The sequence below is a fragment of the Paenibacillus haidiansis genome (assembly GCF_036553665.1).
GTDB lineage: Bacteria > Bacillota > Bacilli > Paenibacillales > Paenibacillaceae > Fontibacillus > Fontibacillus haidiansis.
In genome coordinates, this window is sequence record NZ_JAZHPZ010000004.1 from 172,875 (window position 1) to 403,560 (window position 230,686).

The following is a 230,686-nucleotide window of genomic DNA, read 5'->3' on the forward strand; positions in this document are numbered from 1 at the left end:
CTTCCCGAAGCCGGGAAACCGCGCTGTGCTTTGTTTGTATTCTGATGTTTAGTTCGGGAAGCGGCTTAGTACGCCGTCCAGCCCGCATCCGCCGTGATGATCGTACCGTTGACGAAGCTCGAGTCGTCCGAAGCCAGGAACAAGGCTACCTTGGCGATTTCTTCCGGCTTACCGTTACGCGGGTTGATCGCCATGCCGAGCTGCTGTTTGCCGAATCCGAATTGGCTGATACCGGTCATCGATGCCCCGATATTCGTCTCTACCCCGCCGGGAGCGATCCCGTTGCAGCGGATCCCTTCCGTCGCATACATGTACCCTGTGTTCTTGGTGAAGCCGACAACGGCATGTTTCGAAGCCGTATATGCGGCACCGGCGCGGGCACCGTAAAGTCCGCCTGCCGAAGCCACATTAACGATGACTCCTTTCTTCTTCTCCAAGAAGATTGGCAGCACTTTGCGAGTAGACCGCATTACACTGGTCGTATTGACGGCGAAAACTCTTTCCCATCTCTCGTCCGTTACTTCGCCTGCAGGCTCCATGCCGTCCATGATACCTGCGTTGTTGATCAGAATATCGACGGTACCGTAATTTTGCACCGTGGTGTCAACCAAATTCTGAATGTCTTCTTCCAAGGCTACGTTGGTTTTAATAGCAAACGCCGTTCCGCCTTGACTCGTAATTTCTTCTACCGTTGCGTTTGCACCCTCCAGATTCAAATCGGAGACGGCGACTTTCGCTCCTTCTTTGGCAAACAGCAAAGCGATTTCTTTACCCATTCCCGATGCGGCGCCGGTGACGATAGCTACTTGATTTTGAAGTTTCATCATTAATCCCTCCTAAAATATTCACATTTTAGTTGTGAAATTGTGAACAATGTTATTGCATTAGCAAAAATATATCCTCTTTTAAGTATAGTTTAGCCAAAAATTTCGTACAATCATTAATCATTCACAAAATGTACATTAACGTACAAATCCATATCGATTGTATGGTTATTTGGTATTTATACTAATTTTGGCCGAGGACGGCCGCCAGTTAATCAGCTTCACAAGTTGATCCTGCATATAGGAGGGCGGGTAATTGAATCCGCTCTCGATCCAATGGAAAATAAGGCCGAGCAAGGCATGCATGAAGAAGATGACGGTAAACTCCCGGTTGAGCTCATCGGCGGCTTCCGCCTCCCGGCCCGTATACTCCAATTCTTCCATAGCGATTTGCTTCAGTGCGGCAAATATTTTTATCTTCAACTGGGTTAAAACATCGCTTTTAAACAGCGTCGTATAGACATCGGCATTGCGGTGAAAATGTTCGAAGATCATGACCGATTTGGCCGGCAGTTCATCGATCCGGAACACTTCCACTTCTTCGTAGGGCGCGCGAAAAGATTGGATTAATTCGTCCAACAGGACGGAATAAATCTCCTCAAGCAGCGCTTCTTTGCTGTCATAATGGGAATAGAACGTCCCGCGGTTATACTCCGCCTTCTCGACGATTTCCTTAATGGAAATGGAATGGAAGCTTTTTTCCGACATCAGATCCAATAAGGCTTGTCTGAGATCGGCCTTACTTCGCAGTATGCGCTTATCCGTCTTCTTTTCCCCCATGCAAAACATTCCTTTTATTATTAATATTTTTATTATTAATAATTATAATAACATTTTTTACAACTGTATTATGAATCCGGTGTTCGCAAACCTTAATTATATACAAGGAGGCGATACACTTGGTGTTTGATGAACTGGTTAATCTGGTCCAATCTCTAACCCGTAAAGAAGACAATGCGTTTTCCTTCAATTTTGATCCGCAAATGCTGCAGATTGATCCGCTCGTCCAGGAATCATTCTCCAAAATACTCGGCCATGCATTGCTGATCAAATCGGCAGTGATTACGATAAACCACGAAAACTCATACATTACTGTTGAGGGCATACATGAGTCGGATGTATTTCATGGAACAGCCGTGCGAATATTGGCCGATTTCTTCCTCGATAACGGTGATTTACGTTATCACTGTATCGTGCTGCTTCCACCGGAATGGGTTCACGAGTATGTTCAAGCAGTCGAGCAGCTATTGAATAATCTGCAAGCTATTAGTGCCGTTCGGTTCGATTTGCATGAACCCGGCTTGGCGATTTCCACCATAGGACCTCTGCATGGACCACTCCAGCAACTGACGAATATAACTGAGAACATTCAAGGGTTTAACCTGATCGCCCGGATTGAGTTGTCCGGCGAGATGATAAATACAATAAATAAATTACTGGGCCTACCCAATACCTTAAAGTTCAATGTCGGATATCATGCCGGTGATCCGGTACCGATGGCAAGGGCCATTTACGATGAACCCTTATCCGTGGGCATCCTGCATTTGGATTACCTTATGATTACTATGGCACCGTCCCAATTTGAGCTGAGCTTTCCGCTTCGCTTTCAAATCGGGGAGGATACGATATTGTTCAGTGCCTTTTTTAGCTTTGTGAATGCAAGCTCCTTTGAACTGGGTATGCGGTTTAGCGGAGTTCAAACCAGAAATAACGGCATCGCGCAAGAATGGGTAAATCCCCTCGGGCTTAATTGGATTACAATCAGCGGTCTGGGCGGGAAATACCGGACGGAACCCGCCGGGTTTTCAGTGATCATGGAAGGTATCATCAAGTTAGGCGAGGAACAGAAGGATCAGATGGTTATCAATGTATTGCTTGAACTCCTTAATGGCTCCATGCCCGTTTCGTTTGTCGGCAAGCTTTCGCATAGTGATGAGTCGGAAATTCCTCTGTCACGATTGATTAACAGTTTTTTTCAAGTAATAATTATGCATTGGCCGGATGACGGCAGGATCGATCATTTTGCTCCATGGCTTGATGATCCGAAGGTCAAATACTTTGAGCTTTATTTTATACCGGGCCCGGAGCCCATAATAAGCCCCATGGATCCTTCTGTTACCTTCTCGCCCGGTTTAGGCTTATCCGCGCAAGGCAGTTATTTCGGTAATTCGGCTCTGTTCCATGTGATTGCCGAAAGCAAAAACTCGCAAAACCTCCTGATTCGCGCAAATATGGATATCATTGACCTCGGCGACGGAATGGTAAGAATCGAAGCACCGCCAATGACGGTAAGGGGCCATCCATCTATTTTAAGAAAAATGAAACCATGAATTATTCCTTTTCAATCGACTTTGGAATAAAAATTCTTAACCTCGGGAAGATCAATTTTTCTGGCTTGCATGATGATAACCACGAATATGTGATCTTTCAGCTCAATAATATGGATTTTGATAATATTTCCCGCGGCTCCGCAAATTGTTTACTATATCATAACAACCGCTTCACAATAAATTTAACCGGAGAGATAGCTCTTAGCCGGACCTACAAAATAACCTTATTGGACAAGATCGATAAAATTACTTTAGCAGGTTCGATCAACACGAGTTTGGCTATGGATATTTCAAAAGATCAATCTAAACTAAGCTATGAGGCGACTTGGATGCTCAATAATTCCAACCCGGAAATTTCCGTAAAAAACAGCTTGAACCGAAAGGTATCGTCATTTAAAGATATTGCAAACCTGATAATTGACGACGTCTTAGCAAAACTGCAGCATTATAACATTAATGACCTGCTAAACTTATTTGACCGGGACTGGATCAATTTTGTCCACCCTCTGGGCAAGATTTTGAATGATCTTGGCATTACGCCGGAAAAGGCCGCGGAACTTCTGAACGGTTTGCAAAAATTCGCCGGCAAACCGCAAGAGGTTGTTAATATCCTAATGGTTCCGGGGGGCTTTAATGAGGGACAAGTTAAAGTTGCGCTTGAGCGAACAGGAATATCCGTACAAGGATTAAAGTTCCTGTCTGAGGGGGAATTAACCAATATCGGAAATGGGCTTCCGGGAGATTTAAACAGTATCGCAAATAGGCTTCCCCATTAATAAGCTTTAATTAGTGAAAACCGGGCCGGGCAAAGAAAATATTCGATGTCCGGCCTTTTAGTATTTGGCTTTATTCATTCATTTGACCTTCTTCGGCCTTTATTCACCCGGTTATTTCCTCCATAATATTTATCGTATTCCCGCCGCAGGAGCTCCTCGCTTAATTCCGGGTAGGCCAGCTCTTTGGAGGTAATGCTCAAACCGGCACAAACAGTGCCCAGATTCAGGCATTCGACAATCGGCTTGCTGTTCAAGTATCCGTACAAAAATCCGGAAAAGAAGCTGTCCCCGGCGCCGTTGGCGTCTATAAACTCATATTGTTCGATGATACCGGTTTCTATCCACCCGCCGTCTTGGGATAAGCAGGTGGCTCCTTTTTTACCGTGCGTGCATACGACCAGCTTCTTGCCTTTACGCAGGAGAGCTTCCATCACTTTTCGATAATCCGGCAATTTGTCGGAGCTCATAAATATATAGTCGGCCGCCTCAATGTAATCAACATAGAAACCGTTCATGCCGTCATAATCATGAAGATCGGTCCAAACCGGCTTGTTGTATTTCCGGCACAAGCCGATAAGCGCCTTGGTGTAGCCGATAATGTTGATTACGACGATATCGCAATCGCGAATCAGCGCTTCAAGACGGTTTAAGTCCAGGGGCGGATTAGCCGAGGACTGGGTGACGAAGATTGAAATCCGGTTTCCCTCCCGATCCATTAAATTAACGTGGCGTTCCGTGCCTTGAGGGTCAATATCATAACGGAAATCGACTCCGGCATCCTGCAGCGATTCCTTGATTTTATGTCCGTATGAATCGTTCCCGATGATGGAATGAAGAATGCAGGGGACGTTCAGTTTACACAAATTCAAAGCTTTGCCCGCTCCGGTGGAACCGACGGTTTCGTGGAAAGGCGCGGCATGAATCGTTTGCGGCACGGGCTCGGGAAGCTTGGGCAAGGAAATAATGGAATCGTAGGTGGTGCCGCCTAGTACAAGCACATTCAGCATGATATTTCCCTCCTTCTATTCAAGTTCAGACCGCCCCCAACTGTTCGGCCAATGCCCGAATCTCTTGAGACAATTTCGTATTTACGGGATAGATATTCTCAATATAAGAAAGCATTCGTATCGCGGATTGAGGCACATTATTATAGCCCAGCAGCATTTCTCCCAACTGGAGATCAAAGCCGGGAAACCTTGCTTCAACTCTCCGGTCGCTGCTGTAAGGATCAAGATCACAGGCCTGTTCTTCTTTATGTAAATGCAATGTGGATATAATTTGACCCATGGCATAGGTTTCGATAAATGTTTTGGCCGACATTTTTTCCCCTCTGGCATAGCGGCAAAGGCCTACATAGATGTTGGTCACGGCTTCGTTTAAGGGAAAGTCCAGCACGTCGGGACGGTTGACGGGAGCCGGCTGCTCCAAGGTTGGAATTTGGTGCCGATAACTAGGTCTTTGCCAGACGATTCTTCCTCCATAACAAGGAACTTCCCGCAATTTGATTTCGTCAAACACCGCAAACTCCCCGTAAATTCCGTCTTCGAACATTATTTTCCACCCATCGACGGTATTGCGGAATTGATAGGCTAACGGATGAACATCATCCAGCCAGTCCAAATGATCAATAAACATCGGTGCGCACCCCGGTTTGACGATGACAAAGAAATCGAGATCGGAATAGGCATCCAATCGGTTTAATTCGGCTCCTACAGAACCAACCCCCAACAAAAGCAATGCTTCCTCCGTGTTTGCGAGGCTTTGTCCTATGGCGTCCAGCCTTTTTAGCAATAATTGTTTCCTGTCCATATAATCTCACTCCCTGCTCCCTGCAAATTTAAAAGGAATTAGATGCAATTAGATTATACATTAGATAATTATAAAATCAATTATATATTCGAGGAACATTAAATTAGTTGACTTTGATCTTTAGCGATATATATGATGAATTAGATTGAATTCAAATCTTAATCCAAATCGTGAATAGAGGTCGGTCCGCTTGAAGCCATCGATAACCCCGCTTATCAGTTTACCCATGGAATTTTTATATTCCCTTTATGCGCTAGGTACGGATAAAGGCTTTGTCGAAATGATCCGCGCTTTTGGGCTGGAGCCCAGCGCCGAGATGACGGACATGCTTCAAAAAATGAAAAAGCCGCTTTCCCGTTACATTGAGCAGGAAACGACTTATTTTTTTGATGCCGGCGGCTTGGGCTTCATCCTGTACAAATATATTGTCCATAACCCCGCTTTAAATAAGGTCAATGAAATTATCGAGCTGGTTCAGAAGGACGATTCGGATAAATTTTTATCCAAAATCATGGATAGTGTCTGCAAAAATACATTGCCCGCAAAGGAGTCCCCGGAGTACAAGGCCATTTTCGGCGACCGGGCCAAGCTGCTGCAGCTGGTGAATGAAACCAAGTTTCAGGATGAGAGCAGAAAGACGAGAGTCATCGAAACTGTCCAAAATCCGGAGGAAATCAAACAGCGGTTTGCGTTATTGTTAGGCAGGTTTTATGCGGCGGCGTTTGAGCCGGTTGAAGCTGAGATCCTGAAAAGTATTGATACGGCAAAAAGTAAATATGACGCTATTCTAAAGGAAACTCCCGAGCTATTCATGAGCCGATATTTAAATACGGACAGCCTGAAAAATCACCCGGCCGGTTATATTCTTCATCTGAGCCTTTTCAAATACGTTAGCTGTCACGCTTATTCTTCCTATCAGGATCATGTGAAGGATTGGTTTGTACTGGGCATTTATACCGATCAATTGTTTAATGAATCGGCCCTTGCGGAGAGGCAGGCCCATTTTTTCAAAGTATTATCCGATGTCAACAGAATCTCGATGATTCGTCTTTTGTCGGAACGGCCCTGGTTTGGCCAGGAGCTGGCTGAAGCTTTGAATATTTCGCCGCCCACCGTATCCTATCATATCGGATTTTTGCAGCAGATCGGCGCGGTCAGCTTCAAAAGAATCGATAACAGAATTTACTACGAGCTCGACCGCGACAAGCTGCTGAAGCCGCTTCAGGATTATTTGAAGTCGTTTTGACGGGAAAGCAGAATACATGAAAACGGGCCGGACAAAGGAATTCTCCATGCCCGGCCCGTTGTTATTATTTTAGCTTAGTCTTGAATCTCGATGCGTCTTGTCTTCGCTTGCGGCCGTTTCGGCACTTCCAGTTTCAACACTCCGTCCTTCAAGGATGCGCGGATGCCTTCTTCATCGATGTCTTGAACGTGGAATCTGCGCACGTATTCCCCGTAACGCCGTTCCTTGCGGATGATTTGCTCCGTGGAATCCTCCACGCTGTTGTCTTCCTTGCGTACCGCTTTGATCGTCAAGTAAGGGTTGGCGTAGCCGATCTCGATTTCATCTTTTTGAAATCCCGGAAGCTCGGCTTCCACCAAATAGGCGTCCTCGGTTTCGCGGATGTCCGTTCTGAACGACATCAGCGAGCCTTTCAGCGGCGTGAAGAAATCATCATTAAACATATCGTTGAAACGATCGTTAAAAGATTTCACCCAATGGTTAAACGCATCTTCTCTGTTTCGACTTCCAAAAGGAATCAGATCAAACATCATTCATTCCCCTTTCTTTGATTTGACCTTCTTTGACCTTACACCCTCATTATATGCTTCCGGGTCTGGAATGACAAAAGCGGTCTGCGGCCAAAAAGGCTTAAAACAAGCTGTTTTAGGGAAATTTATGCGGATGTTCCGGCATGATCTTGCGGTTTGACCTTATTTGACCTTCGTTTGATTTATATGGAGCTATCCCGCCGTTCGTCATGGCTTTTGGAAAGAATGACAAGAAGGAGTACTGTCCCTTAAAATAATAAGCAATCAGCCTGCCGACTTCATGTCGCGGAAGGGAGACTACGAAATGACCTACTCCTCTGAATACGGCACCTACGGCTTCCGGTTCGCCGACGTCCCGGAGCTGCCGCTGTGCGGCTTATTCGCCGTCGGACGGGAACGCGAAACCGATCCTTCTTACCGGTGGGACGGCCTGATGCGCGACGACGGGCCTCTTCTCCTCTTCCAGTATACGCTGACGGGCGAAGGCGCCGTCGAGATCGGGGACCGGAAGGAAGCCGTCGGCATAGGTAAAGCCTTTCTTGTTGATATCCCCGGCGACCATCGCTACTACCTGCCCGCGGACAAGCCGGAATGGTCCTTTTATTTTCTGCTGTTCCGGCCTCGTCTCGTGCTGCCCGCCTGGAAAACGATCAAGGCCAGGCTCGGAGATGTGGCGGAGCTGCCGGCGGGCAGCGCGCCGATCCGCAAGCTGCGGGCGATCTTCGAAGACGCGCGCGAAGGTAAAATTACGGACCCGTATACGGCATCATCCCATGTATATCAGTTCGTCATGGAACTCGTGCGCTTCGCGTCCACACCCGACCGGGAGCAGGAAGTTTGGCCCGCCGCCATCCGTTCGGCTGTCCGTTTCATCGATACGAACTATGCCGGAATGATCGGCCAAGCGGAGTTGGCCGCAAAATCGGGACTGTCCAAGTATCACTTCCTCCGGACATTCTCCCGCTACGTAGGCATGACGCCGAATGATTATCTGAACCGCGTGCGGATCGAACGCTCCGTCGAATTGCTGGGCCGTACCGACTGGAATATCGAAGCCATCGCCGCTGCCGTCGGATATTCAAGCGGCAGCTATTTTATCAAGGTGTTCCGCAAGCTGACCGGACAGACGCCCGGACAGTTCCGGGATCAGCGGCTTCCGTACAGCCGACTTTTCTATGACAAGTAACCGAACAGCAATTTTGTGCTATTCATCATCCAAAATTACGGTTTTCAACCGGCTCTATCGGCATTAAGATGAGGACACGACCGCAATTATATATCTCTTACGATAAGGAGTGTATCCTCTTGAATCATCAATTGAATCATCACTTGATTGCCCCGACGCCGCCAATGGGCTGGAACAGTTGGGATTGCTACGGAGCCGCCGTGACGGAGAAAGAAGTCCGCGCCAATGCCGACTATATGGCGAAGCATCTGAAGGACTTCGGCTGGGAATACGTCGTCGTCGATATCCAATGGTACGAGCCGGGAGCCGTCTCCTCGCAGTACCGCCCGTTCGTACCGCTCGAGATGGACGAATTCTCGCGATTGATCCCCGCCGTGAACCGTTTCCCGTCGGCGGCGGACGGCCGAGGCTTCAAGCCGCTCGCCGACTACGTTCACGGTCTCGGACTCAAATTCGGCATCCATATTATGCGGGGGATCCCGCGCCAAGCCGCGCATGCCGCCACGCCGATTAAAGGCTCATCCGCGACCGCGCGGGACATCGCCCACACGAATTCGATCTGCCCGTGGAACACCGACATGTACGGCGTGGACGCGTCGAAGGAAGGCGCGCAAGCGTACTACGACTCGCTGTTCGAGCTGTACGCGGAATGGGGCGTCGATTTCGTCAAGGTTGACGATATCGCCGCATCGCGGCTGTACGATTCTCATCTGTCCGAGATCGCGTTGATCAGAAAAGCGATCGACCGCAGCGGCCGGCCGATGACGCTGAGCTTATCCCCGGGACCGGCTCCGCTCCAGCACGCCGACTTCCTGGAGCAAAACGCCAACATGTGGCGGATGACCGACGACTTCTGGGATTTGTGGGAGCTGCTGCTCGACATGTTCGACCGCTGCGAGAAGTGGCAGGGCCGGCCGGGGCCGGGACATTGGCCCGATTGCGACATGCTTCCGCTCGGGCATATCGGCATCCGCTCGGTGGACGGCGGCGGCGCCGACCGCTGGACCCGCTTCACCAAGGATGAGCAAGTGACGATGATGACGCTTTGGACGCTGTTCCGCTCGCCGCTGTTCTTCGGCGGGGAATTGAATGACAATGACGACTGGACGCTGTCGCTGCTCACCAATCGAGATGTGCTGACCATGCATAGAGACGGGAGTGAAGCAAAGCAAGTATACCGGATCGGCGACCGCATCGTCTGGACATCGAAAGGTCCGGACAATACCCGCTACGTCGCATTGTTTAATACCGGCGACGCCCCCCTTCGGGTCAGCGTCCGGCTGGATGCGCTCGGATGGAGCGGAGGCGCCGCTTCGGCGTTCGATATGTGGGCCTCGGAAACCCTCGGAACGATTGAGGCAAGCCTGGAGCTGGAGGTCGCCTCGCATGGCGCGAGACTGATCCGGCTGTCCTAGAAACACAACAACGCAAGTTCATCTTAATGATGAACTTGCGTTGTTTCCTCCACCTTTAGAGAAATATTCACTTTAAACAAGTCGCCGTCGATGTCAATATCAAGACTGCCTTCATGCAGATCCACGATCGATTTCGCAATCGCCAGCCCGAGGCCGGAGCCTTCCGTATGGCGTGAAGAATCGCCGCGTTTGAACCGTTCGAACAGCTCATCCATATTTTCGCCGATCTCATATTTCGTCACATTTTTAAACGTAATCAACGCATGATGGTTCCCGGTTTGGACCGTAATATAAACGCGTGAATTCTCGAGCGAGTATTTCAGGATATTTCCGATCAAATTATCAAACACACGCCATAGCTTCTTTCCGTCAACAAAGGCATACACCGGTTCTCCGGGGTTTGAAAACCTGAACTGCAAACTGGAGTTATTGATCATGTCATCATACTCCGCCAGGGCCTGTTGCAAAAGCTGGACGAGATCGACCCTTTCCTTTGCCAATTCCGCATTCCCGCTGGCCATTTTCGAAACTTCAAATAAATCATCAATCAATACTTTTAACCGTTTTGATTTTTTATCGATAATTTCAACATAGGTTAGCCAGTCTTCACTCGACACATCTTCCTTTTTCAATAGCCCGATATAAGTAATGATGGAGGTTAGCGGTGTCCGAAGATCGTGGCTGACATTCGTAATCAGTTCCGTTTTAAGGCGTTCACTCTTGGCTTGCTCGTGCTGCAGCGTCTTTACTCCTTGCTTTAACACATTGATATCTTCGGCAAGCGCGGCCAGAACGGATCTCCCCGATACCGGCAGATCCTGACCCAAATTTCCAGCAGCCAGCTCATTCGTCTTGATGACGATCCGGTTAAAATACCCGATCCTGCGAATCAAGAGCAACACAATAGGCAGACCTATAGCCGCAAGAAGTATGATATATACGACGATTAAACCGGGATTCAAGTCGATCATCATGGCCGCTGCCCCTAGACCAAATACGCTGATCAATAGAACAAGCAACTGCACGCCTATGCTCCTGTTCAGAAAAGCGTCCGTCAGGCTTTCTTTTGCTTGAGTAAAGAGCGACTTTACGCCCTTCCCCGCTTTATGCAAAAGCCCTTTCTTCCATTCTTCTTTTAAATGCCCCCAATTCTTAAATTGTGCCGCAAAGGTCTTCCCCCGGATTAAGGTAATCACCAAAAACAGCGTGGCAATGACCAAACCGATAAACATGTTCCGGCCGTAAACAAATGGATTATCGAATACATAAATGAACTGATGCTTGATGAAAAAAAGTGAAATTATGGCGCCGATACTTGTCAGGATAAAAAATACGGCTCTAACATCGATTGGAAGCTTATCGTAATAGGAGGGCCCTCTTCCGACCGCCGAAGGAACAGCTATCGCTTTCCTACCGAAAATGACGCATAGAATCAATGCAGCCACGCTTAGGAAGGCATAGGCCCATAACGTAATTTGCTCCTGTTTGTATTTATGGTACTGGGACATAAAGGAGCTCGAGGAGGGTAAGCCTTTGGGTACCGCAATTTCCCCCGTAAACGGAATAAACGTTTCTCCCAGCAACCAAACATCAAGCGATCGTTCTGTCGGTATGGAATAGCTTGTCATATATAGCGTGTTTTGGGGGTTCATCTTGTCTTGGACCGTTTCATCCCCCACCAAGCTCAAATTCGTATAGTCTTTGTCGGAGAAACCGCTCTGAAAGTAATATTGAAATTGATTTTTATATTTTAAATAATCCGTACGATATTGTTCTCTCTGCTTGAAGTACTCTTTCAGCTCCTTTTCCTTTTCGTTCATTATCCTTTCTCGGGCGTATTCGTCACTTTTGAATATTTTAGTGATATCCTCTATTTTTTTATCTTTTTCCGCTGCGTAGATGTCCGCGGCCGCTTGGTTATCCGCTAATAATGCTTCTTCAATTCGAAATTGATAATCGCTTTGGATAGAGTTCGTTTGATCCGTTATATCCCCCATCCCATTCCGATAATCATTGATTTCCTCTTCAGAAACGGTCAGCGATTGTTTCTTTTCCTCAAAAGTAATGCTGTTCAGCTCGAACATATTCAAATACTGAGCAAATTGATCGAGCTCCATTCGAAATTCGGGCGTGTGAAAATAATCGCGATGAACATATTGGTTGCCGAAAGTGAATGCGACCAAGAGTCCGCTTAGACCAAAAGTACACATCATAGCCCAGAAGCCGACGCGCAACCTATTTTTCCATTTTATATCCAATTCCCCACACCACCTTTAAAAAAGTCGGATTCTTCGGATCGATTTCAATTTTTTCGCGAATTTTTCGGATGTGAACGGCCACCGTATTTTCCGCGTTATAGCAAGGCTCTTTCCAAACCAGCTCATAGATTTCATGGATCGAGAACACTCGCCCGGCGTTGGTCATCAATAATTCGACGATTTTATATTCCAGAGGCGTAAGCTTGACCGGTTCTCCATGGACCTTCACTTCCTTGGACAATTTGTCGAGTGTAAGCCCCTTTAGATCAATGACTTTGTTATTGCCTTCATAAGTGCCTAGAGCAACATACCTTCTTAACTGGGATTTCACGCGGGCCACGAGCTCCATCGGATTAAACGGTTTGGTAACATAGTCATCCGCGCCCACATGAAGGCCCAATATTTTATCGCTGTCCTCACTTTTTGCGCTTAACATAAGAATAGGAATGTTTTTCTGCTCGCGAATTTTAGAGGTTGCGGCAATACCGTCAAGTCTTGGCATCATAATATCCATAATAATAAGATGAACCGGTTGAGCATTTATGATATCCAGCGCTTCCATGCCATCCTTGGCTTTTAACACGGCAACCCCTTCATTTTTCAGGTAAATTTCGATGGCGTCCCGTATTTCCTTGTCGTCATCCACAACGAGCACATTATAATTGTCCATTTCTCACTCAACTTTCCGGAAAGTCTTCTATCTCTATCATCATAGTAATCGTAAATGAAATATCTTAATATCCATTTATGATAATTATGAAGAACTTCTTAAGATTTTTGCGGCTTTGCTCCAAATAAAACAGGAAAACCGCCTCATGAAGAGGCGGTTCATTGGAATGCTCTGCCCTTGGCTGCGGGCTGGGCTATTTCTCCCGGCTTCAAGCAATCAGCTTAAGTCCAATTACCGATGCGATAATCAAAAATATAAAAAACAACCGGGTTATATTTCTGGATTCCCCATAGAAAATCATGCCGATCAATGCGCCGCCGACCGTACCGATTCCTGTCCATATGGCATAGGCCGTACCCATGGAGATTTCCCTCATAGCGAACGATAAGAGCACAAAACTTAGCAGGAAACCTCCCACCAGCGTTATCAAGGCACGAACCGACGGCTTTTTATTTACCATACTAATTCCCGCTACCCCGACAACTTCGAAACATCCGGCCAAAATAAGCGCAATCCAACTCATGACAACTCACCTCGCTGCTGTTCGTCTTCAGGATTCCTGGTCACCAGTTTAAGGCCGATAATCCCGACCAAAAGCGAAACAATTAACCACACTTTTCCCCAACTAAACGGAACACCGAATAATACCATCTCCGTAATGACTGTGCCCGCCGTACCCAGACCGACAAAGATCGCGTAGACGGTGCTGGTCGGCAGCTTTTTCCCCGAATAAATCAGACCGGAGAAACTGATGACAATAGCCAGTACAGTAAGCCCCCATTCCATCCAGTTGTCGGCATGCTTCAAGCCGGCTACCCACATGACTTCAAAAACCGCCGCGATAACCACCAAAACCCAATGCTTGTTAATTTTGTCCACTCTCCTTCACCCGTGCATTATTCCCCCGGCAAACGCAAAAAATGCCCGAGAAGAACATCCTCTGCAGATGCTCCTCCCGGGCTTTTATCCCTCCGTGTACGCGTGTTGCTTGCGCGTTTTCTCTTGGACCTGACCGGCCAATTGACCGCGGAACCCTAGAAAACATTTGATTCAGTTGAATAATGCACAATATTTTATCAACCTACTATACAACAAATTTTTAAAATAGTGAAGTTTTTATTTTGTTGTAAATGCAACAAAAATATTATACTATTTATGAACGGTAGAGATCAGTCAAAGAAATTAAAATAATGGAGCTGTTAATATGAAGGAAATTCTGCGTGAAATCGGAATGATCGCCAGGGCGTTGGATTCCATAAGCAATATAGAATTTAAAGAATACGACCTTACAAAAGGGCAGTATTTGTACCTGGTGCGAATATGCGAGAACCCGGGAATCATCCAAGAAAAGTTGGCCGAAATGATTAAAGTGGACCGAACGACCGCGGCGCGCGCCATTAAAAAGCTTGAAACGAACGGCTTTATTGAAAAGAAAGAGGATGAGCATAACAGAAAAATAAAAAAGCTCTTTCCGACGGAAAAAGGGAAAGACGTCTTTCCTTTTATAAAAAGAGAAAACGATCATTCGGATCGCGTCGCATTGGCGGGTTTTTCCGAAGGCGAGGCGGAAACCCTTTATCATCTGCTTCAAAGAGTTCGAAAAAATATAGAAATTGACTGGGAGTTCGTGAAAAAGGGAAATAAGAGAAATTATTGATTTTATATTAAGGAGCCTAGATAAAAATGACTATAGAAATAAAAAAGTGCGATCGTGAAAATTTGCAGCTGCTGCAAGAGATAAGTATTGAAACCTTCAATGAAACATTCCGAGCTCAGAATTCGCCCGAAAATATGAAGGCCTATCTGGAAAGAGCCTTTGACTCCGCACAGTTGGAAAAGGAATTGTCCGAGATCGCATCGGAATTCTATTTCATTTATTTCAATGCGGAGCTCGCCGGATATTTAAAGGTCAATATGAATGAGGCCCAATCCGAAAATATGGGCGATGCGTCGCTGGAAGTCGAAAGGATTTATATCCGGTCCGAATTTCAAGGAAATGGGCTTGGAAAATATCTGATCGACAAAGCGATGGAAATCGCCATAGGACAAAACAAAAAGAGAATCTGGCTCGGTGTTTGGGAAAAGAACGAGAACGCCATTCACTTTTATAAAAAGATGGGTTTCGTTCAAACCGGAGCCCACTCTTTTTATATGGGTGATGAAGCGCAAATTGATTATATTATGACCAAGACACTGAACTGACTTCAGCAATAATAGCACGGCTTCCCGAGAATCTCGGGAAGCCGTTTCTTATTATGTTGTCCGCTTACCGGTTGTCAAACAGGTTATCCGCGGTGAGTTGAATATGCGTTCTAAAGATCTCGACGGCTCGATCGCTGTCCCGTCCAAGAACGGCATCCATTAATGCCTTATGTTCGTCGCGGCCATCACGAGTCGGCTGCTGTTGGAACGACCAATGCCGATAAAATTCGCTCAAATCCCAAAGGCGTCTGCAGATATCCAGGAGAAGCGGATTTGGACATGCGGCGATAAGTTCGTAATGAAATTGACGGTGGAGATCGGACCACTCTTCGCGGACGAAAAGCTTGTGATCCACTTCCTCGTACTCGGCCGTTTGCGATAATTTGTGGTGAACGGCGATTACATTGGATTCCCATGTGAGATCGCCATGGGCGATGGACAGGCGTAATGCCGCGGATTCATTGATCAACCGCGCCTCTACGATGCTATTCAGTTCTTCTTCCGACGCCGTCTTCACTGAAAATCCGTAATTCGGGTTTTGCAAGACGAGCCCTTGGGTCGCCAACCGGGTCAGCGCTTCGCGAACGACGGCAACCGAAACATCGAAACCTTTGGTTAATTCCGAAACGGTTAATGGAGAGCCCGGCTTATATTGTCCGGTCAAAATATCGGACTTCAGTTTCTTTGTAACATTTTCGCTTAAAGTGGACGAACCGTTTCTTTTGGCCATGAGACCGACACCATCCTTCATACACATCGGGATTATATACGTTTAAGTAATTTACACCGAAATCTATAAAAAAACAAGGGTAAATTCGACAATAAGTTTATTTATCGATTTCTATTTACAAAATCGATTCTTGTTAATATAATCGAATTGCGTTTAAAAAAAGGAGGTAATTACATTGATCAACAACCCATTTGCTAAATTGCCGGAAGTCGCAGCCTTTCAGGTGACGAGTAACGATATTGCGGAGGGCCTTCCCCTGCCGCCAAAGCAATACTCAGGGATGTCGGGAGTGGAGGGCGGCAAAGATCTTTCGCCCCATTTGAGATGGTCGGGTGCGCCCGAAGGGACAAAGAGCTTCGCCGTCACCGCATATGACCCGGATGCCCCGACCGGATCGGGTTTATGGCATTGGGCGGTCATCAATATCCCCGGCAGCGACACCGAACTGCCGGCCGGTGCAGGCGACGAGCATGGCAGCGGCTTGCCGCAAGGCGCCTTGCAACTGCCGAACGATTTGCGACTCGAACGGTTTATCGGTGCGGCGCCCCCGGCGGGACATGGTCCTCATCGGTATTATTTTGTCGTTCATGCGCTGGATGTTGAGAATATCGGCGTCGACCCTAACGCCACGCCGGCTCTCCTGGGATTCACCATGCTGAACCATACGCTGGGAAGAGCCGTTCTCATGGCCACGGGGGAAACCAAATAACTAAGCATTGCGGGGTTATTGGAGAAGATGATAAAGCAGAACGGTTCGCTTCATCAAAGTGTATGCCCCATGTGCCAACAGCCGATTAAAAATTTGAAGCATACGATCATTTGCGGCTGCGGGAGCAAAATCAAAACAGCGGGTATCGGCTTGTCCAAGGGTAGAAGAATGTTAGAAGGCCAATAAACGAACAAAAAAAGCGCGGCTCCCGAAAATCTCGGAAGCCGCGCTATGCTTGATTAATTGATGCTGGTGAAGGGATTCGAACCCCCGACCTACGCATTACGAATGCGTTGCTCTACCAGCTGAGCTACACCAGCAGGTTTCGCTTTCGACGAAACAAAATTTATTATACCTCGTTTTCGGAATAATGCAAGCGCCAATGTCTGGAAATTCGCAAACGGGTTACCTGGCGGGCGGCCCGTTCACGAAGTACCAAGCTTATCCTGTACGGAGCGGAGCTTCTGTTCCGAAGATCCCGCCTTATCCCGCCGGTCGTCGATTTTGACCGAGGTCGATACCCGCTGGGCGCCGTGTTGGAACGGGGATTCGTGAATCGCACGGATGGCTGCAAAGATATCATCCAGCGACCCTTCAATAATCGTGCCCATGGATGTCAAAGTGAAGGAGATCCTCGCCTGCTTTTCGAGCACCCGCTGCAGTTCGGCCACATACGCGCTGAGACTGGTCGAGCCCGTTCCGATCGGAATGACCGTGACTTCGGCAATCGCCATATTAAACGCCTCCTTGATCCTATTCTTTCCGCCATTATTGTAACAATTCAAGCGCCCCTATTCAAACGGTCTTATACGCATACGTGGGGGGCGGTCAAGGAGACGTGTCGAAGATTTTAGACGGAAGACGGTTACGCAGACTGGTCCCCCAGCTCCTCGGGATCATCTTCATGAATGGAGAGATTTTTTTTGAGCAGCGCTTTGATGATGTTGGCCGATTTGACCTTAATGTCCAGGGACGGCGATACTTCAATCCGGTATGCACCTTGGCGGATCATCGTTTTTAAATCCTCCACCGTTTCGGCTTCCCCTGCAAGCTCGTTCATGACGCTCCCATACTGCATAAACTGGTGCGTATCGCTTCCCCCGACCACAGGGCGTCCGAGATGTTCTCCGAAGGCGTTGATCTTTTCACGGTAGGCTTCGAGTCCCTGGGAGTAAATATCTTTCCCGTTCAGGTCGAAAGCGTCCAAGCGCTTAAGCAGCTTTTCCGGCAAATGATGCAGCGGCGTTCCCACCCGGAACGGATGGGCGCCGATCCGCAGAAAGCCTTCGTCCTCGCTCCAGTCCAGGAGCGTGCGGAAATCGACGAATTGCCCTTTTTCCGTGTAAGGCTCAAGGCGCCGTCTCAGCTCGAGCACCTTTTCCCTCGCCCCGATGACAAGAATATGCCCCGTCTCCCGGATATCGACCTCCAGTCCCGGGAACACCTTCATGCCTTCGGCCAAATAATAACCGTGCTCATAAGGATAATGGCGGTCCAGCACTTGATATATATCTTCGTACCGCCAGGTATTGAAGTGCTCCGTCATCGCAATCGCGTCCAGTCCGTTCCCCTTCGCTTCGGCCATCATCTCTTTGAAATAATCGTGGCTAAAGACGGTTTTTTTGGACAGCTTCACATGGGTATGCAAATCGATTTTCATAGTGTCGCAGGTTCTCCTTTACTGTACGGGAATTTGTGCCGCAATCGCGTAAAGCGCGGCCACGTACAAGGCCGAGACGGCGAGAAACAGCCCGTCACGGTACGTGAATTTCATATGGGACAGCTTGATCCGCTTCACCTCGGGCGACTGATAAGCGTACGAGAAGCCTTTGGCCTCCAGCGCCTCCACCGTGGTGCGCGTTCTTTTGGCAATGCTGAGAATCAAAGGGTAAAAAGACAACACCGCGATCTTCAAAAAATAGGCGATGCTCCGTAAATACAGAAAGCCGTGCCTGCTTGGGGCCTTGCCGCGCAGCCGGAACGACAGAAAAATATGGTGATATTCTTCCAGCAGGCTGGGCAGCATCCGGTAGCCGTAAGCGATGCCGAAGGATACCTGCTTCGGTACGCCGATGCTAAGCAGCCCGTCGCTGAGCTTCTCGGGGTCCATCGAGCAAAAGACGGTGATGCTGGCCATCGAAATGACCGACAGCTTCATCGTCAGCTTCAGCAGCGGCAGGACGGATTCGCCGCCTCCTCCGAACAGCCAGGATACGATGAACAGGTATCCGGCCTGGCTCAGCAGCCCCAGGCACAGAATTGCGATAATGAGCGGACTGACCCGCGACAGGATCGTCGTCAGCGTCATAAGCAGGAACATGCCGAGCAGCAAAATCTCATGATGAATAAACCAGGGGGCGATGCCGAAATACAGGTACCAGAGAAACAGGGTCCGAGGGTCCAGCTTGGCCAAAAAGGTATCGCCGTTGCCGTAGGCGGTGTTAAGCAGCTCGATTTTGACGCCTTCAACCGACGCCCGTTCCATCAGTTTACGGACATATTCCATAAAGCATCGCCTCCTTCCCGGCTATATCAGCTTCACCGGTCTCAACGACCGTACCGGTTTCACCGACTTCTTCCCAGCGCTCAACGAATTCCTCCACCGTGTAGCAAAGCCGCGGCATGCCCAGCCTCCGGCTCAGCTCCAAAATTTGCGGCGCGGCGAGCCCGGCCAGCTTCAGCAGGTCCGCGTCGGCAAACACCGATTCCCTCGTCCCGTCCCGTACCACCTTGCCCTGATGCATGACGATCACCCGGTTGGCCCATTCGGCGACGAGCTGCATATCGTGCGTCGCCACGACGACCGTTTCGACATGCCGGTTCAATTGCAGCAGCAGGCGCGTGATGTCCTTACGGGTGGCGATATCGAGGTTGGCCGTCGGCTCATCCAGCAGGATGACCGACGGGTTCATCGCCACGCCGATCGCCAGCGAAGCCCGGCGCTGCTGGCCGCCGCTGAGCAGGCGCCCGTCGCGGTGCTGCAGCTCCGTCAGCCCGAAGCTGTCCAGAATCTCGTCGACCTTCTCCTTGTACCCGCTCACGCGGCGCGCCTTCAGGAAGAACTCCACGTCCTTCCGGACCGAGTCCTCGATGAACATCTCTTCCGGATTCTGATAAATGTAAGTCACCGTATCGGCTAACCGCTCCGGTAAGGTTGTCATTGTATCGACGCCCTTGACGCGGACATACCCGCTTTCCGGCTTCGTCACTCCGGTAATCAGCTTCATGAACGAGGATTTTCCGGCCCCGTTGTTGCCGACGAGGGCCACCAGATCGCCCGGACGAAAAGACAGGCTAACGTCGTTCAATACCGTCTTGCGCTCGCGCGCCACCGTCCGGTAAGAATAGCGGGCGTGCTTGACCTCGATCACCGGGCTCGCGGAACCGAGGCGCGTCGCTTCCGCCGGGAGCGCCAGGCCTCCGCCCGCGAACCGGGCAGAATCGCTATCGGCAGCAGCGCCGCTCCCTTCCGCCCACCCTTCCTTCCGGCGGCTGAAATACCGGACCGCTTCCTCCAAGGTCACGGGATACTCGCGTTCCAGGGCCCCTCCCGGCGCGGCCCTCCGGCCGGAACGGTCCACACCCGCGGCGGCCTGCGTGACCTGGGGCGGATAAATCTGGCTCGCTTCCAGTTGACCGAGCTCGCGCAGCGCCTCCTTCACCGGCTTCGACCACAGCACCCGGCCGGCGTCCATCAGCACGACCGATTGGCAATATTCGGCGATGAATTCGGTATGATGCTCGATCACGATGATCGTTTTCCCGTGGCATTCGTTCAAATTCCGCAGCAGATCGTAGATCTGCCGGGCATGATTCGGATCCAGCTGCGCCACCGGCTCGTCGATGATCAGTATCTCCGGGTCGAGCGAGACCGCCCCCGCCAATGCAAGCTGATGCTTCTGCCCTCCGCTGAGCTGCCAGATGAACTCCTTCGGGTCCACCCGCAGATCGACCAGACCAAGCGCCCGGCGGCCGCGCTCGGCATAATCCTCACAGCCGTAATTGAGCGGCGCGAAGCCGGCGTCGTCCAGCACGGTCGGACGGATGAGCTGGTTCTCGAAGTCCTGGTACACATATCCGACATGCCTGGACAACCGCGCGACATCGTGCCGTGAAGTATCCAGCCCGCACACCCGTACCGAGCCCGTGAAATCGCCGACATAATAATGGGGAATCAAGCCGTTCAACGTTTTGCACAGGGTCGATTTGCCGCTGCCGTTGCCGCCGATCACGGCGACAAAATCGCCCCGTTTGATCTCCAGGGACACTCCGTTCAATACCGGCCTTTCGCCGCCGGGGTATGTAAATGTCACCCCGTCCAGGGATACGATGTATTGTTCTTCCGCCATCAAGCCTGACCGCTCCCGTCCATCTGCCGAGTGACGCGCTTGCCTTTACGAATGAGCAGCAAAATCGTAATCAAAGCAACGATCGCCGCTGCGCCGATACTGACCCAGATAAACCATCCCCCAATGCTTTCCAGGAAATCGGCGTCCCAATCGATCAGCGCCATATCGGATTCCGCCAGGAATTCCGCAACCGCCGCGAATACCGCGAGCAGCACAGAGACAAGGATCAGACGCGGGGCCAGAATTTCACCCAGTGAATATTTCACCCCATTATCTCGCGGTTTCATCCCGAGCAATGGCTCGATTTTGCCGTACAGCCGGGGTACTAGATACAGCGTAGGCAAGAGCGCGAACAAAATGCCGGAGAACAATACGTCATTCAGGAAGGAGACCCCCTCCACGACTACGACGCTCTGCGCCAATCCCGGTACGGCCTCAAACTCCTCCACCCCGATCCAGACCTTCGCGATATCGACCGCGCTGCTGATAAATTGGTGGATCGCCACACCGGTGATCGCCGCGATTCCCACCTGCGTGCGGTTTCTCGGATCATTGACCAGGCTCCCGGCAATAAACATGGCCAGCGAGAAGCCGATGAATTTCTCCAATTCGCCAAGCCCGCCAAACTGTCCGAGCATAATCTCGCCGAAAATGACCTCGCCCAGCGCCGCGCCGACCGCGGCATAGAACGGATGAAACAGGATGCACAGCGTCAGCGGAATGAAGGCGAAATATTCCACCGAGAATTCCACCGGACCGAGCCGCACCGAAGGAATGAGCTCCGTAATCATGTTGGACAAGCCGTAGAGCGACATGGACAGAATAAACACCATCATCTTTTGCGATTGGGTCAGCACGTATCTTTTGCCTAATCGAACCATTGCTTTTTCCTCCCTAATAAAGGTTGTTCAAACAGTGTGGCTTTAAGATACTCCCAATATAAAACCGAATTATTAACTCCAACGCTTATACACGTAAATCTTATGTAAAAATATTTACATAAACTAATTCAATGAAAATAAATACGTCATTCTTGTTTGCAGCAGCCCTTCCCTCTCGTCCGCTCTCCCTTTTGCCGGGTCCAACCCCGTATGTTAATCTATTGCTATCAACCTACCTGACTAGGAAAGCGAGGCCTTCTTCGTGAAAATGGACTGGAACACGGAATCACTGTCTCCGGGTCAATTGAAAATTGCCGACTATATTCAGAAAAATGCGCAGGCCGTCCTGTTCTCCACCGAACAGGAAATCGCCGATGCGCTGGACTTAAGCATCGCTTCGGTGTCGCGGTTTTGGCGCTCGGTCGGCTTCAAAAATATCAAAGAGTTCAAAGCCCGGCTCCGCGAACAGCTGGATGTCACCCCGGCCGCCAAAATGAAAAATATTATGGATAAAGCGGATGCGAGCCCGCTTCCCCAACAGTTTCTCGCCACAAGCATCAGGCAGCTGGAGGAGACGATGAGCCACTACTCCGCGGAATCATTTGAAGCCGCGGTGACCGCGCTGATCTCCGCCAAGCGGATCTACGTGTACGGTCCCGGGCCGTCGGCCGGCCTCGCGGAGCTGATGCGTTACCGGCTCGGCCGGTTCGGCCTGTCCATTCACCGCTTGGAACGCGGCGGCAGCGAACTGTTTGAGGACCTCCTCCACCTGGCGAAGGGCGATCTTGTCGTGTTATTCGGGTTCGTCAGGCTGCTGCCGGAAGCGAAGGTGATTACTCAGCACGCCAAGGAATCGGGTTACCGCACCTTGCTCATCACGGACCGTCTGGTATCCGATTTCGCGGACCAAAGCGATATCACCCTGTTTGCCAGCCGGGGGGAAGCCTGGGAGTTCCATTCCATGATCGCCCCGACATTTATGGTGGAGAACCTGATTGTCGCGGTCGGCATGAGAAACCAGGAGGAGCACTTGCTTAAATTGAATGAATTGAATCAATTGCGGAAGAAATATGCCCACGAGCTTCCGAGATAAAACGGCAAAAAAATTTTTGTCCCCCGCTCCCCGCGCCATGGTTGCTTTCAATGTTTTTTCAATCCGTTTCACCCGGTTTTTCCGTTTACGGGTCATTTACAAACACAATATATTGGGTTAATATCTTAACAGGACAACAAAATATAGTGAAAATGGGTGGTTCGGTGGTCCTATTCCACCGAAGCTTAAAAGGGAAGTGCGGTGCAAGTCCGCTGCGGTCCCGCCACTGTAACCGGAAGAGTCGGGGACAAGCCGTAGTTGCTCTGCCCCCAGCGAATTTGCCGGCATGGATGTCACTGCAGGTACAAATACTCCCTGCGGGAAGGCGCCGGTCAAATATTTCGGAAGCCAGGAGACCTGCCCGTTTGAAAGACACCGCACATGAACCTGCGAGGTACGGGGAGGTGTCCGATTGCAGCTTATACATAGCTTTACTTTGACTTACGGAGATTCGGCAATCCGGCTATTTTCAAAAAGCGCACCCGGGCATTTTCGACCTTGTCGGTTTGGAAATGCTTTTTTGTATGGATTTATTGCCTAGTTATCGGGGAGGAGAACTTATAATGGCGATCATGAATCGATTGGATACGGACGTAATCCGGACGCAAATGCTCGACGAGGTCATCCGTTTGGGCGAGGAAATCGTCGAAAGCACGAATATGGAGGTATTGCGCGAGAATGCCAACCTGAACGGGGAAAGCTTCTCCGGCAAAATGAGCAAATTCGGCAGCGAATACGCCAAATGGTACGCGAATCACTTCGTGATGCCGCCGCGGCTGGTGCAGGCGATCAAGGACAATGTCGTGTATGTGCATGACCTGGACCAATACGCGATCGGAACGACGAACTGCATTTTCATCCCGTTCGAAAAATTGCTGCGCGAAGGCTTCAACACCGGCAACGGCAGCGTCCGGCCGCCGAATTCGATCATGACCGCGATGGCGCTGGTCGCGATTATTTTTCAATCCCAGCAAAACTCCCAGTACGGAGGCGTGTCTGCCAACAAGCTGGACTTCGACCTCGCCCCTTATGTGACGAAATCGTTCGCCAAATACTTCCGCAAAGGGCTGGAGTATTTTGAAGAAGGCGATGGCGAGGGGGATTTCGGCGGCGAAATCAACATGAGCCGCGCGGATTTGCAGGCCGAATATCCGAAAGCTTTCAAATATGCGTTAAAAGAAACCGAGAGCGAAACGCTGCAGGCGGCGGAAAGCCTCATACATAACCTCAACACGATGTCCAGCCGGGCCGGGGGGCAGATTCCGTTCACCAGCATCAACTACGGCACCTGCACCTCGCCGGAGGGCCGGCTTGTGATCGAATCGCTGCTGACGGCGACGATGCGGGGGCTGGGCAGCGGAGAAACGCCGATTTTCCCGATTCAGATATTCAAATGCAAACAAGGCGTGAATCAAAAAGAAGGCGAGCCCAACTATCATCTGTTCCTGAAAGCGGCGGAATGCTCGGCCAAACGGCTGTACCCGAATTTCGCCAACCTGGATGCGCCGCTGAACCTGATGTATTACGATCCGGCCGACCCGGATACGGAATTCGCGACGATGGGCTGCCGCACCCGGGTACTCAGCGACCGGTTCGGACGCAATCACCTGTCCGGGAAGGGCAACCTTTCCTTTAATACGCTGAATCTCGTCAAGCTCGGCCTGGAGCACGGCATCGCGCTCGGACGCCGGAAGGAAGCCGATGAGTACGGCTTCTACCGCGAGCTGACCCATTACATGGACATCGCGCTGGAAGGCCTGCTGCACCGCTATGAAATTCAGGCTTCCCAGAAAGCCAAGGCATCGGATTTCATGATGCGTGAAGGCGTATGGGAAGGCGGCGAGCAGCTTGGTCCGGAAGAGCCGGTCCGCGAGCTGCTCAAGCACGGTACCCTGTCCATCGGGTTCATCGGGCTGGCGGAATGCATGAAGGCGATGTACGGCAAGCATCATGCGGAGGACGAGCTGGTTTACAATAAAGCTTACGAGCTGATCGCCTATATGCGCGACTATTGCGACAGACAGAGCGAGATCCACAACTTGAACATCACGCTGTTCGCCACGCCGGCCGAAGGGCTGTCCGGCAAATTCACCAAGCGCGACCGCGCCGCCTACGGCGAGGTGCCCGGGGTCGTGGACCGCGAATATTATACGAACTCGTTCCATGTTCCGGTATATTTCAACCTGAGCGCCGCGAAAAAGATCCGGCTGGAAGCTCCCTTCCACGGCTTATGCAACGCGGGGGCCATCTCTTATATCGAACTCAACGGCAACGCCCGCAGCAATCCGGCGGCATTCCTGCAAATCGTGCAATACGCGCTCTCGCAGCAGGTCAGCTATTTCAGCATCAATCACCCGATCGACCGCTGCTCCGCCTGCGGCTTCGAGGGTATCATCGGCGCGACCTGCCCGTCCTGCGGCAGCCATGAGAACGATGTCCATATCCGCCGTCTGCGCCGCGTCACCGGCTATTTGACCGGGGACTTCCAAACGCGCTTCAACGCCGCGAAGCAGGCGGAAGTCCGCGACCGGGTCAAGCATGAATCATGAATATTTGCGGCTATTACCCGGAGTCGATCAATGAGGGCGAAGGGCTGCGCGCCGCCATCTTCATCAGCGGCTGCCGCCATTACTGCAAGGGCTGCTTCAGCGCGGCCACCTGGAATTTTAATTACGGCGAGCCGTTTACGCCGGAGCGGGAACGGGAAATCATTCATGACATTAAAAATAACCCGCTTTTAAACGGGGTCAGTATCCTGGGCGGGGATCCTTTTTTCTCCGCCGCCGAGGTTGGCGGCTTCATCGACCGCCTGCGCCGGGAAGCCGGGCCGGTGCCAATCTGGATATACAGCGGCTATACCTATGAGGAATTGGCGGCGTGGCCGGACTCGCCCGAATACCGCCTGCTGGAACGCTGCCAGGTTCTGGTTGACGGGCGCTTCGTCGAGGAGCTGCGCGACCCTTCCCTGCTCTATCGGGGCAGCTCCAACCAGCGGCTGATCGATATTGAGCGCAGCCTCGCCCAGGGCGGGCCGGCGCTGTGGGAGCCAACTTACTCTTTCTAGCTTGCCGCGTTTCTAGTATAATTGTTAATCTGTGATACTTTTCATAGTTTAATATAAATGAACCATAGGTTACATGGCAGGGTCATGGCGCGTTTTTCTGCGCCCCTTTTTTTAAAGTAATATTACAAATTTAAGAATTGAATATTTTAGATTTTGCCCGGCGGGAAGCCGGATCAGCCCAAGACAAGAAAGCGAGGATTTTATTATGCCACTCATCGTCACGAAACCGAATAACCGTCAACTCGCGTTCGACAACGAGCGCCTCGGCGTTTATGCCGACCGCATCCTGGACGGATTACATAATGTGGATAAGGAGCGTCTGCTTCGCGGTGTCACCTCCAAGCTGAGACGAGACGAAGTAACCGGCGAGGAAATCAGCAGCGCCTTTACGATGTCGGCCCTGGAGCTGGTTTCCAGGGAAGAACCGGAATGGAAGTTTGCGGCGGCCCGCGCCCTGCTGACCACACTTTATAAGAAAGCGGCCGTCAATCGCCGTTATAAAGCTTACGCGGAAGAGCCCTACGGTTCGTTCCATCATCTGATCGTCGATCTGTGCAAAGCCGGGATTTACCGGGAAGAGCTGCTGGAATGCTACACGAAGGAGCAGATTGAGGAGCTGGGCCGGACGATCGATCCTTCGCGCGATCTGTTGTTCGACTATATCGGACTGCTCACACTGACCGAACGGTATCTGGCTACTGACTTTGAAGGCCGGACGATGGAATTGCCGCAGGAACGTTATATGGTCATCGCCATGTATCTCATGCACCGCGAGCCTGCGGAGACGCGGCTTGAACTCGTCAAGGAAGCTTACTGGGCGATGAGTAATATCTATATGACGGCAGCGACTCCAACCATGTCGAATGCGGGTAAAAAGGTCGCCGGCCAGCTCTCCAGCTGCTTTATCGATACGGTCGACGACTCGCTGGAGGGAATCTTCGACTCCAACACCGACGTGGCCCGTTTAAGCAAAATGGGCGGCGGCATCGGCGTCTACCTCGGCAAGGTTCGCGCCCGCGGCTCCGACATTCGCGGCCACAAGAACACCAGCTCCGGCGTTATCCCGTGGATTCGCCAGCTCAACAATACGGCCGTCAGCGTCGATCAGCTCGGCACGCGCAAGGGCGCGATCGCCGTTTACCTGGATGTCTTCCATAAAGACATCCTCGCCTTCCTCGACCTTAAGCTGAACAACGGCGATGAGCGGATGCGCGCGCATGATATTTTCCACGGCGTCTGCCTTCCCGACCTGTTCATGGAGGCGGTCGAAGCCCGCGGGGAATGGAATCTGTTCTGCCCGCACGAAGTGAAGAAAACGATGGGCTGGAAAGACGAAAACGGCCGCGCGCTCGGGCTTGAAGATTTCTATGATGAAGAATTCGGCAAAGGCTCGTTCCGCGAAAAATATGAGGAAGCGGTCAACCACCCTACCCTGTCCCGCATTACGATGCCGGCGATCGATATCATGAAACGGATCATGAAATCGCAATTGGAGACGGGAACGCCGTACATGTTCTACCGCGACACCGTCAACCGCGCCAACCCGAACCGGGCGCACGGCATGATTTTCTCGTCCAACCTGTGTACGGAAATTATGCAAAACCAGTCGCCTACCGTCGTCGAGCAAGAAGAACTGGTGACCAAAGACGGGCAAACGCGTATCGTCGTGTCCAAAATTCCCGGCGATTTCGTCGTCTGCAATCTGAACTCGATCCATCTCGCCCGGGCCGTGCCGGCCGGCGTGCTTGAACGGCTGGTGCCGATCCAGACGCGCATGCTCGACAATGTCATCGACATCAACAATATCGAAGTGCTGCAGGCGCAGTACACGAACAGCCAATACCGGGCCATCGGCCTTGGCACGTTCGGCCTGCACCATCTGCTCGCGCTTGAGGGTATCCGCTGGGAGTCGGATGAAGCGGTCGCTTACAATGACGCGCTGTACGAGAAGATCAACTACCTGCTGGTGAAATCCAGCATGGAGCTGGCCATAGAGAAAGGCCGCTATCCGAAATTCGCCGGCTCAGATTGGGAGAACGGCAACTACTTCACCTATCGCGGATATACGGACGGCTCCCGCGAGGGCAAATACGTGACAACGGAACAATGGCGCGAGCTGGCCGAACAGGTCCGTGAGAACGGCGTCCGCAACGCCTGGATGTTCGCGATCGCGCCGAACGGCTCGACTTCGATTATCGCCGGCTCCACGGCCAGTATCGATCCGCTCTACGACCTGCTCTCCTACGAGGAGAAGACGACGTACAAAATCGCCAACCCGGCACCGGATTTGTCCGAGAAGACGATCTGGTATTACAAGACGGCGTTCCTGATCGATCAGCATACATCGATCAATATGGCCGCCGCCCGCCAGCGCCATGTGGACCAGGCGCAAAGCTTCAACCTGTACGTGCGCCCGGACATCAAGGCGAGCGAATTCCTGGAGCTGCATCTGCACGCCTGGAAAGCGGGCCTGAAATCGACATACTACGTGCGCAGCCGCGCCCTGACGATCGAAGAATGCGAGTCTTGCGCTTCATAAATAAGTTAGTGTCTTAATCAAGGAGATGAAATCATGCAATTGCAAACAATTTTCAATACGGAGGCGCCGAATAAATCCACCCGCATCATCGGGGGCGAATGCTCCGGCATTCTGAACTGGGACGATATCCGGATGCCGAATATGTATAAGCTGTACAAAGTGCTGCTGCTCAACTACTGGATCGCCGACGAGATCCCGATGAACAAGGACGCCCAGCAGTTTCCGACGCTGGAGCCCGAAGAGCAGCGCACCTTCAAGATCAACATCGGCCTGCTCGCCGTGCTCGACTCCATGCAGACGATGTTCGTCGGCGATGTGAAGCGGTATTTTACCGACTCTTCCCTCGAGGCGATCTCGGCCATCATCGCCCAGCAGGAAGTCGTGCACAACCAGTCCTATTCCTATGTGCTTTCCTCGCTCGTATCCGATCAGGAGCAGAAGGAGATCTTTGAGTACTGGAAGCATGATCCCGTCCTGCTGGAACGGAATACGTTCATCTCGGAAATTTATCAAAATTTCCGCAACGACCCGACACCGCAAACCTTTTTCGAAGCCATGGTCGCGGACCTGATCCTGGAGGGCATTTTCTTCTACAGTACGTTCGCCTTCTTCTACAACCTGGCGCGCGATCAAAAAATGATGGGCACCTGCCAGATGATTTCTTACATTCAGCGGGACGAGAACCAACACTGTTACTTCTTCGCCGAAGTGTTCAAGCAGCTGTTGCTCGATTACCCGGAGTTGAACACGAAGGAAAATATCGACTACGTATACCGCACCATCGACCGCGCCGTTGAGCTGGAGACGAACTGGGCGTACTACACGCTTAAGAATGTGCGCGGCATCGACCTGGACGAGCTGTCCGATTACATCAAATACACGGCCAACAAGCGGCTGAAGCTGCTCGGCCTGGACAAAGCGTACGAAGGCGTCGACGTCAACTCCATGCCATGGATCAAGCCGTTCTCGGACGAGGCGCTCAACTCGACCAAGACCGACTTCTTCGAAGCCAAGTCCCGCAACTACGGCAAAGTCGGCGACGACAACGGATTTGACGATCTGTAATGATCTGAATAAAAAGGATAAGGGAAAGGATAGCCTCTTGCGGGGCTGTGCCTTTCCCTTTTTGTTATCATTTTCTTCTCACGGGGATCCAGACTTCACACTTGGAATCCACTTGTTCCTCATCCAGCCAATAATATTTTTCAAGGCACGGCCCTTCCACCTGTTCGAAATTGACCGACGGAAACCATTCGGAGTAAATGCGGCGCCAGACGTTTAAGATCTCCAGCCCGATTTCAACGTCCTCCGAAATCTCCTCCTGGCTCTCGAATACAGCATAAGTTTGCGTCGGAATCCGCAAAACGGTAAGCTTCGGCGGGATTTCCTTGCCATCCGGCAGTTCACCACCCATCAGGTATCGTTTGGTCCCGTCCTCATCAAAGTCGAAATGGTATCCAAAGCAGCGAGCCCGATTCTCTGCCGAGGGCCGCATTGATCCGGTCATGCGTGCCGTCCCTCCAAATCTCCGCGACAAACGCCGGGATTTCCTCATAAGCGTCACTGCGGATCACCACGTCTTTGCCGACGACGGTATAGCCTTTTTCCTCCACGATACGATAGTTCATTTCTGTTTCCCCTTTGATTTGAATTTGAAAGGAGATCTTCGGAAACGCCTTGAGCTTGACGCCGTTTTTCTTGGCGGCGGACGGCGACACTCCATGCAGGCGAATAAATGCCTTGGTGAACGCTTCCGGGCTGTCGTAACCGTACCTTAGCGCAATATCAATGACCTTGACGTTCGTTCCCGCCAACGCTTCGGCGGCCAGCGTCAAGCGCCGGTTGCGGATATATTCCGTAACGGTGAATCGCGTCAAGGCATGGAACATCCGCTGAAAATGGAACTTCGAGGACAACGCCGTCTTCGCGACCTCCAGCCTGATTTCGGATTCCAAATGCGCTTCGATATAGTCGATGGCGTCCCGCAAGAGCCGCAACGTCTCCATAAGCACCTCTCCTTTCTACTACAGTTTAAGGGGATGCGGCAGGGTAATCCTGTTCGCGGATGCTCTAAGTTGTCCAAGTTGTCCGGGCGGGTTGCCCGGCGGATTATCTTCGGCCACAGAACGGTTCACCGAAATTAACCGGATTTCCTCCAGTTAATTTGCAGCACTTCTGCATTTCGCCGAAAATAACGGGAAAACCTCCAGCTAATTCGGAGTTATTTCGCTCGCAAGCTCAATACTCGCCAAATTAACGGGAGGTTTTCCATCTAATTTACCGGTAAAGGCCCCTTTGGTATGAATTAACTGCATGTTTTCCAGTTAATTCGATTTCAACCGTGGAGGGGCGGCCTGGCTGTCATCCCTTCGGCCCACCGTTCAGCGCACTGACCCGGAGCCCGTCCCAGGGCAGAGGCGGGCCGTCCGCCGGGCGGCTCACGCGTATCGTTCGGCTCTCGCCCGGGAGCAGGTCGAAGAAGTTGTCGCTGTAGCGGACCTGCCCCATCGGCAGCTCCAGCTTGACGAACCGGGCCGCTGCCGCCGGGCTTGCGGCGACCGTCACGGTGCCGGCCGCTTCCTCGACCCGTACCGCCAGCTCCGCCACCGGCAGCCGCACCTCCTTCGGATCGCGCAGATAGCCGCGGTTCTCGGGTGCGTCGAACCCCGCCGCGGACAGCGCGATCAGCACGTCCCCCGGCTCGGCCCCGTTCAAGACCGCGGCCTCTTCCACGCTGCCGAGCTCCACGGCGGTCCCGGGCTCCGCCCGCACCGCGAACTCGGCAGCCGTCCAAGGCGCTCCGCCGGCCAGCGGGTGGACCGTCAGCCGGACCGTACCGGCGAGAGTACCGAGCGTGTCGTTGACGACCCACACCCGAAGCGGCTCGCCGGGCTCATGCTCCAGCGACAGCAGCACCGGGTGGAAGAACGTCTTCGCATAGTAATAGGAGGCCTTTGGCAGCAGCTCGTAATCGATCATGGACCAGCTCGTCCCCGGCCAACTGTCGTTGAGCTGCCAGACCAGCGCGCCGCTGTTGCGGCGGCGGTTGCGCCGGAAATGCTCGATTCCGTATTTCAGACCTTCCGCCTGCGTCAGCATCGAGAAGTTCATGTATTCCTCGATATCCCGGGGAATGCCCGTATAACTCTCCATCAGCAGGATGCCCTTCCGATGGTTCGTGTCCTTGTTGCGGTAGCTCATCTCGGCGCTGCCCCAGTAAAACTCGCCTTGAGGGATGTACTTTTCAAGCGTATAGCGGTTGGCCGAAGCGTGCATCCCGAATTCGCTGCTGAACAGGGCATAATCCTTTTTATAATTTTTGAATGTAACGCCCTCCATGCTGTAATCGAGCTGCGGCGGCTCGCCGTGCATGCGGGGGTAAACGGAACCGTGCCACACCTGCCAGTTGTGCCGGTCCCCGGTCCCCGGATCGTTGGCGTCATAGCCTTCCTCGGCCCCATAGGGAGAAGATGGCCAATAAGGCCGGGCCGGATCGAGTTCCTCAAGTACGCCCGGAATCAGTTCATGATAGATTCTTTCCCCGAAAAAAGGACCTTTAATGTCACCGCCCGCCGATTTCATGTCATACAGCCAGTCGATTTCATTATTGCCGCACCAGAGCGCCAGCGAGGCGCGGTTGCGCAGCCGCTTGACATTATCCTCCACTTCCCGACGTACGTTCTCCATGAAATCCCGGTTAAAGTCGGGAAACAGGGCGTTGGCGAAAGCGAAATCCTGCCAGACGAGCACGCCCCGGCGATCGCATTCGTCAAAAAATACATCCTTCTCGTAGATGCCTCCCGCCCAGACGCGCAGCATATTCATATGCCCTTCGGCGGCGAGGCCGATCAGCTCGCGGTAGGTGGAAGCCGGAATCGAGCCGATCATATGGTCCGCGGGGATCCAGTTCGCGCCCTTGGCGTACAGTCGGACCCCGTTCAGGACAAAGGCGAAAGACCGGCCGCCTGCTTCGTCCCGGAGTGCCAGTTCCAGCGTCCGGATGCCGAAAAGCTCGCTGCGCCGCTCCACTTCCCGGCCTTCGACGCGAAGCACCGACTCCAGGGTGTACAAATAAGGCTCGCCCAGGTCATGCGTCCACCACAGCCGTGGAGACGGGACTCGCAGCTCCGCGGTCAACATCCGGCTTCGTCGCCACAGCCCCGCCCGGCCTTCGTCCTTTGGCCAGTCCAGCACCCGGGACGCTGCCACTTCGCCGGCGTCGTCCAGCAGGCGGACCTCCAGTTCCGCCCGCCCCGCTTCGATCCCGGGCCGAAGCGCCCGAAGCTCCGCTTCCAGCCCGATGACGGCCTCGGCCTCGTTCGCCGAGACCGTCCAGGCGTAAAGGCCTTCCAGCCGCGCTACCCTCCTTCGCTCCAGGCGAACCGGCCCCCAGATGCCGACGGTCACCATCCGCGGGCCCCAATCCCAGCCGAAATTCATCGCCGCTTTTCTCAGCCAGGGGCGCTCCTTGGTATAGGAGGACCACTCAAAGCGCTCCTTGTCCCGGTGATGGAGGTGCAGCGGATCGAACCGGACCGCCAGCGAATTCCAGCCCCGGCGGACGAGCCGGGTGACGTCGAACGTATGGGACATCAGCATGTTGGCGGTTCGGCCCGCTTCATGGCCGTTGACGAATACCGCCGCAAAGGTGTCGAGTCCCTCAAATATAAGCTCCAGCCGCTCCCCTTCCGCCGAAGGCGCCGGTTCCTCCTCCAGCGAAAATGTCGTCCGGTACCACCATTCCTTGCCCTCGACCCACCGGCATTTGGCGTCGTTATGGCCGAAATACGGCGGTTCGATGATCCTGCGCTCGATCAGCGCGGTGTGCACATCACCCGGCACCGCCGCACCGATCCAGAACCGGTCGTCGAATCCCGGGTCCGCCAGCTCCATGGGAGATTTCTCCCCCGGATCAAAATGCTGAAGCTTCCATATCCCTGCCAAATCCATACCTTCTCCGCCTCCCCTAAGTGCCTTGCCTCTGATAAATCCTTCCTCCGCAGCCGCCTAACTTATTCCGTCTTGTATCCACCGCATCTTGCATCTCTAGAGGACGTCAAGTCCCTCCCGATGCACCTTCCCGCCGTATATTCTCGCACACTTTCCCGATGCACCTTTTAGCCGCAGTTTCCCACCGCAATTTCCCCGGCCAAACCGTTCAAGCGCCCGGCTCTTTCTCCGCTCGCGGAAGCAGCGCCTCTTCGCGATATTCGCTCGGAGTTTTGCCGCAATGCTTCTTGAACAAGCGGCCGAAGTATTTTACGTCCTCGTAGCCCACCATCCAGGCGATTTCGGCGATCCGGGCCGGCGTCACCCGCAATAGCTGCTCCGCCTTGCGCATGCGCAGCCCGGTCACGAAGTCCACGAAGGTGACGCCCGTTTCCCTCTTGAAAATCTCGCTTAAATGGCCCGGGTGCAGATGCAGATGTGCGGCCACCTGCTGAAGGCCGAGGTCCTTGGGGGGACAGGATTCCATATACGCTTTGGCCCGCTCCACGTGGGAAGTCTGACTGTCCCCCAGCCTGCGGTGATACAGGCTCATGATGTCATGCAGATGCCCGAACAGCTCTTCCGCCAGGCCCGGCTGTCCGCTCATCTCCGGACTCCACGGCTCCGGCCGCAGCCCGTCCCCTTCCGCGTCCCGGCCGATCGCCCGGAGCGTCCGCTCCAGCCAGCGGTGGGCGGCCAAGGCGGCCGACTGCAGGCAAGCCCCGGCCGATTCCAGGGTGCACTCGGGATCGGCCACCAGCCCGGCGGTCAGGCGGACCGCCCACGCCTTCAGGCCGACCGCATCATTCGCCAGCAGCAGGGAGCCCAGCAGGCTTTCCTCCTCCTGGGAGAGCACCGTCTTGCCGCCGCTGCGGTGTGCGAGATCCCCGCAGTCCCATACGGAGCGGGGCATCAGCCCGTGATACCGGAAGGCCGCGACGGCGGTGACATAGCTATGGTGTAGACGGTCCGGCGCTGCCGCGGGCTCTCCCACCGCCAAAATCAGGCGGCACTTGAGATGACGCTCCACCCAATCCAGCCATCCGCGCAGCATGCGCCGGCGCTCTTCCCGCTCCCCGCTCATCCGTGCGGCGCACACGATCCGTCCCTTTTGCGGAATAAACGCCGCCCCGGGAATGAGATCCTCGAGGATATTCTGCACGGCGAACAGCAGCAGCGATTCCGACTCCGGTGAGCCGGCGCTTCCCCAGCCCTCGGCCGAGACGATAATCGCCTGCCATACCTCCGCCTCCGTTCCGGCCTCCGAATTCGCGGCCGGCCGGAACGGAGGCGGTTCCGGCGGAGCAACGTCGCCCTCGATCACCCACCGGTACAGCCGTCTCGCCGCAGCTTCCCTTGCCGCCTGCTCCGCCCGCGAATCCGCGGCCGACCGTTCCAGCCATCTCCGCTTAGCCTGCATAACGGTGCGGATGATGTCCTCCGGCTTGCTCGTCTTGAGCAGGTAATCGCTCACGCCCTGGCGAAGCGCTTGCTGGGCATAGGCAAAATCGTCATACCCCGACAGGATGACAACCTCCAGTCCCGGCAGCAGCTTCCGGGCTTCCTCGGCCAGCTCCAGCCCGGATTTGCCTTTCATGCGGATATCCGTGAGCAGAATATGCGGCTTTTCGACGGGTATGCGCTCCAGCGCTTCCTCCGCGGAAGCCGCCGGAGACAGAAGGGTCAAGCCCAGCTCCTTCCAGGCGATCACACTGGCGAGCCCGGTCCGGATGATGACCTCGTCATCCACGATCAGCAGATTCATACGACACCTCCAAGCTCGGAATGGAAAAGGAAACCCGGGTACCGCCTCCCGCTCGGCTGTCTACCTCAAGCATCGCCCCGGGCCCGTAATGCAGGAGCAGCCGCTCATTGACATTGCATAGTCCATAGCCCGACGTGCCTGCGGATGCGGATGCCGACCCGGCCCCCTTTTCCTTCAGGGCCAGCCGGATCTCCGCCAGCCGCTCCGGGCTCATCCCGGCACCGTCATCCAAAACCGTAAATCTCATTCGCTCCGACTCTGGCTGGATCAGGACCGTAATCGTGCCTGGTCCGCCTTTTTTCTGAATGCCGTGTATCAGCGCGTTCTCCACCAGCGGCTGAAGCAGCAGCTTCAGCATCCGCCGTTCTTCCAGCGCGGGATCGACGATGTAATCGACGGTAAATTCCCCGGGAAAACGGATGGACTGCACCCGTACATAATTGCGGATATGCTCAAGCTCCTGGCCGACCGGGCAAAATTCCTTCCCCTGGTTCAGACTGATCCGCAAAAAATCGCTCAACCCTTCGACCATATCGGCGATCCGCTTCTCCTCCGACATCAGGGCGATCCAATGGATCGAAGACAGCGTGTTGTACAAAAAATGCGGATTGATCTGCGCCTGAAGCGCACGCAAATCCGCCTCCTTCTTGCGGGCTTCGCCGCGGACGACCTCCTGCTTGAGCCGCTCGATATGGGCTCCCAGCAGGTTGTAGCTCCGGCCGAGCCTGCCGATCTCGTCCTCCTTGCCGGCCGTCGGGAACCTCGGCAGCGGCCGTTCGGGGTCGATTCTGGACAGATGCCGGGTCAGCACCGCCAAAGGGCGCGTGATCCGGCGGACGGTGAACCAGACCAGAGAAGCGCTAATGGCCACGGAAACCGCCACCGCCGCTCCCGTCAGGAACAGGATGTAGCGGTTTTGTTCGCGATACCGCTCGTACGGCACGGTGCCGACCAGCATCCAACCGGTCAGCGGTTCCCGATGGAAAAGCACCGTGACCTTGCTGTCCCCTTCCCCGTACAGAACGCTTCCCGCCGAGTCCGGCTGCTCCGAAATCCGCGGCAGCAGGCCGGGAGCGAATCCCTCCAATGGCCGTCCCAATCTCGACTTGTCCGGCGAGGACAAGATCGTCCCCTGCCCGCTGACGAGCTCCGCCGTTTCCGAGCCCTGACCAAAGTCGGGATGGGACCAGTTCCGGGACAGTTCTTCCTCGTCGAGGCTGATCGCAAGCCAGCCTAGATGCTGAAAATTGTAGACGCTGCGGATCGGCCTCACCAGGGTGATGACATTTTGCACTCCGCTGTAATTTTGAATCGGGTATACGCCCGACCAGGCTTTCCCGCCTCCCGGCGATAGTTCCGACGGGATCGGAATCTCCCCTTCGAACCAGGCGGCCGTCATCAGCGGCGGGCCGAAGCGATCGGGGTAAATGGCGATGTTGGCAATGTAGGATTTGGACGCCGCGAGATTCGTCATCCGACCGATGATCTCGGTCCGGTCCGCATTCCGATCCTCGAACCGGGCCAAATAGCTTTGAATATCCCGTTCGCCGATCAGGAATAAGGACAGCGTCTCGGCGTCCTCCAGTATAAAGCGAAGATTGGCATCCATCTGCTCCAGCATGTCGCTCCCCGTCAGCTTCGTCTTCTCCTCGGTCACCCGGGACGAAAACATAAACGCAAACAAGCCGAGCGCCAAAAGCGGTACGATCATTGATCCGGCGATAACCACCGACAGCTTCCGCTGCAGTGAAGAAGCCAGCCATCCCCGCAAGATGCAATCCCCCTCTCTAACCCTTGACTGCGCCGGCCGTCATCCCCTTCATCATCTGTTCCTGGAACAGCAGATACAGTATAATCGTCGGAATGACGGACAAGGTCATGGCGGCCAGCGTCAAGCCGTAATCGGTCTGGTAGCCGTCGGCGAAATTGGCGATCGCCAGCGGCAGCGTTTTTAATCCGGTCTTATTGATAAATACAAGGGCAAACGAAAAGTCATTCCAGGCATGCAAGAAGCTGAGGATCGTTACCGTGGAAAGCGCAGGCAGGGAAACCGGAAGCATGATCCGGAAAAATAATCCCCATAGCCCGGTACCGTCAATGAAAGCGGCCTCCTCCAGCTCCTTCGGAATACTAGTGAGATACGCCGTCAAAATGAAGATTGCCGTAGGCAAGGCAAACGCCGTATAAGGTAGAATCAGGGCCCAGTAGGTATTCAGCATCGACATCTGCTTCATTAGAATAAACAGCGGCACCAGCGTGCTGTGAATGGGAATCAGCATTCCCACCACAAAGAAGGCGAGAATCCCCCCTTTTCCGCGGAACTGAAACCGGGCCAGAATGAACGATGATAGCGCTGCCACAAAAAGCGTCAGGAGCAGCGAGCCCAGCGTCACGATCAGCGAATTGCCGAAGGCGGTCCCGAGCCGGGAGCTGTCCCAAGCCCGCGAGAAATTGTCCGCGTGCCATGTTTCGGGCAGCCCGAAGGGCCGATTGTAAAAGTCGGCATTGGTCTTGAAGGAACTGATGAGCAGCCAAAGAAACGGATATAAGGTTAAAATACCATAGAGCGTCAGGACCGTCCAAAAAATAATTCTCCCCAGCCGTCTGAGGGAGAACCGGGGACCATCCCCATCCGTTCGCAGGGCTGCCGGCGTTGATATGTTCATGGATTCGTCTCCTCCTTCTCCTCAGGATGCGTCTTTTTTGCGCGAGGTAAGCCATTGGCTCGTTCCGATCAACAGCAGGCTGATCAGCATGATTGTCGTGGAAATCGCGCTGCCGAACCCGTACCGGTAAGTAGTAAAGGTCGAATTATACATATAGGTGGCCAGCAGCTCGCTCGCATGGGCAGGGCCGCCCTTGGTCATGATGTAGACCAGGTCGAACGACTTCAGGCTGCCCGAGATGCACAGAATGACGGCGACCTGAACCGTGTTCTTGATCATCGGCAGCAGGATGGATACCAGCTTGCGCCCGCCGCTGGCCCCGTCGATTTTTGCCGCATCGTGTATTTCCCCGGGAATATTTTGGAGAGCCGACATGAAAATGATCAAATAAAGTCCTACGTAACTCCAGATCAGCGGCGGAATCAGCGAATAAATCGCAATGCCGCGATCCGACAGCCATTCCAGTTTCCAGCTTCCGAGCCCGAGCGCATCCAGCAGGAAATTGAGGATTCCGATCTGCGGGTGGTATATATATTGCCAGATCATGCCGATGACCACGGTTGACAGCACCATCGGCAGGAAGATCGCCGATCTGAGGAACCGCTGCAGCATGTTGCTTTTGTGCAGCAGCACTGCCAGTACCAGCGCGATCGGCACCTGGCCGAATACCGAGGCCGCAACGAAAATGACATTGTTTTTCAAGGCCCGCCAAAAGACGGGATCCCTCAGGATTTCGGCGTAATTGCCGAGTCCGATATATTTGGCCTCCCCGATGCCGGACCAGTTAAAGAAGCCGTAGTAGGCGGACCAAATCACCGGCACGAAGACAAACAAGGCATACAATATCAGGGTGGGGCCGAGGCCCATCCAAATGAAACGGCGGCTGCGCAGCGCGTTCACGGCAACTCACTCCCTCTCTAAATAAGTCGCCCCTCCCCTTAAAGGGAAGGGGCGTTCATTCAATTCGCGACGGCCGCCGCCTGGGCGTCCTGAATTTTCTTGGCAATGTCCTCCGGCTTGCCTCCGTCCAGCAGCTCCTGAAGTCCGTTATTGACGACTTCGACCACCGCGGAACCCAGCTTCGAATCATACACCGGCGTAATTTTTACCTCCTGCATCAGATCGTACAGCTCCACGAACAGCGGGTGCGCCTGGCTTTTATCCAGTTCGATATTGTAGCTTACCAGCGTGCTGCTGTTCAGGGTGGCCTTCTGTCCATCCGGACCTGCCATTTCGTAGAACAGCTTCATGGCTGCTTCTTTTTTGCTGCCGGTCAGCTTTTTGCTGACGCCGAGACCGGTGCCCACGACGCCCGCGGTTGTTCCGGGATCCCCCTTGCCTCCTTCGATCGCGGGCAGGATCGTGATGTGCGTATTATCCAGCACCTCGGGCGGCGCGTTGTTGACCAGATTCGCCAGCGCCCAGCCGCCGTTGATGACCATCGCCGCTTTCCCCTGAAAGTACAGCTGCATCATCTGAGTCTCATCAATGCTGTTGAAGCCTTCCTGGAAGGCGCCCAGTTCGCCGAGCTGCTTCAGCTTTGTCAGCGCTTCCACGAATTCGGGATCGGTGAATTTCGCTCCGTCCTGCTCCACCGTCTTCAGGAACCAGTCCGTCCCCGTAATCCGGTCGGCCAGCGTGCTGAACAGCGTGGACTGAGCCACCCAGTTCGCTTTGTTCCCGAGCACGATCGGGATCACGTTCTTTTCCTTGAACGTCTGAACCGCTGCCTCCAGCTCCTCCCAGGTTTCCGGCACTTTTACACCATGCTCCTTGAACAAAGCGTCGTTATAGTAAATAAAAGAGCTTGGCGCCAGATTCATCGGCACGGAATAAATATTGCCGTCAACCGTATACCCGTCCAGCGCATTCGGAATAAAATTGTTTTTCCACTCCGGCTTGGCGTCCAGCTCGTCGTTGATCGGCTGAAGCAGGCCGCCTTTAACGAATTCTTTGGTCATGGCATCCGGCCACATGACAAACAGATCGGGCATTTCGTCGGCCGCGGCCACGGTGCGAAGCCGCGTCTTCAGTCCGTCCGTCGGAATGCCTTCGTCGATGACCTCGATGTCCGGATTGTCCGCCTGGAAGTCCTCGATGATCTGTCGCATAGCCACCGCCTTGGCGTCCTGACCCGTCCAGTTATGCCAAATCGTGATGCTGACCTTATCCCCGTTACCGCCGTTTTTTTCATCGGCCCCGTTCCCGCCGCAGCCTGCTAAGAGCAGCGCCAGCAGCGATACGGCGCACAGCATCGAAATCCATTTATTCATGCGCATGCGGTTCATCCCCCTTTTAATCGTTTCATTCGTTGGATTGATTTCATTCTATAAAGAATCGGGCCGGACCGTAAGGAGACGAACCGCGGCTCATAGGGGGAAAAATATCGGATGTAGTTTCAGGTCTACCTCCGAAACTGCTGCTTCAGCGTATTGCCGCCCAATCATCACGGTGGACTGCGGACAAACTTATAAAGGAGCAAAATAACTGGATTTCCTCCAGTTAAATTTCAACATTCCTCCGTTGCGACGAAAATAACGGGAAAACCTCCAGTTAATTCGGAGCAATTTCGCTCATGAGCCTGATACTCATCAAATTAACGGGAGGTTTTCCATCTAATTTATCGATAAAGTCCAATTGGCGCAAATTAGCTGCATGTTTTCCAGTTATTATAATCATGACCAGTCAAGATTGCAGTTCGGATTACAGTTACTTTGCATCCTAGACTCCAGCTGCCCTTGCATTCTAGACTACAGTCGCTATTGCAGTCTAGATCACAGCTACTGTTGCAGTTACGGCGATTGTTGTCTCAATCACAGTCTAGATTGTAGTCCCGTGCAAACCAAGCCGTGCCGGGCTGCGCATCTACGTGTCCATACTTATATCGTCCCACGCTTCATCCCGGTGCCCAAGCATCCAGAACAGCGCCCGGCGCCGCTCCATAACGACGCTCTCGTTCAGGCCGGCCGGGGCCGGCTGCCCCTGAATCCGCGCGTTGACGCAGGCCCAGTGCAAGCGGTAGATTTTATCCGCCTCATCCAAAATATGTTCCGGACGACGCATCGCCGTTTTGTCCAGAAACTCGGCAAACGAACGGCAGCTTGAAACGGTCTTGATCGCGAAATCGCAATCGCAGGTCCGATTGGGGAAATCCAGCGTTTCCAGTAGGCCTAGCGCCCACAGTAGGGCCCAGTACGCCTCGTACTGCCAGACGAGGTTGACGGCGGCTTGACGATCCGGCTCGGCCGCCTCCAGCAAATCCGACTCGAACCCGGTCAATTCGTCCGACACGCCGAATTTCTTCAGCATGCCTTTCACAAACGCGCGGGATTCCCCCAAATCCTCCTCTTGCTCCGCATCGCAGGCATATTGAATGACGATCAGCAGCGCGACCGCTCTCCTGGCGATCTCCTCCCGGGACTTCACCGCAAGCTCATTCAACGGCGGCAGCTCGGGTAAAGTTTCGAGATAAGGAATTTGCTTCTCTTTCAAATAGGAGATCGTCCTTTGTTTCCGCGCCAACCCCTCTTCCGTCGAAAAGTCCTCGCCCCGGATCTTGCGGGTACAGGCATAAGGCCGGAAATCGGAGGCCCCCGACTTGCCGTCCGGGGTAACGATCACCTTCCCTTCCCGGTCAAGCAGCGTACCGTCGGGCATAAAACAGATGCCGTGCGCCTTTCCGGCCAATTCAACAAAGAGTTTTGAATAATCCGGACCGTATTCCTTTTCCGTCTCGATGGCCAACATCGTATTGATCACCGAAATCTGAGTCAGGACCTTATATTGCAGCTCCTCGTCTTCAAACGGAATGCTCTGGTAAAATCCCATCATCCCCGGAATATTGTTGTCGAAATAATCGGGATTCGTATCCTCGGAGGATACCCGGATCGTGATTTTGTTCCTGACAAACCATCCCTTGGGCTGGATCACCGTTTCCTCCGGCGTCCCGGTCAGCTTAAATCCATTCCCGAAAACCTCCTGAATCCAATTCCCGACGCCTGAGATATCGTTCAGCGATGCAAAGATCGTGAAATACGGCAAGCCGGATTCCCCCTCTCCAATCGTTATACGGTTTGATTAATTCATGATGTCAATGATTTACGCGCTAAAATAAAAAAGCGGTGTTCCGTACTTGTAATAAAGCCGGTTCGTTCAACTTTCTCCTGCAGCTTGCAAAGCCGCTCGAAACACCGGTCCACGGAGAAACCGGAGAACTCCCACTCGAGAATTTTCGCGAAATACACCAGCGCGCCCATATCAAAGAATCGCTGTTCGGGAAAAAACTCTTCTTGCTCCAGGACGGTAAATCCAGCCTGCTCCAATTCCGCAGCGGTTTGGGAAAGATTAAACCCGGCATCGGTCTCCATACCGGCATCGCCGAGCAAAAACCGCGACAGCTCCCGGTTGTTCATCCCGCCGACCTGCTGTGTCACAAACACACCGCCCGGCTTCAAAATCCGGTACACTTCCTGTGTCGAGAAGGATTCATGGCGGTTAATCACCAGATCAAAAAATTCATCCCCAAACGGCAGATCATCGTCGTGCTCCACCAGCTTTACTTCAATCCCGTAAGGCGGCAATTTTGCCCGGCATAGCTCATAATTGGGAAGATAAGCCTCCGTCGCAAAGGTCCTGCCGGGGGGCGGCGCAAGCGAAAGCAGAAATTCTCCCCCGCCGGTCCCCATGTCCAGCATGACCGCCGAGCGGTTCGCCGCCATAAGCTCTTTCACATATTGCGCATAATCCCACGGAAGCTCCTGTTCCTTCATCCGACCGGATATATAAGAAAAATCCCACCCTTGAAAACCTTTCTCTTCCTCGGACTTCCAGTAATCTCTCAACTCTTTCAGATTCATCGGTCTGTACCCCTCTCACTTTTTTTGAAAACCATAAAAGCGGAGCAAGGTGCAGCTGCCTGATAACGCCTTCTTTTAAGCCCGGTACATTCGGTTATCAGTAAAATGCAACTGCACCGGGCAGATACCGCATTTGATCGCCTTCATTTTGTTGAGCAACATGCTGCATGTTCACCTCGCGCTATTGAATAAAGCTTCTATTTTTTCCTTTAAATCCTCATTAAAAATATAATAGTATCCTCCAATGCTGCTCGTCGTGAACGACAGCTTGGCCTCATCGTTCTCGTACAAACTTACGGCATAGAGATAACCCGTGCGGTCTTCCTGGTTCGGGTCCGGTACAATGTCAAAATCGCGGATCTCGTTAATCCAGCTGCGAATGACCGCCTGGTCGGAAATCTTAACAAGCCGGCCGGTCGAGCCGCTGCGGATTTCCGCGTAGTCGGCCTTGCCGATATCGCCGGGGTACAGCTCATAGAGCTTTTTGACCGTGGGCTCGGGTTCCGGTTCCGCCGGCTTGCCGCATCCGGCAAGGACAAGGAACACCGCCAGCACCGTACCGACAAGGAATACCATGGCAATCTTCATCGGTTTTACTGCATTGCCCCACTCCTTCATAACCCGCCCCCCTTCTACTCCAGCAGCTCCCGCAGCATTTTCTCACGGTTGTTCACGAATTCCTTCATAATGACGTAATGGTCCGTCTCCTCCAGATCAACCTTGCGTACCCCTTCCGGGGTCAGCTGATAGATCAAGCTGTCCGGATAAGCCATCAGAATCGGCGAATGCGTTGAAATAATAAACTGCGAGCGCTTGCCCACCAGCTCATGAATCTGCGCCAGCATCGCCATTTGCCGGAACGGGGACAGCGCCGCCTCCGGTTCGTCCATAATATACAGGCCGTGTCCGCCGAACCGGTTCATAAACGCCGCGAAAAAAGATTCCCCGTGCGACATCATATGCAGAGATTTTCCGCCATAGGATTCGATGATTGGAGGAGTAAAGCCCGGCTCTCGGTCCAGCTCGTCGATCGCCGTAGCCAGATTGTAATAGCTTTCCGCCCGGAAGAAGAATCCGTCCCTGGGTTTGCGCGCCCCCCTTACCGGCCGTATGTACCTGTACAATTCCGAGTGGGTTGCCGCCGTGGAAAAAGTGAAATTCAGCGTCCCGCCTTCCGGGTTAAAGCCGAGGGCCACCGCGACCGCCTCCAGCAGCGTGGATTTGCCCATGCCGTTCTCGCCGACGATATAGGTCACCTTCGGATGCAGGTCCAGCTTCTCCAGCGAGGCTACCGCAGGCAGCGCAAAAGGATACCGGGAGAAGGAAGGAACCTCCTCCCTGAGCAGGACCATACTCCGCAAAAAAGGCTGCACATCGTATATATCCACCCGTTTTCCCCCTTCCTTAATCGGCTTCCGTATCTTCAAACCGGCCCTGGTACAGCTCGCTGTAAAAACCGCCCCGCTTCAGCAGCGTTTCATGATCGCCCTGCTCGACCAGCCTGCCCTCGCGGAGCACCAAAATGTTGTCCGCCTGGCGGATCGTATTCAGCCGGTGGGCGATGACAAAGCTCGTCCGCCCCTGCATAAGCCGCTGCAAGCCCTCCTGGATCTTGATCTCGGTCACGGTGTCGATGCTGCTCGTCGCCTCGTCCAGTACAAGGATCGAAGGGTTCGCCAGAATCGCCCGGGCGATCGCGAGCAGCTGCTTCTGTCCCTGGCTGATGCCGTCCCCGTTCACGCCGAGCTGCTTATCGTAGCCGTCCTTTAGGCGCATGATGAACGAATGGGCGTTCGCCAGCTTCGCCGCTTCCTCCACTTCGGCATCGCTGGCGTCCAGCCGGCCGAAGCGGATATTGTCCCGGATCGAGCCCTGGAACAGGAATGAGTCCTGCAGCACGAAGGCCATATGGCCGCGCAGGCTGTCGCGCGTGATCCCCGTAATGTCGCGGCCGTCGAGCGTAATGGTGCCGCTATCCGGGTCGTAGAACCGGGACAGCAGTTGAATCAGCGTGGTTTTGCCGGCCCCGGTCGGCCCGACCAGCGCGATCATTTCGCCCGGCTCGGCCGTGAAGCTAATCCGCTCCAGCGTGTCGCCTTCACCCTCTTTTTCATAGGAAAAAGAGACCTCCTCGAACGTCACCGCGCCGCTCACCCGCTCAATCTCCACCGCCGCCCGCTCGTCCCCGGACTCCTCCTCCTCGTCCAGCACCTCGAACACCCGCTCCGCCCCGGCCAAAGCCGACAGCAGCGTATTCCACTGGTTCGCCAGATCGTTCAAAGGCCGCGTGAACTGTCTCGCGTACTCGACAAATACAATGATTACGCCGACGGTCACCGTACCGCGGATGGCGAGCACGCCGCCGATCCCGGCGACGAGCGCGAAGCTGAGGTTGTTGAGCGCGTTCATCAGCTTCGGGATGAAACCTGAGATCGTCTGGGCCCAAAATCCCGATTGCCGGATCGCCGCATTGCGTTCCCGGAATTCACGGAGGACCCGCTCTTCTTGGGAGAAGGCTTTAATGATCCGCTGCCCGGACAACGTCTCCTCAACATAGCCGTTCAGATTGCCGAGATCCCGCTGCCGCTGCTTGTAGAGCGGCCCCGTCCGCCGGGTAATCCAGCGCATGCCGAGCGCCATCAGCGGCACGACGAGGAAGGTCAGCAGCGTCAGCAGCGGGCTGAGCAGCAGCATGACGGTCACCGTACCGACCAGCGTCAGAACGCTGGAAAAAATCTGGATCGCCGAGCTGTTCAAGGTCGAGCTGACATTTTCGATATCGTTCGTCACCCGGCTCATGATCTCGCCCTGCTGTCTTTTGCCGTAAAACGGTATGGGCAGCCGGTGCAGCTTCGCGAACAGATCGTACCGCAGGCGGTACACCGTCTCCTGGGCGATCTCGATCATCCAGATGTTCTGCAGCCAGCTCGTGAGCGACGAGCCGGCATAGGCAAGCCCCAATCCGGTCAAGAACAGCACCCAAGGGCGTCCGCCCGCCCCCTCGAGATAATTGTCGATTGCCACGCCCAGCAGATAAGGGCCGAGCAGCGCCAGCGCGGAGCTGAATACGACCATCAGCAGCACCAGGGTCAGCTTGGCCTTACGCTTTGCCAGGTAATGCCACAGCCGTCCCAGCGTGCCCGACCAGTTCTTCGCCCGGGCTTTCTTCTTGCCCCCGGCTCCCGCACCTTGCTTGATTACCCACTCGGGGTACGGATGGCGGAACGGCTCAAGAAATGCCTTGAACATGGCTGCTTTCCTCCCTTTGCTGCGATTCGACAATCCGCCGATAGAGCGGCGAGGCCGCCATAAGCTCGTCATGCTTCCCGCAGCCGATCAGCCGCCCCTCGTCCAACAGCAGGATGAGGTCGGCCGAAGCGGTCGCGCTGATCTTTTGCGTGATCAGGAAGGTCGTACAGGACATGCCGTCCAGCGCCTGCAGCAGCGCGGCTTCCGTCCGCGTATCGAGCGCGCTCGTGCTGTCGTCCAGAATGAGGATGGACGGCTTCCGCACCAGCGCCCGGGCGATCGACAGCCGCTGCTTCTGGCCGCCGGACAGGTTGATGCCCCGCTGACCCAGCATCGTGTCGTAGCCGTGCGGCAGCGATTCAATCGTGGCGTGAATTTGCGCCTGCCGCGCCGCCTCCTCGATCTGCTCCTGCGTCGCGTCCTCGCGTCCCCAGGCGATGTTGTCCCGCACCGTGCCGGAGAACAGCGTGACCTCCTGCGGTACGTAGCCGATATTCCCCCGCAGGCGGGAGCTCTCCAGCTCGCGGATGTCGGTGCCGTCGATGCGGAGCGTGCCGCCCGTCGGCTCCTGCAAACGCAGAATCAGCTGGACGAGCGACGATTTGCCCGACCCGGTCGCGCCCATAATCGCCACGCGCTGACCCGGCCGGACGCGAAACGAAATATCCTCCAGCACCTTCAGGTCGCTGTCGGGATAAGAGAAGCCGACGCCGGAGAACTCGACATGGCCCGAAAGGTTCGTTCCAATATCGCGAGCGTCCTTGAGTCCTGCCTTTTCGGGTTTGGCTTTACCGGCGGCGTCCCCACCTTCAGAGTAGGTATCTTCCGTCTCCAGCACTTCGCCGACTCGCTGTGCCGAAGCCGCGGCCCGGGAATACGAGGTCATGATCCAGGACAGGGCCGACAGGGCGCCGATCGTCCGCAGCGAATAGTTCGCCACCGCGACCACTTGCCCGACCGTCGCGCTTCCGGCGGCGATGTCCAGGCGGCCGAACCAAAGAACGGCGATAATTCCCGCGTTCATGATCAGCAGCGCGAACGGCATCGTCGTTTCCGCCAGCCGCAGCGCCGACACCGTGCCGCTCATCAGCGCCTTGCTGCGCTCGGCAAAGCGCCCGTTCTCATGCTCGCGGCGCACGAACACGCGAATCAGACGCATGCCCGTCAAATTTTCCTGAATGATTCCGTTCAATTGATCCAGGCGGCGTTGGACAGCGCGGAAACGGGCCGACGTCATGCGGATCATCCAGAAGACGAAAACCAGCAAGACGGGAACCAGCACCGTGAGCATCAGCCCCAGCTTGGCGTGCACCACCAGCGCCATAATAATGCTGCCGAGCACCACAAGCGGGACGCGGGTGGCAAAGCGCAGGCTCATAAACACCATATCCTGCAGCTGGGTAATATCCGCCGTCAACCTTGTAATGAGCGACGATGACGCAAACCGGCTGAATACGGGATACGAGAACCTCTGTACTTTCTCATACAGCCTGTCCCGCAAATCATATCCGAACCCCTGGCTCGCATGTGAAGCAAAAAAAGAGCTCGACAGCCCCGCGGCGAACGCCACCACCGCGCTCCCGAGCAGTACACCGCCCCAGCCCCAGACGACGGACAGCCGCTGCTCCCGAATGCCGTCATCGATAATTTTTGAAATCAACAGCGGTTGAACCAGCTCCACCGCCAGCTCGATCAGCATCATGCAAAATGCCGAAACCGCGGCGACGCGGTATTTTTTTAGAAATGAAAAAATAAGCGTCATGAACATCCCTCCTGTTGCACCCGCCCAGGGCCGAGGACTTCACACACTCCGCTCAAGCCCACGGCCTTTCTATGACTACGGCAGACCCATGGATACTATGTAAACGTTTGGAAACCATATTGTTCTATTATAGAACAGATGGGAATGGATATGTAAGGCTTTACGAGGGAATGGGTATACAGTGTTTGTTTATTTTAAAACATATTCATTGTTTCTTTAATAACGGTCAAAAAGAAAGCCGATCTCGGGAAAAGGTCTATACTCGCAGATTTCAATACATCATTCATCTGTTACGGTCAAAGACGCTCTGGCGGCGTCTGTGAGGTCATGATTAAGTGATTTCAATACATCACCTGTTACGGTCAAAGCCGGGGGCAGTGCGATGGACGCCTGAAGCGCAAGGATTTCAATACATCATCTGTTAAGGTCAAAGCTCAGCACTAAGACAAACCATAGGCGGGTAATCGATTTCAATACATCATCTGTTACGGTCAAAGGGTCGGCCCCACCGGCACTACCGGCAGGCTGAACGAATTTCAATACATCATCCGTTACGGTCAAAGCAGTGTGAATCGTGCGGTAGTAGACACACCACGGATTTCAATACATCATCTGTTACGTCAAAGGTCGATCGTCGCGTTGGTTCGAATGTTTAAGAAGGATAACTGTTACGGTCAAAGGGGAATCTGGAACGCCTGAACGGCTGAAATAACTTACATTTCAATACATCATCTGTTACGGTCAAAGCGGGTCTAATCTGCCGGACCGCCCGCTGCTGTGCTTATTTCAATACATCATCTGTTACGGTCAAAGTCTGATGGATTGTTAAGCCGGTTTCCTTGATATATATTTCAATACATCATCTGTTACGGTCAAAGTTGGGTAATGAAGTCTAACTCTTTCTGCCCGATACCTATTTCAATACATCATCTGTTACGGTCAAAGAGGACAGCTCGTACCTTATGAACCCATCGCAGGGCATTTCAATACATCATCTGTTACGGTCAAAGGGGCCTTGGCTCCGCAATCTGCCGCTATGGCTTTTAATTTCAATACATCATCTGTTACGGTCAAAGTACGGCCTCCACTTCGTTAAGCATATTCAGTCGCATATTTCAATACATCATCTGTTACGGTCAAAGACTCCCGGGGATTCACGGTGCAGACTGTTTAACCGTATTTCAATACATCATCTGTTACGGTCAAAGGTTAGTTCCATCAGGATCGCCCATCTTGGATTCAAATTTCAATACATCATCTGTTACGGTCAAAGCATGCAAGGCCCTCCAGTTCCGTTTGAATTTTGTGAATTTCAATACATCATCTGTTACGGTCAAAGGAACAACCTATTAACCTGCTTTTCTGTCAGCTTCTTATTTCAATACATCATCTGTTACGGTCAAAGGCCCTTGCTTTTATTCGGGTCTCCCCCCGGCTTCCTATTTCAATACATCATCTGTTACGGTCAAAGGCGCGGATAGGCGCTAATTTAACGGAAAAGGAGCGAATTTCAATACATCATCTGTTACGGTCAAAGGCGGATACTACGTCACAGCCGATAAGCACTTATTTGAATTTCAATACATCATCTGTTACGGTCAAAGATCCGAATATCTTCGTTCGGGTCTTGCAATTTATTTATTTCAATACATCATCTGTTACGGTCAAAGGCTAGTAAAATCAAGCTTTTACAATGTATTGATATGCCAAGTTTACTACAGCCATAAGGGATACGCAAAAATTTCCCAACCGGATAAGAAGGCAGTCGCAGGGCCTCCTTAAAAACCCCCAAGCCCTTATGCCACTTGGCTTATTGCACTATGCTGCGATGTATGAGGTTGGGAAAAACCTCAGTAAAAATTATAACAACAGCGATTCGGCATCGTTGAGTTTAACACCGATAATTTCTTCGTCAAATACGTAGTCCCCGGTCATTTTAAAGATTGCGATAAAATCGGAATCGGCATCAATGACCTTTTTTAATTCGCCGCGTAATTTCAAAAGATTGGCCGGGGTAATTTCACCGCGGAAAACGGATTTTTGAAAATGAACGAGGTATTTCTTGCAGATTTTGAAGACACGGCCAACCCGCTTTTCTCCAATATCGTAAACCAGAATGACATAGTTATAATTTTTGGACTTGGCCATGCTCTTTATCTCCCCTCTTTTTCAAGAAACGGAGTAAAAGGAGTTCCTTCAACAATGTGTTTCTTTAGTTTATAAGCATCGTACTTAATGGCGGTCAAGTAACTAACTTTACGTTTTAATTTCTCATGTTCAAATACCTGTTCCATACGAGCTTCCAAAGCTGTGATAAACACGTCTCTACCGGCATCGTTTAATATGCAATAATTATACTTCTTCTCAAAGTGTTTATTAACTTGGATTCTTCGATTGTTCACTAATTCAAAAATTGTACGGTAAACTATAAGCGGCTTAAAGGGTTCCGATAAATCGAGGCTGAGGGAGAAACGCCGATCACTCGGTTCATGAAGAAAGCTAATGCTCTGATCCAAATGGGTATGATAAATCTGGGAAATGGTTTTTGTATAAAGTATGGTATTGCCAAAGCTAATCATGGCATTGAGCGGATTATCCGGCGGTCTCTTGACCCGCTTGTTCATTTTAAAGTCCTCCGGCAAAAACGTCTTGAACGTATCGTAAAAACGCCGCCAAATTTCTCCTTCGAGCGCCAGCAAACGTGAGATATCATCGATCTTTTCAAGTAGGGCTGGCACATCTTTCTTCAGCCAATCCAGATAAGGTTTGATCTCCTTGTTCCCATGTTTGTAGTAATGGTAGAGTACCTCATGGATGTTTGCCCCGATTGCACTAACGAAAGCCTTGGCAATGGGAAGCCGTCGTTCCAGGCAGGCTTTGGCCTGAAGTAGTTTCACCTTCCCACTAACTCGTGCCTCCTTGGGATAAAATGTGCCGCGAAAATGTCCATAATAATCAAAAAAGTGAACCGTAATCCCAGCAGTAGACAGAAAGGAAAAAAGCTTGCTGTTGAGCGATATTTCGTTTAGCAAGTAAAGTTCCTTAATCCCGTGAATGGGCAAGTGAATGATTCCTTTTTCACTGCGAAAAGTCAATGAATTAGCTTCTCTGCTTAAAGTACCCGGCGTACGTATATACCTGGTGGATGATGCCGATTTAGACAATTTAATCCCTCCCCTTATTACAAAAAGCAGTAAGCATAATAAGCACAGCGCTTGCATTTCTTATCCAAAACGGCTGGCTCAGGTTGTTCTCCCGTCACATACTGCTCAATCTCTTCCAGCATTTGAACCAGCTTCACCTCAGTTTGCTCATCCAATTCGAGCTCCACTGTTTTGCTGCCCTGGCGATTTCGCTCTATAAACTGAACATTTCCTTTTCTCTCCATCCCTTTCTGTTTGAGGACGTACATGTAATAGATTGTCTGCCACTTGGTAGCTTCGACATCTGCATCGGATTTTTTAAATTCGGTAACATATTGATCACTTAACTTATCAACCTTAATTCCTTCAATCGCAATTTCCCGACCGGACTTACCTTCGTTTTTTAATTCGTGAAGTACCTTGCCAATCCGCACATCTTCGCTATCATCTTCAAAATTCATTCCGTTTGCAAATAGCCAGCATTGCCTGCGGCAGTGAATGTAATAATTGACTATCGTTCCGGTCATCCTCAAAGAAACAGCCCCCTCTCTGCCTCACTGTACTTTGAGCGATTGAATTTCCAAGAACCTGTTTGTTCGTCCCAATCCATGTATTGTTCAGCCTGATCCACATAGTAGAGAGAGCCTATGACTTTAGAGAAAATCGCAGGGAGTTCTCCCTTCGTAATTCGATAAGTGAATGTAAAATAACTCATCTGCTCCCGAATAAGAGACAATTTGACCTTCCGTTCAGAATAGTCTATTTGTTTGTCCTCCACTAAGCGCATAAACTTGTCCCATACCTCCTCACCCGAAATGGTTGTTCCGTTATCCAATACCAAGTCATAGTTAAGAAACAGTGATACGCTCCTATCCGGAATTAGGTTCATATGTTTAGCTAAAACTGGAAAATCTAGCATCTGGATGTCCGTCTCGAATTTGAACCAATTCTGAGCGTTATATCTCTCTCTGGAGTCATTAATCCGCTGCATAACACGGTTATAGAAATCGCTGAAATCTTTGGTCAGCAGCATTTTCTGGTACGATTCCTCACGCAAATCCAGCTCTATACGCATATCATCTCTATAAATCATGCTTGCATCATCCATGTCAAAAAAATAAGCGTGGCAATCGTCGCGGTCACAGGAGCGATTGATCCTGCCGAGAAATTGCTCTTCACTATCCAATAATGAAATATCCTTGAATCCGACATCCATATCGATATCCACACCGGCCTCGATAACTTGTGTCGCCACGACGATAACCTCTTTTAGTAAAAACTCGCCCGTACTCGCCGATTTGCCCAACTTTCCGATCAATTTCTTGCGATAAGACGGATTATCGTCACCGGTAAGCTCATACACCGGTATCTCACTTTCCTTAATCAGATTATAGAACTGACGGGCTGTTGTTTTGTTGATAAATTCAAACAAGACTCGGTTGCCCGCTCCTCGCTGTTTTCTCTCATGAATAATGCGTTCGAACTGGTTCCTTAGTTGTTCAATCTTTAACTTCCCTTGCTCTAACCAGTCAAAATGGAGATTCACCCTATCGCGAAACAAGGGATTATTGAAATATGTGTTTCTGTTTAACACAAGCGAGTATGTTTCAACTTCCTTCTCTCCCGGTTCGTACTTCAAAAGTAAATCCAGCTGCGGAAGTGTCGCCGACATGATAATGAATTTAATATTCATGAGCTCCGCAAATGAACGCAAAAAATGAATTATTTCCTTCCACAGCTTGTTGCGATAGCTCTGGATTTCATCCAACACGATCACACTGTTACATAAATGAGCGAAAGCCAAATTGACTTCACGCCCCGTCCCGAAGAAGTAATTAAACAGGTTCACATGAGAAGTTAGTGTAACGGGATATTGTAGTAATTGCCTTTGTAGCAAAATGGATTTGAAATTCTTTTCCGGCTCGCCTGACTCATAATCCCCGTTTTCAAGATTCTTCTGAGCCATTTGCTCTTGAGGAGATATCATAGGGGTTATAGAATTAATGACCTCCACCTTGTATCCTTCAAGCCCATCCTTGTTAAAATAGCCCTCCAGCGTTTGCCTCGTCTGTTCGATCAAAGAATTGAACGGGAATGCATAAATGAGCTTATTCAAACTTTTATCACGATTCAATAATTGAAGCGCCAGGTTAATTGACATATTTGTCTTGCCGGAGCCTGTTGGCCCTTCCAGATAATAGATAGACTCCCCCGGGCGTTTCAGTAATCTTCGCTCCGTCTCCAGAAACAGCTCTGATCGCAGACGGTTTATGGACCCCAAGGGCATAGATTCACGGTTGACCTTATATTTCTGGATCGCCTTATAAATATTCCCGCCGCGATATGCATCCAGCACTGGCTGGAGCGGCAGCCGTTCACCAAAATAGTTCATAGCCTGGGGAGTTTGCTCCATATAATGGTAAGTTGCTCGAAAATCCGAAGCGATCAAGGTGGAGTAAAGCAATTTGACTACGATGAAAAAAGGGTATGACGGAGAGTGCATTTCATTTATCCGCATCCCGTTGCCTGATAGTATATATTCAAATAAGGAATATTCATCAAGAAAGTCATGTTTGTTACGATAAAAATCAAGGATCTCCGGTTTTTCCCGAATCGCTGTCACCTGTTGGCGAAGTACCTGTTCAAACGCAGTAAGCTGATCTCCGACGAGGCTATCCATAGCGCCAAGATATGTATGATGTCTGGAAATGACATAGGCAAATACATAAAGTACGTGCCGCAGAAATATGAAAATCCTTTTGTTATGACGTTTGTCGTCTGAGAAAAACAAAGGCTTTTGTTCCAATTGACGCAACTCACTCAAAAAGATATGTAGATACAACACTGCAGATAGCAAGGAATGTGAACTATCACTGAGTCCCGCCCCTTTATTGCCGATTGCCGAGTTCTTCATTTTTATTCGCTGAAAAGCAGGATTCAGCTTGCCGAGATCATGCAAATAGATGGCTTTCCGAAAATAAATCAGGATTTGATCTTGAGCGGGAGAACCTAATGGTTTACCGGCTATACTCAGCTTGTTCAATCCTCTTTCTATAGCCGATTCTACGCCCCCCTCAAGTAAGAGGGTTTCGGCATATTCCATCACCAAGTTGCTATGTTCCTCAAGTGTCTCGTTAGGCCTTTCACTTTCTTTCTCAGTAAGGTGAGCCAGCAGTATATTTTCCGCTTCATCGGTTAGCCATTGATTAATAGAAGAGGTTCCCGACATGATATTCCTCCCAGTAAATACAAAGCCGGCTGGAATCGCTTCCTAATCCGGCTTTATTAATCATATGAAATACAACACCCGTTCCCCATCCAAGAACAACCGCTCTTTATCCCGATCCAGCAAGGAATCCGGATCGATTTCATGATTGGTAAATACCAGTTGTTCCAGGATATAACCGTTATTCACTTCATTCAAAGCAACAGGTAAGTACTCTTTAAAGTAGCTTTGCATTTGCCTATTCTTAATTTCCCCATAGGTTTCAGATGCAATATGCCCCGCCCTAAGCGAATCAATAAATTGCGGTTTGTCTTGAGGCTTGTCCAAGTTAATTACAGCCGTTCTCGTAATTGATGCCGGGTGGTCGTTTTTTCCGAGATAAGGCATATATTCGGCTTTGGAATGGAGAAGATAATCCGCCAGCTTATCGAATAGCCCTGGGGGCAAGCCATTGTGATCGGCTATGTAAATGGTCCAATGCGGGTGTTCTAGCCACTGCTCTCGCACATTGAGTACGCCGCCTTCCTCATTGCTCGCATACCCAACGGTATTGTTGAAAATTTGAATTTTCTTGGCGAAATACCCCCGATCTCCATGCGGCACAATGCTTACCCAGGCATACCGCAACACCTCGTAGAACTCAGGATAAATCGCCAGAGAAGGCCCCGAGCTTTTCTTACTAGCTGACGAGGCATTATTTTTCTCGTATTGTTGAGCATATCCTCCAAGTCCAATTATTGCACCGAGCAGGCCGAACAACGCTATCTTATGAATATGACTATACGTAAAATAGGCATATGAATTCACATCCGGTTTCTTAAAGAAAGCCGTCTCCCCCCGAAGCTCAAAGCGAATCGCCCGCATGGTCATCCCTCCTAAAGGCTGCAGCATAGTTCTCCATTACAGCAGGTTCAACTCTTTGCGAGTGAAGATATTATAGGTTTGGACTCCAGGATACTTTAGCTCTACTGCGGCCGCATACGGATTGACATAAAGCTCAATATGATCGATGTACTCCTGCACATCTTCCAACAGAGGAAGGATCGCCGATAGATCATAAATAACCTGATCTTTCTGTTTGATGACCTTTACATAAGGATCAAGATTCGGCATATACGAAGGCACATCCGGTTTAAATTCGACAAACAGAGCGAAGGCGTTTTCCGCTCCCGATTTGCTATTCGTATTTTGCAGTGTAGCTCCTACGAGTGCTCCTTGCTTAAAAGCCTCATAAGCTTCTTCTGTATAGCCTTCGAAGTCCGCAATGCCTTCCAGTTCAACATAGCTGTCATAGTGTTTCGGATTAACGGAAAAAGGATAAATATAGTGCGATTCATCCACCGTCCGTTTCTTTCCGATTGAGGTAGCATCCTTATCAGCGCTGTCTTCATTGGAGTTTCGGAAGGGGGATAAAATATCCTGAATTTCAACATTTGCAAATTCGAACTTATTAAATCCCTGACCAATTTGTACGGGACCAGCCAACCCGATATTTTGTTCTTTCACCGCGAAGGTAGCCCCAAAATTCATGACGTCCACACATTGAAACAAACGGCTAAGCACTTCCGCCGAGCTTTTAGATACTTTCTCTCCAAACAAATGTTCATACCGTTCATCCAGATTTCGCGGTTGCAGCTTGCTTGCATCGTTTCCCTTGCCGCCCATTTTATAAGAACGAATGTACAATACCTTGTGTCCTTGTTCTTCCCAATAACGTTTGATACTGTATTTAAGCGCCTTGTCGCTTCCGAAAATTTGCCCGTTGCTCGTTGTTTTGGGAAGACCGCTGAAATCCGCGTTCCAATTTGCCATCCGGCTCACGATTCCAATCAGCCCAACAACACGGTTGGTTTTTTTAGTCATTTGAATCCTCTCCTTCATTAGCTTGATTTGAAGCCTTCTCCGACTTTTCATAGAACCAATTGTCCGCCAGCAATCCGGCAATAAAAAACTCCCTTACATCGCCTTCCGGCTCAGCCTCAGGCTTATAGCCAAACACACTGGAAAAAGCACGGTTAAACTTAAAGTGGTTCAACCGAATTTTGTGTTTATGTAAAGCATAAGCATCTTCCAGCCTTCTTTTCAGTTGATCACTGCGTTTTACCGACAGAAACGGCCCTAGTAAATCGCCTGTTTTGTTGTAGGTTTCCGATAAGCTTTTAAGGAAATAAGCGATCTGCCCCGCCAAAAAGTAAAACTCGTCATCATTGCCGCATACATTGATATCATTGAGCGCGAGCTTGTCTTTTAATGAAGCTTTAACAGCCGAAATTCGATCTCCCATCGTCGGACCTCCTTCATTTCGTTTAAGATAACGATCCATCGATAACCGGACATTGAAAGCATCCGCCAGCCAGCGCAAATCCAGCAGATTCAATCTCCCGTTTTTTAGTCCTCCAGGTTCTACATATAATAATTGCTCTTCAATAAGACGCAGCGTAGTTCTGTCAAAAATCGGCCTGATCGTCATCTCCGTCCCCTTATAAATCCAGTCATGAAAAGCTTGCCTGCTCTGCATGAACAGAGCCCCCATAACTGAAGTGAAATCTTTATCTCTCGGTTTTGGCTCATCCCCATACACGAAGCGCCCTTGATCCTGATTCATCCGTCCACGGAAAAATCGGCTGCTGATCTGCTTTTGCAATTGCTCGGCCCCGTTAATATGCATATTAGAGTAATCTTTAACGAAGCCCTCGTGATCTCTTACTTCCAAATAGTTGAACACCGGGATCTGGATCAGTACTTCGGTAGAGAAAGGAATATTCTCGTAACTAAGCACTTCGTTATCCTTGCCTTCAACATAAACATGGTACGCCCCCTCAGGGCCGGAAGCCTTTGCCAACGAAAAAGAAGTCTCGTATTTAAACTTATGAGTGACAAACTTATCCTGGGAAAGCAGCCATTCCGTTGTTGACTTTAGTAGCATTGCTTCATCCAAAGACACACGGATCGGCGCAACGACACGCATCGTTTTGTGCTCTAAATACGGCTTCTTGCTATTCATGCTCACATTAAAACCAGGAAGTCCTGTCATTTCACCATTAGCCATCTGGTTGTAGTCGTTGCTATTAAAAATTTTAGGAATCGTATAGAGAGTGTATTCAAATTGATAAATCTGTTGATTGGTGTAGGAATCATCTAAGGTGGGGATCTCCGGGGTAAAAAACAATTTGACGTAGTTTTTGAAGTTCAGGGACCGCACAAATTCAGTCAGCGGTTTTAAGTTATCAGCGTACCAAGATGCAATTTCTTGAAGTTTATTCTTCCGGAAGTTGCTGTCCAAGTAATGAAACGATTGAGCATAATCAGTCTCCGCAAAGAATTCTTCCGGTGTTAGGGCCCTGGCTTCTTTGTTTGAATTCTTTAGGGTAATTAATTCGGCCCATTTCTGTCGAACAGGCACGGGCTTGGTTTGCTCCAGAAATCTGACCACATTGTCTTGCATAGAAAATTTACTGTCTTTCTTCTCTTCCAAAAAAACTTCCCGCTTAGCAAATAAAGCAAACGGATTATTGCTGTGGATTTGCTTGCCGCCATCCACCGCCTTGTTCATCGTAATCAGAGAGCTGTAGTAGTCTCTAACCTGAAACCATTGGAATAAACTCAAATTCGAAACGGGGATATCCTCTTCGTTCTCCTTTGAATTAATCATAAGATGATTACCTTCAAAGTCCCTTTGTTGCTCCGCCCAGCTTTGGTCAAGACGAAGACGAAGATACAATCCGGATTTTGGGCGGTGAGAATCCTGAATCACCTGTTCAGGGGGTCGATTCTTAGCCAACTGATAGCTGTCTGCTAAGTCTTTTAACATGTGCTCTCTTAGCCTCCTTTCCGCTTAATCCAAACCTTTTGCAAGACAGAACCCCGCTCCCAAGACGCTGTTTTTTTCGGAAAGCCCCGATCCAAGTACCACATGCGCCAAACGCTGAGAGAGCTCGTCCTCCCGGATCAGCAAGCGAACCTTATTTCCAAGCAGTTTCCTTCCTTTATAGCAATAAGCGATCGGCTTCTGATTAAGCACCTGAATTCCTTCGGCAAATTCATAGTCAAGACGAATCGGTTCGCTTGAATTGAGCTGGTTGTACTTCTTCTCCGCATTGGCGTGAATTCGGTTTAACAATAACTCCAAATTATCACCAGGTACCCATGGTTTGCTGTCCACGGTCACAATCGCCGGGGTTACCGTCGTCAATTCGGTAATATGCATCATTCGCTTGCTCTGTATCGGACTCACGGCTAACAGTTCAAAGTATGTATCATCCTCCAGCAATTGCAATGCCTCAGCTACCCGCCGCAATATATTCTCTACAGAGCTGCGTATCACAATAACGTAGACCCTGCCTTGTTTGTAGATGCCATCTTTTTCTCGTGGAAAAGGCTGCGAGAACACTCTATTTTTGTAAGTTGCATCATAGTGATGTAACCTAAGTTCATCGTCTTTTAATTCGGCTCGTCCGACCCAGTTCCCTATGATCTCAGGCATTTCCAGGTGATGTTTTGATTGCTTTAACAGAACAGTCGCTTTCATTTCAAAAAACATCTTCCTCACCTCCTCTCATAAACTAGTTCAACAACCCATTGCTGTCAAAAAGCCCAACATGTATAATAAATCAGAATCAGAAAGTTAATGACCCTAACAAGTGGTGTATTGAAAATTGTAATGATTTAAGTTCTTAATCTATGGACTAGGAGCTTCAGGATCATGACCGAAACATATGATGTATGGTGAATTTTATTTATAATATAAAAAATCATTGTAATGATTTAAGCTTTAACTTATCTTATATTCAATAAAATACACTTCATTTTATTCTCCGTCCATCCATTTTATGGAACTATATTCACTTCACAATATTCATATGTTTTCTGAATCATAGGTCACTCAACACACATTATTTTAGAGATGGCGTTGTTACCAATAATGAAATCAAATACGATCCACTCCCTCCTACCCCTCCCATCTTCAATTGGTACTCGAATTTGGTATTATCAATGAACAGAGATGCTATATACAACTTAAGATTGATAAAAAACTTAGCCCTTCACTGATTCTAAACTCCATATAAGTTACGGTTAAAGAAGAAAATTGCCCGAAACCCGAGTTGCCATAGGCCAATTTCAATACAACGATTGTTACGGTTTAAAGAGCTGTTATCCGCGCCGATCTTTTTACGCAGATTGATTTCAATACAACGCTTGTTACGGTTAAAGAACTTTGCCATACTCTTTATCTCTCCCTTTGGTTTAATTTCAATACAACGCTAGTTACGGTTAAAGTGCAGCAGATTGGGAAGAGCAGGTCAGAGATCACTTATTTCAATACAACGCTTGTTACGGTTAAAGTGGGCAATGGGGAAGTATTGCACTCCATTCCAATCCATTTCAATACAACGCTTGTTACGGTTAAAGTTCTCTGCTCTCATATTCCATTCGTTCGTTATAGGCATTTCAATACAACGCTTGTTACGGTTAAAGATGGATATTATCAGGTAGTAGAACAGCGGGAATTAATTTCAATACAACGCTTGTTACGGTTAAAGCATAGCCATAACTGCAACAAGTGCCATCGTCGCAACATTTCAATACAACGCTTGTTACGGTTAAAGACGCCACTATACACGCACATAACCGTGGGGTCATAAATTTCAATACAACGCTTGTTACGGTTAAAGGCTTGCGCCGTAGTTCCGGAGTCGCCGCGTTCGATTATTTCAATACAACGCTTGTTACGGTTAAAGGTCCAACATGTTCGCGGCGATCCAATCAGCCACTTCTATTTCAATACAACGCTTGTTACGGTTAAAGCCAATCACCACAGATCATTTCGGTTGTATCTACCGGATTTCAATACAACGCTTGTTACGGTTAAAGCACTCTTTACACTCAGGCCGATAGCCGTCGGTTGTATTTCAATACAACGCTTGTTACGGTTAAAGTAATGGTGTATCCTCGCCCCAATTTTTCATGGCCTCATTTCAATACAACGCTTGTTACGGTTAAAGGGTAACACTGATTTCATTTCCGCTTTGCTCTGGATTATTTCAATACAACGCTTGTTACGGTTAAAGGCCAGTAAAATCAAGCCTTAAAAAAAATCATATATGTTAATGTTACTACAACCACAAGGGATCCACAAAATTTTCCCAACCTGAAACTAATATTGTAAGTAATCCTTAAAATATGCCTCTACCCCTTATAGCTGTAAGGCTCGCATCCTTTTGCCTATAGTAAGTGGTTGGGAAAATTCGATCTTAAATCTTCAACTCCGAAAAACAAAACCCAAATATTTATATGGTTCTCCTGCTTCACATAAATACAGAGTTTCTCTTTTTTGATTACCGTTTAAACCGTTTAAACGCTTCTGTACAAATATTTTGGTCATTAAATTGGTCTTATGAATATATTTAGTGACGAAAGACATATATTGCAAACAAAGATCGCAAAGTGTTTAAGTCCTACAAACTTGCCGCCCAGTCTGACACGCATAATTCCTCTATAAAAATAAAGAAAAACCCTTAAACTTTAAGGGTTCTCTTTGTGTTGATTTTCCCGAGATAAAAGCGATAAAGACAATTTTATGTAATATATGAGGCTTTAACTTTTTGCAAACAAATCAATCTTTTTAATGTTCCATCCCATGGCTAAACGTAGTTATTGTAGATGGGTCTGGTACGGTCGGTACTATGACTACACTAATTAACCCCAATGCAATTACCGTCATAAAAAATGCTTTTTTCATTACTCAATTCCTCCTTAAGAGTATTAGTCATGAAAAGAGTGTATTGCTTCTGCTGATCTTCGCTAGTATGTTTTCGAAATGATTCAAATAGCGTAGAAAACTTTTTAAATGCTGTTGTATCTTTAAGTATATTAGATAATGCCAGAGCTTGTAAGGTTATATCTATTGCAACATCATAATCTTTACGGGCAAAATGATACAATGACAATCTATAGAACACTTTCATCAGGTACAGCGATTGCTTTTTCTTATAATATTCAATCGCCGTATTAATTTCGCTCTCAAAAGATTCTAATATTTCACTTACATCAAAATTATATCTCATTGCTGCCTCGATAATGTTAAGTAGCCCCGGCATTAATTCATCAATCCGTGATTCTCTTAAAAATTGAATATACGGTTCAAGATATTCTAAATTACCTTCGAGTACGTTTACAGCATACATATTTGCTTTAGCAAACATTTTAAAAAAATCTATTTCTTCTTTTGCCTCTTTACTTCCATCATCTAGCCATGAAAGATCACTATATTTTTCTATAAGTGCTTTCGATTTTTTGTAATCACCTTTATTTTGTAGAGCTATTCCCTTTGCAAGCTGGCTGAAGCCAAAGTAGTATACTAAATGCCTCTCAGGTTTGTCCTTCATTTGTCTTTCTTGTTCAAAGTCACGAGCTGATAAATAGAGCTTATTAGCTATCTCAATCATTTTATCCCAATCTTCTAATGCAAATGATGCCTTAAGTAAATCAACCAAGGAGTCAATTTTCAAATTATCCAGATGTAATTCATCCAAGGAAATTACCCCCCACCCAATATCCTCATAATTTACAATAAGGTATTATTTACCATTAGTCAATTATATCAAGAATAAATGTATAAATTTGGTGTTAGTATTGAATATTATTTGAACATCATAAATCTATAAAAAGAAAATATGCCAAGCTATATCCAATAGCTCAGCATAATTGTACATAGAAGCTTTTTAAGATTCCCCGTATTTTTATACATTATCTGTTACGGTCAAAGACATGCCGGATTGAATAAGTGCAAGGTATGGTACATATTTCAATACATCATCTGTTACGGTCAAAGCAAGAAGATTTCGGGCGACACGACCGACCCGGCTTTATTTCAATACATCATCTGTTACGGTCAAAGGAATCTCGATAAGGTCGGCGACCTGGTCAAGGAGTTATTTCAATACATCACCTGTTACGGTCAAAGGGGGAGCCGCTTCTATGTTGAATCATTTATTGATAAATTTCAATACATCACCTGTTACGGTCAAAGACCACATCATGTCTATGATCACAAGGTTTTGACGGAATTTCAATACATCACCTGTTACGGTCAAAGCGCAGTTATGGCTATGTCTACATCGGCGTTTGCTGCATTTCAATACATCACCTGTTACGGTCAAAGGGAAAGAAGCTGCGCGATTGGATTATGATCCTATTGATTTCAATACATCACCTGTTACGGTCAAAGTACTTTTATTACTATCGGTTCCACGCTTCTTAAAATATTTCAATACATCACCTGTTACGGTCAAAGTGAACCCCATGTAATAACATAATATTCCGTCACGTGATTTCAATACATCACCTGTTACGGTCAAAGCAATTCCAATTCCTCCGGGGGCGATCACTTATCCGAAATTTCAATACATCACCTGTTACGGTCAAAGATGCATATTTTCCGTAAAAGCAGACGCCAAAATCCTATTTCAATACATCACCTGTTACGGTCAAAGTGAGAGGGGATATTTCAGCGGCTACGTTTATATCCAATTTCAATACATCACCTGTTACGGTCAAAGTTTCCGATGTCGCGCAAGGGACGGCCCCATTGATTGATTTCAATACATCACCTGTTACGGTCAAAGATAATGGTGAGAACATAGCGATTACACTTGTTTCATTTCAATACATCACCTGTTACGGTCAAAGTGCGTCGTTTTCTGTGGCCGGGCCCGCAGGGGCATAATTTCAATACATCACCTGTTACGGTCAAAGTAGGGAGCAACGTAAAAGACGCAATTGATAATACAAAATTTCAATACATCACCTGTTACGGTCAAAGTATGACTGTAGATGCCGCGTTGGAATTGATCGGGTTATTTCAATACATCACCTGTTACGGTCAAAGGCAAAGCGATTCGCTAGATAAGCTCGGAAAACCGAATTTCAATACATCACCTGTTACGGTCAAAGATAGAGTGGCATGCTCGCTGTTGGTGGCTGCTTTGTATTTCAATACATCACCTGTTACGGTCAAAGATAAGTAGGATTACCAACCTCCGTCCCCGTCATAGAATTTCAATACATCACCTGTTACGGTCAAAGTGGTCGCCTTTGCTTAATATTCTTTTGGTATTTGTAGATTTCAATACATCACCTGTTACGGTCAAAGTCGAGTACTTTTCGGAGGCGCGGAACCCCGGCAAATTTCAATACATCACCTGTTACGGTCAAAGGCTGGAGAAGTGAAAAAACGATTGGAGGTAGGACAAATTTCAATACATCACCTGTTACGGTCAAAGAGGTAACGGATTTGTCCCAAATGGTAGGAATGACGATATTTCAATACATCACCTGTTACGGTCAAAGTCCATACCAGTCATACGTAATGTCGCCGCCCTGTTTATTTCAATACATCACCTGTTACGGTCAAAGCTCCCTAAAAAAGTGCTACCTGATGGCAGCACTTTAATTTCAATACATCACCTGTTACGGTCAAAGACAGCGGCAAAAGGTTGTAAACCTAACCGCGCAGTAATTTCAATACATCACCTGTTACGGTCAAAGGCTAGTAAAATCAAGCTATTTTTAAAATCCAATATCTAAATTCTACTACAGCCATAAGGGTTTATCAAAATTTTCCCAACCTATAAGACAGGCCGTAATTATCTCATTAAAATGTACAATAATTCCTTACCACTCAAGGGGATATAGGCCCTCAAAGCAAAAAAGAGGTTGGGAAAAGGAAGCAAAAAAAACCGTTCGGCAAACCGAACGGCTCTTCAGTCATAAACCCACATCAGGGGTTATCTCATCACTTACTCCCCAACAACAAACCGATACACGTTCTCGGCCTTCTCCTCGGTCAGCTCGCCGCTGTTGTCGAAGATGAGAACGGAGGACTCGGGAATATCCCAATTGATCTCCGGCACGAATTGAACGCGATGCTTGAAGTCGTCCCAGTGTTCGAGCTTCCAGGTGTCGCGCTCGGTTTGCCGGTCGATGATGCGCTCTTTTTGCGTTTCCATGTCCTTCAGGGTGACGACGACGACTTTAACGTCCACGTCCTGTTTCGTTTTGCCGGCGGCGGCAAGCACCTCTTCGATCCAGGCTTTGTTCTTCAGCTCCGCCGTGAACGGAGAGATCATGAACACGTTCTGGCCGGCCGCAAGATTTTCGATGCAGATGTCTTTGGTTGTGTCGTACTCCAGGTCGCGCAGATGCTTCTTATAAAAATCGGAGTCGCGGTCGTTGACGTCCAGCCCGTTCATCTCCAGCATTTTCTCCACAAAGCGTCCGCCGACCGTATCCCGGTCGAGAAACGCGGCCTGCATCCGTTCCGCCAGTTTCCGGGCTACCGTCGTTTTGCCGGTACCGGCGACTCCCACAAAAAACACTAGCTTTTGCATATGTCTCGTAAATCCCCCTTTGATTTTGCCTTTAGCTTTCTCCATTGTACTATCCGTCCTCCGCCATTCCAACTGTTCGCGGACAATTTCCCGCAAGTTCTTCTCACCCCGGGCCTAGAAAAACAAAAAACAAGGCGGGCTATTCGGGACAAGGTCAGTATTGTCCCAAACAGCCCACCATAACGTTAGCCGTCCCTATTCAGCGCGCCTCCGCGGAGGCGATTCGGCGCCGGGTTTCCTCGGCCAATTCCTTGATATTGTCGCCAAGCCGGTCTTTAAGCTCTTCGGCGATCTCAAATCCGCCCTTATCCGTCCGGGCCACCTGGGAATCGACCGTATAAACGCCGCCCAAAATATGGCGCGCCCCAAGCGCCGACAAAACGGGCTTCAGAGCGTAATCGATCGACAACAGATGCGCCAGACTCCCTCCGATAAAGAGCGGAAGAATGATTTTACCGGTGAGCCCTTTTTGCGGAATCAGGTCCAAAAAGGTTTTAAGCACCCCGGTGTAGGAAGCCTGATAGACCGGGCTGGCAACGATGACGGCGTCCGCGCCCGCAACCAGAGCGTTGGCCTTGACGATCGCCTCGCTCTCGAATTTCGTATGAATCAAATCCTCCGGCGGCAATTCCCCCACATTTACATGCTGTACCTCAAAACCTTCCTTGACAAGCAGCTCCTCGGCCAAGGAAATGACGGCGGTCAGGCGGGAACCCGGAGTCGGAGTACCGTTGATAATCGTCGCTTTTGCCATACGGGTCACTCTCCTTTTATCTCTATAAATTAATTCCGATAAAATCAGTATACTTTAAATTGATGCTATCAATATTTTAGTGAAAAGTCAATGAAAGTATACCGGTCGTGGCACTTCCCGGATTGATACGTTTGGGCACCTTTATCTGGGCGAACGCATATGGATAAGGATAATGAAAGTTCACGGACGATGGTCCAGGGAGGAGTTTATAAAACCGATGGTCCCCGTATATCCTTATGTCGGATGGAAAACGGTATGCAAGGAACAGCCGATCGCTTTTCCGCCGCAGCATCAGCCGGTTCAGCCCGGTTTGGAGAGTTTGATGAACCCGAGGCCGATTTTCGAAAATCCGGAATACCGCGGCAGCGGGAAGCTAAGAGGCAAAGTCGCGATCATCACCGGCGGCGACAGCGGCATCGGCCGCGCGGTGGCGGTCGCTTTCGCCAAGGAGGGAGCCGATCTCGTCATCCCGTACCTCTGGGAAACCTCCGACGCGCTGGAAACCAAACAACGGATTGAAGAGTTGGGGCAGCGCTGCTTGCCGATTAAAATCGATCTCCGCTTGAAAGCAAATTGCGAATACGTGGTGCGGGAGACGATTCGCTGTTTCGGGCGGCTCGACGTTCTGGTGAACAACCACGGCGTGCAGTATCCGCAGCAAAGCATCGCCGATATCAGCGAAGAACAGTTATACCAAACCTTCCAAACGAATATTTTCCCTTTCTTCTTCATGGTGCAGGCCGCGCTCCTCCATCTCAAATGCGGCAGCGCGATCATCAACACCGCCTCGATCACCGCTTATCAAGGCCATAAGACGCTGATCGATTACTCGTCGACCAAAGGGGCGATCGTCTCCTTCACGCGCTCGTTGGCCCTCTCCCTGATCGACTGCGGCATCCGCGTCAACGCGGTCGCCCCGGGCTCCGTCTGGACGCCGCTGATCGTCTCCAGCTTCTCCGCGGAGGAAGTGTCCGTGTTCGGCACCGACGCCCCGATCAAACGCGCGGGCCAGCCCTTCGAGCTCGCCCCCGCCTATGTGTATCTGGCGAGCGACGACTCCTCCTTCGCCACGGGCGAGGTCGTGCATGTCAACGGCGGAGCCATGGTTACGACGTAACGGATGGCGAGGAGCAAGCCGACTAGCGGGATAATGAGGCAGTAGAACAGCTGGGTGGCAGCAACCGGCGCCCAGTAAAAAGAGCCCCCGCTCACAGTTAAAGCCTGATTGGATGATTTCCAATAAATCCCCACTGAAAGTTGCTCAATTCCGCCAAAGGTGCCTCGTCTCATTGGATTTCTTCCAATCGCCTCAGCTCCAAAAGTAACCGTGGTATCTACCCGTTGGATAAATTCCAATCAACGTGGGGGAAAGTACCAAACACCTACAGCGCCTCGATGATATCGCCGGCCAGCAGCGAGGCGGGGTTCGCACGGCCGGCGGCGGCGCGTTCGCCCGCCAAACCGTGCAGGTACACGCCGAGCGCGGCAGCCTGGACGCCGTCCAGGCCCTGGGCCAGCAGCCCGGCGATCAGGCCGGTCAGGACGTCGCCGGAGCCGCCCGTCGCCATCCCGGGATGGCCGGTGACGTTGACGTAGACGCGGCCGTCCGGGGCCGCGACTACGGTGCGCGCGCCCTTCAGGACGAGCGTCACCCCGTGCGCTTCGGCGAAGCGGCGGGCGACGCCGAGCCGATCCCGCTGGACCTCGGCCGTGGACAGGCCGGTCAAGCGGGCCATCTCGCCGGGATGCGGCGTCAGTACCGTCGCCGCTTCCCGGCCCGGCCACGCCGCGAGGCCTCCGGCCGCGGCGAGGATATTCAGGGCGTCGGCGTCCACGACCAGGGGACGCGCGGCGCCCTCCCACAAGGCGCGCAGGAACGCCGCCTCGCCCGGGAAGCGGCCGAGCCCCGGGCCGACGGCGAGCACGTCGCGCGCCGCCAGGAGCCGCAGCACGTCGCCCGCTGCGGCTTCGTTCCAGGCGCCGGCCCCGCCGTCCTCGGCCGGCGCCAGCATCAGCTCGGGCACGGCCCCGAGCACATGCGGCAGCAGCGCCGCCGGCAGCGCCCAGGTGGCGAGGCCGCAGCCGGCGCGCAGCGCGGCTTTGGCGGCCAGCAGGCCGGCGCCGCTCATCGGCAGGCTGCCCGCGGCCAGCAGCACGTGCCCGTACGTGCCCTTGTGGCCGTCCGGCTCGCGCGGCCGGTCCGCGTCGACGCCGAGCTCCGCCTTCAGCGTCTCCGCCGAGAGCATCGTTCCCGCCGCCTTCATGCCCGGCGGCAGGGCGCGGGGGATGCCGATATAGCGCACCGTGACCTCCCCTGCCTCCCCCGCTCCCGGATACTGTGTCAGCCCCGCCTTCAAAAAGGCGAGGCTGACCGTAACCCGGGCCCGGATGCAAGGGTCGTGGACCGCGCCCGAATCGGCGTCCAGCCCGCTCGGAATGTCCGCCGCCACGACCGGCAGACCGCTCTCGTTCGCTTCCCGGATCAGGGAAGCGTAAGCCCCGCGCGGCGCTCCCTTCGCGCCGGTGCCGAGCAGCGCGTCCACGAGCCCGGTGAACGGCCGCGTCCGCCCCAAACCGCCGCCCGCCGGCGGACCGGAAATTTGCCCGGTCCCCGGCGCGTACACCTCGCCCGGCAGGCCGAGCGCCTGCACAATGGCGTATTGGGCCGCCGCCTCGCCGCGCAGCGTCTCCGGCGGCTCCGCGTACAGCAGGCTCACCGCCAGCCCCGCGTCCGCCAAATGGCGGGCGCACACGAGACCGTCCCCGCCGTTGTTGCCCTTACCGACGAGGATCAGCCAGTGTTCGCCGGCAAAGTCCGCTCCTCCCGCCCGATCTTCCACGGGCGCCGTTCCCCGCTGCGGCGAGGCGGCGCTTGCCGAAGACCGCGCCGTGCAAAAGCGCAGCACTTCCTCCGCGATCGCCCGGCCCGCATTTTCCATCAGCGCCATGGCCGGGATGCCCAGCTCCTCTATCGTGTACCGGTCGATTTCCCGCATTTGTTCCGATGTCACGAATTTCATCCTGCGTTTCCCCCTTGACCTGAATAGCCCTGCAACTAATAGGCTACCGTAAACCGAGCCTGAATAAATTGCGGGTCCTCCGCCTCGTCCAGCATCGCCACCGCATAATCCTCCACTGAAATACGGCTTTGATCGCGCTCATCCGTCACGAGCTGGTTCATCCCGATGCGGAACACGCCCGTCCGTTTCCCCGGCTCGATCGTCGCGGCCGGGCTGAGCACCGTCCACATGATATCGCTGTCGCGGTAAACGTTCAGCGCGTCTTCATGAGCCCGGGCCAGCGTCACGAATTCCTCGGGGAATTCGGGCGTTTCAAACAGCTTGACGCCAGGAGCCGCCTCAAGTCCGCCCGCTCCTCCGACGGCGATCAGCCGCCGTACTCCGGCGCGGCGGACGCCTTCGATCAGCGAGCGCGTCGCCTCCGACAGCTCGTTCTCCGCGCCGAAGCGCGGCCCGTAGGCGCTGATCGCCACATCGCTCCCCTTCACCGCATCGGCTACGGACTCCGGCATTAGAATATCGCCGGTATGCACATGCAGCTTGTCGCGCTGAGCGGCATCTTTAAGCTTATTAATATCGCGCACGACAGCCGTGACCTCGTGGCCCCGCCGCAGCGCTTCCTCCATGATCGCCTTGCCGATCATTCCCGTACTGCCGAAAATGACGATTTTCATAACGTTAGGCCTCCCCTTTTTTGGTTCCAAAATGATATTCATCCAACTAGTATGCGCCATTTTCAACGCAGTTTTGCGTTTACTACGTCCGGAGCCTTATGGCATCCGCAAAAACATCCCGCGCGAGCGCGGCTCGGTATATTCAAATCCGAACTTTGCATAAAGCTTGTCCGCGGGCACATCCGCGATCAGGCTTACATAAGCGTTCGCCGGAGTCTCCTCCTCCAAATAGCGCATGATTTCCCGCATGATGGCCGTACCAAGTCCCCGTCCCTGAAAATCGGGCCTGACGGCGATATCGACCACCTGCATAAAGCAGCCTCCGTCCCCGACTACCCGGCCCATGCCGACGAGTTCGGAATCCTGGTACAAGGATACGGCAAACAGCGAATTGCGCAGACCGAGGGCCGCTCCTTCTTCGCTTCGCGGGCTCATCCCGGCCTGTTCTCGTAAATTAAGATATTCCGCCACCGCCGGCGCACTATTGACGACTTTGAAATCGAACTTATCGTCCATTTGAATTCCTCCTCTTAAGTTCGCCGCGTTCCCCGGAAGGAGCCTTGCTTGTATTTTAAAATATACAACCCTTCGCCTTCGCTCCATTCCGCATACGCCACCTCTTCCGTTGCACCGCAGCCCATGCGGGACAATTCTTCGCGAAGCCAGGCTTCCGCTTTCCCAATCAGGCTCAAATTCTCGCCGCGGATTTCTCCGTCTTCGATCAGGCAATAAGATAAACCCGCCTTTTGGGGAGGCAGGCCAAGGTCCTGCCGGGTCACCGTTTCCGCAGCCGGTTTTTTCATCACACTCAGCGATCCGTTAGCTTCAAATATAGCATAAGCCACCTCGCGAATGAAGAATACGTCATGCTGTCTCAGCAGCATCCTGAGCTGATCGAAGTCCAGACTGTTCCGCTTCAGCTCCCGCAAATCGACTTCTCCGTCCCGGATCAGAATCGACGGCTTCCCGTCCAGAATGCCGCGGGCGCGCCGGGCATACTGTGTGACTTTTTCAAATAAATACGACAGCACGCCCCATAAAAAAAGCGCGAACAGCAAATGCACGAACTTTACATCCCCCTGGTACACCGTATTGCCGACAAGTTCACTCAACATCAGCGAGGACACGAAGTCAAACGGGGTAAGCTGGGAAATCTCTTTCTTTCCCAGCCATCGCGCGAGCAGCCATAACCCGCAAAAGCCGATAACCAATTTCAAAGCGATCTGTCCGATCTCCATAGCCATCCCTCCCTTGGCATCCTGCCGTTTATTTACCCATTTTCGGCGGGATCGCTTGAAATGCGCCCTGCACGTGTGCAATAGTGGAGGAAGGAATATCGAAAGGGTGATTTCGGTGTCACTGTCGGAATGGATGATCTGGCTGCAGCGGCATGATTCCGTCTCCATATCGGCTTTGCTCGCGCTTGCGCTCTTCCTCGGCTTATATGGAGCGACCGAATGGGGAATCGCGCGCAGGGAGCGTTCCAGGCTTTACCGGCTTAACGGCAGCCTCGAATTATACGCCGCGGCGCAGGCGCCGCTGATTCAGGCGGCCGGCGCCGGAGCGGGGCAAGAGCTGTCGCCAGGACAAGCGGAAGCGCTGCTTACGCGGCTGTTGGCCTGCCGGGCCGCATCTTACGCCACCGAAGATATGCTGGCGCAAATCGCCGCTTACGCCGGAGATCTGGACGCCGCCCGATTGCCGCTGCTGCTCAAAACGCTGGAGCGCGAAAGCGAGCGATTGTGTAAGGAACGGGACAAGCTGCTGCGCCGGGCGGAGAGTCCGGGCTGGGGATACTCGCTCTGGAAGGGAATCCGTCCCGCGATCCCGTTTCTGTTCGCGGCCGCGCTGCTCTATCTGATCGCCTGGCTGCTGCGCGCGCTGCACGGAGATGTGCCGCTTGCGGAATACGGCGCCGAGGAACTCGTCAATAGCTGGTCATGGTTTGCTTCGGCGCTGCTTTCCCTGCTGCTGCTGTATCCCGCGCTTATGGGGATCTACCGGCCAAACGCCGGTTCCAAGCTTCTTAAAGGCTGGGCGGTATTCATTGCCGCTCTCTTCTTGCTGCATCTTTTGGGCCCGGAGGTTGCCCCGTACATCCTCGTGATTCAGGTGCTGTTGTTTTTGCTGGGCTTCCGCTTCAGCGGCGGCAAACCGCGAAAATCGCGGCCGTTCGCCGGACATTATCCCGAAGAGGACGGATTCGGACAGGAGCCTAACGAACGGCGGTCCGCCGCCGGGGCCGGGGATTCCAATCCCCCCGAAAAATAACGAGATCGGACTATACCGCGAGCCCGCCAGAACGTAAGAAAGCCTCCAAGCCGCTTATTCCGCGGTTTGGAGGCTTTCTCTTGTCTGACTTAGGATTTACGCAAAGGTTTGGCTGCATGGCGGGATATGCCGGCCGATCTCGTCGCGCCTGCAGCACCCAGTTCATACCGTTTTCGCTCGGTCCGCTCAACCTGAACAATCTGCCCTTCGTGGACGACGATGTTCAACGATCCGAACTCCATTTCATTCAACAGTCCTGCGATCCGTTCCAGCCAAACGTCATCTACCTTTAACGGCTTAGCCATCATGCAGCCCTCCTGTTTTTTTATAGGTAGTAATAAAGTCAGCTATGGTGACTGCTCTTTCGTGTGAACCAGCTCTTGAGCAGCAAAGTGACCAGCGCAAGCATCAGAAGCAGGGAAGCCACGGCGAACGATGCGGAAAATTGATATTCGTTATACAAAATTTCCACATGCAGCGGCAGGGTGTTCGTTTCCCCGCGGATATGCCCGGATACGACCGAGACGGCTCCGAACTCTCCCATCGCTCTCGCGTTGCACAAAATAATGCCGTACAACAACCCCCATTTGATATTCGGCAGCGTGACCTTCCAGAAAATCCGAAAACCCCGCGCTCCCAGCGTAACCGCCGCTTCTTCCTCCTGCTGGCCCTGATCCTCCATCAAGGGAATCAGCTCCCTGGCCACGAAAGGAAAAGTCACGAACAGCGTCGCCAGGATAATTCCCGGCAGCGCAAAGATCACTTTAAGATCGTGCTCGGCGAGCCAGGGCCCGAACCAGCCGTGAGCGCCGTACACGAGCACGTAGATCAGCCCGCCGATCACCGGCGATACGGCGAAGGGCAGATCGATCAGCGTCACCAATATTTGTTTGCCGCGGAATTTGAACTTGGTGATCGCCCAAGCCGCCGCGACGCCGAAAATCGTATTCAGCGGAACCGTGATCGCCGCAACCAGCAGGGTGAGCCGCAGGGCGGACAAGGCGTCGGGATCACGAATCGCGTCGATATACACGCCCAAGCCCTTCTTCAGCGACTCGATCAATACGACGGCAAGCGGCAGTACGATCAGCCACAGCAGCACCAGTACGGCCGCGCCGATCAAAATCCATTTCATCGCCCCGGACGACCGCGTCGTCCGGTGTCTTGATGCCTGAGTTTTTGTAGAAGCCATAGGTACGGAACCGGCCATATGCTCCCTCCTCTTTATTCGGAATACCATTCATAGTGACTAGTGACGAAACGCTCCTTCAGCATTAACGCGCCGTTTTGCGAACCCTGCGTTGCAGCGTGTTAATGAGCAGCATCAGTACGAACGAAATCAGCAGCAGCAGCAAGGCGACCGCCGTCGCACCGGCGTAATCGAACTGCTCCAGCTTCGACATGATCAGGAGCGGGGCGATCTCGGTCTTCATCGGCATATTGCCGGAAATGAACACGACCGACCCGTACTCTCCGATGCCGCGCGAGAAAGCGAGCGCGAAGCCCGTCAACAGCGGCGGCAGCAGCTCCGGCAGAACCACGGAGCGGAAGGTGCGAAGCCGGCTCGCGCCCAGCGTAGCCGCCGCTTCCTCCACTTCCGCGTCGAGATCCTGCAATACCGGCTGTACCGTCCGGACGACGAATGGTATTCCTATAAACATGAGGGCCAGCGTAATGCCGATCGGGGAAAAAGCGAGGCGGATGCCCAGCGGCTCGAACAGTGAGCCGATCCAGCCGTTCTGGGAGTATATCGCGGTCAGCGATACCCCCGCGACCGCCGTCGGCAGCGCAAACGGCAAGTCGATCATGGCGTCGAACAATCTTTTCCCCGGAAAATCGTATCGGACCAGAACCCAGGCAAGCAGCAGTCCCAGCACCATATCGATGAGCCCCGCGACCGCCGCCGTCAGGAGGCTGACTCTGTAAGAAGCCAGTACCCGCGGATCGGTGGCCACATCCCAAAATTTCTCCCAGGTCAGTCCCGTAGAGTTGAGCAGCAGCGCCGATAACGGGATCAGCACCACCAGGCTTAGATAAAGCACACTATACCCCATGGTGAGCCCGAACCCGGGCAGCACCCCGCGCTTTGTGGCGCCAGTTTGCATGAACCTTCATCCTTTCACGGTCGCGCCTGGCGGGGGCGGAAGCAGTTCTCTTCCGCCTCCGGAAAACGCACCTCCGTTTGTTACGGTCGGTATTAAGGCGTATAAATTTGGTTGAAAATCCCGCCGTCGTTGAAATGCTTCGGCTGCGCTTCGGCCCAGCCCCCGAACACTTCATCGATCGTGTACAGCTTGATGTCCGGGAATTGATCGGCGAACTTCTCCTTCACGCTGTCCAGCGTCGGGCGGTAGTAGTTCTCGGCCGCGATCGTCTGGCCTTCTTCGGAGTACAAGTATTGCAGGTAAGCTTCCGCGACTTCCCGCGTACCGCGTTTGTCGACGTTCTTATCCACGACGGCGACCGGCGGCTCGGCCAGAATGCTTTCCGACGGATAGACGATATCGAATTTGTCCGGACCAAGCTCCTTCACGGACAGCCAAGCCTCGTTCTCCCAGGCCAGCAGCACATCGCCAAGCCCACGCTCGACGAAGGTCGTCGTCGCCCCGCGCGCCCCGCTGTCCAGAACGGGCACATGTTGGAAGAGCTCCTTCACAAACTCCTGGGCTTTCGCCTCGTCGTTATTATTTTGATGCAAGGCGTACGCCCAGGCCGCGAGATAATTCCAGCGGGCGCCGCCGGATGTTTGCGGATTCGGCGTGATTACTTCTACCCCGTCCTTGATCAAGTCGTTCCAGTCTTGGATTCCTTTCGGGTTGCCCTTCCGGACCAAGAAAACGATCGTCGAGGTGTACGGAGAACTGTTCAGGTCGTATTTCTCCTGCCAGCCTTCGTTGATCAATCCGGTTTCCTGAATGGCATCGATGTCATATCCTAAAGCGAGCGTGACCACGTCCGCTTCCAGACCGTCGATGACCGCCCGGCTTTGTTTGCCGGAGCCGCCGTGAGATTGTTTGATCGTAACCTTTTGTCCCTTTTCCTTCTCCCAGTAAGCCGCAAACGCTTCGTTATATTTCTCGTATAATTCCCGTGTCGGATCGTAGGATACATTCAGCAGTTCGACGCTCTCTTTCTTTCCGCCGTTTGCCGCGGCGCTGTCGGTCGTATCGCCGTTTGAGCCGCAGGCCGCCAGAACGGCCGTCATGGCCACAGCCAAACCGATTAGAACCCCTTTTTTAAACTTCCTGTTCATCGTTTCACTCCCCGTCCTCATCATTGAATTGACCATTCCCGGCAGGACATTTTCCAACCGCTCTGCTGAAAAAAACGGAGAAACGCCCCGTACCGGTCGGTCAGACCGAGCCGCTACCCGTGTCTGCCTTGGCAAGTAGAGCGTTCCTCCGTCCGTACGGCGAGAACCATTTTAAATTATTCCTACCTGTTTAGTATGTTATGATGATATTTTATCCGCCTAGGGTTTGGATGTCAAACCTTTTTTTGCGATTATTTTCGAGAAAAATCCGACATTAAAAAAGCCTTGTCCATTCCCGCTTTTTCCGCCGTTTTGTACATAAAGCGCGGGAGGAACGGGAGGAACGGCTTCCGCATGGTTACCGCCGTGCAAACCGGCCCAATTCCTATTCAACAGGTTGGATTTGGTTCCGATTGCGGATCATGATAGACAAGCTTTGTGACGGTCATTTATGACCGTTAGCCGCCACTATACCAATTTCCCCATCACCCAACGGTCACCTATGTCCGTTAGAGCCCAAGAAATATGCTTCCTACGAGAATTCGAACCTTTAAAGGCCATGCATGTCCGTTAAAAATCCATAATCGCGACGTTCCCTCAACTAACGGTCATCCATGTCCCTAAACAAAAAAGCGCAAGGTCCGAGGCGAAATAAACCCATTCAACCTCGGCACTTGCGCTATTGTTTAGTTTGCCCGGCGGACCGGTTCGATGCAGGACGGCTGCTTGACCGCAAGCGACCGCCCCGTTTCGGTCAGGCTTCCCGTACCGCCGTCCCTGCGGAGTACGACGACATTGTCGCTGTATTGATTGGCCACGATCACATAGTCCTCCAGGACGGCGAAATTGCGCGGCCAATTGCCTCCGGTCCCGGTCCATTCGGGGTCGCGAAGCATTCCCGTGCCCTGCCCGACGGCAAACCGGACGATGCTGTTATGCCCCCGGTTCGAGCCATACAAATACCGGCCGTCCGCAGAGAGATGAAGATCAGCCGGATAATTCTCGCCGGCGAAGTCCGCGGGCAGCGTCGCCGCCTGCTGAACAATCTCCAAATTTCCCTGTACCGGATTGTACGCATACACGGTAACGGTGTTGTTCAGCTCGTTGATGCCGTAGGCATGCGCCCCGTCCGGATGAAAGACGAAATGCCGCGGCCCCGCTCCGGGCGGCAGCTTGACTTCGCCCAGCGTCGTCAGCTTGCCGTCCTCGACGCGGTAGGACATGATCTGGTCGAGGCCGAGATCGGACACGTAAACGCGGCTTCCGTCCATATCCGGGACGATGCTGTGTGCGTGCGCCGCTTCCTGGCGGTCCTGGCGGAACCCTTGGCCGACATGCTGCACCAGAGCGGTCATCCCGCCGATCGCTCCCCGCTCGTCGAGCGCGAAACGGTTAATATGACCGCTCGAATAGTTGGCCGCCAAAAGTCCGCCATCCGGGGACAGGGCCAGGTGGCAAGGGTCCGCGCCCTCCGTCGGCGCGGAATTCAGCGGGGTCAGCCGGCCGTCTCCGGGATCGACCTCATAACCGGCAACGGCGCCCCGCTCCTGCTCGCTGACGGCGTACAGCCGGGAAGCGTCCGCGTTCAGGATCACAAAGGACGGATTCTTGATTCCGGCCGTGCCATGAATCAAGCGGAGTTCCCCATTTTGCGGATTCAAACCGCAAAGCCGGATTCCCGGCTCCTCCTCGAAGGCGTACGCGCCTACATAAAAGAGGATTTCATTTATCCGATTAATCATTCTCTGGCCGCTCCTTTCCTTGCCTCATCGCCTGTTCGATCGCCCGGCTCGCCCACCGCGAGTCAAAAGTCGGCTCATTACCGGATCCTTGCTTATCGCAATCGTATTTCATCAACAGACGATGAACATCGGACAGTGTAATTTCATCGAAATAAGTCTCAAGCCGCCGCTCTGCGCCGGCGAAAACATGCTCCATCACGGAATGGATATTGGAAGAGACCGCACACGGCGACTGCTCGCTTCCCGAACACCAGCCCGGCTGCAGCGACCCGCGGGCGAAAATGCGGTACAGCTCCCCCAGCGTGATGCTTTCCGGCGGAATATTTAACTGGTAACCGCCCCTCGCCCCCTCTTTCGTGGCCACAAAGCCCCGTTTGCCAAGACAGCCGAGGACTTTACGGACCCGCGCGGGATGGGTCGACACACTGCAGGCGATCTCGTCGCTGTTGGCCTTTTTTTCGCCCCGGGCGTAAAGGAACAGCATGCAATGGATGGCGATCGTAAATTCGCTATTCATGTTTTTCCCCTCCACTGACTTAATTGAAACATAATCGAATTCGGGTGAACAGGGGGCGGTTGATTTTTTGCATTGCTTCGTTGTGGTATAATGTTCTCGCCTAAGCGATTATTTAACACGAAAGGAATCGGTTATGAATATTAACCCTTTATATATCCAAATCGCCGTTACGGGCGGCGCCGCGCTGATCGCGGGGTCGATGATCTTCATCCGGCTGAGAGCCAGCCGCAAGCCCGTAACCGTCAAAAAAATCATCATTCCGCCGCTCGGCATGACTACAGGCTTTGCCATGTTCGCCGCCCCGGAAATGCGCATCCCGATATCCTGGGCCCTGATCGCCTTTGCGGTGGGCTGGCTGCTGTTCTCCTACCCCCTGATCCGGACAACGCATTTCGAAGTGACGGACGGCGAGGTATTTGCCAAGCGTTCCCCCGGCTTCGCCTATATTTTAATCGGACTGCTGATATTAAGATTGGCGCTGCACGGGGTTGTGGAACAGTATATTTCCGTGCTGCAGACGGGCTCGGTCTTTTTCCTGCTCGCCTACGGCATGATTTTGCGCTGGAGATTGTTTATGCTGAAAGAATACCGCGCAATCACCGGAGTTACCGGCCCCCCTGATGAATAACGATTGGCTCTCCGGCATCCTCTAAGATCCAGCCTTTGACTATGCTGCGGTTGCGTCCTCCGTTCTTGGCTTCGTACAGACACTCGTCCGCCATTGCGATCAAATCGTCTTCGGCGATTTCCCGCAGCGGCGGAACGGCGTACCCGCCCACGCTGACCGTAACCCATTGAAGGGCCTTGGAACCGGCATGGGCGATCTCAAGATTTTCCACGGCCGATCTGATTTTTTCCGCTACCTCGTATGTACCCCGGGCGTCAAGCCCGGACAGCAGTACGGCGAATTCCTCTCCCCCGTATCTGGCGGCGAACCCGAAGTATGGCCTGATTTCCTCCACAATCGTTTTGGCCACCGTCTTCAGCACATGATCCCCGCCCAAATGTCCGTAGTGATCGTTGTAGGCTTTAAAGCAATCCACATCCAGGATTAATAGCGACAGCGGCGTCCGTCTTGCCTCCGGCACGACTAATTCCCAGCCGATGATTTCATCGAATCGCCTGCGGTTCGGGATTTCCGTCAGCCCGTCCAGACTCGACAAACGCAGAAGCTCCTCGTTGGCGATCCGCAGCTTATTCCCCGAATCCAGCAGCTGCTGATGCTGATCGGCCAGTTTGATAAATAGCCGGCTTACTTCATTAACGACGGAGCAAAGCATGACGGAAGCCGCAATGACCGAATTGATCCTGGCCAAATACCAGCCCAGGCTGTAGCGCGCTCCCGCAAACAAGGTCAGCACGATATCGAACATCAGCGCGACCAGCGCGATCGAAATCCACAAATGCAGGACGTCTCTCCCCCGAAAACGGACCGCCATCATCAGCAGCGCCGTCATATTTATGACGGCCACCGCGAGGCCGGTACCCCAAGTGACCGCGTTCCGGTAATCATTCAGATCGATCATTTCGGGAAGGAGCTTATGCTCCGCCGTAGCCAGCTTGAACAGGCAGAAGACGAGCAGAAAAGTCGAAGACAATCCCACCGCCGCCAAAGCGGATATTTTGCTCTTGGATACCAGGGCCTGCGGAAAACGGGCGGCTGCAATCAAATAGAATATTATTCCCGCAGGATAACCGCTGTGCCAAAATACCCAAAGCCAGGCCGAGGTCTGTTGATTCGCGCCAAGCATCCCTTGTTCCGAAAACACGCCCGGAAAGGTTAAAATATGCAGCGCCGTGATCAGTCCCGTAAACAAATAAGTGCAGGACATGACCAGCAGGGACGGGACCCCGGAAGCGCGATATTGATTAAACAGGATAAAAGCGGTCAACAGATCGGCGAAAATGAACCATGAGATAAAAATCGGCAAAAAAGGCCCGAAGGATGGAAGGATTTTCGTTCCGAAGGGAAGGGCTGCCAGCGAAACCACGGTGATGATTATCGCAAGCAGGAGGGCGAATCTCCTCTGATTGCGGTTGGACGGGATATCAAGAATATGGGAGCCCGTCTTGAAAGGCCTTGGCCTATGGGAATGCCTGTCGGCGGCAAATTCTAAGTTGTTCATAATAATTCCAAGATAGTAGATTTTATAAAGTGATGCAATCCTTTTTGCCATGATAATTAAAATTTAATCTATTCACCGTTCCGTTGACTGTCGGCAATGGCTCTTTCAATGCGAAAAAGCCGCCCCAAAAGGAGCAGCTTCGGCTTCGTTTTCATATTCATCCGCAGGGCGATCCGGCGCCTGCAAGTTATTGATCCGCCTTCATCGGGTTGTTGTTGATAAGCTGCGGAAGCATCTTCATCCCCTTAACCATTTCAGAGGAACACAGCGGACATACCGGATTGTAATCGAACGAAAAGTTATCCCTCATCCATCCGTTGCAAACCTCGTTGACGCAGGACCAAATCGGTGTGTTCTCCTCGGGAATTTCTTCAATCGTCTTTTTGCGGTAGTTCATGATTACCTCCTGTCTTAAGATTAACATGCTCCATTTTTGCAAAAAAAAATCACATATTGAAAAAAGTTTCAATGTAATAATGACCCTCTTTTCAATACGTGAATATTCCTTCTTCCAATCATTAACTGTATATATTATACTCTTCCGGAAAATAAAACGCAAACCCGCCCTCGTTTGGCTGGACAGATTTCGGGCTCGGGGCTATAATGGCAATTGTAATCCGCAGTTTATAGTTCAGGGGAGCTGGAATCGGCCGGCTGAGATTGTGTCCCTCAAGATACTGACCCTTTAACCTGATCTGGGTAATGCCAGCGTAGGTAGAATGCTTGACATGGACTTTTTTTATTCGCCATGAACCTACGCGCCCCGATCCGGGGCGCTTTTTTTGTTTCCGGATGCCCTGGGGCGCTCGCAAAAAACTTCAGAATTTTCAGGAGCACCAAGAACGGACAACTGCGGAAATTGTCAGGCGCACCCGCGCCGCATTAAGGAGAGAATTTCTGTGAAAAAGCAAGCCAAACGAGCGCTGACCGCGCTTCTCGCCGTCCTGCTGCTGGCCGCCCTCGCCGCCTGCGGTCAAAACGGCGGCGCCAAGCCGGAAACGGGCGATACTTCGTCTTCCGGCAGCGGGCAATCCGCGCCATTGCGCGATGTGAAAGTTGTGCTCGACTGGAGCCCCAACACGAATCACACCGGCCTTTACGTGGCCAAGGATCAAGGGTTTTACGAGGCGGAGGGCCTCAACGTGGAGATTATGCTGCCGGGTTCCGGCGGTGCCGACGCCATGGTCGCCTCCGGAGAAGTCCCCTTCGGCGTGAGCTATCAGGAAGGCGTGACCCAGGGCCGGACCCAGGGCGTCCCGCTCGTCTCGATCGCGGCCGTCATCCAGCATAACACCTCCGGCTTTGCCGCCCCTGTGGACCGCGGAATTAAGACGCCCAAAGATTATGAAGGCAAAGCTTACGGCGGCTGGGGCTCGCCTGTGGAGGAAGCGATCCTGAAGTCGATTATGGATGGTGCCGGCGCCGATGTCGATAAAGTGAAGTTCGTCAACATGGGCGAGGCCGATTATTTCACGGCGGTGAAGCGGGACATCGACTTCGCCTGGATCTTCTACGCCTGGACGGGCATCGAGGCCGAGCTGCGCGGCGAGCCGCTGGACATGCAATATGTCAAAGATTATTCGGAGAAACTGGACTATTATACGCCGGTGATCGTCACGAACGAGAAAACGGCCGCAAGCGATCCCGAGCTGGTGAAAGCCTTCATGCGGGCAACCTCCAAAGGGTATGAATATGCGATCGACCATCCGGAGGAAGCGGCGGACATCCTGCTTAAGGCGGTCCCCGATCTCGACAAGGACCTCGTCGTGGCCAGCCAGAAATGGCTCAGCCCGAAATACCGCGACGATGCCGCCCGCTGGGGCGAGCAGAAACGCGAAGTATGGCAGAATTACTCCGACTGGATGTACGAGCGGAACTTGATCGAGAAGCCGCTGGATACCGACAGCGCGTTTACGAATGAATTTTTGCCCGAATGATTCGTTAAGTAGATATCTATCGAAAGGATGAATGACGATGCCAAACGCACTTCTTAGCATTCAAATTATACCGAAAACCCCGAACGGCGAGGACGTGATTCCTTATGTCGACCGGGCGATCGAAGTGATCCAGGCTTCCGGGGTCAAATATCAGGTGAACCCGCTGGAAACGACGATGGAAGGCGACCTGGAAGAACTGCTCGCGATCGTCAAGGAAATGAATGAAGCGGTGATGGAATTCGGCAGCACCGGAATCATCTCGCAGATCAAAATCTCCTATAATCCGAAAGGTGTCAGCATGGACAAGCTGACCGAGAAATACCGTCCATGAAGCTGACCCGCCTATGGAACAGCATATGGCCGCCCCTCGTGGCGGTCATCTTGTTTCTGATTATCTGGCAGGCGGCAACCCTGCTGTTCGACATCGACAAATGGATCCTTCCGAGCCCTGCCGATATCGCGAAGGAAGCGGCGGCCGGCGCCGCCGGCCTGTGGGAGCATACGCTGGCTACGCTCCGGCTTATCCTGCTCGGCTTTGCCATCGGCACGGCGGTAGGCCTTGCGGTCGCTTTCTCCCTGCATTATGTGCCGTTTCTGAAATCATCGCTCTATCCTTTGCTCATTCTCAGCCAAAACGTGCCTACGATCGCGCTGGCTCCCCTGCTGATGATCTGGTTCGGGTTCGGCATTCTGCCCAAGATCATCGTCATTACGCTGGTCTGCTTCTTCCCGGTGGCGGTGGCGGCAATGGACGGGCTTGCCCGCACGGACCGCGTCATGTTCGATTACATGCGGATGGCCGGGGCGTCCAAGGGGCAAATCTTCCGCAAGCTGGAGGTGCCGCACGCCTTGCCGTCCATTCTCTCCGGCGTGAAAATCGCCGCCACGTACAGCGTCATGGGCGCGGTTATCGCCGAATGGGTCGGAGCGGATAAAGGGATCGGCTACTATATGATGCTGCAGAAATCGTCCTTCCGTACGGACAAAATTTTCGTCGCGATCGCCATCATCGTCGCGCTCAGCCTGGCGATGTTCGCGCTCATCGCTCTGCTGGAAAAATGGCTCGTCCGCTACGCCCCGCAGGACCGCGACAAGCAGAAAGGAGAAGCATAATCATGCATACGGAATTATCCCCTTCCTCTTTGTCATCCGCTGCCGCTTCTTCAACCGCCGCGCTGGAAGTCCGGGGAATCAGCCTCGCGTTCCACGAGCGCCGGCGCAGCCTTCCCGTGCTGAACGATATTTCGCTGACCGTACCGGCCGGGAAATTCGTATCCATTATCGGCCCGTCCGGCTGCGGAAAGAGCACGCTGTTCCATGTGATCGGAGGGCTGCTACGCCCGGATGCGGGAAGCGTGCTTATGGACGGCCGGGAGGTTACCGGGCAGCGCGGCCTGATCAGTTACGTGCCGCAGAAGCCGGCCCTGTTCCCTTGGCGCAACACGCTGGACAATGTGCTGCTGGCGCGCGAAATCGCGGGCGGCGCGGATGAAGCCGCGCGCGAAGAGGCCCGCCGCTGGCTGACCCGGGCCGGACTCGGCGGGTTCGAGAAATCGTACCCGCACATGCTGTCCGGCGGCATGCAGCAGCGTGCCTCGTTCCTGCGCGGGCTGCTCGCGCCGCAGGAAGTGATTTGCCTCGACGAGCCGTTCAGCGCCCTAGACGAACTGACGCGCGCCGACATGCAGCGCTGGCTGCTCGACATATGGGAAGACAGCCGGCGGTCGGTCATCCTCATTACGCACAGCGTCGATGAAGCGCTCATCCTGTCGGATACGGTTTATTTGCTCTCGGGCCGGCCCGCTTCCCTCCTGCACCGGGTCGATGTGCCGTTTGCCCGCCCCCGGAGGGAAGGCCTTGCCGAAGACGGGGAATTTCTTGCGCTCAAGCGCGAAATCGCCGAAATCATGAGAGAAGAACAGCGCAAAAAGCCAATTCGCTAGGCGGGAATCCGCCTGGCTGATTGGCTTTTGTTTTAAGCGGTTACATCCGGAACCTTACAAAGAATAAATATTCAGCGTCTGGTCGGGCAGCTTGACCAGGGCGTTAACCACATTCAGGTCGAACTGGGTGCCCGAATGCCGGACCAGCTCCAGCTTGGCTTCCCGCTGGCTGATTCTCCGGCGGTAAATTTTGTTCGAGGTCATCGAATCGAACGCATCCACCACCGCGCAGATCCGGGCTCCGAGCGGGATCGCTTCGCCGCTGAGTCCGTCGGGATATCCCCTGCCGTCCCACCGTTCATGATGGTGCCGGATAACCTCTACAATTTCCGGTCCGAATCCCGGATTGCTCTCGGCCATTTCCGCCCCGATCACCGGATGCTGCTTGATCATTTCCCACTGGGCACCGCTTAAAGCATCGCGCTGGGTAATCAACTCGCGGGGAATGGCCGTTTTCCCGATATCGTGCAGGAAACACCCTCTGACCATTTTCCCGGTCTGATTGTCAGGCAAACCCATCGCCTTGGCTAAATGCTCCGCCAGCATGGCGACTCTTGAGGAATGATAATATATTTCCGGATGCTTGTTTAACAGCGCTTTTAGCCATTTTGACGCATCCGGATTCTGGCCTACATTAAGCTGTTCAATGTATATACTCGGTGCAACCATCGGCCCCTGCCTCCTCAAGCCTTGACTTGGGACTTTGCGGCCCTGCCGCGCAGTCCGAATTATATGTATGCAGAATTATGCATACGTAAATTTTGGTATATTTGTCACCCAACTTATTTAACATTATAGGTCAAAAGTATCGGCCTGCATAGAAATAAAGTGACAAATTTTTCAAAAAAATTTTGCAAATCGACAAAATTTCACGCGAGGAGTGAGCTTTACTATGCATCCTATCATCGACGCGCATATTCATCTTGATCTCTATGATGAAAATATCCGTGAGCGGATTATACGGGAAGCCGCCGCCAATAAGCTGGAGGCAATGATCGCCGTGTCCATGCATCTGGAGTCCTCCCGGCAAAACCTGGCGCTCTCCGGGCGTTATCCCGGGCTGGTGATTCCCGCCTTCGGCTACCATCCCGAGCAGCCGGTCCCCTCACCCGCGGAAACGGATGACCTGCTGGCCTGGATGAGGGCACATGCGGACCGTATGGCCGCCGTAGGCGAGATCGGACTTCCTTACTACAACCGGACGGAGGCGGAAAAGCGAGGCGAGGCCTTTGACCTCGGCCCTTATATCGCTTTGCTGGAACAGCTGCTTCTGGTCGCCAAAGAGCTCGACAAACCGGTCGTGCTCCATGCCGTCTATGAGGATGCCGATCTCGCCTGCGATCTGTTGGAGCGCCACGGAATCGCCCGTGCGCATTTCCACTGGTTCAAAGGGGCGCAGCGGACCGTACGGCGGATGGCGGAGCGCGGCTATTTCGTCTCGTTCACGCCCGACCTGTTGTACGAGCCGGAAATCATCGACCTGGCCCGGTATTATCCTGCGGACCTGGTCATGGCGGAGACCGACGGCCCCTGGCCGTTCGAAGGGCCGTTTGCGGGACAGGACACCCAGCCCGGCATGGTCCGGGAAGTGGCCGCGGCCTGGGCGGAGCTGAAGGGCTTGCCGCTGGAGCAAGCCTTTGGCATCCTGCTGGACAATACCCGCCGTTTCTACGGACTGACGAACACCGTTGCTACCTGAGGCGGCGGTCTCGGAGGACAATCTTGGAGACTCTTCTGGGGAGAATCTCTTGGAGGACGATCTTTCCTTCGCACATCGCGAGGCATCGTCGCGAGGCATCATCGCGAGGCATCATCGCGAGGCATATGACTTTTTCGTGAGGCACAATGATGCCACCCCTGTTTTGCTAACGAACCTCAAGAGCGTTATCCGCCCGAAATGGGCGGTATATTCCTGCTAACGAACTGGGAGAAGCTTATTTGCGATAAATTGAGGAATAATCCGTCGTATACAGGCTAATAAGCACGCTCAGATTCGTTAGCTTTTCGTCTTGGTCAATTCCGACAAGATAACGATGCTCAAGTTCGTTAGATATACCAACTTGTCAAAATTTTACATTGGTATTGGCCTTCGGCAATTGACATCTCATTTTCCCCGTGCAATAATTTGATGTACATCTAATTAGTTGAATGGAATCGGGAGGAACGAAGCATGCAGCTCGATCGAATCGTCCAATTTCACAAAACCATCGGCGATGTGACCCGCATCCGCATCATCACCCTACTGAAGAGCGGCCCGCTTCACGGGCAGGCGCTGGCCGGGAAATTGGGCGTTTCGCCGCCCACGATCACCCACCATATGGCCAAGCTGCGCGAAGCCGATCTCGTATACGAGCGCAGGGACAAGAATACGATTTATTTTTACTTGAACGAAAAGAGCTTGGCCTTGCAGGCTGAGGCCATTTTAAGAATCGGGGAAAGCGGCAAATCCGAAGTCGCAACGGAGCTGGAAAATGAGAAAGCGCTGGAAAAGATGGCGGTCATCCGCAATTTTTTCACCAAAGACGGCATGCTCAAGCATCTGCCCGCCCAGCGCAAGAAAAAGGTAATGGTTCTCGAGCATCTTGTGCGTGGGCTTGATCCGCATAAAAAGTACACCGAAAAGGAAATCAACGAATACATCAAAAAATACCATGAGGATTTCGCTACGATCCGCCGGGAATTTATTATGCAGCATTTCATGTACCGGGAAAACGGGATATACGAATTGAACCCGCCGGAAATGTGGGCTAAACCGTAATTGCAATCGTAACATGAGTACAGACCTGCTACTAATGGGCAAGCGGCATGGAGACCGTTGATATAATGGGCTTTCGGCGGCTGACCCTTTTAGGCCCAACTAATTAGATAATTATAAAATTAGATGAACGGCTTATATGGTCCGTCAACAAGGAGAATCGCAACCTATGAATCACAGATCGATGCTTAGGCAAGAAAAAAACTACACCAGGCTGTTTGCGGCGGGCATCGTCAACGGTCTGGGGGACCGCTTCAGCCAGGTTGCCGTGCTCGGTCTGCTGCTGACGCTTACCGGCTCCGGTTTTGCCGTCGGGATCAATTTTGCCGTCCGCCTCATTCCTTTCCTTGTCTTCGGTCCCTTGGGAGGCGCGCTTGCCGACCGGATGTCAAAGAAGCATATCATGATCGCCACAGACCTGGCCCGGGCCGTATTCGCTTTATCTCCCCTGCTTGTCCGCGAGGCCGGCGACGTATGGATCATTTATGCCGGTTCTTTTCTATTGGCCGCCGGCGAAGCGCTGTACGCGCCCGCTCGAATGTCGTCCATCCCCCGGCTTGTCCGCAAGGAAAATTTGCTGCAGATCAACAGCCTGGAAGAAGTCCTGACCGGGATTGTGCTGATCTGCGGATCCGTAACGGGCGGGTTTGTATCGGTATGGCTTGGCGTAGAAGCCAGCTTCATACTCAATGCCTTGTCGTTCCTTGTTACCGCTCTGATTCTGAGCGGGTTGCCGAAAATGGACAGACCGCGGAGAGGCCTAAAACGCTCGGATAGTGATATGGATACGGGTATGGATACGGGGACTCGAATCGAAAACAGGCGGGAATTCCGCGAACTGCTGACGGGTGCTCCTTTTCTCCGGCTGATGCTGGTTATTTTCGCCGTATGGCCGATCGGAGACGGAATCTTTAATATTTTGCTCAGCGTTTATGCGACGGAAGTGTTCATGACGGGCGATTTGGGGATCGGAATCGTGTACGGGGCTTTGGGAGCTGGGATGGTCGCGGGCTCGGGACTTACGGGCAAATTCGCCCGCCATATTAAGATCGCCGCCATCCTTACGCTTCTTGCCGAAGGGATTCTTCATACCATCATCAGTCAGAGCGGATCGTTTATACTGCTTGTGCCGCTGCTGGTTGGAGCGGCCGTTTGCGGAAGCGTCGGCAACGCCTGCAATCAGACAATTCTGATGGCTACGGTACCCGACCGGCTGCGGGGCAGATTTATGGGGATGCTGGCCGCGATGCAAAACACGGTCATGGGGACCGCGATGTTTCTCGGCGGTTTTGCGCTTGAGGCGGTATCGCCGCGGACGCTGGGCCTGGCCGGGGGCCTGCTGCTTTCCGTGCTGGGAGCGGGATTCGCGGCCGTTTACGGCAAATCCCGCCATCGCTATAACGATAGCTCCGCCGACGGCCGCAGGAAATCACTTCAATAGGAATCCGCGCTTTTGCAGAAACTCCCGCATGTGAAGCCGGGCGGGCTGGGCCAGCTTTTCCGCCATCAGCACGGACCAAGCCGTATCCTTCGCCCCGCCGGTCCGCTTCCGCAAATACTCGACCATGACCTCGTCGTATTTCTCGACGCCTTGTTCCGAGCGCTCGCGGTCATACCTGTTCCAATGCAGCACCGATTCCTGCGGCAGCCGCGGGCGCAGGCCTGGCTCCTGATCCGGATAGCCGAGGCACATGCCGAATACCGGATACGCGAGCTCCGGTAGTCCGAGCAGGTCGGCGACTTCCCCGCTGCGATTACGGATTCCGCCGATGTAGACGATACCGAGCCCGAGCGATTCGGCGGCGACCGCCGCATTCTGTGCCGCCAGCGCCGCGTCGACCGTCGCGATGATAAAGCTTTCGGTCGACTCCTCGAAGGTCTCACGGTCCGGCAAATGCCGTTCCGCCGCTGATTTCAGCCGCGTCAGATCGCCGCACCAGACCAGAAACACCGGGCATTCCGAGATATAGGCCTGGTTGCCGCACAGCTCCGCCAGCTTGTCCTTCCGGGCTTGCTCCGTTACGGCGATTACGCTGTAGGCCTGTACATTGCTTGAGCTGGAGGCCGCCTGAGCGGCCGCGACGATCTCTTCCACCTGCTCCCGGGAAACCGGGCGGCTGCTGTATTTGCGAATAGAGCGATGATTCTTAAGCTGATTGATAACATCGTTCATGACACTCACTCCAGACTTATAAATTTCTATTCCCATTATGAAACTTTCATTTTCTCGACGCAAGGCTGCCTCCCCTTCAGGGTATCTACCCTCAAGCGATCCCGTTCAGCAGCAAATAGACGGCCATCCCCCAGACGATCAGCGCCGAGACCCGGTTCAGCGCCTTCATCAGCGCCCCGCCGCGGTTCATCTTCCCGACGGTCCGTCCGGCCAACGACAAGCCGGCGAACCAGAGCCAGGACACCAATATCGCCGCCAAGGCGAAGGACGTTTTCAGGCTTCCCTCGTAATTCAGCGAGCTGGCACCGATCACCCCGACAATATCGATAATGGCTTGAGGATTGAGCAAGGATACCGACATCGCGAACATTGCCTGCCTTTTGGCGGGAAGTCCCGCCGGGCCGGCATTCGCTTCGGCGGGCGCGCTTCTCCAAATGGTCCAGCCCATATATATCATGAAGCAAGCCCCCGCGATAAAAAGCAACGTCCTCAGCCACTCCAGCTTAAACATGATTACCGATACGCCCAGCACCGCAAGAATGATCAGCAGCGTATCGCATAGCGCCGCGGTAATCACGGCCGGCAGCGACCGGGTCCATTTCCCCCCGGCGGCGCCTTGGTTGAAGACAAACACATTTTGTACCCCGAGCGGCAAAATCAGCCCGAAAGCAAGCACGAATCCATGTATAAAGGCACCCAGCATTTTGTATTATTCTCCCCTCTCTCTATTTACGACATTGTACCTCCGCCGGGCCGACTTGGCTCCATCCATTTGGATGGATATAAAACCAACCAAATTATATAATTAAAGAAGAACCTGTAAAGCATATAGACCGAATGATTAAGTTTGGCTTAACGAACAAGGAGGGACAAGGAGGAGTCCATCATGGAAAAGCCGACCTGGCAGCCGAACCGCCGTTCCGGCGTTCCTCTGCATGCCCAGATTACGGAGTATATCCGGGACAAAATCTTCGGCGGCGAATGGCCGGTCGGCACCCGCCTGCCTTCCCAACGCGAGCTGGCGAGGAGCTTCGGCGTCAACCGCAGCACGGTCGTCGCGGCGATGGACGAGCTGACGGCCGCCGGGATGATCGAAGGCGACCGCGGCGGCGGCACCCGCGTCGTGAACCTCACATGGGGCGCGCTTGCCGCCGCCCCGCCGCCCGACTGGAGCGCCTACGTGAACGCGGGGATTCACCGGCCCAACCTGCCGGCGGTGCAGGAGATCAACCGGTCGGAATTCGCCCCCGGTATCCTTCGGCTCGGCACGGGCGAGCTGTCGCCGGAGCTGCTGCCGCACTCCGGCATGAGCCGGCTGCTCGCCCGGATGGCGGTGAGCATGCCCGAGCTCGGCTACGGCGAACCGAACGGCGACCTCGCGCTCCGCGAAGCCGTTGCCGACCGGCTGCGCCGGATCGGGATCGCGGCCTCGCCCGCCTCGATCCTGATCGTCTCCGGCGCCCTGCAGGCACTGCAGCTGATCTCGGTCGGCCTGCTGCCGCGCGGATCGTCCATTCTGCTGGAGCGCCCTTCCTATCTTTATTCCGTGCCGGTGTTCCAATCGGCCGAAATGAAGCTGCAGGGCGTGCCCATGGACGAGGAAGGTCTCAGGTCCGAGCTGGTCGTCCCGTATGCCAAGCAATACGGGGGCGCGCTGCTGTACACCATCCCGACCTTCCATAATCCGACCGGCACCGTCATGAGCGAGGAGCGCCGGGCACGGCTGCTGGAGGCTTGCCGGAACGCCGGGCTGCCGATCCTGGAAGACGACGTGTACCGCGATTTATGGCTGGACGAGCCGCCCCCTGCGCCGCTGAAAGCCCGGGACGCAAGCGGCAGCGTGCTGTACGTCGGCAGTCTGTCGAAGACGCTGAGCCCGGGACTGCGCATCGGCTGGGTTACCGGCCCGCAGCCGGTTATCGAGCGCTTGGCCGACATCAAGATGCAAAGCGATTACGGCTCAAGCGCCTTTTCGCAATGGATCGCCGCCGAATGGCTGGGGAGCGGAATGTACGACGAGCATATGAACGAGCTGCGGGACGCGCTCCGCATACGGAGGCAGGCGGCGCTGAAGGCGCTGGACAAGCATTTTCGCGGCCTGGCGGAATGGAGCGTTCCCGGGGGAGGCTTCTATATCTGGCTCAAGCTAAAGCAAGCGGCCGCGCCAAGAAGGCTGTTCGATGCCGCGTTAAAGCAAGGGATCCTGATCAATCCCGGGCATTTGTACGACCGGGAGGCCGGCGACCGGATCAGGCTTTCCTATTCCTATGCCCCTCTGGCCGAGCTGGAGCCGGGGATCGCGCGCCTGGCCGAGATCGTCGCCTCGTTGTAGCGTTTATGGATCAAGGATTTTTCGCCGGCTTAGATTAACTTGGCAACCAATTCCTTTTTGACAACGTCTATGTTACAAAAAGGGGGATTCGATTCACATGAAAACCGTTAAATTGGCCGCTTGTTTATTATCCCTGTTCCTGCTGCTGACCGCTTGCGGACAAGATAAAGATCCCGGAGCGGCGGCCCCGCCCGAACCCGGTCAAACCACGGGAACGACCGGCCCCGGACAGACCGGAAGCGAGGATATGGACGGAAGCGCCGGGCAACTGTACAGCCTCGTGTTTCAAACTTTGTTTAACATGGATGAAGCTCTGAACGACGGCATGAAATATATCGCGATCGACCTCAGCCCGCTGACTCAGCTGACGGACGAGGATAAGGCGTATATTTTGGATTCGCTCGGTTCCCACGGGGTCGAAGTCAGGGATACCACATTTGACCGGCTCAAAGAGGAAGAAGAGCATTTTAAGGAAATCCTGGTGCTCGAGGGAGTGATGCTGCGGATCGAGAAAGCCGACATCGGCCGGGATAGCGCGGTGATCGAGGGCTCGAAGTACCGTTCCGGTACCGGAGCGGTCGGAGCCAAAATCACCCTGAAGCTAAAGGATAAGGCTTGGAGCGTCACCGATTCCGGGATGACCTGGATCAGCTAATAGCAAAAACCAAAAATAATAAGTTCTTTAAGACTGTCCCGATCGCCGATTGACATGGGTTATGGCACGAGACAGTCTATTTTTTTAGTTAGTGATTTACAATTTATTGCAAAAGTGATATCATGAAAATATCAAATTAATATTTACTAACCGAAGGAGTGTCCGATGATGATGAAAGAGAAGGAACTGTCCTATCTGAACGGGTTTATCGCCCTGCTGTTTATTGTGGCAATCGGGGGCGCCGGGGTATACCTGATTACGCGCGGTGACACCGTTCCGCTTGTATCCGGTATCGTCGCCGTTCTTGTTGCTCTCGCGCTGCTTACCGGTTTGACGATCGTGCAGCCGAACCAAGCGAATGTCGTGACTTTTTTCGGCCGCTATCTCGGCGTCATTCGTAAAAGCGGCTTTTACCTGACCGTACCGTTTTCCAGCCATAAAAAAGTGTCGCTGCGCGTCCGCAACTTCAACAGCGCGAAGCTGAAAGTGAATGACGTGAACGGCAATCCGATCGAGATCGCGGCCGTCATCGTGTTCTCCGTGGTCGATTCGGCCAAAGCGCTGTTCGAGGTCGACGAGTACGAAACCTTCGTGGAGATTCAAAGCGAAACCGCGCTGCGCCATGTGGCCAGCAAATATCCTTATGATCAGCCGGACACCGACGGTTTCTCGCTCCGCGCCAATACCGAAGAAATCGCTCTGGAGCTCACGGACGAATTGCAAAACCGTCTGGCCATCGCCGGGGTTAAAGTGATCGAATCACGGCTCACCCATCTCGCCTATTCGACGGAAATCGCCAGCGCCATGCTGCAGCGCCAGCAGGCCGAAGCAATCATCGCCGCCCGCGAGAAGATTGTCGACGGCGCCGTCACGATGGTGCAAATGGCGATCGCCCGCCTGCAAAACGACAATGTGGTCGAACTTGACGATGAACGCAAAGCCGCCATGATCAACAATCTGCTCGTTGCCGTCGTAGCCGACCGTTCCGCCCAGCCGGTCATCAATACGAGCACGTTGTATTAATAAGGGAGCCATTCACGATGGCCGGCAAGAAGAGCTTTCCCCTACGCCTGGACCCGCTGATCTACGAAGCTTTGGAGCGCTGGGCGGCTGACGAATTCCGAAGCGTGAATGGTCATATCGAATATCTGCTGCGGGAGGCTTTGCGGAGAGAAGGGCGTCTTCCCGGGCCGCGGGGAGCCGTCCGCAAGGAGGAGAAGAGCGATGCAGACGACTAAGAAGACGCGCAAACCATGGTGGGTAGCGAAATCGACGGCGCTGCTGCAGGAATATGCGCAAGCCTATGGGGGAATCTATGTTCCCGCTTCGTTCAAAGGCTGGGTTTATAAGGGCCAGTATGTCCGGATCGCACTGAAACAAGGATGGGGCGACATCTTCGTCACCGTAAAAGACAGCGGAGATTCGTCCCACCGGCTCACGATCGGCATGAAATATGTTTATTCTCCCCGTCGTAGGCTGGAGTTCCATCTGCGCCGGACGAAATATCCGCTGGTTCTGCCGTTTCGCCGGAACCTGCGCCCCGTGACGATGCCCAATTCGGCCATGAATAAAGCGTACCATGCCAAGGCGTCCCATCCTAGCCTGCTTCGCTCCATTCTGAAACAGGAAGGGCTGCACGAGTCGTTGGAGGCCCATCCCGCCGTGCAGATCAGGCATGCGGCCAAAGGGCATAACGCGGTGCTGAGCCTGTCCGAAACGAGCAAAACGCCGGATGCGAAGCTGCTCCATCAGGGCGTCGAGCTCATGAAGCAATTCATCACCGCACTGCACGAGCAGGGATTTATCCGCGAAAAAATCAGATAATTAAGATCCGTTGCTGAAACACAAAAAAGAACCACAAAAATAGCGCCCCAAAAGGGCGCTATTTTCACGAAATCGCATCATTTTAGTTGAATAGCGGTCAAAAAGACCGCTATTGTCTCTCAATCCCGCCAAAACCCGGCGTTTTGCCGTTTTTCTACGAAAATAACGCCCCGGAAGGCCGCTATTTCCGCGAAAAACATTTCTCAGCAGGAAATAGAGGCCCAAAGGGGCGCTATTTCGTTGATAGGCTTGTAGCCGAAGTCTGTGCTATAGCTTGACTCGCTGCAGCCGGAGTGCGTTGAGCACAACGGATACCGAGCTGAGCGCCATCGCCGCTCCGGCGAGCCAAGGGGCTAGGAAGCCCAGCGCCGCAATCGGGATGCCGATCGTGTTGTAGGCCAGCGCCCAGAACAGGTTCTGCTTGATGTTGCCCATCGTGCGCTTGCTCATCTGAATGGCGTCCGCCACCCCGCTCAGATCGCCGCGCATCAGCGTAACGTCCGCAGCCTCCATCGCCACGTCCGTGCCGGTGCCGATCGCGATCCCGACGTCAGCGACCGCCAGCGCCGGGGCGTCGTTGATCCCGTCGCCGACCATAGCGACTTTGCGTCCGCTCTCCTGGAGCTTCTTCACCTCGGCCGCTTTGCCTTCCGGCAGCACTTCCGCCAGCACTTCGCCGATGCCGACTTCCGCGGCGATCGCCTTGGCCGTCCGCTCATTGTCGCCGGTAATCATGACGACCTTGAGGCCGAGCTCCTTGAGCCGGGCAACCGCCGCCTTCGACGTGTCCTTCACCGTGTCGCTGACGGCGAGCATGCCGGCGTAAGCGCCGTCCACGGCGATCAGCAGCACGGTCTTGCCCGCTTCCTCCATCGCCGTCATCGCGGACAGCGCGGCGGTCGCGTCGACGCCCTCCCGCGCCATCAGACGGCGCGTTCCGGCCAGCACGCGGCGGCCGTCGACCACGGCGGCGATACCGTGGCCCGGCACCGCCTCGAAGGCGGAAGCTTCCGGCAGGTCGAGGCCCCGTTCCCGGGCCCCGGCCACCACCGCTTCCGCCAGCGGATGCTCCGAGCTGCGCTCGGCGCCGCCGGCGAGGCGCAGCAGCTCCTCCCCGTTCCAGCCTGCGGCCGGAACGATTTCGTTCAGCTCAGGCTGCCCGCGGGTGATCGTGCCGGTCTTGTCGAGCACGATCGTATCCAGCGCCTGGGCGCTCTCCAGATGCTCACCGCCCTTGAACAGGATGCCGTATTCGGCCGCCCGGCCGGAACCGGCCATGATCGAGGTCGGCGTCGCCAGCCCAAGCGCGCAAGGGCAAGCGATCACGAGCACGGCGATCGCTTTCTCCAGCGCGGCCGGGAAGTCCCCCGGCTGGGCGAGGAAGAACCAGATCAGGAACGTCACCAACGCGATACCGACGACGATCGGCACAAAGATGCCGGAGATGACGTCCGCCACCCGCTGAATCGGCGCCTTCGAGCCCTGCGCCTCTTCGACGACGCGGATAATTTGGGCCAAGGCCGTTTCCGAGCCGACCTTGGTCGCCCGGATGCGGAGCGCGCCGTTCTTGTTGACCGTCGCGCCGATCACCGCGTCGCCTTCCTTCTTCTCGACCGGGATGCTCTCCCCGGTCAGCATCGACTCGTCGACGGCGGATACGCCGAAGACCACTTCGCCGTCGACTGGAATCTTCTCGCCGGGCTTCACGATCAGGAGATCGCCCGGCACCACATGCTCAATCGGCACGACGGTCTCTACCCCGTCTTTTAGGACGAGCGCCGTTTTGGCCTGAAGCCCCATCAGCGTTTTGATCGCCTGAGAGGAACGGCCTTTGGCCAATGCTTCAAACCATTTGCCGAGCAGAATCAGCGTGATCAGGATCGAACTCGTTTCATAATACAGCTGGGGGGTATGCCCATGGGGCATTCCCAGCGAATTCAGACTGAGATACAGGCTGTAAAAATACGCCGCCGAGGTGCCGAGCGCCACCAATACGTCCATATTGGCGCTGCCGTTGCGCAGCGCTTTGTAAGCTCCCACATAGAAGCCGCGCCCGATGACGAATTGCACCGGTGTCGCCAGCACCAGCTGGAACCACGGGTTCATGAACAGCTCCGGCGTCCAGATCCACGAGGTGAAGGAGAAATGTCCGGCCATCGCCCACAAGAGCGGGAAAGAAAGAATCGCCGAGACGATCAGCTTGGTTCTTTGCCGCCGGATTTCTTTGGCCTTCATGTCCTCGGCTTCCTCTTCGGAGCGCTTCAACGCCGCGCCGTACCCCAGTTGGCTCACTTTGCCGATAATATCGTCCAGCGAAACCTCCTCCGGTTCAAATGTAACTTGGGCCGTTTCCAGCGCCAGATTGACGTTGGCCTGCTCCACCCCTTGCAGCCGGTTTAAGCCCTTTTCAATCCGCGCGGCGCAGGCCGCACAAGTCATGCCGGTGATTTGAAGCGTCGCCGACGACTGATCGTTTGAGGCGGATAATGCTTTTTCCATCGCATTTCTTCTCTCCTTCCTTCACGGCAGCCCGCCCGAAATACCCTGCCGGGGTATATTTCGGACGACAGAAAATAATCTGTCACACGGGTAACCGCGTCGTTCAAGTGTTACTTCGGCTTCCTTAAACTACATCGTATCCTTGTTCTTCGATCGCTTCCTTAATAGCCTCCACGGTCAACTTGCTTTCGTCGTAGGAAACGGCCACGCTCTTGGACGCCAGATCCACTTTGGCGGAAGCTCCGATTTCTTTTACCGCACCTTCAACCGCTTTGACGCAATGATTGCACGACATGCCTTCCACTTGCAATGTAATGTTAGTCATAAAATAAATCCTCCCGAAAAGTTATTTTTATTATTTCATTAACTTCTTGACGGTAACCAGCAGTTCGTCGACGACTTCCATCTCTCCGGCCTGAATGCGCTCGATCACACAGCTCTTCATATGGCCTTCCAGAAGCAGCTTGCCGACGCTATTCAAAGCGGATTGAACCGCCGCTATCTGATTCAGCACATCATCGCAATAGGTATCCTTCTCGATCATTGCCTTGATTCCGCGTATTTGCCCCTCGATCCGGTTCAGGCGGCTGGTTAAATTGCCCTTGACCGCTTCCGAATGATGACTGTGTCTTTCCACGCTGCCGGAATCGCCGCAATGATCCGCCGCTCCGTGATCCATTTTCGCAGGGTCAAGTTCAGCTGCCATTCGCTTATATTCCCCTCCTTCTCCATCGCCTTTGGTCGGCGCCTCAAACTTAAAGATCTTTGTTACATTGTCATTATAATATACCCCCACGGGGTATGTAAAGGGGTTCAGGTTAAAAAAATTGCAAAAGGATTTCTAGCTCCCTAAATTTTTGTAGAAATGTAAACCCGGGCAAACAACTTTCCGATATAACCGTTAGAATATACTGACCGGTGATGCAGCATTCAAGCAAGAGGAGGATTTCCCCCATGAAAGTTGATATGTCCTATCAAGGGGCTCTGGCGGCACGCTATAGGAAAGAAGCTCCGAACTGGCGGGAGCACGCGGAGACTCTGTCCGGCAGGGAGATCGAAGTTTCCCACAACGGAGAAACGGTGAAATTGACGTTTTCCGGCGAATTGGTCGAGTTTAAAGGCGTTGTCGAAGATCTGTATGCCAGCAGCCTTAATAAACAAAATTTCGATCCTGCCGATATTTTCTCCTTCAAACCGAAAGATCAGTGGCTCGTATTCAGCCAATACTTGGCCGACAACCATTATTTTGACGGGATGAGCGATGATGAAACGAACCGGGTCGAGACTTTGTTGAAACGGATTACCGACGGTCTTGACGGGTTAAGCCTAACAGAACCCGGAATCAACATCTATAGCGGCGTGGAAGAGCAGTTGAACTCTTATGAAGCCCAGGTCGAATTCGCATCCTCATCCGCCGCGCTGGCCTTGTTCAGCAAAAGCTATTTATCGGGAGAGTTGCAGGCAGGCTTCGACCAACTGATCGGCCAATATGTCGACCATAATGCGAAAACGGCTCTGACCCATCAGTCGCTGGAAGAAATTTTTTACACCGCGAGGGCCAAACTATCGTCTGCCAGTCCCTTTATCGGCAACGGGGGATCAAGCAGCGAACTGGGGATTACGAACAAACTGGGAGGCCTCCAACATTCCGCACAGGATGTGGACGGATTGATTGCGGACTATACCGGCATTTTCGCAAACATTTCGGGCGCGGACGATATCTCCCTCGCTCTTGAGTCTGCCCGAAATCGCATGATTCAATTTATGACCCGTACGTTTCCGCAGGGTACACCGTCCGAGCGGGCCGCGGACTTCGTAAACCGGAAAGCGGAGGACACGTTCCGGCGCATGGCGGAGTATTGGGGCCAGTTATTTGTTTAGGTTTAAATAAAAAACCGCGGCCCTCCTTTTGTAAGGAGAACCGCGGTTTCATTTTAAACACCTTTATATTGAAACAGCGTTCTTATTATCGATATCCCCAGATCATCGTGAACAGCGTACCGAATACGGTAACCAAAGCGACGAACAAGGCGTAGCCAATATTCGTATAAAGCGCCGCTTTGGTGCCGTCCTCGCCGATGTGCATGAACAGAATGAGTTGGACCCCCATCTGAATCGCCGCACAAACGAGAAGGATCACCATGCCTACGGCGAAAGGCATATCCCAGAACACTACGGACAGTGCGACAATGGACAGGATAAGCGAGAACACATATCCCATGACGTGTTTAACCGGAAACAGTTTCTTCATCATGTCACATCAGTCCTTTCAAATATACAAAGCTGAAGATAAAGATCCAGACAACGTCGAGGAAGTGCCAGTACAGCGAGAAAATAAACGATTTATTCGCCGTATCGAGCGTAAAGCCCTCGCGCCCGATTTGGATCATCAAACCGATGCCCCACAGCAAGCCCATCGTTACGTGGGCGCCGTGCGTCCCGAGCAGCACGAACAAGCTGGACAGGAAGGCGCTCGTCTGAATTGTCGCCCCTTCATGGACATAGGTGACGAACTCGGTGATTTCCACTCCAAGGAACCCGAGGCCCAGCAAAAGCGTAATCGCAAAGAACACCATTGCCGGCTTCTTCATGCCTTGACGCATACTGTTGATCATCAGGCCGATCGTAAAGCTGCTGGTCAGCAGCAGGAACGTTTCGATCATGACCGGTCCGATTTCAAAAATTTCGTGCCCCGCCGGGCCGTTGCCGGTACGATTCCAAAGCGCAAAGTACACGGCGAAGAGTGTCGCGAACAGAACGATTTCCGCCCCAAGGAACAGCCAGAAGCCGAAAATACGATTACTGTTCTCTTCCGAACGATATTCCAGCGGCAGCGTATGATCTAATTTCATGCCTGTTCACCCCGCAATTTCGACTCGGTCTCCATAATTTCCTTGACCGGGATATGCCGTCCGTGGTCGCGTTCGAACGAACGGACCGCCAGCATAACCACGATGCCGATACCGGCGACGATGGCCGGAATCCACCAGCTGAACACCATGAAGAATCCGAAGAAGAAGAATATGATACCCAGAATAATCGGCTGGCCGCTGTTGTTCGGCATATGAATCTCTTCGATCTTGCCCTCGAACAGCGGTTGCCCGCCTTTCTTGGCTTCCCAGAACGGATCCAGTCCGTGTACCTTCGGCACAACCGCGAAGTTGTATTCCGGAACCGGGCTGTGCGTGCTCCATTCCAAGGTGCGCGCGTTCCACGGGTCGCCCGTCTTATCTCTAGGAGCATAACGGAAGCTCCAGTAAATGTTGTATACGAGAACGATAAATCCGATGGCCAGACCGACCGCCCCGATCGAGGCAATCATGTTCAGCGGACCGAAGCCCGAGCTTTCCGAGTACGTGTACATCCGGCGCGTCATCCCTTTGAGACCGAGGAAGAACAGCGGCAGGAACGTCACGTTGAAGCTGATCGCAATGATCCAGAAGGCCAGCTTGCCCTGGCGCTCGTTGAGACGGAACCCGAACAGTTTCGGGAACCAGTAATAGAAACCTGCGATAACCGCAAATACTGTACCTGGGATAAGCACATAGTGGAAGTGCGCCACCAGGAACATCGTGTTGTGGTACTGGTAATCGGCGCTCGCCATCGCGAGCATGACGCCGGTAACGCCGCCGATCGTAAAGATCGGAATAAACGCCAGCGAGTACAGCATCGGTGTCGTGAACTCGATTCGGCCTTTATGCAGCGTAAGCAGCCAGTTGAATATCTTGACGCCCGTAGGCACCGCGATCGCCATGGTCGTGATCGAGAACACCCCGTTCACCATTACCCCGTGACCCATCGTATAGAAGTGATGCGCCCATACGACAAAGGACAGCAGCGAGATGGTGATCATACTCCATACCATCGATTTATAACCGTACAAGTTCTTGCGTGCGAACGTCGAGATCACTTCACTGTAAATCCCGAACGCAGGCAGGATAACGATATATACTTCCGGATGGCCCCAAACCCAGAACAGGTTGGCCCACAGCATATCCATCCCGCCGTTCGCCATCGTAAAGAATTGCGTGCCGAACAGCCGGTCGAACATCATCAGCGCCAGCGCCACGGTCAGAACCGGGAAAGCGAACATAATAATGATCGAAGTGATCAGGATCGACCAGGTAAACATCGGCATCTTGAACAGCGTCATTCCCGGCGCACGCATTTTCAAAATCGTGGCGACGAAGTTGACCCCGGTCATCAAGGTACCGATACCGGCAATCTGAATCGCGATAGAATAGTAGTTATTCCCTACCGTCGGGCTGAACTCCAGGCTCGCCAGCGGGAAATATGCCGTCCAGCCGGCGTCCGGGGAGCCCCCGATGACGAAAGAGATGTTAAACAGCATCGCTCCGGCGAAGAACAGCCAGAAGCTGACGGCGTTCAGGCGAGGGAACGCCACGTCGCGCGCGCCGATTTGCAGCGGCACGACCACGTTCATCAAACCGATAATAAACGGCATCGCCATAAACAAAATCATGATGACCCCATGGGTCGTGAAAATCTCGTTATAATGCTGCGCGTCAAGCAATCCGTTCTCCGGAACGGCCAGTTGCGCCCGCATCAGGAGCGCATCGACGCCGCCGCGGAACAGCATCAGCAAAGCGCAGATAATATACATGATACCGATGCGTTTATGGTCGACGGTGGTCAACCATTCGCGCCACAAGTAGCCCCACTTTTTAAAATAGGTCAGGCCGATGACGATCGCGAGCGATGCGACAACGATGGAGACCATCGCGGCGTAAATCATCGGCTCGCCAGTGACGAAAAATTCGTCCCATTTCATGTCAAGCATACTCCCTTCGTTTCTTTAGTTGCCGTACGTTTGTTACTCCGCCGCTTCCGCGCCGGTTTCACTTGATTCCATGTCCATTCCGGAGTGGTCCATTTCGGAATGATCCATTTCGGAGTGGTCCGTCTCGCCGGATTCCGAATTTGTATCCACGGCTTCAGAACCGCCGTGTTGATGTCCGGCATTTTCCCCTTCGGGAGCCGGAGCGAAGTCAAGATGCGTGGAACTATAAGTTTTTCTGCCGACAACGCCTTCTTCAAGCAGGGAATCGAATTCCTGCTCCGTCAGCTCCGAGGCCGTGGACTTCACTTCATTCACCCATTCCTCGTAGTCCGCAGGGGACATCGCCAATGCTTCAAATTCCATATGCGCGAAGCCTTCGCCAGAGAAGTTGGAGTTTTTACCCATGTAAGAGCCCTCATGCTCGGCTACCAGATTGAGCTTATTTACCATATCGCTCATGGCGTATTTTTGCCCGCCAAGCTGAGGAACCCAGAAGCTGGTGATCGGTCCGTACGAATAGAGCCGGAACTCAACCGGGCGATTCGTCGGGATGTTGACATAGTTGACGGTCTCAATCCCTTCCTCCGGATAGCTGAAATGCCATTTCCAGTTGGAAGACGCGGCATAAATGACGAGCGGTTTCTGGTCTTCATAACCTTTCGCCACCGACTCTACCGCAGAAGTACTGCGGACGGTCACGACCGACAACACGGCCACGATAATGACCGGAATGGCGATCCAGGTGAATTCCAGCCACTTGCTTCCTTCCACATGCGGCGGTTCATAATCCGGAGCCGCTTTGGAGGCGCGGTATTTGGAAAGCATATAAACGTACAATACATAAACGACCAGCAGAATCAACGCCATTACCAGCATAGAGAAAATAATGACGTCCGATTGTGTCTTGGCCACCGGACCCTTCGGGTTAAGTACGGTCAAAGAGTCACAGCCGGTCAGCAGGACAAGAAACGCTGAAAAAACAGCAAACAGCAATCCTTTCCTTTTCATAAGATTTCCGATACCCCTTTCTTAATGTCAACCTCAAACGTCCGAGATGATTTCTTTTATTGAAAACATTCAATAATTATGTTAAGGAAGCCCGCAATCAATAACAATTCATAGAGATAGGTATATTTTCAATTATTTTACATTTATTTTACGGTTTACCCTATCTTTTGCCACATGAAATCCCGATCTAAGCTCATATTCGCTCAAATTCGTCCAAAAACACCGATTTTGATAATTGTTCACAATGCGCGTCACAAATGACGAAGTTCGCAGAATTGTCATAATAATTTTCATTAATCGTGATTATTATCACATACTTATCTAAATAAGAATAATAGATTCTCTTCTTTCACGGTTCAAAGATATCCTCTCTCCTCGGTCGGGTTATATAGGTCATAATAAAAAAGCACCCCTGCGGGCGCTCTATGAATCATATTTCATACTATTTTCATATTTTCCTCAAGTTAAAAAAGAGCCGCCCCGCTTTCTAGGTCGGGACGACTCTTGGCATCAGCCTAATCGAAGACTTCGGCTTCAGGTGTTACAGCAATTCTTTGCGAAGCTGTTCCGGAGATTTCGGCGACAGCAATCCGAACGGAATGTCGAACACGGTCTTCGCACCGGATTGCCCCGCTTTGGAAAGCTTGTACGCCGCGCGGGCATAAGCGACCAGCACGCTGGCCGTAAATTCCGGGTTGCTGTCGAGCTTAAGCCCGAATTCGATGATTTGCGTGCTGTTTTCCCCGGTCACGCCGCTGCGGAGCACGGTGCCGCCGTGCGGCATGGCCGAATGGTTCTGCTTCAATTCGTCTTCGCTAATGAAATGAACGGTTGTTTCGTAATCGGCGAAGTAGTTCGGCATTTCCTTAATCTCGTTTTCAATCCGCTTCAGATCGGCGCCCTCTTCGGCCACCACGTAGCATTCGCGCAGGTGCTTCTCCTTCGTGGTCAGCTCCGGATTCTCTCCGCCGCGGACGCGTTCAACCGCCGACTCCACCGGAATCGTATATTGAACCCCGTTTTTGACGCCCGGCACACGCCGGATCGCATCGGAATGACCTTGGCTTACGCCTTTGCCCCAAAACGTATATTCCTTGCCCTCCGGCAAAATAGCTTCGCCAAGCAGACGATTCAGCGAAAACAATCCGGGATCCCAGCCGGTCGAAATGACGCTGACATTGCCGCCTTTTTCGGCCGCCGCGTTGACCCGCTCGAAATATTCCGGGATCTTCGCATGGGTGTCGAAGCTGTCGACCGTATTGAACAACGCCGCCAGCTCGGGACCTTGCTCGGGCAGGTCGGTGGCCGATCCCCCGCAAAGGATCATTACATCGATCTCACCTTTATATTTTTCCACTTCGGAAATATGAACGACGCCGCTTGCGGCCGCCACATCGCTCGGCTGTCTTCTCGAAAATACCGCAACCAGCTCGATATCGGAATTTTGCTTAATCGCCTTTTCCACGCCGCGACCCAAATTCCCGTACCCGACGATACCTACTTTGATGTTTGATGGCACTCTTTCGTCCTCCTTCTTTAAACTCTGTTTTACATTTTAACGCAGTGCAGTGATTTTTAAAATACCTCTCATTCCAAGTGAACTAATAAATTTACTTTCAAGAGAACCGCAGGATTCTTCACAGTTTAGACATACCAGGATGCTTTTTTGGTCATTTTAACAGTTTCGGCTTTCTCAAGCGGAGATAATAATTGTAAAATAGTGTTGAATGTGAAAAATGTCATTGCAATTAATTAATAGGGTAATGCTTTTGGTGCTGCGAAAAAATCGAAAAATATATCTCATCTTCGTTTTCGTTGTATTTTGTGCGCTCCTGCTTTTTCCGCCAACCAAGCAGGCGTCCGCCCACGCTTATATCGTCGCCTCATCCCCAGCGGCGGACGAGGTGCTGGACAAAGCGCCCTCTTCGCTCTTTATCCAGTTTAATGAAGCGGTTGAACCGGCTTTCTTCTCCTTATCGGTGCTTGGTCCCGCGGGCGAGCGGGCCGACCTGGGCGATGCGGCGATCGATCCCGGCCACCCGGACAAGCTGGTGGCGGGCCTGAAGCCGGATTTGCCGGAGGGGGCGTATACCGTCAAATGGAAGGTGGTTTCCAGCGACGGTCATCCCGTGACGGGAACGCTCCTGTTCCAAATCGGCGCAAGCGGGGGCTCCCCTGACGTTCAGCCCGGCTCTTCCGTGGAACCGGCGGCTGCGCCGGGCGCGGATCTGCTGCTGGTACGCTGGCTGTGGTACGCGGGGATGACCCTCTTCTCCGGGGTGCTGATCCTCCACCTGATCTTGCTGCCGCGCAGCAGCAGATCCGGGGATAGCGGTCTTCCTTCCCGCAGCAAATGGGCCATCCTGCTCGGTCTTGCGCTCACAGTCGCTGCCGTTCTGGGAAGTTTGCCGCAGCAAACCGCCGACAACGCGGGGACGACTTGGGCGCAGGCCTGGAATGGGGAGCTGCTGCGGGAAACGCTGCAGCACACCGGCTTCGGCACCGTCTGGAAAGCGCAGGTTTTGCTGCTCTTGCTCCTGGCGGCAGCGACGGCGGTAATTCTGAAGCGTCCCGGAGCCAATCAGGCGGAGCCGGGGTTTGGGAAGATCCACCGTTATGCCGCCGCAGCCGCTTTGGCGGTGGGCCAAGGGCTTTTCCTCTCGAAAGCGTTTATCGGCCACGCGGCCGCAGCGGAAGTGAAAAGCCTCGCCATCGCGGCGGATTACGTCCATCTATCGGCGTCCGCCTTATGGCTCGGCGGCCTGCTGGCGGTAATTTTCCTGCTGCCCGCCGCAGCGGGAACGGACCCCGAAACAGGGGGCAGGCCGAAGGCTTACTGGGAAGCGATTCGCCGGTTTTCCCTGCTGGCCGCCGGAAGTGTAACCCTGCTGCTGATCTCGGGCATTTATGGCGCTTTAGTCCATATCCCGTCGTTTGATGCTCTTTTCCACACCGGATATGGAATTGTACTGCTGTGTAAAATCGCGCTGTTCCTGTGCATGCTGGGATTGGGCGTCTCGGGCTTTATTCACGGCCGAAGACGTTCCCGGCCCTTGGGGCGCGGCGCATGGACCGAGTTTATCCTCGGCCTTGTCGTGTTGGCGCTGGCCGCCTTGCTGGCCAATCTGCCCACCGCCCCCTCGTCCGGCCCCGAACCGGGCCGTATGGAGGCGGAGGTTCAAGGCTACCGGATCACGCTTGACGTAAGTCCGAACACGGTCGGCAAGAATCTCTTCAGCCTCGGAGTGGTCAACCAGGACGGTACGCCTGCGGCTAATATCGAACAGGTTACCCTGAGCCTAACTTCCAACGAAATGGATATGGGCGTCATCGAGGTGATTTTGCCGGGCGGCGGCGGCAAGCCGGAAGCCGAGGGCCTGATTACGATGGGCGGGGAATGGAATGTCCATGTCCATATTCTGCTGGAATCGCTGGACTCCCTCGACCATGACTTTACGCTTGAGGTAGGCAATTCTTCATAAAGCAATCCATTTTATAAACCATTATGCATAAAGAAAGGATTTGAAATGATGCGAAAATTTATTTCCCGCATGACCGCGTTTTGTTCCGCCGCTGCAGCCGGACTGCTGTTGTTCGGCGGCATCGCCAGCGCGCACGTTACCGTCAATCCCGGTGCCTCCGCTCCCGGCGCTTGGGAAACCTACAGCATTAAGATTCCGGTGGAGAAAGACATTCCCACCGTTAAAGTGTCCCTCAAAATGCCGGAGGGTCTGGATTTCAAACAATACCGGCCGGTCCCGGATTGGAAGGTGGAACTGACCAAGGACGACTCCGGACGGGTCACCGTCGTCACCTGGTCGTCCGAGGGCGACGGCATCGGTCCGGGCGAATTCCAGCAATTCGAATTCGTCGCCAAGAACCCGGACGCGGAAGCGGCGCTTGCCTGGGACGCGTTCCAGTATTATAGCGACGGCAGCATCGTGGAATGGAGCGGCGAGGAAGGCTCGGCTACCCCGCATTCCATCACGGAAGTGAGCGCCGACGCGGCAGCAGGCGCGGAAGGTGCCGGGGCGGCGGGTCATGACGCCGGTCAAGGGCACGACACCGACGCAGGGAACGGGTCCGCGACCGCGCCGGACACCGGCGCTAGCGATGGCGCCGGAACCGGGGCGGACGGCGGCGGAGCCGCCGATGCCGCCGGGGACCAGGCCGCATCGGGCGCTGCTGCGGGCGAGGCGGAGAACGCCGACGGGGGCGGTTCCGCGGTCGGAACTGCGGCGCTCGTCGTTTCCATTGCCGCGCTGCTTGTCTCCCTGGCGGCGCTGTGGAGCGCGATTCGCTCGAAAAGAAGAGCGTCTTAACCGTTTCCGCGCTCCCGCGACCCCGAGCCCGTTCGCGTTAGCTGTAAAACCTCCAGTTAATTTGCGCCAATTTCTCAAATCGGCCAAATTAACTGGAAAACCTACAGCTAATTGCCTCGCCAAAGCGGAAACTTGGCTATTTCCGCCGATTTAGCTGGAGGTTTTCCAGCTAAATCGCCGGCAGAAGCAAAGCTGCGCAAATTAACTGGAGGAAATCCAGTTAAACAAAAACCTCCGGAAGTAAGGCTGTCCTTGAAACAGCCTCTTTCCGGAGGTTTTTTCGCTTTCCTTTCCCGCGCTCCCCTTGCTTACTCCATGGCGGCCGGTGTTTTGTCCAGCGGCCCCCCATCCGCCGTCCTGTCCTTGGAGGAAGCGCCGAGCAGGCACAGCAGCGCCAGCAATAGTCCGGCCGACGCGCTGATGAACAGCGCCCGGTATCCGAACACGTCGATCACCCAGCCGAGCAGCGGCGGAGAGACGATCGCTGCGATCGAGGAGACGAAATAGTATATCCCGGTACGCGTACCGATGCTCTCTTCCGTGCCGGTCGATATGACCCAGGGATACGAGTTGATATTGATGCAAGCCCAGAAAACGCCGCCGACGATCAGCAGCAGCCGGAGTACCGGCAGCGATTCGACGAATGCCGCCGAGCCGAAGATGAGAAACAGCCCGCACACGCCGATCAGAATGATTCTTTTTTTGCCGAATTTTGCCCCGAGCCACCCGCTCGGCAGCGCAAACGCGAGAAACGCCAGCGAGAAGAAAGTGAGCGAGAACGACGCTTCGCTGTCGCTCATCCCCAGATGATTCGTACCGTACAGCGTAAAAAGCGCCTCGACCCCCTGATAAGCCACGAACCAGAAAAAGATCGCCCCCAGAATAAACAACGTCGTTCTGTCTAGCTGCTCCTTGATCCGTACGGGGCGGCGCTGCGGCTGCGGCTCCGCTTCCAACCGGTTTTCGAGCGTTACCGGCTCTTTGATCACCGCCTTAAGAATGAACATCGAGGCCAGCATAACGACTCCCGCAAACAGAAACGGCATGTAAGAGCCGATATCGTAAAGCCGGGAACCGATGCCGAACGCCAGCACCGAGCCGATGCCGCCCATGAAATTGATGATGCCGTTGGCTCTTGTCCGGTTCTTTTCCGGGGTGATATCCGGCATGAGCGCCACCGTCGGCGCGCGGAACAGGCTCATCGATAAATTCATTAACATCATGAATAATACCAGGGTGATAAAGCCTGTGTGCAGAGGGATCAACGTGGCAAAAACCGCGCCGAGCGGCATGCCGATAAGCAGATACGGCATCCGTCTGCCGTATTTGGTGACTGTCTTGTCGCTCCGGTGACCGATCCATGGCTGCAGAAACATCGCGAAATAGTTGTCGATCGTCATCATAAACCCGATCAGGGCCGCGCTTTTTAAGTAATTCTCCAAAAATAGCGGTACGAAGGCGTTATACAGCGCCCAGGTCAAGCTGATGCTGAAAAAGCCGAGCCCCAGCAGCCATGTTTTCTTCATCCGGTCACGCTCCCTGTTCGGACAGCAGTTCATTCAGCCGGTCCGGGTAATCGGTGATGATTCCCGCCACTCCGGCTTGAATCAAGGCGGCCATCTCTTTTTTCTCGTTCACGGTAAACGGGTGGTATACAATCCCCTGCGCGCCTGCGGCGGCAACGAACTCGGGCCGGACCGCGTACTGAAAAGCATGCAGCGCATCCGCACCGATCCGCTTGGCATATTCCCAAGGCTCGTACAGCCCCTCCATATACAAAATGCCGGTGCGGATTTCCGGAGCGATCTTTTTACAGTCCGCCAAAGAGTAATGATTGAAGCTGGAGATGATGACGCGCTCCTCCATCCCGTAATGTTTGATTGTCTCAATGACTTTGCGCTCCAGCTCGGGATACTGGACTAGTCCGTTTTTCAATTCCAAATTAACGATCGTATCCCGGCCCTTCACAAGCTTCAACAATTCGTCCAGCGTCGGGATTTTTTCCCCTCTGAACTCCTCATGGAACGAGGAGCCGACCTCCCTGGAAGCGACTTCGTCCAGCGTCAAGTCCTTCACCCACTCCGGCGTCCCCGCCGTACGTTGCAGGGTTTCGTCGTGGATCAGCACGAGATGTCCGTCCTTCGTCATTTGCACATCGGTTTCGATTCCTGTGGCGCCAAGCTCCAGGGCGCGGGCAAACGCGGCGATCGTATTTTCCGGACAGCAGCCCGACGCGCCGCGGTGCGCGAAATTAATGAGGTTAGGCAATGGGAAGCTCCTCCTTAAACAGTGGGTTTTATATTGCGAAGGTTGTTAAAATTTAATATTATCCATTACCCCATTATAATCCTTCTATGTTAATACAATATAAAAAGCAGGCCTGGAACATGCCTTCCTCGACGCCATAATAACCCACTCGTTTGCTCACTTGGTGCGGGGTGTTTTGATGAACGCTGGTTGGACATTTGCTTGAGCGTCGGGCGTTGATGAGTGTTGTCCATGTGTTATTTGAGCCTTGCTTGAGCGTCGGATGCGTTGCTTAAGTGTCTGCTTGGGGGGGTGGGGGCATTGTTGAGTGTCGTTCGAGTTCATTTAAGCGGTGGATTATGCGGTACTTGAGCATTACTTGATTGTCCCTCGGGCGTCAAATATTAGTTGAGTGGGACGAATGTCCATTGAGCGTTTTTGAGTATTATTGAGCGCCATTGAGAAACAGGTTCGAGCATCGGTTAATTTTTTGTTAGGTGTTGTTGAGCAGTGTTGTGCACCGCATTTTTGGCAGTGTTAAGCATTAATGAGCCCTGTTGAGCATTGTTGGCACTATTGGTATTGTTGAGGATCAACCACTCTGTTGAACCATTGTTGAGCGTTTTGGTTATTAGTTTTGCCTAAGAGTCGGTTCAACGTCCGTCAGCCTTTGGTTAGCCGCACCCTTTCCCCGCTAACGAACCCAGGAAGCGTTAATTCGACTTTATGAAGGCTCCCGGAAATGTAACGAACCCAGAAACTCTTATTGGAACAAAATACCGGAATTCGCGTCGATTTTGTTCCAATAAGGCTGCTGGAGTTCCTTAGCGCTTCAACTCGCCCGATTTAGGGCGGATAGCGTTTCTACGGTTCGTTAGAAGAACGAAACGGGTGAGATTCATTCGAACCAAGGCTTTTCATACAAAAGCACAAAAGCCCCCGCACGGCGCGGCGTCTTTACTCCGAAAGACCTCCCACGCAGGCAGGGGCAAATCCAAATACTCTTGAACAAATATACTATCCCGAGTAGCTTTCCCGCCATTTGAGCAGCCGTTTCGCCAGCCAGCGGACCAGGGAATCCGACAGCTTGCCGACCAGGGCAAACATTGCGATCCCCACAAACACGATCGTAATGATCGAGAATTGCCGCGCATCCTGAATCAGATAGCCGACGCCCGAGCTGGAGCCCATCATCTCCGCGACCACCAGACCGAGCCAAGACAAGCCGAGCGACAGGCGAACACCCAGCAGCACATTCGGCATCGCCCCCGGCAGAATCACCAGGCGAATTTGCTTCCAGCGGCTGAACTCCAATACCCGCGCCACTTCAAACAGCTTCCGGTCCACGCCGCGAATGCCGAGGAACGTATTTACATACAGCGGATAAAAAGCGCCCAGCACGATCAGCAAAATTTTCGACGTTCCGCCGATTCCGAACCAGAGGATGAACAGCGGCGTCCGGATAACCGCCGGTCACGACATTAATCAGGGCCCTGCCCCCGGAGATTTGGTCAGCGAGGCGCCCATCCGCGCAGCCGGCACCGGGGCGATCAGTCCGGGCCGCATCGCGACCAGCGGCTTCAGCGTCGTCGTCGCCGCGGCCAGCGCCGATCCGACAATCCAGGCGTCGATGCAATTGTTGCCGGTGGGAATGAGCGCAATTCAAAGCCCGCGCGCTCCGCGGTTTGCGCTACCCGGATCATATAATCCAGGGTCGATTCCCGCCCGGGCTTCACCCCGATATGCTTGCCGCCTACCGTCGTCGGAATAAACCAACCAAATTGAATTTCTTCATTTGTGCCATGCTCCCCAACCTCCCTGATTAAAATAAAAACCGGAGACCGCCGCGAGCCCTAAGGCTAGCGATTGTCTCCGGTTGACCGATATCATGTACGGTTATCCGGTACCTGTCAACCTCCTATGCCCAACTTGTGATCGCTGTATTTCGTCAATTGCAGCAGCTCGCCGTTCAGCCAGCCCGCTTCGCGGATCGCTCTGGAATCGTTCGACAATTCGCCGGGCTTGCTCGCTTTCCCGATCACATACCCCTCGAAAGACAGGCCCACGAAATCGAACGTATACTTAAGCTGCTGAATCAGCGGCAACGCTTTGATCCGCGGGTTATCCCCGCCCACAACAAGGACGTAGGCTTTTTTTGCGCCATCGAGCCCTTGAAGTCATATGCATCCTCCCGGAGACTTTGCGACCAGCGGTCGATGAAATTTTTCATAATCCCCGACATAGTGTACCAATAAACGGGCGTGGCAAACACAAGCACCTCATGCTGCAGGACCTCGCGGATCACTTCCTCATAATCGTCGTCGACGGGGTCAAACCCGCCTTCCGTATGGCGCTGATCGCAAATCGGCAAAATCGTTTTGTCCCGCAGCAAAATTTCCTTATGCGGTATACCCTCCAGCACCAGCTTCGTCAGCTGCTCCGTATTGCCTTGCTCTCTTGTGCTCCCTTGCAAAACCAGAATTCCCATCCTCGCACTCCCTTTCAATGAGTTGTTGTTTAACCGGCAGGACTCTTTACTGTTATACGTCCACTCTGTATATTTATGCATCACCCGGCCTTCTGGCGAGTGCGCCTCCCGGTCCAAGGTCCAGTTCAAAAACCGTCTCCGGCCTGTTATGCCGAATCCAAGAACGCGATAGAATGAAGACATCAACGACGGATGAATAAATGATTCACGAGATAAAAAAGAAAGCGAGTGTTGATTCATGAAAAAACTATATCGTTCGGCTACCGACAAACAGATCAGCGGGCTTTGCGGCGGCATCGCCAAATGGTTCGGGATCGACGCCACGGTCGTCCGGCTGATCGCGGTCGTAGCGGCGCTGTGCAGCTTCGGTACCGTCATCGCCCTGTACCTGATCGCCACGATCATTGTCCCGAAAGAACCGCTCGGCGGTTTCGGGTTCGACGACCCGTTTACCAACTTCTAAGGATCAGCCAACTAGACCGTTTTTCCAATTATACAATCCATTAAGCCAAAGGAGCGAATCAAAATGAGTATACTTAACCGAATCGCCAATCTGACGAAAGCCAGTCTGCACGAAATGCTAAACAAGCTGGAGGACCCGGTGATGATGACCGGCCAATACTTACGGAACCTGGAAGAGGATTTGGGGAATGCGGAAAATGCGCTGCGCGAGCAGCGGATCGGCGTAAGCGTGGCCGAGCGTAAAAGCGCAGAAGCCGCCCAAGCGGCCAAACAATCCGAGCTTCAAGCGCTGGCCGCCTTGGAAGCCGGCGATGAAGCGGGAGCCCGCGTGATCGCGGCTGCCAAAATCCGCTATGAAGAGCAAGCCGGCCAGTATGCCGCGGAAGCGGCGGAAGCCAAGGAACGGGTGGCCGAGTTGGAAATCCGGCTGGAGGAAGGAAAGGCGGAATTTGAGCGCCTCAAGCAAAAACGCCAGGAGCTGGCCGCACGGGCCCGCAAGGTGGAAGAAAGCGAGCAGTTGCACCGGCCGAACATCAGCCGCGGGTTGGACTATGGCGCCGCCGCTAAAGGCTTCGAGCGGATGGAGGAAAAGATTCTGGAATGGGAAGCCGGCGCAGAAGTATCCGGCCGGTCTTATACGGCGGGAAGCGGCAGCCCTCTTACAGGAGCGTCCGCTTCGGACTCCGCGGCCGTCGCGGAGGAGCTGCAGCGGATGAAGGATCAACTGGCATCGCGCGACAAATAAATATAACGCGTTAAATACACCCCGAGCAGAGCACTTATGGCGCTCTTGCCGGGGTGTATTTTTTATAAGAGAAACTCCGAATTGATTTTTCATATAATCCGTAGGACATGGAAGTACGTAGACAATATGGAAAACATAGCTTATAAATTTTTAATATTGATATATTTACATAATTTGGCACATATGCTATGTTTACTTTGAAAGCGCATCCATGAGTTGATAGATTGCGAAGGATTTATCAAATTTTACATGGAAGGGATTGATGAAGATGAGAAGTTTGCTCAAAAGGGCAAGCGCGGTTGTAATGGCATCTACTCTAGTATTTACGCTGCTGCTTGGGTTGACGACAGCGCCCGTTCATGCGGACGCCGCACTTTTCACGATTGAAAGTGAAAATACCCAGCTCTCCTCCGATCTTCAAGTGGCGACTGAAATTTACGGACAACCCAAGCCCGGATACTCCGGGAGCGGATTTGTCTGGATGCAGAATTCCGGCACGATGACTTTTACGGTGACGGTCCCGGAAACCGGCATGTACTCGATCTCCACCCGGTATATGCAGGAGCTCAGTCCGGACGGCAGGCTTCAATATCTAACCGTTAACGGCGTTACCAAGGGTTCGTATATGCTCCCCTATACGACGACTTGGTCGAATTTCGATTTTGGCTTTCATAAGCTGACGCAAGGAAGCAACACTATCCAAGTGAAGGCCGGTTGGGGATTTGCTTACTTTGACACCTTCACCGTGGATTATGCCGATCTTGATCCCCTGGAAGTGCAGCCTGTTCTCACCGATCCCGAGGCCACACCGGAAACTCAAATTTTGATGAATTATTTGACGGAGGTTTACGGCAACCATATCATTTCCGGCCAGCAGGAGATTTATGGAAGCGGAAACAACGGCAATTATGAATTGGAGTTTGACTGGATCTACGATTTAACCGGAAAGTATCCGGCCATCCGCGGCTTCGATTTTATGAACTATAATCCGCTCTACGGTTGGGAGGACGGTACAACCGATCGGGTGATCGATTGGGTGAATAATCGGGGCGGGATCGCGACAGCCAGTTGGCATATCAATGTGCCGCGAAATTTCACCAACTATCAGCTTGGGGCGTTTGTGGACTGGAAGGACGCGACCTACAAGCCGACGGAAACCAATTTTAATACGGCCAATGCGGTGGTTCCGGGAACGAAGGAATACCAGTATGTGATGATGACTATTGAGGATTTGGCGGAACAGCTGCAGATTTTGCAGGATAACAATGTACCGGTTATTTTCCGTCCTTATCATGAGGCCGAGGGCAACGGCGGGTTGAATGGAGAAGGCGCGTGGTTCTGGTGGGCTTCGGCGGGCGCGGAGGTGTACAAGCAGCTATGGGATCTGCTCTATACCGAGCTTACGGAAACATACGGCTTGCACAACTTGATCTGGACTTACAACAGCTACGTATACAGCACTTCCCCCGCATGGTATCCCGGCGACGACCAGGTGGATATTGTCGGCTACGATAAATACAATACGATCTACAACCGCTATGACGGTTTGTCCGGCGTCCCCAATGAGGATGCCATTACCTCGATTTTCTACCAGCTGGTTAATTTAACCGACGGCAAAAAAATGGTGGCCATGACGGAGAACGACACCGTCCCGAGCGTACAGAATCTGACGGAGGAAAAAGCGGGATGGCTCTACTTCTGCCCTTGGTACGGCGAGCATCTCATGAGTTCGGCCTTTAATTATCCGGCCACCCTGACAACACTTTATCAAAGCGATTATGTCATCACTTTGGATGAGCTGCCCGATTTAACGGTTGAGAATCCAAACCCAAGCGCGTCCATCACACCTACAAGCATCGAGTTTGACAAATATGCGCCGAATCCAAGCGACAAAACCATAACCGTGAATTTAAACGGCAACACGTTAACCGCTCTCCGGGCAGGCGCCAATGCATTGACCGAGACTCAGGATTATGTCTTGAGCGGAAGTACGCTGCTGCTGAAAAAAGAATTCCTGGCCGGGCTATCGGTTGGCGAGCATTCGATCGTCTTTGATTTCAATCAAGGACAAGATCCCGTATTAAAAGTCAAAATTGTCGATTCAACGCCGAGCGCTGCGATTTCGCCCGTGAACGCGGCATTTGATAAAGCGGCCAATTTGCAGCAGGGTATTCCCGTCTCCCTTACCTTGAACGGACACCAGCTTGCAAGCCTAACGAACGGAAATTATACGCTCGCTTCCGGCCAGGATTATACGGCATCAAGCGCCGCCGTCGTTCTGAGCAAATCCTATCTATCCACGCTGCCGCTAGGCCAGAACACGGTCACCTTTCACTTCAGCGGAGGAAATAACGCCGTCCTTACTGTAAATGTAGTGGACAGCAGTGTTCCCCTTCCCGCGGGAGACTTGACGATCCAAGCTTTTAACGGCAACACGAGCGCCTCCACCAACGGAATTTCGCCTAAATTCAAAGTAATCAACAACGGTGATTCGGCGATTCAGTTAAGTGATGTAAAACTGCGGTATTACTATACGATCGACGGGGAAAAAGCGCAGAATTTCTGGTGCGACTGGGCCAGTATCGGGAATGCGAATGTAACCGGCAATTTCGTGAAACTGGAGACTCCGGTTGCCGGAGCCGATTATGTACTGGAAATCGGCTTTACAAGTTCGGCTGGAGCGCTTAATCCCGGCCAGAGTGCAGAAGTTCAAGCGCGGTTCTCCAAAACCGACTGGTCCAATTATAACCAGGCCGACGATTACTCGTTCAAGTCCTCCGGCAGCCAGTTCGCAAACAATGAACAGGTTACTGGATATATGAACGGTCAGCTTGTATGGGGAATTGAGCCGTAAGGAGTTAAGAAAAAGGCGCTAGCGCCAGAAAAAACGCCCGGAAAGGTTTCCCTTCCCGGGCGTTTGCTGATGAATGATACCGATTTATTTGCCTTCTTTGCCGGCTTTGAAAACCTCGCCGATCGCTCCAATGCTGCCAAGCGTTTCGATCGCGTTCGAAGGCAGGAACACTTTGTTGGCCGGCCCTTTGGCGACTTCCTTGAGCGCCTCGAAGGACTGGTACGCCAGCACCTTCTCGTCGAGCGCCGCATTGCGCAGCATCTCGATCCGCGCTTTCTCGGCTTCCGCCACCGCCTGGATCGCCTTGGCTTCCCCGAGCGCTTCCAGCTCCTGCGCTTGGCGCAAGCCTTCCGCTTCGCGGATGCGCGCTTCTTTATCGGCTTCCGCTCTCAGAATCTTGCTCTGCTTATCGCCTTCGGCGCGCAGGATCATATCCTGCTTCGCGGCTTCGGCTTCGAGCACGATCGCCCGTTTGTTCCGCTCGGCCTTCATTTGCTTATCCATCGCTTCTTGAATATCGAGCGGCGGCTTGATGTCAATGACTTCGACGCGTTCGATCCGGACGCCCCATTTCTCGGTCGCTTCGTCGAGCGCGATCCGGATATCAGTCGAGATCTTTTCCCGGCCGGACAACGTTTCGTCCAGCTCCATCTTACCGATAATTTGCCGCAGCGTAGCGGTTGTAATATTGCGTACCCCGTATACATAATCGGAAATACCGTAAGTTGCCTGCTCAGGACCCACGACTTGATAGAAAATGATCGTGTCGATCTGTACCTGAACGTTATCCTTCGTGATTACCGTTTGCGGCGGCACATTCGCTTGTTGAATCCGCAGATCGTGATACGTACGGACCTGATCGATCACCGGGATCAGAATATTCAGCCCCGGCGTCAGCAGCCGGTTGAACTTACCGAGCCGTTCCACGACTCCGACCCGCTGCTGCGGTACGATTTTCACCGTAAGCGAGATAAATACGACGACGACAACAACAATGATAGCGACAATTGCCCATTGCATTAAACAAATTCCTCCCATCGTTCGACTTCGATAATCGTGCTGCTTCGTCTGAGCACCCGGACCCGCTCATCTTTGGCCAGAGTTTGAGCGGACGTGGCGCTCCAGGCGTCACCCCCGATTTTTACAATACCGTACTGCCCCTCTTCAATCGGTTCGACGACAATTCCTTGTCTTCCTATCAGTTCGGTACCGGTATCTTTGAATCCTTTGGCGGCGCGAAATCTCTTGGAAATCGGCTTGGTGAAAATCGTCAGCACCAGCGCCACCAGACAGCCCACCAGCACCTGCGCGATATACGCATCCGGGGCTATCCAGCCGATAATCGCCGCCGCTATGGTTCCGATGCAGAGCCAAAGCAAGTAAAATGTCAGCGTCATCATTTCCAGCACCAGCAAAATTCCTGCGGCAATCAGCCACAGCGCCCATGCATCCATCTTGGTAGATGCACCACCTTTCCGCGTTATAGTTATATATACGGAATATCGTGCAAAAAGTATCAAGAAAAGTAATATTTCGTTTAAAAAGCCGGAGCCATAAACCAAAAGACTGCTCCCTATCCTAAGGGTAACAGTCTCTCGGGAAATTTAACAGTATAAATTTATGGGTTATCCGCAAGCCGCAAAAAGGCGGAAAGGTTCACCACGGCCTGATCATCCGCGCCTCCCGCTTCCTCTCCATAACTGAAAGACTCGACGACATAGAGCCGCTTCGCTTCCTGCAGGCTGGCCGCGAATTCTTTGACTTGCGCAATTGTGGCTTTAAGCCGGACTTTCATCGGTACCTTGGATAAATCGGCCGATAACAGCGCCGCCGGATCCAACAGGTCCGGCAGCGAAAGGCTCAAAGCTTCCCCCTCGGCCCCTTTTTTCGCCGGGGAGCCCATGGCGGCTTCTTTCCCTACAGCCATACCTTCCGAAGCTTCGTCGGTATCGAACGATACCTCGATGATTTGGGCACCGGATTCTTTTGCCGCCTGCTCCAAGTCCCGCAAAATGCCGTCCTGCTCCGGCGTATCCGGCACGGCGGCGTTCAGCGTCAGCTCATCCCTCGGCGAGCTGTCCGCTTCTTGCCGTTTGCTGCTCACGATCGATTCCGTCGCTTGCAGAAATTTCAGCTTCTCCTCGTTTTCCGCCCGCAATTCCTTGGACTCCGTATACGCCGGACGGAACCAGAATAAGTAGAATAGCCCGGATAGCAGAATGATTGCGACGGCGGCCAGCAAAACGCCGGTAAACTTTTTGTCCGGGCGTGGGGATAAATTCACTCCGCATCCCCCCCTTTCACGGCACCGCTCACGGGCGTCAACTGAAATTCCCCCGTATATCCCCCGTCCGCGGCCTTTGCGGACTGGATAAAAACAAAGCCCGTGCCGGATTCCCTTTGGATCGCGACAGAGTAGGCCCCCACTTCGATCAGGCTCGGAAAAAAACCTGTCCAAAGCAGGCTGCCGTCTCCGTTTAATTTGACGCTTGCAAGCTCGCTGCCGGATCGCAGCGGAAGCTCCAGTTCGCTAAGCAGGGCTTGCAAATCGGGCCGAAGCTTACGAAGCCCTTCGATCATATCGGCCGCATTCCCGTGCAGCCCTTCGCTTTTGCCCAGGCTTTGCAGTTCGCTTTGCAGCTCATTTTGCTTTTGCTCCGTCGCCGCCAGCTGCCTCCTCGACGCTTCGGCCGAATCGACGAGATCGATATAGCCGATCGCCAGGTAAGCGGCGAGCCCCAGCCCGATGAGCAGCAAAGCCAGCGGTGCAATCAATGCGGTCCATGACGGGCGTTCCCGCGGAGGAAGAAGATTGATCTCGATCATTACGCCCCCCCTTTCAGGGCCAATCCCAATGCAACCGCATAGCTGTCCCGGTTATCCACCGACACATCGGCAAAATACGGGGACAAATCGATTTCGGATACCGAAAGCCCCTCAAACGTCTCCTTTAATCGCTGCAGAATAACCGATTTATCCGGCGCGTTTCCGGTAATCACGATATCCTGAATCCGCTCGGTTCCCTCATGCAGCGTATTTTCATAGAAGTTCATGATTCTGGTGACCGAGGAAACGATCTCGCCGTATCTCCATGTATTCAGATTGTCTTCAAACATCGTTTCCAGGGGAAATGTCCGGACAAAATCAGGGACCCCGCGATGATACAAATAAACTTCCGCTTCTTTCGGCTTGAAGTTAATGGCCATGACATTGCCTTTTGCCAACATATCCGAACCGCTCATCACCCGCATGAGCGCATTTGTCTCCAGATCGACGGACACGATCTTGAGTCCGGCCCCGTTAAGGGCCGAAATCATCTCCGTGACCATCGGGCGCGGCACCGCGGCGACAAAAGCCTGCATCGTCCCTTCGGGCCCGCTCTCATCCTCGATCCAATGGTAATCGATGATCGGATCCTCGAACGGAAAGCGGATGCTGCTCTCCACTTCCAAATCGGTGACGCGCCGGAGATGCTTCCGCTTGACCTTTGGAACCCGGATCAACCGGATGAACGACTGGGAAGTCGGAGCGGCCAGATGGACTTTACTGCCGGACAGGCCATGCTGCCGAACCCATGACGACAGCTCCTCCCCATGCCGGGATAAATCCGGGACTCCGTCGTCGTCCATGACGGGGCCGAGGGAGATCATTCCCGCCTGTTCGACGGCGCCCCGTTTCGGGTTGTAACGAATAAATCTGAGACCGTCTTCATCGACCGTAATCCCTATCGCTTTCCTGGCTGCCCGTTTCTTCTTCAAGGATGTATCAGATTTGACAGATACCAATCGATGATCTCCTTTCCGTATACATAGACGATAATAGCTCCGAAGCTTAAAAAAGGACCGAATGCGATTCTTTGCCCCCGTCCCTTGCCGCCGGCCGCCTTCAGCAGCAAGCCGCCCGAAAGCCCGGCCACGCTGCCGAAGAATAGGGCAAACAGCACTTCGGGGAAGCCGAGCGTCCAGCCCAACACGGCCAGCAGCTTCACGTCCCCCATGCCCATCCCGCGGCCCGAGGTCAGCACGGCGAGCAGCAGCAGAATGCCGCTTCCTGCCGCCGCGCCGAGAAGGTGCAGCCATAGCGGGCGAGCCCCCGCGAAGGGGACGGCCGCCAGCAGCAATATGCCGAACGCAAGCAGCGCGCCGTTCGGGATTACCCTGGAGGCCAGGTCGGTGATCGTGATCAGGACGCACAGCGCCGATAACAGCACGCCGACCGCCCACGCGCCGGAGAAGCCGAAGCGCAGATGCAGCGAGGCGAACAGCGCCGCCGTCACTAGCGCGGCGGCACTGTCGGCCGCAAGGCGCCGGCCGGTCGGCGCGGCGCACCAGCCCGGTGCGGCGGCAAGTAAGCCGCGCCGGGCGAGCAGCCGCCGCGCAAGGCGGGCGAGCGCGTAGCCGGCGGCGAGGCCGAGGAGGAATATAGAGAGAGTGTACATTAACTAGCTTCAGCTCCCCGAACCGGAACTCTCACTTCCACTTCCCGAGGTCGTCGTTTTCTCAGATTTCAGATCCTTGGCACTATATGAAAATGTGTCGCCGCCAGAAATCTCTAAAACAACTACGGCATTTCCAGCACTCATATAACTATCTAAATCAATTTTTGTGCCCTCATCGTCATATGCAGTCCCTTCTTTGGGATCAGTTAAATTATCCTGGATATATTCACCCTCAACCAAATCTTTTAAAGTAACGTCGCCAGCAATAACCCCGCCATTATTTGCAATTGAATACAACTTCGCCGCTTCAAGAAGCTGATTTGCCGTCGCCACTCTTGCGTTATTTTTCGTATCATTAATCAACCCGGTTACAATCGGTACCGCGATGGCGGCGATAATTCCGATAATGACGATAACGGCGAGCAGCTCGATTAGGGTAAGACCTTTCTCTTCTTTTTTTAATCGTTGAATAAGTGCTCTCATAACGATTAACCTCCTTAATAATTAATTAACTTATATTTCCATAAAGACTCAGCATCGGGATCATGATGGAGGCCATGATGAAGCCCACGACGCCGGCCAGAAGGACGATCATAATCGGTTCGATCAACTGCTTGAGCTTGTCCACGCTGTTTTCCACATCGCGTTCATAGAAATCGGCGATCTTGCCCAGCATCATGTCGATGGAACCGGTCTCCTCGCCGACCACGATCATCTGGGTGACCAGCGGCGGAAAAATCCATGATTTGCGAAAAGGCTCCGACAGCGGCCTGCCCTGGCGCAGGGACGTCTGCGATTCGCGGATCGTAGCTCCGATTACGCGGTTGCCTACGATTTTCTCCACGATCGCAAGCGATTGAAGCACCGGTACGGCGCTGGCGTACAGGGACGACAAGGTGCGCGTCATCTGCGCGATCGCGCTCTTGCGGTTCAGCAGCCCGAACACCGGGACCTTCAGCTTGAAGTAATCCCAGGCGTAAGCTCCCTTATCCCAGCGGAGAAGCAAAAAGACCACCGCGACAAGCCCCAGGACGGCCAATATCCATAAATACCAATGCGACTCCAGGCTGCGGCTCATGGACAGCGTCATTTTCGTAATGGCCGGCAGCTCGCCGCCGAACTGGGCAAACATGGTTTGGAAGCGCGGAATGATGAATTTAAGCAGGAAAATGACCACGAATACGGCCATAATGCTTACGATGAGCGGGTAAGTCATCGCGGATTTTACTTTTTCCCGGGTATAATGGGCTTTCTCGAAATAAACGGCCAGCCGTTCGAGCGTATCTTCCATGCTCCCCGATTCCTCCCCCGCCCGGATCATGTGGACGAAGATGGACGGAAAAATACGAGGATAAGTCGCTATCGCCCCGGAAAAAGTGTTGCCCTTGCGAAGCTCGGCCGTCACTTCGCCAAGCGCCTTCTTCAGCGCTTTGCTGTCGGACTGTTCCGCCAAAACGGCGGTCGCGTCGACGATCGAAATCCCCGCACGGATCATGGTCGCGAACTGACGGCAAAACACGACGAAGTGGTCGTTTTTGACCGGGCTGCCGATATAGAAATCCTTGTTCCAAACCGTATCTTGCTTCTCGCGCAGCGAGGTCACGATGTACTGCTGGCGTTTCAGCTCGGCCAGGGCGTTCCCCCGATCGGCCGCCTGGATCGTTCCCCGGCGGATCCGGCCACCCGCATCCCGGCCTTGATACATGTATTGCGGCATATCACATCTGTCCTTCCGACAAGTACTCTCTGGCGGCGGCCTCATCCACAATGCCTTGCCGGAGCATTTCCCTGATGTCCATATCCAGCGTGTGCATGCCAAGCTGGACATTCGTCTGCATGACGCTGCGGATCTGATGCACCTTCTCCGTACGAATCAGATTGCTTACGGCCGGTGTGTTAAGCAGCACCTCGGTGGCGCAAACCCGGCCTCTCCCCGTTCGGGAAGCAAGCAAACGCTGGGAAAGAACGACGATCAGCACCGAAGCGAGCTGAATGCGAATCTGTCCCTGCTGCTCCGGCGGAAACGTATCGATAATCCGGTCGATCGTCTGCGGAGCATCCGCCGTATGTAAGGTCGCGAACACCAGATGCCCCGTCTCCGCGGCGGTGATCGCCGTCCGGATCGTTTCCGGGTCCCGCATTTCGCCGACCAGAATGATATCCGGGTCCTGACGCAGCGCGGCCCTCAATCCGTTGCCGAAAGATTGCGTATCCAGCCCGACCTCGCGCTGATTCACGATGGAGCGCCCATGGCGGTGCAAATATTCGATCGGGTCTTCCAGCGTAACGATATGCTTGCTCTGCGTCTGGTTTATATGATCGATCAGCGAGGCCAAGGTCGTCGACTTCCCACTGCCGGTAGGCCCGGTGACGAGGAACAGCCCCTGCGGCTTCTGCGCCAGCTTGAGCAGCACGGGCGGCAGCTTCAGCGTCTCGAAGGACGGCACCGTCGGCGAGATTACCCGCGCGGCGATGCTTACCGAGCCCCTTTGCCGATAGACATTGATGCGAAATCTGGATATTCCGGGGACCCCATAGGAAAAGTCGGCCTCTCCATGATCCAGAAATTTGTTGTACTGGGTCTCGCTCATAATGGCTTTGGCGTACTCCCCCACCATGGCCGGGGACACCAATTCATCGCCTAACCGGTGAAGCATCCCGTCGATTCTTAGTACCGGCGGCGAATTGACCGTCACGTGCAAATCCGACGCTCCCGATTCATGGGCCTGCTTTAACAGGGAACTGAAATATTTTTCCGCTTCGCTTGTCGTCATCACTGCCTCACCTCCTCTTCCTCGCCTGTTTCGCGGAGAATTTCCGTCAGGGTGGTCTGGCCCGACATAATTTTTGCGATGCCGTCCTCGAACAGGGTCTTCATCCCCTGCTTGGCCGCATGCCTGCGCAGCTCGGTAATCGGGACCCCGTTCACGATATGTTCGCGTAGCTCATCGTCAATCCAGAGTACTTCATGAATCGCCATCCGGCCGCGGTAGCCGCTCTTGCCGCAGGATCCGCATCCTGTTCCGTGATACAGCTTGTCCGCCTTGATGCCCAAACGCTCCAGGTAAATCTTTTCCTTTACGTCCGGAACATAGGAAGCCGCGCAATCCGGACATATCCGCCGCACCAGCCGCTGGGCGACTATACCGATCAATGAAGAGGAAATGAGATAAGGTTCGACGCCCATATCTTTTAACCGGACAATGGTGCTGACCGCATCGTTCGTGTGTAGTGTAGAAAAAACCAAATGCCCCGTAAGCGAAGCCCGGACGGAAATCTCCGCCGTTTCGAAGTCCCGGATCTCCCCGACCATGATGATATTCGGATCTTGTCTGAGAATCGAACGCAATCCTTTAGCAAAAGTAAGCCCCGCCGCGGGATGAACCTGCATTTGGTTGACGCCCTCCAGCATATATTCCACCGGATCTTCGATCGTAATGATGTTGGCATGCTCCCGGTTCAAATGCTGCAAAGCGGAATAAAGCGTCGTCGTCTTGCCGCTTCCCGTCGGCCCCGTCAGCAGCACGATGCCGTGCTGTTTCTCGATCATCCGCCGGAACAAAGCCAGGTTGTGCTCCGTCATGCCCAGCTTGTCGAGGCTCTTCACGCCGGTTGCAAGATCGAGCAGGCGCATGACGATCTTTTCGCCGTGAACCGTCGGGAGCGAGGAAATGCGGATATCGATTTGCTTGCCGTCGATGATCGTCTTAATCCGGCCATCCTGCGGCAGCCGCCGCTCGGCGATGTTCAAATTCCCCAAAATCTTGAGCCGGGCCGTTATGACCCCCTGCATCGATTTGGGAATGGAGCGTTCGCTGCGCAGCATCCCGTCGATCCGGTAGCGGATCGAAAGCTGAGTGTCCATCGGGTCGACGTGGATATCGCTCGCCCCCAGGCGGACCGCCTGCTCGATCATCTGCTGGACAAGCCTTACGACCGGAGACTGCTCGTCGGTGATGACCGACTGCTCCACCTCGACCTGTTCTCCGTCGGAACCGAGATCCCGGATCATTTCATTCATGGAATCCTGCAGGCCGTACATCCGGGCGATCCCCCGCTGCAATTCTCCCCTTGCAATGATCGCCGGTTCAATCGTAAACCCGGTGCTCATCCGCAAATCGTCAATCACGAACAGGTCCAGCGGATCGGCCATCGCCACCAACAGCTTCCGGCCGTCCACACGAATCGGCAAAACCTGATACCGCTTCGCCATCGCTTCGGGAATGATCTGGCTCAATTTGCCGTCGATCTGAAATCTCGACAAGGTAACATGCGGAATGCCGAGCTGGAATTCCAGCACTTCGATCAATTGGTGCTCGGTTAGAACCCCTTGGGAAAGCAGCACATCGCCAAGCTTCGTCTTGGTTCGCTTCTGTTCTTCCAGAGCCGCTTGCAGCTGGGCTTCCGTAATGATTCCGGATTCCAGCAACAGCTCCCCCAGCCTTTTTTTGATCGTATGCATGAGGCACCTCTTATGTTTGAAGTTAAGAAAACTATCTAGGAAATTAGAACCATTAGATGATGCATCGACAATCCTTTAATTCGACGAACAACCACAAAAATATCTATAAAGAGGATTACAAGTAAATAAAATGTAAAACTGAGGATTTTTTCGGAGATTCAATAATGGTATTATATACCTATAAGACGATTGATGCTATATTGAAAATAGTATAATATACCTATTGATTTATAGTCCGAACTGAAATAGACATGCGGAAAGTGAGAGGGTGTCATGAAGTTTCCCCGTACCCGCAAAATGACTTCCCGTCGCAGGTTCTTTCGCGGCGAGGAAGGCCTGACACTGATTGAGGTAGCCGCCTCATTGGTCGTTCTCTCGATTGTCAGTCTCTATTTTTTGTCCTACTTTACGAACAGCGCCTTTCAGAGCAAGCTTACCAATCAGAAGCTCTCCGCTACTCATTTGGCCAATGCCAAACTGCATGAGATTCAAAACATACCGTTTGAAGAATTGCAGACCGAAGCCGATTGTTCCAAGGGAACGTCCTACGATGAAGAAAAGGACATTTACGTCATGAAAACCGAAATCTGCGATTCGGCCTCCGGATACGAGACAAGATCGGATATTTTATATATTACCGTCACGACCTATTGGGCTCCCGATCCGGAGCATCCGGGCCAATTCAAGCACGAAGTCTCGTTAGTCGGCGCTGCCAAAAAATAATTGCCGCAGGTGATTGATCGATGCAAAAACTGGTGAAACATCTTCGCAACGAGGAGGGCCTGACCCTTGTCGAGCTTTTGGCCGTAATCTCCCTATCGGCACTGCTGCTGATTCTCGTATCGACCATTCTGACCACCTCCTTGTTGGCTTCCGGCAGAATCGATGATGAAACCAGGCTGCGAAACGAGGCTATTACGCTAAGCGCTGCGCTTCAGTCAAAGCTGCGAAATACTACGGGGGTTACCGTCCTCCCGGACAATAATGCAACGGGGCCGGTCTATGAATTTAACGCCAGCGTCATAGAAGATGTGAGCAGCGGGGCGACGCGCACGGTCAGCGTTAAACTGAGCAATGACCATCTATATATCAACGGTGTCCGGCTCGATTCCGAAGGGGTTACCCTGGACGGAACCTATTTTATCCGGGGAAATCAAGATCTGGAGATTCATCTGCAGGCCGGACTGGAGCATAAAGAGGAGGTCGAGCCTCTCTATTTGTTTGTATCGATAAAAATGGTCCAGTGAGGTGAGCGTAAGTGAGGATGAGCCTGAGATATTCCCGCGAAAAAGGTTATGCCCTTGTTTCCGTACTGTTCCTGATCGTCATCCTGTTCGTCATCGGCACGATCGTCATGACAAATGTGACCAACTCTCAGGGTATGGTAAACGTATCCGGGGATATCGTCGCGGCCCAGGCCGACGGGGAGGCCAAGCTGATGATCAGGCTGTCGGAAGCCAAAGCCGCCATTCTTGCCCTGAAGAATGAAGTCGATGAAGATGAGGAGGAAGAAATTACTCTGGAGATGGTCGAAAGAGCCGCAGCTCCTTTTGTCGATCCGGGGAGCGCCGTAACCGACGAGGACAAGCTTCTGTACACCGGGATAGTCAGTGCGAAGGGCCAATCCGGAAGCATTACGCAAACACTGCAGAAGAAAATTGAAGTGACCTTGTACTATGAGCCCGAAGAGCCTTCGGAAGGGGGAGGCACCGGAGGGTATGCGGTGGTTAGCCAGGGGGAACTGAACTTAAACAAAACCACTACAGTAAAAGGAAATATCTATGCTGTAGGAAATCTAAACCGCAATGAGGCAAATATTATTGGAGATGTTGTAAGACCGGGGAGTAATGAAACTAATACGCTCACTCCTAGCCACGTAAATGTTGTGACAATAATAGCGTATAAAAAAGTTGAAGCTGATAATAAGAATAGCGAAGGCTCCCATCTTAAAGACTCCCTAGGCAATATAGATATTAGCGACTTAGAAGTTAATAACAGTGATTCTTTTGATCAAACAGTAATTTTTAATGATGTAACTCTTCATTCAGGCGCAAGTCTTGAGGTTAATGGTGATTTATTAATTAACGGAGACTTGCAAATGGAAACAGACAGCATGATCAATATTAGTGGAAACCTATATGTATTTGGTGAAATGAAAACCACAGGAAAAACTCAAATTCATTCCAATCAACTTATAGTGGACTCGGAAGCTAAATGGGGAGATAGTAATTCCGGACTTAATGACACTACCCTTTCAGTTGGATATATTTATGTATCCGGAAATGTAATATCTAAGGGGAGAGTCCAACTTAATTCTGACCAAGTTTGGTTTGGTAGTGATGCTAACTTGGGTGAATCCGGTAAATTTACTGAGGTTATTATTTTTGGAGATATGTATATCAGAAATAATATGAACATATATGGTAGACTGATAGCGAAAAATATATATGTTGGTTCAAACTCCAATGGAAATTTAAATGGCAGTTGCCAATTTAAACTTTACTCAGAGTATATTGCAATCGGCGGAGGTTCAAGTGCTACTTATGCCGAGCTGACAGGTTATCTCTATTCAAATAATCGTGTTAATATTAACTCCTATTTAAATATAAATGCCTTAGAATCAGGATCAGAGCAAGAAGAAGATCGACCCACGAAAATTTTATTCGATGAGAAAAATATGATTATCCGATAAAGTCGCTAGGCCGACGGATTATCTATTCTCCTCCCAACTCTGACCCGAGTCAACCGTTCGATACTCCAATACCTGCGTCTTCTTATCCCCGACAAATTCTATTTCCAGACTTCCCGTTTTTGAATCCTTATTCTCAAAGACGGGAGGATACACATTTCCATAGTTGTACTCCTCGGGGACATCTATTTTCTGCAGCTCCCAGCTCTTTCCGCCGTCCTTTGTGCGATAAAGGGGCACCGGCACTTCGCCATGATAGCTGGCGGTGATCCAGCCCTCCAAATTATCCAAGAAAGTAACACCTGTCACATAACCATCAACCGTACTGGATACATCGGCCACCAGGGACCATGATTGGAAGTCAGTGGTTGCGTTGTAAAGTTGTTTGGTCATTAACCCCATGGCCGGGTCCGAGGTTATCATCACCCATAACATAGTGTCTTCATTCTCAGGGATGGAAACAAATAAGTTCTCTTTGTTAATCTTCTGGCCCAGGTCTTTACTGAGCGCAAGTTCTTCAGAGGTCCAAGAAGCCCCTTCATCATCACTGTAAAATGAGTAAAGGATATCGGGATTTTCCTGACTTCCGTAAATAAACCAGCCTTTTGAGCCGTTTGTATGGAAAAAAAGCAAAGAAAGCTCAGCGGGAATGCTCGCCGGTTCGGGGTATGAATTGGAATCGTCTTCTATGTTCGAAATCAACTCATTCTCCTTGGCGGAATTTGATATTGAATTTTCGGCGGAAGGCGTGGCTGACGGTTGAGAAGGACTCTCTTGGATCGCGGTGGAACATCCGAATAGGTTGACTATCAGAATGAGACAAACTAAGAACCTTCCTGTTTTAGGTATCATGCTTACCTCCCGCCTTTGTTCATTAATGAATTCAACATTGAGTATAAACCATGACACAGCCGCTAAAGTTACATGATTTTCATGAAATTGTAATATATAGTTGCCCTCTCTATATAGCTAAAAAAGACGCCGGAGCAAAACTCCGGCGCCTAACACTACCCTACCCATTCCAGGATTCTACTTCCCAAACAACACCTTGATCAGTTCCCCGTTCACCACATTCCGGTTCCGGTCGACAAGGCCGAAGTCCATTTCTTTGTAGCTCCAGTATGCGCGGCCGATGCGGCGGGCGTCGAGCAGCTCGATGACATCCTTCACCCAGCGGACGGCGTCGTCCGGCTTCGCCGAGTCGATCACGCCGAACTCGCCGCAATAAAGCTGCTTGCCGGTGTAAGTGGTGAAATTATCGGCGTGGCGCAAGTATTTTTCGATCAGCTGCTTGTCGTTGGTTTCCCAAGCCTGGCGGCCCAGCTTGTGCAGATATTCCGGGTGGCGGTTCAGGTACTCCTGTACGCCCGGCATTTCGCCGGGATAATGGATGACCTGGCCGTATTCCAGAATATCCTCGCTGAAATGCGCGAGCTGATGGGTGAAGAACAGCGGATCGTAATGGTGGAAGTTATACACCACCTTCGGATCTTCTACCAGGGTCAGCTCCTTCAAGGTCAGGACGCTGTTGGCGTCATTGCCGCCGACCAGCACCACCCGCTCCGCATCCACGCTGCGGATCGTTTCCACGGCGCGGACGTAAACCCGGTTCCACTGGTAATCGGTAGGATCGGAGATTTCGTTGACCAGCTCGAACACAAGTCTGTCTCCGATCCCTTTATACCGCTTCGCAAACATCGTCCAGATCGCAAGAAAGCGCTGCCGGTTGACCTCGTCCGCAAGCATCGGATTGGGCTCGGAGCCGTACCCGTACACTTGCCCCGGGGCCTTATGCAGATCGAGGATCACCCGAAGGCCGTGTTTGTCGCACCAGTCCAGGGCGCGGTCGATATATTCGAGATTGGCTTCCTGAAAAGGCTCTTTCGCCCCCCCGTTCTCAATGATGTCATAATCCACCGGCAGGCGGACATGGTCGGCGCCCCATCCGGCGATGATGGCGATATCCTCCTCGGTGATAAAACGGTCGAAATGCCCTTCCCCCGCCAGAGCGGCAAAATATTGGGACAGCCAGCCTCCGAGATTCACGCCTGCTCTATAATACTTATAAAATTCCATCGGAATAGTTCCTCCCGCACGGTTATCGATTTTTATCCGTTGTTGCGCTTTGTTTAAGTCTGCTTCGGTATTCGTTCGGGGTGCAGTGGGCGTGCTTCTTGAACGCGATATAAAAATTGCGCGCCACCTTATACCCTACCTTCTCGGCGATGTCGGACACGCTCCGGTCGCTGTCGTCCAGCATTTTTTTGGCGGCGTTGATACGGATTTGCGTCAAATAATGGTTGTAGCCCATGCCCATTTCATGCTTGAACACTTGGCCGAGATACACCGGGTTCATATAAAAAATCCGCGAAATGCTCTTGAGCGTAATCTCCTCCGCAAAATGTTCGTGGATATAGGACAGCATCTGTTCCACGATCTTGCCCGGCCGGTTAGCCCGGGCCTTGGAGACATAGTCCATGATCTTGAGGCAATAGCCGTAGAATTGCTCCTCCAGTTCATCCAGCGTATGCCGGCCGAGCCATTCGTCCAGCTTGAAGCTTTCGCCGAACACCTCGGCTACATCGCCATTGATCTTCATAAGAATGCGCAGGACGCCGACCAGATTCTCGATGATCATCCCCCGGATCAAGGACGGATCATGGCTCAGGTCGCGGAGCACGGCAAACAGATTCCCCGTCTCCCGGCGTACGGCAGCAGCATCCAGGCTTTGGACCGCTTCTTCCAGAGTCGTCCGGTTAAAGTCCGCAATGATGTTCCAATTGACGGAGGATACCAAATTTTGCGTCACATCGTGGTATCCGATCACCCGGTCCCGGCCGAGGATAAATTTACCTTCCACCGCGATGCGCGCTCTTGCGCAGCAGCTTGCGACTTGAAAAACGCTGTCCGTCGCTTCGCTGTAACCGACGGTCACATGACCCCCCAGCAATTCGCCGCAGCTTGTTCTAAGCTTGTCCGCCAGGGCGGCCGGTTGCATCGCAGCCGTTTTTCCCGGAGGTACCATGTGCAGAATGAGATACCGCTCATGCTCATCGGCAATGACAAAGTTAATGCCGTGAAATAACAGCGCCTCATCCACGGCATTTTTGACAAGGGTATCGCGCAAAAGCGGAGGTTCATCTTCCAGGTCTTCGGGAGCGATGCCCGCCTCTTCCTTCCAATCAATGATAAAAACATGAAACAGGCTCCCGCGAACCGGAAGGTCCATATCATCGGCCCGGTCCAGATAACTGGAGGAATGGGTGCCGTACAGGACATCGGCGGCCCATTTCTCCTGCAGGGCGATCATGCCTTTGTCCAGAATCATCTCCCGTTCCCGGGTTCTAGTCAGCTCATCCTTAATGCTAAGCACGGCGCTGCGCAGCTCCGCTTCGCTTACCGGTTTGAGCAGATAGCTTTTGACGCCGTATTTGATCGCTTCCCGGGCGTATTCGAAATCGCTGTAGCCGCTGAGCAAAATAAACCGGGAATGCGGCAGCTCGGGGATGCTTCTGCGGATCAGCTCCAGGCCGCTGAACACCGGAATCCGGATGTCGGTGAGGACCAGATCGGGCTTCATGTCCACGATTTCCCGGTAGGCGTCCTCCCCGTTCGATGCTTCGCCCGCTATGATGAAATTCAAATCTTCCCAGACGATCAGCTCGCGCAACCTGGCGCGGATATGCGGCTCGTCGTCGATGATATAGGCCGTAAACATCGTAATCCCTCCTCCCGTTACCGGGGTATTCTGATTTCGACGGCTGTTCCCTTACCTGCCTCGCTGCTTAGGTGAAGGCTTCCCTCGGTTCCGTAGTATAAACGGATGCGGTCATATACATTTTTCAAACCGATATGGCTCTCCATCCCGCGGATGTCGCTGTTCTGCAAGGTTTCCAAAACCTCTTCCAGACGCCATTCTTCCATGCCGATCCCGTTGTCGCTTACCGTAATGAGGATCCACTCCCCCTCGGTCCGGATCGTCAGCCGGAGAACACCGCTGTCCTTTTTCAGCGAAAGGCCGTGATGCACCGCATTTTCGACCAGCGGCTGGATCAGCATTTTGGGCAGTTTATGAGCCTGCGCCTCCTCGGAAACCTCGGTATGCCATGCAAACTTGTCCGGCATTCGAAATTTCTGGATCGTCAAATATTCTTCGATAAACCCGACCTCTTCCGCAATGGGGATCAGCTCCTCTTTCCACTGGATGCTGCGCCTGAAGCTGCCCGCCAGAAATTCCACGATTTTGGCCGTTTCCTCCTTGTCGTTCCGGATTCCGTACAGCACCGCATCGAGCGTGTTGAACAGGAAATGGGGATTGATCTGGCTTTGTAGCATTTTAAGCTGGGTCTCCCGGTTTTTGAGCTCCATATCCTTTTGGTTAAGCTGCATTTCGTATACCTGCCGGACAAGCTCGTCCAGCTTAGCCGCCATCCGGTTAAAGGCGCTGCCCATGTATGAAATTTCGTCGTTGCCTTCCAGCTTCACCGCGACGTCGAAGTCGCCCCGCTCCACCTTCCTCATGCTGACCACCAGCGCCTTGATCCGCCGGGTAATGCTGTCCGACATGGCCAAGGAGATCAGGCACAGAAGCAGAAGCAGCAGCACGAAAGCCCCGATCTGATACAGCCTTGAAGGATAGGCCACCGCCAGGACCGATTTCATCGGCACCGTTTTGACGATGCTCCATAACTCCTTCGGTTCCTGCTCCAGGGAAAGGGTCAGCCCCGCCAGTCTGTCGGTCCCCTGCTCTCCTTTGACTTCCTTGATCAGGATGTCCCCGTCCGGTTTCAGCCGGACATCAAGATCCGTTCCTGCGATATTGGTGCCGATCGTCTCCCTGTCGGTCGAGCTCAACACGACGCCGTCCGGGGCGATCACATAAGTGTCGCTGTCCTCCCCTTCGCCATGAATGCCGTTATACAACTGGCTTTCATCAATATAGACGGCAAGCATGCCCACATTCACATTGTTCAAATTAAGCATTCTCGTGAGCAAAATGCTTTTCTTACGGGAGACCGGGTCTTCATAGAGCGTCCACCGTATTTTTCTTTCGGACAGCGTCTCCTTGTAAAGCTTGTCTTCATAAGTGCCCGGCACGACCGGGGCGATTTCGAAATTGTTGTACAGCATCGTTTCATTTTTCGTAAAAACGGTAATTTTGCTGATCTCCGGCCGCAGTGTCAAATACCGCGTAAAGATCGGACGGATTAGGTTGTAATACCCCTCCGTGCTGAGATTGGGGTAACTGTAGCTGGTATTGAAGTACTGCCATATCTTCGGGTCGAAGCAGATGTCGCTGGACATGCTGACAAAAGAATTCAAAAAGTATTTGCTGTTCTCCGCCAGTTGGAGCAGGTCCTGCTTCTCCATGGAGGCCGATTGCTCCTTAAGGGAGGAATCCAGCAGCTTCAGCGAATAAACCCCCAAGGTCAGCATCGGAATCAAGATGGCGGCAAGATAAGACAACAGGAGTTTAGACCGGATGCCGGGAAGCTTAAAAAACGGCCCTCGCCATTTCCGCTTCGCTTCCTGCTTATCCATGTCCATCCCCCCGTTGTTCTAGCGAATATAATCTACCTGATGCGTACCGCGTCTCTGCAAGGTTGCCTTAACTCTCGGCTCCCCAGAGCTCAAGCCGCTGCTTGATCGCTTCCGACATCGCCTTTTCCCACACGTCGATCTTGCTTTCTTTATATAATTTATCGACAAAAGTATTCCATTTGGAATCAAAGCTCGCGTCATCCGGCGACATGACGATATCGCCCACCATGATATGCCGCAGCTCGTCAGCCTTCATGCTGGCCAGTTGGGCGGCGGAGCCGGATTCGATCGGGATGGTCCAGGCGTAGCCGTACGGAGTACCCTCGCCAAACGTATCGAACAGCTCGCCCCAATACTTGGCTCCGTATTTGGCCAGCACTTCCTTCGTTTTGGCGTCATAAGAATTGTAGATGGCATTGATGTTGAACGGGGAGGCATAATCGCCGTCATCCAGCAGGATCGCCCCGTTGTACTGCGGCCACCAATCCAGGACATTAAAGCCTTCTTGCCATCTGTAGTTCGGATCGGAGGTCCACTTCTCCGTCACTTCCGGTTTTTGGACACGCTTCCCGTCGATCACGTCGTAATGTACGCCTTCGATCCCCCAGTTCAGCAGCACATTGCCTTCTTCGCTGAGCAGATAGTCGATGAATTTGATCGCCGCCACCGGGTCTTTACAGTTGACGGAGATACCCATGCCGTTGTCGTACGATTCGCTGTACACCTGGCTTCTGTCCTTGATCCCCGCCTCGGCGACGATCGGGAACCGGGCATAGGCGCGCTCCGGCATTCCCGCTTGACGTAGTGCGGCTTCCGCTTCACTCACCTGGCCGGCGTTGTTGATCATCGCCAGGACTCGGCCGTTGGATACCTGCGACATAAACTCGTCGTATTTGGTGATAAATGCGTTTTTGTCGAGGAAATTGTTTTTGTACATCTTGTTGAGGAACTTCAAGTAATTTTTAAAATAGTCCGTCGTATTAAAATACTTCACATCATAAGTTTCCTGATCCACATAAGCGTCCGAGTCGTCGGTAAAACCGTACGCCCACAGCGCCGGATTGTTTACGGTAATGTTATACCCCCAGGAATCGGCCCACAGGCCCCAAGGGATAAAAGGTTTGCCGTCAATATCCTTGTTGGCGGCCGTATATTCTGCGAGCATATCGTAGACGTCATCGAGCGTTTCCAGCTTCGGATAACCCGTCTTCTTCAGTACGTCGTACTGGACCAGCAGGCTGCCGTTCGGCTCCACGACTTCCTGCGGCCGGTTCTTCGGCGAGCCGAGGAAGTAGATCTTGTTGTCCTTCGGATTCCGCAGCTTGTTCAGGGAATCTCCCCACGCCTTTTTGATGTTGGGACCGTATTGCTCGATCAGATCGTCCAGCGGAATCAGCGCCCCCGCATCGATAAAACGCTCGTCGACCCGGTCCAGAATATCGGGATATTCGCCGCTCGCGATCATGACGCTGCGTTTCTCGTCCGCGCCCGCGCCGGAAATGACTTCAAGATCGATATTGACGCCCGTATTCTCCATCAGCTTCTTCCAGACCGGGGACTCCGTCAGGAGGGAATCCTGCACTTCCTCGGTAAAGGTAAACATGCTTAATGTCGTCGGTTGATCTCCGCCGTTTTGCGCGTCGCCGGTTCCTTCCCCGGTCTTCCCGCCGCCTCCGCAGGCGGCCAAAGACGCGAACAGCAGAGACAGCGTAAGTGCGAAAGCGATTTTTCTCGTAGATCCCCTCTTCATGATTGTTTCGCTCCTTCTTGGATTAATTATATTAAAGATCGGTGTTCCGATCATTAATATCCATGTTTTACCTGAGTACAAAGCTCGGTGCTCACCCTTTGACCGCACCCATCGTCATGCCGTGCACAAAATATTTCTGTACGAACGGGTACACCAGCACAATCGGAATCGTCGCCACGATCGTAATCGCCATCCGTATCGATTCCGGCGTGGTGACCACGCTCCCGCCCGCCGTCGTTTTATTTCTCAGGTCCTCGTAATTTTGCACGCTCGAGGTCGATTGGGAAAGGATTCTAACCAATTCGAACTGCAGGGTGGTGAGATTTTTGTCGCTGGTATAAATAAAGGTGTCAAACCAGGCATTCCATTGATCCACGGCCACGAACAGCAAAATGGTCGAGATGATCGGCATCGATAACGGCAGAATGACTTTGACGAAAATTTTGAAGTCGTTGGCCCCGTCGATCTTCGCCGCTTCCTGCAGGCTGACCGGCAAGCCGTCCATATAGCTGCGGGTGACGAAGAGATAGAACGGCTGCAGCAGCATCGGAATGAGATATACGAGAAAGTTGTCGCGCAGGCCCAGCCCCTTAATGACGAAATAAATCGGAATAAGCCCGCCGCTGACATACATGGTGATGACGAAGAGCCGCTGGAGAAACTTCTGGAATATAAAATCCCTGCGGCTGATCACGTAAGCGAGCATCGCCGTGCTGGCCACCGACAGAACCGATCCTGCAACCGTTCTCAAAATGGAATTGATAAATGCGGTCGACAGCTGCGGCATATTGAAGATCACCTTGAAATTGTCCAGCGTGAATTGTCTGGGCCACAGATAGATTCCTCCGCGCAGTGTATCCAGCGCATTGTTAAAGGCCAGCACCGTGATGTTCCAAAAAGGATACAAGGTGACGATGCCGATGAAGATGAGCAAAATATAGTTGAAGCCGTCGAGCAGCGCATCGCTTTTCTTTCTTTTGATTCCTTTTGCCATAAGAACCTCCTTAAATCACTTTGCCCTCGACGAATTTGCCGGAAAGCCTGTTGGCCGTGAACAGCAGGATCAGACAGACCATGGAATTGAAAATCCCGAGCGCCGCGCTCATCGAGAAGCGGGACATCTCCAGGCCGTACCGGTAGGTGTAAACCGCCATATTGTCGGAATACGTCAGCGTCATGTTGTTGCCGAGCAGATAGCTTTGATCGAACCCCGTTGCGTTAAACAGATTGCCGATATTCAGCACCATCAAAATAACGATGGTCGGCACGATTCCCGGCAGCGTGACATATCTGATTTTGCCGAGCCGGCCTAACCCGTCGACTTCCCCGGCCTCATACAGCGTCCGGTCGATGGAAGTGATGGCCGCCAAATAGATGATGGCGTTCCAGCCGACCTCCTTCCACACCTGGGCGATGGTGGCGATGATCCAGAACAGCTTCCCTTTGGCCATCCAGTTGACCGGCTCGTCGATGATACCGATGGCAAGCAGCAAATTGTTGACGATCCCGCCATCGGTCGACAGCACCGTATAAAAAATGTTGGCGACGATAACCCAGGAGATAAAATGCGGCAGATAGGATACCGTCTGAATGCTGCGCTTGAAAAATTTGTTTTTTACTTCATTCAGCATCAGCGCCAGCACAATCGAACAGGCCGTGCCGAAGAAAACGTTCAGGCTGCCCATCACGAAGGTATTGCGCAAAATCTCGTAAAACCGGCCTTCCGACAGAAACTCCTTGAAATAAGCCAGCCCCATCCATTCCGAGTCGAGAATCCCTATCGCCGGCTTATAGTTTTTAAAGGCCATCAGCCAGCCCGCGAGCGGCGTGTAGGAAAAAATGAGCACCCAGACCACAAACGGGAGACACATGAAGATAAGGTAGCGCTGCTGAATCAGTTTTTTCCAGGTTCCCTGCTTACCCAAGGCTTACTCCCTCCTTTTTCTCTTGTTCCCTTTAAGTATAGAAAGAGCCCCTCCCCCGGGATAAGGACGCAACTTTAGACATAACGGAAAAAAGTATAGAACTTTGAAAGCGCAAACAAAAAAAGCGCCTCCGGATGTAGGCGTTGATCGCATGTTGGCCTATGGGCAGTGGTAATCGTCATCGCAATGGCAGCAGGGAGCTATAGTGCACTAAACTTGCTGGCGTTGGGAATATGGATCGAAATGGGGACCGTGCCGTGATCGCGATGGACCGAAATGGATACCGTGGTGCGATCGCGATGGATTGCGGTGGCAATGATGATCAGGGTAGGTAGATCACAATGAGGGCGTGAAGGTGGCGCAAAGATGGCGGGATTGATGAGCGGCAGTGGCGATCGGGCGATAACGGCCTTTTTCGCCCTTATTTGGGCGGATCGGGCGATTTTTCGCAAAATAGGAGCCCTATGGGCGCTTATTTCCCCGAGACCGGCCCAAAAGCCGGCTTTTCGCCGGAGCGAGTGCGGAATAAGGGCCTTTTCCGCCCCTATTTCCGTAATTTTTGCGATTTCTCGTAGAATAAGTTCCTTTTAGGCCCTTATTTACCCGAGATCAGCCCAAACCTCGGCTTTTCGCCGTTACGAGTGCGGAATAAGGGCCTTTTCCGCCCCTATTTCGGTGATTTTTGCGATTTCCCGTAGAATAAGCGCCTTTTAGGCCCTTATTTACCCGGAATCGGCCCAAAAGCCGGCTTTTCGCCGGAGCGAATGCGGAATAGGGGCCTTTTCCGCCCCTATTTCGGCAATTCATGCGATTTCTCGTAGAATAAGTGCCTTTTAGGCCCTTATTTCCCTGAAATCGGCCCGAAAACCGGCTTAAGGCCGGAATGGGGACAAAATAAGGGCCTTTTTCACCCTTATTCTCGGAAAAATAGCGATAAATCGTGAAATAGCGGCCTAAAAGGCCGCTATTTGGGAGGTCAAGGACTATTATTTTACCGACTCGGCGATCCGGATTAGCTCGCTCTTCTCAATAGGTTCTCCCATCTCTTTGACCATGACGCTGTAAAGGATCCCGTCCGCCTCCCAATCAATGGTTTTTCCGTTAATGATTACGGCATCGGCTTCGTTCACCTTCACACTCTCGACAGTGCCGGTGGTCGATTGAATATACGCGGTTTCCTCGTCGGCGTACCGCTCTTGGATATAGATTTGTTTACCGTTTTCCCCGTTGGTGAAATACAAATCGATATATTTGGGACTGGCATTCCCCTGCTCGTCCATGTATTGCTCAGCCCGGTCAAAAGCATAACCCTCCGGCAAATAAGCAGGAAGCCCTACCTTGAAGTTGGTATAATCGTCCAGCGCGGTTGGATCGGTAATCTTCCGGGTTCTTATTTCTTTATCTTTTGCCTCCGCTTCCGATTTAGTAATAACTTCGCCGTTCTCAATCCCCTCGATCTCCTCGCCTTCCGCCGTGTAAATCGGCCCCGTCTTACCGTCCACCTCGTACAGCGCCTGGCCGTTCCGGTCAAAAAGTTTGCCCTTTAAATGCTCCGGAACCGGGTAAGACATGTCCTCCGGCGGGGGCTCTACTTGAAATGCCGTGATATGGCCCAGCGAAATCGAGGAAATGATTTTGTCCAGCCATCCGTTGGCAAACGAAGGCTGAGCAAACAGTACGCCTATCAGTATGACGGACGGTGCCGCAACAGCCAGGACTCTAACTAATTTGCTACGTTTGCACCCGGCTCTCCCCTTTTGGAAAGCAGTCGTTTGCATTATTCTGCGCCGTACGCTCTCCTTATGCGTTTCGCTTCCGAAATTGGCAGAGGCCAAGCTTTTTCCGAGTTGAAGAAGCGCCCGGTACTCCTCCGGTTTATCAAAGGAAGCGGACGCCTTGCCGTTCAGGCAAGCGTCCAGGTCTTCGCCGAACTGCTTTTCCGTTACTTTCCCGCTAATCATGTGCACCCATCCTTTCCAGTTCAGACTTTAGTTTCTTCATGACACGGAACAGGGTCACCCCGACATTGCTTTCGCTCATCCCTATCAATTCGGCAATCTGCACGTTTTTCAGGTCGGCCCCGAATTTAAGCGCATTAATATGCCTCTCTTTGGCGTTAAGCGTGAGTAATGCCCGGTTCAATTGTTCCTCCGACTCCTTCACCAGAGTCAGGGATTCCGGTCCTTTTTGCCCGGAAATGGCCTCCTTGAGCAAGTCTAGCGAAAATAACCGCTGCCGTCGCTGCCGCCGAAAATAATCGTTCACGGCATTGCGGGCAATGGCTAACAGCCACACTTCAAACGGCGAGCGGTCGATCCGGAAGGTTGACCGTTTGGTCAACGCTTTCTCGAATACCTGGCTGGTCAAATCTTCGGTGGTATACAGGGACCCCACCCGGTACCGTATATAATTAAAAATCCGTTCGTAATAAGCTTCAAAAATTCCCGTAAATTCCGTATCCCCGGATACGGCTTCCCGCTTGTCCGTTTCCGGCAGGGAATGAGACAGCGCGCGCTGCTGCAACATGGTTCTTCCCCCCTCCTTCCGCTGCTGTTTATCTTTCTTTGCCAAACAGGTGTTTCCTGCTAATGGAACTTACAGGCTCGAAGCGGATGCCGCGGCGGATGTACAGTTGAACTCCCTGTTTCACAGGCGTTCGAAATCATGTACACCATCCCTTCTAAAGCCTTCAGCAAGTTAATACGCTCTTCCGCGCGTTTCATTACAAAAATTAAGATGGACATCCTTTCGGCAAAATAAAAAAACCACCGGAGCGTATTGCTCCGGCGGTTCACTACCGATTATTGCTCTAACAATTATGCCTGCACGACGTCCAAATCCACATTGCGCTTGAACGTCTCCTGGTCGTTCTCGCCGAGTATCTTGCCGGTGATTACCCCGGCGGTGATCGAATCGTTGACGTTGAGCGCCGTGCGGCCCATGTCGATCAGCGGCTCGACGGAGATCAAGAGGCCGGCGAGCGCCACCGGCAGATTCATCGTCGACAGCACGATGAGCGAGGCGAACGTTGCGCCGCCGCCGACACCGGCTACCCCGAAGGAGCTGATCATCACAACCAGGATCAGCGTGAGGATGAAATCCCAGCTGAGCGGGTTGATCCCGACCGTCGGCGCGATCATCACGGCCAGCATGGCCGGATAAATGCCGGCGCAGCCGTTCTGGCCGATCGTCGCCCCGAACGAGGCCGACAGGTTGGCGATGCCTTCCGGCACGCCAAGGCGTTTGGTTTGCGTTTCGACGTTCAGCGGAATCGTCGCGGCGCTGGAGCGCGAAGTGAAGGCAAACACCAGCGTCGGCAGCACTTTTCTCACATACTGGACCGGATTATATCCGAACAGCGCCAGCAGGATCAAGTGGATGATGAACATCACGATCAGCGCCACATAGGAAGCGGCCACGAATTTGATCAGCTTGAGTATTTCCTCCGGATTCGTCGTGGCGACGACATTGGTGATGAGCGCCAAGATACCGTAAGGAGTCAGGCGCAGCACCAGCGTCACGATCCGCATCACGACCGCGTATACCGCCTCCACCATTTTGCGGAACGTGTCCGCCTGCTCCGGCTTCTTCTTATCGAGGCCGAGCACGGCCACGCCGATAAAGGCCGAGAAAATAACGACAGCCAGCGTAGAAGTGCTGCGCGCGCCCGTCATATCCGCGAACGGATTGGTCGGGATGAAATCGAGCACCTGCTGCGGAATCGATTTGTCCGCGACATCGCCGGCCCGTTCCTCCAGCGCGGCTCCTCTCGCCTGTTCTTTCTCGCCCGCTTGGATTTCGATCGCTTTCAGATCAAAGCCAAGGCTCGTAACAATACTTACCGTGGCGGCAATCGCCGTCGTAATCAACAGCACGGCGATGATCAGGCCGCTGATTTTCCCGAGATTCTGCTTGCCCTTCAGCTTGGTGATCGCCGAGATGATCGATACCATAATGAGCGGAATGACAACCATTTGCAGCAGTCCGACATAGCCGCGGCCCACGAGGTTGAACCAATCCGTCGATTTGGACAGTACTTCCGAGTCCGCTTGATAGATTAATTGAAGAATGACTCCAAATACGACCCCTAATCCAAGGCCGGTAAATACCCGTTTCGTAAAAGATATATGCTTCTTCTGCATCCAGACAAGCAAGCCCAGCAGAACGAGCATCACGGCCACGTTAATGATGACCCACAATGTTTCCATCGCTTGTTTCCCCCTAGATATTAAGTATAAATTGCGAACGTTTATGAATACCGAGGTCGGCTTCATAGACGAATCATAACAGAATTACAAGTAACATTATAGGATTAATTCAAATTAAAATGCAATATATATTTCGACATTTTTATTTGCCGCCGAATTTATGGTAGACATAGGAGTTTGATCCCATCTACAATTAATAGAAACAAAAATAACCAAGGTGAAAACATGCTAAAAGTCTATGGCGTCCAACTGACGCAAGAACCCGCGCCGGCGCTGCTTGAAGCTCTCCTCTCGGCCCTCCCGGCCCATAAGCAGGCGAGAATCAAACGGTTCCTCCGTCCGGCGGACGCGCTCCGTTCCCTTACGGCCGATATTTTGTCCCGGTATATCCTATGTCAATATCTCGGCATCCATAACGGAGAAATTAGTTTCACGGAGAACAGTTACGGTAAACCCGCGCTTCACGGTACGGAGGGTCTCCATTTCAACCACTCGCATTCAGGGCGGTGGGTCGTCAGTGTGATCGCCGATACGCATTGCGGCATCGATGTGGAAGAAATCCGCGAAGCCGATCTAGCGATCGCGGAGCACTTCTTCGCCGTCCAGGAGATCGCCGACCTGCTGGCGGCGCCCGAAGAGCGGAGAAGAGACTGCTTTTTTGACTTGTGGACACTGAAAGAGAGCTATGTGAAAGCGGCCGGACGGGGGCTCTCGCTTCCACTCTCCTCCTTTGCCATCCGAAAAGAAGTGAGCGGCGGAATTACGCTGCAAACGCAAAATGAGTTCCGCGACTGTCACTTTAAGCAATACCAAATCGACCCCGACTACAAAATGTCGGTCTGCGCCCAAAGCCGGGATTTCCCCGGACAATTGGAGGTCATTCCACAGGACGAGCTGTATGGACATTTTTTGCATTTGGTATGACCAGTCCGGAAGAGCAACTACGTGCAAAACGAAGAAAATTAGTTATTAAATAAGGAAATCAGAAAATACTAAGCAATAAAGGTGGAATACCCGTTTTTTCGCTTGTGCAAACGTTTTAACAAAAGGCGAAACTCGGTTATGATGGATACATGAGCGACTTAAGATAACGGGGGAATAAAAGAGTGATTATGAAAAAAAACGAATTCTGGCACCGCTCCGCCAAGTGGATTGGAAGCGCTGCCTTGGCGGCCATGCTCCTCGCAGGCTGTACATCGGGCGCAGGCGGCGGCAACGCTTCTACCGGCCATCCGGACAGTGAAGCCAATGCCACAGCCGCTTCTGCAGACAACCGCGGCGGCAAGAACAACACCGGTTCAGCCGGGATCGCGGCCGTGGATACCCAGCCGTCCACCGTGTTTTATGAGGTGTTTGTCCGCTCTTTTTATGATTCGGACGGCGACGGAATCGGCGATTTCAAGGGTTTGACCGAGAAGCTCGATTATCTCAACGATGGCGATCCGGATACAGACGACGATCTCAGTGTCGGCGGCATTTGGCTGATGCCGATCAATCCGTCGCCGAGCTACCACGGTTACGATGTGACCGATTACCGGAGCATTAATCCCGATTACGGGACGCTGGACGACTTCAAGACGTTTCTTGACGAGGCCCACAAGCGCGGAATCAAGGTCATTATGGATTTGGTCGTCAATCATACCAGCAAAGAGCATCCCTGGTTCCTGGATGCGGCAAAGAACAAGGACAGCCGGTACCGCGACTGGTACATCTGGGCGGAGGACCGGAATCAGCAAACCGGCGGAACGAGCGCGGCCGGAAGCGGCAGCCCCTGGCATTCCGCTCTCGGCAGCCACTATATGGGGATCTTTTGGGAAGGGATGCCGGACTTGAATTTCGACAACCCCGAGGTCCGCGAAGAAATGATCGCGACCGGCCGCTTTTGGCTGGAGCAAGGGGTCGACGGATTCCGCCTCGATGCCGCCAAGCATATTTACGAGGATCTCCTGACCGACAAGAGTCAGGAAACGACCGACAAAAACGTGAGCTGGTGGCAGGAATTCCGCAGCGGGCTGGCGGAAGTCAATCCCGACGTTTATCTGGTCGGCGAGATTTGGGATCCGTCCGCGGCGCTCATTGCCAATTATCTGGATGATGCGCTCGACTCCGGGTTTAATTTCGGACTGGCGGAAACCATCGTCCAGGCGGCCAAGACGGAAAAGGACAACAACATCGGCTTCACCCTGGAAAGAACTTACGGCCTGTACGGCGAAAAGTCCGGCGGCAAATTTGTGGACGCCACCTTCCTGACCAATCATGACATGAACCGGGTCATGACCCAGCTTGAGGGCGACACCGATCATGCAAAGATGGCGGCGGGCTTTCTGCTGACGCTTCCCGGCAACCCGTTCATCTATTACGGCGAAGAGGTAGGCATGCTCGGCGCCAAGCCGGACGAAAGCATCCGCGAGCCGATGCAATGGTATAAAGGCGGCAGCGGCACGGGGCAGACCGCCTGGGAAGCCGTCAATTTCAACAAAGGGCAGGCCGGACTAAGCGTGGAGGAACAGGCGGCGGATCCGGATTCGCTTCTATCCCATTACCGCAAGCTGATCCGGATGAGAACCGCGGTCCCCGCCTTAAAAGACGGCGCAATCGCCGAATACGAATCGGGCAATCCCGGAGTTGCCGCCTACTTGCGTCTCACCGAGGAACAAACGGTATTGGTCGTGCATAATTTGACCGGAAGCGAACAGAGTATCAACCTTTCCGAAAATGCGGAGGGTCTCAATTTCGGGCAAATTTTAAAAGCGACCCGCGAAGGTGCCGCTCTGGACGGCGGCAAGCTGACGATTCCCGCATATACGACATTGGTTCTTGAGTAACGGACACAGCTGTACCTTACTTGCTATAAAACACCCTCAAGACGATCAAAAAGCTTCATATAAGCGCAACTGTGTCCGTTAGAAATTAGTTTGCACCCAAAACGCCCATATAAGAGCCGCTGTGTCCGTTAGATCTTACATTTACCTAAACACACCATGGTCTATAAAGATAATCAAAAGGCTGTACCTAAGCAGACAATCCGCTCATAGTACAGCCCTTTTATACGCCATCCATCCTCCAATTACAGCTTTGCCGCCACGATCTCACAAATCGCCCCATACAGCGAAGGCTCAAGCTGCATGGACGCGAGCGTCGCCAGAATGGCCGCCGGCGATGCGGCATCCTTCACGGCATGAAAGATGCGTTCCTTCAGCAAAAACTCCATCTGTGCCCGGTCCAGGAGGGCGAATACTTCATCCTCTACCGATTGAACCGCCAAACGTACCTCCGAGAGCGTAACCGTCAGCGTTTCGCTTACCGGCAGATCCCGGACGACGACCGTTAATGTGCGGCTTTCCTCGTCGTATCCGGTACGGGTCTCATAAGCGCCATCTTCCGCGCTTCCCACCGTCACCGCGACATCCACATTAGCAAAACCGACAAAGGATAGCTTCCAGTTTCTGCGTTCGGGCACAACCGCGATATTTCCACGAGCCGGCATAACCGTAAAGAACGCCGTTTCTGCCCAATGCAGCACCATTTCGGTTTCGCACCAATTCACATCCAGGTCCTCCGCTGTGTCACCTTCATCCTCCCACATCCGGAAATGGCCATCCGCCCCGGCGAACACCTTTACCTCGAGCGATACGGGGTTATCCACCGAACCGGTCCATTCCGTCAGTTCCGACAAAGGCACGATAGCTCCGGCTTTGGCCAGCACCGGAATGGACTCCAAACCTCGGTACAGCGACAGCCTTCTGCCTCCGTCATACACTTTGCCGTCAAAAAAGTCGATCCAGACCCCTTCGGGCAGCCATGCCCGAAATTCGGCGACGCCCGTGCTCCTGTCCGCCGGCTTTGTGATCGGACAGACCATCATCTCCGTGCCGAAGAAATATTCGTTAGGCACCTCATAGGCCTCATGCCGCTCCGGGTAATGGTAATACATCGGACGAACCAGCGGCAGCCCCTCACGGCCGGCAATCCGGTTCATGGTATAAAGGTAAGGCAGCAGCCGATGCCGCAGCCGGAGGCATTCTTTCATAACATCTTCCGCCAGCTTGCCGAACCGCCAAGGCTCCTTGCTGTTGAACGGGCTCGCCGAGCTGTGCAGCCGCATAATCGGCGAGAATACGCCAAACTGAACCCAACGGGCAGCCAGTTCGTCATCTTTGGAACCCAGCATATGTCCGCCGATGTCATGGCTCCACCAACCGTACCCGGCATTGGACGCATTCGCCGTGAAATACGGCTGGAAGTCCAGCGACTCCCAGGTGACGATCGTATCCCCGGAGAAACCGACGGGATAACGATGGCTGCCGAGACCGGCGTACCTCGAGAAGGTAAGCCGCCGCTTCCCCCTCCGGCCGCTGTCCAAATAATGATAATGGTTCAGCATCCACAGCGGATCAAGACCGGGAATCTTGGTGCCGCCTCCCTGCTGCCAGTCGATCCACCAAAAATCAACACCTTCGTCCTCCAACGGATGATGCAAGTACTTGAAATACGCCCGCAAAAACTTCGGATCGGTCATATCGAACTCGACGGCCTCGCCAATCTCCGTGTTCTTCCCGAGCTCCGCCGCCATTGTGAGGTAAGGCGCTTCGAAAGCCCGTACCCCGTCGGCGGGATGGACGTTCAAGGTTACACGAAGCCCCTTTTCGTGCAGCCAATTCAAAAACTCCTCCGGGTCCGGGAACAGTTCCCTGTTCCATGTATATCCCGTCCAGCCGCTGCCGTGCTCCGGGTCGATATCCACCAGGTGCCAATCCATATCCAGCACGGCCACCGAGAAAGGGATGCTCTCCCGTTCAAAGCGTTCCATCAGCGTCTTGTACTCGTCGGCCGTATATTTGTAATATCTGCTCCACCAGTTGCCCAGCGCATAACGGGGGAGCAGCGGCGTCCGACCGCACAGTCGGTAAAAATCCTTAAGGCAATCCAGATAATCATGCCCGTAGCCGAAGAAATACAAATCCGTACCGCCTTGATCGCGGGGCTCCACCCGCCCGTCTTCCTCAAGAAGAAGCGAGCGGCTGTCGTCGATAAGGGAATATCCTCCGCGCGACAAAAGTCCGCGTTCCAGCGGGATCGCCCCGTCGGCATTATCCAGCGTTCTGGCGGTCCCGCCCAAATCGGCGGGCAAATCGCCATAATGCCATTCGCCAATGAGATGTTTCGAGCGGTTTCTGACCTTGACGCGAAGTCCGTACCGCGAAAACGGCTGTTTGTCATAAACAAGATGCAGGCGCCCCGTTATGATCTCCAGCCGGTCTTCCCGGTCCGTCACGCGAAATTCGGGAACTGGAAATTCCCGGTTCAAAACAATTTGCGTCGCTCTGTCTTCAAAGATTCCCGCATGGTTGAATTCCATCCGAATCAATTCAGGCGTCAGCACAGTGAACCGGTAGTTCTCCCCTTGAATGATGGCTTCCTGGTTTGCGCGCGGTTTAACATCGAGTTTGCCATGATCCAACAATGATTCGGGATCTCGGGTAACATTCTGCATCGTTTATACACCTTTCCGTAAAAAGTCCGTTATTTTACGCTCATATATCGATTATAGGCGTCGGTACGAATTTTCAGCAATTTCTCCAGTCCCATATCGTTCAGTTGTTTCACGTACTCGTCCCAGCTCTCATCAATGCCGCCCTTGGTGACCCATTGGGCCCGCATCGTGGCGACATAGCTGTCGATATCTGTGGTCAGTGTCGGAAGCTCCTGGAATTCTTCGGACGTGTACATCACGTTAGGGAACGGCGTCGTTACGTACTCATTGCCCAGTTTGTCGATTTCCAGCTTTAGTCCGTCGCCCGCTTCGGGATTCAGCACGATGTTCTTTTCAAAAGTCGGGCTTACGTATTTCGGACCGAAGTCGCGCAGGGATTGATCCCAATACCAGGCATCGGCGCTTGTGCCGGCCGGCGGATCCATCAGCGTGTAAGTGCCGTCGTCGTTCTTTTGGATGACCGTGCCGATCGCTCCCCAGAAATTCTGGATGCTCGCCTCATTCGTATAGAACTGATCCGCCCATCGTGCAGCGATCTCCGGATATTTGCATGAAGTCGTAATCAGCATCTCGTTGCGGTTAAAGCTCATCCCGTTCGGATCGCCCGGATTGTATCTGTTTCCGTCCGGTCCCGCGATCGGAGGGATCGCCGCATATTCGCCGCTCCATTTTCCAAAAACCGCATCCGGCGTCCACTGGTTCGTGAACCCGACGATCGGAACATCCGCATTCTGCTGTTTGGCCGACGTCATTGTGGCATCTTGGGTGAACATTTCCTTGTCGATAAGTCCTTCGGAATATAATTTGTTCGCGTATTTAAGCCCTTCTTTGTATTCCTCGCTGGTCGGATAGAATACGGGTTTTCCGTCCTTTACCATCATGCTGTTGCCGTAGGTGTCGGTAATGCCGAACGGGTTCAGAAAATCCGGCGACAAACCGGTCTCCGTGTAGGGGATCTCGTCCTGCTTACCGTTTCCGTTCGGATCCTGTTCTTTAAACGCCTTCAGTACGTTATAGAGCTCTTCCGTATTGTCCGGAACCTCCAGCCCCAGTTGATCAAGCCAGGCCTTGTTGATAACCGGCTGATTTCTCGTCTTCGGGCGCGACGGCAGCCGGGCAGGCAGAGAATAGATCTTCCCGTCCGGGAAAGTGCTGATCTTCTTCAGCTCCGGCGTTTCTTCCATCGCCGCTTTGAGGTTCGGCATATATTGATCGATATAATCGTCCAAAGGGCGGAAGTAGCTGAGATTGTTGACGATATCGGAATCGGTGAATGTTTGATTGCCCAGGATGATGTCCGGCAGCGTGCCGCTGGCCAGCATAATCGATTTCTGCTCACCCCAATCATTGGAAGATACGACCTCCCATTCGATTTTTACTTTCGTTTGCTGCTCCAGGTCTTTCAGCCACTGATTCTGCGTGAACGTATCTCCCATATTGCCCCAACGCATCGTCAGCACTTTCAGCGTCACCGGCTCGCTTACGATCGGCAAGCCTTCCTTGTTAAAATCACCGGTCCCGCTTTTCGCCGTATTTTCGGCTTTCCCGCCGCCGCATCCCGCCAGGCCGAATACCAGGGCGGCCGCAAGCAGAAGGGCTGCCCACTTTTTAAATGAATTCAAACCGCTTTGTCTTTTCATTCCATATCCCCCGTTCATTAACATGATAAATAAGTAATGGCGCTAACTTTTTACCGCACCGATCATAACCCCTTGATTAAAGTACTTCTGCGCGAAAGGGTATACGCACATGATCGGAACGGTCGCGATAATAATGACCGAATACCGCATCATATTGGCCAGCCGCAGCGCGATCTGGGCGGCTTCGCCGGTTCCCATGCCGGATTGCATCTGATTGGTGATCAGAATGTTGCGGAGGATGAGCTGCAAAGGATGCAGATCCGGGTTTTTCAAATAAATCAAGGCGTTAAAATACGAATTCCAGTAGCCTACGGCAATCCACAAGCCAAGCACCGCGATTATCGCCTTCGACAACGGCAGAACGATTTGCACAAAGTAACGCAAATTGCCGCATCCGTCGATCTGCGCGGCTTCCCACAAATCCTCGGGAATACTCGTCTGAAAAAAGGTTCTCGCGACGATGATATCGTATACCACTACGGAAAAAGGCAACACCATTACGAGAAACGTGTTGTACATATGAAAATCGCGGATCGTAAGAAAAGTAGGGATCAAGCCCCCGCTGAAAAACATCGTGAAAATAAAATAGAGAGACAGGAACTTTCGCCCCGCCAGATCTTTGCGCGACAAAGCATAGGCGGCCGGTATATTGACGGCGAGGCCGATGGCCGTGCCGATGACCGTGTACAGGATAGTGTTTCTGTAGCCGATCCAAATATTTTGATGCTTAAAAAGTTCCTTGTACCCGTCCAGCGTAAACCCTCTCGGGATGAACCATACCTTCCCGTTCGCGACGGCCGACGGGTCACTGAATGAAGCAATAACGATAAAATAAAGCGGATACATCAGTACGATCAGAAACAGGATCGCAAAACCGTAAATGACGACTTCGGTCGCTTTGTCGGACCGGCCCTGCTTTATAGCCCCGGTTACGGGTCTCAACGTCGTATTCGCTGTCTCCACGCTGCTTCCTCCTTCCCTACCAAAGACTGTTCTCGCTGAACTTCTTGGAAATTTGGTTTACAAGAATCAGCAAAATGAAGTTTATGACGGTGTTAAACAGGCTGATCGCCGAAGAAAAGCTATACTGGCTGCTGAGTAAACCGATTTTATACACATAAGTGGACAGAATCTCGCTGGACGTGATGTTCAAGTCGTTTTGCATCAGGTATACCTTTTCAAATCCGACCCCGAGCAGGCCCCCGACCCGCAAAATAAGCAAGGTGACCGCCGTCGGAATCAACATCGGAATATCGATATACCGGATTTTGTGCCAGCGGCCCGCCCCATCCACCGTAGCGGCTTCATACAAGCTCGGATCCACCGTGGACAAGGCCGCGATGTAAATGATACTGTCCCAACCGACGTGCTGCCACACATCCGACCAGACGTAAATGCTGCTGAACAAGCCGGGGGAGCCCATCAAGTCGGGAGCTTCCGCGCCAAACAGCTTGTATGCGTTGCCGACCAGCCCCGTGCTCGGGGACAGTAAAATCAGCATCAGCCCTACCATGACCACGGTCGAAATAAAATGCGGCATATACGATACGGTCTGAAAGAATCGTCTGAACCGGTTCGCCCGCATCTGGTTGACCATCAGCGCCAGCAGAATCGGGATCGGAAACGTGATCAGACTGTAGAGGCTGATAATGACCGTATTCTTGATCGTCGTCGAAAACTGATAGGAGTTGAAAAACTTCTCAAAATACTTGAGTCCAGCCCATGGACTTCCCCCGATCCCCAAAGCCGGGCTGTAGTCCTTGAACGCGATGAGCACCCCGTACATCGGTTTATAAGCGAATAACAACGTAAGCACCACAGCCGGGAGAAGCAGCACGTACAGGCCCCAATTCCGCCGAAAGGTCCCGTATCTCCGCCCTGCGCCAATATATCCGGCTTTCATGACATCCCCTCCCTACTATCTTTTTTAATGACGTCATCGTTCATTTTCAGTATATTTATCCTCCTCGGTCCTTTTCGGACCTTACGATAGTCTTAAACGGACTTCCTCCCGTTCGAGGGCTTTGCCAAAATCGTGCGCGGCGGAAGCGGAATGTTATTTTTCGGACTTTTCGTTGCGCTATCCGGACTTTGACGCAAAATGGCCCGAGCGGCTATGTTTTTTTAAATTAAAGGTTTTATAATAATTTTATATTTAAAGCACATACATTCAGGTCGGACCCGCGTGAAAGGACGTGCATGCCAAAGCCTATGGGAGAAGCCGGAGACAAGCAATATCCGATTCGTCATTACGTCAAGATCATGTTTATCACTTCTTTTATCGTGCTCTTGCTGGATTTCGCCATCAGCACCGCCTCCATCTCCATCGTCAAGCAGCAGTCCACCCGGTATTTGCAGGACACGGCCAGCTTGTACATTAACCGGATCAATCACGACTTCGCATACATGAATCACTATATGGGCTGGACGCTGGCCAACGATGAGAGCATGGAAATCATGAACACGGCCGCCACGGACTCGCAGGAGTTTTTAGATGCCAACGAAAATCTGCACAGACGTTTTAGCGAGCTGCAAAAAAATTACGGAAAGGAATATCATTACTTCGTTTATTTAAAGAACCAGGATTTCTTTCTGAACTGCGCTCCGCTCAGCATGAATTATTCGGACTATCAGCAATTGAAGGAACAGATGATGACCTATGTCGAGGAAAAGGATGTATACGAAGAATTTTATTCCAAATGGACCCCCGTGCTGGTCAACGGTCATTACTACATCACGAACATTGTTCCGTATTACGACAGTTACATGATCGCCACCGTTTCCGCGGACAATCTGATCCGTCCGTTGCGCGAGCTCAACCTCGGCGGGAACGGTTATGTCTCTCTCGTGGACGATTCGGAACAAAGCGTAACCAGCCGAATCTCCAATAACGGCGGGGCCATCGCCGCCGGGCCGGCAAAGGACTCGCTCCTGAACCTGCTGCGTACCCGGACCACGGTGAACGGCGAGTTTACGAACGCTTCTTTTTACGTTAAATTGGTCATTCAATTCGGAGCGTTCGAGAAAATCATGATCGCCCAGCTGCTGATCATTTTGCTGGCCGTCCTGATCGCCTTCAATTTGGGATTTATCCTTCTTTATTTTAAAAATAAAGTGTTAAAGCCGATCAAAAGCTTCTCTTATAACCTTGCTTTCTGGAACGAGGACGGCGAGCCGCTCAACCTCGAAAGCAGCAAAATCAGCGAGCTGGAGAAAGCCAACAAGCTGTTTATGAATTTGGTCAATCAAATCAAAAAATTCAAGATCGATCTTTACGAGCGGGAATTGGAGAAGCAGCGCATCCAGCTGGATTATATGAAGCTGCAAATCAAGCCCCATTTTTTCCTGAATTGCTTGACCAGTATTTACAGCATGGCGCAGATGCAAATGCACCGGGAAATCGAACAGATGGCGATGTCCACTTCGAAGTATTTCCGCTATATTTTCCAGAGCGGCGATGACTTTGTGCGACTGGAAGACGAAATCGAGCACGTCCGGATTTATTTGGACATTCAGAAACACCGGTATAAAAATGCTCTGGCTTATCGCATTGAGCTGGAGGAAGGAACGCAAGGCGCCGTCATTCCCCCGCTCGTGTTGCAAACGTTTGTGGAAAACGCGGTCAAATATGCCGTTTCCCGGATTTCGGAGGTGCAAATCAAGCTTACGGTAGGGAGCTGCGCCGAGGAAGGGGATGAGCGGATCGTGATTTCGATCTCCGACACGGGCCCCGGATTCCCCCCGGACATTTTGGAGTCGCTGAAAAAGGGAGAACCCTTGGACCAATCCGCAGGCACGCATATCGGCATCATGAACACGTTGAAAAGACTCGAATCCCTTTATGACGGCCGGGGCGAAGCCCGCTTTTCCAACAGGCCCGGCGGCGGTGCTTGCGTAACCTTAATAATCCCGGTGGCGGCACCGGGGACGGACAGGAGTGAAGCCCATGAACGCCTTGCTTGTGGATGACGATTACTTTGTCGTTACCGCTTTGGAAAATAAGATCGATTGGAAATCGCTCGGCATTGAGACGGTTTTCACCGCCAACAATGTCGCCCAGGCCCGCGAGGTCCTCGAAAGTAACCCCGTCCATATCCTCATATCGGATATTGAAATGCCTCAAGGCAGCGGGCTGGAGCTTCTGGCGTGGATCCGGGAGAAAAATTACGGCGTTCAGGCCATTTTTCTGACGAATTACGCGGATTTCAACTATGCGCAGAAGGCGATCGAGCTGCAAAGCTTTGAATATTTTCTCAAACCGATTGAATTCGACAAGCTAATGCTTATTATTCATAAAGCGGTGCTTCGGGTCAGAGAGCAGCAGACCAATGAACAAGCGATCCGTGAAGGCCTTTTCTGGCAAAAAAACCAGGCGAGCATCGTGGAGTATTTCTGGCGCAAGCTCCTGGGCGGCGGCACGTCCCTTCCGATCAAACCGCCCGCCATTGCCCAAGCGATCGCCGAACAGCATTTATCGTATCAACTGACCGACATCGTGCAGCCTTTGCTGATTAACATTTTTCCCTATAACGGAAGTATGGGCAAAGAGGAAAAGGGCCTTTTTGATTTCGCATTGCTGAATGTCATGTATGAGTTGTTTCAAAGCCCCGGCTTTTTCCTGGAAACGGTTCTGGAGTATAAAGAGCATACCTGGATCGCCGTCCTGAAATGGAACCGCGCCCCGGACTCCCGGACGCTGGAAAGCCTTTGTTCTTCCTTGATCGAACGGGCCAACGAATACTTAAAATGCGATGCTTGCTGCACGATCGCCCTTCCGGGAAAACTGGAGGAGAGCGGCGAAATCTTCAAGCAATTGTTCGTCCTGCACGATGAGATGGCCAAATCCCGTAACCGGGTTTATTTTGCGGAACATTGCGGCTGCCCGGATCCATCCGACTATTTGCCCCCGGATGCGGCCCGGCTGGAAGAACTCCTGAGCCAGAACAAACCTGCTGCTTTCCTGGAGGAAACCTCCCTTTATTTACAATCGCTGACCAAAAACAAGATACTGAGCGCTTCCGTCCTCAGCCTGTTCCGGCTGGATATCAGTCAGATCGTGTACTCCTTCCTCAAGATGAAAGGAATTCAGGCGCATAAGCTGTACTCCGGAAAAACCAATGACCGATTATTAATGCACTCGCTCGGCTCCATCGAAGATATGGAGGAATATTTAAAGTATCTGGTCTATACGGCCATGGAATACCGGGATTTCGCCGCACAGCCTCAAACGGTGGCCGAACAAATCAAACAGCATATTCACGAGCACTACGGGGATGAGTTGACGAGAAACGACCTTGCGGAAATCTTCTTTCTGAATCCGGACTATTTGGCCAGGCTGTTCAAGCGGGAAACCGGCGTTTCTCTGGGCAGCTACGTGATTCGGGTAAGAATTTCGGCCGCCAAACAGCTGCTCCATACCACGAATCTGTCGGTGTTCGCGATTGCCGGCAAGGTCGGATACGCCAACTACTCTTACTTTTCCAAACTGTTCAAGCAGGAAGCCGGCCTCTCCCCGATGGAATATAAAAAGCTCCACGCGAAAAATGCGTGACGACCTCCTTTCGGGGTCTGCCACGCATTTTCATCCCTTTTATTCTTTGATCCGGTAAACCCGTGCCTCATAAGGCTTCAGGCTGCTACATGACGCTTGCTCGCCTTGTTCGGCGGCATAGTTGGAAAGCAGAAGCTCAGCGGACGGAACCGCGACGGCCAGCTCGCCGGGCAGCTCGAATTCGGCTTCTTCCGCAAACATATTTACAAGCACAAGCAGCTGCTCGCCGCCAAGTGTCCGGGTATATGCGTAAACGGTCTCGTGATCCGGCAGAATCAAATCATAGGTTCCATAAACGGAAACCTCATGCGCTTTGCGTAAACGGATCAGCCTCTTGAAATAATGATAAATGGAATCCGGGTCTTTCATTGCCTGTTCCACATTGATTTCCTTATAATTCGGGTTGACCCCGAACCAAGGCTGTCCCGAAGTAAATCCGGCGTTTACGCTGTCGTCCCATTGCATCGGCGTCCGGGAATTGTCGCGCCCGTTTTTCCAGATGACCGGCATGATCTCGTCATGGCTCTTTCCGTTCGCCTTCTCGATCTCATACCAGTTTCTCATCGAGACATCGTTATAGTCTTCGATCATCGGAAATTGCACATTCGTCATCCCGATTTCCTGGCCCTGGTAGATGAACGGGGTACCCTGCATGAGAAAATACATGGTCGCCAGCGCCTTCGCCGACTTGTCCCAATAGGCTCCGTCGTCGCCCCAGGTCGATACCGAGCGGGGCTGGTCGTGATTTTCCAGGAACAACGCGTTCCAGCCGACGCCTTCCAGGCCCTTTTGCCACGCGGTTAAAGTCTCCTTCAGCTGCGGCAGATCGAGGCCGTTATCCAGACTCTTCTGCCATAACCCCATATGCTCGAATTGGAAGATCATATCGAATTTCCCGCTTTGCTCGCCTACCCACAGATCGGCCTCGGAGGCGCTGACTCCGCTCGCCTCGCCGACCGTCACGATATCATACTTGCCGAAAGTTTCGCGCTTGAGCTCCGAGAGCAGCTCGTGAATGCCCTCCCGGTTCATATGCCCATCCTGGGAAGGCAAATACCGCAGGTTGTTCGGATTCGGCATATCCGGGAATCCCGCCGTCTTCTTGATATGCGAGATGGCGTCGACGCGAAAGCCGTCGATCCCTTTATCCAGCCACCAGTTGATCATGTCGTAGATTTCCCGCCGCATACGCGGGTTCTCCCAGTTGAGGTCCGGCTGCCTTCTGGAAAAAACGTGCATGAAATACTGGCCGGTAGTCTCGTCGTATTCCCAGATCGAGCCGCCGAACAGACTCGCCCAATTGTTCGGTTCGGCCCCGTCCTTGGGATCGGCCCAAATATAGTAATCTCTTCGCGGATTGTTCCGCGACGACCTCGACTCGATAAACCACGGGTGCTCGTCGGAGGTATGATTGATCACCAGGTCCATAATCAGCTTCATCCCCCGTTGGTGAACCCCGCGCAACAACTCGTCGAAGTCTTCCATCGTTCCGAACTCGGCCATAATATCCTGATAGTCGGAAACATCGTATCCATTGTCGTCGTTTGGCGACTTATACACCGGACAAATCCAAATGAGATCGATTCCCAAATCCTTAAGATAGTCCAGCTTCGATATGACGCCTCTTATATCCCCGATGCCGTCCCCGTTGCTGTCCATAAAGCTGCGGGGATAAATCTGATAGGCCACGGCCTCTTTCCACCATGATTTCTTCATTGCAATGCTCCACTCCCATTTATGCTTATCGTAGTTGCAGCGTCTTTCGGTAATATTGCCCAAAACGCTAAGATCATTTCGTTTAGCGGCGGTCCCGCCGCATATTCAGCTCTCCGCAGCCTTCACCTGGAACGCGCCAAGCGACTGCTTGAGTGTCTCCGCCAATTCCTCCAGCCGGCCGGACAGGCGGACAAGCTCTTCGCTGACCTGATGCTGCCCGGAAGACATCGCGGCCACTTCCTCCGTGGAGGCGTTCGTCTGCTGTACGACCGAGCTCACACTGGCGATGAAATCCCTAAGCTCGGTTTGCGAGACCAGCAATTCCTTCACGGAAGCGGACGAGCTCTGGATTTCGCCGATAAAGCTCTCCATTTCCCCGCTTACCTTCTGGAAAATCGACGAGGCTTCGGTGACTGAATTCATCTGTTCTTCAATCATCGGCGTGATGCCGAGCAGCACATTTACGGTCTCTTCAATCGCCTCCTGAATCTCCCCGGTAATCTCCGCGACGCTTTGGATGGAATCGTTGGACTGGGCGGCCAAACGGCGGATTTCCTCCGCGATCACCATAAAGCCCTTGCCCGCGGTTCCCGCCCGCGAGGCTTCGATCGACGCGTTCAGCGACAAGATGTTCGTCTGCTTGGTCACTTCGATCATCGGAGCGAGGATATCGCGAATGGAAAAGGTGCTTTGCTTCAGCTTCGCGGAGTTTTCCTCAATCAGCCCGGTCATCCGCGACACGGTCGCCGTCTTCTCCACCAACTGCTCCATGTGCTCTTGTCCCTGGCGGCTGACCTCGACGACCCGGCCCGCTGAGTCGTCCATCGCCGTGTTCAAGCGGGCCACGCGGCTCATCCGGCTCTCGATCTCCTCCGAGAGCTGGGCGCCCTTGTCCGCCTGTTCGGCCAGGCTTGCCGCTCCTTGGGCAATTTCGCCCGTCGCCGCGGCGATTTCCCCCGCGGTCCGCGACGTGCTGCGGGAAACCTCGGACAGCTGCTCCGCCGTACCGAGCAGATCCCCGGTTGACGCATGCGTGCGGTCCACCAGATGGGAGATCTGCTCCAGCATCCGGTTGAAGCTGTGTCCGAGCCGGCCGATTTCGTCCCGGCCTTTAAAACGGGTGCGCACCTGCAAATTGCCGCGTTCCCCTTCTTCCATTAGGCGGCACAGCTTCTCCAAAGGCCGGCCGACCATGCGGATCAAGGAATACCCGATCAGCAGCGCAACCAACACGGCAAGCAACAGCACAAATAAAGTGACATAAATCAGCTTGTCCGCCGCGCTGGTAAAATCACTTTCCGGGGCATAGCCGAGAAGTCGCCAATCGACGGTTTGCAGCTGCCGGTAAACCGCAAGCTGCCGCACTCCGTTTTCATCGCTGACCGTAAACGAGGCATCCTCCTGTTTCAATCGCTCCTCGTCCAGTCCGATATAAGAATTCGTCTCGATCAATTCCCGGTCGGCGGCATGAACGATCGTATTGTCGGCCGTCAGAATGCGCACTTCCCCCGATTTGCCGATCTTCAGATTGGACAGCGTGTCCGCCAGCGCCTGATCCTTGATTTCAATGAGCAGAACGAATTCCGCTTCCGGGCGCTTTAAATTTTGCAGCAACCGGCCCATCGTAATCATCGGCTCGCCCGTGCTCTCGAAGAAGCCCTTTTTCATCCCGGGAATCCATAAAGGCTTGCCGTCCGCCGCATAGATCGACTCCACCCTTGCCTTTGCTCCGTCCGTCTTCTGCACGGCGGTGGCTCCGGATGTCGCATAGCTGACGGATAAATCCTGATTCACCAGCCGGATGCCCGCCAACCGTTCGTCCGAGCCCTTCATTGCGTTCAGTTTATTTTTGATCCGTGTCTCGGCCTCGGTTTTCTGGATAATACCGGTGCCCGGGTTGCTTACGGTTTCCAAATCCGCGCGCAGCACATCGTCGACGGCGAGCTGCCGCGAAATCGACTCATATTCCGTAAAGAGAAAGTCGAGCTTGTCCGCCGCCTGTTCGATCGCTTGTGAAGCTGCCAGTCCAACCTGCCCCCGGATGATTTCTTTGGACATAAAATAAGAACTGAACCCCAGAACCGCCGATAGTAGCACAACCGTGACAAACAAAATAACGAAAATCTTCATTCCGACCGACTTGAATTGGATATGACCCCGCAATTTCAATTCCCGTCCCCCCGTTAGAACAGCTGAATTGTATGTATTGAAAAGGGTATAGCAACTCAGTCATTCTGAGAACTATACCCTTTAATGTCATTAACCTTTGCTTGCGCCGGATGTTAAGCCGTCGACAAGCAACCGTTGCAGGAACATGAACAAAATGGTGATCGGCAGCGCGATCAGTACCGCACCGGCGGCAAACAGCGTGAAGTTCGTGTTTTGGTTGCTGCTGACCATATCCCACATCCCCACGGCGAGCGTCCAGTTTTCTTTGCTCCGCAGGATCAGTTTGGCAAAGATAAAGTCAACCCAAGGGCCGACAAACTGGGTCAATGCCATGTAAGTCAGCATCGGCTTGGACAGCGGAAGAATGATCTGCCAGAATATTCGGAAGTTGCTGGCTCCATCGATTCTCGCCGCTTCATCCAGCGACCTCGGAATCGTGTCGAGGAAACCTTTGGCGATAAACGTACCGCCTATCGGCGCTCCTGCGGCGTACACGATAATGAGGGCGAGATGCGTATCCAGAAGCTGAAATTCTCTCAGCAGCAGGTAGATTGCGATCATGCTCATGAAGCCCGGGAACATGCCCAGTACCAGCAAAATGGACAGCGAATTTTTGCGACCGCGGAACCGGAAACGGGACATGGCGTAACTCGTGAGCAGGGTGAGCAGTACGCCGAGAAGCATGGAGCATATCGCTATTTTCAGCGTATTCATATACCATTGGCCGAACAGGTACGTATCCGACGTAAACAGTTCTCTGTAATGATCCAGCGTAAAGCTCTCCGGCAACAGCGTTTTGCTGTATAACGATTTCCCCGGCCGGACAGAGCCAAGTATAATCCAGAGTGCAGGATAAACGGCGGCGATACACAGGATGACTAGCATAATATAGCTGGCGGTTAATCGAATCGTATTTCTCGCTTTACGTCCGCTCATTGGATCATATCCTCCTCTTTGAACGACTTGGTTCTGCGATAGTTATAAATCGAGAACGAGGCAATGATGATGAAGATGATAATACCGATGGCGGATGCCATATTGTATTTGTTCTGATTCAGCGTCAGTTTGTACAGCCAGGTCACGAGCAAATCGGTGGCTCCGGCGTATTGGTAATCCCCTTTAACCGGATCGCCGCCGGTCAGCAGGAAGATCGCGTTAAAGTTGTTGATATTGCCGGCAAATTGCGTAATTAATGTCGGAGCCGTCGTAAACAGCACCATCGGCATCGTGACGATTTTGAATTTCTGGAACCCGGTGGCGCCGTCCACTTCGGCCGCCTCGTACATATCTTTTGGAATTGTAGTCAATACGCCCAAAATAAGCAGCATCGACACCGGAATACCGACCCACATATTGACGAGAATAACGGTTACTTTGGCGATTGTCGGGTCCGTCAGCCACGGAATTTGACCGATTCCGAAATAGCCAAGATATTGGTTAATCGGCCCGAACTGCCCGTTAAACATATTTCTCATCACAAGCAGAGAGATAATCTGCGGGATTGCATAAGGAAGAATTAAAATCGTTCTCCATACCCCTTTAAAGCGGATGCCTTTCTGGTTAATGAGCAGAGCTACGAGCAAGCCTCCGAAATACGTGGTCACCGTAGACAAAATCGCCCAGATAATCGTCCAGATCAGAACGCCGTAAAAGGTATGGCTCCATGTTTTTAGCGCAACCAGATTCTTAAAGGTTTGGAATCCGACCCAATCCACGAGCTTCGTCGGCGGGATATGATCGGGCGCCGAATAGTTAGTGAATGCGAGCATCACCATGAAGATGATCGGCATTACCGTAAAGAACAAAATTCCGATCGCGGGAATAGTCAGAAAAGCTTGGGCAAATTTGTAATCCAGCATATAGCGTACCGATTGCACGAAATTATGCGGTGTTTTGCCCGCTTCCCGCTCGATCCCGATTTTACGGGCGTCGCGGATATTCATGACATAAATAATGAGAAAAATAGCAAAAAAGATTAACGTAATTAAGCTTTGAATCATGATGAAAATGGAGTGGTCTCCATCGACCCATGTCCCTTTGACAAGCGTTCTCGGTGTTTCACCAAGCGTAACGATACCCCAGAGCGCATCTTTAAGATTATTTACGAAATAAAAAATCCCAAATGCCTCAAAAATTAAAAACAGCAGGCCCTTGATGAATTGGCGGTTATATATTTGACCCAATCCCATGCTGAGTATCGACAGTATAGTAGCGTTGTTGCGATGTCTGCCCATTTTCCTTCCTTCTCCTCTCCCCTTGGGAATCGAGGAAATGACCCGCCGCTAAAAAGCGGCGGGTACGGCTCCCCTTGGGTTGCGTGGATTCCGATTATTCGGCTGCCCCATTGTTCAAATCTTTAATTTGAGTAACCGCCTTTTCCATCGCTGCCTTCGGATCTGCATTGTTGTTCCAGATCTCAGGCAAGGCCGCGTTCACAGGCGCCCAAACATTGGACATTTCAGGAATGGAAGGCATCGGCTGAGAGTTTTTGGCTTGCTCAGCGAATACGGATACATAAGGATCGTTCTTGATTTGGTCGCTTTCCAGCGCTTCAAGGTTCGTAGGTACGGCACCGACTTTTTCGTTCAGCAGCAATTGGGCATCCTTCGAAGAAGCGAAGTTGGCAAACAGCTTAGCCGCATTCGGATATTTCGTAAAGGAGTTGACGACCCAAACTTTGATACCGGAGAAAGTGATGGCCGTATTGCCTGCAACCGAAGGATATGCGGCAAGGCCAAGATTGTCGCCGAGGGCTTCTTTATAGCCGGCAAGTTCCCAAGGACCGTTAATATCCATCGCTACATCGCCCGAAGTAAACAAGCCGCGTTTGATGTCGGGGTTGATGTCGCCGGTGTTGATCGGCATAACTTCTTTCAAGCTTTGGAATACTTTCAGGCCTTCGATGGCCCCGTCGGATGTCAGACCGATATCATCCGGATTCGTGCCGTTGTCGCCGAACAGGTATCCGCCGGCGCTGGCGATGAACGGATAGTTAAAGTACATGTTGCCGGCTTCCCACATCAGACCATATTTGTTTTTCGACTTATCCGTAAAGGTTTTGCTGAAAGCTTTGACATCCTCGAAATCTTTAGGAGCTTCGCTTAACAGCGACTTATTGTAGTACAGCGCCATCGTTTCGGCCGCTCTCGGATAACCGTACAATACGCCGTCGTAAGTAGCGCCTTGGATCGAAGCTTCCGTGTTGTTCTTCGTCGTTTCTTCGGCGAACACATCATTGGCCAGGATCAGACCGGATGTTGCCGCATTCCCCAAGTGGTCATGAGGTACGATCAGCACGTCAGCAGCGAGGCCGGAAGGACCGTCTTGCGTCAAACGCCCGATTTGGTCGGTCGGAGCAACTTCTTCAATTTTAACGGAAACCCCGTACTTTTCTTCAAACTGCTTGATGATTTCATCGGTGAATACTTTCTCTTCTTTACTTTCCCAAACTACCAGTTCGGCGCCCTCTTCAGGCACGATCGCTTCTTCCGTGGACGTATTGCCGCCGGTGTTGCCAGCGTTTGCATTATCTTGCGCATTGTTGGCCGGAGCCGTATTGTTGGCGGCGTTGTTGCCGCCGTTGTTGCCGCTGCCGCAAGCCGTAATGGATGCTACCAATGAAAGTGATGCGAGCAAAACCAATGCTTTTTTTAGTTTCATAAAGCTTAACCCCTCCCTAAATTTAAACGAAGCCACTCTCTCAGGAACATGCGCAAACGATTTCAGAGAAATGGAATCGGTTTTCAAAAAATTCGTTTTTCTAGTAAAAACCAATCCATTTCATTCACTGGAAAGCGCTTTATCCTCGAAATCATCATACAACATAGTTTATATTTTGTAAAAACGTTTGCACACCCCGTTTTTTTAGGATTTCTCTATAATACCTCGAAATATCTGGCTAATCCTGCGAATTTCACACAATATCTCAATTTAATCACCTCCTTTTTGCCATTAATTAGAAGGCCGAGCCGGTGCCGATTCGCTCTGTCCGTCTGCTTGTGCAATGGTTTGAACAATGCTATAATCCTGAACCATGTAAAGGTTGGCGGCGCTCCGTCCCTTGTTCTGAATGCAAATTGGAAGGCAATGTTATCCTATAGGGTACATCCTCGGCTTAGGTTGGCTGGGGTGTGCTTTTTTTAATGGCGGGCGACAAGCGACCTAATTACCCACACCAAGGAGGAAATAATCATGCTGCTTGAAGCGGTCTATCACCGTCCCAAACTGAACTGGTCTTACGCTTATGACCGTGAAACCGTCCATCTTCGCCTCCGGGCCAAACGGGATGACTTGACGGAAGCGTACGCCTTTGCGGGCGACAAATACATGTGGGATCAAAGCAAGGAGCTCGTCCCGATGTCCAAATTTGCTTCCGACGACCTGTTCGATTACTGGCAATGCGCCGTAAAGCCTCCGCTCCGCAGGCTGAAATACGGTTTTCTGCTGAAGGACGGCCAAACGGAAATCTGGATGACGGAGAACGATTTTTCCGGTGAACGTCCCGCTACCCCGGAGCGGTTATTTGAATATCCTTTCATCAATCCCGCCGACATATTCCATGTTCCCGAGTGGGTCAAGGATACGGTGTTTTATCAGATCTTCCCCGAGCGGTTCGCGAACGGCGACCCGGGCAACGATCCCGAAGGCGTTCTGCCATGGGGCGGCAAGCCGGAGCGGGACAATTTCTTCGGCGGCGATCTTCAAGGCGTGATCGATCATCTCGACCATCTTAGCGAGCTTGGCGTAACGGGGATTTATTTCACCCCCGTATTCGAAGCGACGACAAACCACAAATACGATACGGCCGACTATATGAAGATCGATCCTCATTTCGGCGATATCGATACGGTGAAAAGGCTGGTCAAAGCCTGCCACGACCGGGGAATCCGCGTGCTGTTCGACGCGGTGTTCAACCATTCCGGCAAGACGTTCGCCCCCTTCGTCGATGTGATGGAAAAGGGCGAAGCGTCCCGCTACAAGGACTGGTTCTCCGTGCGCCAATTTCCGCTCGAAGTCAAAGACGGCGTGCCGAGCTACGACACGTTCGCCTTCGAACCGCTGATGCCGAAATTAAATACGGATAACCCGGAAGTGAAAGAGTATTTGCTGAACGTAGCGGAATTCTGGATCAAGGAAGTCGGCATCGACGGCTGGCGGCTCGATGTCGCCGATGAAGTCGATCACCGGTTTTGGCGCGAGTTCCGCAATACCGTCAAAACCGCCAACCCGGACGCCTATATCCTCGGCGAGATTTGGCATGAATCTTCCCCTTGGCTGCAGGGCGACCAATTCGACGCGGTCATGAACTATCCTTTCACCGACGCGGTGCTCGATTATGTCGTCCACGGCAAGCTGGACGCCAAAGGCTTTGCGGACGTCATCGGCAAACAGCTCGCCCGCTATCCGCAGCAGGCCAGCGAAGTGGCGTTCAATCTGCTGGACAGCCACGACACGCCGCGCTTGCTGACGCTCTGCGAAGGGGACAAGCGGAAAATGAAGCTCGCCGCTCTCTTCCAGTTTACCTATGGCGGCACGCCTTGCATATACTATGGGGATGAAATCGGCCTTGACGGCGAGCTCGATCCGGGCTGCCGCAAATGCATGGAATGGGACCGGGACAAACAGGATCAGGACCTGTTTGCGTTCTACCGCAAGCTGATTGCCGTCCGCAAGGAACTGGCTCCGCTGCGCACCGGCTCGATCTCTTTCCTGATCGCGGAGGAAGGCGGCAGCAAACTGGCCTACGAACGCAAGCTCGGCCGGGATTCCGTGCTCGTGCTGCTCAATAACTACGATGCGAGTCAAACGCTGGAGGTTCCCGCCGCCGGACAAGCCTGGCGCGACGCGATGGGCGGACAGGCCTACGAGACGGAAGGCGGCAAATTGGCCGTGAAGCTTCCGGCTTATGGGTACGCGGTATTGAAGCGGGAAAATTAAAAAGAAAATTCAGGGGATGGCGAGATTCGGCAGATGATGACGAGTTCTTTCGAGCTCGTCTGTTTTCTGCGTTTACGGCTCTTATATCGGGAAACGTTTGCGCAATTCCGGCGTTAAATTTTCTCACCCATACCAACATTAGTCGGAAATCCGTAATCCAGAACAGCTTTTCCCCTGCTTTCTCTATTTACTTTCCGCTATCTTTCGATTAATATTACAATGTAAAGCAAACGGTTCCACAGAGGAGGTTTTTTATGGCTGTTACCATAAAGGATGTTGCCAAAAAGGCCGGAGTATCACCCTCTACAGTGTCCCGGGTGCTGTCCAATCATCCACGAATAAGCGCCGAAACTTCGAGAAAAGTAAAGGACATCATGGATCAGCTTGGGTACCATCCGAATATAATGGCGAAGAGCCTGGTATCCAAAACAACAAACAGTATCTGCATCATGTTACCGAAGTCCGCCGAGGAATTGTTCTCCAATTTCTTCTTCATGGAACTGATTCGCGGCATTGTCACGCAAGCAAGCCGGCTTGGTTACGATGTGCTGATCAGTTCGGGAGCCAACGAGAAGGAAGAAGTTGAAGGCGTTTCCCGATTGCTCAACGGACGACGGGTGGATGGTGTGATTCTACTTTATTCGAGGCAAGACGACCCTGTTATCGATTTTCTGTATGAAAACGGTCATCATTTTGTTCTGATCGGACGCAGCGAACAATATCCCGATATTTTATCGGTCGATAACGATAACGTACAGGCTTCTTACGACGCCACAAAGCATCTGATTTCCTTGGGGCATGAACGGATCGGGTTCGTCAGCGGACCGCCGGACCTCGTCGTTTCCAAGGATCGGCTGAAGGGATATCTGGATGCCCTGCATGATTCGGGACTGGAAATGCGCCCCGAATGGATCGTCGAGGGGGAATTTTTGCAGGAAAGCGGCTATCGGGCGATGTCCTTCTTTATGAATTTGCCGGACCGTCCCACAGCCATCGTCCTGATCGACGACGTCGTATCGTTCGGCGTGTTGCGCGGCCTGCATGAACTCAAGTACAAAGTGCCTGAAGATTTGTGCCTGGTCAGCTTCAACAATATTCCTTTGTCCGAATTGTCGACACCGCCGCTCAGTAGCATCGATATCGGAATTTACAATTTGGGATATACCGCTTCCCAGGTCTTGATCCAATCGATTCAAAACAGCGACAAGACCTATCCGAGACGGCAAATCATTCCGCATCGGTTGATGGTTCGCGAATCCTCGATGTATTCGATATCGAAAAAATAAGGGTGGACCCAAAAATAATTGAAGCATACCGCTTCTTTTATTTTTCGATTTTTGTTCAAACGTTTGCGCTAAAAGAGGAGGAGAGGTTATGACCTCAATCAAGGCCTGTTTATTCGACTTGGACGGTGTGCTGGTCGACACCGCCAAATACCATTATCTCGCCTGGAAGCGGCTGGCCGCCGAGCTCGGGTTCGAGTTCACCGAGCGGGATAATGAACGGCTCAAAGGCGTCAGCCGGATGGCTTCGCTCGATATTTTGTTAAGCGTGGGAGGCCTCGAACTGGACGATGCCGTCAAGCTTGAGCTTGCCGAGCGTAAAAACAACTGGTATTTCGATATGATTTCCAAAATGGACGCTTCGGAGATTTTGCCGGGAGCGCTTGAATTCCTGAAGGATTGCCGGGAGAACGGTCTGAAGGTCGCGCTGGGATCGGCCAGTAAAAACGCGATGACGATTCTGAACAATACGGGGCTTACGCCGTATTTCGACGCCATCATTGACGGGACGCGCACCGCGAGCGCCAAGCCCGACCCGGAAGTGTTTACGCTCGGCGCGTCCGAACTCGGCATTTCGCCGGAGCACTGTGTCGTGTTCGAAGACGCGGAAGCCGGGATCGAAGCCGCCCGGCGGGCCGGGATGCGCAGCGTGGGCATCGGGTCGCCGAGCACGCTCGGCGCAGCCGATCTCGTCGTCGCCTCGCTCGCCGATATGACCGTAGCGCGCCTGCGGGATATCGCCGCGGGCCAGCAAGCCTAACCGGGGAGCGACCGCATTTATATAATTCATATAAACCGAAACAACCATTATAACAACCATCAGAAAGACTTTTTGGGAGGGGCCGGTAATAGTGAAACAATATCTTAAATTGGATGAGTGGTCCATTATTGAGGAATCTTTTGATCCCGCCACACATGAAATCTCTGAAAGCATTTTCAGCATCGGTAACGGTTTCATGGGCCAGCGGGCCAACTTCGAGGAGCAGTACAGCGGGAAATCGCTGCAAGGCAGCTATATGGCCGGGGTATATTATCCCGACAAGACGCGCGTCGGCTGGTGGAAGAACGGTTATCCCGAGTATTTCGCCAAAGTGCTGAACAGCACCAACTGGATCGGCATCAATGTGTTCATTGACGGCAATGTCCTGGATCTGGCGAAATGCGGGGTCAAGGATTTTGTCCGCGAGCTGAACATGAAGGAAGGTACGCTGTCCCGCCGTTTTGTGGCCGTATTTGAGGACGGTAAAGAGGTTCAAGTCGAAGCGGTGCGTTTCGTCAGCGTGAAGCGCCATGAAATCGGTGCGATTCGCTATGCGGTAACTCCGCTCAACTTCTCCGGCACGATCAAGCTTGTGCCTTATCTCGACGGCGATGTGCAGAACAAAGACTCCAACTATGAAGAGAAATTCTGGCTTGAAGTCGAAAAAGAAGCGGCGGCGGATATCTCCTATCTCACGCTGAAGACGAAGAAACTTGACTTCCATGTCACCTCAGTTATGTCCTTTGACATCTTTAAAAACGGTACAAAGCTCGACATTCAGCCCGTCATTTCAGAATGCGAAAAGTATGTATCCGCCGAAGCGGCCGTTGAAGCCAATCAAGGCGAAACCGTAGCTATCTATAAATATGTAGCCAACGTAACTTCCCGTAACTTCGGTCTCGGAGAGCTCGTAACGGAAGGCAAGAAGCTGCTTGAAGAGGCGAAAGCGGCAGGCTTTGACGCCTTGCTGCAAGAGCAAATCGCCGGCTGGGCCGACAAATGGAAGGAAAGCGACATCATTATCGAAGGCGATGTGTCTGCACAGCAGGCGATCCGCTTTAATATTTTTCAATTGAATCAAACCTATGACGGTTCCGACGACCGCCTGAATATCGGGCCTAAGGGCTTTACCGGTGAAAAATACGGCGGCAGCACTTACTGGGATACCGAGGCTTATTGTGTGCCTTTCTATCTCAGCACCGCGGATTCGAGCATCGCCCGCAACCTGCTTATCTACCGCTACAAGCACCTGGAAAAAGCAAAGGAAAACGCGCGCAAGCTCGGCTTCCCGAAAGGCGCCCTTTATCCGATGGTGACGATGAACGGCGAGGAATGCCACAACGAATGGGAGATCACCTTCGAGGAAATTCACCGGAACGGCGCGATCGCCTACGCGATCTACAACTACGTGAATTATACCGGCGACAAAGCGTATTTGAGCCAGTACGGTCTGGAAGTGCTCGCGGAAATTTCCCGCTTCTGGGAAATGCGCGTCAACTGGTCGGAGGCCAAAGGCAAGTACGTGATGCTCGGCGTAACCGGGCCGAACGAATACGAGAACAATGTCAACAATAACTGGTACACGAACCGCATCGCGGCGTGGACGATGGAATACACGCTGGAAGTGCTCGATTACTTGAAAGCGAATGAGAACGCGCGTTACCTGGAGCTGGTCGACAAGCTGAAGCTGCAGGACGAAGAAACAGCCCAGTGGCGGCATATTATCGCCAATATGTACTACCCGGTCGACGAAGAGCGCGGCATCTTCCTGCAGCAGGACGGCTTCCTCGACAAGGAAATCCTGCCTGTGAAGGAACTGGCTCCGGAGAACCTGCCGCTGAACCAGAACTGGTCCTGGGACCGCATCCTGCGCTCCTGCTACATCAAGCAGGCCGACGTGCTGCAGGGATTGTACTTCCTGGGCGACCGTTACGACCTGGAGACGAAGAAGCGCAACTTCGACTTCTACGAACCGATCACGGTCCACGAGTCCTCCCTCTCCCCTTGCCTGCACGCGATCATCGCCTGCGAGCTCGGCTACCAGGAGAAGGCGTACGAGATGTACCTGCGCACCGCCCGGCTCGATCTTGACAACTATAACAACGACACCGAGGACGGCTGTCATACGACCAGTATGGCCGGTACCTGGATGTCCATTATTCAAGGGTTCGGGGGCTTGCGCGCAGCGAATGACGAATTGGTGCTTCGTCCGTTCATTCCGTCCCACTGGACTTCGTTCTCCTTCAAGGTGATGTTCCGGAATTCCCGTCTGAACGTCAGCGTAACGGACGAGAACATCACCGTCACGAACGAGACGGATGTGCCTGCGGCGATCCGCATTTACGACAACAGCTACACGGTGGCCGGCAATGGCGAAATCAAGGTTGAAAGAGCGTCCTTGGCCGCAAAATAATAGTTCAAGAAATACAGAATCCCTGTGGTGCTTTGGTAAAACCGGCCACGGGGATTCTTTTTCATTAATGATCGTTAAGCCGCCAAGTCGCCGACCAGGTTCTTCATCCATTTCCTTGATCTGATGCGGGCCATGCCGATCACAAAACGAACGACCTCTTCCATGGAAAGGACAAGGTAGACGAGGAAAATCGGCTGCTTCCAAACGAAGGACATCAGCAAACCGGACGGTACGCCGATCAGCCAGGTCGCCGTAGATTCCATCGCAAACACAAATTTGCTGTCCCCGCCGCTGTTCAGTATGCCTCCCGCCATGATCATATTGCTTACTTTCACCCACAGGAACGCGGCAAACACCCAGACCAAATAAATCCCCAATCGATGGGTCTCATCGGATACCTTAAACGCGGATACATAAAACGGCGAGATGAGCACGATGATTGCGCCCACAACCAGGGATACGCCTATGCCCAGCCGGATGAACCGCTTGGCATATTGCAGCGCAACCTCCTCTTCTCCCGCTCCCAGCTTGTTTCCGACCATGACGCCGCCCGCGCTGGAGAGGCCAGCAAGCAGCCCGATGCAGATGCCCTGGAGCGGAAAGGTAATCGTCATGGCCGTCATCTCCGATGTCCCCATCCGGCTATAAATAATCGCGTATACCGTCTCCCCGAGTACCCAGATGAACTCCGTAAGAACAATCGGATAGGTCGTCCGCAGAAATTTGGAGATGAGCGGCTTCGAGGCGCTGAATAAATCTTTAAAGTCGGCCCCTCCCGGCAATTTGAATTTATATACCGCGCCGATAATGAACAGGCACTCCACGATTCTGGCCGTCAGGGTAGCGACGGCTGCCCCCTTTAAGCCCCACTCGGGAAAACCGAGCTTGCCGAAAATCAATAAGTAGTTGAGGGCAATATTCAACCCTACCGTAATCAGGCTGACAAACATCGGCAGCTTTACATGCCGCGTGCTCCGCAAGATGGCGGAATACAGCATGGTCAGCATCATGGGAACATAAGTTAATGCCGTAATTTCCAGAAAAACATAGCCATTTTCTATGACTTTGGTGTCCGTCGTGAAGAGACTGAGACAGAGCTGCGGCTTGAGGAACACAAACAAGGAGAACAGAAACGACAAACCGAAGCCGATCAGCAAACCGACGCCAAGCAGACCGGAAATGCTCTTCCGGTCCCGTTTGCCCCAAAATTGGGCGGCATATACCGAAACACCCGTAGCCAAACCGGCCAGCACTACCGAGATGACGCTGTAAATTTTGCCGGACATACCGACGGAAGCAATCGCCACATCGCCGAGTTGACCGACCATCAACTGATCCGTCAGGGTCAGCAGCGCCATAATTAGGCTTTGCAAAGTTACCGGAACGGCAATTTTGTACACATTCCGGTAGAAATCCTTCTTCAACGCAATATTCATCCCCGCATCCTCGCTTCTTCCTTTATTCCTTCAAAAAAAACCGCAGGCTGCCCAAAACAAACCAGAAGTTGAGCATCCTGCGGAGTTTATTTATATTCAGTTGTAGTCGGCTTACTCTGTAATATTCAAAACGACCATCCCGAGCCCATGGACCTCTAGTGAAGTACCGTTGAGCTTGCGGACGAATTCGCTGCCGTAATGCACTTCCCAGGCACCCAGGTCCGGCAAATTCAGCGTGACCGGTTCCGGATTGGCGTTATAAAGCACATATAGATGAAGGTCCGGATCGCCGCCCGCGTGATTTCGCAGCGTGTATGCGATTGCATGGTCCGGCGCGCTCTCAAAATACAAATGCTCGCGAATCTCCTGCGCCGTCCGCAGCCGGAAGGCCGGATGGGATTTGCGCAGCTTGATCAGGCTGGCCATATACAGCACATCGTTCTGGCGGGCCGCACAGCGCTCCCAATCGAGCCGGTTGATCTCGACGGAAGATTTGTAGCTGTTCTCTACGCCGTTTTTGGTACGCATAAACTCTTGGCCTGCATGGATGAAGGCGATGCCCTGGCCGGTCAGAACGATGGCCGAGCCCAGTCTGTGCATGCGGCGGCGCTCTTCCTCCGTTTCCCCGCCCGACGACAGCGCCAGTTTGTCCCAGAGGGTGTGATTGTCATGGCATTCCACATAATTGACATTCTGAGTCGGCTCTTCGGCGAACTGTTCTATCGTCCCGCCGTACCGGATGCCGCCGACGACGCCGCGCTTTACGCCGTCCTCCAGGCCGCTTCCCCGGCTGACAAAGCCTTTGGAGCCGAAAATGAACGTATCCCCCTTGACGGCATCGCGGATCCCGTCATTAAAGTGGGCGATGCCGGGCATCTGCCGGGCGTTGCCTTGATGGGCGCGCCGCTCGTTCGGCAGCACAGTGTCCATATTCCAGCCTTCGCCGATCATCAGGATCGAAGGATCGATGTCATCGAGCCGGCGCCGGATTTCCTTCATCGTGTCCACATCGAGGAGGCCCATCAGATCGAACCGGAAGCCGTCGATATGATATTCGCGGACCCAATGCAGCACGGAATCGACGATGAATTTGGACATCATCGGCCGCTCGGACGCGCATTCGTTTCCGCAGAAGGACCCGTTGGAGAAGGTGCCGTCCGGATTGTACCGCAGATAGTACCCCGGCACGAGCTTGGTGAAATTGACCAGGTATCCGTCATAGACATGGTTGTAAACGACGTCCATTATTACCCGCATTCCCCGGTCATGGAGCGCCTGGATACAGCGTTTCAGCTCCGTGATCCGGGAGACCGGATTGTACGGATCCGTGGCGTAGGAGCCTTCGGGCACGTTATAGTTCTTGGGGTCATATCCCCAGTTGTAATGCGGACGATCCAGCTTCGTCTCGTCCACGCTCTGCGTCGAGTAATCGTAAATCGGCAGGAGCTGGACATGGGTCACGCCAAGCCCGGCGATATAATCGAGCCCCGTCGGAATCCCGCCGGGCCCGCGCGTTCCGCTCTCGGCCAGGCCGAGGAATTTGCCCTGATGAATGACACCGCTGTCGGGATGAATGGACAAATCCCGGATATGCAGCTCGTAAATCACCGCGTCGACCGGCGACGCCAGCGGCGGCTTCTCCCCGGTCCACCGCTCGGGATCGGTCCGGCCAAGGTCGAGCACGACGGCTCTGTCGCCGTTGACGCCGACCGCTTTGGCGTAGGGGTCGGCCGCTTCATTCCAATCCGCACCTACTTTAACCTTGTACGTGTAATAGATGCCGTGATAGTCTCCGGGGGCTTCCAACAGCCAGGTTCCATGGGCAGCCCGGACCATCGTCCGCTCCTCCAGCGGCTGGCTGTTCCAGGAAGCGTAAAACACGACCTTCGCCTCCGACGCCGTCGGCGCCCAAAGGCGGAACACCGTTTTATCCGGCGCATACACCGCTCCCAGGTCATCCCCGCTATAATAAAATTTATCGTCAAACGCCTTGTCAAACACGGAAACCCCTCCCGTTACCGCGGGATCGCCGTAATCCATAATGATATCGATTTCCTTCTGTACCGACACTGGATTCACTCCAATCGTTTAGAAATGTCGCACCGGTGCATTCCAGGGCAGCGGCAAGCTATTTTAAATGAGGCAGCACGTCTTCGGTATAGGCCCGCAGGATTTCCCCGACGCTCCAGGCCTGCGAGAAGCATCCTCTGCTCGTACAGGCAAATTCGCCGTCGAATATTTCGGCGATTCCGCCGATCCCGCCGTCCAGGAGATGGTCCTCAAATACCTCGCACATCTCTCTGGCCGTCTCTACGGCTTCCTCGCTGTAGCCGCCCACCTTGCAGTAAGCGGTAATGAAAGCGCCAAGCGGGAACGCCCATACGGTTCCCATATGATACGCGCCGTCCCGGTCGATGAGCTTGCCGATATAACGCGGCCGGTATTCCGGATCCTCGGGAGATAGCGACCGCAGGCCGTAAGGTGTATACAAATGCTTGTAGACCGTGTTTACGACCGCTTGTTCTCTCTCGGGAGCAAGCATCGTAAACGGCAGCGACACGGCCCAGATTTGATTCGGACGGATTCGCCCGTCATTGATCCGCTCCCCGTTGCCCTGTTCCACATCGACCACATCGTACAAACATTCCGCCTCGGCGTTCCAGAAGCGGCGGTTGAAGGATTCATGCACTCTTCGTGCTAATGCATCATATGGCGTCATGTCCCCGAAACGTTCCGCCAGCTCCGCCATCACACACAGAGCGTTATACCATAAAGCGTTGATCTCGACCGGTTTGCCGTGCCGCGGCGTGACGACCCAATCGCCAACCCGCACGTCCATCCAGGTGACCTGATCCAAACCGCCGCCGGCATGAATCAAGCCGTCCTCGTCCATCCCGATCGAGAAATCGGTGCCGTTTTGATAGGCTTCTATGATTTCTCGCAACTTAGGGTAAATCCTTTGCTCGATGAACTTGTAGTCCTCTTCCCCGCCGGTATGCCGCAAATACTCGTGCACCGAGTGAAAATACCACAGCGAAGCGTCGACCGTATTGTAGAGCGGCTCCTGCCCGTCGTCGGGAAACATGTTGGGGATCAGGCCGTTCCGGACATATCGCGCGAACGACTCCAAAATCTCTCTAGCATCGGCATACCGTTTGGTGGATAGCGTTAGGCCCTGCAGGGCAATCATCGTATCCCGTCCCCAATCGGTGAACCAGGGGTAGCCGGCGAGCACCGTTTTCAGCCCCGTCGATGCCCGGTTGACGATAAAATGATCCGCCGCCTCCACCAAACGGTCGGCAAAGCGGTTCCCGTAGCCGGCCGTTTGCACCAGCTTGTCCATTCTCTCCTTATACTCGCGGACGATCGTAAACCCGTCTTTGCCGCCGGGCTGCAGCGGTTCTACGGAGCATTTTACATAGAACCTCTTACGCTCGTACGGATCTATATCAATATGAATTTCATAGGGAGTATAATGGCAGTCTACGCCCAGGAAGCCGTTGCGGTTCTCAAACTTGTAATAATGGGATTCTTCATATAAATAGTTGGGTGTCGCCATCGTCACCGGGAGTGTGGATCTGTCCAGATAGTCTCCTTCGGAAGTCATAAAGGAAATGACCGTTTCCGGATGGCTGCGCGGAACGAGCTTCAGCATTTTGCCCGTTTGCTCCGTCTCGAACGACAGCCTGCCTTTTTCCGAGGCATCTCCCGGCGAGCGGTAATTAAACAGCGGAACCAGCTTTAGCTTGGTGCGTTCCTTTCCGCCCGTTACTTCGTAGCACACGGTTACGGTATTATGGCCGTATTCCATGGCGATCGTTTTACGGATGCGCACATCCTCCACCTGATAGTCGTATTCCGGCACCGTATCCAGCTTGAACCTCCGCAGGTAGCGCTGGCCGTCTTTTTGCCAATTCACGTACTGCTGGGAGGCAAGATCATAAGTTTCCCCGCCGATCTCCACCTCTTCCTGGGTTCTCGTAAATACGAGCATGCGGTCCACGGGCGCCTTGGCCGATGCCACCAGATATCCATGGGAAAGCCGGAAGCCTCCGCCGGGAACCGAGTGTCCCGCGTATCCCCCGACCCCGTTGCCGATCAGCCACTCCCGTTCGTTTCCTTCGTCAAGCGTCCGCCACATGCTGCGTCCCAGCACATATGCTCTATCCATGCCGAACCTCCCTATCATGCCTCTATCTTCTTATTGCTTCTTAATACTTCTTCATATCTTAAAAGTGCTCTGCAATTTTTTCTCAATTCCCTTTCAACTTCTTCAAAGGTACTCTCTGGAATGCCCTATCAATCATTTGCCATGCTCTGTTACTTAAACGTTTACTTACTATTATGTGCTGCATTATATCACCGTTCTTTCCGTTTGGTCAATCGTTTGCACAAAGCTAGTGTATTGCCCCCTCCTATTTGAATGATTACCATAGTTCACTTCCGGCCGGCATTCCAAGACATTACTTTGAGCCTTTTACGAACTTCTCTGTTAGACACTATTCATTTATAGGCGGCACGCTCCGATAAATATATAGGTTCGTAGTTCTTTTGGACTACTTTTTGCTATCGGAATAAGTCAGACGGAGGCATGCTATGTATTGTTCAAAATGTGGCACAGTACTTTACGAAGAAGACAATTTTTGCGTCAGCTGCGGAACCCCGGTTAAACCGAGAGAGGAGGTTCCTTCCGGTTCGCCTGTTCTCAACGGCCAATCCGGCGCCGTCGCGGGGGTTCCGGAAGAGCAACGCAGCCATCCCCGCCCCGGCGATGAACCGTCAGAGACAGACTTGTCTCTATTTGTCGGAGCCAAGGCCGAAGATTATTTGCGCAAATGGAAGGAAGGCAGCCATTGGAACTGGCCCGCATTTTTGCTCGGCGGGTATTGGATGCTATATCGGGGGATGTATCTCTATCTTTTGCTGTATTTAATCTGCTTAACGTTTATGGTGAATATCGTCCGGTTCGCGCTCTTCCCGGTTTATGCTGTCCCGGACGGCGTCGCAGTGGTGGCCATTATCGCCCAACTTGCGCTCCATGCCCTGTTCGCCGCGTTCGCCAACCAAATTTATCTCCACCACGCCCGGCGAAAAATCAGAGCGCTGAACCTACGCTTCATCCGCGATCCTGAAACCCGCGCCGAGAAAATCGCGCTGGCCGGCGAAACCAGCCTGTACATCCCGATCGCCCTCGCCGTCCTGCCGGCGTTGATTCTCGCCGTTACCGTTCTGTTCTATTCGTTTCATACATATAAGGAGATCAATGAAACCGTCCGCGACCAGCAACTGCAGCAGAGGCTGCAGCAACAACTGCAACAACAGCAGCAGGAATATCAGGACACGCAAGATAACGACGGTTTCGGCGAACCGTTCTACCCGTAAACGCAAAAAAGCGGCGGTATACGACCGCCGCTTAAGCCCCTGCCTTTAACTATGGGCAGGAGAAAAGCTGCAAGTGTGCAGCTTTTTTAATATATTGCTTCCGTTTGGAGTAAATACCTGCAAAAGTGCAGGTATTTACCGCTTAAGTCGCCTTATGCTCGGTTTAGCCCGTAAATTCCTGCATAATCGGAGGAATTCGCTAATAAAGCCTGGACAGCCCGGAAAAACTGCATTATTGCAGGAATTTCCGCTGCTCGCGCTAAGCTTCCCTGACTGCTCGATACCTCGTGGCCCGCAATGAATCGGCTGCCTGCCGGGAGCCGGACACCCTTGCAGCAATGGCGGCTTCGGACTCGGCTTCGGCGAAAGAGAAGCCGAAAGCCGCCCGCCGCTTATATAGGCGTGTTTACGCGCCGGCCTGCTCCACCATGCCGCGGGCGATCCACACCCCGGCGGCTCCCGCCTGGGCCAGTCCGCGGGTGATGCCGGCGCCGTCTCCGCCGCAGTAGAGCCCGGCGATTTCCGTCTCCAGCGAGGCCGACAGCTTCGGCCGGGCGGAGTAGAACTTCGCCTCCACGCCGTAGAAGAGCGTGTGCTCGGAGGCGATACCCGGGGTGACTTTTTCGAGCGCCTCGACCATTTCGATCAAGCTCTTCATCGTATTGTAAGGCAGCACGAGTCCTAGATCCCCCGGAACCGCCTCCTTCAGCGTCGGCTCCAAGAAGCCTTCGGCGATGCGTTTCTCGGTCGAACGCCGGCCGCGCAAAATATCGCCGTACTTCTGGATGATAACCCCGCCGTTCGAAAGATCGTTCGCCCGGCGGCAAATTTCTCTGGCATATTCGTTCGGCTTGTCGAAGGGATCGGTAAATTTATGCGATACAAGAAGGGCGAAATTCGTATTGTTCGAGCCGAGCGCCGGATCTTTATAAGAGTGGCCGTTCGCGGCCATGACTCCGCTGTGGTTTTCCACCACGACATGCCCCGACGGGTTGCTGCAAAACGTCCGGACCTGCGTGCCCACCGAAGTATTGAAGATGAATTTCCCTTCATACAAATGCTCGTTGATCTCCCGCATCACCACATCGGAAGTCTCCACCCGCACGCCGACATCGACCTGATTGTTGGACATATGCAGGCGGCGTTTCTTCAAAATGTCGGTCAGCCAGGCCGAGCCGTCGCGCCCCGGGGCGACCATGACTTTGTCGGCCTCGTAGGTTTCGCCGTTTTTCAGGACAATGCCCTGAACCCGGTGCTGCCCCTCCTCCTTAACCGTGATGAGATCCTCCACTTCCGCCTTGAACACCATATCGACCCGTGTCTTCAAATGTTCGTAGATCGATTTCAGAATCTCCAAGTTCTGTTCCGTACCGAGGTGGCGGACCCGGGCGCGGAGCAGCTTGAGCCCGGCGGCGTAGCCACGCTGCTCGATCCCGCGGATCGCGTCGGTCATCGGATCGGTGATCGCCGGAGTCGCGCCGTGCTCCAGATTGATGGCGTCCACGTATTGAATCAGCTCAAGCACCTTGGACGGTGCGACATAATCGGTCAGCCAGCCGCCGAATTCGGTCGTGATATTGAATTTCCCGTCGCTGTACGCTCCGGCTCCGCCGAATCCGGCCGTAATGGAGCAAGCGGGCAGACAGCCGGCGAATTCCTTCTTGCCCGCGGCAGGCGGACACAGCGTAATCTTCTCCTCCAAGATCGGGCAGCGGCGGCGGTAAATGTCATGCCCCTTATCGATCAACAGCACTTTCCACTGCGGCGCTTTCCGGGTCAACTCGTAACAGGCGAAAATCCCCGCGGGTCCGGCTCCGACAACAATGACATCATATTTACTCATCAGTTTCCTCCTAGTTTCTCCTGAAGTAAGGGTAAGTCCGTTCCATTCCGGCAAAAAAAAATCCCGCCTATGAAAGGTATGCGTAAGCACCCGTTCGTAGCCAGGAATTTATGGTTCCTTGTAGAGACCCTCAAACCGTATTTTTGAGGATATACGATCGCTTGTAAGTTTTCATTCGTTTGTCTATCACGTTAAGTATAATACCGCTAAAATACGTATAAGTCAAATGCGAAATTAAAGATTGTTCGTAATTTATGGAATATGCTAGATTTATTTAATGCTATTTAAATAGGATTTGTCAAAAACACGAACATTATTTTCAAGAATCTACTTGCCGGACGTCCGTGCGAATTAGCGTTCGTATGCAATTTGCTATATAATAGACTTGTGCATTATTTATATTTCATAACTAAGAGGAGTAGATGCAAAGTATGGACAGTGACAGGCTTTTGGTATTAAATTTGGTTTTGGTCGTGGTTCTCATCGCGCTGACGGCGTTTTTCGTGGCGGTGGAATTTGCGATCGTCCGGGTACGGAGCAGCAGGGTGGATCAATTGATTGCCGAAGGACGGAAACAAGCGGTTGCCGTCAAGCAAGTAACCTCGAATCTCGACGGCTATTTGTCGGCTTGCCAATTGGGCATTACCATTACGGCTCTCGGACTCGGTTGGCTGGGCGAACCGACGGTGGAGAAAATACTGCACCCGGTGTTCCACAGTCTCCATGTACCTGAAGCAGTAGGCAGTGTGCTTTCATTTATCATCGCGTTTGTAGTCATCACTTATTTCCACGTCGTCGTCGGTGAATTGGCACCGAAGACCGTCGCCATCCGCAAGGCGGAAAGCATCGCGATGCTTACGGCGAAACCGCTCATCTGGTTTACCAAAATCATGCGCCCGTTCATCTGGACGCTGAACGGTTCGGCCAATCAGCTCGTGAAACTGATGGGCATCAAGCCCGCCTCCGAGCATGAGGAAGCCGCATCGGAAGAAGAACTGCAAATCATCATTAACGAAAGCTATGAGAGCGGCAAAATCAATCAAAGCGAATACGGCTACGTCAACCGGATTTTTGCCTTTGACAATTTGCTTGCCAAGGAAATTATGGTTCCGCGCACCGACATGGTGTGCTTATATACGGATAAATCGCGACAGGAAAACCTGGAGATCATCAAAGAGCAGCAGTATACGAGGTTTCCCGTCGTCGAGCAAAGCAAGGATAATGTGATCGGGATCATTAACACGAAGCAATTCTTCCTTGCCTACGAGGATAATCCGAATCTGGAGATGGCATCCCTGCTGCAACCGGTGATGGCCGTATCGGAGGTTACTCCGATCAATGAACTGCTGCAGAGAATGCAGAAGGAAGGGACCCACATCGCCATCCTGATCGACGAATACGGCGGAACGGCCGGACTCGTGACGATCGAGGATATTCTGGAAGAGATCGTCGGCGAAATCCGCGACGAATTCGACAAGGAAGAGGAGCAGCCGCTGGTGCAGCTCAGCGAATCCCATGTCATTGCCGACGGCAAGGTGTCCGTCAACCAGATTAACGATCTGCTGCTGACGGAGCTGGATACCGAAGATGTCGATACGATCGGCGGCTGGCTGTACGGCCATAACCCGGAAATGAATGTCGGGGAAACGCTGGAGCACGACAATCTGCAATTCAAGCTGCTCGACAAAGAACCGCACCGCTTCAAAAAGCTTGAAATTATCAAGGTTGAAGCATAAGGCTGAATAAAGAGCCGATTAAAAAACCTCAATCCAAGGGGCGATGCCCGGGATTGAGGTTTTTTCGCATGTTTTTGCGCATGCTACGGGTAGAGTTCCCGTTTAACGGCCGCAATTTCTTCGTCGCGGGGCTCCTCTTCAGCGTAACGGGCCCGATAGTACAAGCCGAGCAGATCATCGGCCGCGGACCGGCGTTTCTTCCAGCCCGGCTTACCGTCCCGCGCCTTGGAAGCCGGCTGACGGCGGATTTCGTCTTCCGTTTCAAGCGGCGTGAAATAAGGCTTCGGCTCGTATCCGCCCTCGGCGCGGTCTTCCTTCAGCATGCGACGGTACAGATAGCGGGCCCGTTCCCGGTTGTCCGCGAGATCGTCCCAACGCTCGCGCTTGCCGAACCGGGAAGCGAAGGGAGCGCGCCAGCTCCGCCATCCGGAAGCCGCCGTTTCCGGGGCGGCCAGCCGGGTCTCTTCATCCGTAAAGGCTGACTCCGCCTCGCCAGGCGCCGTACGGGAGAGCAGGGTGAGCAGGCGGTCCAGCCAGCGGCGCCATATTCCGCCGGCGTTTCTGTAGAGCCAGTAGGCCCCAAGCGCCAGCAAGGCGGCAATGGCGGCGGTTCCCAATACATAAAACGCCATGTCCAGTATCTCCGACAGCCACCCCGGTTCCCGCGGCTCTTCCACGGGGAAATCCATCGGCGGCGGCTCTGCGGGTTGTTCCGCCTTCGGTGGCGCTTCCGCGCCCGGTTTGCTCAGCCAGCCGACGATGAGCCGCAGCAGACTTAAGGCGATTCCTCCCAGCCAGCGGCCGACGCCGGCCGCCAACAGCACGGCCGCCAGTACGATGCCCCCGATCCAGAGCGCGTTGTGCCGCCGCAGACCCCGGGGCAGGAAGCTGCCCGACACGTTCCCGGACAGCGTACTGTAGCGCAAGTAATCCCGGTTGGCGGCAAACAAGGCCCAAGCCAGGCAAGCGATGCCGGCCCAGGTGATAAGCGGCATGGATGCTTCCAGCCGGGGGAAGCGCGGAAACGCGATTCCCGCCAGCAGATAAAGGACAACGCCGCACCAGTACAGGTTCTGACGGTTTTTCCGCCCGGCGGAGGTAACGCCCTGAAAGGCGAAGATGACCCCGAGCGGCAGGTTAAACACCGACCGGCTGCCTTCGCCCGCCGCCATGAATACGGCGGCAAACGCCGCTCCCAGCAGCAAAGCCGCCGCAAGGCGCTTCCAGAAAACGGACAAGCGTTGGTGCAGGGCCGCTTGCAGCAATACCCCGGCCAAGGATACCGCGGGAAGCGTCCAGAATGCCTCAGCCGCAATCCACTCCGGCGCCAGGAAGACATAGAGCGGCACTAAGAGCGGGATAAAGAATGCCGTCTCGATCAGGCATATGCACCACAGCCGCAGCGAACGGCCCGCAATTCCAACGCTATGTAGAGTGTCCGATTCCATATTTGCTCTCCTCCTTCCGTTAGAGGATCGATCTCCGTTTGAATATCAGCATTATTTTACCGGGGCAGCCATAAATACATCTCGTGTAACGCGATTGTATCGCGCTCAAAACCATAATGATGCAGAAGGCCTTCCATCAGCGCGTTGTTTGACATCGATACGGTTAATTTGGACAGCCCAAGCTCACGGACGGCCGTGCCAAGCAGCAGCGCTGCGGCGCCCCGGTCCCTGAAGGCATGGTCGACAAGCAATACCGCGATCCGCCCGGCATGGCTGATTCCCAATGTACCGATCAGTTGATCGTCAAGGAATGCCCCGTAGAATACCATATCGCTGGTTAGGCGTATGCATTCGAGGTCATTTTGCCAATTCAGGTGAAAATACCGGCGGCTGCGGACGAAATCCGCAAATGTATCCGTGTCGATACGGCCGGCGGCAATTCCGCCCTTCTCTCCGGCGGCAGCCGGGCTACTCAAGCCACTCAAGAAGCTCAAACCGCTCAAATCGTTCAGGCTGAAAAAGGAAAGATCGTACAGTTTCGTATACCCTAACTTGTTGTAAAAAGAGATCGCCCGGTCATTTCCCGCAATGACCTCCAAATACAACTGGCGGCAGCCTTTCCGAACGGCTTCCTCCCGGTGCAGCTCCATCAGCCTTGCGGCAACGCCTTGCCCGCGTTCCTCCGCCCGTACGGCCAGCGCCCCGCAGCGCATCGTGCGGATGCCCTCGTATTCCTTGACGCCGCCCAGCGCAACCCCGATCGGCACATCCCCGTTCAGCGCCACTAAGGAATGCTCCCTGCTGTTTCCTTCCGGCCCGAAAAAGCGCGCCGCAAACTGCTCCATCGTATATTCAAACTTAATGATGTAGTCTGCAAAGCCTGTTTGAAACGCAGCGTACAGTACATCCAACTCACACTCCGTGCCGCGAACATATCGAATCACCCTAGCCCCTCCCTTCATGCTTACCATTAAGCTCGCCGTAAATCCGCCGCAAACCGGCCATTAAGCATTCGCCGCTTCCGGGATATCCATCCATTCGATCCCGTTGCCGAGCCGCAGCAGTTCATCCGCCTGCGCGTGCAGCTTCTCTCCGCGATGGGCGGAAATGATTAAAAAATCGGTATCGCGGGTTCCTTGCTCCACCGTTTCCTCCAGCAGCCGGGACATCGATACGGTCCGGTCCAGCACGACACGCGCCAAGGTATCCAGCAGCCATTCCAGTTGGCCGGCGTCGCCTGAAGGCCCGATTACGATCGACTCCCGCGGTCCGTCCGCAAGCCGGGCGTTGCACATCAGGCCGGTCTCGATGCCGTGCCGCAGCGCATAGCCGGCGACCGAAGCGGCAAACCGGATGCCGAGCTCGATCCGCTCCGGCTCGGTGATATTGCGCCACATCGTCTCGCTGTCCTCAACGTTGAGGCAGATCATCAGCCGGTGGTCCGCCGTATAATCGCGTTGATGCACCTGCAGCGCGCCCGTCCGCGCCGTGGCCTTCCAGTTGATGCTTTTCAGATCGTCCCCGGCCCGGTACTCCCGGACCCCGGAGGTCAGGAACGGGTCCTCCACAATCCAGCGCCGCACGGGCAGACTGCCGAGCCAGCTGTGATTCGGCAGCGGCAGCTCCCCAAGCTCGAGAATCCGCGGGTACACCAGCAGCTCCAGGTTCAGGTCGAATTTTTGGGTCATCCTCGTCACCCCGAGCGGGTCGCCTGTAGTAAGCGTCGCCGACTCCAGGCGGTACAGGCCCCGCCGCGAACAGGACACCCGATGCCGCCGAGTGATTTGGCGGTAAGGGCGAAGATAAAACAGGCTGATATGGTTCTGATAGATATCGCCCGAATACACATCCAGATTTTTCTGCTTGCCGAAGGCGATCCCCGCCGCCATGCTGGACTCCAGACGAAGCCAGGGCAAGGGCAGCGGCTTCGCGTTGGAGATGACCTCCACCATTTCCAGAGACTCCTCCTCGAACACGGCCCGCTTCGTAAAATAGCGGGTGTAACGCACGCCCTTCAAGGCCCAGCGGTTATAAACCCATGATAACAAGAGCGCGATCAGGAATGCGCTGACAATCGACCATGGGAGCATCGTTATACGCCCCCGCTTCCCTTGGCCGCCCCGATCTCCTCCGCCGGCACCTCCACTTCGGAAAGCGCCTGCCGGACGACGCCGTCCTCCCGCGCCTCCCCGAGGTTCAGACCATGGCGCAGCAGCAGGCGGTGGGCCAGCACCGGAACCGCGAGCTCTTTGATATCGTCCGGCGTCGCATATTCGCGCCCTTGGATCAGCGCATACCCCTGGGAAGCGCGGAGCAAGGCGAGAGCGGCCCGCGGGCTCGCGCCCAGTCGGACCTCGGGATGCCTGCGGGTCGCCTCCGCGATCCGGACGATATACCCGAGCAAGTCCCGGGACACGTGAACATCCGCCGCGCAGCGCTGCGCGGCCGCCACTTCCCCGGTCGTAGCCGCAGGGGCCAGCTCGTCCAGCGGGCTCGATTCGCGGAACCGCTGAAGAATGTCCACCCCCTCTTCAAAGCTAGGATAGCCCATGGAAATTCGCATCAGGAACCGGTCCAGCTGTGCCTCCGGGAGCGGAAACGTCCCCTGGTTGTCCACCGGGTTCTGGGTCGCCATCACGAAGAACGGAGCCGTCAGACTATGGGTGGTCCCGTCAATCGTCACCTGGCGTTCTTCCATGCATTCCAGCAAGCTCGACTGCGTCCGGGGCGTCGCCCGGTTGATTTCGTCGGCCAGCAGCACATGGGTGAACAAGGGGCCTGCGCGAAATTCGAAATCCCCTGATTTTTGATTATAAAAATGAATTCCGCTCAAATCCGACGGCAGCAAATCCGGGGTAAATTGCACCCGTTTAAATTCCCCGTCCAGCGAGCGGGCAAGCGCTTTCGCAAGCAGCGTCTTGCCGGTGCCGGGCACATCCTCGAGCAGGACATGTCCGTTTCCGAACAGAGCCGCCAGCAGCAAATCGATCACCTCGCCTTTACCGACCACGGCCCGAGCGATATTTACCCGAAGCCGCTTCGCCAAATCCATCGCGTTTTGCATATTCACGGTTAAAGACACCGCCTTCCGGCAATATATGTATTTCATCACGTATATTATTCATCATAACAAAAAGCCCGCCATCATTATAGCGGACTCTTCACAGGATGAAACAATTTTCGCTGCCTATTCTTTGCGCAGCCATTGATACAAATCGACCACGGACCCCATGGCGTATTCCTTGAGGACGGGAACCCCGTTCTCCAAAACGACCAGGCACGGAACGCTGGAAATTTGCCAGGCGTCCCGCAGCTTGGGAGCAAAGTTTATGTTCAGCTTTGTCGCCGGGATCGTGGGGCCCGCCTCTTCGGCGATCTCCAGCATCCGCTCCGCCAGCCGGCATGTTCCGCAAAAAGGGGTATGGAAGAGCAGCGCTTCTTTACCCTGCACCGTGTTCGCGTCCAGGCGCTGAAAGACTTCCTTTTCCGTCGTTTCCTGAAGCATGCCCCACCCTCCCTTCTCTTCGCTACTATATCACATTTATTCCTTGCTCCGCCCGGTAAAAACGAGAAAGGTCACGCCGAACTTGTCCGTAACGCTGCCATAAGCGGGGCTGAAATAGGTGGCCTGAAGCGGCTCCCGCACCCGCCCGCCTTCCTGTAAGAGCTCGAAAAGCTCCTCCGCCTCTTCGGCCTCCGCTACCGTGATGCACACTGTAACCTGGTTCCCCGGCTGCAAGGACTCATCCGAGGCGATATCGGCCACGAACAATTGGGAATCGCCGATCTTCAGCACGGAGTGCGCGATCCGCTCCCGGTCCGGTCCGCTCAGCAGCTCCGCCGGCGGATTCGGCATCTCGCCGAACGTTTGCTTAAACAGCACCTTGGCGCCCAGCACGCGCTCATAAAACGCAATCGCCTCGGCCGCATCCCCGTCTATCAATAAAAAAGGGGTCAAAATCATCTTCATCTAAAAACCCGCTCCCTTCAAAATTGTAGCCCATCTGGACTCGGATCCCATTGTACGGCATAATAGTGACAACTATTGTCACAAATATCAAATATAAATCGGAGAAATTTATGCCATGTCCAAGTCCAAACGATTAATGGAGTTAATGATGACCGTCAACCGGAAGCGCAAATTCACGGTCAAGGAGTTGGCCGAGGAATTCGGCGTTTCTTCCCGGACAATTCTGAGAGATTTACAGGAACTGAGCGAGCTTGGCGTTCCGCTGTATTCCGAAGTCGGACCGCACGGGGGCTATCAGGTGCTGAACGAGCGGGTGCTTCCCCCGATTGCGTTTACCGAGGAGGAGGCGGTCGCCATCTTTTTTGCCAGCCACGCCCTGCGCCATTACCGGTTCCTCCCGTTCGAAACGGAAGCTTCGGCGGCTCTCGGCAAGTTCTACAATTACATGCCGGGCGATGTCCGCGATCGCATCGACGAGATGAAGAACCGGGTTGATTTCATCAGCCCGCAAAGGCAGTCGGCATTTCCGCATCTGGCCGAACTGCTGGATGCGGCGATCCGGCAGCAGGTTATCGCCATCGAATATGAATCGGGAGGACGGCAAGACTGCCGCGACATTCAGCCGGTCGGCATCTATGCCCGCGGCGGGCTCTGGTACTGCCCCGCCTATTGTTTCCGGCGCGAGGATTTCCGGCTGTTCCGCTGCGACCGCATCCGTTCGGTTGTCCCCGGCCCTGAGCGGAAGCCGTTGGACATGCGCCATATCCATCTGGGAAATTGGGAATCCCATATCGCCGCCAAGCGCCATGACGCCGATTGCTATGTCGAGCTCACCAAATCCGGGGTGGACATGTGCGAGGCCGAGCTAGCCCGGCGAGTGCCGATGCATGTCCGCGAGGACGACTCCGGCTTTCTGAAAGGGACGATTCCGCTCGGGGAAATCCCTTTTCTGGCGAGATTCTTCATCGGCCTGGGCCGGGAGGCGACCGTGATCGAACCGCCCCGGCTTCTCGCCGAGATACGAAAAGTATTGTCCGAATTGATGGAGAGATACGAGTAAAGGTGAGGTACTCCGTACAAATTTAACTGGAAAACCTACAGTTAATTTCCCCGGATTTGGTGCACGGTATTAAATAACTGGAAAACCTACAGTTAAAAGCGGCATCCACGCCGGATTTTCGCCAATCAACCTAAATTAACTGTAGGTAATCCCGTTAATTCGCGTAAAAGGCGAAAACCGGTAATATTAACTGTAGGAAATACAGTTAATTCTCGTGCAACTGTAAAAAAAACGCGTGCTCCCATCGAAATGACGGAAGGCACGCGTTCTTTGTATCATAGAGTCCTCGGGTTGATTAGCCGCGGAATTCCTGCAGCCCCTCGTTGAGCGAGCGGGTTGCCTCGTAAACTTGCTGATACAGTTTGAACAGACGGCCGTATGTTTCCACATTGGCCGGAATCGGCTCATACGTCTTGCCGTAGCCGATGAATTTGTCGGCGCATTCCTTCAGGCTGCCGAACCAGCCGCTGCCGACGGCGGCCATCATGGCCGCGCCCATCGCCGGGCCTTGCTCGTTCTTCAGCGACACGACCGGCGTGCCGAAAATATCGGCCTGCATCTGCAGCCAGACCGGATTCTTCGCGCCGCCGCCGATGGAGATGATGCGCTCGATCGTCACGCCGGCGGCGCGGATCAGTTCCACGGACTCGGCCAACGAGAACGTGATGCCTTCCATCACCGCGCGGGCGAGATGCTCGCGGCGGTGCGTGCCGGACAGGCCGATGAAGCTGGCGCGGATCACGCTGTCCGCGTGCGGCGTGCGTTCGCCGACGAGGTACGGCGTGAACAGCAGCCCTTCGGCGCCCGGAGGCAGCGAGCCGACCGGAGCCAGCAGCTCATCGAAGCTGAGCTCCGGCGCGAGCGACTCCTTGAACCAGCTCAAGGAGTAGCCGGCGGCCAGGGTCACGCCCATGGCGTAAAAAGCACCCGGATGCGCATGGTTGAAGAAGTGCACCTTGCCGGCGAAGTCCTTGCTCTTGTCCTCTTCATAGGTGAGGACGACGCCGGAAGTGCCGATGCTGCACATCGCATCGCCTTTCCGGACAATGCCGGCGCCTACCGCGCCGCAGGCATTGTCCGCACCGCCGCCGAACACCCGGGTGTTCGGCGACAGCCCGCTCTCCCCGGCAAACGCCGGGGTCAGCGTGCCGGTCTCTTCCGTGCTGCCGACCAGCGGCGGGCAGAACCCTTCCGGAAGGCCGAACGCCTGGGCGATCTCCTCGCTCCAGGCTCCTTCCGGAACGTTCAGCAGCAGCGTGCCGGCAGCGTCGGAGATTTCCATTTCCACGCGCCCGGTCATCCGGTAGCGCAGATAATCCTTCGGCAGCACGAAGCGGGCCGCCTTCGCGAACAGCTCGGGCTCATGCTTCTGCACCCAAAGAATCTTCGGCAAAGTGAAGCCTTCCAATGCGGCGTTTCTCGTAATATCGAGCAGCTTGTCGCCGAGCTTCGCTTCGATTTCACGGCATTCCTTAGTCGTACGGGTGTCGTTCCAAAGAATAGCGTTGCGCAGCACGTTATTTTGCTCATCCAGCAGCACAAGGCCGTGCATCTGCCCGGAGAAGGAAACGCCATCAATATCTTCCGGAGGCACACCGCTCTCTTGCAGCAATTTTTTCAGACAGGCGATCGTTCCGTTTACCCATTCCTCCGGATTTTGCTCGCTGTAGCCCGGACGCTCCTGAATCAGCGGGTACGCCGCCGTCGCTTCGCCCGTGATTTCACCCTCCTGGTTAACCAGCACCGTCTTCACCGAGCTCGTGCCAAGGTCAACCCCGATTACGTATTTCATCCCGTTAAGCTCTCCCTTCATCCATCTCGTAAGGCCTTTGCCCAACCGTTTCATAGATTGACAAAAAGGGACGGCAAGCGTCCCTTTTTAATTCATCGCATGAATAATCAATTGCAACGTTAAAGCCGTATTATTTAGCGCTGAAAATGTATTCGTTCAGACGGGCTTTCACCAGTTCCAGGTGGTTGGATTTGTTGGTGATGTCGCTGTGCTCAAGAGCATAGGCTTCAAGCGTTTTGAAGTTGGCTTTGCCGGATACGATATCCGCGCCGATGCCGGATTTGAAGCTTGCATAGCGGTCTGCGATCAGGTTGTCGAAGAATTTCTCTTCTTTCAGCTTGGCAGCGACTTTCAGACCTTTTGCAAAGGTATCCATACCTGCGATGTGAGCGTAGAACAAATCTTCCGGCTCGAAGGAAGTACGTCTTACTTTCGCGTCGAAGTTCACGCCGCCGGAGCCGATGCCGCCGTTTTCAAGGATTTCGTACATAGCCAGCGTAACTGCATACAGGTCGGTAGGGAATTCGTCGGTATCCCAGCCGAGCAGCATGTCGCCTTGGTTGGCGTCGATGGAGCCGAGCATGTTGTTGATGCGGGCCACGCGCAGTTCGTGTTCGAACGTATGACCTGCGAGCGTAGCATGGTTGGCTTCCAGGTTGAGTTTGAAGTGTTTATCCAAACCGTATTTTTGCAGGAACGAGATGGTCGTAGCCGCGTCGAAATCGTATTGGTGCTTCGTAGGTTCTTTCGGTTTCGGCTCGATCAGGAATTGGCCGGTGTAGCCGATTTCATTGGCATAGTCGACAGCCATATGGAAGAATCTTGCCAGGTTGTCGAGTTCCAGACCCATATCGGTGTTCAGCAGGGATTCGTAACCTTCGCGCCCGCCCCAGAATACATAGTTTTCGGAGCCGAGTTCAACCGCTGTTTCCAGACCTTTCTTCACTTGGGCAGCCGCATAAGCGAATACGTCGGCGTTCGAAGTGGTAGCTGCGCCATGGACATAACGCGGATTGGAGAACATGTTGGCCGTATTCCACAGCAGCTTCACGCCGGAGGATTTCATGCCTTCTTTCAATTTTGCGATGATAACGTCGAGATTTGCGTTGGATTCTCTCAGGGTTGCGCCTTCAGGAGCAACGTCGACATCGTGGAAGCAGTAGTAAGGTGCGCCCAATTTCTCGAGGAATTCAAAGTTGACTTCCACGCGAGCTTTGGCCAGATCGAGGCCGGATACCGTTTCCCAAGGACGGATCATGTTCGCCGCGCCAAAAGGATCCGTACCGTTCATGGTGAATGTGTGCCAATAAGCCACTGCGAAACGAAGATGTTCTTTCATCGATTTGCCGAGCACAACTTCATTCTCGTTATAATGTTTGAATGCCAGAGGGTTGTTGGAGCCTGCGCCTTCATACTGAATTTTGCCGATGTTCTTGAAATAACTCACTGTCTGAGTCCTCCCTGCATAATTTTAATTTTAGTAAGCCCTTACATTGCGATTCGTTGCTGTAGTCTATCTTGTAGGTTCCAAGGGTAGCATTCCCTATTTCACGGGGTGCATGCCCTTTTCAACTAGATCGTATCACGTTATACTTAGTTTGTCTAGTAAACTAACTAAGTTATTTAGTTAGGATTTGTTTTTTATGTTATGATGGCAAATAAGGTCAAGACTATACGGAGGAATCTCATGAAAATAACCGGCGACCAGCAGCTGATCAAAAAAATGAACAAAACCATCGTGCTGGATACGATCCGCCAGAAGCAGCCCTTGTCGCGGGCGGATATTTCGGCCGCCATCGGTCTGAACAAGGCGACCGTCTCTTCGCTCGTAGCCGAACTGATCGACAGCCGGCTCGTCAACGAGATCGGACCAGGCGAATCGAGCGGCGGACGCAAGCCGACGCTGCTGCTGTTCAACAAGCAGGCCGGCTTCGCCATCGGCGTCGACATCCGCGTCAGCGATTTGCTGGCCGTGCTGGTGGATCTGGAGGGCAACGTCATCCGCGAGAAAAGCGTGCCTCTTGCCGATTCCGAACCGGGCAGCATGGCGGAGCAAATCCGCAAAACGGTCGCCCAGCTCAGCCGAAGGCTGCCGGAATCGCCGTACGGCATCGTCGGGATCGGCATCGGCGTGCCCGGTCTCGTCGACGAAACGAGCCGCGTCGTGTCCGCCCCGAACCTGGGCTGGGACAATGTCGATCTCGCCGGCGCGCTGGCCGCGGAGCTCGGCGACAACATCCATATCGACAACGAGGCGAACGCCGGAGCGATCGGCGAGAAGCTGTACGGCGCCGGGCGCGATTCGCTCAACCTGATCTATTTAAGCATCGGCGTCGGGATCGGTTCGGGGATCATCGTCGGCGGCGAGCTGTACCGTGGGACTTCCAACTTTTCCGGTGAGGTCGGCCACATGACCGTCGCCGAGGACGGCCCGCTTTGCCGCTGCGGCAACCGGGGCTGCTGGGAGACGCTGGCCTCGGAGAAGGCGCTTGTGGACCGGGCCGCTTCCCTCTGGAAAGAGGACGCTCCCTCATTGGAAGAAATCCTGGCGTCCGCCAAGCAAGGCGACAAGGATGCGGTCGAACTGCTGAATGAAATCGGCTCTCAACTCGGCGTCGGCCTGGCCAATCTGGTCAACATTCTGAACCCCGAGCTGATCGTCATCGGCAACCGCCTGTCGCTCGCCGGCGAGGTGTTCGAGGACGCCATGCTGGGGACCATCAAGAACCGGAGCCTTTCCTACCACCGGAAAAAGACGCATGTCGCTTTCGCCAAGCTGGGCATCCGCTCCACGGCGCTCGGCGCCGCGTCCATGCCGATCACCGCTTTTCTGACCGATCCGGATGTGAGCGTACAGGAGACGGTATAGAAGGAGTCAAGTCGATCAGGGCGTTCAAGGCGATCACTCCTCGCGAGTTCCTGTTCCTGCAAAAATACATTTTTTACCGAATCACGACGATGAACATTTAAAAATTCCTGCGATCGTGCAGCAATTCTCCGCATTTTCTCTCCCAAAGGGAGTTTATGCATGGAAAACCTGTACATTCGCAGGAATTTCTATTTGAGTGGGACTATTTTAGAGAAAAAGATGCACTTTTGCAGGTTTGGTTCTTCGCAAAAATAGCAGACTTACACGACCCTGCTTAGAAAATGCTTGAGGAACCGGTCGGCGTCCACAGCGGTGCAAACCCGGATTTTCGGTTCCCCCTCCGCCGTGCCCACCGTGCGGCCGGTTTCCTCTCCTTCGGTAACGACGGTAACCCGCATCGGTTCCGCCTTAACGAGGCTGGGGTCAACGGCCACGCCCACCGCCAGCGGATCATGCAGCCCGCAGCCGCCGAGCCCGGGGTAGCAAGATTCGTAGAAGCCCATATAATGCTCGCACATCTCCGCCAGGAATAAGGCATCCCGGCGGCCGGAGGCGCGCCAGACATCCAGCTGCGTTCGCGGCAGCAGCGTCTGCAGCGTCACGTCCAGGCCGACCAGGGTCAGCGGCAGACCCGCGGCAAACACGGCCGCTGCCGCCTCCGGGTCGGCCACGATGTTGGCTTCGCCGTAAGGAGTGACATTGCCGGGCACGCCGACCGCCCCGCCCATGACGATCACCTCGCGGACCAGCGGCACGATCCCGGGGTCCCGTTCGATCGCCTGCGCCAGATTGGTGAGCGGGCCGACCGAGATGATCGTCACCTCATGCGGGCGCCGCCGCACCTCGGCGATGATGAAGTCGGCGGCGTTGCCCGGCTGCGCGCTTCCTTGCGGCGGTGTCTTCAGCGCATTGCCGAGCCCGTCTTCGCCGTGCACATGCCGGGAATATTTCGGCTTCTCCCCGCGACGGAGCGTCTCCTTCGCTCCCTCGACCACGGGAATCCTCCCGCTCCCGCCTTCGCCGAGGCTCTCCAGCACCGCCAGGGTGTTCCGCGTCGCTTCCTCGGCGGTCACATTGCCGAAGCAGGTCGTGACGCCCAGCAGCTCAAGCTCCGGCGAATGCACGGCGTACGCGAGCGCGAGCGCATCGTCAACCCCCGTGTCCACGTCGAGAATAACCCGACGCTTCATAGCGGCGCCATCCATAGCTTCTATCGTCCCCTTGGCTTTCTCGGCTGCCTCGCCGGCCGCCTGCATAAACCGCTCCGTCTCCGCCGGATCCGGCATCGACGACTGGGCGCCGCGCCGGGTGACCGTCAGCGCCCCGACGGCATTGGCGAACCGGGCGGCCTCCCGCAAATCCTTGCCCGCAACCAGCGCCGTCGCCAGAGCCCCGGCGAACGCGTCCCCTGCGGCGGTCGTGTCGACCGCCTCCACGCGGTATCCGGGCAGGGCGAACGTTTCGCTATCGCCCGTCACGACCACGCCCCGGCGGCCCAGCTTGGAGAACACCGTCCGGACGCCTTTGTCCCGCAGCACGGCGCTAGCCGCTTTAGCGCTCGGCTCATCGTCCACCCGCATCCCCGTCAGTTCGGTAATTTCATGCTCGTTCGGCACGATATAGCTCACTTTGGCCAGCAGCTCGTCCGGCAGCGGGCCGGCCGGAGCCGGGTCGAGCATCACCGGGACGCCATGTTGATCCGCGATCGCCACGGCCTCCGCAATCGCTTCCTGCGGAATTTCCAACTGCACCATGATCAGCTTCGCTTCGGCCAGCAGCGCTTCATGAGCGCGGATATATTCCGGCGACACCCGGTAGTTGGCCCCCGGCGCCACCACGATGCTGTTGTCCCCGTCCTCATCGATATTGATTAAGGCGACGCCCGTGGACTCGTCCTTGATCCGGCCGACGCCGGATACGTCAACCCCGGCCTGTCGTAAATGTTCGAGCAACCGGTCGCCGAACAAATCCTCCCCGACCAGCCCGAGCATCGCGACGGACGCCCCGAGTCTGCCCGCGGCGTAAGCCTGGTTCGCTCCCTTTCCGCCGGGACTCATGAGGAATCCGCTCCCCAGCACCGTCTCCCCCCGTCCCGGTCTACGCTTCGTTGCAACAACCATATCCATATTCAAGCTGCCTATTACTACAATATCTGCGCTCATGTTTTGTCCTCTCTTTACAATTGTCCATGACAAAGTAGTCTTCATAGTCATCATTTCAATAATCCGTATTTATCATAGACCATTTGATCCGGGTTCATCAATCAACGAGGCCGCCGGGCCAGGATTCTACAGATCATGATTTTACCAATTGGTCCGCAGAAATTTTCGTTAGGGGAGATAGAGATATTTACTTTTTACTTAAAATTGTGCATAATGAGAATTAACAAGTGATAATGATTATCATTATTGATTTGTCCCGAAATGCTGATCATTCAAGTTTGCATATAAAGGAGTATGAAGCCCATGAGTGTATCTACCCGAAAATCTTCGCTGCTGATCGACGATTATTTGGATTTGCTGAACCTTGCGACCCGTTTGGGCGATCAAAAATGGCAGAAAGAGATCATCCGCAAGCTGGAATATTTGCAAGCTCAATTGCAGCCCGAATAGGCATTTTCGAATCCTTAATATAAATAGCACCCGTGAAACACGGCTTATCAAAACGCCATGCTTGCGGGTGCCTTTTTTGTTCCTCGATATTAAAACCAGCTTAGACCAATGCCGGTTCCTTAAGCAAATACCGGTGTACTTCCTTCGCCGCCTCACGGCCTTCCCGGATCGCCCAGACGACCAGGCTTTGTCCGCGCCGCATATCGCCGGCGGCAAATACGCCTTCCGCATTGGTGCTGTAGCTGCCCTCGGCAGTTTTTACATTCGAGCGCTCATCCCGCTGAATCCCCAACTGTCCAAGCAGCCCGTCCTCCGGCCCGGTAAACCCGAGTGCCAGCAAGACCATATCGGCCGGAAGCAGCCGCTCGGTTCCCGGCACTTCCACCGGTACAAGGCGTCCTTGCCCGGAATCTTTCCATTCGATCTCCACAGTCAGAATTCCGGTGATCCGTCCGCTTTCGTCCCCGACGATCCGTTTCGTCGAAACTTGATAGCGGCGTGGATCCTCGCCGAACAGGCGGATGGCTTCCGTCTGGCCGTAATCGGTCTTCAGCACCTTTGGCCATTCCGGCCAAGGATTGCCCGGCAGCCGGGTCAAAGGCGGCTTGGGCATGATCTCCAATTGGATCACGCTGCGGCAGCCGTGACGGATCGCGGTGGCCACGCAGTCCGTCCCGGTATCGCCCCCGCCGATGACGACCACGTCCTTGTCCTTGGCCGAGATATACCGGCCGTCCTCGAGCCCGGAGTCGAGCAGGCTCCGCGTATTTTGCGTCAGGAAGTCCATCGCCTGGTACACGCCGTCCAGCTCTCTTCCTTCCACGGCCAGATCGCGGGCCTTCGTGGAGCCTCCGCACAGCACCACGGCGTCGTATTCCGCCATAAGCTCTTCCGTAGAGAGGTCTTTGCCCACTTCGACGCCGGTCACAAAGGTGATTCCTTCCGCCGCCAGCAGGTCGACCCGGCGCTGGACGATGCTTTTGTCCAGCTTCATGTTCGGGATACCGTACATGAGGAGCCCGCCGATCCGGTCGGCCCGTTCATATACGGTTACCGTATGCCCCGCTTGATTGAGCTGGTCGGCGCAGGCGAGTCCCGCCGGGCCGGAGCCGACCACGGCTACCTTCCTGCCGGTGCGCATCTCCGGCGCTTCGGGCGCGATCCAGCCTTCGGCAAAGCCTCTGTCGATGATCGATTTCTCGATATTCTTGATCGTTACGGGCGAGCCGTCTTTCCCGACCGTACACGCTCCTTCGCATGGAGCGGGACAGACGCGGCCGGTGAATTCGGGAAAATTGTTTCTTTTGTGCAGACGCTTCAGCGCTTCCTTCCAGTTGCCGCGATATACTAGGTCATTCCACTCCGGAATCAGGTTATGGACCGGACAACCCGAGGCCATGCCCGACAGCATTCTTCCCGCATGGCAAAAAGGAGTGCCGCAATCCATACATCTGGCCCCTTGAAGCTTTAATTTTTCTTCATCCAGCGGTATCGAAAATTCATTCCAGGTCGTAATCCGGTCGAGCGGCTGAATCTCCCCCGGCACCTCCCGTTGATATTCCATAAATCCGGTTGCTTTTCCCATCTCCATCCCCCTATTCAACCGTATGCCGATCATGCCGATTTGCCGCGTGGATGCATAAATCTATATGATTTGCGATAAGCCGCATTTTCGCTTCTCTGCGTTATTGCTATGAAGCAATAAACTATAAGCCGCGACGATATCCTGCTTCGGCACACTAAATACAGTTATGGTATCACCGAATCCCGGATCGGCTGAATGAAGAATATCACGCAGGATCAAAATAGGAGAAAGGCACCGCAGTATTTGCCGAGCCTGGCATACGGTGCCTTAATGAACAATAGTGGGCGCTTTGATCCGTTATTCCAATTCATCTGTCTTGCCTAAGATCGAAAGCCGCTCCTGCCCGGCGAATAGCTTGCCGCGGTATTCAAACGGCGAGATGCCTTCCAGCTCCTTAAATACCCGGGAGAATTGCTTCGTATTCTCGAAGCCGACCGCCGCTCCGATTTCCGAAAGCTTGAGCGTACCGGTTCCGATCATCTCCTTGGCCTTGCGGATACGCACTTTTTTCAAATACAGCACAAAGTTCTCGCCCGTATAGGCCTTAAAAGCTTCGCTAAAATAGGAATAATTCAAAGAGACATGATTGCTCACCATCGCCATGTTCAGCGGCCGGTGATAATTGTCCTCAATATAGGTTATCGCTTCCTTCATATCCCCATGCTCGCTGTGTGCCGAACGGATGCCTTTGATATATTCGTTCAAATCTAGCAGCAGCTGCTCGAGCGAGCGGAAGTAATCATGAAAATGGCGGAAATTCGTCATATTCCCGACTTTCCGGTACAGCTTAAGCACTTCCACTGAAGCTTCTCCGTAGACACGGAACACTTCGTCCAGTACCCGTTCGTTGATGCGCCGGCTTACGGCCTCCAAATAGGAAATTTCGATTCCCGGCAGCCGGTCGATCCGGAAAATACTATGCAGCAGCGCGCTGATCTCCTTCTCCCGGTTCGTTCCCAATATGTTGCCGAGCTTACGGATTTCCTCCTCGGGAACGGCAAAATATTGTCTCTCCTTCATCATCTCCCCATACCAGATCAATCTCGTCTTAGGATAGATGAATGTATATTCGAGCGATTTCCGCGCTTCCTCGTAACATTGGGGAATATCCTCCAGCCTGCCGGTTTCCTCGCTGATCCCCATAAGCAGCCCGCCCAGATCCTTCTCGGCGGCAAGCTGCGACATTTCCGCGAATTTTCGCTGCGGTCCCCCGATCAGAACAACCCGGCCTTCGCTGTCCAGGAGAGCGGCGTTCAGCTCGCCCTTTACGCTGCTTAGCATATGTTCGGCAAGCGATTTAAGCTCGTCTTTCTTCATATTTCTGCCGTCGTCATATTTATAGGCCAGCACCGCTACCGAAAAAGGAAGCGAGTAACCTTCGAATCCGATTTCTTCTCTCAGCTTAGCCACCTCCTCCTCCGGTATCTCCGGTTGAAGAAGAAATTCCTGAAGACGTCTTGATTGCAGTTGATTCCGGTACGCTTCCGTCATTGCAATCTGTTCCGCCAACTGCGACTGCTTTTTCAAGTCCTCCTCGCTTTTGCGCAGAGCGGCGAACAGCTCATCCCGACGAATCGGCTTGAGCAGATAGTCCATCACCTGATACCGGATTGCGGCTTTAGCGTATTCGAAATCTTCATACCCGCTGAGGATGATAACGATCGGCCGATGCGCTCCGGATTTCCCCGACATTTTTTCAATCAGTGTGATGCCATCCATCACAGGCATACGGATATCGGTGATAACGACATCCGCTCCCTCGGAGCGATATAACTCCAGCGCTTCGGCTCCCTGCGTCGCGGTCATCACCTGGTAAAGGCCCGGAAATTCCCGTTCAATCATCGTCTTTAGCCCGAGCCTGATATTTTTCTCGTCATCAACGACCAACAACTTGATCATTATTGCCTACCCCTCCTGTCAAAAGCACTTTGGGTATGATCATAACCACACTGGTATAGCCGCCCTGCTCACTGAGCACTTCCAGACCATAAGCCTGGCCGAAGAACAATCGGACTCGCTCCTGAACATTGATCAACCCGATTCCCCGGATCTTGTTATCCTTTCCGAAGCCACCCGGAACTTTCTCCCTTGTGTTGACCAGACTCAGCTCCGCGTTTAACCTGTCCAACTGTTCGGGTTCGATCCCATTTCCGTTATCCGTCACCGAAATCCGGATATTCTCCTCCTGCCATTCAACCACGCGTATATGGATTTCCCGTGTCCCCGTCTCTTCGACCGCCCAAGCATGTTTTACGGCATTTTCGACAATCGGTTGAAGCGACATCTTGAGCACCTCCAATTCCATATAAGCATCGGGTATATCAAGCCGGAGTTGAATGGGCTCATCAAATCGGATATTCATAACCTCTATATAGTTCTCGATATGCCGGACTTCGTCGCGAAGCTTCACGTACTCTCCGGACCATTTAAAGTTATATCTCATCATACCGCCAAGAGAAGTCAGCGCATCGGAGATAGCCCTCTGATTTTCAATCTCGGCCAGCATTTTAATATTCTCTAATGTATTGTACAGGAAATGAGCGTCGATTTGGTTGTGAAGCGTGCGCAGTTCCGCCTCCTTGGTCAGGGCCTGCTTATATACAGCCTGCGCCACCAGTGTATTGATGGTGTTCATCAGCTTCGAGAAATGATGGGCCAGTTCCCCGACTTCGCCGCCTCCGCGGATGACGATTCCGCTGTATGTCTCACCCTTCCGGACCTTTTTCATCTCCTCGGTCAGCAGACGAAGATTTTTCAAGATAAAAGCATTCATAATATAGGTAATGATGGTTACAAGCGTGATAAAACCAATGTTGGCTCCGATCAATAAATTGCGTGTATGTGATATTTCTTTCAGCACATTATCCATAGAAACGATATTAAGCAGATCCGCATTGATTCGCTCGATCGGCTTGTGCAGCAGCAGAAATGTATTTCCGTTCTCCGAGTAATTATAATCCCATTCCCCGGTTGCCCTGTAATGCTCCAGCCGCTCCCGGATCACCGTTTGCATCTTCGGATTGGTCGCCAGGAAAGAATTTTGGTCCCGGGTAAAAATCTGAGCCTCGCTATCCACAATCAACATTTGCGATTGGCTGTCCTGAATGACAGAGTAGGTTCTCGGGCTAAACTTCTCCAGCAGCATATCTACCTGAACCATGCCTACATGATGATTGGCCGGAATGCTCATTTCGCGGAGAAGGGACACCTTTGGTGTCAACGCCGGGGTTTGCCCCTTATAGCGGTCAAGGAGATCCGGGTCATTGTATAGAAAGGACCAGGATTCCATTCCATTCATCTGCACAGCCTTCTGATACCATACCTCGTCAGCCACCCGGCTTTCGCGCAGGAACATCGGCCAAATTTCAATAATGTTGTTGCTGGAGAACATGCGGAGATGTTCCACATTAGGGTTATAGTATTGAATACGCGTCAAATCCTTGAAGATGTTGTTGTTGAAATCCACTAAATCTTCGGTATCGGGTTCACTGGTATTAACCAGGTAATCTTTTACGTCCTGATCCTCATACGCGACCTGCATGGCCCGGACCATGGACTCAATCTGCGTCTGAATATGCAGTTCCTCCATATCGAGCAGGGATTGGCTCTTGTCCCTGGCATCGCGCAAATACATATTATTAATCATTTCATACGAATAAAAGGACACCAGCATACTCGGTCCCAAAATAATAAAAACGTAGGCGGCAATCAGGCGGCTCTGCAGCGAGCGGCGCCCGAACCAATACATGAAGGAATCCCATATCGACGTCCAGCGCTTGCTCCTCATTAGCGGATGACTCCTTTTTGTAAACACCCAAAAGCCCGCGTACAGCGGGCTTTTGGGCATGGCTATTATTACATGCCGAGCTTTTTCTTGTTCTCGTCGTATTTCTTTTGTTGGAAAGCTTGAACCTCTGCAAGACCCAAGTCTTCCTGTTTCTTGACGTAATCTGCCCAGAGCTTGTCGAATTCGGCTTCGGATGGAGCCATCAACAGCTTAGGCAGCGTCTTGCTGCGCAGATCCTTGATCTTGCTTAGGATGATCCCCTCCTCGGAGTTGGCCAAAGGATCAAGCAAATCGAATTCCGAGACACTCTTCGTCTTGCCGCGAGTCCAGTCTTCCAATTGCTTGTATGGTTCTACGGACTGAGGAGTCCATTGCTGCGTAATGTTGGTATCTTGCATCATCCAAAACGTGAACGAAGATCCGTATTGCTTGTCGAATGCCGCACGGTCTTTGTTCATCAGGTCAAATGCTTCAGGCTTGAATTGATCCTTACCGTCAATTGTATCATAGCTGACGCCTTTTTCACCGAGATAAAGGTCTTTTTGGCCTTCTTCACTCATCAAGTAAGTCAGGAATTTGATTGCGCGTCCTTTGTCCTTAACATCCTTGGAGATCAGCGTCACTGTCCATCCGGAAATGGAAGGACCGTTCAGTTGCGGTGCATCCAGGTTGCTGTTCGCAGGTCCGTCTACCGCGATATATATTTTGTTGGGATCTTGTTGGTACAGGGTACCCAATTGAGCCGCAAAATCAGTGCGTTGATACAGCATGGCAAAGTAACGGCCTTGAGCGATCTTCTCTTCCATTTGAGCGCGCTTGTCGATGAAGATATCTTTCGCCAGCAAACCTTCTTCGTTAGCTTGACGCAATGTCTTCAACCAGCGAACATACTCCGGATCGGTTTCGCGGTTGTACAGCTTGCCGTCTTTTTCTCTGGGAATCGCCAGGAAGTTTTGAATGTAGCCTTCCAAGGAATCATTGCCGGTGGCCGTGAATTCATGCAGGCCGAGCGGAATCATCGGTTGGCCGTCGATTTCAGGGTACATTTCTTTCGCTTTTTTCAGAGCGGCGATGAAGCCTTCCGGCGTACGCATATCCGGGCTGCCGATCGCTTCGTAGATATCCTTGCGGACTACGAAAGTTTGGTTGGATACATAAGTATCTCCGTATTTCTCGTAGTCTTTAGGAGACGAGGAAGAGTTCGGATATCCGTACACGTTGCCGTCCTCTTGAGTATACCAGCCAAGCTTGTCGGGGTCGGCCACTTTAAAGAAGTATGGATCATATTCTTCAGCCAATTTGTTCAGCGGCTCAACAAGGCCGCCTTCGATCATTTTCTTCACGCCATCTTCATACCAGCCAAGGGTGATGAAATCAGGCAGCTTGCCGGAAGCGATCAGCGTGTTCAGCTTTTCGTTTTCGTTCCCGGCCGGAACGATAAAGTTGATGTCCACGCCGGTCTTTTTGGTTACATACTGGGAAGTCGGGTCAACCCCCCATTTATTAGGGAACCAGGCAAAGTTCAGATACCAGTCAAACGTAATCGGAGACGTGTCGGACTTCCAGCCCGGTTCGTCGGCCGAAGGTGTGGCAGCCGGTTCGGATGGCGTCGCCGTATCCGCCGTTGTGTTGTTAGCGTTTTCTGTTTGGGCTGCGTTTTTGCTGTTACTACCGCAAGCGGCCAGAGACAGAACCATGATACATGCCATCAAAAGCATCATCATTTTTTTGGACTTACTTTTCATGCCCATGCTTTTTACCCCTTTTCTGAATTGTTATCATGCTATAATTGCAACTCCAGAGCCGCCGCTTGGCGGCCCGGAGGAGTTACTGCAATGAATGCGGGCTCACGCCCAAGATTAGCCCTTGATGGAACCGATCATCATTCCTTTAACGAAGTAACGCTGCAGGAACGGATATGCGAATACGATCGGAAGCGTTGTAACGACCATCGTTGCCAGTTTAACGGATTGCGAGGTTACTGTCTTGGTGACTGCGCTGCCTTGCAAGGCCGTGGTCATAATATTGGAACTGGATTGCGCCACAACCCGGTACAGGAAGGTCTGAATCGGCTGCAGCGACTCCTTATTGACGTAGATAATCCCTGCGAAGTAATCGTTCCATTGATATACCCCGTGGAACAGGGCGATGGTGGCAAGCACGGGCATGGATACCGGGAGCACGACTCTCAGGAAGACCGTCCAGTCGTTCGCCCCGTCGATCCGGGCCGCTTCTTCCAATCCGTCAGGAATATCGCGGAAGAAGGTCATGAAGATGATGAGATCAAAAAAACTGAACAATACCGGTATAATATATACCAAAAAGTTATCAAGCAAGTTCAGATCGCGAATCAGCAAATAAGTAGGAATCAGACCGCCGGAGAAGATCATGGTGACCGTCCCCATCAGAATATAAAATTTGCCGGCAATCAAGTCTCTGCGCGAGAAGGCATAAGCTACCATGGCTGTGAAAAATACATGCGCCACCACCCCGAGGACGGTCTTGGCAACGGTGAGCCCCATGGCGGTCATAATGCCGGGGTTATTGAACACGGCCTCATAATTCTCCAGACTAAATACCCGCGGCCACCAGTATATGCCCCCCAGCATCGCATCCTTGCCGTCGTTGAAGGAGTTGATCAGTACATACCAGATCGGATACAGCGTTACAAAGCAGATGATGAGCATTCCCAGATTGTTAAGGGTATCGAAGACGACATCGCCTTTTGTTCTGCGATTTAGTAAAAACATGTGCAGGTCCTCCTTGGCCTAAAACAACGAAGTGTCGTTGAGTTTTTTGGATACTTGGTTCGCAATCAGCAGCAGCGTGATCGCAATGACGGATTTAAACAATCCGATTGCCGCGGAGTACGAATATCGGCCGGAAGAAATGCCTGTATAATACACGTAGTAATCAATAACATTACTTGCACTGTCGTTCAATGCGTTGCGCAATACCAGGATCTGGTCGAAGTTGGAGTTTAGCACGCCGCTGACGGCCAAAATAAACAGGATGCTGATGGTGGCCTTGATTGCCGGAAGCGTAACGTACCACATTTGTTGGAAACGTCCGGCACCGTCAATTCTAGCGGCCTCGTACATTTCAGGAGAGATGCTCGTAATCGCGGCCAAATATATAATGGCGGACCAACCGAGCTCCTTCCACACATCCGAAGTGATGACGATCGTCCAGAAATATTTCGGTTCAGCCAGGTAAGAAATCGGCTGATCGATCAGGTTCAGCGCCATTAAGATTTCATTGATAATTCCCACGTCCGACAACCAGGTTGCCAGAATGCCGCCCAGCACGACCCAAGACAAGAAGTGGGGCAGGTAAGAAATCGTCTGAATCGCTTTCTTGAAGCGCAGCGAGCGAACCTCATTCAAGAAGAGAGCGAATATAATCGGCAGCGGGAACGTCAACAGCTTGAGCAAGCTGATGCCCAGCGTATTTTTCATGATATATACAAAATTTTCATCCGACAAAAATTCTTTGAAATGCTCCAGTCCGACCCATGGGGCTTCGGAAATGGTTCTGATGATGTCGTAATCCTTAAACGCAATGATGATGCCGTACATGGGAACGTAGTTGAAAATGATCATCCAGGCGATGCCGAGAAGAGCCATGATTTGAATATGTCGTTGCGAATACAGTTTTTTCAGCCATTTGCGCCTTTTTGATGGCGGCGTCTCTTTTTGTGTCATGGCTGCAGGATTAGTAATCTGTTGCATTTCCATTCCCTCTGACCTCCAAGCTGTTCATGGGCTATAATATGAAAGCACTTTCAATAATGCGTAATTTAATTCTAAGTTGATTCCCGGACAGGGGTAAGGCTCCAGATTTCGTATTGGGGGCTCATATTTCGGATGGCGAAAAAAGTATCCATTGATTTCCTGAAACCCCCCATTTATGATGGGATTAGGATGCACTCCCGTATGCCGGACATGACTAGCGTTACATAACTTTCCGTTTACGGTTATTAATAGGGGGTCTTTTACAATGGACAAGGAAGTCTGTTATTCCCGAATGGAGTCGATCATCGATTCATCCGCTTTATTGCGCTCCATCGACGCGATGGGCGTGGGTATGGCCATTATCGATCCCAATCTGAAGGATAACCCGCTCGTTTACGTGAATCGGGGCTTCGAGCAAATTACCGGCTATTCCCGGGAAGAGGTTCTCATGCGTAACGGCGGATTCTTATACGGCGAAGAAACCGACAGAAGACTGGTCAACATCATTCAAAAGGCCATTCAGGAAAACCGGATGGATAAGGTCACCTTCAAGAATTACAAAAAAGACGGCAGCTCCTTCTGGAATCAATTTATTATCAGCCCCGTTCCGGACCCGGACGGCAAGCCGGGATATTTTGTCGGCTTGCAGTTCGACGTTACCGAGGAGATGGAGGAGCGGAATGCTTCAGACCAGAAAATGCGCCAGCTCTCCTACTTCGATCCGGTAACCGGTCTGCTCAATATGAACCGTTTCAAGGAGGTCGTGCGATCCGAGCTGGCCGCTACGGAAAGCGAACATAAAACGGCCGCCATTTTGCGCATCAACCTGAACAAATTCCGATACATAAACGAAAGCTACGGCGAGGGCGCCGGCAACGAGCTGCTCGCCCGGGTAGGCGAACGGATCCGCGCCTATTTCAGCGAGGATACGCCAATTTGCCGCAGCTTTGCCGATGATTTTATCATCCTGTTGCCCCGCCTGGACGACCCGTTACATATCCATAGAGCGGCCAGCGGTTTAAATGAGCTGCTCAAACAACCGTATACCGTGCTTGGCGAGGAAATCGGCGTCGGCTTCGGGATGGGCATCAGCATCTTCCCGGATGACGGCGGGGATGTGCCGGTGCTGCTGAAGCATGCCGAGCTGGCGATGAAAGAGGCCAAAGGCGCGTCGCTCGGCGACCCGCATTATTTCGATTATTATTTGATGGACAAGCTTTTGGAACGCGTCCAAATAGAAAAGAAGCTGCCACGGGCGCTGGCGGTAGGGGAATTCGAGCTGTTCTACCAGCCGAAGGTCGATCTGGCAACCCGGACCTTGACGGGGCTGGAAGCCTTGATCCGCTGGAATGATCCCGCGCAAGGCCTCGTTTCGCCGGCCTCCTTTATTCCGATCGCCGAGGAGAGCGGATTCATCGTCGAACTCGGGGAATGGGTGCTGTGGGAAGCCTGCCGGACCAACAAGCGCTGGCAGGATGCCGGTTACCCCAAGCTGCCGGTATCCGTCAACGTGTCCGCCGTCCAATTCAGGCACCCGCAGTTTGTCCGGACGGTGGAAGCCGTGCTGGAGCAGACCGGGCTTGAACCGCGGTACCTGGAGCTGGAGGTAACTGAGTCGCTGCTGAATGATCCGGTGCTGATTAAAGACCGGCTCGACTCTTTGGAGCAGCGCGGCATTTCCCTCTCGGTCGACGATTTCGGGACGGGATACTCGTCGATTTATTATTTGAAGGAGCTGCCGCTGCAGGTGCTCAAAATCGACCGGACTTTTGTCCGCAATACGCCCGCTTCGCCAAGAGACAATTCGCTGCTCCTGTCGATTATTCAACTGGGCAAATCGCTGGGCCTGACGGTGCTGGCCGAAGGCGTAGAGACGAAGGAACAGTTCGACTTTCTGCGGCAGCATGATTGCGACCAAATCCAGGGCTTCTACTATAGCCGTCCCGTCGACAGCGAAACGATGGAGGAAATGCTGCGGATCAGCCGAATTTAATAACTTATTATAAAAATGGCAACAGGCACCTCGCGGAAGTTCCGTTAGGTGCCTGTTGCCATTTTTTGTGATAAATCTTGGTGAGCGAAGGAGCCATAAGCCCCTATGATGGACTAGTACAGTACATTTTCTTCATCAGAATGGAGGAAGCGCTATGATTCGATTGGAAGACAAGGATTACGGCAAAGTAGCGGAACAACTGCGGTCGATCCCGATCAACACTTTGTTTGCCCAGGCGGTTCTCACCGGGCAGGTCCGGGGGACCGTGTATGCGGATAACGCGGAAAATCCGGGCGCGTTTTATATCGTGAATCCTTACGGGATGTCGCTCTTGTTCGGAAAAAGCGGGGACGACGATTTTCGCGAAGCATTGAAAAACTATCTTCTAAATGCCGGACAAGCCAGACAAGCCGCGGAATGGCTGCAGGCCTATCCGGACGAATGGAATTTCTTTATCGCCGAGCTTGCCGGATCGGAGCAAAACCGCGATCGCAAAATCACGGAATACAGCCGAATCAATTTCAATTTCGACCGGCAAACTTATGAATCCGCCGCTAGCCGGGCCGTTCCCGGGCTTCACACCATCGTCCCAACGACCAAAGAAATGTTTCATCAACTGAGCGGAAGCGTCAGCCCCAAAAATTTCTGGATCGACGCGGACGAGTTCCTGGGGCGGGGAAAGGGCTTCAGCCTGATTGAGGACGGAGAGGCCGTGTCCACCGCCTTCGGCGCCTTCCGGATCGGGGAACAGCTCGAAATCGGCATCGAAACGGCGGAACAGGCGCGCGGCAAGGGTTACGCCTTCCACGTCAGCATGGCTCTGATCGAATATTGCTTAAGGAACGGTCTGGAACCGGTCTGGTCCTGCCGGAGAGAGAACGAAGCTTCTTACCTCCTGGCGCAAAAGGTCGGGTTTGTGCCGACGATTCGCCTTCCCTACTATCACCTGCAAGCATAGTAACAGGCTGGGGTTGTTCATGTCGGATTACTTTACCGCCTAAGCTAGCCCTGCCGCTGCAGTTCCCGCAGCTCCTTCCAGCGGATGAAACGGATGCCTTCCTGCAGCAGTACCTCTCTTACTTCCGGGTCGCGGAACAGCTCGAAATCCCACTGCCGCTTCTCCCCTTCGTGATGGATCGAACGCAGCTCTTCGTTCGCAAAAGCCGGATGGATGATGATTTCCGATACGCCCGGCTTGAGCGACCGCAGCGCCGCGATCATATCACGCTTATAGGATTCATAAGTTTCTCCGGGTTGTTTGCCGAAAGGAAGGCCGAGCAAATAATCCAGAATCACAACCCCCATCCGGTCGGCCATTTCGGCCACGTGGCGGGCGGTTTCGGCCGCTTCCGCCGGCACATTGTCCATCTCCGGCAGATAGCGCGGCACGCGGAAGGGCAAGCCGTACCGGACGCATACTTCCAATACGACGTCCAGGAAGTGCCTGCCCGTGACAAGCCCGTACAGGCTGCCCATGTGATTGTCCAGGTGTGTGGGGTCGACCCCCATCGACCGGGCCATTTCAATCTGGCCGACGATCTCTTGCCGGACCTGATCACGGTCCGCCCGCGGCTCAAAGGAGGCGCAATCGGCCGGGAAGTAGCCCTCCTGCGTCACCAGCGTGCGAACGTCTCCGGCGCGGGTGACCGGCCCCCATTTGTAGCCGGTCCACTCGCTCGTAAAGGTTAGATGTACACCGATATCGTGCTCGGGGTTGGCGGCGCTCCACAGCGCCGCCTCTTTCGCCCATCCGCAGGGCATCATCATAGTCGCTGAGGAAACGGCCCGCTCTTGAAGCAGCGACAGGATCGCCTCGTTCGCGGCATGACACATCCCGAAATCATCGGCATTGACGATCAGCAGTCTCGCTTCGGGCGCAAAGCCCAATCGTTCTCCCAATGTCATCTTCAGTTCCTCCATTCCGGTGATTCTATCATATGACTGAATCCTCCCTCTATGCCCCGTTTACCGCAGCCACCGGTCAAAGAAATCACGGTATCCCCGCTTCATGACCGAGCCGGAGAACTTGGCGAAAGCGTACTCCCGATTCTCCATCGACACTTTGAGCGGAGAAGCCGCCGCCATGTTGACCAGTTCGAACCAGTTCCGCTCATTCCCGGCAAAGGCATGGCGGGAGCTGATGTGGTCATAGCAGGGATGCTCCGGCTTGACGACGATTTTCCCCATCGCCAGCGCCTCGGTCAGCGGCATGGCGAAGGTATCGAATTTGGAGCAGCTCCAATACACCTTCGCGGTATTCATCAATGCGAACACTTCGTCCTGGGACAGCGCGAATTGTAAGCGGACATTGTCCGGGATATCGTATTTTTTCATACTTTCTTTATAGCGGAGGCCGCCGAACACCATAATCACTTCCTTGTCCGGGTTACACCGGGCGTATTCCAGCACCAGGTCCGGACGCCGGTTCTCCTCGTCTCGGCCGATCCACAAAATCCGGTTCGCCACCACCGCATCCGGGTTAAAATGCCGGTTCGCCAGCTCCTCGCTGAAGCCGATCGGGATGACTTCGACATCCTTTACGCCGAATACAGTGTCCAGTTGGCGTTTCAGGAATTCCGTCTGGACGATCGCCTTATCCACAATGCCGTAAAACGGCTTCATCATGTCGTATCCCGTTAATGCGGGGTCGGGGAAGCTGTGCGGAAACAGTACGCTTTTGCGCAGAAACATCTTCAAGAAAGTGAACCCCGATACGGTGTAGATGACATGCTCGATCCCCTCGGCATAAATTTGATCCAGCACGATATCGTAATTGACGAGATCCCCTTTTTCATGTTCATAGCCGGGAATCCAGTCGTGCCCGCTGACATGGCGTTCCGGCGAAATAAAGACGATCTCGACGCCGAGCTCCCGGGCCAGGTCCCGCAGCCTCTCGGCAAACACGCGCGGCCCTTGGGCTTCGGCAAACTGTATTTTCCGCATCACTAAACCGACTTTTTTCATGAATCCTTCAGTCCTTCTGTGTAAAATTTCCCGTCAACCCGGACGAGATCCGTGACAGACACCCGATTAAATGATCCCTTGTCTCTTCTCTTTGCTTAAGCAGCCGGTCTTTCGGCCACACGCTGTCTCCACGTTCCAGATCTCCCGCTATCAGCAGCAGCATCCACAAGGAAAATGCGGCGGAAAAACGGAAATATCCCCGGATAAACGCCTCCCGTTCCCATTCACACCCTTGGCGCGCGGACTGCCGTAAATAGTAATCAAGCAGCATCTCCCGCTCCGGTATGGTGATCTTCTTGGGGAACATCGGATGCGAAATGTCGATCAAATGATAGAGATCCCAATACGGGGTATTCATATGGGCATGTTCCCAGTCCAAAATATACAAGCGGCCGTCCGCGCCCCGGGCGTAATTGCCCAAATGCAGGTCGCCGTGCGACAAAACCCGGATCCCTGAAAGGCTTTGTCCGTCCGCATTCGCTAAACCGCGGATCAGTGCGTTCATTTCCCTTTGCCCGAATCCGCTGTATTCTTCGATATCGTTAAGGAGCGCTCCGGCCTCATCCCACCGCTTCAGCACATCGGCGGCAATCTGTTCGATCGGCGGCTTTACTCCGTGACCGGTAAGCCCTCGCCAATGCGATACCGGGAAAGCGTGCCACCAGGCCATCCGCTCCACCACGTCCTTCGCAAGCTCCAGGTCGAAATCGTGCCGCAAAGGGCCGAGGTCCTCGAAAATGGACCAGCCCGCCTCCCCCGCTCCCTCCATCGACACCGCAAGCAGCTTGGGGAAGATCGGGGGGAACAAGCTCAGCACATGCCGGTAAATCCAGGCCTCCCGGTCCACGCTTTCCCCGTTCGTCAGCGGCTTGAATATATAGCTTTGTTCCGGGGACGGATAGAATCTTTCCACACACCTCCCGTTCATTCCCCGGTATAGCGGTTCTCTTTTCCAAAGTAACCGGCCGTCCAAACTCCCGTCCGGCGTCACATATTTGTTTAATTCCAATTCACTCATCATTATGCTCCTCCGACCGGCCCTCCATTTCCCCGGAAAGCGGCGGATTCTTCGAATTTAAATTAGATTTAGCGTACAAAAGGTTGCCAACGATTGTCAAATCGGCACCGGTTTATAAATGTGCGAATGGCCTCGTACATCTGCCCCAAGTCGATCCGTTATAAATGCCATATAAATAAAAGCGGAAGGGCAATCGCATATCAATCCAAAGATGGAGGGCGCCAATGGATAAGTTTAAGCATTCAAGAAAATTTAAAGTAAGAAAAAATGGTTTATTTCTATTGAAAATCCGGCAGTTGCAAAACCAAATCCAGCAACAGGCTCAGCAGCAAGCCCAGCAGCAGCTGCAAATTCAAGCACAGCTTCAGTCGCAAGCTCAACTGCAAGCCCAGATTCAATCTCAAATTCAATCTCAATTGCAAAACCAATCCCAGAACCAATCCCAAATTCAAGCGCAGCTGCAAGCCCAGGCGCAGGCGCAGATTCAGGCGCAAGCCCAGCTGCAAGCCCAGCTTCAGGCCCAGGCACAGGCTCAACTGCAAGCCCAAGCCCAATTGCAAGCCCAGCTGCAAAATCAACAGGAAGCGATTACCGATACGATTACCAACTTCGGCAATCCGACGATTAATGTGAATACCGGAGACGCCTCGAATCTTGTGAGAGCATCCGCGTTTAGAGCTTCGACAACGGCGGAGACGAGAACTACCACTGAAGCAAAGGTATCTTTTCCTAGAGAATTATTTGATCTTAACGACGAATACGATCCGGCAACATCCACGTTCACCCCTAAACAGGCAGGCGTTTATATGATTGTGGCCTCTGTCCAATATACCCAGGATATCAGCGCGGCGACCAGAATTAGCGATGTAATTATCCGGCTGTTAGTGAACGGGAATATCATAGGTTTGGATGACGATTTTATTCTCAATACGCCGAATTCGAGTACTTCGCAGAGCAGTTTTGTCACCGAAATTCTACAGCTCAATGCCGGGGATACCGTGGAGGTCACTTTCGCTCCGTCGTTATTGTTTCCCGCTTCGGGAACCATCCTTAACCTTGGAACCAATACCGTCTTTTCGGCCGCCAGACTGCCTTCACCGGTTTAATGATATAACCCGATTAATTAGAATAAAAAAAGGCCTTAATCCTCTATTAAGTAGAGAATCAAGGCCTAAATTTATATTGTCTATTCCATTGTAGTTATCGTAAACTTCCCGGACAAGGCATACCCGTTAGGGCTGCTGGTATCCGTCGGTACCGACAGAATGTAAACATCATAGGCAGAGTCGGACGTGTCTATTGTCTCATTCGCAAGATCCCGGGTAACTGTTCCCTGCAGCGTTTCTCCGGTATTTCCCTTTTGAACCTGTACCGAATAGCCGGCCTTAAGTACCGCATTGTAATCCACCGGCGTTCCCGCCTCCGTCGCTACGATCATATATGAAGCGACATTCGAGGTATTTCCCGGTTCGGTGAAGCTGACTTGAATTTCGCTGTTGGACAATGCCGTAACCGCCGTAATCGTCGCAGGCTCCGCCGCAGGAGCGGCCGGATTCACCTTGACCTGATTGGAAGACGCGGCGGACAGCTTGTTGGCCTCCCCCGAACCCGTTTTGGCTACGGACAGGACGAACACCCGGTAGGTGGTCTCCGTATCGATCGGATCGCCGAACGCATCATTCGGGCCGTGCACCGGATAACCGGAAACATTCCCTCCGTTCGGAGTCACCGAAGTGTAATTGCCCGATACGGTAACGCTGTTTGCATCCTCCAGTGTGAACCCGCCGGCTTGGGCCGCAGGAACCACGAGAATGCGGTATTCGGCGATATTCGTTTCGTTAGCCGGTTTGTTGAAGCTGACTTTGATGTCGCCGGCCGTACCGGTGCTGTTGGCGGTCTCGGTCGAGACGCTCAGCCCGCTGACGGCTTGCACCGTCAAGTTATCCGCTAGCGTGATCGGATCGGATGCGGTAGACAGCGCGTTGTTGCCGCTATAGCTGCCGCTGCCGACCGAAAGAACGAAGACCCGGTATTTGACTCCCTCTTCGATCAAATCCCCGTCGATGTCTCTAGCTTTGGACGACAATACCTGGCTCAGCGTGTTGCCGGCTTTGCTTACCTGTGTGTAGTAGCCGTTTTTGCTGGCTTTTGCCAAGGTAAAGCTTGAAGCATCGGACGATTTGACTACGAAAATCCGATAGTTGCTAATATTCGATTCATCGGAAGCACGGTTGAACGTAACCTGCAAATCCCGGCCGTCGTCGTAATCGCTGACATCGCTCACTTCGGGTTTGACAACGGCGGCGACGCTGTAATTGTTCGCAAGCTTAATCGAAGACGATTGAGCGGACAAGGTATTCTCGCCCTCATAACTGCCCTTGCCTACGGACAGGACGAACACGCGATAGCTCGTTCCGTTTTGGATCTTGTCGCCGTCCACATCCCGGGCGCCGGAGGAAAGCACGGAGTTGTAGTCTTTCCCCTTGGCCGCGACCGTGTAATTTTTGCTGGTTACTTTACTTGCTTTTGAAACCGTAAAGCTGCCTGCATTCGACGATTTTACGACCATAATCCGATATTCACCGATATTCGACTCGTCGGAAGCCCGGTCGAACGAAACAAGCAGGTCCCGGCCGTCGTTATAATCGTTCACATCACTGACTTCCAAATCGGAGATGGCGCCCACGCCGTAGTTGTTCAGCAGCTTGATGCTGCTCGAAGCGGAAGACAGCGCGTTGTTGGCCGAAGTTCCGACCGCCATCACGAAGACGCGATAGTTGGTTCCGTTTTTGATCTTGTCCCCGTCGACATCCCGGGCCGAAGAAGACAGATACGGGCTTTGGTTATACCCGGTTTTGCTGATTTCGGTATAGTTCGAACTCGAAACGGCATTCGCCCGGCTCAGGGTAAAGTCCCCGTAATCGCCCGCCTTAACGACGAAGATGCGGTAGCCGGAAATTTTCGACTCATCGGAGACCTTCGTGAAGCTGACCCGCAAATCCCGGCCATCCCCGTAATCGCTGCGATCGTCAACCTGAGTAATGACCGGAGCGGTTACAGCGCCCTTGCTCAAGCTAATTGTCCCCGAAGCTGCGGACAGTTTGTTCGATGCCGTGCTCGTATTGCTTACGGACAGCACATATGCCGTGTAGGACACGCCGTTCTTGATCAGTTCGCCCGAGGTATCGCGGGACGAGGAAGACAGATTTCCGATCAGCGTCGTGCCGGTCCCCGATTTGCTAACGTTAGTATAGTATTGGTTTGATGCTGCTGCAGCCAGATTAAAGCTGCCTGCATCCTTGGTTTTTACGATGAAAATACGGTAATTCGAAATATTGCTCTCGCTTTGCGCACGGGTAAAGCTTACGGACAAGTCCCGTCCGTCTCCGTAATCGCTGTTGTCGCTCGCTTTAACATTGGTGGCCGCATCCACGGAGACGCCGGTACCCAGAACGAGTTGCGCCGAAGCGTTCGACAACGCGCTGCCGTAACCGCTTTTCCCGATCGCGAGCACATACACAACATAAGATTGATTCGTCTGAATCGCCGTCCCGTCGACATCCCGGGCACTCGAGGCCAGCGTAACCGACGGATCGGCGCCGTTTGGCCGCAGCGTAGTATAATTCGAAGAGCTTACCTTCAATGCGGAAGTCAAATTAAAGGAAGAAGCATTCGCCGCCTTTACGACCAGAATCCGGTAATGATCGACCAGCGATTCGCTGGAAGAGCGCGAGAAGCTGACCTGCAGATCGCGGCCGTCTCCGTTGTTCGCCACATCCTTCGCCGTAACGTAAGATACGGGACTAACCGTTCCCGGCTGCGGCTGCTGACCCGAATCTCTATTCGAAGTGATTGCAACGCGTTTGGAGGCGGAGTTCCAATCCACCTGGCTGCCGAGCGCTTCGCTGACGAACCGGACCGGGACCAGCGTTCTGCCGTTGATCGCCTGGGCGGGTACGTCGAGTGTCACCGTCTCGTTATTGATCGTCGCCGTTTTGGATTTCAACTTCAAAACTACCGTCGTATTGTCTCTGGTCGCCGTAACCGTCTGCGTCCATTGATTCCAGTTGACCGTAGCATCCAAAGCTTCGAAAATCGCGCGGAGCGGCAGCAAAACGCGACTTTGCACCACTACGGGTGCCTGGTCGGTTGCCAGCTTGGCGCCGTCAATATACACACTGATCGGCGTTGCGGCTTGCGCCGTATTTTGCAGCAGCAGCGGAACGACCAGCAATGCCGCCAAAAATGTGGTCCATATTTTCCTCACAGTTTCATCCTCCCTCATTCTAAAAAACATTGCCATTGACCTTACATAACTATCTGACGTTCTAACACCGGAAAATGTTTCTGCGGATTTCAAATTCCGACTACAATTTACCCTGTTTCTAAAATTTAGAATCCGTTTATTTGAAACTAAAGCCCGCTCCGGGACGTAATACCTGTAGATAGGCGGCTACATATATGTCTGACAATGAGAGAGGATTTACCTGTGAATAATATAAAACGAATCGTTATTGTAGGAACTATGGCTTGCGTCATCACGGTCATCCCCGGCATTTCCGGCCACATTTCGGCCACGGTATACGCTGCGGCCGCGGCTCCGACAGGGCTGTCCAGCCTCGATAAAACGAAACCATCGGACTCCGACCGTTTGACCGAGACGCTCGGTCTTAACAGCGATAAGGAGCTGTATGATGCTTTGCTTGACGGACAATCGCTGGCTGAGATCGCCGCAGCCCATCACAAAGAGGTCGATCCGGCGATCGCTATGCAAACGGAACAGCTTCAGCAGCAGTTGACCCGGCGGTATGCCGACGGGCAGCTAAGCGAAGCGGCATACCGCCAGCAAATGGCGGAGGCCGCCGAGATCATCTCGGCGAGCGCGCACAGGCCGTATAAAATTTTGGGCTAGGCAAAGAGCCGTTCCGGGTCGCGATGACCGGAACGGCTCCTTTTTTTTGCATATCCTTCGATGGTCTATCGGCAAGCCTAACGCCGCTTAGGCAGCAGGTTGACATATTCGTCGGACAACCCCATCAGCTCCGTTACATAATAGTAGTCGCTGCGGTATCCCGATATATCCGTTACCGGCTCCAAGGTGTCCAGCGAGACGGCGGTGCCGTCCTCGAATCCCTGGCCGGGGACGAACATGACATCGTTGTTGAAGAAAGATCCCGTCGGCAAATAATACCGCATGCCGATCACATTCCGGTCGATATTCAGCAAATCCTGGCCGAGCGCGGTAAAGTTCTCGTCCTTAAGCGATACTCCCAGCAAATTTGCCACTGTCGGCATCATATCGACCTGGCCGCCGGTAATATCGGATACGATACCGAGCGTCTGCCCGGGGATATGGACGATAAACGGAATGTTGAACCGGCTGATCCGGTCGTCGTAGGCAATACCGAGCTTCTCTTCGATTTCCGCGGCCCCGGTTTCGCTCGGCTGAATGCCGAAGTGGTCCCCGTAAATCGCCAGCATGGTGTTGTCCCACATTCCGTTTGCCTTTAATTCCTCGATCAGTTTCCCGATCGCATAATCGGTATAGTTCACCGCGGTAATATAATTGCCGAGGTTGGTGCCCTTCAGGTTTTCCGGCAATTGGATTTTCACCTTATCCTCCGGCACGACGAACGGCGAGTGGCTGGAAGTCGTCACGAACTGGGCGTAAAAAGGCTTGCCCTGAGCTTTCAATTCCGTCAGCTTTTCTACTCCGACCCGGTACATCTCTTCGTCCGAGGCGCCGAAATCGTTGAAATGGTCGTTCTTGAAGTACGGCTTATCGTAATATTGATCGAAATTCAAAGCCGGATACAGCTTGTCCCGATCCCAGAAGGTTACTTTATTGATATGGAACGTATTCGCCTCATAGCCGTGCTGCTGCAGAAGCCGCGGCAGGCTCGGAAGCTCCCGGTTGCCGTAACCCTTGGACATCGCAACCGCCGCTGTCGGATAGATCGAGGTGTTGGACATAAACTCCGCGTCCGAGGTGTTGCCCGGACCGATCTGCTGGAAAATATGAGGAAAATAAATTCCTTCCTCCGCCAAGCTGTTTAAAACCGGGGTGACTTCCTGCCCGCCCACGGTCAAGTGGATGGGGAAATTCTGAAACGATTCCATTTGAATCACGATCAGATTCATGCCTTGGGCGGCTCCAAAGTAATCCGGGGCGCCCCCCGTCGCTCCCTCCCGATAAGGATACCTTGCCTGAAGCGTTTGGATCTTGGCGACGGTTTCCTTGATATTTCCCTCGGCGATCATCCGCTCTTCCTCCCGATTACGCAACGCGGCATCGGCCTGAAAATTCAGGAAGCCGATCGTTTCGGCGCGAACCAATTCGTTGTCGATCCGTTTGCCGGAACGGACATAGAGCCCCGATGCCAAGACGGAAACGATCAAGAGGCAGATCATTCCGAGGTTCCAGCCAAGGCGGGCGCGGCTTGCCCGCTCGCGCGGGTTCGTGCGGAAGCTGAGGCCGCGGTTCCGCAAGCTGCGGCGGATGCGCTTCGCGATAACATATAGGATCAACAGCACAAAATCGGCAAAGAACAGGAACTGTTCCGGGGAGATCAGCGGCCCCACGCTCGCCCGGATTTGCGGCACCTGGTTCAGCTCGCTCAGTACCGCATAGGTCGGCACCGTCCCGAAATGGGCATGATAGAGCGTAGCCGCGAACATCATGAATGACATCAAAAAATTGAATCCCCAGTAAACGGGGCCTTTCCTTTTTGCGCGAAAGAAGATCAGATCGGCCAAGCAGAGCAAGGCCAGCACGGACAACGCTTCAGCAGGCAGACCCTGCCATTGAACGCCTTCATAAAAAAAGTAGCGCATCAGCCCGATCTTGAGCAGCAGCAGTATAAAAGTCAGCACAAATTTGCTCGGATTCGACGATAGAGGACTACTCATTGCACAACTCAACTCTTCTCTATAAAAATCGATGAATAAATCTATTAAAGAATACCCTGTTTCCTCCGGGGATGCAACGGAAACGAGACGTTACGGCAACAATTGGAACCCGATTCGGGAACCGACGCCGGTGGAAAAACAAGAACCGTCCTGTTCAAGCGTCGGACGGTTCTTGTGCTTTTAGAAAATGTCTTTCGGTGCGGGGACGGCGGTAGTTTTATGCCATGAAATCCCGCATGGAAAGTACGGTCAGCGTGCCCGGAGATCCGGCGGCAAACGCTTCGCTGCCGGCTTCGCAGCGGCGCCGGAATTCAACGGTCACCGGCAGGCCGGGAATCAGGTCGAAGAAGTTATCGCTGAAGATGCCTTCCTCGGAGGCCTGCAGACATACCTGTCTCGCCAAGGCGTCCGTCTCCACCGTGAAGCGGTTTCCGCCGCTGCCCGGAACTTCCTTGACGGCAATCGTTGCCTGAGGTAAATCAATGCTTCGGGACGATACGAAATAGAAATATTTATGATCGAGCACCGAGCCGCCCCGCGTGATGCTCGCGAGCAGGACAACGCCTTGTGGATCATGGCCGTTCAAGAGTTCTCCCGCCTCCGCCGAATAAACGATCCGCGCTTCGTCGGCAGACACATTTACGGTATGCTCGCTCTCCGCGAGCAGCCGCCCGCCGAAATCGTACAATGCCAGACGCAGGGTAGCTTCGAGCGGATTCCGCATGTCGGACACGAGATGGAAGTCCACCCGGTCCGAATCCGTCTCCCCGCCGGGCCGAACGACGGACAGCATGACTTCGCCGAAGCTGCGCCGTACCGTATACTGCAGCGCCTTCCAGCGCCCGTAGTAGTCCATCCCCGCCCAGGAGGCGACCGGCCAACAGTCGTTCATCTGCCAGTACAGCGTCCCCATGCAGAACGGTTTGTTCCGGCGGTGAGCCTCAATTGCCGTTTGGATCGCCTCCGCCTGCAGCACCTGGCTCATATACAGGAACGCTTTGAAATCACGGGGCTGCGGCAAATACTGCTCCATGTATTCCTTAATGATCTGATTGCCCCTGCCGTTTTTCTGGTGGGCAAGCATCACGTCCGACTCCAGTTCAAGCTGCTCCTCCGTCGCATATTTCAGCACCGAGGACAGCTCGGGGAACGATTGGAATCCGTATTCGCTCATGAATCGTCCGACTCTCTCGTTATAATTGGAGAACGGTTCGACCGCATGCCATACGCCCCAGTAATGCACGTCCCCTTCCCCCGTCACCTTGGTCGCGTGCTGGCTTACGTCGCCGGTCAGCTCCCGCAAAGGCGAGGACGGCCAGTATGCGACGCCTCCGCCGAGCCGTTCCACAGCCTCGGGCAGCAACTTATGGAAGACTTCCTCATAATCGTTCCAAATGGTCTCCCGCTGCTCCGGCGTAAAGTCCTTCTTCCAGCCCCAGCCGCCGTCCTCGTCGTAATGCGCCCAGGCCGAGTCCATCTCGTTGTTTCCGCACCATAAAGCAAGGCAAGGATGATTCCGCAAACGCTTGATGTTGTATTCCGCTTCTGAGGCAACATTTTGCAGGAATGCTTGATCGCCGGGATACATACTGCAGGCAAACATGAAATCCTGCCAAACCAATAGCCCGTATTCGTCGCACAGCTCGTAAAAAATATCCTCTTCGTAAAAGCCGCCGCCCCAGACGCGCAGCATGTTCATATTCGATTCGGCGGCCGACGCTATCTCGTGGCGGTAGCGCTCGAACGTCACTTCGGGAATGAAGCTGTCGTTCGGAATATGGTTCGCACCCTTGGCGAATACCGGCACGCCGTTCAGTTCGAAGCGGAACGATGCCCCTGCCGCGTCCTTTTCGCGAATCAGCCGGATCCGGCGCAGGCCGGTCTTCACCTTGCGTTCATCGATCTTTCCGCCGTCTTCGCCGGTCAGGCAGGCGCCAAATTCGTATAGCGCCGGCTCGCCGAGCCCCCGGCACCACCAAAGCCGTGGCTGTACGATCTCCAGCGGGAACTCGACCGTCTGCCGCCCCGGTTCCAGGGCCACCTCTTGTTCCCAGGTCATGCCGTCCGCGGAAACGGCCAATCTCCCCTCCCAGGCCTCGTCGGCTTCGATCTCCGCCATGACGGTAAGCTTCGCGGCTTCCCCGCTTATCTCGTCCTGCCGGATGAACAGGTCGGTCAGCCGGGGGCCGGACCGGAAGACCAGTCGGGCTTCGCGCCAAATTCCGCTCGTCACAAAGCGCGGCCCCCAATCCCAGCCGTAATGATATGGGGCTTTGCGCGCAAATACGCTGACTCTGCGATCTCCCAGCCCCCCCAGCTCCGACTGGTCATTGGCCGCGGGCAGACTGTATCCCAGCTTCTCCAGCTTGGGCAAATCCTCGGCGATCGGCGAGCGGAACCGAACGGTTATATTATTGCTTCCCGGACGGAGCCGGTCCTTCACTTCGACGCTCCAGGAGCGGAACATATTGTCCGCGGACAGAACATGCGCTTCATTGACATAGACATCCGCATAAGTATCCAACCCGTCAAATACCAATTCGATATGCCGGCAATGATTCCAATTTTCCGGAAGCTCAAACTGCGTGCGGTATTCCCAATCCTTCTTGTCGATCCACTGCAAATCATGCTCATTCGTTCCGTAGAACGGGTCCTCGATGATACCGTGCCGCAGCAAATCCGTATGCACCGTCCCGGGAACTTTCGCCGCCAGCCATTTTGTTTCGTCCGTTGCTTTGAAACTCCACTGGTCCAGTGCTTGTCGTTGAACGCTCATCTTGTCGCAAACCTCCATCATCTGTATCAAGGGTGTGGTGTTATCTCTCATTATCCCCGATTCTATTTAAAATTCAATAGATTTGTTAGTTATTTGTTAGATTAAAAGTAGAACAAACGTCCTGTACTCTATCCCTGTTTTGTAAGATATTATGAAAATATTGCAAAGAAATAAGCCAATTCAAGACAATAAAAAATAACTCAGCGCATTTTATTAGCCTAACAACTGATATACAATTTACTTGTAAGCGCTATCAAATATGATAAACGAGGGGCGATGAAAAGCATGAAGAAAAAGAGTGTGATGCTCACCTTCCTGATGGTATTCGCATTATCCGCCATTCTGGCGGCCTGCGGCGGAAACAACGGCAACAACACCGCAAATTCCGGAAATTCCGGGAACTCGGGTACGACCAATTCCACGGAGCAAAATTCCGGCGGAGACGGCGGCGAGGCATCCGGCAACGAGCTGAGCGGAAAGGTTACTTTCCTGACGAACCGCACGGACATGATCGGCAAAGAATACGACGAGTACGTCAAACGGTTTAATGAGAAATATCCCAATATCAAAATCGAATTCGAAGCAAGCCAAACCGACTACAACCAGCAAGCCAAAGTCCGGATGGCCAGCGGTGAACTGCCGGACCTGATGTTTATTCCGGACATTCCGAATTCCGATCTTCCGAAATATTTTGCTCCGCTCGATGATTTGCAATTGAGCAGCGGACTTACCTTTAAAGATTTCAAATCCTATGACGGCAAGCTGTACGGTATCACCACCGGGAACTCCACCTCCGGGATCGTATACAACAAAAAGGCGTTTGCCGACGCAGGAATTACGGAGATACCGAAAACTTGGGACGAATTCCTCGCCGCCTGCGAGAAGCTGAAGCAAAACGGCGTGATTCCGCTGTCCTCCAACTTCAAGGACAAATGGCCGCTGGGCAGCTGGGTGTATGATCTGCCAAGAGTCATCGAGAACAATAAAGACTTCCCGAACGAAATCATCAACACGGAAACTCCGTTTACGATGGACAACGGGTACGGCAAAGCGATGTCCCTGATTAAAGAACTAGCCGATAAAGGCTATTTGGAGAAAGATATCAACTCGACCAACTGGGAGCAATCCAAAAAGGATATCGCGAACGGTAAAATGGCCATGTATTTCCTCGGCAACTGGGTTATCAACCAGGTGATCGGCGTCGGCGCGGAGTCCGACAACATCGGCTTCTTCCCGCTTCCGTTTGATAATTCCGGCGACAGCAGAGCGGCATTTAACCCCGACTTCTTCTATGCCGTCAACAAAGACAGCAAGAACCTGGAAGCAACCAAAGCATTCCTGACCTGGATGCTTGAAGATTCCGGCTACGAGGATTTCGCCGGATTCATCTCTCCGCTGGAAGGCCGCGAATCCAAGCTTTCGCAATTGGCCGAATTCCAAGCGACCGGCGTAGAGCTGCAAGAAGGTATGCCGGATGATCCGAAGGTCATCGAAATCCGCAACAAAGCGCAAATCGATTTGCCGGCCATCGCACAGGAATTCGTGCTCGCGAAAGACCCGCAGGCTGTGCTCGACAAATGGAACAAAGCCTGGGCCAAAGCGAAACAGGAACTCGGCTATTAATTTTTCAACTTTGGCAAAATGGGTTATCGGCTCGCGATAATCCATTTTGCTTTCAATCTCTCGAAATTTATCTGACCGCGGAAAGAAGGGATCTAAGGAATGTTCGGAACTATGTCATACAAGACGCAGAAAAAGCTCATCATCTTCACATTCCTGCTCATACCTGTGGGCCTGCTGCTGCTCTTCACCTACTATCCGGCCGCCAAGCTTGTCTTCTACAGCTTCACCGATTGGGACGGATACAGCCCGGAGAAGCCTTGGGTCGGGCTGAATAACTATAAAGAAGTATTTTCAAACCCTGATATTTTCGGTGTTTTTACGCATAACTTTGCCTATTTCGTCATGGGGCTGATCCAGAACGCCGTCGCGATTTATTTCGCCGTGATTCTGAACAGCAAGCTGCGCGGCAGAAACGGCTTCAGACTGCTGCTGTTCCTTCCGTATATTATGAACGGCGTCGCCGTCGCATTTATGTTCGGCTATGTGTTCGACACCACCCAGGGTTCGCTGAACCTGTTCCTGCAAAGTATCGGACTGACCAAGCTCGGCGAGACCAGCTGGCTGGGGACTCCCGGTCTGGTCAACTATTCGCTCGCTTCCACGGGCCTGTGGCGGTTTATGGGCTATAACATGGTTATTTATATCGCTTCCCTGCAGGCGATCCCGAGGGATATTTACGAGGCGGCCAAGATCGACGGCGCCAACGCCTGGCAGACCTTCTGGCGCATCACACTGCCCAATATGAAGCCGGTAATTCAGCTCAACTTGTTCCTGACCGTTACGGGTGCACTGGAAGTGTTCGATCTGCCGTTTGTTCTGACCAAAGGCGGACCGGCCGGTGCGAGCCAAACATACGTACAGCGGGTCGTAGATACCGCTTTCGCATACAGCGACTACGGTCTGGCCTCCGCGATGAGCATTGTCCTGCTGTTCTTCGTCGCCGCGGTCGTAGGACTTCAGCAATTTGTGCTTAGTAGAGGGGGAAGCGGCAAATGAACGCGAAAAAATTTAACGTATTCGACGCCTTAAAGTATCTCACTTTGCTGATCGGCGTATTCGTTGTACTCTTCCCTCCCTATGTGGTGATCGTCAACTCCTTTAAGGCGGACGAAGAATTCAACACCGCCAGTACGATGGCGCTGCCCAAAAGCTTTTTCAATTTTGAAAATTTCCGCGTTGTCTTTGAACGAGGCGGCCTTCTGAGCGGGTTTGCCAACACACTGGTCATCATCTGCGTGGCCCTGGTGTTCAATATCCTGTTCGGCACCATGGTCGCCTATGTGCTGGGCAGATTCGAATTCAAGCTGAAAAAACCGGTCTTCGGTCTCTATTTATTCGCTACGGTCATTCCGTCGATCACGACTCAGGTTGCCACCTTCGGCATCATCAAATCTCTCGGTCTGTACAATACGCTGGGGGCGCCCATCATTTTGTATATCGGTGCCGATGTAATCCAGATCATTCTCTACCTGCAATTTATCCGCAACATTCCATTCGACCTGGATGAAAACGCGATGGTAGAGGGAGCTTCCCTGTTCCGCATTTACCGGTCGGTTATTTTTCCGCTTTTGACGCCGGCAACGTCAACGTTGATCATTTTGAAAACCATCAGCATCTATAATGACATGTATACGCCTTATCTCTACATGCCGAAGCAGAGCCTGGGCGTCGTAACTACCGTTCTGATGCGCTTTCAGGGGGTCAATATCGCCAACTGGAATCTAATCAGCGCCGCGATTCTCCTAATCTTGCTGCCGACCGTCGTTCTATACATTTTCCTTCAGAAATATATCTTTGAAGGCGTCGCAAGCGGTGCGGTAAAATAGGAAGCATCTCCCGGGGAAGGACGAGGGTTTCCTTGATCAAACGGATTCTATATTTCTTTCGCAAATCGTGGACATTATTCGCCAATTTGTCCATGCAAAAAAAGTTGGTCATCATTTTCATATTTTTGATCACGCTGCCGATCACCTATGTCAGTTATTCGTCCTATCGCGCCAACTCCAATTCCGTGCTCTCCAGCACCACCGCTTCGGCCGGCCTCATGGCTGACAACGCAATGGACAAAGTGGACCAGTACATCGCCGACCTCAAGCGGTATACGATTCTTCCCCTTTATAACAAGGATGTCCAGAAATTTCTGGATCAGCAGGGAACCGATTGGGATAAGAATGCGGCGATCAATATGTTTCTGATGTATCTGGCGAATACGAAAGAAGAAATTTCCGCGGTATATATGACCGATCATTACGGCACGATTTTTTATTATAACAAACCCGAACTCAACGAATTGTATCCCTATGAGAGACTTGGCGAGTGGCAGGAGCAAACCCGGAAAGCCGGGGTCGCTCCGGTGCTTGAAGGCACGCATCCGGTCCGCGCCAACGGATTAGAGCAGCGCCAGGTATTTACTGTGATGCGCTCCATCCAATCGATCAGTACGCTCCAGGATATCGGGATGATCGTCATCGATGTGGATATACGGTTGTTCGACGGTATCATTCAGCCGTTGAACACCGTCACCCATGGAGACACCCTGATCGTCGACGAGCACGGGAAGGTGGTCTTTAACAACGATCCGGAGCAGTTGGGCAAGGATTTGACCGGCAGCCCTCTGTTGACGGGAGCCTCGAACGGGCTCCGAGGCAACTTCCGGCTGAATATCGGCGGAGAGCCTTATATCGCGGTATACTCCGTCTCGGAAAATACGGGCTGGAAGACGCTGGTCACGATTCCGCTGAAGGAATTGCTCGCCCCGATGAAGCAGTCCCGCGACGCGATGATGATCATGACGCTGTCCATCCTCGCCTTCGCCCTGCTGGTCGCCATCATCATTTCATATGCGCTGACCAAGCCGCTGAAACGGACCGTCCAGCTGATGAAGCAAGTGCAGCGCGGCAAGCTGGACGTTCAGGTAAGCGTCAAATACAACGATGAAATCGGGATGCTCGGCAGCCATTTTAACCGGATGATCGGGCGCATCCAAGACCTCCTCCAAGAGGTCTACGAAACGGAAAAAAGCAAGCAAAAGGCGGATATGCTGGCCCTGCAAAACCAGATCAATCCGCATTTCATATACAACACGCTGGAATCGATCCGCATGCTGGCCGAGCTGAACGATGACGACCGCGTAGCGGAGCTTACGTATCTGCTCGGGCTTCTGCTGCGGTACAGCATTACCCGCAGCGACGAGATCGTCACGGTGGAGCGGGAACTCGCGCATGTGGAGAACTATTTGCAGCTCCTGCAAATCCGCTTCCCCGGCAAAATCGGTTACCGCATTCTCGTTCCGGAAACCTATTATCCGCTGCCGATTATCAAGCTAATATTTCAGCCGATTGTGGAAAATGCCATTTTCCACGGGCTGGAGAAGCAGACGGAGTCGGGGAATATCACTATCGAAGCCTGGAATGAGCGGGATGACGTCATCTTTTCCATTCATGACAACGGAGTCGGAATGGATGAAGAAACACTGGCTTCGCTGAATATGAGCCTGAAAGACGGCAAGACGGATAAATTCGGCATCGGCTTGCGAAATGTGAACGAGCGGGTACGGCTGCATTACGGGGAAAACTCCGGCCTGACGGTGGGCAGCGAACCCGGAGAAGGAACGACGGTTGTTTTGCGGATTTCCGGGCTTTATAAAGGAGATGATCAACAATAGCGCCGCATCGCCGGCGCGAGGATTATACCGAGGTCAGTGTTAGGGGGGAAAGATCATGCTGCGAATCGCCATTGTCGATGATGAAACCACGATACGCGAAGGGTTGGCGAAGATGATCGGCAAGGAAAGTGACCGCTTCTTCATCGCCGGCACTTTCGCCAACGGACAAGAAGCTCTCGACTTTATAGACACTTCGGAAATCGATGTTGTCGTTACCGATATCCGGATGCCTTTAGTCGACGGGCTGGAGTTGATCGGAGAGTTGAAACGGCGCAGGCCGGACATCCGCTGCATCATCATGAGTGGGTTTACCGATTTCGAATATGCCCGGCAGGCGCTCAGGTATTCCGCGGTCGATTATTTGCTGAAGCCGATCAATAAAAAGCAGCTTTTCAGCCTGCTGCATGATCTGGAGCAGGAAAGGGAAGCCAGTCTGGGGAAAAGGCGGCAGCTTCGTTCCGGGCTGCTCGTATCTTACTTAAAAAGCGAACCCTCCCTTTGCCCCAAGCTGCCCGAGCTGACTTTACCGTTGCCTTGCTTTGCGGTCATGGTGCTGAAAGGAAGCGATACGGAGGCGCTGCGGTCCAGCGTCGGCCTGCTTCACCGGCAGCCCGACAACCGGTTCGACACCGTGGATACGGGCGATACGGGCATTGTGCTGGTTTGCTATTACGAGAATCCGCCGGAGCCCGGAGATATAGCGGCGCTCGCCGACCGCCTGCGGCAATTCCCTCATCCCGGCATCGTTCAGGTCGGCGCAAGCCCGGGATACGGCGATCCCGCTTCGCTTAGCCGGGCCTACGCCGAGGCGAAACGGGCTTGCGATCGCGGTATGTACGGTTCCGAATCCTGGAGCTGCCATATCTATAACCGCGAGGACTTCGGGCAAGAACCGCAGGTCGTCGAGCTATTCTCCGGCGCCCGGGAAGGGCTGATTCAGCCGATGCAGGTACTGAACCTGCAGCAGTCGTCACACCGTCTGGAACTGCTGTTTGACGAGCTGCGTCAAGTCCGGGCTTCCCGCGAGTCCCTGCTTCTCTTATGCCGACTGGTCATGGAAGCCCCCGGGGCCGAGCTTCCGGAATGGGGCAAAATCTTTGACTCCGCGTATATGAAACAGATGGAAGAGGAGCTTGCGGCCTGTCTGACATTCGACGAGCTGAAAGACCGGTTTCTGGACGAGTTCTCCAAGGCGCTGCAGCAAATCCGTTCCGCCCGGCTCGGTCAAGGTGGCAAATCGGTGGAGATCGTCAAAAAGTGGATTGCCGAGCATTACGACCAGCCCGCCGAGCTGGTTCACTTGGCCAGCATGGTATATTTGACCCCAAGTTACCTGAGCAAATTGTTCAAGCATGAAACCGGTATGACGATCACCGATTATATGATCGAAATCCGCATCAAGCGGGCCAAGCAGCTCTTGACGCATTCCAACGAAATGAAGATCCATGAAGTGGGCAGCGAGGTCGGATACCCCGATCCCGCTTATTTCAACAAGCTGTTCAAGCGGGTCGTCGGCATCACGCCGAACGAATACAAGAAGATCAGCCAGTCTTCTTAGCTGTAATCCGGAAAGATGCGAACTGATGACCGACGAAACCCGACAGCACGGATACCCATACCACAAAAGCTATAATGACCATGACCTTCGGAATGACGACCAGAAAGGGCAAGCCTATCGCTTGCGATAACTGATAAGTGCTGGTCGTATACATAGCCAGCGGAAACGACATCCCCCATAGCTGGGGATCATAGGTCAGCGGATAATGGTGATAGACGTACCTCCAAATCGTGAGGATAAAGAGCAGCGGAATCCACCAAGTGCCCGTGATCCAGAAAAACAAGGTAAAACCCTTTAAAAAAGGCATGATCTCCTGCAGAAACGGCCATTCCTCCGCATGCAGCATCAACGTCGAGCCCGCCAGCGTGGTGATCGCCACCGCTCCCATATTGATCCAATAAGGCGGAGTCATGGCCGAAAATTTCAGTTTCAAAAAGGTAAACCGGTAGAAGATGAGCGTGATGATATTTAAGTAGAGCATACAGCCCAACAAGTACATGCATAAGGTGAAAAACAGAACGACTTCCCGTCCGGATCCGATCTCGGGAGACACCAATGTGCCCAGCGTGGACACGGATTGAGTCGCCACCGCCGCGATCAGCCAAGCCCCGTTGATGCCCTCAACCAATGAGGGCTTTTCTTTTCTTACGGTCACGGCCGTAAAGAAAGTGTACATAATCAATACCCACAGCAAAATGCCGATGCCCCATAACCCCGTAGCTATAGCCGGCTTATGGCCCACAACGACCCATTGGCTGCCATACACGCAGGTTCCCGCGGTAAAGGTAAAAAAGCCGGGACCCAAGGTATGGCTGGTCAGGTCCTCCATCACCCTCCTGAAATATTTGACGAGGCGAACGATCGTCAAAATCCAGAGCACCACATAAATCCCTGTGTTAATATACAGCAACAGCAGCGGAATGACCGGAATCCCCAGCAGGTACATTCCGATGGATAGCGCCCCCGTAGCCATAACCATCGAGAAGTATCCGGGAAACAAATGCTTGATTTTCTCCTGCAAAATGTCGAACATAGTCTCATCTCCATTATAGGCTGCTTGAATTTCAGTTTTGGAACATCATTAACCGTAAATTCAACTTATCACAATTTAAGATGTCGATATTGTGACGCCGCTAACCCCCGATCAAAGATATTCCCCGGTATAACAAAACATAGTATGATGTTGCTGAAAACTTAAAACGCAGTTGTCTTCCTTTTTGAAAGGGGTTACAAGATGAAAAAGCTGTGGATCGTCTATCTGCTGCTGATCGGCTGTTTTCTTATTTATGTCCTGGATTACCGGTCGGAAACCCAATTAAACGAGCAGTGGAATACCGGGGGCTTGCGCGGCGAAATCGGCGAAAAATATGTCATGGTTACTTTCCAGATGGGGATCGATTATTGGAAAAGCAGTCTGAAAGGCTTCGAGGATGCCGCTCAGGCGCTGAACGTTTCCGTCGAATACCGGGGCGGCACGCAGCGCGATATCAATGAGCAGATTACGGTGCTGGAACAGGTGATCGCCAAAAAACCTGCCGGGATCGCGATCTCAGCGCTTCATCCGCTCGATCTGAACGCCACGATCGACAAGGCGGTGGAGGCCGGAATCCCGATCGTGCTGTTCGATTCCGACGCGCCCGCCAGCAAAGCCTACTCGTTTCTCGGAACGGACAATTACAACGCCGGGGTTAAGGCGGCGCGCCATATGGCCGAATTGACCGGCGAACACGGACAGATTGCGGTCGTAACCACCCCGTACCAACAGAATCATCAAGAGCGGACCGACGGCTTTCTGGAGACAATCCGGCTGGATTATCCCGAGATGAAGGTCGTTACCGTCAAGAACGGCAAAGGCGATCAAGTAGTCTCCAAGCAATCGACGGAAGAGATTTTGGCCGACTACCCCGGCATCGCCGGTATTTTTGCGACCGAAGCGAACGGCGGCATCGGCGTGGCGGAAGCGGTGCGGGAAAACAAAGACGGCGCCCGCCCGAAAATCATCAGCTTCGACACCGACAAGGGCACGCTCGATCTCGTCAAAAGCGGCGATATTTCCGCGACCATGGCCCAGGGCACCTGGAATATGGGATACTGGTCGCTTCAGTATTTGTTTGCGCTCCAGCATAACCCGAATACGGCGCAAATCCCCGGCTCCTCCCCGATTCCGCGCCGGGCCGATACGGGAATCACCGTCGTGACGGCAAGCAATGTGGATGATTATTATGCCAAATAAAAGAGTTACGGGACTGGCGCGAATGTCGCTCAACAATTTGCCGATCCGCTACAAGCTGATTATTCATTTCTTGCTCATCAGCATTCTTCCTTCGATCGGCCTCGGATTTCTCATCAATTGGACGGTGGACCGGGTCATTGAACGCCAGGTTACGGACAATACCCTGCAATTGATCGGCAAGGTCAACGAATCGTTGGAGACCTATGTCGAGAATTTGCAGAATATCACCTATTTTATTTCGTTCAACCCGGATGTGGAGGATTTCTTGGCCGGCGAGGGCAAAGCCCCTGCCGAGCCGGATAACGAGAGCGGGCTGGACCACTACGAAATCCGCAAATTTTTGCAAGGCTTTACGACCCTCCATTCGGAAGTCGCCGGCATTCTTGTGGTGAATCATCGCGGGGAATATATCAGCAATGAAATGTACGCCCGTACTTCGCGAAATCTGACCCAGGAAAGCTGGTATCAAGAAGCGGTCCGCAACAAAGGTATCTTCAAAATCGTCGGCCATCCGTCCCGGCGCAATGTCACGACGCATGTCAGTTACAAGGACAGCGAGGTGGTATCCGTCGTGCGGGCGATTCTCGACCCCGATACCGGACAGGCGCAAGGCGCCGTGCTGATCGATCTTAAATTGCGAGTGATCGCCGAAAAGGCCCAGGATGTCAGACTGGGCAAGACAGGCTACCTGACGATTCTGGACGACAGCGGCGAACAAATCTACGCCCCGCCCGAGCCGTACATTGAGCGGATTCCGCCGGACTGGCTGGACCGGGACGCCGCCGGAACGTTTTCCCGTAAGGCGGACGGACGGGATCTGCAGTTCATTTACCGGAAGTCGCCGTTTACCGGCTGGACGACCGTCGGCGTCTTTTCGATGGCGGAGTCGGCGGCCGAAATGCGGGAAATTCGTTTTTTCGTCGTCAGTTTCGTGTTCATCGTCTGCCTTCTTGGCATGACCGCGTCCTTCTATTTGGCGCACTCGATCTCAAGGCCGATCGGACAGTTGATGTCCTTCATGCAAAAGGCCCAGTCCGGCGATCTTACGATCCGGCACTGGGGCGACCGGGCGGATGAAATCGGCATGCTCGGCCGGCGGTTCAATGCGATGCTGCAGCAAATCAACCGGCTGATCTCGCTGACGGAGCTGCAGGAACGGCAGAAGCGCGAAGCGGAGCTGCGCAGCCTGCAAGCCCACATCAAGCCGCATTTTCTCTATAATACGCTGGATACGATCCACTGGATGGCCCGCCGGAAAGGGGCCGAGGATATCGCCGAGATGGCGGAGTCGCTCTCCAAGCTGTTCCGGATCGGACTCAGCAAGGGGAATGACATCATCCCGCTAAACGATGAAATCGAACATGTCCGCAGCTATTTGCAAATTCAGTATGTCCGTTATCAGAACAAGCTGGATTATTCGATCGAGGTCGATCCGGACATCCAAAACGTGTACGTGTTGAAGTTGATATTGCAGCCGATCGTCGAGAATGCCATCTATCATGGCATCAAGGAACGGCGCGGCCCCGGAAAGGTCGAGATTCACGCCGCTAACCGGGACGGCGATCTCGTTCTGACTATCCGCGACGACGGCAAGGGCATGACGCCGGAACGATTGGCCGCGCTGCAAAAGGCGCTGGCTGAAGCGGCAAGTCCGCGGGAAGGAGCAGCGATTCCCTTGGGGACTGAGCCTAAAGCTGAAGAAGGCAAAGGCTACGGAATGCTGAATGTACAGGCGAGGATCGAGCTGAACTTCGGAAACAGATACGGACTGACGGTGCAAAGCCGGGAAGGACAAGGCACTGTTGTGACGGTGATACATCCGATAATCCGGAACTATCCGCGAGCGATGGGAGCTGAACGATCATGAATAAAATCGAAAACCCCCGGGAGTCAAAATATAAAGTACTCATTGCCGATGATGAAGCCATTATCCGCGAGGGCATTCGCGACAGCGTGGATTGGGCCAAGCTGCGGCTTGAGGTCGCTGCTGAGGCGGAAGACGGCGAAGAAGCGCTGGAGCTGGCACTCCAGCATTCGGTGCACATTCTGCTCGTCGATTTGAACATGCCGATCCTGGACGGCATCGGCTTGATGAAGGAAATCCGCGAGCGGCTGCCCGATTGCAAAATCATCATCATTACCGGGCATGACGAGTTCGCTTATGCCCAAAAAGCGATCCGCTATCAGGTCAAGGATTATATCCTAAAGCCGGCCAATCCCGCGCAGCTCGAAAAGGTGCTTTGCCAGGTGCGGGACGAGCTTGAGTCCGAAGCGGTCCAGCAGCTCCGGCTGGAGACGGCTTCGAAGCAGATCGAGCGCAGCTACCCGCTGCTGCGCGAGCGGTTTTGCCAGGAGTGGATAGACGGCAATATGACGGAGGAGGAGATCGAGGAGCAGCTGAAGTTCCTGAAGCTGCCCTCTTCCCCTCCCTCCCTGCTCGGCGTCATCCGCCTGCGGGTGAGCGCTGCCCCCTCGGCACCGCAGCCGTTTGCGAAGGAAAGCGAGCGCCAGCTCTACCTGTTCGCGATTGAAAATATCGCCGCCGAGCTGCTCGCCCCTTTTCCGAAGATCATCTTCCGCGATCCGTTCAGCTTTATCGTCGTGCTGCTCTGGAGCCATTCGCGCGAAGCGGAATCCGGCTTTCACCGGATCGGCCCGATGGTGCGAAGCTGCCTGAAGATGGCGGTCGATTTGGAGCTGCTTGAAGGAGGCTCTGATCTGGCGGGCATCCCGGCGGTTTACCGCCAATGCAAATCCGCCGTTTTGAAAGAGACGCCGGTTTCCCCTCTGGTGCGCAGGGCCAAGGAATATATGCTGGAGCACTATTCCGATTGCGGGCTGACGCTGGAATCCATCGCCCGGGAACTGCAAACCTCCCCGGTTTATTTGAGCCGGATGATCAAACAGGAGCTGGGAATTTCATTCAACGGCTATCTGACGCAGATTCGCATCCGCAAGGCCGTCCAGCTTCTCCATGCAACGGATTGGCCGATGCACGACATCGCCGGGCGGGTCGGATACGAAACCCAGCACTATTTCAGTACCGCCTTCAAACGGGCTACCGGGGTCTCCCCCTTGCAATACCGTAAAGGCGTGTTGAGCGAGGTGGAATAATCATTTGGACCGTTTGTCCTGCATCCCGAAGGTGCACAAGCGGTCTTTTTTTGCATTCGTAACATTTTGGAAGCGCGCTGTGAAAGGTTTGATTTTTATAAAAAGAGTAAAACCATTCTAAATACGCCCCGGCAGGTCCGCTGGTATACTCGGTCTTGCAGGAAATGAAAACGCATTCAATTAATGCGGATATCTATCTAACGGGGGGCTGAGTGCAATGAAAAAATTTGCGGCAATGCTGCTGGCCGGCGCGCTGCTGATCGCTTTGACCGCTTGCGGCGGCAATGGCGGCGGAGGTTCCGCTTCAAGCGGGGAAAAAGGGACGGTCGGCATCGCGATGCCCACGAAATCATCGGAGCGCTGGGTGAACGACGGCAACAACATGGTCAAGGAATTCGAGAGCCTCGGTTACGGAACCGATCTCCAATATGGAGAAGATGTGGTCGAGAACCAGGTCTCGCAAATCGAAAACATGATCACCAAGGGCGTAAAAATTCTGGTTATCGCCTCCATCGACGGAGCGGCGCTGACCGATGTGCTGCAAAAGGCCCATGATCAGGGCATCAAGGTGATCGCTTATGACCGGCTGATCATGAACAGCGAATATGTTGATTATTACGCCACCTTCGATAACTTCAAGGTCGGCGTCCAACAGGCCTCCTACATCGAAGATAAGCTCAGACTTAAGGACGGCAAAGGCCCGTTCAACATCGAATTGTTCGGCGGTTCGCCGGATGACAACAACGCCTACTTCTTCTTCGACGGCGCCATGTCCGTGCTTAAGCCGTATATTGACTCCGGCAAGCTCGTCGTGCGCAGCAATCAGACGACGATGGAACAGGTCGCCACGCTCCGTTGGGACGGCGCGACCGCTCAAGCGCGGATGGATAATCTGCTGAGCGCGCATTACGCTACGGAAAATGTCGATGCCGTCCTGTCTCCGTATGACGGAATCAGCATCGGCATCCTCTCTTCGCTCAAAGGCGTCGGCTATGGCTCCGGCGACAAGCCGCTGCCGATCGTGACCGGGCAGGACGCGGAGCTGGCGTCGATCAAATCGATCCTTGCCGGGGAACAAACGCAAACCGTGTTCAAGGATACGCGGGAGCTGGCGAAAAAGGCGGTCGGGATGGCGAGAAGCGTTCTCGAAGGCACGGAAGCGGAAGTGAACGACACGGAAACATACGACAACGGTGTCAAAGTAGTGCCTTCCTACCTGCTGGAACCGAAATCGGTCGATAAGGACAACGTGGAAAGCCTATTGGTCGACAGCGGCTATTACACCAAGGAAGATCTCGGCCTTTAAGTGTAGATATCGGGGCAAATATAGGCGCAGGCGATGGCGGCGGTCGTACCGCCGCCGTCTCCTTTTGGCCCGAACGGGAAAGCAAGACGAAGGCTTAAAGCGTAATGAAAGGCTCGGTGATGAAATATGAGTCAGTACATTCTGGAGATGAGGGGAATTACCAAGACGTTTCCCGGCGTCAAGGCGCTCGAAAATGTGAATCTCCAAGTCAAAGAAGGCGAAATCCACGCGCTCTGCGGCGAGAACGGAGCCGGTAAATCCACGCTCATGAAAGTGCTGAGCGGGGTTTACCCTCATGGCAGCTATGAGGGCGATATTATTTTTCAAGGGCAAGTCTGCGAATTCAAGGATATCAAGCAAAGCGAGGACCTCGGAATCGTCATCATCCACCAGGAGCTGGCCTTGATCCCCTATTTGTCGATCGCGGAAAACATTTTTCTCGGCAACGAGCAGGCAAAACACGGCATCATCCATTGGCATGAAACGAGGATTAAAACGAAGGAATTGCTGCAGCGGGTCGGCCTGCGGGAATCCCCCACGACTCCGGTACTCGAGCTCGGCGTCGGCAAGCAGCAGCTGGTGGAAATCGCCAAGGCGCTGTCCAAGAGGGTCAAGCTGCTTATCCTGGACGAGCCGACTTCCGCGCTCAATGAAACCGACAGCGAAAATTTGCTCCGGCTGATCCTGGAGTTAAAGAACCAAGGCATCGCCTCGATTATCATTTCCCATAAGCTGAATGAAATTGAGAAAGTGGCCGATTCGATCACGATCCTGCGGGACGGAAAGACGATTCAAACTTTAAACATGAAAGAGGACCAGGTTACGGAAGACGTGATTATCAAAGGCATGGTCGGCCGCGATTTAACGCAGCGGTACCCGGAGCGCACGCCGAATATCGGTGAGATCATCTTTGAGGTGGAAGGCTGGGAGGTCCGGCATCCGCAGCAGGAAGACCGCAAAGTGCTGGAAGACATCAACCTTCATATCCGCCGGGGCGAGATCGTAGGCATCGCCGGACTGATGGGCGCGGGCAGAACGGAGCTGGCGATGAGCCTGTTCGGCCGCTCGTACGGCAAACACCTTAAAGGGAAGGTGATGCTGCACGGCAAGGAGGTTCACCTGACCGATATCGCCGCGGCTATCCGCCACGGGATCGCCTATGTCACCGAAGACCGCAAACAGTACGGTCTGGTGCTGATGAATGATATCAAATGGAATATTTCACTGGCGAGTCTCGGCCAGCTGTCGCGGCGGGGAGTCGTCAACGGGAAGGAAGAAGTGCTTGTCGCGGAGGACTTCCGCCGCAAGTTGAATATCAAGACCCCGAGCATTTTGCAAAAAACGGTCAATTTGAGCGGCGGCAATCAGCAGAAGGTCGTCTTGAGCAAATGGATCTACGCGCAGCCGGAAATTCTCATTCTCGACGAGCCGACGCGCGGCATCGATGTCGGGGCCAAATACGAAATTTACTCTATCGTGAATCAGTTGGCGGACGAGGGAAAAGGCATTCTGTTCATCTCTTCCGAGCTGCCCGAAATCCTTGGGATGTGCGACCGGATCTACGTGATGAGCGAAGGCCGGATCACCGGTGAAGTGAAGCGCGAGGAGGCCTCGCAAGAGGTGCTGATGAAATCTATGACACGTGGCAGGGGGTAACGAAAGATGCAAGCAGTAAGCGAGTTGTTCAGAAAAAATATCCGGCAGTACGGCATGATCATCGCTTTGGTGTTTATCACGGTTTTATTTCAAATTTTGACGGACGGCATTCTGCTCAAGCCGCTCAATATCACCAACCTGATCCTGCAAAACAGCTATATTCTCGTTCTGGCGATCGGGATGGTGCTCGTGATCATCACTGGGCATATCGATCTGTCCGTCGGCTCGATCGCCGCCTTTATCGGCGCTTTAGCCGCGATCATGATGGTGGAAATGCAAATGCCGCCTTTTCTCGCGGTCATTTTGTGTCTCTTGATCGGCGCGTTGATCGGAGCTTGGCAGGGCTTCTGGGTGGCCTATGTGAAAATCCCGGCATTTATCGTCACCCTGGCCGGCATGCTGTTATTCCGCGGCCTTACGATGATCGTGCTGGGCGGCCAGTCGATTGCGCCTTTTCCCAAATCGTTTCAAAAAATCAGCTCCGGATTTGTTCCCGACTGGTTCGGCGGCGGCAGCATCCATGTCCTGACCATCGTACTTGGCATCGTTCTCTCTCTGCTGGTCATTTGGCAGGAATGGAGAGAA

The 230,686-nt window shown here is 53.2% G+C and carries 185 protein-coding genes, 1 tRNA gene, 4 pseudogenes, 3 CRISPR repeat arrays and 4 riboswitches (1 of these 197 running past the window's edge); of the genes and pseudogenes, 65 read left to right on the plus strand and 125 right to left on the minus strand.

Annotated elements, in window-relative coordinates:
* Positions 1-65: 65 nt before the first annotated feature.
* Both V3851_RS10440 and V3851_RS10445 read right to left on the minus strand, forming a co-directional pair.
* Complete coding sequence (locus V3851_RS10440) at positions 66-824, minus strand: SDR family oxidoreductase (RefSeq protein WP_331846697.1); 759 nt, start codon at positions 822-824, stop codon at positions 66-68.
* Positions 825-992: 168 nt separating this feature from the next.
* On the minus strand, positions 993-1,604 hold the full coding sequence (locus tag V3851_RS10445; protein ID WP_331846477.1) for a TetR/AcrR family transcriptional regulator: 612 nt from the start codon (positions 1,602-1,604) through the stop codon (positions 993-995).
* Between the two features lie 122 nt (positions 1,605-1,726).
* Here V3851_RS10445 and V3851_RS10450 point away from each other — a divergent pair, with 122 nt between their 5' ends.
* Together V3851_RS10450 and V3851_RS10455 are read left to right on the plus strand one after the other, a co-directional pair.
* Positions 1,727-3,154, plus strand: coding sequence for a hypothetical protein (locus V3851_RS10450; RefSeq protein WP_331846478.1), 1,428 nt, complete (start codon positions 1,727-1,729; stop codon positions 3,152-3,154).
* The gene (locus tag V3851_RS10455) at positions 3,151-3,930 is read left to right on the plus strand and encodes a hypothetical protein (RefSeq protein ID WP_331846479.1); all 780 of its coding nucleotides are present in this window, start codon (positions 3,151-3,153) and stop codon (positions 3,928-3,930) included. Before V3851_RS10450 ends, V3851_RS10455 begins: the two co-directional genes overlap by 4 nt.
* 74 nt (positions 3,931-4,004) lie before the next feature.
* Here the strand turns inward: V3851_RS10455 and V3851_RS10460 are convergent, their stop codons facing one another.
* Both V3851_RS10460 and V3851_RS10465 read right to left on the minus strand, forming a co-directional pair.
* Positions 4,005-4,937 carry a carbohydrate kinase family protein gene (locus V3851_RS10460; RefSeq protein WP_331846480.1) on the minus strand — a complete coding sequence of 311 codons (933 nt, stop codon included), beginning with the start codon at positions 4,935-4,937 and terminating at the stop codon, positions 4,005-4,007.
* Between the two features lie 25 nt (positions 4,938-4,962).
* On the minus strand, positions 4,963-5,739 hold the full coding sequence (locus V3851_RS10465; protein ID WP_331846481.1) for a hypothetical protein: 777 nt from the start codon (positions 5,737-5,739) through the stop codon (positions 4,963-4,965).
* Between the two features lie 190 nt (positions 5,740-5,929).
* Between V3851_RS10465 and V3851_RS10470 the strand changes: the two genes are divergently transcribed.
* Positions 5,930-6,985: an ArsR/SmtB family transcription factor gene (locus V3851_RS10470; RefSeq protein ID WP_331846482.1), complete on the plus strand. Its 1,056-nt coding sequence runs from the start codon at positions 5,930-5,932 to the stop codon at positions 6,983-6,985.
* 74 nt (positions 6,986-7,059) lie between these two features.
* Here the strand turns inward: V3851_RS10470 and V3851_RS10475 are convergent, their stop codons facing one another.
* Entirely contained in the window at positions 7,060-7,515 is a 456-nt protein-coding gene (locus V3851_RS10475) for an Hsp20/alpha crystallin family protein (protein WP_331846483.1), read from the minus strand.
* A 304-nt stretch (positions 7,516-7,819) separates the two neighbouring features.
* Between V3851_RS10475 and V3851_RS10480 the strand changes: the two genes are divergently transcribed.
* Together V3851_RS10480 and V3851_RS10485 are read left to right on the plus strand one after the other, a co-directional pair.
* Positions 7,820-8,701, plus strand: a complete 882-nt coding sequence (locus V3851_RS10480) for an AraC family transcriptional regulator (RefSeq protein WP_331846484.1) — start codon at positions 7,820-7,822, stop codon at positions 8,699-8,701.
* Positions 8,702-8,832: 131 nt separating this feature from the next.
* Complete coding sequence (locus tag V3851_RS10485) at positions 8,833-10,116, plus strand: glycoside hydrolase family 27 protein (protein ID WP_331846698.1); 1,284 nt, start codon at positions 8,833-8,835, stop codon at positions 10,114-10,116.
* Between the two features lie 23 nt (positions 10,117-10,139).
* On the opposite strand, the gene V3851_RS10490 is transcribed toward V3851_RS10485, so the two are convergent.
* The 4 genes from V3851_RS10490 to V3851_RS10505 form a co-directional block, all read right to left on the minus strand.
* On the minus strand, positions 10,140-12,374 hold the full coding sequence (locus V3851_RS10490; protein WP_331846485.1) for a HAMP domain-containing sensor histidine kinase: 2,235 nt from the start codon (positions 12,372-12,374) through the stop codon (positions 10,140-10,142).
* The gene (locus V3851_RS10495; protein ID WP_331846486.1) at positions 12,352-13,044 is read right to left on the minus strand and encodes a response regulator transcription factor; all 693 of its coding nucleotides are present in this window, start codon (positions 13,042-13,044) and stop codon (positions 12,352-12,354) included. Before V3851_RS10495 ends, V3851_RS10490 begins: the two co-directional genes overlap by 23 nt.
* 208 nt (positions 13,045-13,252) lie before the next feature.
* A complete protein-coding gene (locus V3851_RS10500) occupies positions 13,253-13,567 on the minus strand; it encodes a DMT family transporter (protein WP_331846487.1) in 315 nt (104 codons plus the stop codon).
* Positions 13,564-13,914 carry a DMT family transporter gene (locus tag V3851_RS10505; protein ID WP_331846699.1) on the minus strand — a complete coding sequence of 117 codons (351 nt, stop codon included), beginning with the start codon at positions 13,912-13,914 and terminating at the stop codon, positions 13,564-13,566. The genes V3851_RS10500 and V3851_RS10505 overlap by 4 nt, the downstream gene beginning before the upstream one ends.
* Positions 13,915-13,994: 80 nt before the next feature.
* Positions 13,995-14,093: riboswitch (guanidine-I (ykkC/yxkD leader) on the minus strand.
* Positions 14,094-14,248: 155 nt separating this feature from the next.
* Here V3851_RS10505 and V3851_RS10510 point away from each other — a divergent pair.
* A complete protein-coding gene (locus V3851_RS10510) occupies positions 14,249-14,701 on the plus strand; it encodes a MarR family winged helix-turn-helix transcriptional regulator (RefSeq protein WP_331846488.1) in 453 nt (150 codons plus the stop codon).
* A 26-nt stretch (positions 14,702-14,727) separates the two neighbouring features.
* Positions 14,728-15,246, plus strand: coding sequence for a GNAT family N-acetyltransferase (locus tag V3851_RS10515; RefSeq protein ID WP_331846489.1), 519 nt, complete (start codon positions 14,728-14,730; stop codon positions 15,244-15,246).
* Positions 15,247-15,310: 64 nt separating this feature from the next.
* Here V3851_RS10515 and V3851_RS10520 read toward each other — a convergent pair whose 3' ends face one another.
* The gene (locus tag V3851_RS10520) at positions 15,311-15,976 is read right to left on the minus strand and encodes a GntR family transcriptional regulator (protein ID WP_331846490.1); all 666 of its coding nucleotides are present in this window, start codon (positions 15,974-15,976) and stop codon (positions 15,311-15,313) included.
* Positions 15,977-16,151: 175 nt separating this feature from the next.
* Between V3851_RS10520 and V3851_RS10525 the strand changes: the two genes are divergently transcribed.
* Positions 16,152-16,685 (plus strand): YbhB/YbcL family Raf kinase inhibitor-like protein, encoded by a 534-nt coding sequence (locus V3851_RS10525; protein WP_331846491.1) that lies wholly within the window; start codon positions 16,152-16,154, stop codon positions 16,683-16,685.
* 247 nt (positions 16,686-16,932) lie between these two features.
* Here the strand turns inward: V3851_RS10525 and V3851_RS10530 are convergent.
* The 6 genes from V3851_RS10530 to V3851_RS10555 all read right to left on the minus strand — a co-directional run bounded on the left by V3851_RS10530 (position 16,933) and on the right by V3851_RS10555 (position 21,915).
* A tRNA-Thr gene (locus V3851_RS10530) sits at positions 16,933-17,005 on the minus strand.
* A 105-nt stretch (positions 17,006-17,110) separates the two neighbouring features.
* Entirely contained in the window at positions 17,111-17,419 is a 309-nt protein-coding gene (locus V3851_RS10535; protein ID WP_331846492.1) for an MTH1187 family thiamine-binding protein, read from the minus strand.
* A gap of 131 nt (positions 17,420-17,550) precedes the next feature.
* A complete protein-coding gene (locus V3851_RS10540; protein ID WP_331846493.1) occupies positions 17,551-18,345 on the minus strand; it encodes a PHP domain-containing protein in 795 nt (264 codons plus the stop codon).
* Between the two features lie 18 nt (positions 18,346-18,363).
* Positions 18,364-19,191 (minus strand): energy-coupling factor transporter transmembrane component T family protein, encoded by an 828-nt coding sequence (locus tag V3851_RS10545; protein ID WP_331846494.1) that lies wholly within the window; start codon positions 19,189-19,191, stop codon positions 18,364-18,366.
* The gene (locus V3851_RS10550) at positions 19,175-21,034 is read right to left on the minus strand and encodes an ABC transporter ATP-binding protein (protein WP_331846495.1); all 1,860 of its coding nucleotides are present in this window, start codon (positions 21,032-21,034) and stop codon (positions 19,175-19,177) included. Before V3851_RS10550 ends, V3851_RS10545 begins: the two co-directional genes overlap by 17 nt.
* Positions 21,034-21,915: a cell division protein FtsQ gene (locus V3851_RS10555; RefSeq protein ID WP_331846496.1), complete on the minus strand. Its 882-nt coding sequence runs from the start codon at positions 21,913-21,915 to the stop codon at positions 21,034-21,036. Before V3851_RS10555 ends, V3851_RS10550 begins: the two co-directional genes overlap by 1 nt.
* Positions 21,916-22,183: 268 nt before the next feature.
* Here V3851_RS10555 and V3851_RS10560 point away from each other — a divergent pair, with 268 nt between their 5' ends.
* The 5 genes from V3851_RS10560 (at position 22,184) to V3851_RS10580 (ending at position 29,676) form a co-directional block, all read left to right on the plus strand.
* Entirely contained in the window at positions 22,184-23,008 is an 825-nt protein-coding gene (locus tag V3851_RS10560; protein WP_331846700.1) for a MurR/RpiR family transcriptional regulator, read from the plus strand.
* 139 nt (positions 23,009-23,147) lie between these two features.
* Positions 23,148-23,387: riboswitch (cobalamin riboswitch) on the plus strand.
* 229 nt (positions 23,388-23,616) lie between these two features.
* A complete protein-coding gene (locus V3851_RS10565; protein ID WP_414859295.1) occupies positions 23,617-25,557 on the plus strand; it encodes an anaerobic ribonucleoside triphosphate reductase in 1,941 nt (646 codons plus the stop codon).
* Positions 25,554-26,072, plus strand: coding sequence for an anaerobic ribonucleoside-triphosphate reductase activating protein (gene nrdG / locus V3851_RS10570; RefSeq protein ID WP_331846498.1), 519 nt, complete (start codon positions 25,554-25,556; stop codon positions 26,070-26,072). The genes V3851_RS10565 and nrdG overlap by 4 nt, the downstream gene beginning before the upstream one ends.
* Positions 26,073-26,277: 205 nt before the next feature.
* On the plus strand, positions 26,278-28,611 hold the full coding sequence (locus tag V3851_RS10575; RefSeq protein ID WP_331846499.1) for a ribonucleoside-diphosphate reductase subunit alpha: 2,334 nt from the start codon (positions 26,278-26,280) through the stop codon (positions 28,609-28,611).
* 33 nt (positions 28,612-28,644) lie between these two features.
* Positions 28,645-29,676, plus strand: coding sequence for a ribonucleotide-diphosphate reductase subunit beta (locus tag V3851_RS10580; RefSeq protein WP_331846500.1), 1,032 nt, complete (start codon positions 28,645-28,647; stop codon positions 29,674-29,676).
* A 67-nt stretch (positions 29,677-29,743) separates the two neighbouring features.
* Here V3851_RS10580 and V3851_RS10585 read toward each other — a convergent pair whose 3' ends face one another.
* The 25 genes from V3851_RS10585 to ssuE all read right to left on the minus strand — a co-directional run bounded on the left by V3851_RS10585 (position 29,744) and on the right by ssuE (position 65,409).
* Entirely contained in the window at positions 29,744-30,118 is a 375-nt protein-coding gene (locus tag V3851_RS10585; RefSeq protein ID WP_331846501.1) for a GyrI-like domain-containing protein, read from the minus strand.
* Complete coding sequence (locus V3851_RS10590) at positions 30,051-30,617, minus strand: AraC family transcriptional regulator (protein WP_331846502.1); 567 nt, start codon at positions 30,615-30,617, stop codon at positions 30,051-30,053. The genes V3851_RS10585 and V3851_RS10590 overlap by 68 nt, the downstream gene beginning before the upstream one ends.
* 355 nt (positions 30,618-30,972) lie before the next feature.
* Positions 30,973-33,561: a beta-mannosidase gene (locus V3851_RS10595; RefSeq protein WP_331846503.1), complete on the minus strand. Its 2,589-nt coding sequence runs from the start codon at positions 33,559-33,561 to the stop codon at positions 30,973-30,975.
* Positions 33,562-33,769: 208 nt separating this feature from the next.
* Complete coding sequence (locus V3851_RS10600) at positions 33,770-35,365, minus strand: helix-turn-helix domain-containing protein (RefSeq protein WP_331846504.1); 1,596 nt, start codon at positions 35,363-35,365, stop codon at positions 33,770-33,772.
* Entirely contained in the window at positions 35,343-37,136 is a 1,794-nt protein-coding gene (locus tag V3851_RS10605; protein ID WP_331846505.1) for a cache domain-containing sensor histidine kinase, read from the minus strand. The genes V3851_RS10600 and V3851_RS10605 overlap by 23 nt, the downstream gene beginning before the upstream one ends.
* Before the next feature lie 16 nt (positions 37,137-37,152).
* Positions 37,153-38,031: a carbohydrate ABC transporter permease gene (locus V3851_RS10610; protein WP_331846506.1), complete on the minus strand. Its 879-nt coding sequence runs from the start codon at positions 38,029-38,031 to the stop codon at positions 37,153-37,155.
* A gap of 21 nt (positions 38,032-38,052) precedes the next feature.
* On the minus strand, positions 38,053-38,931 hold the full coding sequence (locus V3851_RS10615) for a carbohydrate ABC transporter permease (RefSeq protein WP_331846507.1): 879 nt from the start codon (positions 38,929-38,931) through the stop codon (positions 38,053-38,055).
* Positions 38,932-38,990: 59 nt separating this feature from the next.
* Positions 38,991-40,304 (minus strand): extracellular solute-binding protein, encoded by a 1,314-nt coding sequence (locus V3851_RS10620; protein WP_331846701.1) that lies wholly within the window; start codon positions 40,302-40,304, stop codon positions 38,991-38,993.
* 592 nt (positions 40,305-40,896) lie between these two features.
* Positions 40,897-42,072, minus strand: coding sequence for a DUF4272 domain-containing protein (locus V3851_RS10625; RefSeq protein ID WP_331846508.1), 1,176 nt, complete (start codon positions 42,070-42,072; stop codon positions 40,897-40,899).
* Positions 42,073-42,113: 41 nt separating this feature from the next.
* Positions 42,114-42,887 (minus strand): class I SAM-dependent methyltransferase, encoded by a 774-nt coding sequence (locus tag V3851_RS10630; RefSeq protein ID WP_331846509.1) that lies wholly within the window; start codon positions 42,885-42,887, stop codon positions 42,114-42,116.
* A 171-nt stretch (positions 42,888-43,058) separates the two neighbouring features.
* Positions 43,059-43,505, minus strand: a complete 447-nt coding sequence (locus V3851_RS10635; RefSeq protein WP_331846510.1) for a hypothetical protein — start codon at positions 43,503-43,505, stop codon at positions 43,059-43,061.
* A gap of 14 nt (positions 43,506-43,519) precedes the next feature.
* Positions 43,520-44,239 carry an AAA family ATPase gene (locus V3851_RS10640; protein WP_331846702.1) on the minus strand — a complete coding sequence of 240 codons (720 nt, stop codon included), beginning with the start codon at positions 44,237-44,239 and terminating at the stop codon, positions 43,520-43,522.
* 52 nt (positions 44,240-44,291) lie between these two features.
* Positions 44,292-46,136 (minus strand): ABC transporter ATP-binding protein, encoded by a 1,845-nt coding sequence (locus tag V3851_RS10645; RefSeq protein WP_331846511.1) that lies wholly within the window; start codon positions 46,134-46,136, stop codon positions 44,292-44,294.
* A complete protein-coding gene (locus tag V3851_RS10650; RefSeq protein ID WP_331846512.1) occupies positions 46,117-47,898 on the minus strand; it encodes an ABC transporter ATP-binding protein in 1,782 nt (593 codons plus the stop codon). The genes V3851_RS10645 and V3851_RS10650 overlap by 20 nt, the downstream gene beginning before the upstream one ends.
* 717 nt (positions 47,899-48,615) lie before the next feature.
* A CRISPR array of direct repeats spans positions 48,616-49,568; the repeat unit is 30 nt; unit sequence ATTTCAATACATCATCTGTTACGGTCAAAG.
* A 190-nt stretch (positions 49,569-49,758) separates the two neighbouring features.
* Complete coding sequence (gene cas2 / locus V3851_RS10655; RefSeq protein ID WP_331846513.1) at positions 49,759-50,046, minus strand: CRISPR-associated endonuclease Cas2; 288 nt, start codon at positions 50,044-50,046, stop codon at positions 49,759-49,761.
* Positions 50,047-50,051: 5 nt separating this feature from the next.
* Entirely contained in the window at positions 50,052-51,062 is a 1,011-nt protein-coding gene (gene cas1b, locus V3851_RS10660) for a type I-B CRISPR-associated endonuclease Cas1b (RefSeq protein ID WP_331846514.1), read from the minus strand.
* Between the two features lie 17 nt (positions 51,063-51,079).
* A complete protein-coding gene (gene cas4 / locus V3851_RS10665; RefSeq protein WP_331846703.1) occupies positions 51,080-51,568 on the minus strand; it encodes a CRISPR-associated protein Cas4 in 489 nt (162 codons plus the stop codon).
* A gap of 2 nt (positions 51,569-51,570) precedes the next feature.
* Positions 51,571-54,270 (minus strand): CRISPR-associated helicase Cas3', encoded by a 2,700-nt coding sequence (cas3, locus tag V3851_RS10670; RefSeq protein WP_331846515.1) that lies wholly within the window; start codon positions 54,268-54,270, stop codon positions 51,571-51,573.
* Between the two features lie 60 nt (positions 54,271-54,330).
* Positions 54,331-55,131 carry a type I-B CRISPR-associated protein Cas5b gene (cas5b, locus tag V3851_RS10675; protein ID WP_331846516.1) on the minus strand — a complete coding sequence of 267 codons (801 nt, stop codon included), beginning with the start codon at positions 55,129-55,131 and terminating at the stop codon, positions 54,331-54,333.
* A 36-nt stretch (positions 55,132-55,167) separates the two neighbouring features.
* Positions 55,168-56,211 carry a type I CRISPR-associated protein Cas7 gene (locus tag V3851_RS10680; protein ID WP_331846517.1) on the minus strand — a complete coding sequence of 348 codons (1,044 nt, stop codon included), beginning with the start codon at positions 56,209-56,211 and terminating at the stop codon, positions 55,168-55,170.
* On the minus strand, positions 56,123-58,078 hold the full coding sequence (locus V3851_RS10685; RefSeq protein ID WP_331846518.1) for a hypothetical protein: 1,956 nt from the start codon (positions 58,076-58,078) through the stop codon (positions 56,123-56,125). Before V3851_RS10685 ends, V3851_RS10680 begins: the two co-directional genes overlap by 89 nt.
* 24 nt (positions 58,079-58,102) lie before the next feature.
* Positions 58,103-58,807 (minus strand): CRISPR-associated protein Cas6, encoded by a 705-nt coding sequence (locus V3851_RS10690; RefSeq protein WP_331846519.1) that lies wholly within the window; start codon positions 58,805-58,807, stop codon positions 58,103-58,105.
* 575 nt (positions 58,808-59,382) lie between these two features.
* Positions 59,383-60,335: a CRISPR direct-repeat array (repeat unit 30 nt; unit sequence ATTTCAATACAACGCTTGTTACGGTTAAAG).
* A gap of 624 nt (positions 60,336-60,959) precedes the next feature.
* The gene (locus V3851_RS10695; protein ID WP_331846520.1) at positions 60,960-61,799 is read right to left on the minus strand and encodes a hypothetical protein; all 840 of its coding nucleotides are present in this window, start codon (positions 61,797-61,799) and stop codon (positions 60,960-60,962) included.
* A 203-nt stretch (positions 61,800-62,002) separates the two neighbouring features.
* Positions 62,003-63,813: a CRISPR direct-repeat array (repeat unit 30 nt; unit sequence ATTTCAATACATCACCTGTTACGGTCAAAG).
* A gap of 251 nt (positions 63,814-64,064) precedes the next feature.
* Positions 64,065-64,655, minus strand: a complete 591-nt coding sequence (locus V3851_RS10700) for a P-loop nucleotide/nucleoside kinase family protein (protein ID WP_331846704.1) — start codon at positions 64,653-64,655, stop codon at positions 64,065-64,067.
* A gap of 199 nt (positions 64,656-64,854) precedes the next feature.
* On the minus strand, positions 64,855-65,409 hold the full coding sequence (gene ssuE, locus V3851_RS10705) for an NADPH-dependent FMN reductase (RefSeq protein ID WP_331846521.1): 555 nt from the start codon (positions 65,407-65,409) through the stop codon (positions 64,855-64,857).
* Between the two features lie 217 nt (positions 65,410-65,626).
* On the opposite strand from ssuE, the gene V3851_RS10710 reads away from it, so the two are divergent.
* Positions 65,627-66,526, plus strand: coding sequence for an SDR family oxidoreductase (locus tag V3851_RS10710; RefSeq protein ID WP_331846522.1), 900 nt, complete (start codon positions 65,627-65,629; stop codon positions 66,524-66,526).
* Between the two features lie 265 nt (positions 66,527-66,791).
* On the opposite strand, the gene V3851_RS10715 is transcribed toward V3851_RS10710, so the two are convergent.
* From V3851_RS10715 to V3851_RS10730, 4 genes are all read right to left on the minus strand, one after another.
* Positions 66,792-68,429: an NAD(P)H-hydrate dehydratase gene (locus tag V3851_RS10715; protein WP_331846523.1), complete on the minus strand. Its 1,638-nt coding sequence runs from the start codon at positions 68,427-68,429 to the stop codon at positions 66,792-66,794.
* Positions 68,430-68,464: 35 nt separating this feature from the next.
* Complete coding sequence (locus V3851_RS10720; protein WP_331846524.1) at positions 68,465-69,103, minus strand: NAD(P)-dependent oxidoreductase; 639 nt, start codon at positions 69,101-69,103, stop codon at positions 68,465-68,467.
* A 96-nt stretch (positions 69,104-69,199) separates the two neighbouring features.
* Positions 69,200-69,619, minus strand: coding sequence for a GNAT family N-acetyltransferase (locus V3851_RS10725; protein WP_331846525.1), 420 nt, complete (start codon positions 69,617-69,619; stop codon positions 69,200-69,202).
* 14 nt (positions 69,620-69,633) lie between these two features.
* Complete coding sequence (locus V3851_RS10730; RefSeq protein ID WP_331846526.1) at positions 69,634-70,341, minus strand: DUF421 domain-containing protein; 708 nt, start codon at positions 70,339-70,341, stop codon at positions 69,634-69,636.
* A 115-nt stretch (positions 70,342-70,456) separates the two neighbouring features.
* Between V3851_RS10730 and V3851_RS10735 the strand changes: the two genes are divergently transcribed.
* Complete coding sequence (locus tag V3851_RS10735) at positions 70,457-71,374, plus strand: hypothetical protein (protein WP_331846527.1); 918 nt, start codon at positions 70,457-70,459, stop codon at positions 71,372-71,374.
* A gap of 89 nt (positions 71,375-71,463) precedes the next feature.
* Here V3851_RS10735 and V3851_RS10740 read toward each other — a convergent pair whose 3' ends face one another.
* The 6 genes from V3851_RS10740 to V3851_RS10765 form a co-directional block, all read right to left on the minus strand.
* Positions 71,464-71,679, minus strand: coding sequence for a YezD family protein (locus V3851_RS10740; protein WP_331846528.1), 216 nt, complete (start codon positions 71,677-71,679; stop codon positions 71,464-71,466).
* Positions 71,680-71,717: 38 nt separating this feature from the next.
* Entirely contained in the window at positions 71,718-72,566 is an 849-nt protein-coding gene (cysW, locus tag V3851_RS10745; RefSeq protein ID WP_331846705.1) for a sulfate ABC transporter permease subunit CysW, read from the minus strand.
* Positions 72,567-72,648: 82 nt separating this feature from the next.
* Entirely contained in the window at positions 72,649-73,479 is an 831-nt protein-coding gene (gene cysT, locus V3851_RS10750; protein WP_331846529.1) for a sulfate ABC transporter permease subunit CysT, read from the minus strand.
* A gap of 92 nt (positions 73,480-73,571) precedes the next feature.
* Positions 73,572-74,627, minus strand: a complete 1,056-nt coding sequence (locus V3851_RS10755) for a sulfate ABC transporter substrate-binding protein (protein WP_331846530.1) — start codon at positions 74,625-74,627, stop codon at positions 73,572-73,574.
* A gap of 686 nt (positions 74,628-75,313) precedes the next feature.
* Complete coding sequence (locus tag V3851_RS10760; RefSeq protein WP_331846531.1) at positions 75,314-76,369, minus strand: lactonase family protein; 1,056 nt, start codon at positions 76,367-76,369, stop codon at positions 75,314-75,316.
* Positions 76,362-76,886, minus strand: coding sequence for an Rrf2 family transcriptional regulator (locus V3851_RS10765; protein WP_331846532.1), 525 nt, complete (start codon positions 76,884-76,886; stop codon positions 76,362-76,364). Before V3851_RS10765 ends, V3851_RS10760 begins: the two co-directional genes overlap by 8 nt.
* A 133-nt stretch (positions 76,887-77,019) precedes the next feature.
* On the opposite strand from V3851_RS10765, the gene V3851_RS10770 reads away from it, so the two are divergent.
* Positions 77,020-77,514: a CcdC family protein gene (locus V3851_RS10770; protein WP_331846533.1), complete on the plus strand. Its 495-nt coding sequence runs from the start codon at positions 77,020-77,022 to the stop codon at positions 77,512-77,514.
* Here V3851_RS10770 and V3851_RS10775 read toward each other — a convergent pair.
* The gene (locus tag V3851_RS10775) at positions 77,492-79,012 is read right to left on the minus strand and encodes a sensor domain-containing diguanylate cyclase (protein WP_331846534.1); all 1,521 of its coding nucleotides are present in this window, start codon (positions 79,010-79,012) and stop codon (positions 77,492-77,494) included. The genes V3851_RS10770 and V3851_RS10775 overlap by 23 nt on opposite strands.
* Before the next feature lie 187 nt (positions 79,013-79,199).
* The gene (locus tag V3851_RS10780; RefSeq protein WP_331846535.1) at positions 79,200-79,409 is read right to left on the minus strand and encodes a cold-shock protein; all 210 of its coding nucleotides are present in this window, start codon (positions 79,407-79,409) and stop codon (positions 79,200-79,202) included.
* Positions 79,410-79,635: 226 nt separating this feature from the next.
* Positions 79,636-79,746, plus strand: a riboswitch (TPP riboswitch).
* A gap of 165 nt (positions 79,747-79,911) precedes the next feature.
* Here V3851_RS10780 and V3851_RS10785 point away from each other — a divergent pair.
* Genes V3851_RS10785 through V3851_RS10800 form a run of 4 tightly spaced genes read left to right on the plus strand, consistent with a single transcriptional unit; the run spans position 79,912 to position 82,892 of the window.
* Positions 79,912-80,949, plus strand: a complete 1,038-nt coding sequence (locus V3851_RS10785) for an ABC transporter substrate-binding protein (protein ID WP_331846536.1) — start codon at positions 79,912-79,914, stop codon at positions 80,947-80,949.
* 37 nt (positions 80,950-80,986) lie between these two features.
* Entirely contained in the window at positions 80,987-81,280 is a 294-nt protein-coding gene (locus tag V3851_RS10790) for an MTH1187 family thiamine-binding protein (protein ID WP_331846537.1), read from the plus strand.
* Positions 81,277-82,062 carry an ABC transporter permease gene (locus tag V3851_RS10795; protein WP_331846538.1) on the plus strand — a complete coding sequence of 262 codons (786 nt, stop codon included), beginning with the start codon at positions 81,277-81,279 and terminating at the stop codon, positions 82,060-82,062. The genes V3851_RS10790 and V3851_RS10795 overlap by 4 nt, the downstream gene beginning before the upstream one ends.
* 2 nt (positions 82,063-82,064) lie before the next feature.
* Positions 82,065-82,892, plus strand: a complete 828-nt coding sequence (locus tag V3851_RS10800; protein WP_331846539.1) for an ABC transporter ATP-binding protein — start codon at positions 82,065-82,067, stop codon at positions 82,890-82,892.
* A 54-nt stretch (positions 82,893-82,946) separates the two neighbouring features.
* Here the strand turns inward: V3851_RS10800 and V3851_RS10805 are convergent, their stop codons facing one another.
* On the minus strand, positions 82,947-83,561 hold the full coding sequence (locus V3851_RS10805; protein ID WP_331846540.1) for an HD-GYP domain-containing protein: 615 nt from the start codon (positions 83,559-83,561) through the stop codon (positions 82,947-82,949).
* Between the two features lie 223 nt (positions 83,562-83,784).
* Here V3851_RS10805 and V3851_RS10810 point away from each other — a divergent pair, with 223 nt between their 5' ends.
* From V3851_RS10810 to V3851_RS10820, 3 genes are all read left to right on the plus strand, one after another.
* Entirely contained in the window at positions 83,785-84,591 is an 807-nt protein-coding gene (locus V3851_RS10810; RefSeq protein WP_331846541.1) for a TatD family hydrolase, read from the plus strand.
* Positions 84,592-85,062: 471 nt separating this feature from the next.
* Positions 85,063-85,650 carry a DUF2087 domain-containing protein gene (locus V3851_RS10815; protein ID WP_331846542.1) on the plus strand — a complete coding sequence of 196 codons (588 nt, stop codon included), beginning with the start codon at positions 85,063-85,065 and terminating at the stop codon, positions 85,648-85,650.
* A 166-nt stretch (positions 85,651-85,816) separates the two neighbouring features.
* The gene (locus V3851_RS10820) at positions 85,817-87,088 is read left to right on the plus strand and encodes an MFS transporter (protein WP_331846543.1); all 1,272 of its coding nucleotides are present in this window, start codon (positions 85,817-85,819) and stop codon (positions 87,086-87,088) included.
* Here the strand turns inward: V3851_RS10820 and nfsA are convergent.
* Both nfsA and V3851_RS10830 read right to left on the minus strand, forming a co-directional pair.
* Positions 87,077-87,820, minus strand: coding sequence for an oxygen-insensitive NADPH nitroreductase (gene nfsA, locus V3851_RS10825; protein ID WP_331846544.1), 744 nt, complete (start codon positions 87,818-87,820; stop codon positions 87,077-87,079). The genes V3851_RS10820 and nfsA overlap by 12 nt on opposite strands.
* Before the next feature lie 91 nt (positions 87,821-87,911).
* Positions 87,912-88,523: a LysE/ArgO family amino acid transporter gene (locus tag V3851_RS10830; RefSeq protein WP_331846545.1), complete on the minus strand. Its 612-nt coding sequence runs from the start codon at positions 88,521-88,523 to the stop codon at positions 87,912-87,914.
* Positions 88,524-88,706: 183 nt separating this feature from the next.
* Between V3851_RS10830 and V3851_RS10835 the strand changes: the two genes are divergently transcribed.
* The 5 genes from V3851_RS10835 (at position 88,707) to V3851_RS10855 (ending at position 92,631) form a co-directional block, all read left to right on the plus strand.
* Positions 88,707-90,152, plus strand: a complete 1,446-nt coding sequence (locus tag V3851_RS10835; protein WP_331846546.1) for an aminotransferase-like domain-containing protein — start codon at positions 88,707-88,709, stop codon at positions 90,150-90,152.
* Positions 90,153-90,249: 97 nt separating this feature from the next.
* Complete coding sequence (locus tag V3851_RS10840) at positions 90,250-90,807, plus strand: peptide ABC transporter substrate-binding protein (RefSeq protein ID WP_331846547.1); 558 nt, start codon at positions 90,250-90,252, stop codon at positions 90,805-90,807.
* A 171-nt stretch (positions 90,808-90,978) separates the two neighbouring features.
* Positions 90,979-91,830, plus strand: coding sequence for an SPFH domain-containing protein (locus V3851_RS10845; protein WP_331846706.1), 852 nt, complete (start codon positions 90,979-90,981; stop codon positions 91,828-91,830).
* A 17-nt stretch (positions 91,831-91,847) separates the two neighbouring features.
* Entirely contained in the window at positions 91,848-92,045 is a 198-nt protein-coding gene (locus V3851_RS10850) for a type II toxin-antitoxin system antitoxin (protein WP_331846548.1), read from the plus strand.
* Positions 92,032-92,631, plus strand: coding sequence for a hypothetical protein (locus V3851_RS10855; protein WP_331846549.1), 600 nt, complete (start codon positions 92,032-92,034; stop codon positions 92,629-92,631). The genes V3851_RS10850 and V3851_RS10855 overlap by 14 nt, the downstream gene beginning before the upstream one ends.
* A 267-nt stretch (positions 92,632-92,898) precedes the next feature.
* Here the strand turns inward: V3851_RS10855 and V3851_RS10860 are convergent, their stop codons facing one another.
* The 3 genes from V3851_RS10860 to V3851_RS10870 all read right to left on the minus strand — a co-directional run bounded on the left by V3851_RS10860 (position 92,899) and on the right by V3851_RS10870 (position 95,809).
* Positions 92,899-95,130, minus strand: coding sequence for a heavy metal translocating P-type ATPase (locus V3851_RS10860; protein WP_331846550.1), 2,232 nt, complete (start codon positions 95,128-95,130; stop codon positions 92,899-92,901).
* A 124-nt stretch (positions 95,131-95,254) separates the two neighbouring features.
* Positions 95,255-95,455: a copper chaperone CopZ gene (copZ, locus tag V3851_RS10865; protein ID WP_331846551.1), complete on the minus strand. Its 201-nt coding sequence runs from the start codon at positions 95,453-95,455 to the stop codon at positions 95,255-95,257.
* Between the two features lie 30 nt (positions 95,456-95,485).
* On the minus strand, positions 95,486-95,809 hold the full coding sequence (locus tag V3851_RS10870; RefSeq protein WP_331846707.1) for a metal-sensitive transcriptional regulator: 324 nt from the start codon (positions 95,807-95,809) through the stop codon (positions 95,486-95,488).
* Between the two features lie 275 nt (positions 95,810-96,084).
* Between V3851_RS10870 and V3851_RS10875 the strand changes: the two genes are divergently transcribed.
* Positions 96,085-97,011 (plus strand): hypothetical protein, encoded by a 927-nt coding sequence (locus V3851_RS10875; RefSeq protein ID WP_331846552.1) that lies wholly within the window; start codon positions 96,085-96,087, stop codon positions 97,009-97,011.
* An 85-nt stretch (positions 97,012-97,096) separates the two neighbouring features.
* Here V3851_RS10875 and qoxD read toward each other — a convergent pair whose 3' ends face one another.
* From qoxD to V3851_RS10900, 5 genes are all read right to left on the minus strand, one after another.
* Positions 97,097-97,381 (minus strand): cytochrome aa3 quinol oxidase subunit IV, encoded by a 285-nt coding sequence (qoxD, locus tag V3851_RS10880; RefSeq protein WP_331846708.1) that lies wholly within the window; start codon positions 97,379-97,381, stop codon positions 97,097-97,099.
* A gap of 4 nt (positions 97,382-97,385) precedes the next feature.
* On the minus strand, positions 97,386-97,982 hold the full coding sequence (gene qoxC, locus V3851_RS10885) for a cytochrome aa3 quinol oxidase subunit III (RefSeq protein ID WP_331846553.1): 597 nt from the start codon (positions 97,980-97,982) through the stop codon (positions 97,386-97,388).
* The gene (qoxB, locus tag V3851_RS10890; protein WP_331846554.1) at positions 97,979-99,922 is read right to left on the minus strand and encodes a cytochrome aa3 quinol oxidase subunit I; all 1,944 of its coding nucleotides are present in this window, start codon (positions 99,920-99,922) and stop codon (positions 97,979-97,981) included. The genes qoxC and qoxB overlap by 4 nt, the downstream gene beginning before the upstream one ends.
* A 42-nt stretch (positions 99,923-99,964) precedes the next feature.
* Positions 99,965-100,939 carry a cytochrome aa3 quinol oxidase subunit II gene (qoxA, locus tag V3851_RS10895; protein WP_331846555.1) on the minus strand — a complete coding sequence of 325 codons (975 nt, stop codon included), beginning with the start codon at positions 100,937-100,939 and terminating at the stop codon, positions 99,965-99,967.
* Positions 100,940-101,480: 541 nt separating this feature from the next.
* Positions 101,481-102,458, minus strand: a complete 978-nt coding sequence (locus V3851_RS10900) for a diaminopimelate dehydrogenase (protein ID WP_331846556.1) — start codon at positions 102,456-102,458, stop codon at positions 101,481-101,483.
* A 253-nt stretch (positions 102,459-102,711) separates the two neighbouring features.
* On the opposite strand from V3851_RS10900, the gene V3851_RS10905 reads away from it, so the two are divergent.
* Entirely contained in the window at positions 102,712-104,421 is a 1,710-nt protein-coding gene (locus tag V3851_RS10905) for a copper resistance protein CopC (protein WP_331846557.1), read from the plus strand.
* 45 nt (positions 104,422-104,466) lie between these two features.
* Positions 104,467-105,261 carry a YcnI family copper-binding membrane protein gene (locus tag V3851_RS10910; protein ID WP_331846558.1) on the plus strand — a complete coding sequence of 265 codons (795 nt, stop codon included), beginning with the start codon at positions 104,467-104,469 and terminating at the stop codon, positions 105,259-105,261.
* 308 nt (positions 105,262-105,569) lie between these two features.
* Here V3851_RS10910 and V3851_RS10915 read toward each other — a convergent pair whose 3' ends face one another.
* The 5 genes and pseudogenes from V3851_RS10915 to V3851_RS10935 all read right to left on the minus strand — a co-directional run bounded on the left by V3851_RS10915 (position 105,570) and on the right by V3851_RS10935 (position 109,996).
* The gene (locus V3851_RS10915; protein ID WP_331846559.1) at positions 105,570-106,787 is read right to left on the minus strand and encodes an SLC45 family MFS transporter; all 1,218 of its coding nucleotides are present in this window, start codon (positions 106,785-106,787) and stop codon (positions 105,570-105,572) included.
* Between the two features lie 4 nt (positions 106,788-106,791).
* Entirely contained in the window at positions 106,792-107,529 is a 738-nt protein-coding gene (locus V3851_RS10920; RefSeq protein WP_331846560.1) for a glycerophosphodiester phosphodiesterase, read from the minus strand.
* A 996-nt stretch (positions 107,530-108,525) separates the two neighbouring features.
* Positions 108,526-108,981 (minus strand): annotated as a pseudogene (locus V3851_RS10925) (ABC transporter permease); the annotation flags it as partial.
* Positions 108,977-109,331, minus strand: a pseudogene (locus V3851_RS10930) (LLM class flavin-dependent oxidoreductase); the annotation flags it as partial. The pseudogenes V3851_RS10925 and V3851_RS10930, both read right to left, overlap by 5 nt.
* Positions 109,332-109,418: 87 nt before the next feature.
* Positions 109,419-109,996: pseudogene (locus V3851_RS10935) on the minus strand (flavodoxin family protein).
* Positions 109,997-110,234: 238 nt separating this feature from the next.
* Here V3851_RS10935 and V3851_RS10940 point away from each other — a divergent pair.
* The 3 genes from V3851_RS10940 to V3851_RS10950 all read left to right on the plus strand — a co-directional run bounded on the left by V3851_RS10940 (position 110,235) and on the right by V3851_RS10950 (position 114,057).
* The gene (locus V3851_RS10940) at positions 110,235-110,459 is read left to right on the plus strand and encodes a PspC domain-containing protein (protein ID WP_331846561.1); all 225 of its coding nucleotides are present in this window, start codon (positions 110,235-110,237) and stop codon (positions 110,457-110,459) included.
* A gap of 63 nt (positions 110,460-110,522) precedes the next feature.
* Positions 110,523-111,203: a PspA/IM30 family protein gene (locus V3851_RS10945; protein WP_331846562.1), complete on the plus strand. Its 681-nt coding sequence runs from the start codon at positions 110,523-110,525 to the stop codon at positions 111,201-111,203.
* A gap of 268 nt (positions 111,204-111,471) precedes the next feature.
* Positions 111,472-114,057, plus strand: a complete 2,586-nt coding sequence (locus V3851_RS10950; protein ID WP_331846709.1) for a glycosyl hydrolase — start codon at positions 111,472-111,474, stop codon at positions 114,055-114,057.
* An 84-nt stretch (positions 114,058-114,141) separates the two neighbouring features.
* Here V3851_RS10950 and V3851_RS10955 read toward each other — a convergent pair whose 3' ends face one another.
* The 10 genes from V3851_RS10955 to V3851_RS11000 all read right to left on the minus strand — a co-directional run bounded on the left by V3851_RS10955 (position 114,142) and on the right by V3851_RS11000 (position 122,957).
* Complete coding sequence (locus V3851_RS10955) at positions 114,142-115,077, minus strand: SPFH domain-containing protein (RefSeq protein WP_331846563.1); 936 nt, start codon at positions 115,075-115,077, stop codon at positions 114,142-114,144.
* The gene (locus tag V3851_RS10960; RefSeq protein WP_331846564.1) at positions 115,077-115,511 is read right to left on the minus strand and encodes an NfeD family protein; all 435 of its coding nucleotides are present in this window, start codon (positions 115,509-115,511) and stop codon (positions 115,077-115,079) included. The genes V3851_RS10955 and V3851_RS10960 overlap by 1 nt, the downstream gene beginning before the upstream one ends.
* Positions 115,512-115,675: 164 nt before the next feature.
* Entirely contained in the window at positions 115,676-116,341 is a 666-nt protein-coding gene (locus tag V3851_RS10965) for a hypothetical protein (RefSeq protein WP_331846565.1), read from the minus strand.
* Positions 116,338-116,883, minus strand: coding sequence for a hypothetical protein (locus V3851_RS10970; RefSeq protein ID WP_331846566.1), 546 nt, complete (start codon positions 116,881-116,883; stop codon positions 116,338-116,340). Before V3851_RS10970 ends, V3851_RS10965 begins: the two co-directional genes overlap by 4 nt.
* The gene (gene pilM / locus V3851_RS10975) at positions 116,883-117,842 is read right to left on the minus strand and encodes a type IV pilus biogenesis protein PilM (RefSeq protein WP_331846567.1); all 960 of its coding nucleotides are present in this window, start codon (positions 117,840-117,842) and stop codon (positions 116,883-116,885) included. Before pilM ends, V3851_RS10970 begins: the two co-directional genes overlap by 1 nt.
* Positions 117,812-118,333, minus strand: coding sequence for a prepilin peptidase (locus tag V3851_RS10980; protein WP_331846568.1), 522 nt, complete (start codon positions 118,331-118,333; stop codon positions 117,812-117,814). The genes pilM and V3851_RS10980 overlap by 31 nt, the downstream gene beginning before the upstream one ends.
* A 171-nt stretch (positions 118,334-118,504) precedes the next feature.
* A complete protein-coding gene (locus V3851_RS10985; protein ID WP_331846569.1) occupies positions 118,505-118,978 on the minus strand; it encodes a prepilin-type N-terminal cleavage/methylation domain-containing protein in 474 nt (157 codons plus the stop codon).
* A 25-nt stretch (positions 118,979-119,003) separates the two neighbouring features.
* Positions 119,004-120,212 (minus strand): type II secretion system F family protein, encoded by a 1,209-nt coding sequence (locus V3851_RS10990; RefSeq protein WP_331846570.1) that lies wholly within the window; start codon positions 120,210-120,212, stop codon positions 119,004-119,006.
* Position 120,213: 1 nt separating this feature from the next.
* Positions 120,214-121,269, minus strand: a complete 1,056-nt coding sequence (locus tag V3851_RS10995) for a type IV pilus twitching motility protein PilT (RefSeq protein WP_331846571.1) — start codon at positions 121,267-121,269, stop codon at positions 120,214-120,216.
* On the minus strand, positions 121,269-122,957 hold the full coding sequence (locus tag V3851_RS11000) for a GspE/PulE family protein (RefSeq protein WP_331846572.1): 1,689 nt from the start codon (positions 122,955-122,957) through the stop codon (positions 121,269-121,271). Before V3851_RS11000 ends, V3851_RS10995 begins: the two co-directional genes overlap by 1 nt.
* Before the next feature lie 273 nt (positions 122,958-123,230).
* Between V3851_RS11000 and V3851_RS11005 the strand changes: the two genes are divergently transcribed.
* From V3851_RS11005 to V3851_RS11015, 3 genes are read left to right on the plus strand one after another with little or no spacing between them, the layout of a single operon-like run.
* On the plus strand, positions 123,231-123,680 hold the full coding sequence (locus V3851_RS11005; protein ID WP_331846573.1) for a type IV pilus modification PilV family protein: 450 nt from the start codon (positions 123,231-123,233) through the stop codon (positions 123,678-123,680).
* A 20-nt stretch (positions 123,681-123,700) separates the two neighbouring features.
* Positions 123,701-124,204 carry a hypothetical protein gene (locus V3851_RS11010; protein WP_331846574.1) on the plus strand — a complete coding sequence of 168 codons (504 nt, stop codon included), beginning with the start codon at positions 123,701-123,703 and terminating at the stop codon, positions 124,202-124,204.
* Between the two features lie 17 nt (positions 124,205-124,221).
* On the plus strand, positions 124,222-125,649 hold the full coding sequence (locus V3851_RS11015; protein WP_331846575.1) for a hypothetical protein: 1,428 nt from the start codon (positions 124,222-124,224) through the stop codon (positions 125,647-125,649).
* Between the two features lie 18 nt (positions 125,650-125,667).
* On the opposite strand, the gene V3851_RS11020 is transcribed toward V3851_RS11015, so the two are convergent.
* From V3851_RS11020 to V3851_RS11065, 10 genes are all read right to left on the minus strand, one after another.
* Positions 125,668-126,498, minus strand: coding sequence for a WD40/YVTN/BNR-like repeat-containing protein (locus V3851_RS11020; RefSeq protein ID WP_331846576.1), 831 nt, complete (start codon positions 126,496-126,498; stop codon positions 125,668-125,670).
* Positions 126,499-126,675: 177 nt separating this feature from the next.
* The gene (locus V3851_RS11025) at positions 126,676-127,722 is read right to left on the minus strand and encodes a glycoside hydrolase family 5 protein (protein WP_331846577.1); all 1,047 of its coding nucleotides are present in this window, start codon (positions 127,720-127,722) and stop codon (positions 126,676-126,678) included.
* Between the two features lie 22 nt (positions 127,723-127,744).
* Entirely contained in the window at positions 127,745-129,364 is a 1,620-nt protein-coding gene (locus V3851_RS11030) for a response regulator transcription factor (protein WP_331846578.1), read from the minus strand.
* Between the two features lie 17 nt (positions 129,365-129,381).
* The gene (locus V3851_RS11035; RefSeq protein ID WP_331846579.1) at positions 129,382-131,187 is read right to left on the minus strand and encodes a sensor histidine kinase; all 1,806 of its coding nucleotides are present in this window, start codon (positions 131,185-131,187) and stop codon (positions 129,382-129,384) included.
* A 67-nt stretch (positions 131,188-131,254) separates the two neighbouring features.
* Positions 131,255-132,937 (minus strand): extracellular solute-binding protein, encoded by a 1,683-nt coding sequence (locus V3851_RS11040; protein ID WP_331846580.1) that lies wholly within the window; start codon positions 132,935-132,937, stop codon positions 131,255-131,257.
* Between the two features lie 91 nt (positions 132,938-133,028).
* On the minus strand, positions 133,029-133,931 hold the full coding sequence (locus V3851_RS11045) for a carbohydrate ABC transporter permease (RefSeq protein WP_331846581.1): 903 nt from the start codon (positions 133,929-133,931) through the stop codon (positions 133,029-133,031).
* A 10-nt stretch (positions 133,932-133,941) separates the two neighbouring features.
* Positions 133,942-134,862, minus strand: a complete 921-nt coding sequence (locus V3851_RS11050) for an ABC transporter permease (RefSeq protein WP_331846582.1) — start codon at positions 134,860-134,862, stop codon at positions 133,942-133,944.
* A gap of 986 nt (positions 134,863-135,848) precedes the next feature.
* On the minus strand, positions 135,849-136,823 hold the full coding sequence (locus V3851_RS11055) for a DUF4367 domain-containing protein (RefSeq protein WP_331846583.1): 975 nt from the start codon (positions 136,821-136,823) through the stop codon (positions 135,849-135,851).
* Complete coding sequence (locus tag V3851_RS11060) at positions 136,816-137,388, minus strand: sigma-70 family RNA polymerase sigma factor (protein ID WP_331846584.1); 573 nt, start codon at positions 137,386-137,388, stop codon at positions 136,816-136,818. Before V3851_RS11060 ends, V3851_RS11055 begins: the two co-directional genes overlap by 8 nt.
* A gap of 290 nt (positions 137,389-137,678) precedes the next feature.
* Positions 137,679-139,070, minus strand: a complete 1,392-nt coding sequence (locus V3851_RS11065) for an L-cystine transporter (RefSeq protein WP_331846585.1) — start codon at positions 139,068-139,070, stop codon at positions 137,679-137,681.
* 225 nt (positions 139,071-139,295) lie between these two features.
* Here V3851_RS11065 and V3851_RS11070 point away from each other — a divergent pair, with 225 nt between their 5' ends.
* On the plus strand, positions 139,296-139,994 hold the full coding sequence (locus tag V3851_RS11070) for a 4'-phosphopantetheinyl transferase family protein (protein ID WP_331846586.1): 699 nt from the start codon (positions 139,296-139,298) through the stop codon (positions 139,992-139,994).
* 188 nt (positions 139,995-140,182) lie between these two features.
* On the plus strand, positions 140,183-141,895 hold the full coding sequence (locus tag V3851_RS11075) for an alpha-amylase family glycosyl hydrolase (protein WP_331846710.1): 1,713 nt from the start codon (positions 140,183-140,185) through the stop codon (positions 141,893-141,895).
* 242 nt (positions 141,896-142,137) lie between these two features.
* Here the strand turns inward: V3851_RS11075 and V3851_RS11080 are convergent, their stop codons facing one another.
* Genes V3851_RS11080 through V3851_RS11095 form a run of 4 tightly spaced genes read right to left on the minus strand, consistent with a single transcriptional unit; the run spans position 142,138 to position 148,107 of the window.
* Positions 142,138-144,564: a glycoside hydrolase family 31 protein gene (locus tag V3851_RS11080; protein WP_331846587.1), complete on the minus strand. Its 2,427-nt coding sequence runs from the start codon at positions 144,562-144,564 to the stop codon at positions 142,138-142,140.
* A 29-nt stretch (positions 144,565-144,593) separates the two neighbouring features.
* Positions 144,594-146,204, minus strand: a complete 1,611-nt coding sequence (locus tag V3851_RS11085; RefSeq protein ID WP_331846588.1) for an extracellular solute-binding protein — start codon at positions 146,202-146,204, stop codon at positions 144,594-144,596.
* Between the two features lie 42 nt (positions 146,205-146,246).
* Entirely contained in the window at positions 146,247-147,146 is a 900-nt protein-coding gene (locus V3851_RS11090) for a carbohydrate ABC transporter permease (protein ID WP_414859296.1), read from the minus strand.
* A 37-nt stretch (positions 147,147-147,183) separates the two neighbouring features.
* The gene (locus V3851_RS11095; RefSeq protein ID WP_331846590.1) at positions 147,184-148,107 is read right to left on the minus strand and encodes an ABC transporter permease; all 924 of its coding nucleotides are present in this window, start codon (positions 148,105-148,107) and stop codon (positions 147,184-147,186) included.
* Between the two features lie 296 nt (positions 148,108-148,403).
* Here V3851_RS11095 and V3851_RS11100 point away from each other — a divergent pair, with 296 nt between their 5' ends.
* Together V3851_RS11100 and V3851_RS11105 are read left to right on the plus strand one after the other, a co-directional pair.
* Entirely contained in the window at positions 148,404-150,173 is a 1,770-nt protein-coding gene (locus tag V3851_RS11100) for a cache domain-containing sensor histidine kinase (protein WP_331846591.1), read from the plus strand.
* A complete protein-coding gene (locus tag V3851_RS11105; protein WP_331846592.1) occupies positions 150,151-151,755 on the plus strand; it encodes a response regulator transcription factor in 1,605 nt (534 codons plus the stop codon). The genes V3851_RS11100 and V3851_RS11105 overlap by 23 nt, the downstream gene beginning before the upstream one ends.
* Before the next feature lie 39 nt (positions 151,756-151,794).
* Here V3851_RS11105 and V3851_RS11110 read toward each other — a convergent pair whose 3' ends face one another.
* From V3851_RS11110 to V3851_RS11130, 5 genes are all read right to left on the minus strand, one after another.
* The gene (locus V3851_RS11110; RefSeq protein ID WP_331846593.1) at positions 151,795-153,471 is read right to left on the minus strand and encodes a glycoside hydrolase family 13 protein; all 1,677 of its coding nucleotides are present in this window, start codon (positions 153,469-153,471) and stop codon (positions 151,795-151,797) included.
* A 105-nt stretch (positions 153,472-153,576) separates the two neighbouring features.
* The gene (locus V3851_RS11115; RefSeq protein WP_331846594.1) at positions 153,577-155,640 is read right to left on the minus strand and encodes a methyl-accepting chemotaxis protein; all 2,064 of its coding nucleotides are present in this window, start codon (positions 155,638-155,640) and stop codon (positions 153,577-153,579) included.
* A 90-nt stretch (positions 155,641-155,730) separates the two neighbouring features.
* On the minus strand, positions 155,731-156,576 hold the full coding sequence (locus V3851_RS11120; RefSeq protein ID WP_331846595.1) for a sugar ABC transporter permease: 846 nt from the start codon (positions 156,574-156,576) through the stop codon (positions 155,731-155,733).
* A complete protein-coding gene (locus V3851_RS11125; protein ID WP_331846596.1) occupies positions 156,573-157,874 on the minus strand; it encodes a carbohydrate ABC transporter permease in 1,302 nt (433 codons plus the stop codon). The genes V3851_RS11120 and V3851_RS11125 overlap by 4 nt, the downstream gene beginning before the upstream one ends.
* Before the next feature lie 94 nt (positions 157,875-157,968).
* Positions 157,969-159,300: a sugar ABC transporter substrate-binding protein gene (locus V3851_RS11130; RefSeq protein WP_331846597.1), complete on the minus strand. Its 1,332-nt coding sequence runs from the start codon at positions 159,298-159,300 to the stop codon at positions 157,969-157,971.
* A 531-nt stretch (positions 159,301-159,831) separates the two neighbouring features.
* Here V3851_RS11130 and V3851_RS11135 point away from each other — a divergent pair.
* The 4 genes from V3851_RS11135 to V3851_RS11150 all read left to right on the plus strand — a co-directional run bounded on the left by V3851_RS11135 (position 159,832) and on the right by V3851_RS11150 (position 166,033).
* Positions 159,832-161,577 (plus strand): alpha-glycosidase, encoded by a 1,746-nt coding sequence (locus V3851_RS11135; RefSeq protein WP_331846598.1) that lies wholly within the window; start codon positions 159,832-159,834, stop codon positions 161,575-161,577.
* 254 nt (positions 161,578-161,831) lie between these two features.
* A complete protein-coding gene (locus tag V3851_RS11140; protein WP_331846599.1) occupies positions 161,832-162,863 on the plus strand; it encodes a LacI family DNA-binding transcriptional regulator in 1,032 nt (343 codons plus the stop codon).
* Positions 162,864-162,951: 88 nt separating this feature from the next.
* Complete coding sequence (pgmB, locus tag V3851_RS11145) at positions 162,952-163,620, plus strand: beta-phosphoglucomutase (RefSeq protein WP_331846600.1); 669 nt, start codon at positions 162,952-162,954, stop codon at positions 163,618-163,620.
* Between the two features lie 91 nt (positions 163,621-163,711).
* Positions 163,712-166,033: a glycoside hydrolase family 65 protein gene (locus V3851_RS11150; protein WP_331846601.1), complete on the plus strand. Its 2,322-nt coding sequence runs from the start codon at positions 163,712-163,714 to the stop codon at positions 166,031-166,033.
* A 74-nt stretch (positions 166,034-166,107) separates the two neighbouring features.
* On the opposite strand, the gene V3851_RS11155 is transcribed toward V3851_RS11150, so the two are convergent.
* From V3851_RS11155 to V3851_RS11165, 3 genes are all read right to left on the minus strand, one after another.
* Positions 166,108-167,469: an MATE family efflux transporter gene (locus V3851_RS11155; protein ID WP_331846602.1), complete on the minus strand. Its 1,362-nt coding sequence runs from the start codon at positions 167,467-167,469 to the stop codon at positions 166,108-166,110.
* Positions 167,470-167,580: 111 nt separating this feature from the next.
* Positions 167,581-169,539, minus strand: coding sequence for a type I pullulanase (gene pulA / locus V3851_RS11160; protein WP_331846603.1), 1,959 nt, complete (start codon positions 169,537-169,539; stop codon positions 167,581-167,583).
* 58 nt (positions 169,540-169,597) lie between these two features.
* Complete coding sequence (locus tag V3851_RS11165) at positions 169,598-171,640, minus strand: amylo-alpha-1,6-glucosidase (protein WP_331846604.1); 2,043 nt, start codon at positions 171,638-171,640, stop codon at positions 169,598-169,600.
* Between the two features lie 425 nt (positions 171,641-172,065).
* Here V3851_RS11165 and V3851_RS11170 point away from each other — a divergent pair, with 425 nt between their 5' ends.
* Complete coding sequence (locus tag V3851_RS11170) at positions 172,066-172,851, plus strand: zinc ribbon domain-containing protein (protein ID WP_331846605.1); 786 nt, start codon at positions 172,066-172,068, stop codon at positions 172,849-172,851.
* Positions 172,852-173,257: 406 nt separating this feature from the next.
* Here V3851_RS11170 and V3851_RS11175 read toward each other — a convergent pair whose 3' ends face one another.
* Complete coding sequence (locus V3851_RS11175) at positions 173,258-174,694, minus strand: NAD(P)/FAD-dependent oxidoreductase (RefSeq protein WP_331846606.1); 1,437 nt, start codon at positions 174,692-174,694, stop codon at positions 173,258-173,260.
* A 77-nt stretch (positions 174,695-174,771) separates the two neighbouring features.
* A riboswitch (purine riboswitch) is annotated at positions 174,772-174,871 on the minus strand.
* A 254-nt stretch (positions 174,872-175,125) separates the two neighbouring features.
* Here V3851_RS11175 and V3851_RS11180 point away from each other — a divergent pair.
* Positions 175,126-176,430, plus strand: coding sequence for a hemolysin family protein (locus V3851_RS11180; protein ID WP_331846607.1), 1,305 nt, complete (start codon positions 175,126-175,128; stop codon positions 176,428-176,430).
* 83 nt (positions 176,431-176,513) lie between these two features.
* On the opposite strand, the gene V3851_RS11185 is transcribed toward V3851_RS11180, so the two are convergent.
* The 6 genes from V3851_RS11185 to V3851_RS11210 all read right to left on the minus strand — a co-directional run bounded on the left by V3851_RS11185 (position 176,514) and on the right by V3851_RS11210 (position 181,848).
* Complete coding sequence (locus V3851_RS11185) at positions 176,514-177,878, minus strand: DUF4129 domain-containing protein (RefSeq protein ID WP_331846608.1); 1,365 nt, start codon at positions 177,876-177,878, stop codon at positions 176,514-176,516.
* 56 nt (positions 177,879-177,934) lie between these two features.
* A complete protein-coding gene (locus V3851_RS11190) occupies positions 177,935-178,822 on the minus strand; it encodes a GNAT family N-acetyltransferase (RefSeq protein WP_331846609.1) in 888 nt (295 codons plus the stop codon).
* Between the two features lie 60 nt (positions 178,823-178,882).
* Positions 178,883-179,968, minus strand: a complete 1,086-nt coding sequence (locus V3851_RS11195) for a DUF58 domain-containing protein (protein ID WP_331846610.1) — start codon at positions 179,966-179,968, stop codon at positions 178,883-178,885.
* Between the two features lie 2 nt (positions 179,969-179,970).
* Positions 179,971-180,948, minus strand: a complete 978-nt coding sequence (locus V3851_RS11200; RefSeq protein WP_331846611.1) for an AAA family ATPase — start codon at positions 180,946-180,948, stop codon at positions 179,971-179,973.
* A 117-nt stretch (positions 180,949-181,065) separates the two neighbouring features.
* Positions 181,066-181,383 (minus strand): thioredoxin family protein, encoded by a 318-nt coding sequence (locus V3851_RS11205; protein WP_331846612.1) that lies wholly within the window; start codon positions 181,381-181,383, stop codon positions 181,066-181,068.
* A gap of 36 nt (positions 181,384-181,419) precedes the next feature.
* Entirely contained in the window at positions 181,420-181,848 is a 429-nt protein-coding gene (locus tag V3851_RS11210; RefSeq protein ID WP_331846613.1) for a VOC family protein, read from the minus strand.
* A 115-nt stretch (positions 181,849-181,963) separates the two neighbouring features.
* On the opposite strand from V3851_RS11210, the gene V3851_RS11215 reads away from it, so the two are divergent.
* Positions 181,964-182,908, plus strand: coding sequence for a helix-turn-helix transcriptional regulator (locus V3851_RS11215; protein ID WP_331846614.1), 945 nt, complete (start codon positions 181,964-181,966; stop codon positions 182,906-182,908).
* 295 nt (positions 182,909-183,203) lie between these two features.
* Here the strand turns inward: V3851_RS11215 and xylB are convergent, their stop codons facing one another.
* Positions 183,204-184,700, minus strand: a complete 1,497-nt coding sequence (gene xylB, locus V3851_RS11220) for a xylulokinase (protein ID WP_331846615.1) — start codon at positions 184,698-184,700, stop codon at positions 183,204-183,206.
* A 130-nt stretch (positions 184,701-184,830) separates the two neighbouring features.
* Entirely contained in the window at positions 184,831-186,147 is a 1,317-nt protein-coding gene (xylA, locus tag V3851_RS11225) for a xylose isomerase (protein ID WP_331846616.1), read from the minus strand.
* A 240-nt stretch (positions 186,148-186,387) separates the two neighbouring features.
* On the opposite strand from xylA, the gene V3851_RS11230 reads away from it, so the two are divergent.
* Positions 186,388-187,569 (plus strand): ROK family transcriptional regulator, encoded by a 1,182-nt coding sequence (locus V3851_RS11230; protein ID WP_331846617.1) that lies wholly within the window; start codon positions 186,388-186,390, stop codon positions 187,567-187,569.
* A 260-nt stretch (positions 187,570-187,829) separates the two neighbouring features.
* On the opposite strand, the gene V3851_RS11235 is transcribed toward V3851_RS11230, so the two are convergent.
* Both V3851_RS11235 and rbsK read right to left on the minus strand, forming a co-directional pair.
* The gene (locus tag V3851_RS11235) at positions 187,830-188,759 is read right to left on the minus strand and encodes a nucleoside hydrolase (RefSeq protein WP_331846711.1); all 930 of its coding nucleotides are present in this window, start codon (positions 188,757-188,759) and stop codon (positions 187,830-187,832) included.
* Positions 188,760-188,843: 84 nt separating this feature from the next.
* Positions 188,844-189,785, minus strand: a pseudogene (rbsK, locus tag V3851_RS11240) (ribokinase); the annotation flags it as partial.
* 249 nt (positions 189,786-190,034) lie between these two features.
* On the opposite strand from rbsK, the gene V3851_RS11245 reads away from it, so the two are divergent.
* Entirely contained in the window at positions 190,035-190,181 is a 147-nt protein-coding gene (locus V3851_RS11245; protein ID WP_331846618.1) for a hypothetical protein, read from the plus strand.
* Between the two features lie 100 nt (positions 190,182-190,281).
* Here the strand turns inward: V3851_RS11245 and V3851_RS11250 are convergent, their stop codons facing one another.
* The 6 genes from V3851_RS11250 to V3851_RS11275 form a co-directional block, all read right to left on the minus strand.
* The gene (locus tag V3851_RS11250) at positions 190,282-191,766 is read right to left on the minus strand and encodes a glutamate synthase subunit beta (RefSeq protein ID WP_331846619.1); all 1,485 of its coding nucleotides are present in this window, start codon (positions 191,764-191,766) and stop codon (positions 190,282-190,284) included.
* A 297-nt stretch (positions 191,767-192,063) separates the two neighbouring features.
* Entirely contained in the window at positions 192,064-193,665 is a 1,602-nt protein-coding gene (locus V3851_RS11255; RefSeq protein ID WP_331846620.1) for a response regulator, read from the minus strand.
* On the minus strand, positions 193,643-195,553 hold the full coding sequence (locus tag V3851_RS11260) for a histidine kinase (RefSeq protein WP_331846621.1): 1,911 nt from the start codon (positions 195,551-195,553) through the stop codon (positions 193,643-193,645). The genes V3851_RS11255 and V3851_RS11260 overlap by 23 nt, the downstream gene beginning before the upstream one ends.
* Before the next feature lie 68 nt (positions 195,554-195,621).
* Positions 195,622-197,304, minus strand: a complete 1,683-nt coding sequence (locus tag V3851_RS11265; protein WP_331846622.1) for a type 2 periplasmic-binding domain-containing protein — start codon at positions 197,302-197,304, stop codon at positions 195,622-195,624.
* A 108-nt stretch (positions 197,305-197,412) separates the two neighbouring features.
* Positions 197,413-198,303 carry a carbohydrate ABC transporter permease gene (locus V3851_RS11270; RefSeq protein ID WP_331846623.1) on the minus strand — a complete coding sequence of 297 codons (891 nt, stop codon included), beginning with the start codon at positions 198,301-198,303 and terminating at the stop codon, positions 197,413-197,415.
* Between the two features lie 18 nt (positions 198,304-198,321).
* The gene (locus tag V3851_RS11275; RefSeq protein ID WP_414859297.1) at positions 198,322-199,257 is read right to left on the minus strand and encodes an ABC transporter permease; all 936 of its coding nucleotides are present in this window, start codon (positions 199,255-199,257) and stop codon (positions 198,322-198,324) included.
* Between the two features lie 295 nt (positions 199,258-199,552).
* Here V3851_RS11275 and V3851_RS11280 point away from each other — a divergent pair, with 295 nt between their 5' ends.
* The gene (locus V3851_RS11280) at positions 199,553-201,280 is read left to right on the plus strand and encodes a putative bifunctional diguanylate cyclase/phosphodiesterase (protein WP_331846625.1); all 1,728 of its coding nucleotides are present in this window, start codon (positions 199,553-199,555) and stop codon (positions 201,278-201,280) included.
* Between the two features lie 154 nt (positions 201,281-201,434).
* Positions 201,435-202,238: a GNAT family N-acetyltransferase gene (locus V3851_RS11285; protein WP_331846626.1), complete on the plus strand. Its 804-nt coding sequence runs from the start codon at positions 201,435-201,437 to the stop codon at positions 202,236-202,238.
* Positions 202,239-202,282: 44 nt separating this feature from the next.
* Here the strand turns inward: V3851_RS11285 and V3851_RS11290 are convergent, their stop codons facing one another.
* From V3851_RS11290 to V3851_RS11300, 3 genes are read right to left on the minus strand one after another with little or no spacing between them, the layout of a single operon-like run.
* The gene (locus tag V3851_RS11290; RefSeq protein ID WP_331846627.1) at positions 202,283-203,185 is read right to left on the minus strand and encodes a polysaccharide deacetylase family protein; all 903 of its coding nucleotides are present in this window, start codon (positions 203,183-203,185) and stop codon (positions 202,283-202,285) included.
* A gap of 60 nt (positions 203,186-203,245) precedes the next feature.
* On the minus strand, positions 203,246-204,244 hold the full coding sequence (locus tag V3851_RS11295) for a glycosyltransferase (RefSeq protein WP_331846628.1): 999 nt from the start codon (positions 204,242-204,244) through the stop codon (positions 203,246-203,248).
* 7 nt (positions 204,245-204,251) lie between these two features.
* Positions 204,252-205,262, minus strand: coding sequence for a phosphotransferase (locus V3851_RS11300; protein WP_331846629.1), 1,011 nt, complete (start codon positions 205,260-205,262; stop codon positions 204,252-204,254).
* 224 nt (positions 205,263-205,486) lie between these two features.
* On the opposite strand from V3851_RS11300, the gene V3851_RS11305 reads away from it, so the two are divergent.
* Positions 205,487-206,368 carry a C1q-like domain-containing protein gene (locus tag V3851_RS11305; protein ID WP_331846630.1) on the plus strand — a complete coding sequence of 294 codons (882 nt, stop codon included), beginning with the start codon at positions 205,487-205,489 and terminating at the stop codon, positions 206,366-206,368.
* An 80-nt stretch (positions 206,369-206,448) separates the two neighbouring features.
* On the opposite strand, the gene V3851_RS11310 is transcribed toward V3851_RS11305, so the two are convergent.
* Positions 206,449-209,529 carry a copper amine oxidase N-terminal domain-containing protein gene (locus V3851_RS11310; RefSeq protein WP_331846631.1) on the minus strand — a complete coding sequence of 1,027 codons (3,081 nt, stop codon included), beginning with the start codon at positions 209,527-209,529 and terminating at the stop codon, positions 206,449-206,451.
* A 222-nt stretch (positions 209,530-209,751) separates the two neighbouring features.
* Between V3851_RS11310 and V3851_RS11315 the strand changes: the two genes are divergently transcribed.
* On the plus strand, positions 209,752-210,174 hold the full coding sequence (locus V3851_RS11315; protein ID WP_331846632.1) for a hypothetical protein: 423 nt from the start codon (positions 209,752-209,754) through the stop codon (positions 210,172-210,174).
* A 77-nt stretch (positions 210,175-210,251) separates the two neighbouring features.
* Here V3851_RS11315 and V3851_RS11320 read toward each other — a convergent pair whose 3' ends face one another.
* Together V3851_RS11320 and V3851_RS11325 are read right to left on the minus strand one after the other, a co-directional pair.
* Positions 210,252-212,171 (minus strand): LTA synthase family protein, encoded by a 1,920-nt coding sequence (locus tag V3851_RS11320; RefSeq protein ID WP_331846633.1) that lies wholly within the window; start codon positions 212,169-212,171, stop codon positions 210,252-210,254.
* A gap of 217 nt (positions 212,172-212,388) precedes the next feature.
* Positions 212,389-214,947, minus strand: coding sequence for a beta-mannosidase (locus V3851_RS11325; protein ID WP_331846634.1), 2,559 nt, complete (start codon positions 214,945-214,947; stop codon positions 212,389-212,391).
* 285 nt (positions 214,948-215,232) lie between these two features.
* On the opposite strand from V3851_RS11325, the gene V3851_RS11330 reads away from it, so the two are divergent.
* The 5 genes from V3851_RS11330 to V3851_RS11350 all read left to right on the plus strand — a co-directional run bounded on the left by V3851_RS11330 (position 215,233) and on the right by V3851_RS11350 (position 221,792).
* On the plus strand, positions 215,233-216,570 hold the full coding sequence (locus tag V3851_RS11330) for an ABC transporter substrate-binding protein (protein ID WP_331846635.1): 1,338 nt from the start codon (positions 215,233-215,235) through the stop codon (positions 216,568-216,570).
* Positions 216,571-216,669: 99 nt separating this feature from the next.
* Positions 216,670-217,566 (plus strand): carbohydrate ABC transporter permease, encoded by an 897-nt coding sequence (locus V3851_RS11335; protein ID WP_331846636.1) that lies wholly within the window; start codon positions 216,670-216,672, stop codon positions 217,564-217,566.
* Entirely contained in the window at positions 217,563-218,396 is an 834-nt protein-coding gene (locus V3851_RS11340) for a carbohydrate ABC transporter permease (RefSeq protein ID WP_331846637.1), read from the plus strand. The genes V3851_RS11335 and V3851_RS11340 overlap by 4 nt, the downstream gene beginning before the upstream one ends.
* Before the next feature lie 32 nt (positions 218,397-218,428).
* A complete protein-coding gene (locus V3851_RS11345) occupies positions 218,429-220,234 on the plus strand; it encodes a cache domain-containing sensor histidine kinase (RefSeq protein WP_331846638.1) in 1,806 nt (601 codons plus the stop codon).
* A 55-nt stretch (positions 220,235-220,289) separates the two neighbouring features.
* Entirely contained in the window at positions 220,290-221,792 is a 1,503-nt protein-coding gene (locus tag V3851_RS11350) for a response regulator (protein WP_331846639.1), read from the plus strand.
* Here the strand turns inward: V3851_RS11350 and V3851_RS11355 are convergent.
* Positions 221,776-222,825: a tellurite resistance/C4-dicarboxylate transporter family protein gene (locus V3851_RS11355; RefSeq protein WP_331846640.1), complete on the minus strand. Its 1,050-nt coding sequence runs from the start codon at positions 222,823-222,825 to the stop codon at positions 221,776-221,778. The genes V3851_RS11350 and V3851_RS11355 overlap by 17 nt on opposite strands.
* Positions 222,826-223,026: 201 nt before the next feature.
* Between V3851_RS11355 and V3851_RS11360 the strand changes: the two genes are divergently transcribed.
* The 6 genes from V3851_RS11360 to mmsB form a co-directional block, all read left to right on the plus strand.
* Positions 223,027-224,025, plus strand: coding sequence for a substrate-binding domain-containing protein (locus V3851_RS11360; protein WP_331846641.1), 999 nt, complete (start codon positions 223,027-223,029; stop codon positions 224,023-224,025).
* Entirely contained in the window at positions 224,006-225,892 is a 1,887-nt protein-coding gene (locus V3851_RS11365; protein WP_331846642.1) for a cache domain-containing sensor histidine kinase, read from the plus strand. Before V3851_RS11360 ends, V3851_RS11365 begins: the two co-directional genes overlap by 20 nt.
* Positions 225,889-227,139 carry a response regulator gene (locus tag V3851_RS11370; protein ID WP_331846643.1) on the plus strand — a complete coding sequence of 417 codons (1,251 nt, stop codon included), beginning with the start codon at positions 225,889-225,891 and terminating at the stop codon, positions 227,137-227,139. The genes V3851_RS11365 and V3851_RS11370 overlap by 4 nt, the downstream gene beginning before the upstream one ends.
* 217 nt (positions 227,140-227,356) lie before the next feature.
* Positions 227,357-228,445 carry a multiple monosaccharide ABC transporter substrate-binding protein gene (chvE, locus tag V3851_RS11375; protein WP_331846644.1) on the plus strand — a complete coding sequence of 363 codons (1,089 nt, stop codon included), beginning with the start codon at positions 227,357-227,359 and terminating at the stop codon, positions 228,443-228,445.
* Positions 228,446-228,571: 126 nt separating this feature from the next.
* The gene (gene mmsA, locus V3851_RS11380; protein ID WP_331846645.1) at positions 228,572-230,101 is read left to right on the plus strand and encodes a multiple monosaccharide ABC transporter ATP-binding protein; all 1,530 of its coding nucleotides are present in this window, start codon (positions 228,572-228,574) and stop codon (positions 230,099-230,101) included.
* Positions 230,102-230,107: 6 nt separating this feature from the next.
* Positions 230,108-230,686, plus strand: partial view of a multiple monosaccharide ABC transporter permease gene (mmsB, locus tag V3851_RS11385; protein ID WP_331846646.1) — the 5' end (the start) only. The gene runs 585 nt beyond the window's last position; the window shows 579 of its 1,164 coding nt (coding positions 1-579); it begins with the start codon at positions 230,108-230,110; its stop codon lies beyond the right edge, outside the window.

Excerpts from the sequence above, each read along its gene's own strand:
- V3851_RS10440 (WP_331846697.1), bottom strand. The coding sequence starts at position 824 with ATGAAACTTCAAAATCAAGTAGCTATCGTCACCGGCGCCGCATCGGGA.
- V3851_RS10445 (WP_331846477.1), bottom strand. The coding sequence starts at position 1,604 with ATGGGGGAAAAGAAGACGGATAAGCGCATACTGCGAAGTAAGGCCGAT.
- V3851_RS10455 (WP_331846479.1), top strand. The coding sequence starts at position 3,151 with ATGAATTATTCCTTTTCAATCGACTTTGGAATAAAAATTCTTAACCTC.
- V3851_RS10460 (WP_331846480.1), bottom strand. The coding sequence starts at position 4,937 with ATGCTGAATGTGCTTGTACTAGGCGGCACCACCTACGATTCCATTATT.
- V3851_RS10465 (WP_331846481.1), bottom strand. The coding sequence starts at position 5,739 with ATGGACAGGAAACAATTATTGCTAAAAAGGCTGGACGCCATAGGACAA.
- V3851_RS10475 (WP_331846483.1), bottom strand. The coding sequence starts at position 7,515 with ATGTTTGATCTGATTCCTTTTGGAAGTCGAAACAGAGAAGATGCGTTT.
- V3851_RS10480 (WP_331846484.1), top strand. The coding sequence starts at position 7,820 with ATGACCTACTCCTCTGAATACGGCACCTACGGCTTCCGGTTCGCCGAC.
- V3851_RS10495 (WP_331846486.1), bottom strand. The coding sequence starts at position 13,044 with ATGGACAATTATAATGTGCTCGTTGTGGATGACGACAAGGAAATACGG.
- V3851_RS10500 (WP_331846487.1), bottom strand. The coding sequence starts at position 13,567 with ATGAGTTGGATTGCGCTTATTTTGGCCGGATGTTTCGAAGTTGTCGGG.
- V3851_RS10510 (WP_331846488.1), top strand. The coding sequence starts at position 14,249 with ATGAAGGAAATTCTGCGTGAAATCGGAATGATCGCCAGGGCGTTGGAT.
- V3851_RS10515 (WP_331846489.1), top strand. The coding sequence starts at position 14,728 with ATGACTATAGAAATAAAAAAGTGCGATCGTGAAAATTTGCAGCTGCTG.
- V3851_RS10520 (WP_331846490.1), bottom strand. The coding sequence starts at position 15,976 with ATGGCCAAAAGAAACGGTTCGTCCACTTTAAGCGAAAATGTTACAAAG.
- V3851_RS10535 (WP_331846492.1), bottom strand. The coding sequence starts at position 17,419 with ATGGCGATTGCCGAAGTCACGGTCATTCCGATCGGAACGGGCTCGACC.
- V3851_RS10540 (WP_331846493.1), bottom strand. The coding sequence starts at position 18,345 with ATGAAAATCGATTTGCATACCCATGTGAAGCTGTCCAAAAAAACCGTC.
- V3851_RS10545 (WP_331846494.1), bottom strand. The coding sequence starts at position 19,191 with ATGGAATATGTCCGTAAACTGATGGAACGGGCGTCGGTTGAAGGCGTC.
- V3851_RS10550 (WP_331846495.1), bottom strand. The coding sequence starts at position 21,034 with ATGGCGGAAGAACAATACATCGTATCCCTGGACGGGGTGACATTTACA.
- V3851_RS10555 (WP_331846496.1), bottom strand. The coding sequence starts at position 21,915 with ATGGTTCGATTAGGCAAAAGATACGTGCTGACCCAATCGCAAAAGATG.
- V3851_RS10560 (WP_331846700.1), top strand. The coding sequence starts at position 22,184 with ATGGACTGGAACACGGAATCACTGTCTCCGGGTCAATTGAAAATTGCC.
- V3851_RS10565 (WP_414859295.1), top strand. The coding sequence starts at position 23,617 with ATGCTCGACGAGGTCATCCGTTTGGGCGAGGAAATCGTCGAAAGCACG.
- nrdG (WP_331846498.1), top strand. The coding sequence starts at position 25,554 with ATGAATATTTGCGGCTATTACCCGGAGTCGATCAATGAGGGCGAAGGG.
- V3851_RS10575 (WP_331846499.1), top strand. The coding sequence starts at position 26,278 with ATGCCACTCATCGTCACGAAACCGAATAACCGTCAACTCGCGTTCGAC.
- V3851_RS10580 (WP_331846500.1), top strand. The coding sequence starts at position 28,645 with ATGCAATTGCAAACAATTTTCAATACGGAGGCGCCGAATAAATCCACC.
- V3851_RS10585 (WP_331846501.1), bottom strand. The coding sequence starts at position 30,118 with ATGACCGGATCAATGCGGCCCTCGGCAGAGAATCGGGCTCGCTGCTTT.
- V3851_RS10590 (WP_331846502.1), bottom strand. The coding sequence starts at position 30,617 with ATGGAGACGTTGCGGCTCTTGCGGGACGCCATCGACTATATCGAAGCG.
- V3851_RS10595 (WP_331846503.1), bottom strand. The coding sequence starts at position 33,561 with ATGGATTTGGCAGGGATATGGAAGCTTCAGCATTTTGATCCGGGGGAG.
- V3851_RS10600 (WP_331846504.1), bottom strand. The coding sequence starts at position 35,365 with ATGAATCTGCTGATCGTGGATGACGAGGTCATCATCCGGACCGGGCTC.
- V3851_RS10610 (WP_331846506.1), bottom strand. The coding sequence starts at position 38,031 with ATGAACATATCAACGCCGGCAGCCCTGCGAACGGATGGGGATGGTCCC.
- V3851_RS10620 (WP_331846701.1), bottom strand. The coding sequence starts at position 40,304 with ATGAATAAATGGATTTCGATGCTGTGCGCCGTATCGCTGCTGGCGCTG.
- V3851_RS10630 (WP_331846509.1), bottom strand. The coding sequence starts at position 42,887 with ATGAATCTGAAAGAGTTGAGAGATTACTGGAAGTCCGAGGAAGAGAAA.
- V3851_RS10635 (WP_331846510.1), bottom strand. The coding sequence starts at position 43,505 with ATGAAGGAGTGGGGCAATGCAGTAAAACCGATGAAGATTGCCATGGTA.
- V3851_RS10640 (WP_331846702.1), bottom strand. The coding sequence starts at position 44,239 with ATGGTCCTGCTCAGGGAGGAGGTTCCTTCCTTCTCCCGGTATCCTTTT.
- V3851_RS10645 (WP_331846511.1), bottom strand. The coding sequence starts at position 46,136 with ATGTTCAAGGCATTTCTTGAGCCGTTCCGCCATCCGTACCCCGAGTGG.
- V3851_RS10650 (WP_331846512.1), bottom strand. The coding sequence starts at position 47,898 with ATGACGCTTATTTTTTCATTTCTAAAAAAATACCGCGTCGCCGCGGTT.
- cas2 (WP_331846513.1), bottom strand. The coding sequence starts at position 50,046 with ATGGCCAAGTCCAAAAATTATAACTATGTCATTCTGGTTTACGATATT.
- cas4 (WP_331846703.1), bottom strand. The coding sequence starts at position 51,568 with ATGACCGGAACGATAGTCAATTATTACATTCACTGCCGCAGGCAATGC.
- cas3 (WP_331846515.1), bottom strand. The coding sequence starts at position 54,270 with ATGTCGGGAACCTCTTCTATTAATCAATGGCTAACCGATGAAGCGGAA.
- cas5b (WP_331846516.1), bottom strand. The coding sequence starts at position 55,131 with ATGCGGGCGATTCGCTTTGAGCTTCGGGGGGAGACGGCTTTCTTTAAG.
- V3851_RS10685 (WP_331846518.1), bottom strand. The coding sequence starts at position 58,078 with ATGTTAAAAGACTTAGCAGACAGCTATCAGTTGGCTAAGAATCGACCC.
- V3851_RS10690 (WP_331846519.1), bottom strand. The coding sequence starts at position 58,807 with ATGTTTTTTGAAATGAAAGCGACTGTTCTGTTAAAGCAATCAAAACAT.
- V3851_RS10700 (WP_331846704.1), bottom strand. The coding sequence starts at position 64,655 with ATGCAAAAGCTAGTGTTTTTTGTGGGAGTCGCCGGTACCGGCAAAACG.
- ssuE (WP_331846521.1), bottom strand. The coding sequence starts at position 65,409 with ATGGCAAAAGCGACGATTATCAACGGTACTCCGACTCCGGGTTCCCGC.
- V3851_RS10710 (WP_331846522.1), top strand. The coding sequence starts at position 65,627 with ATGGTCCCCGTATATCCTTATGTCGGATGGAAAACGGTATGCAAGGAA.
- V3851_RS10715 (WP_331846523.1), bottom strand. The coding sequence starts at position 68,429 with ATGAAATTCGTGACATCGGAACAAATGCGGGAAATCGACCGGTACACG.
- V3851_RS10720 (WP_331846524.1), bottom strand. The coding sequence starts at position 69,103 with ATGAAAATCGTCATTTTCGGCAGTACGGGAATGATCGGCAAGGCGATC.
- V3851_RS10725 (WP_331846525.1), bottom strand. The coding sequence starts at position 69,619 with ATGGACGATAAGTTCGATTTCAAAGTCGTCAATAGTGCGCCGGCGGTG.
- V3851_RS10730 (WP_331846526.1), bottom strand. The coding sequence starts at position 70,341 with ATGGAGATCGGACAGATCGCTTTGAAATTGGTTATCGGCTTTTGCGGG.
- V3851_RS10740 (WP_331846528.1), bottom strand. The coding sequence starts at position 71,679 with ATGGCTAAGCCGTTAAAGGTAGATGACGTTTGGCTGGAACGGATCGCA.
- cysW (WP_331846705.1), bottom strand. The coding sequence starts at position 72,566 with ATGGCTTCTACAAAAACTCAGGCATCAAGACACCGGACGACGCGGTCG.
- cysT (WP_331846529.1), bottom strand. The coding sequence starts at position 73,479 with ATGCAAACTGGCGCCACAAAGCGCGGGGTGCTGCCCGGGTTCGGGCTC.
- V3851_RS10755 (WP_331846530.1), bottom strand. The coding sequence starts at position 74,627 with ATGAACAGGAAGTTTAAAAAAGGGGTTCTAATCGGTTTGGCTGTGGCC.
- V3851_RS10760 (WP_331846531.1), bottom strand. The coding sequence starts at position 76,369 with ATGATTAATCGGATAAATGAAATCCTCTTTTATGTAGGCGCGTACGCC.
- V3851_RS10765 (WP_331846532.1), bottom strand. The coding sequence starts at position 76,886 with ATGAATAGCGAATTTACGATCGCCATCCATTGCATGCTGTTCCTTTAC.
- V3851_RS10770 (WP_331846533.1), top strand. The coding sequence starts at position 77,020 with ATGAATATTAACCCTTTATATATCCAAATCGCCGTTACGGGCGGCGCC.
- V3851_RS10775 (WP_331846534.1), bottom strand. The coding sequence starts at position 79,012 with ATGAACAACTTAGAATTTGCCGCCGACAGGCATTCCCATAGGCCAAGG.
- V3851_RS10780 (WP_331846535.1), bottom strand. The coding sequence starts at position 79,409 with ATGAACTACCGCAAAAAGACGATTGAAGAAATTCCCGAGGAGAACACA.
- V3851_RS10790 (WP_331846537.1), top strand. The coding sequence starts at position 80,987 with ATGCCAAACGCACTTCTTAGCATTCAAATTATACCGAAAACCCCGAAC.
- V3851_RS10795 (WP_331846538.1), top strand. The coding sequence starts at position 81,277 with ATGAAGCTGACCCGCCTATGGAACAGCATATGGCCGCCCCTCGTGGCG.
- V3851_RS10800 (WP_331846539.1), top strand. The coding sequence starts at position 82,065 with ATGCATACGGAATTATCCCCTTCCTCTTTGTCATCCGCTGCCGCTTCT.
- V3851_RS10805 (WP_331846540.1), bottom strand. The coding sequence starts at position 83,561 with ATGGTTGCACCGAGTATATACATTGAACAGCTTAATGTAGGCCAGAAT.
- V3851_RS10810 (WP_331846541.1), top strand. The coding sequence starts at position 83,785 with ATGCATCCTATCATCGACGCGCATATTCATCTTGATCTCTATGATGAA.
- V3851_RS10815 (WP_331846542.1), top strand. The coding sequence starts at position 85,063 with ATGCAGCTCGATCGAATCGTCCAATTTCACAAAACCATCGGCGATGTG.
- V3851_RS10820 (WP_331846543.1), top strand. The coding sequence starts at position 85,817 with ATGAATCACAGATCGATGCTTAGGCAAGAAAAAAACTACACCAGGCTG.
- nfsA (WP_331846544.1), bottom strand. The coding sequence starts at position 87,820 with ATGAACGATGTTATCAATCAGCTTAAGAATCATCGCTCTATTCGCAAA.
- V3851_RS10830 (WP_331846545.1), bottom strand. The coding sequence starts at position 88,523 with ATGCTGGGTGCCTTTATACATGGATTCGTGCTTGCTTTCGGGCTGATT.
- V3851_RS10835 (WP_331846546.1), top strand. The coding sequence starts at position 88,707 with ATGGAAAAGCCGACCTGGCAGCCGAACCGCCGTTCCGGCGTTCCTCTG.
- V3851_RS10840 (WP_331846547.1), top strand. The coding sequence starts at position 90,250 with ATGAAAACCGTTAAATTGGCCGCTTGTTTATTATCCCTGTTCCTGCTG.
- V3851_RS10845 (WP_331846706.1), top strand. The coding sequence starts at position 90,979 with ATGAAAGAGAAGGAACTGTCCTATCTGAACGGGTTTATCGCCCTGCTG.
- V3851_RS10850 (WP_331846548.1), top strand. The coding sequence starts at position 91,848 with ATGGCCGGCAAGAAGAGCTTTCCCCTACGCCTGGACCCGCTGATCTAC.
- V3851_RS10855 (WP_331846549.1), top strand. The coding sequence starts at position 92,032 with ATGCAGACGACTAAGAAGACGCGCAAACCATGGTGGGTAGCGAAATCG.
- V3851_RS10860 (WP_331846550.1), bottom strand. The coding sequence starts at position 95,130 with ATGGAAAAAGCATTATCCGCCTCAAACGATCAGTCGTCGGCGACGCTT.
- copZ (WP_331846551.1), bottom strand. The coding sequence starts at position 95,455 with ATGACTAACATTACATTGCAAGTGGAAGGCATGTCGTGCAATCATTGC.
- V3851_RS10870 (WP_331846707.1), bottom strand. The coding sequence starts at position 95,809 with ATGGATCACGGAGCGGCGGATCATTGCGGCGATTCCGGCAGCGTGGAA.
- V3851_RS10875 (WP_331846552.1), top strand. The coding sequence starts at position 96,085 with ATGAAAGTTGATATGTCCTATCAAGGGGCTCTGGCGGCACGCTATAGG.
- qoxD (WP_331846708.1), bottom strand. The coding sequence starts at position 97,381 with ATGAAGAAACTGTTTCCGGTTAAACACGTCATGGGATATGTGTTCTCG.
- qoxC (WP_331846553.1), bottom strand. The coding sequence starts at position 97,982 with ATGAAATTAGATCATACGCTGCCGCTGGAATATCGTTCGGAAGAGAAC.
- qoxB (WP_331846554.1), bottom strand. The coding sequence starts at position 99,922 with ATGAAATGGGACGAATTTTTCGTCACTGGCGAGCCGATGATTTACGCC.
- qoxA (WP_331846555.1), bottom strand. The coding sequence starts at position 100,939 with ATGAAAAGGAAAGGATTGCTGTTTGCTGTTTTTTCAGCGTTTCTTGTC.
- V3851_RS10910 (WP_331846558.1), top strand. The coding sequence starts at position 104,467 with ATGATGCGAAAATTTATTTCCCGCATGACCGCGTTTTGTTCCGCCGCT.
- V3851_RS10915 (WP_331846559.1), bottom strand. The coding sequence starts at position 106,787 with ATGAAGAAAACATGGCTGCTGGGGCTCGGCTTTTTCAGCATCAGCTTG.
- V3851_RS10940 (WP_331846561.1), top strand. The coding sequence starts at position 110,235 with ATGAAAAAACTATATCGTTCGGCTACCGACAAACAGATCAGCGGGCTT.
- V3851_RS10945 (WP_331846562.1), top strand. The coding sequence starts at position 110,523 with ATGAGTATACTTAACCGAATCGCCAATCTGACGAAAGCCAGTCTGCAC.
- V3851_RS10950 (WP_331846709.1), top strand. The coding sequence starts at position 111,472 with ATGAGAAGTTTGCTCAAAAGGGCAAGCGCGGTTGTAATGGCATCTACT.
- V3851_RS10955 (WP_331846563.1), bottom strand. The coding sequence starts at position 115,077 with ATGCAATGGGCAATTGTCGCTATCATTGTTGTTGTCGTCGTCGTATTT.
- V3851_RS10960 (WP_331846564.1), bottom strand. The coding sequence starts at position 115,511 with ATGGATGCATGGGCGCTGTGGCTGATTGCCGCAGGAATTTTGCTGGTG.
- V3851_RS10970 (WP_331846566.1), bottom strand. The coding sequence starts at position 116,883 with ATGATCGAGATCAATCTTCTTCCTCCGCGGGAACGCCCGTCATGGACC.
- V3851_RS10985 (WP_331846569.1), bottom strand. The coding sequence starts at position 118,978 with ATGAGAGCACTTATTCAACGATTAAAAAAAGAAGAGAAAGGTCTTACC.
- V3851_RS10990 (WP_331846570.1), bottom strand. The coding sequence starts at position 120,212 with ATGCCGCAATACATGTATCAAGGCCGGGATGCGGGTGGCCGGATCCGC.
- V3851_RS10995 (WP_331846571.1), bottom strand. The coding sequence starts at position 121,269 with ATGACGACAAGCGAAGCGGAAAAATATTTCAGTTCCCTGTTAAAGCAG.
- V3851_RS11000 (WP_331846572.1), bottom strand. The coding sequence starts at position 122,957 with ATGCATACGATCAAAAAAAGGCTGGGGGAGCTGTTGCTGGAATCCGGA.
- V3851_RS11005 (WP_331846573.1), top strand. The coding sequence starts at position 123,231 with ATGAAGTTTCCCCGTACCCGCAAAATGACTTCCCGTCGCAGGTTCTTT.
- V3851_RS11010 (WP_331846574.1), top strand. The coding sequence starts at position 123,701 with ATGCAAAAACTGGTGAAACATCTTCGCAACGAGGAGGGCCTGACCCTT.
- V3851_RS11015 (WP_331846575.1), top strand. The coding sequence starts at position 124,222 with ATGAGCCTGAGATATTCCCGCGAAAAAGGTTATGCCCTTGTTTCCGTA.
- V3851_RS11020 (WP_331846576.1), bottom strand. The coding sequence starts at position 126,498 with ATGATACCTAAAACAGGAAGGTTCTTAGTTTGTCTCATTCTGATAGTC.
- V3851_RS11025 (WP_331846577.1), bottom strand. The coding sequence starts at position 127,722 with ATGGAATTTTATAAGTATTATAGAGCAGGCGTGAATCTCGGAGGCTGG.
- V3851_RS11030 (WP_331846578.1), bottom strand. The coding sequence starts at position 129,364 with ATGTTTACGGCCTATATCATCGACGACGAGCCGCATATCCGCGCCAGG.
- V3851_RS11035 (WP_331846579.1), bottom strand. The coding sequence starts at position 131,187 with ATGGATAAGCAGGAAGCGAAGCGGAAATGGCGAGGGCCGTTTTTTAAG.
- V3851_RS11040 (WP_331846580.1), bottom strand. The coding sequence starts at position 132,937 with ATGAAGAGGGGATCTACGAGAAAAATCGCTTTCGCACTTACGCTGTCT.
- V3851_RS11045 (WP_331846581.1), bottom strand. The coding sequence starts at position 133,931 with ATGGCAAAAGGAATCAAAAGAAAGAAAAGCGATGCGCTGCTCGACGGC.
- V3851_RS11055 (WP_331846583.1), bottom strand. The coding sequence starts at position 136,823 with ATGATTAGCGGGAAAGTAACGGAAAAGCAGTTCGGCGAAGACCTGGAC.
- V3851_RS11060 (WP_331846584.1), bottom strand. The coding sequence starts at position 137,388 with ATGTTGCAGCAGCGCGCGCTGTCTCATTCCCTGCCGGAAACGGACAAG.
- V3851_RS11065 (WP_331846585.1), bottom strand. The coding sequence starts at position 139,070 with ATGGAAACATTGTGGGTCATCATTAACGTGGCCGTGATGCTCGTTCTG.
- V3851_RS11070 (WP_331846586.1), top strand. The coding sequence starts at position 139,296 with ATGCTAAAAGTCTATGGCGTCCAACTGACGCAAGAACCCGCGCCGGCG.
- V3851_RS11075 (WP_331846710.1), top strand. The coding sequence starts at position 140,183 with ATGAAAAAAAACGAATTCTGGCACCGCTCCGCCAAGTGGATTGGAAGC.
- V3851_RS11080 (WP_331846587.1), bottom strand. The coding sequence starts at position 144,564 with ATGCAGAATGTTACCCGAGATCCCGAATCATTGTTGGATCATGGCAAA.
- V3851_RS11085 (WP_331846588.1), bottom strand. The coding sequence starts at position 146,204 with ATGAAAAGACAAAGCGGTTTGAATTCATTTAAAAAGTGGGCAGCCCTT.
- V3851_RS11095 (WP_331846590.1), bottom strand. The coding sequence starts at position 148,107 with ATGAAAGCCGGATATATTGGCGCAGGGCGGAGATACGGGACCTTTCGG.
- V3851_RS11100 (WP_331846591.1), top strand. The coding sequence starts at position 148,404 with ATGCCAAAGCCTATGGGAGAAGCCGGAGACAAGCAATATCCGATTCGT.
- V3851_RS11105 (WP_331846592.1), top strand. The coding sequence starts at position 150,151 with ATGAACGCCTTGCTTGTGGATGACGATTACTTTGTCGTTACCGCTTTG.
- V3851_RS11110 (WP_331846593.1), bottom strand. The coding sequence starts at position 153,471 with ATGAAGAAATCATGGTGGAAAGAGGCCGTGGCCTATCAGATTTATCCC.
- V3851_RS11120 (WP_331846595.1), bottom strand. The coding sequence starts at position 156,576 with ATGAGCGGACGTAAAGCGAGAAATACGATTCGATTAACCGCCAGCTAT.
- V3851_RS11125 (WP_331846596.1), bottom strand. The coding sequence starts at position 157,874 with ATGGGCAGACATCGCAACAACGCTACTATACTGTCGATACTCAGCATG.
- V3851_RS11130 (WP_331846597.1), bottom strand. The coding sequence starts at position 159,300 with ATGAAACTAAAAAAAGCATTGGTTTTGCTCGCATCACTTTCATTGGTA.
- V3851_RS11135 (WP_331846598.1), top strand. The coding sequence starts at position 159,832 with ATGCTGCTTGAAGCGGTCTATCACCGTCCCAAACTGAACTGGTCTTAC.
- V3851_RS11140 (WP_331846599.1), top strand. The coding sequence starts at position 161,832 with ATGGCTGTTACCATAAAGGATGTTGCCAAAAAGGCCGGAGTATCACCC.
- pgmB (WP_331846600.1), top strand. The coding sequence starts at position 162,952 with ATGACCTCAATCAAGGCCTGTTTATTCGACTTGGACGGTGTGCTGGTC.
- V3851_RS11155 (WP_331846602.1), bottom strand. The coding sequence starts at position 167,469 with ATGAATATTGCGTTGAAGAAGGATTTCTACCGGAATGTGTACAAAATT.
- V3851_RS11165 (WP_331846604.1), bottom strand. The coding sequence starts at position 171,640 with ATGGATAGAGCATATGTGCTGGGACGCAGCATGTGGCGGACGCTTGAC.
- V3851_RS11170 (WP_331846605.1), top strand. The coding sequence starts at position 172,066 with ATGTATTGTTCAAAATGTGGCACAGTACTTTACGAAGAAGACAATTTT.
- V3851_RS11175 (WP_331846606.1), bottom strand. The coding sequence starts at position 174,694 with ATGAGTAAATATGATGTCATTGTTGTCGGAGCCGGACCCGCGGGGATT.
- V3851_RS11180 (WP_331846607.1), top strand. The coding sequence starts at position 175,126 with ATGGACAGTGACAGGCTTTTGGTATTAAATTTGGTTTTGGTCGTGGTT.
- V3851_RS11185 (WP_331846608.1), bottom strand. The coding sequence starts at position 177,878 with ATGGAATCGGACACTCTACATAGCGTTGGAATTGCGGGCCGTTCGCTG.
- V3851_RS11195 (WP_331846610.1), bottom strand. The coding sequence starts at position 179,968 with ATGCTCCCATGGTCGATTGTCAGCGCATTCCTGATCGCGCTCTTGTTA.
- V3851_RS11205 (WP_331846612.1), bottom strand. The coding sequence starts at position 181,383 with ATGCTTCAGGAAACGACGGAAAAGGAAGTCTTTCAGCGCCTGGACGCG.
- V3851_RS11210 (WP_331846613.1), bottom strand. The coding sequence starts at position 181,848 with ATGAAGATGATTTTGACCCCTTTTTTATTGATAGACGGGGATGCGGCC.
- V3851_RS11215 (WP_331846614.1), top strand. The coding sequence starts at position 181,964 with ATGTCCAAGTCCAAACGATTAATGGAGTTAATGATGACCGTCAACCGG.
- xylB (WP_331846615.1), bottom strand. The coding sequence starts at position 184,700 with ATGAAATACGTAATCGGGGTTGACCTTGGCACGAGCTCGGTGAAGACG.
- V3851_RS11230 (WP_331846617.1), top strand. The coding sequence starts at position 186,388 with ATGAAAATAACCGGCGACCAGCAGCTGATCAAAAAAATGAACAAAACC.
- V3851_RS11235 (WP_331846711.1), bottom strand. The coding sequence starts at position 188,759 with ATGAAGCGTCGGGTTATTCTCGACGTGGACACGGGGGTTGACGATGCG.
- V3851_RS11245 (WP_331846618.1), top strand. The coding sequence starts at position 190,035 with ATGAGTGTATCTACCCGAAAATCTTCGCTGCTGATCGACGATTATTTG.
- V3851_RS11250 (WP_331846619.1), bottom strand. The coding sequence starts at position 191,766 with ATGGGAAAAGCAACCGGATTTATGGAATATCAACGGGAGGTGCCGGGG.
- V3851_RS11255 (WP_331846620.1), bottom strand. The coding sequence starts at position 193,665 with ATGATCAAGTTGTTGGTCGTTGATGACGAGAAAAATATCAGGCTCGGG.
- V3851_RS11260 (WP_331846621.1), bottom strand. The coding sequence starts at position 195,553 with ATGAGGAGCAAGCGCTGGACGTCGATATGGGATTCCTTCATGTATTGG.
- V3851_RS11265 (WP_331846622.1), bottom strand. The coding sequence starts at position 197,304 with ATGGGCATGAAAAGTAAGTCCAAAAAAATGATGATGCTTTTGATGGCA.
- V3851_RS11270 (WP_331846623.1), bottom strand. The coding sequence starts at position 198,303 with ATGTTTTTACTAAATCGCAGAACAAAAGGCGATGTCGTCTTCGATACC.
- V3851_RS11275 (WP_414859297.1), bottom strand. The coding sequence starts at position 199,257 with ATGACACAAAAAGAGACGCCGCCATCAAAAAGGCGCAAATGGCTGAAA.
- V3851_RS11280 (WP_331846625.1), top strand. The coding sequence starts at position 199,553 with ATGGACAAGGAAGTCTGTTATTCCCGAATGGAGTCGATCATCGATTCA.
- V3851_RS11285 (WP_331846626.1), top strand. The coding sequence starts at position 201,435 with ATGATTCGATTGGAAGACAAGGATTACGGCAAAGTAGCGGAACAACTG.
- V3851_RS11290 (WP_331846627.1), bottom strand. The coding sequence starts at position 203,185 with ATGACATTGGGAGAACGATTGGGCTTTGCGCCCGAAGCGAGACTGCTG.
- V3851_RS11295 (WP_331846628.1), bottom strand. The coding sequence starts at position 204,244 with ATGAAAAAAGTCGGTTTAGTGATGCGGAAAATACAGTTTGCCGAAGCC.
- V3851_RS11300 (WP_331846629.1), bottom strand. The coding sequence starts at position 205,262 with ATGAGTGAATTGGAATTAAACAAATATGTGACGCCGGACGGGAGTTTG.
- V3851_RS11305 (WP_331846630.1), top strand. The coding sequence starts at position 205,487 with ATGGATAAGTTTAAGCATTCAAGAAAATTTAAAGTAAGAAAAAATGGT.
- V3851_RS11320 (WP_331846633.1), bottom strand. The coding sequence starts at position 212,171 with ATGAGTAGTCCTCTATCGTCGAATCCGAGCAAATTTGTGCTGACTTTT.
- V3851_RS11325 (WP_331846634.1), bottom strand. The coding sequence starts at position 214,947 with ATGAGCGTTCAACGACAAGCACTGGACCAGTGGAGTTTCAAAGCAACG.
- V3851_RS11330 (WP_331846635.1), top strand. The coding sequence starts at position 215,233 with ATGAAGAAAAAGAGTGTGATGCTCACCTTCCTGATGGTATTCGCATTA.
- V3851_RS11335 (WP_331846636.1), top strand. The coding sequence starts at position 216,670 with ATGTTCGGAACTATGTCATACAAGACGCAGAAAAAGCTCATCATCTTC.
- V3851_RS11340 (WP_331846637.1), top strand. The coding sequence starts at position 217,563 with ATGAACGCGAAAAAATTTAACGTATTCGACGCCTTAAAGTATCTCACT.
- V3851_RS11350 (WP_331846639.1), top strand. The coding sequence starts at position 220,290 with ATGCTGCGAATCGCCATTGTCGATGATGAAACCACGATACGCGAAGGG.
- V3851_RS11355 (WP_331846640.1), bottom strand. The coding sequence starts at position 222,825 with ATGTTCGACATTTTGCAGGAGAAAATCAAGCATTTGTTTCCCGGATAC.
- V3851_RS11360 (WP_331846641.1), top strand. The coding sequence starts at position 223,027 with ATGAAAAAGCTGTGGATCGTCTATCTGCTGCTGATCGGCTGTTTTCTT.
- V3851_RS11365 (WP_331846642.1), top strand. The coding sequence starts at position 224,006 with ATGATTATTATGCCAAATAAAAGAGTTACGGGACTGGCGCGAATGTCG.
- V3851_RS11370 (WP_331846643.1), top strand. The coding sequence starts at position 225,889 with ATGAATAAAATCGAAAACCCCCGGGAGTCAAAATATAAAGTACTCATT.
- chvE (WP_331846644.1), top strand. The coding sequence starts at position 227,357 with ATGAAAAAATTTGCGGCAATGCTGCTGGCCGGCGCGCTGCTGATCGCT.
- mmsA (WP_331846645.1), top strand. The coding sequence starts at position 228,572 with ATGAGTCAGTACATTCTGGAGATGAGGGGAATTACCAAGACGTTTCCC.